Source organism: Streptomyces sp. NPDC047515 (genome assembly GCF_040643055.1).
In the GTDB taxonomy this organism is placed as follows: domain Bacteria; phylum Actinomycetota; class Actinomycetes; order Streptomycetales; family Streptomycetaceae; genus Streptomyces.
Window position 1 is genome coordinate 1 of sequence record NZ_JBEYTM010000014.1, and the last position, 165,154, is coordinate 165,154.

At 70.1% G+C, this 165,154-nt stretch carries 132 protein-coding genes, 5 tRNA genes and 4 pseudogenes; 48 read left to right on the forward strand and 93 right to left on the reverse strand.

Annotated features, from left to right (window positions below; translation table 11 throughout):
* Positions 1-208: 208 nt before the first annotated feature.
* Positions 209-1,684 carry a hypothetical protein gene (locus ABZ826_RS14430; RefSeq protein WP_361446972.1) on the reverse strand — a complete coding sequence of 492 codons (1,476 nt, stop codon included), beginning with the start codon at positions 1,682-1,684 and terminating at the stop codon, positions 209-211.
* 425 nt (positions 1,685-2,109) lie between these two features.
* On the opposite strand from ABZ826_RS14430, the gene ABZ826_RS14435 reads away from it, so the two are divergent.
* On the forward strand, positions 2,110-2,769 hold the full coding sequence (locus tag ABZ826_RS14435) for a bifunctional DNA primase/polymerase (RefSeq protein WP_361446974.1): 660 nt from the start codon (positions 2,110-2,112) through the stop codon (positions 2,767-2,769).
* Between the two features lie 154 nt (positions 2,770-2,923).
* Here the strand turns inward: ABZ826_RS14435 and ftsY are convergent, their stop codons facing one another.
* The gene (gene ftsY, locus ABZ826_RS14440) at positions 2,924-4,135 is read right to left on the reverse strand and encodes a signal recognition particle-docking protein FtsY (protein WP_361446976.1); all 1,212 of its coding nucleotides are present in this window, start codon (positions 4,133-4,135) and stop codon (positions 2,924-2,926) included.
* A gap of 277 nt (positions 4,136-4,412) precedes the next feature.
* On the opposite strand from ftsY, the gene ABZ826_RS14445 reads away from it, so the two are divergent.
* The 3 genes from ABZ826_RS14445 to ABZ826_RS14455 are packed head-to-tail and all read left to right on the forward strand — an operon-like array spanning position 4,413 to position 7,337.
* Positions 4,413-5,528: a tyrosine-type recombinase/integrase gene (locus ABZ826_RS14445; protein ID WP_361446978.1), complete on the forward strand. Its 1,116-nt coding sequence runs from the start codon at positions 4,413-4,415 to the stop codon at positions 5,526-5,528.
* On the forward strand, positions 5,525-5,860 hold the full coding sequence (locus tag ABZ826_RS14450; RefSeq protein WP_361446980.1) for a helix-turn-helix transcriptional regulator: 336 nt from the start codon (positions 5,525-5,527) through the stop codon (positions 5,858-5,860). The genes ABZ826_RS14445 and ABZ826_RS14450 overlap by 4 nt, the downstream gene beginning before the upstream one ends.
* A gap of 1 nt (position 5,861) precedes the next feature.
* Positions 5,862-7,337, forward strand: a complete 1,476-nt coding sequence (locus ABZ826_RS14455; protein WP_361446982.1) for a hypothetical protein — start codon at positions 5,862-5,864, stop codon at positions 7,335-7,337.
* Positions 7,338-7,459: 122 nt separating this feature from the next.
* Here ABZ826_RS14455 and ABZ826_RS14460 read toward each other — a convergent pair whose 3' ends face one another.
* Entirely contained in the window at positions 7,460-8,023 is a 564-nt protein-coding gene (locus tag ABZ826_RS14460) for a hypothetical protein (RefSeq protein WP_361446984.1), read from the reverse strand.
* 482 nt (positions 8,024-8,505) lie between these two features.
* Between ABZ826_RS14460 and ABZ826_RS14465 the strand changes: the two genes are divergently transcribed.
* The 5 genes from ABZ826_RS14465 to ABZ826_RS14485 all read left to right on the forward strand — a co-directional run bounded on the left by ABZ826_RS14465 (position 8,506) and on the right by ABZ826_RS14485 (position 16,342).
* Positions 8,506-10,929, forward strand: coding sequence for a Tn3 family transposase (locus ABZ826_RS14465; protein WP_361446986.1), 2,424 nt, complete (start codon positions 8,506-8,508; stop codon positions 10,927-10,929).
* Between the two features lie 188 nt (positions 10,930-11,117).
* Complete coding sequence (locus ABZ826_RS14470; RefSeq protein WP_361446988.1) at positions 11,118-12,524, forward strand: IS4 family transposase; 1,407 nt, start codon at positions 11,118-11,120, stop codon at positions 12,522-12,524.
* Positions 12,525-12,540: 16 nt separating this feature from the next.
* Positions 12,541-13,773, forward strand: a complete 1,233-nt coding sequence (locus ABZ826_RS14475) for a tyrosine-type recombinase/integrase (protein ID WP_361446990.1) — start codon at positions 12,541-12,543, stop codon at positions 13,771-13,773.
* A complete protein-coding gene (locus tag ABZ826_RS14480) occupies positions 13,770-15,914 on the forward strand; it encodes a tyrosine-type recombinase/integrase (RefSeq protein WP_361446992.1) in 2,145 nt (714 codons plus the stop codon). Before ABZ826_RS14475 ends, ABZ826_RS14480 begins: the two co-directional genes overlap by 4 nt.
* Before the next feature lie 5 nt (positions 15,915-15,919).
* On the forward strand, positions 15,920-16,342 hold the full coding sequence (locus ABZ826_RS14485) for a DUF6262 family protein (RefSeq protein WP_361447197.1): 423 nt from the start codon (positions 15,920-15,922) through the stop codon (positions 16,340-16,342).
* 11 nt (positions 16,343-16,353) lie between these two features.
* Here the strand turns inward: ABZ826_RS14485 and ABZ826_RS14490 are convergent, their stop codons facing one another.
* Positions 16,354-16,872 (reverse strand): DUF4303 domain-containing protein, encoded by a 519-nt coding sequence (locus ABZ826_RS14490; protein WP_361446994.1) that lies wholly within the window; start codon positions 16,870-16,872, stop codon positions 16,354-16,356.
* 75 nt (positions 16,873-16,947) lie between these two features.
* On the opposite strand from ABZ826_RS14490, the gene ABZ826_RS14495 reads away from it, so the two are divergent.
* The 4 genes and pseudogenes from ABZ826_RS14495 to ABZ826_RS14510 form a co-directional block, all read left to right on the forward strand.
* On the forward strand, positions 16,948-17,967 hold the full coding sequence (locus ABZ826_RS14495) for a Tn3 family transposase (protein WP_361446996.1): 1,020 nt from the start codon (positions 16,948-16,950) through the stop codon (positions 17,965-17,967).
* A 198-nt stretch (positions 17,968-18,165) separates the two neighbouring features.
* Entirely contained in the window at positions 18,166-19,554 is a 1,389-nt protein-coding gene (locus tag ABZ826_RS14500) for a CoA transferase (RefSeq protein ID WP_361446998.1), read from the forward strand.
* A gap of 294 nt (positions 19,555-19,848) precedes the next feature.
* A complete protein-coding gene (locus ABZ826_RS14505) occupies positions 19,849-20,718 on the forward strand; it encodes a recombinase family protein (protein WP_361447000.1) in 870 nt (289 codons plus the stop codon).
* Between the two features lie 351 nt (positions 20,719-21,069).
* Positions 21,070-21,171 (forward strand): annotated as a pseudogene (locus ABZ826_RS14510) (DUF1203 domain-containing protein); the annotation flags it as partial.
* Positions 21,172-21,257: 86 nt separating this feature from the next.
* Here ABZ826_RS14510 and ABZ826_RS14515 read toward each other — a convergent pair.
* The 4 genes from ABZ826_RS14515 to cseB all read right to left on the reverse strand — a co-directional run bounded on the left by ABZ826_RS14515 (position 21,258) and on the right by cseB (position 26,893).
* Positions 21,258-23,825, reverse strand: coding sequence for an FtsX-like permease family protein (locus ABZ826_RS14515; RefSeq protein WP_361447002.1), 2,568 nt, complete (start codon positions 23,823-23,825; stop codon positions 21,258-21,260).
* A 56-nt stretch (positions 23,826-23,881) separates the two neighbouring features.
* Positions 23,882-24,685: an ABC transporter ATP-binding protein gene (locus tag ABZ826_RS14520; protein ID WP_361447004.1), complete on the reverse strand. Its 804-nt coding sequence runs from the start codon at positions 24,683-24,685 to the stop codon at positions 23,882-23,884.
* A gap of 205 nt (positions 24,686-24,890) precedes the next feature.
* Entirely contained in the window at positions 24,891-26,147 is a 1,257-nt protein-coding gene (locus ABZ826_RS14525) for a HAMP domain-containing sensor histidine kinase (RefSeq protein ID WP_361447006.1), read from the reverse strand.
* On the reverse strand, positions 26,147-26,893 hold the full coding sequence (gene cseB, locus ABZ826_RS14530) for a two-component system response regulator CseB (RefSeq protein ID WP_361447008.1): 747 nt from the start codon (positions 26,891-26,893) through the stop codon (positions 26,147-26,149). Before cseB ends, ABZ826_RS14525 begins: the two co-directional genes overlap by 1 nt.
* A 653-nt stretch (positions 26,894-27,546) precedes the next feature.
* On the opposite strand from cseB, the pseudogene ABZ826_RS14535 reads away from it, so the two are divergent.
* Both ABZ826_RS14535 and ABZ826_RS14540 read left to right on the forward strand, forming a co-directional pair.
* Positions 27,547-28,585 (forward strand): annotated as a pseudogene (locus ABZ826_RS14535) (cytosine permease).
* A gap of 58 nt (positions 28,586-28,643) precedes the next feature.
* Positions 28,644-29,609 carry an LLM class flavin-dependent oxidoreductase gene (locus ABZ826_RS14540; RefSeq protein WP_361447010.1) on the forward strand — a complete coding sequence of 322 codons (966 nt, stop codon included), beginning with the start codon at positions 28,644-28,646 and terminating at the stop codon, positions 29,607-29,609.
* Positions 29,610-29,688: 79 nt separating this feature from the next.
* Here ABZ826_RS14540 and ABZ826_RS14545 read toward each other — a convergent pair whose 3' ends face one another.
* The 4 genes from ABZ826_RS14545 to ABZ826_RS14560 form a co-directional block, all read right to left on the reverse strand.
* Positions 29,689-31,107: a sugar porter family MFS transporter gene (locus tag ABZ826_RS14545; protein WP_361447012.1), complete on the reverse strand. Its 1,419-nt coding sequence runs from the start codon at positions 31,105-31,107 to the stop codon at positions 29,689-29,691.
* Between the two features lie 224 nt (positions 31,108-31,331).
* Entirely contained in the window at positions 31,332-35,192 is a 3,861-nt protein-coding gene (locus ABZ826_RS14550; RefSeq protein WP_361447014.1) for an AAA family ATPase, read from the reverse strand.
* Positions 35,193-35,530: 338 nt separating this feature from the next.
* Positions 35,531-35,743, reverse strand: coding sequence for a hypothetical protein (locus tag ABZ826_RS14555; protein WP_018551753.1), 213 nt, complete (start codon positions 35,741-35,743; stop codon positions 35,531-35,533).
* 438 nt (positions 35,744-36,181) lie between these two features.
* The gene (locus tag ABZ826_RS14560; RefSeq protein ID WP_361447017.1) at positions 36,182-36,463 is read right to left on the reverse strand and encodes an acylphosphatase; all 282 of its coding nucleotides are present in this window, start codon (positions 36,461-36,463) and stop codon (positions 36,182-36,184) included.
* A 146-nt stretch (positions 36,464-36,609) separates the two neighbouring features.
* On the opposite strand from ABZ826_RS14560, the gene ABZ826_RS14565 reads away from it, so the two are divergent.
* Positions 36,610-37,551, forward strand: coding sequence for a CAP domain-containing protein (locus tag ABZ826_RS14565; RefSeq protein WP_361447019.1), 942 nt, complete (start codon positions 36,610-36,612; stop codon positions 37,549-37,551).
* Positions 37,552-37,840: 289 nt separating this feature from the next.
* Positions 37,841-38,251, forward strand: coding sequence for a helix-turn-helix domain-containing protein (locus ABZ826_RS14570; protein ID WP_361447021.1), 411 nt, complete (start codon positions 37,841-37,843; stop codon positions 38,249-38,251).
* A gap of 54 nt (positions 38,252-38,305) precedes the next feature.
* On the opposite strand, the gene ABZ826_RS14575 is transcribed toward ABZ826_RS14570, so the two are convergent.
* The 11 genes from ABZ826_RS14575 to recG form a co-directional block, all read right to left on the reverse strand.
* Entirely contained in the window at positions 38,306-38,644 is a 339-nt protein-coding gene (locus tag ABZ826_RS14575; RefSeq protein ID WP_361447023.1) for a hypothetical protein, read from the reverse strand.
* Entirely contained in the window at positions 38,634-39,236 is a 603-nt protein-coding gene (locus ABZ826_RS14580; protein WP_361447025.1) for an RNA polymerase sigma factor, read from the reverse strand. The genes ABZ826_RS14575 and ABZ826_RS14580 overlap by 11 nt, the downstream gene beginning before the upstream one ends.
* A gap of 523 nt (positions 39,237-39,759) precedes the next feature.
* Positions 39,760-40,398, reverse strand: a complete 639-nt coding sequence (locus ABZ826_RS14585) for a LysE family translocator (RefSeq protein WP_361447027.1) — start codon at positions 40,396-40,398, stop codon at positions 39,760-39,762.
* Positions 40,399-40,552: 154 nt separating this feature from the next.
* Complete coding sequence (mutM, locus tag ABZ826_RS14590) at positions 40,553-41,413, reverse strand: bifunctional DNA-formamidopyrimidine glycosylase/DNA-(apurinic or apyrimidinic site) lyase (RefSeq protein WP_361447029.1); 861 nt, start codon at positions 41,411-41,413, stop codon at positions 40,553-40,555.
* A gap of 101 nt (positions 41,414-41,514) precedes the next feature.
* On the reverse strand, positions 41,515-42,339 hold the full coding sequence (rnc, locus tag ABZ826_RS14595) for a ribonuclease III (protein ID WP_361447031.1): 825 nt from the start codon (positions 42,337-42,339) through the stop codon (positions 41,515-41,517).
* 19 nt (positions 42,340-42,358) lie between these two features.
* Positions 42,359-42,532 carry a 50S ribosomal protein L32 gene (gene rpmF / locus ABZ826_RS14600; protein WP_003965982.1) on the reverse strand — a complete coding sequence of 58 codons (174 nt, stop codon included), beginning with the start codon at positions 42,530-42,532 and terminating at the stop codon, positions 42,359-42,361.
* Between the two features lie 2 nt (positions 42,533-42,534).
* Complete coding sequence (locus tag ABZ826_RS14605; protein WP_361447033.1) at positions 42,535-43,206, reverse strand: YceD family protein; 672 nt, start codon at positions 43,204-43,206, stop codon at positions 42,535-42,537.
* Positions 43,207-43,420: 214 nt separating this feature from the next.
* Positions 43,421-44,494, reverse strand: coding sequence for a cell division initiation protein (locus ABZ826_RS14610; protein WP_361447035.1), 1,074 nt, complete (start codon positions 44,492-44,494; stop codon positions 43,421-43,423).
* A 98-nt stretch (positions 44,495-44,592) separates the two neighbouring features.
* Positions 44,593-45,072 (reverse strand): pantetheine-phosphate adenylyltransferase, encoded by a 480-nt coding sequence (gene coaD / locus ABZ826_RS14615; protein ID WP_361447199.1) that lies wholly within the window; start codon positions 45,070-45,072, stop codon positions 44,593-44,595.
* A gap of 26 nt (positions 45,073-45,098) precedes the next feature.
* Positions 45,099-45,683, reverse strand: coding sequence for a 16S rRNA (guanine(966)-N(2))-methyltransferase RsmD (rsmD, locus tag ABZ826_RS14620; protein WP_361447037.1), 585 nt, complete (start codon positions 45,681-45,683; stop codon positions 45,099-45,101).
* Positions 45,684-45,798: 115 nt separating this feature from the next.
* On the reverse strand, positions 45,799-48,015 hold the full coding sequence (recG, locus tag ABZ826_RS14625) for an ATP-dependent DNA helicase RecG (RefSeq protein WP_361447039.1): 2,217 nt from the start codon (positions 48,013-48,015) through the stop codon (positions 45,799-45,801).
* A gap of 174 nt (positions 48,016-48,189) precedes the next feature.
* On the opposite strand from recG, the gene ABZ826_RS14630 reads away from it, so the two are divergent.
* Both ABZ826_RS14630 and ABZ826_RS14635 read left to right on the forward strand, forming a co-directional pair.
* Entirely contained in the window at positions 48,190-50,067 is a 1,878-nt protein-coding gene (locus ABZ826_RS14630) for an HSP90 family protein (RefSeq protein ID WP_361447041.1), read from the forward strand.
* Positions 50,064-53,047, forward strand: a pseudogene (locus tag ABZ826_RS14635) (tetratricopeptide repeat protein). The gene ABZ826_RS14630 and the pseudogene ABZ826_RS14635 overlap by 4 nt, the downstream one beginning before the upstream one ends.
* Positions 53,048-53,088: 41 nt before the next feature.
* On the opposite strand, the gene ABZ826_RS14640 reads toward ABZ826_RS14635, so the two are convergent.
* Positions 53,089-54,702: a DAK2 domain-containing protein gene (locus ABZ826_RS14640; protein WP_361447043.1), complete on the reverse strand. Its 1,614-nt coding sequence runs from the start codon at positions 54,700-54,702 to the stop codon at positions 53,089-53,091.
* A 259-nt stretch (positions 54,703-54,961) separates the two neighbouring features.
* Here ABZ826_RS14640 and rpmB point away from each other — a divergent pair, with 259 nt between their 5' ends.
* Positions 54,962-55,147: a 50S ribosomal protein L28 gene (gene rpmB / locus ABZ826_RS14645; RefSeq protein WP_030928661.1), complete on the forward strand. Its 186-nt coding sequence runs from the start codon at positions 54,962-54,964 to the stop codon at positions 55,145-55,147.
* A gap of 86 nt (positions 55,148-55,233) precedes the next feature.
* On the opposite strand, the gene thiD is transcribed toward rpmB, so the two are convergent.
* The gene (thiD, locus tag ABZ826_RS14650) at positions 55,234-56,040 is read right to left on the reverse strand and encodes a bifunctional hydroxymethylpyrimidine kinase/phosphomethylpyrimidine kinase (protein WP_361447045.1); all 807 of its coding nucleotides are present in this window, start codon (positions 56,038-56,040) and stop codon (positions 55,234-55,236) included.
* 10 nt (positions 56,041-56,050) lie between these two features.
* Complete coding sequence (locus ABZ826_RS14655; protein ID WP_093545137.1) at positions 56,051-57,022, reverse strand: thiamine-phosphate kinase; 972 nt, start codon at positions 57,020-57,022, stop codon at positions 56,051-56,053.
* 318 nt (positions 57,023-57,340) lie between these two features.
* Between ABZ826_RS14655 and ABZ826_RS14660 the strand changes: the two genes are divergently transcribed.
* Positions 57,341-57,574, forward strand: coding sequence for an Lrp/AsnC ligand binding domain-containing protein (locus tag ABZ826_RS14660; RefSeq protein WP_361447048.1), 234 nt, complete (start codon positions 57,341-57,343; stop codon positions 57,572-57,574).
* Between the two features lie 53 nt (positions 57,575-57,627).
* Entirely contained in the window at positions 57,628-58,083 is a 456-nt protein-coding gene (locus ABZ826_RS14665) for a DUF3515 domain-containing protein (protein WP_361447201.1), read from the forward strand.
* Positions 58,084-58,130: 47 nt separating this feature from the next.
* Here ABZ826_RS14665 and ABZ826_RS14670 read toward each other — a convergent pair whose 3' ends face one another.
* The 3 genes from ABZ826_RS14670 to ABZ826_RS14680 form a co-directional block, all read right to left on the reverse strand.
* On the reverse strand, positions 58,131-59,288 hold the full coding sequence (locus ABZ826_RS14670; RefSeq protein WP_361447050.1) for a D-alanine--D-alanine ligase family protein: 1,158 nt from the start codon (positions 59,286-59,288) through the stop codon (positions 58,131-58,133).
* Between the two features lie 104 nt (positions 59,289-59,392).
* Positions 59,393-60,403 (reverse strand): NAD(P)H-dependent glycerol-3-phosphate dehydrogenase, encoded by a 1,011-nt coding sequence (locus tag ABZ826_RS14675; RefSeq protein WP_361447052.1) that lies wholly within the window; start codon positions 60,401-60,403, stop codon positions 59,393-59,395.
* Positions 60,400-61,152, reverse strand: coding sequence for a lysophospholipid acyltransferase family protein (locus ABZ826_RS14680; protein ID WP_361447054.1), 753 nt, complete (start codon positions 61,150-61,152; stop codon positions 60,400-60,402). Before ABZ826_RS14680 ends, ABZ826_RS14675 begins: the two co-directional genes overlap by 4 nt.
* 155 nt (positions 61,153-61,307) lie before the next feature.
* Between ABZ826_RS14680 and cofC the strand changes: the two genes are divergently transcribed.
* Both cofC and ABZ826_RS14690 read left to right on the forward strand, forming a co-directional pair.
* Complete coding sequence (gene cofC / locus ABZ826_RS14685; protein WP_361447203.1) at positions 61,308-61,985, forward strand: 2-phospho-L-lactate guanylyltransferase; 678 nt, start codon at positions 61,308-61,310, stop codon at positions 61,983-61,985.
* Positions 61,986-61,995: 10 nt separating this feature from the next.
* On the forward strand, positions 61,996-62,199 hold the full coding sequence (locus ABZ826_RS14690) for a hypothetical protein (RefSeq protein ID WP_351074089.1): 204 nt from the start codon (positions 61,996-61,998) through the stop codon (positions 62,197-62,199).
* 95 nt (positions 62,200-62,294) lie between these two features.
* On the opposite strand, the gene ABZ826_RS14695 is transcribed toward ABZ826_RS14690, so the two are convergent.
* The 4 genes from ABZ826_RS14695 to leuC all read right to left on the reverse strand — a co-directional run bounded on the left by ABZ826_RS14695 (position 62,295) and on the right by leuC (position 65,444).
* On the reverse strand, positions 62,295-62,945 hold the full coding sequence (locus ABZ826_RS14695) for an HU family DNA-binding protein (protein WP_361447056.1): 651 nt from the start codon (positions 62,943-62,945) through the stop codon (positions 62,295-62,297).
* A 143-nt stretch (positions 62,946-63,088) separates the two neighbouring features.
* Positions 63,089-63,316, reverse strand: coding sequence for a hypothetical protein (locus ABZ826_RS14700; protein ID WP_072487271.1), 228 nt, complete (start codon positions 63,314-63,316; stop codon positions 63,089-63,091).
* A 104-nt stretch (positions 63,317-63,420) separates the two neighbouring features.
* The gene (leuD, locus tag ABZ826_RS14705) at positions 63,421-64,014 is read right to left on the reverse strand and encodes a 3-isopropylmalate dehydratase small subunit (protein ID WP_361447058.1); all 594 of its coding nucleotides are present in this window, start codon (positions 64,012-64,014) and stop codon (positions 63,421-63,423) included.
* A 5-nt stretch (positions 64,015-64,019) separates the two neighbouring features.
* Positions 64,020-65,444 carry a 3-isopropylmalate dehydratase large subunit gene (gene leuC, locus ABZ826_RS14710; protein WP_361447060.1) on the reverse strand — a complete coding sequence of 475 codons (1,425 nt, stop codon included), beginning with the start codon at positions 65,442-65,444 and terminating at the stop codon, positions 64,020-64,022.
* Positions 65,445-65,618: 174 nt separating this feature from the next.
* Here leuC and ndgR point away from each other — a divergent pair, with 174 nt between their 5' ends.
* Complete coding sequence (gene ndgR, locus ABZ826_RS14715; protein WP_014048551.1) at positions 65,619-66,335, forward strand: IclR family transcriptional regulator NdgR; 717 nt, start codon at positions 65,619-65,621, stop codon at positions 66,333-66,335.
* A 54-nt stretch (positions 66,336-66,389) separates the two neighbouring features.
* On the opposite strand, the gene ABZ826_RS14720 is transcribed toward ndgR, so the two are convergent.
* Positions 66,390-66,887, reverse strand: a complete 498-nt coding sequence (locus ABZ826_RS14720; protein ID WP_361447062.1) for a DUF4188 domain-containing protein — start codon at positions 66,885-66,887, stop codon at positions 66,390-66,392.
* Positions 66,888-66,977: 90 nt separating this feature from the next.
* Here ABZ826_RS14720 and ABZ826_RS14725 point away from each other — a divergent pair, with 90 nt between their 5' ends.
* On the forward strand, positions 66,978-67,619 hold the full coding sequence (locus tag ABZ826_RS14725) for a MerR family transcriptional regulator (RefSeq protein WP_361447064.1): 642 nt from the start codon (positions 66,978-66,980) through the stop codon (positions 67,617-67,619).
* Between the two features lie 59 nt (positions 67,620-67,678).
* Here the strand turns inward: ABZ826_RS14725 and ABZ826_RS14730 are convergent.
* The 11 genes from ABZ826_RS14730 to ABZ826_RS14780 all read right to left on the reverse strand — a co-directional run bounded on the left by ABZ826_RS14730 (position 67,679) and on the right by ABZ826_RS14780 (position 73,421).
* Positions 67,679-67,751, reverse strand: a tRNA-Glu gene (locus ABZ826_RS14730).
* Positions 67,752-67,775: 24 nt separating this feature from the next.
* Positions 67,776-67,847: transfer RNA gene (locus ABZ826_RS14735), tRNA-Gln, on the reverse strand.
* An 8-nt stretch (positions 67,848-67,855) separates the two neighbouring features.
* Positions 67,856-67,928: transfer RNA gene (locus tag ABZ826_RS14740), tRNA-Glu, on the reverse strand.
* A gap of 60 nt (positions 67,929-67,988) precedes the next feature.
* Positions 67,989-68,061, reverse strand: a tRNA-Glu gene (locus ABZ826_RS14745).
* 24 nt (positions 68,062-68,085) lie between these two features.
* Positions 68,086-68,157: transfer RNA gene (locus ABZ826_RS14750), tRNA-Gln, on the reverse strand.
* 148 nt (positions 68,158-68,305) lie between these two features.
* Positions 68,306-69,001 (reverse strand): HAD family hydrolase, encoded by a 696-nt coding sequence (locus ABZ826_RS14755; RefSeq protein ID WP_361447066.1) that lies wholly within the window; start codon positions 68,999-69,001, stop codon positions 68,306-68,308.
* Between the two features lie 54 nt (positions 69,002-69,055).
* Entirely contained in the window at positions 69,056-69,328 is a 273-nt protein-coding gene (locus ABZ826_RS14760) for a hypothetical protein (protein WP_361447068.1), read from the reverse strand.
* A 335-nt stretch (positions 69,329-69,663) separates the two neighbouring features.
* The gene (locus tag ABZ826_RS14765; RefSeq protein ID WP_361447070.1) at positions 69,664-70,209 is read right to left on the reverse strand and encodes a hypothetical protein; all 546 of its coding nucleotides are present in this window, start codon (positions 70,207-70,209) and stop codon (positions 69,664-69,666) included.
* A gap of 470 nt (positions 70,210-70,679) precedes the next feature.
* A complete protein-coding gene (gltX, locus tag ABZ826_RS14770; protein ID WP_361447072.1) occupies positions 70,680-72,155 on the reverse strand; it encodes a glutamate--tRNA ligase in 1,476 nt (491 codons plus the stop codon).
* Entirely contained in the window at positions 72,148-72,924 is a 777-nt protein-coding gene (locus ABZ826_RS14775; protein WP_361447074.1) for a fumarylacetoacetate hydrolase family protein, read from the reverse strand. The genes gltX and ABZ826_RS14775 overlap by 8 nt, the downstream gene beginning before the upstream one ends.
* A gap of 308 nt (positions 72,925-73,232) precedes the next feature.
* On the reverse strand, positions 73,233-73,421 hold the full coding sequence (locus ABZ826_RS14780) for a hypothetical protein (protein ID WP_361447076.1): 189 nt from the start codon (positions 73,419-73,421) through the stop codon (positions 73,233-73,235).
* Between the two features lie 581 nt (positions 73,422-74,002).
* Between ABZ826_RS14780 and ABZ826_RS14785 the strand changes: the two genes are divergently transcribed.
* From ABZ826_RS14785 to ABZ826_RS14820, 8 genes are all read left to right on the forward strand, one after another.
* On the forward strand, positions 74,003-77,758 hold the full coding sequence (locus ABZ826_RS14785; protein WP_361447078.1) for a nitrate- and nitrite sensing domain-containing protein: 3,756 nt from the start codon (positions 74,003-74,005) through the stop codon (positions 77,756-77,758).
* Complete coding sequence (locus tag ABZ826_RS14790; RefSeq protein ID WP_003966009.1) at positions 77,759-78,181, forward strand: roadblock/LC7 domain-containing protein; 423 nt, start codon at positions 77,759-77,761, stop codon at positions 78,179-78,181. It abuts the gene before it with no gap.
* 133 nt (positions 78,182-78,314) lie between these two features.
* The gene (locus tag ABZ826_RS14795) at positions 78,315-78,722 is read left to right on the forward strand and encodes a DUF742 domain-containing protein (RefSeq protein WP_361447080.1); all 408 of its coding nucleotides are present in this window, start codon (positions 78,315-78,317) and stop codon (positions 78,720-78,722) included.
* A complete protein-coding gene (locus ABZ826_RS14800) occupies positions 78,703-79,284 on the forward strand; it encodes an ATP/GTP-binding protein (protein WP_072487286.1) in 582 nt (193 codons plus the stop codon). The genes ABZ826_RS14795 and ABZ826_RS14800 overlap by 20 nt, the downstream gene beginning before the upstream one ends.
* A 347-nt stretch (positions 79,285-79,631) precedes the next feature.
* Positions 79,632-82,838 carry a nitrate- and nitrite sensing domain-containing protein gene (locus ABZ826_RS14805; RefSeq protein ID WP_361447082.1) on the forward strand — a complete coding sequence of 1,069 codons (3,207 nt, stop codon included), beginning with the start codon at positions 79,632-79,634 and terminating at the stop codon, positions 82,836-82,838.
* A 10-nt stretch (positions 82,839-82,848) separates the two neighbouring features.
* Positions 82,849-83,262: a roadblock/LC7 domain-containing protein gene (locus tag ABZ826_RS14810; RefSeq protein ID WP_361447084.1), complete on the forward strand. Its 414-nt coding sequence runs from the start codon at positions 82,849-82,851 to the stop codon at positions 83,260-83,262.
* Between the two features lie 89 nt (positions 83,263-83,351).
* Positions 83,352-83,969: a DUF742 domain-containing protein gene (locus ABZ826_RS14815; protein ID WP_361447086.1), complete on the forward strand. Its 618-nt coding sequence runs from the start codon at positions 83,352-83,354 to the stop codon at positions 83,967-83,969.
* Complete coding sequence (locus tag ABZ826_RS14820; protein WP_014048542.1) at positions 83,950-84,531, forward strand: ATP/GTP-binding protein; 582 nt, start codon at positions 83,950-83,952, stop codon at positions 84,529-84,531. Before ABZ826_RS14815 ends, ABZ826_RS14820 begins: the two co-directional genes overlap by 20 nt.
* Positions 84,532-84,699: 168 nt before the next feature.
* Here ABZ826_RS14820 and ABZ826_RS14825 read toward each other — a convergent pair whose 3' ends face one another.
* The 11 genes from ABZ826_RS14825 to ABZ826_RS14875 form a co-directional block, all read right to left on the reverse strand.
* Positions 84,700-84,903 carry an acyl-CoA carboxylase subunit epsilon gene (locus ABZ826_RS14825; protein ID WP_361447088.1) on the reverse strand — a complete coding sequence of 68 codons (204 nt, stop codon included), beginning with the start codon at positions 84,901-84,903 and terminating at the stop codon, positions 84,700-84,702.
* 66 nt (positions 84,904-84,969) lie between these two features.
* On the reverse strand, positions 84,970-86,553 hold the full coding sequence (locus tag ABZ826_RS14830) for an acyl-CoA carboxylase subunit beta (protein WP_361447090.1): 1,584 nt from the start codon (positions 86,551-86,553) through the stop codon (positions 84,970-84,972).
* A 153-nt stretch (positions 86,554-86,706) separates the two neighbouring features.
* Positions 86,707-87,939: a carbohydrate ABC transporter substrate-binding protein gene (locus ABZ826_RS14835; RefSeq protein WP_361447092.1), complete on the reverse strand. Its 1,233-nt coding sequence runs from the start codon at positions 87,937-87,939 to the stop codon at positions 86,707-86,709.
* Positions 87,936-89,030: a hypothetical protein gene (locus tag ABZ826_RS14840; RefSeq protein WP_361447094.1), complete on the reverse strand. Its 1,095-nt coding sequence runs from the start codon at positions 89,028-89,030 to the stop codon at positions 87,936-87,938. Before ABZ826_RS14840 ends, ABZ826_RS14835 begins: the two co-directional genes overlap by 4 nt.
* Positions 89,030-90,442: a hypothetical protein gene (locus ABZ826_RS14845; protein WP_361447096.1), complete on the reverse strand. Its 1,413-nt coding sequence runs from the start codon at positions 90,440-90,442 to the stop codon at positions 89,030-89,032. Before ABZ826_RS14845 ends, ABZ826_RS14840 begins: the two co-directional genes overlap by 1 nt.
* 36 nt (positions 90,443-90,478) lie before the next feature.
* Positions 90,479-92,758 carry a tetratricopeptide repeat protein gene (locus ABZ826_RS14850; protein WP_361447098.1) on the reverse strand — a complete coding sequence of 760 codons (2,280 nt, stop codon included), beginning with the start codon at positions 92,756-92,758 and terminating at the stop codon, positions 90,479-90,481.
* Positions 92,758-94,146, reverse strand: coding sequence for a serine protease (locus ABZ826_RS14855; RefSeq protein WP_361447100.1), 1,389 nt, complete (start codon positions 94,144-94,146; stop codon positions 92,758-92,760). The genes ABZ826_RS14850 and ABZ826_RS14855 overlap by 1 nt, the downstream gene beginning before the upstream one ends.
* A gap of 68 nt (positions 94,147-94,214) precedes the next feature.
* Positions 94,215-96,593: a polysaccharide lyase 8 family protein gene (locus ABZ826_RS14860; protein WP_361447102.1), complete on the reverse strand. Its 2,379-nt coding sequence runs from the start codon at positions 96,591-96,593 to the stop codon at positions 94,215-94,217.
* Between the two features lie 59 nt (positions 96,594-96,652).
* A complete protein-coding gene (locus tag ABZ826_RS14865) occupies positions 96,653-100,525 on the reverse strand; it encodes an endo-alpha-N-acetylgalactosaminidase family protein (protein ID WP_361447104.1) in 3,873 nt (1,290 codons plus the stop codon).
* Positions 100,526-100,896: 371 nt separating this feature from the next.
* Positions 100,897-102,435, reverse strand: a complete 1,539-nt coding sequence (locus ABZ826_RS14870) for an ABC transporter substrate-binding protein (protein WP_361447106.1) — start codon at positions 102,433-102,435, stop codon at positions 100,897-100,899.
* A 625-nt stretch (positions 102,436-103,060) separates the two neighbouring features.
* Positions 103,061-103,525, reverse strand: a complete 465-nt coding sequence (locus tag ABZ826_RS14875) for an ATP-binding protein (RefSeq protein ID WP_361447108.1) — start codon at positions 103,523-103,525, stop codon at positions 103,061-103,063.
* Between the two features lie 111 nt (positions 103,526-103,636).
* Between ABZ826_RS14875 and ABZ826_RS14880 the strand changes: the two genes are divergently transcribed.
* Positions 103,637-104,458 carry a helix-turn-helix transcriptional regulator gene (locus tag ABZ826_RS14880; protein WP_361447110.1) on the forward strand — a complete coding sequence of 274 codons (822 nt, stop codon included), beginning with the start codon at positions 103,637-103,639 and terminating at the stop codon, positions 104,456-104,458.
* Positions 104,455-104,658 (forward strand): DUF397 domain-containing protein, encoded by a 204-nt coding sequence (locus tag ABZ826_RS14885; protein WP_361447112.1) that lies wholly within the window; start codon positions 104,455-104,457, stop codon positions 104,656-104,658. Before ABZ826_RS14880 ends, ABZ826_RS14885 begins: the two co-directional genes overlap by 4 nt.
* A gap of 150 nt (positions 104,659-104,808) precedes the next feature.
* On the opposite strand, the gene ABZ826_RS14890 is transcribed toward ABZ826_RS14885, so the two are convergent.
* From ABZ826_RS14890 to ABZ826_RS14900, 3 genes and pseudogenes are all read right to left on the reverse strand, one after another.
* Positions 104,809-105,351: a carbonic anhydrase gene (locus ABZ826_RS14890; RefSeq protein ID WP_361447114.1), complete on the reverse strand. Its 543-nt coding sequence runs from the start codon at positions 105,349-105,351 to the stop codon at positions 104,809-104,811.
* 865 nt (positions 105,352-106,216) lie between these two features.
* Positions 106,217-106,651 (reverse strand): ankyrin repeat domain-containing protein, encoded by a 435-nt coding sequence (locus ABZ826_RS14895; RefSeq protein WP_361447116.1) that lies wholly within the window; start codon positions 106,649-106,651, stop codon positions 106,217-106,219.
* A gap of 39 nt (positions 106,652-106,690) precedes the next feature.
* A pseudogene (locus ABZ826_RS14900) lies at positions 106,691-106,840 on the reverse strand (IS5/IS1182 family transposase); the annotation flags it as partial.
* A gap of 86 nt (positions 106,841-106,926) precedes the next feature.
* Here ABZ826_RS14900 and ABZ826_RS14905 point away from each other — a divergent pair.
* Complete coding sequence (locus ABZ826_RS14905) at positions 106,927-107,622, forward strand: IS5 family transposase (RefSeq protein ID WP_361447205.1); 696 nt, start codon at positions 106,927-106,929, stop codon at positions 107,620-107,622.
* 49 nt (positions 107,623-107,671) lie between these two features.
* On the opposite strand, the gene ABZ826_RS14910 is transcribed toward ABZ826_RS14905, so the two are convergent.
* A complete protein-coding gene (locus tag ABZ826_RS14910) occupies positions 107,672-108,436 on the reverse strand; it encodes a GNAT family N-acetyltransferase (RefSeq protein ID WP_361447207.1) in 765 nt (254 codons plus the stop codon).
* Between the two features lie 175 nt (positions 108,437-108,611).
* Between ABZ826_RS14910 and ABZ826_RS14915 the strand changes: the two genes are divergently transcribed.
* Both ABZ826_RS14915 and ABZ826_RS14920 read left to right on the forward strand, forming a co-directional pair.
* Positions 108,612-109,013 (forward strand): hypothetical protein, encoded by a 402-nt coding sequence (locus ABZ826_RS14915; RefSeq protein ID WP_361447118.1) that lies wholly within the window; start codon positions 108,612-108,614, stop codon positions 109,011-109,013.
* Between the two features lie 339 nt (positions 109,014-109,352).
* Entirely contained in the window at positions 109,353-110,582 is a 1,230-nt protein-coding gene (locus ABZ826_RS14920) for a glycoside hydrolase family 64 protein (protein WP_361447120.1), read from the forward strand.
* Between the two features lie 394 nt (positions 110,583-110,976).
* On the opposite strand, the gene ABZ826_RS14925 is transcribed toward ABZ826_RS14920, so the two are convergent.
* The gene (locus tag ABZ826_RS14925; RefSeq protein ID WP_351080766.1) at positions 110,977-111,501 is read right to left on the reverse strand and encodes a hypothetical protein; all 525 of its coding nucleotides are present in this window, start codon (positions 111,499-111,501) and stop codon (positions 110,977-110,979) included.
* A 214-nt stretch (positions 111,502-111,715) separates the two neighbouring features.
* Here ABZ826_RS14925 and ABZ826_RS14930 point away from each other — a divergent pair, with 214 nt between their 5' ends.
* Positions 111,716-112,336, forward strand: coding sequence for a YceI family protein (locus tag ABZ826_RS14930; RefSeq protein ID WP_361447123.1), 621 nt, complete (start codon positions 111,716-111,718; stop codon positions 112,334-112,336).
* A 160-nt stretch (positions 112,337-112,496) separates the two neighbouring features.
* Here ABZ826_RS14930 and ABZ826_RS14935 read toward each other — a convergent pair whose 3' ends face one another.
* The 11 genes from ABZ826_RS14935 to ABZ826_RS14985 form a co-directional block, all read right to left on the reverse strand.
* On the reverse strand, positions 112,497-113,531 hold the full coding sequence (locus ABZ826_RS14935; protein WP_361447209.1) for an NAD(P)/FAD-dependent oxidoreductase: 1,035 nt from the start codon (positions 113,529-113,531) through the stop codon (positions 112,497-112,499).
* A gap of 226 nt (positions 113,532-113,757) precedes the next feature.
* Positions 113,758-114,108, reverse strand: coding sequence for a hypothetical protein (locus ABZ826_RS14940; RefSeq protein WP_361447211.1), 351 nt, complete (start codon positions 114,106-114,108; stop codon positions 113,758-113,760).
* Between the two features lie 177 nt (positions 114,109-114,285).
* Entirely contained in the window at positions 114,286-116,985 is a 2,700-nt protein-coding gene (locus ABZ826_RS14945) for a SpoIIE family protein phosphatase (RefSeq protein WP_361447125.1), read from the reverse strand.
* Between the two features lie 218 nt (positions 116,986-117,203).
* Entirely contained in the window at positions 117,204-118,580 is a 1,377-nt protein-coding gene (locus tag ABZ826_RS14950) for a hypothetical protein (RefSeq protein ID WP_361447127.1), read from the reverse strand.
* 167 nt (positions 118,581-118,747) lie between these two features.
* Positions 118,748-120,166 carry a GH1 family beta-glucosidase gene (locus tag ABZ826_RS14955; RefSeq protein WP_361447129.1) on the reverse strand — a complete coding sequence of 473 codons (1,419 nt, stop codon included), beginning with the start codon at positions 120,164-120,166 and terminating at the stop codon, positions 118,748-118,750.
* A gap of 27 nt (positions 120,167-120,193) precedes the next feature.
* Entirely contained in the window at positions 120,194-121,210 is a 1,017-nt protein-coding gene (locus ABZ826_RS14960; protein WP_361447132.1) for an ABC transporter ATP-binding protein, read from the reverse strand.
* The gene (locus ABZ826_RS14965) at positions 121,207-122,253 is read right to left on the reverse strand and encodes an ABC transporter permease (protein WP_361447134.1); all 1,047 of its coding nucleotides are present in this window, start codon (positions 122,251-122,253) and stop codon (positions 121,207-121,209) included. Before ABZ826_RS14965 ends, ABZ826_RS14960 begins: the two co-directional genes overlap by 4 nt.
* Before the next feature lie 3 nt (positions 122,254-122,256).
* Positions 122,257-123,237 carry an ABC transporter permease gene (locus ABZ826_RS14970; RefSeq protein WP_361447136.1) on the reverse strand — a complete coding sequence of 327 codons (981 nt, stop codon included), beginning with the start codon at positions 123,235-123,237 and terminating at the stop codon, positions 122,257-122,259.
* Positions 123,234-124,292, reverse strand: coding sequence for an ABC transporter ATP-binding protein (locus tag ABZ826_RS14975; RefSeq protein WP_361447138.1), 1,059 nt, complete (start codon positions 124,290-124,292; stop codon positions 123,234-123,236). Before ABZ826_RS14975 ends, ABZ826_RS14970 begins: the two co-directional genes overlap by 4 nt.
* 30 nt (positions 124,293-124,322) lie before the next feature.
* On the reverse strand, positions 124,323-125,996 hold the full coding sequence (locus ABZ826_RS14980; RefSeq protein ID WP_361447140.1) for an ABC transporter substrate-binding protein: 1,674 nt from the start codon (positions 125,994-125,996) through the stop codon (positions 124,323-124,325).
* A 256-nt stretch (positions 125,997-126,252) separates the two neighbouring features.
* The gene (locus tag ABZ826_RS14985; RefSeq protein ID WP_361447142.1) at positions 126,253-127,227 is read right to left on the reverse strand and encodes a LacI family DNA-binding transcriptional regulator; all 975 of its coding nucleotides are present in this window, start codon (positions 127,225-127,227) and stop codon (positions 126,253-126,255) included.
* 349 nt (positions 127,228-127,576) lie between these two features.
* On the opposite strand from ABZ826_RS14985, the gene ABZ826_RS14990 reads away from it, so the two are divergent.
* The gene (locus tag ABZ826_RS14990; RefSeq protein ID WP_361447144.1) at positions 127,577-127,954 is read left to right on the forward strand and encodes a hypothetical protein; all 378 of its coding nucleotides are present in this window, start codon (positions 127,577-127,579) and stop codon (positions 127,952-127,954) included.
* A gap of 133 nt (positions 127,955-128,087) precedes the next feature.
* On the opposite strand, the gene cimA is transcribed toward ABZ826_RS14990, so the two are convergent.
* The 8 genes from cimA to ABZ826_RS15030 all read right to left on the reverse strand — a co-directional run bounded on the left by cimA (position 128,088) and on the right by ABZ826_RS15030 (position 138,066).
* A complete protein-coding gene (gene cimA / locus ABZ826_RS14995) occupies positions 128,088-129,695 on the reverse strand; it encodes a citramalate synthase (RefSeq protein ID WP_361447146.1) in 1,608 nt (535 codons plus the stop codon).
* A gap of 277 nt (positions 129,696-129,972) precedes the next feature.
* On the reverse strand, positions 129,973-131,307 hold the full coding sequence (locus tag ABZ826_RS15000; RefSeq protein WP_361447148.1) for an MFS transporter: 1,335 nt from the start codon (positions 131,305-131,307) through the stop codon (positions 129,973-129,975).
* 81 nt (positions 131,308-131,388) lie between these two features.
* Positions 131,389-132,012 (reverse strand): TetR/AcrR family transcriptional regulator, encoded by a 624-nt coding sequence (locus ABZ826_RS15005; protein WP_361447150.1) that lies wholly within the window; start codon positions 132,010-132,012, stop codon positions 131,389-131,391.
* 3 nt (positions 132,013-132,015) lie between these two features.
* Positions 132,016-133,029 carry an agmatine deiminase family protein gene (locus tag ABZ826_RS15010; RefSeq protein WP_361447152.1) on the reverse strand — a complete coding sequence of 338 codons (1,014 nt, stop codon included), beginning with the start codon at positions 133,027-133,029 and terminating at the stop codon, positions 132,016-132,018.
* An 18-nt stretch (positions 133,030-133,047) separates the two neighbouring features.
* Entirely contained in the window at positions 133,048-134,736 is a 1,689-nt protein-coding gene (locus tag ABZ826_RS15015) for an urease subunit alpha (RefSeq protein ID WP_361447154.1), read from the reverse strand.
* Positions 134,733-135,413, reverse strand: coding sequence for an urease subunit gamma (ureA, locus tag ABZ826_RS15020; protein WP_361447156.1), 681 nt, complete (start codon positions 135,411-135,413; stop codon positions 134,733-134,735). Before ureA ends, ABZ826_RS15015 begins: the two co-directional genes overlap by 4 nt.
* 249 nt (positions 135,414-135,662) lie before the next feature.
* Entirely contained in the window at positions 135,663-136,751 is a 1,089-nt protein-coding gene (locus ABZ826_RS15025; RefSeq protein ID WP_361447158.1) for a branched-chain amino acid aminotransferase, read from the reverse strand.
* A gap of 238 nt (positions 136,752-136,989) precedes the next feature.
* Entirely contained in the window at positions 136,990-138,066 is a 1,077-nt protein-coding gene (locus ABZ826_RS15030; protein WP_361447160.1) for a 3-isopropylmalate dehydrogenase, read from the reverse strand.
* A 129-nt stretch (positions 138,067-138,195) separates the two neighbouring features.
* Here ABZ826_RS15030 and ABZ826_RS15035 point away from each other — a divergent pair, with 129 nt between their 5' ends.
* Positions 138,196-139,770 (forward strand): metallophosphoesterase family protein, encoded by a 1,575-nt coding sequence (locus ABZ826_RS15035; RefSeq protein ID WP_361447162.1) that lies wholly within the window; start codon positions 138,196-138,198, stop codon positions 139,768-139,770.
* Positions 139,771-139,947: 177 nt separating this feature from the next.
* Here ABZ826_RS15035 and ABZ826_RS15040 read toward each other — a convergent pair whose 3' ends face one another.
* Both ABZ826_RS15040 and ABZ826_RS15045 read right to left on the reverse strand, forming a co-directional pair.
* Positions 139,948-140,076 (reverse strand): hypothetical protein, encoded by a 129-nt coding sequence (locus ABZ826_RS15040; protein ID WP_361447164.1) that lies wholly within the window; start codon positions 140,074-140,076, stop codon positions 139,948-139,950.
* A 453-nt stretch (positions 140,077-140,529) separates the two neighbouring features.
* Complete coding sequence (locus ABZ826_RS15045; RefSeq protein WP_361447166.1) at positions 140,530-141,381, reverse strand: helix-turn-helix transcriptional regulator; 852 nt, start codon at positions 141,379-141,381, stop codon at positions 140,530-140,532.
* A gap of 140 nt (positions 141,382-141,521) precedes the next feature.
* On the opposite strand from ABZ826_RS15045, the gene ABZ826_RS15050 reads away from it, so the two are divergent.
* Positions 141,522-142,385, forward strand: a complete 864-nt coding sequence (locus ABZ826_RS15050; protein ID WP_361447168.1) for an NAD(P)-dependent oxidoreductase — start codon at positions 141,522-141,524, stop codon at positions 142,383-142,385.
* 308 nt (positions 142,386-142,693) lie between these two features.
* On the forward strand, positions 142,694-143,404 hold the full coding sequence (locus ABZ826_RS15055) for a nitroreductase family protein (RefSeq protein WP_361447170.1): 711 nt from the start codon (positions 142,694-142,696) through the stop codon (positions 143,402-143,404).
* A 114-nt stretch (positions 143,405-143,518) separates the two neighbouring features.
* Here the strand turns inward: ABZ826_RS15055 and pruA are convergent, their stop codons facing one another.
* Both pruA and ABZ826_RS15065 read right to left on the reverse strand, forming a co-directional pair.
* Entirely contained in the window at positions 143,519-145,150 is a 1,632-nt protein-coding gene (gene pruA / locus ABZ826_RS15060) for an L-glutamate gamma-semialdehyde dehydrogenase (protein WP_361447172.1), read from the reverse strand.
* 47 nt (positions 145,151-145,197) lie between these two features.
* Positions 145,198-146,163, reverse strand: coding sequence for a proline dehydrogenase family protein (locus ABZ826_RS15065; protein ID WP_361447174.1), 966 nt, complete (start codon positions 146,161-146,163; stop codon positions 145,198-145,200).
* Between the two features lie 179 nt (positions 146,164-146,342).
* Here ABZ826_RS15065 and ABZ826_RS15070 point away from each other — a divergent pair, with 179 nt between their 5' ends.
* Complete coding sequence (locus ABZ826_RS15070; protein ID WP_361447176.1) at positions 146,343-147,485, forward strand: helix-turn-helix domain-containing protein; 1,143 nt, start codon at positions 146,343-146,345, stop codon at positions 147,483-147,485.
* Between the two features lie 308 nt (positions 147,486-147,793).
* On the opposite strand, the gene ABZ826_RS15075 is transcribed toward ABZ826_RS15070, so the two are convergent.
* From ABZ826_RS15075 to ABZ826_RS15105, 7 genes are all read right to left on the reverse strand, one after another.
* Entirely contained in the window at positions 147,794-148,384 is a 591-nt protein-coding gene (locus ABZ826_RS15075; RefSeq protein WP_361447178.1) for a TetR/AcrR family transcriptional regulator, read from the reverse strand.
* Positions 148,385-148,461: 77 nt separating this feature from the next.
* The gene (serA, locus tag ABZ826_RS15080; protein WP_361447180.1) at positions 148,462-150,054 is read right to left on the reverse strand and encodes a phosphoglycerate dehydrogenase; all 1,593 of its coding nucleotides are present in this window, start codon (positions 150,052-150,054) and stop codon (positions 148,462-148,464) included.
* Between the two features lie 272 nt (positions 150,055-150,326).
* Positions 150,327-151,328, reverse strand: coding sequence for a ketol-acid reductoisomerase (gene ilvC, locus ABZ826_RS15085; protein ID WP_361447182.1), 1,002 nt, complete (start codon positions 151,326-151,328; stop codon positions 150,327-150,329).
* Between the two features lie 135 nt (positions 151,329-151,463).
* Positions 151,464-151,991, reverse strand: coding sequence for an acetolactate synthase small subunit (ilvN, locus tag ABZ826_RS15090; RefSeq protein ID WP_037690027.1), 528 nt, complete (start codon positions 151,989-151,991; stop codon positions 151,464-151,466).
* 22 nt (positions 151,992-152,013) lie between these two features.
* Complete coding sequence (locus ABZ826_RS15095; RefSeq protein ID WP_361447185.1) at positions 152,014-153,870, reverse strand: acetolactate synthase large subunit; 1,857 nt, start codon at positions 153,868-153,870, stop codon at positions 152,014-152,016.
* Between the two features lie 216 nt (positions 153,871-154,086).
* Positions 154,087-156,924, reverse strand: a complete 2,838-nt coding sequence (locus ABZ826_RS15100; RefSeq protein ID WP_361447187.1) for an EAL domain-containing protein — start codon at positions 156,922-156,924, stop codon at positions 154,087-154,089.
* Between the two features lie 419 nt (positions 156,925-157,343).
* A complete protein-coding gene (locus ABZ826_RS15105) occupies positions 157,344-158,294 on the reverse strand; it encodes a 2-hydroxyacid dehydrogenase (protein ID WP_361447189.1) in 951 nt (316 codons plus the stop codon).
* 274 nt (positions 158,295-158,568) lie between these two features.
* Here ABZ826_RS15105 and ABZ826_RS15110 point away from each other — a divergent pair, with 274 nt between their 5' ends.
* The 3 genes from ABZ826_RS15110 to ABZ826_RS15120 all read left to right on the forward strand — a co-directional run bounded on the left by ABZ826_RS15110 (position 158,569) and on the right by ABZ826_RS15120 (position 161,291).
* On the forward strand, positions 158,569-159,561 hold the full coding sequence (locus ABZ826_RS15110) for an aldo/keto reductase (protein ID WP_361447191.1): 993 nt from the start codon (positions 158,569-158,571) through the stop codon (positions 159,559-159,561).
* 196 nt (positions 159,562-159,757) lie between these two features.
* Positions 159,758-160,930, forward strand: coding sequence for a PQQ-dependent sugar dehydrogenase (locus tag ABZ826_RS15115; protein WP_361447193.1), 1,173 nt, complete (start codon positions 159,758-159,760; stop codon positions 160,928-160,930).
* Between the two features lie 31 nt (positions 160,931-160,961).
* Complete coding sequence (locus ABZ826_RS15120) at positions 160,962-161,291, forward strand: DUF6191 domain-containing protein (protein WP_361447213.1); 330 nt, start codon at positions 160,962-160,964, stop codon at positions 161,289-161,291.
* A gap of 148 nt (positions 161,292-161,439) precedes the next feature.
* Here the strand turns inward: ABZ826_RS15120 and ABZ826_RS15125 are convergent, their stop codons facing one another.
* Complete coding sequence (locus ABZ826_RS15125; RefSeq protein ID WP_361447215.1) at positions 161,440-164,598, reverse strand: AAA family ATPase; 3,159 nt, start codon at positions 164,596-164,598, stop codon at positions 161,440-161,442.
* A 70-nt stretch (positions 164,599-164,668) separates the two neighbouring features.
* Positions 164,669-164,854, reverse strand: a complete 186-nt coding sequence (locus ABZ826_RS15130; protein WP_361447195.1) for a hypothetical protein — start codon at positions 164,852-164,854, stop codon at positions 164,669-164,671.
* Positions 164,855-165,154 lie beyond the last annotated feature (300 nt).

Sequence of the window (165,154 nt, forward strand, 5' to 3'; positions counted from 1 at the left end):
GAGTCGGATGGGGCCTCCCCTGCTCGAACGCAGCTGAGAGCTTGGGGAAGGAGCGTCGGCGACTGACGACAACGCCGGAGGCGGAGGTCCCGGACGCCGCGACGCCGCTGACAATCGCGGGCGAGGTCGTTAAGGCCTTGGGGGAGTGCGTGCCAGGGCGTGGCCGCCCGATCAGAGGCCGCCCGATCAGAGGCCGCCCGACAGGCTCTCAGACCGCCTCGGCGGTCTCGGGCAGTTGCTCGGTGAGCAACTCGGTGAGCTGGGCGACATCGGGAATGTCCCCGAAGTCCCTCGCTGCGGTGTCGACCGTCTTGCGGAGCCGGGTGTTGACGCGCTCGGAGCGGATCCTCTTGGCCACGCGCAGGGCCTGCTCGGCCAGCAGCGTGGACTGCTCGGGCTCGCGCTTGAGGAGATGGACGGTGGCGAGGCCGATCAGGTTGAGTGCGTACGACCGCTGGTGCTCGTCGTCCTCGCCGAAGAGCTGGACGGCCTTGCGCATGCGGGATTCGGCGAGCGTGGCGTGGGTGGGGCTGCGGCCCGCGACATAGGCGAGGTCGCGGAACGAATGGGAGTTCTCGCCGTTGAGCTCGGCCTCGGAGAAGAAGCGGATCCAGTCGGGCTCGGGCTCGCCGTCGATACCGGCGTCGAGAAAGGTGTCCTCGGCCATCCGGACGGCCCGTTTGCATTTGCTGGGCTGGCCCATATTGGCGTACGCGCGGGCCTCCATCGCATACAGCATGGCCTGGGTACGCGCGGTGGCGCAGTCCCGGCTGCCGTACTGCGCCAGGTGGATCAGTTCGAGCGCGTCGTCGGGCCGACCGAGATGGATCATCTGGCGGCTCATGCTGGACAGAACATACGAACCGAGCGGTTTGTCGCCGGCCTCTTTCGAGGCGTGGAGCGCGAGAACGAAGTACTTCTGGGCGGTGGGCTGGAGGCCGACGTCGTAGCTCATCCAGCCGGCCAGCTCCGCCAGTTCGGCCGCGCAGCGGAAGAGCCGCTTGGCGGTGGCGGCCGGCTGCGGTTCCTGCAGCAGATCGGTGACCTCGTGGAGTTGCCCGACGACGGCCTTGCGGCGCAGTCCGCCGCCGCACTGCGCGTCCCACTGGCGGAACATCGCGGTGGTGGACTCCAGCAGGTCGAGCTCGGGCCCGGAGAGCCGGGAGGGGCGGCGGTCCGCGACGGACGGCTCCGGCTCCGCCGGACCGGAGGCGGCGACGGGCACCAGCCAGCGCTGCATGGGTTCGATGAGGGCCGGCCCCGCGGCCAGGGCGAGCGAGGAGCCGAGGAACCCGCGCCGGGCGAGCATCAGATCGCTGCGGGAGAACTCACTGAGCAGGGCGACGGTCTGCGGGCCCGCCCAGGGCAGGTCGACACCAGACACGGACGGTGACTGGTGCGCCGAGCGCAGTCCGAGGTCCTCGATGGCGACGACGGAGCCGAAGCGCTCCGAGAAGAGCTCCGAGAGGATGCGCGGGATCGGCTCACGCGGCTGCTCGCCATCGAGCCAGCGCCGCACTCGGGAGGTGTCGGTGCTGATGTGGTGGGCGCCCATCTGGCGCGCCCGGCGGTTCACCTGCCGCGCGAGCTCGCCCTTCGACCAGCCGCTGCGCACGAACCATGAGCCCAACTGCTCATTGGGGCGCTTACCGGCATTCGAATCGCCTGCGCCGCTGCCACTCACTGGAACGCCCCCATCCGGCCGAAATGCTGTCGCGCGAACCTTTTTCAGAATGCCCTGGCCCAATGCCGCCCATACGGAGGTCGCGTGCAATGGAACAGGAAATCGGGTTGCCTCCGGCATACCCGTGGGCGCACATACTTCCATGGTTCGTGTACCGACGGTAATCCTACGATCACCACCCCGGCGAGGACGACGACAGAAACGCCACCATTCGCCACCCCTTCGGATGAACGCCACCCCCGCCCGGCGCGATTCACTTGACACACGACGATCGTCAGTGGGTGCAGTGATGCGCCTCGGAGCGCGCGACCGGCGTCGCGCGCCCCCGAATGCGCCGGGCGCACCACGGATCGAGAGAGGCGCCGGAGCGTCACGGCTCGGCTCCGCGTCGTAACCACCGGCGAGTCGGACCCGTTGGAGGGGGTATGGGCTTCACGATCGGCGGCATCCGTGAGATGCGCACCGGCTCACGGCGCCGCGGCCGTGCGGCCGAGTGCACGGCATTGGCCGAGTACACAGGACTGTGGGGCTGGGCCGTCGTGCCGGGGACGCGGGCCGCCTCGGGCCGCTGCTCGTGCGGGGAGCCGACGTGCCCCTCCCCCGGCGCCCATCCACTGGACTTGGCACCCGAGGTCCCCGCGGGTGCGAAGCTCGACGCGGCGGCGAAGGCCTGGGCCCGGGTTCCGGGCGCCTCGATGCTGCTGCCGGTGGGCCGCACCTTCGACATCCTCGACGTCGCCGAAGCGGCCGGGCGCCGGGCCCTGGTCCGCATGGAGCGGATGGGACTGCCGCTCGGCCCGGTCGCGGTGACGCCGTCCGGACGGGCACGGTTCTTCGTGGCCCCGGGGGCCGCCGCCGAGCTCCCGCAACTGCTGTACCGGATGGGCTGGGACGACGCGGGGCTCGATCTGCGGGCGCTGGGGCCCGGCTGCCACATCACCGCCCCGCCGTCCGACGAGGGCGGCCTCGGCCCGGTCCGGTGGCTGCGCCCGCCGGTGCTGGACACGGCGGCCGCGCCGCCGCAGGCACGGCTGCTGCTGGGCACGCTGGCGTACAGCTGCCATCGCACACCCCTCTGCGGCTGAACCACCTCTTCCACGAAGGCGGCGGCTCGCCGCCGGCGTCAGCGCGCCACAGCCGCTCCCAGGAACAGCCGCTGCCGAAAGCAGTCGCTCCTGGGAACGGAAGAGCCCGGCCGCAGCTGCCTCATGTGGTCGGGCTCCTCGTGTGCGTGCGGCGTCAGTCCCCGATCAGGGCGTCCACGAACGCCCCGGGCTCGAACGGAGCCAGATCGTCCGGCCCCTCGCCGAGACCGACCAGCTTCACCGGTACACCCAGTTCGCGCTGGACGGCGACGACGATGCCGCCCTTGGCGGTGCCGTCCAGCTTGGTGAGCACGATGCCGGTGATGTCGACGACCTCGGCGAACACCCGGGCCTGCACGAGGCCGTTCTGCCCGGTCGTGGCGTCGAGGACGAGCAGGATCTCGTCCAGCGGCCCGTGCTTCTCGACGACCCGCTTGACCTTGCCGAGCTCGTCCATCAGCCCGGTCTTGGTGTGCAGCCGTCCGGCGGTGTCGATGAGGACGACATCCGCGCCCTCGGCGATGCCTTCCTTCACCGCGTCGAAGGCGATCGACGCGGGGTCGCCGCCCTCGGGACCGCGCACGGTGCGGGCACCGACGCGCTCGCCCCAGGTCTGCAGCTGGTCGGCGGCGGCGGCCCGGAAGGTGTCGGCGGCGCCGAGCACGACACTGCGACCGTCGGCGACGAGCACCCGGGCCAGCTTGCCGGTGGTGGTGGTCTTGCCGGTTCCGTTGACGCCGACGACCATCACGACGCCGGGGGTGTCGACACCGCTCTCCGTCTTGACCTCGCGGTCGAAGTCCGTGCCCAGCAGGGTGAGGAGCTCCTCGCGCAGCAACGTGCGCAGCCCTTCGGGCGTACGGGTGCCGAGGACACGGACGCGTTCACGGAGCCGCTCCACCAGTTCCTGGGTGGGCGCGACGCCCACGTCGGCGGTGAGGAGCGTGTCCTCGATCTCCTCCCAGGTCTCCTCGTCGAGGTTGTCGCGGGACAGGAGCGTGAGCAGTCCCTTGCCGAGGGAGTTCTGCGAGCGGGCGAGCCGGGCACGCAGCCGTACCAGTCGGCCGGCGGTGGGCTCGGGCACTTCGAGGGCGGGGGCGACGGGCGCCTCCGGCCCGACGGCCTCGGGGACCTCCTCGACGGGAGCCTCGGCCGACGGGGGGCCGACCTCCTCGATGGGGCGGCGCGGTTCCTCGCGCGGCGTTTCGGCCTCCTCGCCGACATGAGGTTCGGCGGGAGGAGTGATGGTCGGCGTGCTCGACGGTGCCGGGGGCAGCTGCTTCTTCTTGCGGCCGCTGACCACGAGCCCGCTGATCACGCCGACCGCGACCAGGGCGATGACTACAGCAAGGATGACGAATTCCATAACGCACCCAGTATCAGTCACGAAAGATGGGGAATCGCAGAAGGTGCGAACCCGTGACGGTGCGCGTACGCGCAATCACGGCCCACCGGAGTCCGTCCGGCAGAACACCTCTGAGCTGCGTGTCTGGTGCAGTCGAGAGCGTTTATACACGTCAGCACAGGGCTACAGCCGCCCCTTCGGTCTCCATCCACACAATGTGGTGACCGCGCGTGTCCTTGCCCTGACCAGCGTCGTTCGCAGAACATGCGAATTTTTCGCGATCTATGCGAGGCGGCCCGTGGTGCCCAATGACGGATCGGCTCACCTGTATCTGGCGGCAGGTGTGCCCCTGCTTCACCCGGAGGACCAGGTCTTCCAGGCGATGCTGGACGGCTGGCGCAACCAGCAGCTGGCCCGCAATCTCAGCTTCGGCACGGTCGAGCAACGAGAAGCGCTCATCCGGCGCTTCCGGGCCTTCACCGGCGCCGACCCGTGGCTGTGGACGGCTGCGCACGTGGACGAGTTCACCACCGAGGCGCGAGGAGTCCGGCGGAATAGCCGCTCGACGGTGCTCGGCTACCAGACCGGGATCAGGCTCTTCATGGGCTACCTCACCGATCCTGCCTACGGCTGGTCGACCGAGTGCGAGACACGGTTCGGCACCCATCCCGTGCAGATCTGCCATGAGTGGAACACTGCCCGACACACCCAGGAAGCCCAGGCAGGGCCCGGCAAGCGAGCCCTCACTCACAACGAACTGCAGGCGCTGTTCGACCACGCCGACGAGCGCGCCGTGGCCGCGCAGTCCTCCGGCCGCAAGGGGTGGCTCACCGCCTTCCGCGATGCAACCTTGCTGAAGGTCGCATACAGCTGGGGCCTGCGCCGCAACGAGGTCCGACGCCTCGAACTGTGCGATCTGGGCAGCAACCCCAAGGCACCGGAGTTCGGCAGCTACGGCATCGTCCACGTCCGCTTCGGGAAGGCCATGCGCGGTTCACCGCCCAAACGGCGGGCCGTGCTGACGGTCCCCTTGTTCGACTGGGCGACGGACGCCCTCGGGCAGTGGGTCGAGGAGGTCCGCCCGTTGCTCGCAGAGGCAGACTCCCCCGCGCTCTGGCCCTCGGAGCGAGGATCGCTCCTGTGTCTCTCCTCCGTGACGTCCCTGTTCACGCGCTGCCGGCACGAGCTGGGGCTAGCGGAAGGACTGGACTTCCACTCGCTGCGGAGGTCGTACGTTTCCCACCTCATCGAGGCCGGCTACGACTCTCTGTTCGTGCAGCAGCAGGTCGGCCACGAACATGCGTCGACCACCACGATCTACACGCACGTTTCCCCCGATTACCGGGCCCGCACCGTGCGGGCTGCCCTGGATCGCATCGGGCACCGAGTGAGTGTGGGGGAGGTCGCTCCATGAACCGTTCGGTGACGTACTCCTGGCGTTTGCGGGAGATCATGGCCGCACGCGGCCTCAACAACATCTCCGACTTGATTCCGCTTCTCAAGGATCGGAGCATCGACCTGTCAGCCTCACAGATCTACCGCTTGGTCGGCCAACGACCGGAACGCCTGTCACTGGCCTTGCTCGGCGCCCTCTGTGACGCGCTGGAGTGCAACGTCGAGGACCTGTGCCGATTCGAAGTACAGACCACGCAGCAGCCCCGTCGAGCGGCCTCCGGCGGGCCCACGGTCATCGACCTGAACAGCACCATCCGCCCGCGACGGGCACGAGTACGACGGACTGATTGAGATGCCCCGCTGCAAGAAGCCCTGCGCACGCTGCGGCGTCATCAACGGCCGCTACGGCGTCGCCAAATGGCCCGAGGGATTCGTCTGCGGCCGCTGCTACTACCGTGCCATGCAGTGCCGCGGCGCCTGCCCAGCCTGCGGCGTCGAACGACTCCTGCCCGGCCTCGACACAGACCGCGTCCCCATCTGCCGCGATTGCGCGGGCATCCCCCGTGACTTCCACTGCACACGCTGTGGAGAAGAAGCCGACCGCGGCCGTCGAGGCCCCTGCCACCGCTGCTGCCTCCAGGACGACCTGGCAACCCTTCTCGATGACGGCACAGGCCAGATCGCGCCGCCGCTGCGTCCACTCGTCGATGCCTTGGTCACCCAGGATCGACCGGTCAGCGCCCGGCTATGGACCCGATTCCCACACGTCAAGACGCTTTTGCGCGGACTCGCGGACGGCAGTCTGCCCCTCGACCACGAGACCTTTGACAACTTCACCCCACGGCAGGCCGCAGAGCACACACGCGAACTTCTCGTCACTACCGGGATCCTGGCAGAACGTAACCGGGCCGAGGTGGAATTTCTACGCTGGCTGGAGTGGAAGACGCCGCAAATCGCCAACCCCGAGGATCAGCAGCTAATTCACCGCTTCGCCACCTGGCACCATCTACGGCGGCTGCGTGAGCTCGACGCCCGCGGGGCTGTCGCACCGACGACCGTGGCCCGGGCCCGCGCCGACGTCCGCGCCGGAGCCGACTTCCTGGCCTGGCTGCGGGAGCGCGGCCGCACCCCTATGACCTGTGCACAAGGGCACGTGGACGAATGGCTCGCCACCGGCACAGGTACCCGCCGCAGCGCGGCAACCTTCGTGCACTGGGCCGTTCGCACCCGCGTCATGGCCCCGGTCGACTTCCCCTGGATCCGCTCGGCAAAGCTCGATTCCATCGGCCAGACCAAGCGACTGCACTTCCTCCGACGCATCGCCGAAGACAGCTCTATCCGTCTCGAAACCCGAGTACTCGGGCTACTCGTCCTTCTCTTCGCTCAGCCAGTGACACGGATCTCACGCATGAGCATCGACGACATCGAGATCACCGATGAGGAGGTCATCGTTCACCTCACCGGTGGGGAACCCGTCCCTGTTCCCCACCCCTTTGACCAGCTCTTTCGCGACTACCTGCCGCAACGGCGCCACACGACAACTGCCCGCAACAACCGCACCCGCTGGCTCTTCCCCGGTGCCGTGCCTGGGCAGCCAATGGCATCCGCGACGCTCCACAAAGGCCTATGGGACAGCGGCATCCCCATCCGTCGCGGGCGAAACTCTGCCCTGCGAGATCTCGTCATGGAGATGCCACCGGCACTGGTAGCCAAGGCCCTCGGCTACAGCCCCCTCGCCACCGAACTGCATGCCGCGCAAGCAGGACACCCCTGGGCGGGTTACTCGACCATCCGCCGCCACAGCGGCAAGCAACTCCACATCTTCTGAGCGCACTGGCCCACGGCGACCTTGGGCTGCCACCCTTCAGCCAGATCGCCGCTCGCACGGCTACTGGGCAAACCCTGATCCGGGTCGGCGGGAGGCTGGACGCATACGCCGACTCCTGGGGTTTAAGCGTGGTTGATCAAGTCACTCAGGTCCTCGTATGCATGCCTGAGCGCGGCGAGGAGTTCCGCGATCGGTTCGCGTTGGTGGTGCTGACTCTTGGGCGGCAAGTTGGGGTGCGGGTACCAGGACGGCAAGTCGCTTGTCATGGCGGCGTGCAAATTGTCTACCTTGCCTTGGAATCCACAGTATTCTTCGTACCGAATGATGGCCGCGTACTCGAACCCTTCCTCATTGAGGCGCCAGTTGAGCCGGGTCTTGTCGCTCCGGGTGTAGTCGTCGATCTTGGCGTAGATGGTCATGCGGATGTTTCCGAAGACGTCTTCGTAGTCGACGTAGGCGGAGTGGGCGGCACGGGCAGCAGTGACGACACCGTCAATGCCCGCGCGGTCCTTGTTGACTTCAGACTTGCGTTCTTCCTTGCTAGCCAAACTGAGCAGGTAGTTGATGCGTCGCCGGAACGCTACAAACGCAGAGTGTTCGGCGCCATACTGCCCGGCCAGGGCGGTTCCCTTGCGGGCTACACCACCGAGGGCTGTGTAGGCGATTTCTTCAATCGGATTACTCACGGTGCCCTCGTTTCGGGCCGGACCATCAGCTCTCCAGCTGGGCACTGGAGTCGGAACCGACAGGCTCGACGTACGGCACACACCGTACACAAATCACACCCATGTCGCTACTCTCCGTAACTTTCTGCCGCGTTCCTGCGAACTTCTGCCGTGAACCCATGAATCCCTGCCGTTGTCTCGGGTGTCGAGCGGGCGATAGGCATGTGAGGCATGTGCCCCTCAATGCTCTGTGCCTGACGGATATCTACGGGTTCTTCAGGCAAGTACGGCATCTTCGCGGCGTGGGAGCCTCCCCGACGCTGCTTGTCACCGTCGAGCCTGAACCGTTCCCGTCCGCAGGGCGTCCATAGGGGTGTGACCGAGATACGCGCCAAAGGGGCAACAGGATGATCTTGAAGCCCTGAGTGCCCGTCGCCCGTCACCCATTCGGCTCAGTGTCGTTGGTGGTGATGCTGAGCGTCGTCTAGGGCCTGGGGTGGGTTGTGACATCGATTGAACGGACCGCGTATCCGCGGTTCAAGCGGCTGATCACCGCGCATGAGCTGCATCTGTTCTTCTCCCCGAGTCGCGATGAGTTGGAGTGGGCGGCTGATGCCACGGACTGCGATGAGCATCTGCTGGCCCTGCTGCTGATGCTGAAGTCGTACCGGCGTATGGGGTGTTTCCCGGCGCTGGAGGACGTCCCGGAGATGGTGGTGGACTTCGTCCGGCGGGCGGTGGAGCTGCCGGAGGGCACGCTGCCGGCATACCGGGCGGAGAGGACGGCCAAGCATCACCGTGGTCTGGTCCGCAAGCAAGCCGGCGTGACGTACGACCAGGCCAAGGCCCGGGGGATCGTCGAGCAGTCGATCCGCAAGGAGGCCGCGGCGAAGAACCGCCCGGCGGATCTGATCAACATCGCGTTGGAGAAGGTGGTGGAGGCCGGGCTGGAGCTGCCGGGGTTCTCCACCTTCGACAAGATGGCCTCGAAGATCCGCACCGAGGTGAACGCCTCGATCCGCAAGGGCATCCACGACCGCATGAGCGCCGCTCAGCGGGCAGGGCTCATGCGATTGCTGGAGGAACGCGACAGCGGCGGAACGACGCTGTTCAACCGGCTGAAGAAGCCCGCCAAGGGCCCGACCTGGTCGCACTTCAAGAACCTGACCAAGCGTCTGGAATGGCTGGACGGTCTCGGCGACACCGATGTGTGGATGGACGGCGTCGCCGCCGGGAAGATCACCGACTTCGCCGGGGAAGCGGACGCGGCGGACGCCTCGGAGCTGAGGGACTTCGTCCCAGTCAAACGCATCGCGCTGATCGCGGCCTTGACTCACAAGGCGAGGATGCGGGTGCGGGACGACCTCGCGACGATGTTCTGCAAGCGCGTGGCGACGAAGATCAAGAAGGCCAAGGCGGAACTGGAGGAGATCCGGCTCGCCGAGCGGGAGATCGTCGAGGCCCTGATCGGGAACTACCGCACCGTGCTCAAGCACATCGACGAGGGTGGCCCGGCCCAGGAGGCGCTTACGCAGGCCGCGGCCATGACCGTCGAAACCCGCCAGGCCCTGGAGGGCCTGGACGAGGAGGCATCGGCGGACGAGGTCACGAAGCGACTGGAGGGCAAGGTCTCCCCGGCAGTGATCGCCCTGATCAAGGCACAGATGGTGCAGGCCGGAGGGTTCGGCGCGGTCACGCAGGCGGTGGAGGGTTTCGGCGGGTTCGCCAAGCAGTATGAGCAGATCGAGAAGGTCTCCGCCCACCACGGCAACTTCTGGGAAGTCCTGCTGTACGGGCAGATCGGCCGGGACCGGGCGGTCATGTTCGACCTAGCCGGCGCCGAGAACCTGAAGTTCACCGCGACCAGCGAGGACAGCCGGGTGCTGGACGCGCTGGCACACGCCCAGCGGCACCAGGCGGCCCGCGGCGAGTACATCACCGCCTTCAACGAGGAGGGCAAGGAGGTCGACATCTCCTTCGCAACCCAGAACTGGCGCAAGGCCGTGATCGACAAGACCCGGACCGGGCAGTTCGTGCGCAAGCAATTCGAGGCAATGGTCTTCACCGCGCTGGCGGAGGAGCTGCGTACCGGCGACGTCGCAGTGGTCGGCTCGGAGGAGTACGCCGACTGGTCCGAGCAGCTGCTGGACTGGGAGGTCGTCCAGGAGACGCTGGGGACCTACCTGGTGGAGGTGGGCCTCGCCGAGCCGGGCGAGAGCGCCGAATTCGACGCGAAGCTCTTCCGCCGACAGCTGGAGGACAAGCTGCGGAACACTGCCGCGGCGGCGGACGCCGGGTACCCGGAGAACGAGGGCCTGGTCATCGACCCGGAGACGGGCATCCCGTCGCTGAAGGCGTACCGGGCCGACGGTCAGCGGCCCTCGGCGAAGCGGCTGGAGCAGGAGATCAAGGCACGGATGCCGGAGCGGTCCCTGATGGGGATCGTGGCGAGGACCGCGTACTGGGTGGAGTGGTGGCGCCGCTTCGGGCCGCCGTCGGGCAACGAGCCCAAGCTCACTGACCCCTTGGGCCGCTACGTGATCGTCACGTTCGTCAAGGGCACCAACATGGGCCCGTACGAGGCTGCGCGGCACATCCCCGGCGTGAGCGGGCACGAGCTGTCGTACGTCGCCAACAAGCACTTCTCGATCGTGCTGCTGAACGAGGCGGTTGCCGACCTGGTCAACGCACACGCCCGCCTGGACATCTCGCAGGCGTGGGGTGACGGGACCGCGGTGGCGGCGGACGGCACCCACATGGACACCTATCTCGACAACCTGCTCTCCGAGACGAGCGTCCGGTACGGCAAGCCGGGTGGCATTGCCTACCACCACGTCTCGGATACCTACATCGCGCTGTTCACGCACTTCATCCCGTGTGGCGTGTGTTATCTGGGGCGGCCGGAGGCCGTCCGCTACGCAGCATGAGTGATCTTTAGGGCGTGTCTCGGCGCTCTCGCGGACGGGGTATCCGGGGTGCGTACGTTACGGGACGTGACGACAACACCGTTGCGTTTGGCCCTTGAGCTGTAAGTCAAGCCCTGCCGAGCAGTGCAACGGGACCGCCTGATAGATCAACGATCGGCGAAGAAAGTCGATCAAGGTCAGGGGTCCCGTTGCAGGAGAAGTCTGTCATCACGTCCACGATCGAGACTGCCGGGGGTGTGTTCGCGCCGGGTCATCTGGGGGAGTTGACCCAGATCGTGGACTTCGCGCTGGTGGACGCGGTGCTGGAGGAGACCAGGACCGTCGAGCGGCGCCTGCGGCTGCTGCCGTCGCGGGTGGTGGTGTACTTCGTGCTCGCTCTCGCGTTGTTCGAGCACTGCTCGTACCGCGTGGTGTGGTCCAAGCTGACCGCCGCCCTGACGCCGCTGGCCCTGGTGCGTCCTGCGGTCTCCTCGTTGACGCGGGCCAGACGCAGGGTGGGGTCCGCGCCTCTGCGGGTGCTGTTCGAGACGCTCGCCGGGCCCGTCGCCCGTCCCGGGCAGGCCGGGTCCTTCTACCGGGGCCTGCGCACGGTCGCGGTGGACGGGACCCTGCTGCACACCCCCGACGACGAGACCCTCACCTGGCGCTACCCCAAACGGGCCGGAGAGACCCTGGAGTTCGGCTATCCGCTGCTGCGCCTGCTGGTGCTGGTGGAGTGCGGCACCCGCGCGGTCATAGCCGCCGCCTTCGGGCCGGAGTCCGAGGGCGAACTCCCCTATGCCAGACGGCTTCTGCCCGCACTGGACACGACGATGCTCCTGCTGGCCGACGCGGCCTTCGACGGCAACGAGTTCCTTGACGCCGTCCACCGCAGCGGGGCACGGTTCCTGGTCCGCTCCGGAGCCCGCCGTGTCCCCACCCCGGCCGGGCACCTGGGCGACGGCTCCTACCTCGCCCGCATCGGCTACGGCGTCCTGCCCAAACTGCTGCCGGTACGCGTCATCGAGGCCACCCTCACCGTCACCCTGGCCGACGGCACCGTGCGCACCGAGCAGTGGCGGCTGATCACCAACCTGCTGGACCCCGTCCGCTACCCGGCGACCGAACTCGTCGATCTCTATCACCGCAGGTGGGAAGCAGAAACCGCCTACTTTTCGATCAAGGCGACCATGCTCGACGGCCGCGTCCTGCGCTCCCGCAGTATCGACGGCCTCGACCAAGAGGTCTACGCCCTGCTCACCGCCTACCAGGCCCTGACACGCGCCGGCAACGACGTTCTCACGGGCCACCCGGAGATCCCCCACCAGCGGATCAGCTTCACTGTCACTCTCACCGCTGCCGCCGATACCGTCACCGCCGCCCGCGGAATCTTCCCCGAGACAGTCGCCAGCCTGGTCGGCGCGATCGGCCGGGCCGCCCTGGACAACCTCCTACCCGCCCACCGCCGTCAACGCGTCAAGGCCCGCACCCGCAAGAACCCCACCAGCAAGTACGGACCCAACGCCGGACAGCACCCCCAGCAAGCCCAGAACTACACCGTCCGCACCGAGATCGGATTCTTCGAGCACGGCCTCAGCAGCCGCTCAAGGCGCTAACGCAACGGTGTTGGACGTGACGACCGTGAATGATCTCTCGGGGTTCCGTACGCAGCGCCTCACTCTCGATGGGGGCGAGCGGACGTGGACCGTGCTGGGCTGTGACCACCGGGTGGTGGGACCGGCGGAGGAGTATCTGGAGTACCTGCGGGTGCAGAAGGTCTCGCCGAACACGGTGAAGTCCTACGCCCGGGCCCTGGCATTGTGGTGGCAGTATCTGGACGCCTTCCGCCTGGTGTGGGACGCGGTGACGTTGGAGGACTTCGGTGCCTTCCTGACCTGGCTGCGGACCGGCGAGGGCCCCCAGGTCGCGGCATTGACGCCAGGGCAGCCCCGGTTCGGTGAGTCGACCGTCGCGGTGCGGCTGCGCGCGGTGCTGTCCTGCTACGAGTTCCACCGGCTCAACGGGATTGATGTCGGCGGGGACCTGCACCGCCTGGTGCACGGGGGCGGTGGCCGCTACAAGCCGATGCTGGAGCACATCGCGCGCCGTAAGGGTCGTCGTCAGACTGTTATCCGGGTACGTCAGCAGCGTCCCGCCGTGCCCCCGGTGCTGACGCCCCGACAGATCGACAGGGTCTGCGACGCGTGCGCGGTCTGGGATCCAGCGGCGGGTGAGTGGTGCGGTTCGGTGCGCGACCGCCTGCTGTGGGCGCTGCTGGCTGAGACTGGACTGCGGCTGGGTGAGGCCCTCGGGCTCCATCACCGTGACTGGCACACCGGCCGAGGCGATAGCCCGTTCATCGAGGTCGTCCCGAGGGAGCATCCGCACGGGCTGCGGGTGAAGGGCGGCGGCTACCGCAAGCTCTACGTCTCCGATGAGCTCGACCGGCTCTACGGCGAGTACCTGTGGCAGCTCTGCGATGCCGGGGCCGACCTGGCGGTCGCCGACCTCGACGGCTGGTACGTCTTCGTCAACCTCGCCCGCGAACCGCGGTTCGCCCCCTGGAAGCCGGACAGCGTCTACGACCTGGTCGACCGGCTCCGCCGCCAGCTGGCCGGGCAGGTCCCGGACGGCTGGACACCCCATTGGTTCCGGCACAGCCACGCCACAGCACTTCTGCTGTCCGGAGTGCCGATGCACGTGGTCAGCCGCCGGCTCGGCCACACCGACGTCCAGACCACGATGAACACCTATGCCCACGTCACCGACGACGCCGAGCTGCGGGCCGTGGCCGACTGGAAAGCACTGACCGCTGGGTGGCGAGCCGCCACCGAGGCGGCCGGCCTGATCGGAGCCTGCTCATGAGCGTCATCGCCACACTGGACAAGCTCAGCGAGCCGGTCGGCTTCCACCCGGAAACCCTGGATGTCCTGTGGTCGCAGATCCCGCCGGGTCTGCGAACGCTGACCTGGCACTCGCCGGACATCCCACCGGAGTTCGCAGGGGGCTTCACCCGCCCTGCAGGCCAAGATCTCAGCCGCCGGTTCAATCTGGACTTCGCTGTCCTTCCTCCCGTCATCGCGCGTGAACTGACCTGGTGTGCTTGGAAGTTCATGGACACCGGCGCCAAGGTGCAAGTGCCCACCTTCCAGACCCTGCTGCGGCGGCTGAACGAGGCGTTCGAGTCCATGGACGTGGTCCCGGTCTCGCTGCTGGAGCGCACACCGCAGTGGTGGTTCCATACCCTGGCCGTCACTCGGGCCCGGCGGACGGGTGAGCTTCCCGCGCTCACCACGCGCCGGGCGATGGAGCGCCTGCTGCGGAGCTGCTACCGGATGCTCTGGTGGGCGTGTGACGAGCGGCCCTGGTGGCAGCGCGAGACCTGGGGGCTGCGGCTCGACGCCCGCATCCCTCGACGTCCGCACGAACCACAGGGAGCAGGGCGTCTGCACTTCCATAGCCTGGAGCCGCTGTGGCTGCGGCACGGGTTGCAGTGGTACCTGAAGGTCCACCTGGAGACCAGCGAACTGACCTGGTCCACCGCTCGGGCCCGCCGGGGCGGTATCGGCATCTTCAGCGACTACTTGGCCCAGCGGCCCGTGCCCGGCCCTTGGCTGTGCGATGACGCCGCCGCGCTGAGGGCCTTCATGCTCGACTACCGCAGCTACCTGTGCGAACTGCCCTCCCGCGGTGGCCCGAACCGCGGCGAGCCGCTGTCGCAGTTGCGGATCACTGACCTGATCACCGATGTCGAGCAGTTCTACGTCTTCATGCACGACAACCGGGAGACGGCGACCCGCGCGCTCGACGAGCCCGGCTGGTTGCGTCTGGGTCCGCATCACACCGTGCTGTGGCGCCGCAGCGAGAAGAAGCGCCCCCGCGTCCGCCCCGACCTGCAGTACGTCATCGACGACGGTGCCTTCAGCCAGATCATGGCCAACATCCACCTGCTCGGATCCCCGGAGGATGAGAGCGGCCTCGGGGACCAGCAGGTCATGAACGTGCTGATGCTGCTGACCCGCACCGGACGACGGATCAGCGAACTCGTCATGCTCGACCGCGACCCGCTGCTGCCCCTGAACCGCCCTACCACGGCCCCGGACGACGAAGGCGCCTTCGTGGCCAAGCTCCGCTACCAGCAGACGAAAATCGACAAGGCTCCGGACACGATCCTGGTGGACTCCGAGATCGTCGCCATCATCACAGCCCAGCAGCAGTGGGTCGACGCGCACCGGGCTGACGACTGGATCCCTGGCACCCGGCCGAAGTACCTGTTCCTGGCGCGCAAGCTCAACCGCCGGGCCGACCGGCCGCTGACCGTGGAAGTCGTCCGCGAGAAGCTCAGCGAGTTCGCCGCCCGGCTCGACATCCGTGATGAGGCCGGGCGGCTGGTGGACTTCAACCGCACCCACCGTTTCCGGCACACCCGGGCCACCAGTCTGCTCAACGCCGGCGTCCCGATGCACGTCGTCCAGCGCTACTTCGGACACCTGTCTCCGACCATGCTGATGAATTACGCGCAGACCCTCGCCGAGACCCACGAGCGCGAGTTTCTGCGCTACCGGAAGATCACCGCTGACGCCCGCGAGCTGACCACCGACCCGCGCGACCTCTACGACATGCTGGAGCTGGACAAGCGCACTGATCGGATCCTGCCCAATGGACTGTGCCTGCTGCCGCCCCGTCAGGTCTGCGCGAAGGGCAACGCCTGCCTGACCTGCGACAAGTTCGCCACCGACGCCACCTACCTGCCCGAGCTCACATCCCAGCGGCACCGCACCGACCAGCTCATCGAGGAACGGCAGGGGGCCTTCACGGCCCGCACCGGCCAGCCGATGGGCGAGGACAACATCTGGCTCGCCGGACGCCGCCAGGAGCAGGACGCCCTCGGCCGCATCATCCTCAAGCTTGAAGCGACCCGGCTCGCCGACGAACCCCAAGCCGTCCGTGGGGCCGGCGTCGGAGCCCGCACCGACGCCATCGCCCGCAGCCAGGATCGGAGGTGACCAGCATGCGCGGCAACCCCGACAACCTCCGCCAGGCCGCCGCCCGCAAGAGCGCCGCCGCCCAGACCCGGGCCGAACAGGGTCTGCGCGAGATGATCCGCACCAGCCAGCCCATCACCTTCCGCGGCCTCGCACAGACCGCCAATGTCTCACTCGACTTCCTCTACCGGTGCACTGAGATCCGCCAGCGCGTCGAACAGCTCCGCGCCCAGCAGCAAAATCACCCACCGCGAGCGGCCGTGGACCCCCCCGACGACTCGCCCAGCAGCGTCGTCCGCACCCTCACCACCCAGCTCACCGAGCTCAAGCAGCGCCACCGCAACGAAGTCCGGGCACTCCGGCAAGCCCTGGAGACCGCCCAGAGCGAGAACCTCGAACTACGGCGACGCCTCGGTCCGCGGCAAGCTGCCCAGCCCGAGACTTCCTGACCTCGACCTCTTTATGTATGTGGCGACGCGGCATGGAGCCAGCGAGCGAACTGACCAGCCTGACCCGGCGGATTGAGGCGGCGGATCCATTCCGCTTCTCGGACCGGGTCTTCGAAGTCGGAGACGGCGAAGACGACAACGTGTTCTGTGCCTGTGCCGAAGACGCCGTCGTCGACGAGTGATTCCAGCGCCGTGACGCACGCCTCGTACACCGCTTCGCGACGCTGGACATACTCCTCGCCATCGGCGAACAGCCGTCGGCACAGGGCAGCGAAATGCTCGTGACCGATGCCCTCCAGCGCCCACTCGGCCGGGCTCCACAGGTAGTACTCAGAGTTATCAGGGTCTTCCGCCTGCGCTCGGGCGAGATGTGCCCGGGTGTTCACCGAGCAGCACACCGTCACCGCGTCGGCATCCGAATACAGGGCAAAACCGCAGTAGTCCTCCTCCGCCTGGGTACCGACAATGCTTTTGAAGGCCGCGCGCGCGGCACGAAGCACCTCTGCTCGCAACGAGCCCAACTCCAGCATCTCGCCCTCCTGCGGCCACAGTCCGGCCTCATCATGCGGCCACGACCTCGCCGTCGATGGCTGACCGCCCTCAGCATGCACCACGGAGCGAGAGCCCGTTCGCTGCCCCGCCATGACGGCAGACTGACGCTAACTCTCGATACCCAGAGCCGCAATGCCCCTGAGCAGGCGCTCACCAAGGCTCTTACGGACGCGACCGCAATTGTTCTACCTGCACAAACAGCACTCAGTCACCCGTTCGCCCCGGATACCGTGTGGGAGGCCGTCTACATCATCGAGGGCCTGCTGAAGAACACGTCCGAGGTGCAGCCGACCACGGTGCACGCCGATACCCAGGGCCAGAGCTTCCCTGTCTTTGCGCTCGCCCACCTCCTGGGCTTCGACCTGATGCCCAGGATCAGGAACTGGAAGGAACTGACCTTCTACCGGCCCTCCAAGCAGACGGAGTACGTGCACATCGACGCCCTGTTCGGCGAGCCGGGCAAGAACACAATCGACTTCGACCTGATCGAGTCCCAGTTCCGCCACCTGATGCGCGTGGCCGTCTCCGTACGCGAGGGCACCATCTCCTCCTCCACGCTCCTCAAGCGCCTGCGCTCCGGGTCGCGGAAGAACGCCACGTACGCCGCCTTCCGTGAGGTCGGCCGCGTGATCCGCACCGTCCAGCTCCTTCGGTATCTGTCGGATGCGCCGCTGCGCCGGCGGGTGACGGCGGCGACGAACAAGGTGGAGTCGTTCAACCGGTTCTCCCAGTGGATCGGGTTCGGCAACCGCGGCGTCATCGCCGACAACGACCCGGTCGAGCAGGAGAAGGCGATGAAGTTCAACGCCTTGCTCACGAACGCGGTGATCTTCCACAACGCCCTGGACATCGCGGAGATCGTGCGGCAGCTGTTGGACGAAGGGTGGGAGATCGACCCGGAGGACCTGGCCCACATCTCGCCGTACCTGACCGAGCACATCAACCGGTTCGGCGAGTACTCCACGCACGAGCTCGGCATCCAGCCCGACGCGTACGACCCGAAACTCGACGTCGACTTCACCCCGCTGCGCGAGCAGGACCTGACCGCCGCCGGCCTCGGCCAGGCCGCCTGACACAGGCCCGGCCGGTGACCTTCGTTCAGCCCGGGCGGGCGTGACGTACCTGCTCCTACGTCATCGCCGACGAGCGGCCGAGTCGGGCGCCGCGGGCGCGGGCGGCGTCTCTGGCCGAATCTCAGTAGTACGTCGGCAAGTGCCTGGGTCCATAACGCAACCCTTCCCATAAGTGGCACTCAGTGTCACAGTGTGGGCATGAATTCTCCAATTATCTCGGGGACCTCGCAGGCTTGGGCGGCACTGGGTGCCGATTCCTCGCTGCTCGACCGGGTGTCCTACGGCGGTCCGTCCGGAGGGCTGCCGGCGCGGCTGCCCGTCATGGAGCTGGCGCGGGCCACCGTCGCGGTGTGCTCGCTCGCGGCCGCCGAGCTCACTTCCGTACACACGGGGCGCCCCGTGCCCCGTGTGCGGGTCGATGACGAGGCAGTCGCGACGGCGTTCCTCAGTGACCGGTTGGTGCGGGCCGACGGGCGAGCGTGGTCGACCTTCTCGCCGCTGTCACGGTTCTGGCGGGCGACCGACGGATGGGTTCGTACGCACGCCAACTACCCGCACCACCGGGCCCGATTGCTCGCCGCTCTCGGGGTGCCGGGGAACGCCGACGAGCAGGCGGTGGACGCGGTGGCCCAGGCGATCGCGGGGCTTACTGCGCTAGAAGTGGAGGAGACCGTGTACGCGGCGGGCGGTTTGGCCATCGCGGCACGCGGCCCCGAGGACTGGGCCAAGAGCGAGCAGGGGGTCATGGTTGCGGGGCAGCCGCTGCTGACGACGGCGCGCATCGATGAGGCCCCGGATCGGATGCTCGGTGATGCCGCACTACCGTGCGCGGGGCTGCGCGTCCTGGATCTGACCCGAGTACTGGCCGGACCGGTCGCCACCCGAACGCTTGCGTTGCTCGGCGCTGACGTGCTGCGGATCGACGCCCCACAGCTGCCAGAAAGTCAGGAGGCCCACAACGACACAGGGATGGGGAAACGCTCAACCACCCTGGACCTGGGAGAGGCCACCGACCGTAGGATCTTCGAGGAACTGCTCGATGCGGCAGACGTGGTGGTCACCGGTTACCGGCCGGGCGCACTGGAACGGTTCGGACTGACGCCCGAGGCGCTCGCCGAGCGCCGACCGGGTCTCGTCATCGCCCAGCTCTCCGCGTGGGGCCGTTACGGACCGTGGCGCGAGCGGCGCGGCTTTGACAGCCTGGTCCAGGTGGCCACCGGCATCGCCGAGCTGGAGGGCTCGCCGGACTCGCCCGGTACTCTGCCCGCTCAGGCACTCGACCACGGCACCGGCTATCTGCTCGCGGCCGGTGTCCTGCGCGCGCTCACCGAGCAGCACCGCACGGGCGGCACACGGCTGGTCCGCCTGGCGCTGACGCAGACCGCGCACTGGCTGGTCCACGACCTGGCACCCGCTCCGGGCGAGGAAGAGGGCTTCGACGCCGAACACTGGCTGACCGAGACCGATAGCCCCATGGGCCGGCTGCGGCACGCGCTGCCGCCGGTGTCGTACGACGGGAGCCCGGTGAACTGGGCACGCCCGCCGGGTCTATGGGGAACGGATGCCCCGGTCTGGAGCGGCGCCTGACGAATACCTTCGGGGCGTGCGCCCATCACGCCGACGCAGTCGTGTCACGGCCGCCGGGAGTCGGACGGCCATGACACCGCATCGCCCCTCATGGCACTGCACGGAGGCGTGGCAGGAGTCGGCCAGCGGCATCGGCGTCACTCCTGGCTCCTGCCCCGGAGCGAACAAGCGCGCTTCATAGGTGGTCGCTCGTGAAACACTTGATCGTTCGGCGGTCCACCTGCGGCAATCATGTTTCATGAGTTGTTGCAAACGACTGGACTCCTGAAACACCCTCATGAAACGCTCCGGGGCGTGAGCGACGACTTCAAACGTGTTGAATCGCACGCCTGCCCGATGTCCGCCTGCGCCGCCCCCGCGGGCTCCCCGTGCCGGACCGGCAAGGGCAAGGTGGCCATCCAGTACCACACCGCCCGCTTCCGCCTCGTGCCCCAAATCGCCAAGGCGCTCAGCGTGCCGACCCCGGCCGTACGCAAGCCGGGGTCGATGTGGACCGAGCTGCCGCGGCCGGTGAGCGCCGGCACCGAACCCGTCGGGCACGTCCGCCTCGGCTACGCCCGCGCCTCGACCGCCCGGCAGTCCCTCGACGCACAGCTCGACTCCCTCGCCGAGGCCGGGGTCACCCGGGTCTTCTCGGAGAAGATCTCCACCCGCGCCACCCGGCGCCCCGAGCTGGAGGCCGCCGTGAAACTCGCCGGGGAGATCCGCTCCTCCGGCGTAGCCGTCACGCTCGTCGTCCACGAGCACAAGCGGCTCGGCCGTGGCATCGAACTCGCCATGCTCGCCGAGGAGCTGAAGGCGAGCGACGTCGGCCTGGAGTTCCTCACCGGAGAGCTGAAGGGCTCGCACGACCCGTCCGGCATCGTGTTCACCGTCCTCGCGGCCATGTCCGGGATGGAACGCGAGTACATCCGCGACCGCACCCTCGAAGGCCATGAGTCCGCCCGCAAGCGCGGCAAGACCATCGGCGGCGCCAGCGTCGCAGACGAATCCATGCTGTCCATGGCTCTCCACCTGCGGGAACAGGAGATGAGCCTGCGCGACATGGCCAAGCGGCTCGTCATCACCATCGGCAAGAAGAAGGGCCAGCATCCGTCACCGGCAACCGTGATGCGGATGCTGCGCGAGTACGACGAACAGGCTGCCGTGGTCTCGGCACCGTAGAAGACCCGTCAAGGCTTCAAGATCATCCCGTTGCCCCTTTAACGCGTATCTCGGTCACACCCCTACGCAGCCCACCGTGCGAAAGGCGCCCGACGACACCGACACGGTCACCGAGGAACTGGAGCCGGCCGCCACGGTGCCCGCGCCCACGGACGGCAGGGGACGGTGACGACGCTATGGCGGCAGGTCCTGGCCGCGCTCACCCCCGCTGCGTGCCAGCCATACCTCCGGTCTACGCCCATCGCCGCCGAGTGCCACCGGCCTCTTTCCCTCGCACGCCGCGTGACCTTGACGCCGGGGTGCGCTGCGCTATTCGTCACCCTGCCGATGCCGAAGGCCCCGGCGTCCGCCTTCGACGCCACTCTCGATGAGGCTTTCCGTTATTCCCGGGTGGCGCTTGTGCACGTGCGGGCGGTCGAGTACGGCTGCTTCCACTTCGAGGTGTGGCGGCCGCGACAGCGCCGCCGCCCCGCAAGGACGATCCTCCTGCGGGACGGCGGCACCTCACCGTCCGGCGGCGCACGTCCGGCGGCCGCACGTCACCCCTGGGCGACCGCCTCCAGCGGGCTCAGGGAGGCGGCCCGGCGGGCCGGGAGGGCGGCGGCGAAGACGCCGATCGTGAGGGAGACGGCGACCACCAGGAGCAGGGTGCCCCAGGGCAGGGAGGTGGTGTAGCCGGACATGGCGCCGCCGGCGAGGGGGCCGACCGCCCAGGCGCCGAAGACGCCGCCGGCCAGGCCGAGGAGGGTGCCGAAGGCGGCGACGGTCAGGGACTCCAGGCGGATCGTGGTGCGGACGGTGGCGCGGTCGGCGCCGATGGCGCGCAGGACACCGATCTCGCGGGTGCGTTCGGCGACCGACATGGCCAGGGTGTTGACGATGCCGAGCGCGGTGATGACGACGCCGAGGGCGAGGACCCCGTACATCAGGGTGAGCAGGCTGCTCATGGTGCCGGCGCCTTCGCGGACGAGGGCCGCGCGGTCCCGGACCTTGAGGAGCGGGTTGTCGCCCACCGCGCTGCGCAGTCGGCGTTCCAGGGCGGGCGAGGTGGCGCCGTCGTCGGTGCGGACGAGGAGGCGCTGGACGGAGCCGGGGTTCCAACTGTCCTGCTGCACCTCGCTGCGGGCGCCGAGGAGGTCTCCGGTGGTGGGGTTGTCCTGGTAGACGCCGGCGACGGTGAAGGTACGGGGTTCTTGGACGCGGCCGATGGTGGCCTCGATCGTGTCCCCGGTGGTTAGGTGCTGTTCGCGGGCGAGGGTGGCGGAGAGGGCGATGCGGCCGGGGCCGATGCCGGCGAGGGAGCCGCTGGTGAAGTCGAGCTTCATGGTGTCGCCGACGGTGGCGGGGTCGACGCCGGCGATGCCCTTGGCCGTGGCGCCGCCGAGGATGATGGTGGCGTCCGACACGGCCGTGGTGGTGCGTACCCCGGGGGTGTCGTCCACGCGGCGGGCGGCGGCCTGGTCGATGCCCTGCATGACGCTGGGGGTGCTGATGACGTAGTTGGCGCCGAGGCCGGCGGCGGTCCGGGCATCGATGGCCTGGGCGCTGGAGTTCCCGAGGACGGCGAGGCCGGCGACCATGGCGGTGCTGAGCATGAGTGTGGCGGCGGTGGCGGCGGTGCGGCGGGGGTCGCGCAGCGCGTTCTCCCGGGCGAGGCGGCCGGCGAGGCCGAAGCGCCCGAGAGGACGGCCGAGCAGACGGATGACGGGGCCGGCCAGGACCGGTGCGGCCAGGAGGAGGCCGACGACGAAGACCGCGCCGCCGAGCAGGGCGGTGTTCAAGTTGGCGTCGGAGGCGTCCTTCGCACCGCGCAGGGACAGCATCACCGCGCCCCCGGCGACGACGAGGGCGAGCCCCGCCAGGCCGCGCAGCCGGGACCGGGTCGCGGAGGGCTTCTGGTCGACGGCGCGCATGGCTTCGACGGGGGCGACCTTGGCGGCCCTGCGGGCGGGCAGCCAGGCGGCGAGGACGGTGACGCCGACGCCGACGGCGAGCGCGGCCAGGACCGGCAGCGGGCCGACGACGAGCGGCCCGGAGGGCAGCGGGTCTCCGGTGGCGGCCAGGATGCCGGGCAGGGCGGCGGCCACGCCGAGGCCGAGGACGAACCCGGCGGCGGAGGCGACCAGGCCGGTCAGGACGGCTTCGAGAAGGACGGAGCGGGCGACCTGGCGGCGGGAGGCGCCGATCGCGCGGAGCAGCGCGATCTCCCGGGTGCGCCGCGACACCAGCATGGTGAAGGTGTTGACGACGAGGAAGGAGCCGATGAACAGGGCGACGACGGCGAAGATCTTCGGCATCTTCTGGTGGCCGCGGGTCATCATGTCGATGCTCATGGCCTGCTGGGCGGCCTGGGCGGCGCCGGAGGAGGTCTCGGCGCGGTCGGCCGGGAGCAGGGCGGTGACGCGCTGGTCCAGGGCGGCCTGGTCGGTGCCGGGTTCGGCGTACAGGTCGATGGCGCTGTAGTGGCCCGGGGTGGCGAACAGGCGGAAGGCGGTGGCCTTGTCGAAGACGGCGAGGGTGCCGCCGGCCAAGACCCGGGGGTCTGTGGTGGAGACCAGGCCGACGAGTTTCTTGACCATGACCGGCCCGTCGGTGGCCAGGGTGATGCGGTCACCGACCGTGAAGTGGCCCGCGGCCGCGGTGCCGGTGTCGACGGCGACCTCGTCAGCGGTGCGCGGGCCGCGGCCCTCGACCACGGGGTAGCGGCGGTCCTTGCCGTCCTTGCCGGGGACGTAGGCGTCGGCCGGGTGGGCCCAGGCCGAGCCGGCCCGCAGCGGGGTGCCGTCCGAGCCGTTCATGACGGCCGAGCCGTCGGCGGTGGGGCGTGCGTCGGCGACGCCGGGGAGCGCCGCCAGCTTCGCGACCAGCGTGTCGTCCAGTACGCCGTCGTGCGCGGTGACGGCGGTCCCCGGAGGGGGGTCCTTGGGCTTCACGGTGAGCACGATGTCGGAGAAGTTGTGCGAGGCGGCGGCGCGGAAGGCGGCGGCGGAGGAGTCGGCGAAGACCAGGGTGCCGCTGACGAAGGCGACGCCCAGGCAGACCGCGAGGACGGTCATGGCCAGCCGGGCCTTGTGCGCGAGGGCGTTGCGCAGGGCGGTACGGAGCATGGGGAGAGACCCTGAGGTGAGCGGGGGCGGGCGGACCGGGGCGGGGTGAGCGCGGCTCAGCGGGTCCGGGCGTGGACGCCGGTCGCCTGCGTGTCGAGCGCCTTCATGCGGTCCATGACCCGCTGTGGGGTGGGCCCGGTCATCTCGTCGACCTGGCGGCCGTCGGCGAGGAAGACCACGCGGTCCGCGTAGCCGGCGGCGACCGGGTCGTGGGTGACCATGACGACGGTCTGCCCCAGCTCGCGCACCGAGTCGCGCAGGAAGCCCAGGACCTCGGCGCCGGCCCGGGAGTCGAGGTTGCCGGTGGGCTCGTCGCCGAAGACGATCGCGGGGCGGGAGGCCAGGGCGCGGGCGACGGCGACGCGCTGCTGCTGGCCGCCGGAGAGCTGGGCGGGACGGTGGTTCAGGCGGTCGGCGAGGCCGACCATGGCGACGACCCTCTCCAGCCAGCGGCGGTCGGGCTTGCGGCCCGCGATGTCCATGGGGAGGGTGATGTTCTCCAGCGCGGTCAGTGTCGGCAGCAGGTTGAACGCCTGGAAGATGAACCCGATGCGGTCGCGGCGGAGTTGGGTGAGCTGGCGGTCGGTGAGCTTGCCCAGCTCGGTGGTGCCGATTCGCACCGAGCCGGAGTCGAAGGTGTCGAGACCGGCGGCGCAGTGCATCAGCGTGGACTTGCCGCAGCCCGACGGGCCCATGATGGCGGTGAACTCGCCCTCCCGGAAGGCCATGGTCACACGGTCCAGGGCGAGGACTCGGGTGTCCCCGTCGCCGTACACCTTCGTCAGGTCGGTGACGGCGGCGGCGACACCGTTCGCCCGGGACGGTGCGGATGTGTCGTGGCCGTGGCGCACGGCGGTCATGGGGGACTCCTCTTCGGCTGCCGGAAGGTGCGTCTCGAAGAGTGCCGGGGGAACGTATCGGGGCCGGGGGCGGCGTGTATCGGTTGCTGCTCGGGTTGGTAGCGGTTCCGCGCGACCGCAGGCGCCGGTCGTCGTACCGGTACGGACGGCATCGTGCCGGAACGGACGGCGCCCTACCGGTACGGAGAGTCTCGCGTCGGCGCGCTCAGCCCGGCAGCAACAGGGTCGCCACCGCCCCGCCGTCCGGGGCGTTGTCCAGTTTCAGCTCGGCGCCCAGGAGCCGTGCCTGGCCCTGGACGATGGTCAGACCCAGGCCGTGGCCGGTGCCGCGCTCCTTGGCGCCGGTGTGGAAGCGGCGCGGGCCGTCGAGGAGCAGTTCCAGGGGGAAGCCGGATCCGTGGTCGCGGACGACGACGGTCCGGCCCTCGACGGTGACCCGGACCGGGGCGGCGCCGTGGCGGTGGGCGTTGACGACGAGGTTGCCCACGATGCGTTCCAGGCGACGCGGGTCGGTCTCCACGGTGTGGGTTCCCGGCCCGCCGACCACGTCGACCTCGGCGTCGACACCGGTCCGCGTCACCGCGTCGCGCACCACCGCGTCGAGCGGGACGCGGGCATGAACCGGTTCCTCGGCGCCGGCGTCGAGCCGGGAGATCTCCAGCAGGTCCTCGACCAGGCTGCGCAGGTCGCGGACGCGGGCCCGGACCTGGTCCTCGGTCTCGCCGGACGGCAACAGGTCGGCGGCGGCCAAGAGCCCGCCGACGGGGGTGCGCAGCTCATGGGCGACGTCGGCGGTGAAGCGGCGTTCGCTGCGCAACTGACGGCCGAGGGTGTCGGCCATACGGTCGACGGTGGCGGCGATCTCCGCGACCTCGTCGTCCCCCTTGACCGGCCCGGTCCGGGTGTCGAGGTCGCCGGCGGAGATCCGGCCCGCGGTCTCGGAGACCCGCTGGAGCCGCCGGCCGAGGAAGCCGGCGCCGTAGACCGCCAGCGGCAGGGCGACCGCCAGCGCGACCAGCGAGGCGACGGCCATGGACGCGTCGAGGCTGCGGACGTCGTGCAGGCGCGGGCTCATGTTGGCCCGGACGGCCATGATGCGGCTGTCCGGGCCGCCGACCCGCTGGGCGGCCCACATGCTCGGCCCCAGATTCCCGTCGATCCGCGGGTCGTAGGCCGTGTGGGGTGTGCCGTCGTCGAAGTGCCGGAGGGCGGCGGGCAGGTCCGGCGGGTCGAGTTCGGCGCCGTCCGGCAGGGCGCCGGTGCGATGGTAGACGTCCATGGCCGAGATGAGGCGGTTCCAGGCGTCGGCCCCGGCCTGGGACTGGACTCCGTCGGCGGTCCACACGTGCACCAGCACGCCCACGGCCACCGCCACCAGACAGGCCGTCGCCGACGCCAGCGCGGCGATCTTCCAGCGCAGCGAGGCGCGGCCCGGCCACAGCCGGCGCAACGGGCCCCTCATCACCGCTTCAACTTGTAGCCAAAGCCGCGGACCGTCTCGATCCTGTCCCGGCCCAGCTTGCCGCGCAGCCGCTGCACGCACAGGTCCACGACCCGGCTGTCGCCGTCCCAGCCGTAGTCCCAGACGTTGCGCAGCAGGGTGTGGCGCTCCAGCACGATGCCCGGGTGGGCGGCGAACTCCAGGAGCAGTTTCAGCTCGGTGGGCGTCAGCGCCACCGGCCGCCCGGCGAGGGTGACCTCCAGGCCGCCGGTGTCGACGGTCAGGTCCCCGAAGACGAGGACGTCCCTGCCGGGCTCCGGCGTCGCCGTCGCCAGCCCGTCCTCGGCCCCCGGCCCCGGTGCGGGGGTGGGCGCGTACGTGGCCCGGCGCAGCAGGGAGCGGATCCGCGCGACCAGGACGCCGGTGTCGACCGGCTTGACCACGTAGTCGTCGGCCCCGGCCTCCAGGCCGCCCACGATGTCGACGCCGTCGCCGCGGGCAGACATCATCAGAACCGGCACCAGGCTGGTTTCGCGGACCCGGCGACACAGGCCAATACCGTCCAGGCCGGGCAGCATGACGTCCAGGATCAGCAGATCGAAGCGGTCCGCGCGGAACGCCTCCAGGCCCGCCAGGCCGTCGGCCGCGGCCCGCACCTCGTACCCGTAGCGCTCCAGGGCGACGGTAAAGGACCGACGCATCAGGTCGTCGTCCTCGACCAGCAGCACACGGACGGGCGGCCCAGGGGCCGGAGCGGGCGAAGACACGGAATCACTCCTGTTTCCTGTGCGGATCACGGACGGCCGACCCGACCTCGGTTGCTCGGGAAGCAGCGAAGGACGCGGGCCGGGCGGTCCTGAAAGGAACGATAAGGGAGGGACCGGGCAGTACGACGCTGCGGCGTCAGACACGCAGCGAGCTCTTCCGTCACGAAACGCGCAGGTCAGCGCAGCACACGCCCTCTCCGAGCGACCTGCTCCGCTACCCTGCGAGCCGATGGATGACCGTTCGAGCGCTGCCCGACACCTGATCGATACACGATCCGCCCGGAGCGTTAGGGCGGAGTCGCGGCGGATCTCGTCGTAGGCCGGTTGTCAAGGCAGTCGCGAGGCTGGCTCACCAGATCAAGCAGCGGGGCCAGAACCGGCGGCCCTTTTCGCTCCCGCCTACATGCGGACGACGGGGATCTAGCGCCCCGCTTGGCCCCGCGCTGAGGACAGACGCATACCGAGAACCCCGAGCCCAAGGCCATGATCAATCTCAGCGCTACTTCCTGTACCGCAACTACTCAGACCCGAACTCGCGACGTCTCAATATCCGACGTCGTCAGTCACCGCCCGCACGGAACGCCCCGAAGGACCACTCCCGCATCCACTCCAACCGTTATGCACCTTTTGGCGGTAAAGGTACGATCCTGTCCGTGGAGACCCGGGGCCCGGAGCCCGTCCCCGACAGCGAGCGCACCGGCCGGGTCCGGACCCTCTTCCCCACCTGGGCCGGTGCGAATCCGACCGTGCTGCTGGGAGCAGCTTCCTGGTGTCGGGGCTGGGGATGCGGGCGGTGCGGGCCTGCTGCACCGGGTCGATGCACCTCTTCGCCTGCTTCAGCGTCCTCGTACTGATCCACCTGATCAGCAGGACCGACTGGCACGACGTCCTGGACAAGCCCGCCGGGCCGACGGCGAGGGTGATCACCGGGGTCGGCACCCTGGTGGGCGGCGGGATCAGCCGGGTTCCGGCGGGTCCCGACTTCGCCCGCTGTCTGCCGCGTACCGCGTCCGGCCCCGCCATGGTCGGGGCGACCGTGAGCGGCGCCGGGATCGTGTGCCTGCCGCTGGCACTGATGGGCGCCGTGATGGCGGTCGCCACGCCGGGGCCGGCCGTCACCCGGGACCCGGTGTCGTTCATCGGGGCCCAACTGCCGGGCAGGCTCGCGGTGCCGTATCTGCTGATGGCCGTCATCGGCATGGTGCTGATCAATGCGATGTCGCTGTATTCGGGCGGTTTTACCGCGCAGACGCTGAACGCAGGCATCAGTCTGTTCCTGGGCGCACTGCCGATGATGACGGCGGCGGGCTTCACGAATTCCTTCGTCTCCTTTCTGACGCTGCTCGCGGTGACGTTCTCGGCGTGGATCGGGGCCTTCGCCGTGGATCAACCGCGGGGCGCAGATACGATCCGGCGGCGCTCCTGGACACCACGCCGTCCGGCGCCTACCGGTACACGGGAGGCTTCGCCGCGGCGGCCGTGACCGCGCGGACCGCGGGCCTCATGGTGGGACTGCTCTTCACCGGCGTGCAGTGGTTCTCCGGCCCGTTCACCGACACCTGGATCGGGCGCCACGGACTGGGCTGGGCGGCCACGATCACCGTCTCCGCCGAGCTGTACGCGGTCCTGCCACGCCCCGCGGCGCGGAAGGGCGGGGGCGAGCCCGGTGGCGACGCGCCTCTACACTTCTGACACCCCGTCAGCTAGTCTCCCGGCTCGCCGAGTGCGCCCGACGAAGGGGACAAGCGTCATGGCCTTCACAGTGGTCCGGTTCAATCTCGTCGATCCCGACGCCACCCACGAGTCGCTCTCGGCCCGCTACCGCGCCGCGCTGGAGATGGCCGCGTACGCCGACGAGCACGGCGTCGACACGGTACAGACCGAGGAGCACCACGGCGTCGCCAACTCCTGGCTGCCCTCCCCCTTCGTCTTCGCCGGCTCGGTCTTCGGCGCCGCCCGCCGGATCGCGGTCACCGTCTCGGCGATCATCGGCCCGCTGCACGACCCGCTGCGGCTGGCCGAGGACATCGCGGTCCTGGACCTGCTGAGCGCGGGCCGGCTGGTCACCGTGGCGGGGATCGGCTACCGGCCGGAGGAGTACGAACAGGCGGGCGTCGAGTGGGGCCGGCGCGGCAGGCTCCAGGACGAGCTGCTGGAGACCCTGCTGCAGGCGTGGACCGGGGAGCCGTTCCCGTACCGGGGCCGTACGGTCCGGATCACTCCGCGCCCGTACACCCGGCCGCATCCGCTGCTGCTGGTGGGCGGCAGTTCGCGGGCGGCGGCGCGGCGGGCGGCCCGGTTCGGGCTGCCGTTCTTCCCGAGCGCGCATCTGCCGGAGTTGGAGGCGTACTACCACGAGCAGCGTGCGCGGTTCGGGACGGACGGCTTCTGCATGATGCCGTCCGCCCGGACACCGCTGCTGCATGTGTCCGAGGACCCGGACCGGACCTGGGCGGAGTACGGCGAGCACTTCCTCCACGAGGCGCGCACATACGCCTCCTGGCAGTCCAAGGACATCCGCTCGGCCGTGCGCTCGGCGGCGACGACGGTGACGGAGTTGCGGGACGAAGGGGTCTACCGGGTCGTCACACCGGCCGAGTGCGCCGCGGCGGCCGGGGAAGCGGAGAGCCTGGTGCTGCATCCGCTGTGCGGCGGGATGCCGGTCGAGGAGGGCTGGCGCAGCCTGCGCCTGTTCTGCGGCGCGGTCGCGCGTTGACCGCGGCGTACCCGGAACCGCCCCGGCTCCGCGGGTGCGGGCCGGGGCGCTCCGTGGACGAGGAGAGGGACAGCGGGGATCAGCCCATCTCCTCCAACGCCTTGCCCTTGGTCTCCTTCACGAACTTGAGCACGAAGGGGATCGAGAGCGTGGCGAAGCATGCGTAGATGATGTACGTGCCCGACAGGTTCCAGTCGGCCAGGCTCGGGAAGCTCGCGGTGATCGCCCAGTTGGCGATCCACTGCGCGGACGCGGCGACACCGAGCGCCGCGGCGCGGATCCTGTTCGGGAACATCTCGCCGAGGAAGACCCAGACGATGACGCCCCACGACAGGGCGAAGAAGAGCACGAACACATGGGCGGCGACGAGCGCCACAATGCCCTGGGTGTGGGGGAGTTTGCCGCCGACCAGGGGGGCGGAGAAGGCCCATGCCTCGAAGGCGAGGGCGATGGCCATACCGGTGGAGCCGGCCAGCGCGAGCGGCTTACGGCCCACCCGGTCCACCAGCACCATCGCGATGACGGTACCGATGATGTTGATGATCGACGTGGTGAACGAGTAGAGGAACGAGGCCGACGGGTCGATGCCGACGGACTGCCAGAGCGTCGCCGAGTAGTAGAACGCCACGTTGATGCCGACGAGTTGCTGGAAGACCGAGAGGCCGATGCCGACCCAGACGATCGGCAGGAAGCCGACGCGCCCGCCGAGCAGGTCCGCGAACTTGGACTTGTGCTCACGCCGCATGGCGGTCTCGATCTCGGCCACCCGGGCGTCGAGGTCGACGGACGTGCCCTCGACCTCCGCCAGGATCTGCCGGGCGCGGTCCTTCCTGCCGACCGAGATCAGAAACCGCGGCGACTCGGGGATCGCCAGCGACAGCAGCCCGTACAGGACTGCGGGGACGACCATCACGCCGAGCATCCACTGCCAGGCCTCGATGCCGCCGATCCTGCCGCGCTGATCGCCGTCGGCGAGCTGCAGGATGCCGAAGTTGACCAGTTGGGAGATGGCGATGCCGACGACGATCGCGGCCTGCTGGAAGGAGCCGAGCCGGCCGCGATAGGCGGGCGGCGAGACCTCGGCGATGTACGCCGGGCCGATCACCGAGGCCATGCCGATGGCGAAGCCGCCGATGATGCGCCACATCGCCAGGTCCCAGAGCGCGAACGGGAGCGCGGAGCCGACGGCGCTGATAGCGAAGAGCACGGAGGCGATCTGCATGCAACGGATGCGGCCGATACGGTCGGCGATGCGTCCCGCCGTGGCCGCGCCGATCGCACAGCCGATCAGGGCGATGGCGATGACCTGGGCGAGCGTTCCCGAACCGATCTCGTACCGGCCGCGGATGGCCTCGACGGCGCCGTTGATGACGGAGCTGTCATAGCCGAACAGGAAACCGCCCATCGCCGCGGCCGCCGTGATGAAGATTACATGGCCGAGGTGGTCCGGGTGGGCCGCTCGGGCTCCGGACGCCGGTCCCTGCGAGGTGCTGGTCACTTGAACTCCTGATGCCTGGCCGCGTCGTCAGGTGTGGGGGGACGAGCTCTTGTGGGGCGCGAGCTCTACCAAGTGGCGCATGACTTTCCGCCTGCCACCACTTGAAGATAAAGACGACGCTGCAGAGAATATTCGTTCAAGTTCCGAAGTCAATATTCGGCGGTCGCGTGATCGACCGAGAAGCAGCCTACAAGCACGTTGAAGCCTTGAAGGATGGCAGAGGCTCAGCGCAGCCGCTGGCTGATGACCTTGGAGACCCCGTCGCCCTGCATCGAGACGCCGTACAGTGCGTCGGCGACCTCCATCGTGCGCTTCTGGTGCGTGATCACGATCAGCTGCGAGCTCTCCTGGAGCTCCTCCATGATCCTGATCAGCCGCTGCAGATTGGTGTCGTCGAGCGCCGCCTCGACCTCGTCCATCACGTAGAACGGACTCGGGCGGGCCTTGAAGATCGAGACCAGCAACGCCACCGCCGTGAGCGAGCGTTCCCCGCCGGACAGCAGCGAGAGCCGCTTGACCTTCTTGCCGGGCGGCCGGGCCTCGACGTCCACTCCGGTCGCGAGCATGTTGTCCGGGTCGGTCAGAACGAGCCGCCCCTCGCCGCCCGGGAAGAGCCGCGAGAAGACACCCTCGAACTCACGGGCCGTGTCCCGGTACGCCTCGGTGAACACCTGCTCGACCCGCTCGTCGACCTCCTTGATGACCTGTATCAGATCGGCCCGGGTCTTCTTCAGGTCTTCGAGCTGCTCGGAGAGGAACTTGTGCCGCTCCTCCAGCGCCGAGAACTCCTCGAGCGCGAGCGGATTCACCTTTCCGAGTTGCTGGTACGCCCGTTCGGCCGCCTTCAGCCGCTTCTCCTGCTCGGACCTGGCGAAGGGCTTCGGCTGGTTGCGCGGATGTTCCGGGTCCTCCGGCAGTTCCTCGCCCTCCGCCGCCGGTGACGGCGGTACGAGCTGGTCGGGGCCGTACTCGGAGGCCAGCCCGGCCGGCTCGATGCCCAGCTCCTCCAGCGCCTTCGCCTCCAGTTGCTCTATGCGCAGCCGCTTCTCGGCGCCGAGCACCTCGCCGCGGTGGACGGAGTCGGTCAGCTTGTCCAGTTCGCTCTTGAGCTCGCGCCCTTGGTTGCGTTCGGCCGCGAGCTCCCGCTCCCGCTCCGCCTTCGCCGCCTCGGCCGCGCCCCGCTCCTGCTCGGCCCGTACGACGGACACCTCGACATGAGCGAGCAGCTGGCGGGCGGCGGACGCGACGGCCGCGGCCACCGCCGCCTCGTGCCGCAGCCGGACGCGGCGCCGCTCGGCGCGGGCGCGGGCCTCTCGTTCGGCTCGGGCGCCCCGGTCGAGGGCGTCCGCACGACCCGCGAGCCCCTTGACCCGCTCCTCGTGGGTACGTACCTGGAGGCGGGCCTCCATCTCGGTCTGACGGGCGTTGGCACCGTCGGCGGCGAGCCGGTCGCGCACGGAGGTGTCCGGCTCCTCCTCGACCGGCATCTCCTCGGCCACGAGCAGCCGTTCGGCCAGTTCCTCGGCCTCCTCCGTCGCCCGCTCCAGCGCCTCCTGGGCTCGGGCGGCGGACGCGGTCATCCGCTCGGCCTCGCCCGCGGCGCCTCGGGCCTGCCCGGCGAGCCGCCCGAGCTGCTGGGCCACCCCGGACTTCTCCCGCTCGGCGGCCCGGCGCCGCTCCCCCAGCTCCTCGACCAGTCCGGCACTCGCCCTGCGCCGCTCCGTGGCGAGGCGCTGGTCCTCGGTCAACTCCGCACACCGCACTGCCAGTTCCTCCAGCTGGAGGGCTGCTTCGTCGACCGAGGCCTGCACTTCGAGGAGGCTCGGCGCGCCGGCGGAACCGCCGTGGGCGAAGTGCGCCGAGAGGATGTCCCCCTCGGCGGTCACAGCCGTCAGTTCCGGGTGCGCGGCGACAAGGTCCTCGGCATCCTCCAAGGTGCCGACGACCACCATGTCCCGCACCAGCCTCCGTACGGCGTCCACCAGTTCGGCAGGCCCGCGGACGAGGTCGGCGACGATGGGCGGACCTCCGGCGATCGCTCCGGCCACGGCGATGTTCGAGGGGTACGCGGGTACGTGGAGCCCGTCCGCCCGGCCATGCGTCTGGCCGGGCAGGTGCACAGCAGGCGCATCAGCATCACTAGCATCGCCAGCCCCGCCAGCCCCGCCAGCCCCGCCAGCCCCGCCAGCAGCAGCGTCAGAGCCACCATCGGCACCACCAGCCTCAGCAGCACCGCCGGCACCACCAGCACCGCCAACACCAAAGGCGCCACGGAGACCGCCAGCACCACCAGCCTCAAAATCCCCATCACTGACACCGGCATCAGAGACCCCACCCTGATCCGGGACGCCGACGCGCACCACGCCCAGCAGCATCGCCGCCCGGCCCGCGTCCTGTTTGCGCAGCAGCCGGATCGCCTCCGCCGCCGTGGCCGGGTCCGTCACCGCGACCGCGTCAGCCGCCGCGCCCAGGGCCGCCGCCACCGCCACCTCGTGCCCCGGCGCCACCGTCAGGAGTTCGGCGGCCGGGCCGAGCAGGCCCGCCAGGCGGTCCTGCGCGCCGAGCAGCACGCCCGTGCCGTCCTTGCGGCGCAGGCCGAGGGCCAGAGCGTCGTGGCGGGCCGCGACCGCCGCCCGCTTCCGTTCGGCGGCGGTGGCGGACTCCCGGGCCGTGGAGAGCGCCGCCTCCGCCTCCGCGAGTTCCCGCTTGGCGGCCTCGTGCCGCTCGCCCAGCTCCGCGTCGTCCGCGTCCAGTCCCTCGACCTCGGCCTTGAGCTGTTCGTATTCCTCCTGCGCGGCGACCGCCCGCTCCTGCGCCTCGTCACGGGAAGCAGCCAGCCGATCGATCTCCGCCTGCGCCGAACCGGCCCGACTGCGGGCCGCGTTGACCTGCCCGTTCAGCCGGGCGAGTCCTTCACGACGGTCTGCGATGGCCCGCGCAGCGTCCTTGAGCCTGCGCTCCTCGGCCACCAACTCCCGTTCCAGGTCGGCACGGTGGGCGGCCGTGTCCTCCAGCGCGTGTTCCGCCGCTTCCAGCGTGGCCGCCAGCTCCGCCTCCTGCTCGCGGATGCGGGCCGCCTCCCGCTCCATGCTTTCAGGGTCCCTGAATCCCGTGCCGCGCCGTTCCTCCTCCGGCGCGGCTCCCGCGCTCTTGACCCGGGCGTCGGCCAGCGAGATCGTGCCGCGCACCCGCTCGGCCAGCTGCGACAGCTCGTACCAGGTCTGCTGGGCCCGCTGGAGCCGCGGCGCCAGCCGCCGTACCTCGTCCTCCAGCTCCGCCTCGCGCGTCAGGGCCGCCTTGAGCTCCGTCTCCGCGGCCTCCCTGCGCTGCTTTAGCGCCGCTTCGTCGGCGATCTCGCTGCGCAACGCGGTGTGCAGTCGCACCAGGTCGTCGGCGAGCAGTCGCAGCCTGGCATCGCGCAGATCGGCCTGGATGACTGCGGCCCGGCGCGCCACGGCCGCCTGTCGGCCCAGCGGTTTCAGCTGGCGTCGCAGCTCGTCGGTCAGGTCCTGGACGCGGGCCAGATTGGCTCCCATCGCGTCCAGTTTCCGCAGTGCCTTCTCCTTCCGCTTGCGGTGCTTGAGCACGCCCGCGGCTTCCTCGATGAATGCGCGCCGCCCCATCGGATCGGCGTGGAGTACGGAGTCCAGCTGCCCCTGCCCGACGATGACATGCATCTCCCGGCCGATACCGGAATCCGAGAGCAGTTCCTGGATGTCCAGGAGTCGGCAGGTGTCGCCATTGATCTGGTATTCGCTGCCGCCGTTGCGGAACATGATCCGAGTGATCGTCACTTCGGCGTACTCGATGGGCAGCGCGCCATCGGAATTGTCGATCGTCAGCGAAACTTCCGCCCGTCCGAGCGGCGGCCGCCCGGTGGTGCCGGCGAAGATCACGTCTTCCATCTTGCCGCCGCGCAGTGATTTGGCCCCTTGTTCCCCCATGACCCAGGAGAGCGCGTCCACCACATTGGACTTGCCGGACCCGTTGGGACCGACGACGCACGTGATACCGGGTTCGAACCGCAGCGTCGTGGCGGAGGCGAACGATTTGAAACCGCGCAGGGTCAGGGCCTTGAGGTGCACGCCGCCGGACTCTACCTTTCACTCTCGGTTTCACTGATGAAGGTGCAGGGCACATCAGACGGTAAGGGAAGGGGTCCGCGTCCGGGGCGGGACCGCACGGGTCGAAGCGGAAAGTCCGAGCGGAAAGTCCGAGCGGAAAGAAAGAAGGGACGCCGAAGCGCCCCTTTAAATCTTGCGGTGTTGCGTGTTCGGTGTACTGGTGCAGCGGCACATGACGGATCAAGGACATGTCACGAAAGTGACAGATCAAGAGCAGTGATCTTCAATGATCCGGCGACGATCCGGGATGATCTCGGACGGCTGACGCGGGAAGCCCGACCGGCCCTGTGGGCCATCGGTCAGGTCAGCGCCGGCTCCGCCTGAGGTACGTCGATGTCGATGCTGTCGAGCAGCGACTCTTGGTGCTGGGCGGCGGCATTGAGCGCGTCGTTCTCGTCCTGAATCCGTACGAGCTCGGATTCGAGATCCTGGACGCGCTGCTGGAGCCGTCGCATCTCGGCGAGGAGTCGCGGGTCGGAACCGCCGACGTAACCGAGAAGCGCCTTTGCCATGATGGATGGTCCTCCACACTGAGTGACCGACCGATGCGGTGTGGGTCGTGAGGGATTCGCACCCGCGGTGCTCGGCAGTGCTCTGTATTCACTGCTGTTCTGCTGCCAAACAGCTCTGCCGAACAGCTAAGGTGCGCGGGGATTTCAGCGTCTCACCAAAAAGTTTGACGGTCAACACGATCACACCCTGTAGAGACGGGCAGCCCTGGGGCGCGCGGCTTCACGATCATGCGGCGCGGCTCTCCTGCGGGGCCCTGGAGGGCGTGGAGATCATCCTTACTGCCGCAGCCTGGCACGCCAACCGAATCTTGGCAACCACCCGGTCATTTCGCAGGTCATTTCATGTGTACGCAGATGAGCGCCCCGCCCGTCACCGCGCGCCGCCCGTCGAACACCGTCCGAACACGGCGCTCGCGTCGGACCCGGCTCGGGCCCGGATCAGCGGATCGCGAAGCCCTCGTAACCGCCGCGCGGCATGTCCCAGATCTCAGTGACTCCGTCAACGCGCCCGGGTGTGTCGTCCGAGCGCAGCCACTCCAGCAGGCGGTGGCAATTCTCACGCCTGCCCTCGGCGACGATCTGCACCCTGCCGTCGTCGAGATTGAGGGCGAACCCGGTGAGACCACCGATCTCCAGGGCGTTTGCCCTGGTGAACCAGCGGAACCCGACCTGCTGCACGCGGCCGCGCACCCAGGCGGTGAGCCGTACGTCTTCGTTCATGCCCGAACGCTAACCGGCCGATTGCTCTCGGAGCACCTTGCGCCGATAGCCCATGGCGTACAGTCCCGTCGCAATAGGCCTCACCCGATCGGGTGAGGCGTGTTGACGCCGAGAGCGGCGTCCAGGCCGTCAGAAGGGCTCAGCAGATGGGACGTCATCGACGCTCCGCCGCAGCTCCTGCCGCTCAGGACCCCGCGCCGGGGGACACCGGCCGGCACCGGGGCGCGCGCCACGGGAAGCGGTCCGGAGCACCTGTTCGCACGGGACTGGTCGGCGTCTCCGCGGCCCTCGCCATGGGAGCCGTGGCGGTCGCCTCCGGTCTGGTGCCCGGCGGTGACACCTACTCGGTCGGTGGCTCGGCCGCCGACCGGGTGCGTACCGAGGGGGCTCCGGATCTGCTGGGCCAGGGTGGCTCGCCCACCGTGCCCGCCGACCGCTCCACCGCGTCGGCCGAGGCGGGCCCCGGTGGAGCGGGTACCGACGAGCCGACGGACGCGCGGTCCCGGGCGGGCTCGTCGTCCGGTTCCCCGTCGAAGACGTCCCAGCCGAAGGAACGGACGAACCCGTCCCCGTCGGCCTCGTCGCCGAAGGCCGACGCGGCGGAAGCCGGGAAGAGCACCGCTCCGGCCGCTTCCGAGGCGCCCTCGGCCGCTCCGGAGACCTCCACCTCCTCGGCTCCGGCCGCCCGCAGGTCCACGGCGTCGGCCACGGCCGACTCCTCCCAGGCCGCCGTGCTCGCCCTGGTCAACCAGGAGCGCGCGAAGGTCGGCTGCAGCCCGGTGACGGCCGGCTCCGCGCTGACCTCGCTCGCCCAGAACTTCAGCGACGACATGGCCGCCCGCGGCTTCTTCGACCACACCGACCCGGATGGCCGGACCCCCTGGGACCGCGCGTCGAAGGCCGGTGTGCAGGGACTCGGCGGTGAGAACATCGCGCGCGGCCAGGCCGACGCACAGGCCGTGATGGACTCCTGGATGAACAGCGACGGCCACCGGGCGAACATTCTCAACTGCGACTACAAGACGCTCGGCGTCGGCGTGCACTACGGCACGGGCGGCCCTTGGTGGACGCAGGACTTCGGTTTCTGAGATTTGTGCAGGTCAGCGACCTATGATCCCTCTTGGGCCGGCTCAGGGCCGTCATTTGCGGTCAAAGGCTCTCAGGGGCGAGCCAGTGAAGACCGTATGGCAGCCATGAACTTCTGACGGGCCTCCCGGAAGGCGCGCCGTACCTGTGCGCACTCAGGATCGTCCCGCAGATGTCCGGCGACCACCGCGTCCCGGTAGAGGAGCAGTTGGTATTCTGAGCCGCAGCACACACTCACCAGCAGAAAGCGCAGCCGGATAGCGAGCGCTGTGCGGGCGTAAGCTCGTGCGTATGGACGAGAACTCCCGTCTGGACGCGCTCGCCTTCGATGTGTTCTCCCGGCAGTGTCCCTCGCGCGGCACGCTGGAGCATGTCACCGGTCGCTGGGGCAGCCTGACGCTGGGAGCGCTGTACGAGGGCGGCTTCCGCTTCAACGAACTGCGCCGCCGGGTAGACGGGGTGAGCGAGAAGATGCTCTCGCAGACGCTCCACGCCCTGGAGCGGGACGGTCTGGTGCACCGCGAGGCCCAGCCGACCAATCCCCCGCGCGTCGACTACGAGCTGACGCCCCTGGGCCGGCAGGTCGCCGAGCGGCTGCTCGGGCTGATCCAACTCGTCGAGGGCCGGATGCCCGAGGTGCTGCGGGCCCGCGACCGCTACGACGAGGCCCACCCGGGCCCGGAGGGCCGGGGCCAGGGCTGAGGGCTGTCGTTCGGACCATGCCGGGCTCGTGCGTCCCGGTGCAAACGAAAGACCTCAGGGCCTGGCGCGGGTCAGTTCGCACCTCCCGTCCGCACAGGACCGACGCAGCCGCCCGGCCGAGACGGTCTCCACGAGGCCGATCACCCAGCACATCGGGCAGCCGCGCGGCGTGACCAGGCCGACCGGGGCGAGCAGCAGGCTCGCCGGGCCGACGACCGACAGCAGGGCCAGGGATCCGGCGAGCGCGCCGAACCCGACGGCTCCGCGGGCCAGATGGCGCGGGACGGTGTCGTCGGCGAAGCCGCCGCGCGCCGACGCGTCGGGTGCTCCGGCGGCGCCGGGTGTGGAACCGGGCATGGCGGTGCGTGTCGCCGTGGTCGGGTCAGATGTCATCGTCGGTTCCCCTCGTTCCGGGCGGTTCGTCGCGCAGCGCCTCTCGGGCCGCCGAACGGGCCCGGTGCAGGCGGGACTTCATCGCGGCGGTGCTCAGCCCGAGCCGGTCGGCGACGGTGCGGCCGGGCAGGCTTTGGATGTCCCGCATGACCAGCACCTGCCGCTGGTCGTCGGGCAGGGCGGCAACGGCGGCCGCGACACGTTCGGCTTCCAGGCGCAGCAGGACGTCCTCCTCGGCGGACCGCGCGGTGCCGCCGAACGCGTCGAACCGGCCGGCCGTGCCGAGCCGGCCGGGCTCGACGGCCGGTTCGTGGTGGAGCAGGGTGCGGGTACGGCGCAGGCACTCGTTGCGGACGATCCTGAACATCCACGACGCCAGCGCCCCGGAGGCGCGCAGCATGCCGATCTTGCGATAGAGGATGATCAGCGCTTCCTGGGCGGCGTCCTCGGCGTCCTGGGGTGTGGCGCACAACGTGCGCGCGAACCGGTGCACGTGCGGGTAGGAGCCGTACACCAGCGCGGTGAGCGCCTCGACGTCGCCGCGTTGCGCCGCGGCGACCAGGGTCGCGCCGGGCCAGGTGTGGTCAGCCACGCTGACGCCTCCGGCGGCGCAGCAGCGTGACGGTGCACGCGCACAGCAGCAGCGCGGCAGCCGCGGCGGCGATGACGACGGCGGTCATGGGGTCCTCCCGGTGGGGTGCGGGGCGGACGCGGTCGTCCGCACGCCTATGAGAGGCACGGCGGGCCCAGAAGGATTCACCCCTGTCCGCGGTCCGGTTTTTCGGGGCGCCTCGGCGCGTACGAGCCGCAGCCGCCGGGCCGGTCCGGCGGTGTGCCGCCAGGTGACAGTCCGGCCGAGGGGGCGGCGCGCCGACAACGGCTCGATCAACGCCCACTCGTCCGTCAGCCCGTAACGCCGGATCCCGAACCCCACGGTCGCGCGTCAGCGCTGTGAAAGACACGTCCGGATCCTTCGTTCGGATCCGGCAGAGCGCACACCTCGTGTCCCGGCGTCTCCCGGGCAAGTGCGACCAGCCCGTTCGGCACCGATCCGACGAGCCCGGACCGCGGTCATCCTCGCCCCCGTCCCGACCGTCTCGGCGGCCGGCAGAACCTCAGTCCTTGCGGCCGGTCACGGCGACAGTCACACCGAGACCGATCATCGTGAACCCACCGACCCCGCCGATCAGGGCGAGCCGCCGCGGTGAGCGGGCGAACCAGCTCCGTGTGGTGGCCGCGACCAATCCCCAGACGCTGTCGGAGGCCACCGCGATGACATTGAAGACCAGACCGAGCAGCAGCATTTGAACTGTGACGTGCCCCTGACCACGGTCGACGAACTGAGGCAGTACGGCGGCGAAGAACACGATGGTCTTGGGGTTGGCCACGCCGACCGCGAACCCCTCCCACAACGTGCGCAGACTGCTGTGCGCCGGGCTGTCACCGGTGAACGCGGCATGCAACGACCCGCGCTGCCGCACCGCCTTGACACCGAGATACACCAGGTACGCGGCGCCCAGGAGCTTCAGCGCCGTGAAGACGAGGACCGAGCGCTCGACCACGGCCCCGACCCCGAGCGCCACGGCAACGACGAGTACGTAGGCTCCGAGCGTGTTCCCCGCGACCGTGGTCAGCGCGGCCCGGCGTCCCTGCGCCAGTGCCCGCCCGATCACGAACAGCACGCTGGGGCCGGGTACCACGATCAGCAGGAACGACATGGCCGAGAAGGCCAGCAGTCGGTCGGTAGACACCATGGGACCCACCGGGGACCGCGCATGCCTGCAGCCTTTTTCCATGGATCGGCCCCACGCCGATCAGGGAGCACGCACCCGCGACGTGCGCCATCGGACACCGCGAGAGCTGTCCGGCGATGACTCGCGGACGGGGCCCTACGAAGCGGACGGGGCCCTACGAAGCCGTGCGCGGCGGACGCTGGCAGCGCGGGCAGAAGTAGCTGGAGCGGTTCATCCATGCCCGGCGTCGCATCGGCGTACCGCAGCGGTGGCAGGGCTCGCCCTCACGTCCGTACGCGTCGAGCGAGCGGTCGAAGTAACCCGACTCGCCGTTCACATTGACGTAGAGGCTGTCGAAGCTGGTGCCGCCCTGGTCGAGCGCCGCGCTCATCACGTCACGGACGTGCCCCAGCAGCTCGGCGGACCTGGGACAGGTGAGGGTAGCGGTCGGCCGGTCGTAGTGCAGCTTGCTGCGCCACAGCGCCTCGTCCGCGTAGATGTTGCCGACTCCGCTGATCAGCGACTGGTCGAGCAGAGCGCGTTTGATCGTCGTCCGGCGCAGCCGCAGGGCCGTCTGGAACGCCGCGTCGTCGAAGGCCGGGTCCAGGGGATCGCGGGCGATGTGCGCGATGGTGTCGGGCAGCCCGTCGGGAGTGTTCTCGTGGAGCGAGAGCCCGCCGAACGTCCGCTGGTCGACGAAGCGCAGCTCGGTGCCGAGGTCGTCGTCGAAGCGGATCCGGATGCGCAGGTGCTTCTCGTCGGGGGCGTCCTGCGGCTGCACGAGCAGTTGTCCGCTCATGCCGAGATGGCCGAGCAGCGAGCTGGACGCGTCGTTCAGCGGTACCCAGAGGTACTTGCCGCGGCGCATGGCCGCTCCGAAGCGGGCGCCGCCGAGCCGGGCCGCGAAGTCCACGCCGCCCGCCGGATGGCGGCGGACCGCACGCGGGTGCAGCACCTCGACCTCGCCGACCGTACGGCCGGTGACCCAGCGTGCGAGACCCCGTCGTACGACCTCGACCTCGGGCAGCTCGGGCACGGTGTCGCTCCTGGAGAAGTGCGAGAAGTGAACGGGGAGATGAAAAGCATATCCGGGCAGGAAAAACCCCTCGGTGCGCAAGGCACCGAGGGGTTCTCGGGTCAGGCCGGAGCGACGTCCGTGGACGGCGACGGGTCGGCAGGGGTGTCGGCGGCCCCTCCGCCGGCAGCGGCCTTGGCCACTGCCTCCCGCGCTTCCGCGGCGGCGCTGATCTCACGCCAGGCGGACTCCGCCGCCTGCTGCTCCGCTTCCTTCTTGCTACGGCCGGTGCCGGTGCCGTACGAGACACCACCGACGCGAGCAGCAGCAGTAAAGGTCTTCTCGTGGTCCGGGCCGGTCTCCGTGACGAGGTACTCGGGGACGCCGAGGCTCTCGCTCGCGGTGAGTTCCTGGAGGCTGGTCTTCCAGTCCAGGCCGGCGCCGAGGTTGGAGGACCTGTCGATCAGCGGGTCGAAGAGCCGGTGAACCAGCTCCGAGGCCGCGCTGAGGCCCTGGTCGAGATAGACCGCGCCGATCACCGCTTCGAGGGTGTCGGCGAGGATGGACGCCTTGTCCCTGCCGCCCGTGCCCTCTTCACCGCGGCCGAGCCGGATGAAGGAGCCGAGTTCGAGGCCGCGGCCCACTTCCGCCAGCGCACGCGAGTTGACCACCGCGGCCCGCAGTTTGGCCAGCTGGCCTTCGGGCAGGTCGGGGTGGGTGCGGTACAGCGTGTCCGTGACCACCAGGCCGAGCACCGAATCCCCGAGGAATTCGAGCCGCTCGTTGGTGGGCAGACCGCCGTTCTCGTACGCGTACGAGCGATGGGTCAGCGCACGCACCAGAAGGGCGGACTCGAGGTGATACCCGAGCCGCCCTTCCAGAAGCGTGTGGGACGAGGCTGTGTTGACGTTGTCTGCCTGCTTCTTGGCGTTGGACAACTCAGACATCGGGCCTCTCACCAGCCGCTCAGACCTCGAGGACCTGGCGCTTGTTGTACGTGCCGCAGCTGGGGCACGCGATGTGCTGCAGCTTCGGCTCCTGGCAACGCTCGCACGAAACCAGGGTGGGGACCGCAGCCTTCCACTGCGACCGGCGGTGGCGCGTGTTGCTGCGCGACATCTTCCGCTTCGGAACAGCCACGGCTACTTCTCCTGCTTCTCGTCGACGCCCGCTTCGGCGCCGCCCATGTTGTCCTTCTCGCCGTCCTGAACGGTGTCGGCGAGTCCTTGCAGTGCCGCCCAACGGATGTCGACGGCATCGTGGTGGTGACCGGGGTTCTCGTCCAGCCTGATTCCGCATTCGGAACACAGACCGGCACAGGACTCCCGGCACACCGGCTGCATCGGCAGTGCGAGCACCACCGCATCGCGCAGCACCGGTTCGAGGTCGAACAGGCCGTCCTCGATGAAGAGCCTGTCCTCGTCGTCCTCGGCGTCGTCGGCCGGTTCCGCCTTGCTGCTGCGGCCCCGGTCATCGGCGTCAGGGTACGAGAACATCTCCTGGAAGTCCGCCACGACCTCTTGGTGCAGCGGCTCCAGACACCTTACGCACTCCCCCTCGGCCGACGCACGGGCGGTGCCTGTGACGAGCACCCCTTCCATGACGGATTCGAGGCGGAGGTCCAGCTCCACGGGCGCACCTTCCGGCACACCGATGACCCCGTCGATACCGAGGGTTGGTGAACCGGGTGCGTCCACGGTGCGGGTCAGCCGCTGGAGGGCACCGGGACGCCGACCCAGCTCGTGCGTGTCGAACACGAGGGGGTTTCGGTGGTCGAGGTGGCCGTTCAGGGCTTTTCCTGCTTTCGAAATCATGTGCGTCACGCAACGTGGGGAAGGCTGACCGGATTCGCATTCGAATCGGGCAGCAGAGATCGCGGTCATACGCGCGACCGAAGAGCCAGGATACTGGACGCGCCGCTCAGCTCCCAATCCGGTCCGCCGGGCCCCGCACGGCCCGGACCGCCGTGGCCGCTGGACCCCCGTGGGGGCCGGACTTCCGTGAGGGCCGGACTTCCGTGGGGGCCGGTCAGCGCTCCTGTTCGTACCGGCGGAGCTGGTCCAGGTCGATCATGCTGGTGTCGAACAGGCTGGTCTCGTCGAGGGCGCCCTCACCCTGCGGCTGAAGGGTCTGCTGGGGGTGCATGGGCTGCTGCTGCCAGCCGTCGTAGCCCTGGGCCGGCGGCTGGGCCTGGCTCTGGTCGTAGCCCTGCTGCTGATAGGCGGCGTACGGATCCGGCTGCTGCTGGTATCCGTAGACGTCCTGCTGCGGCTGCTCCTGATACCCGTACGCCTCCGCGTAGCTCGGCTGGGCCTGGGCCGGGAAGTGCGGCTGGACCTGCTGGTGCGCGGGCTGCGGCTCCGGGGTGGCGAGCTCGGCGAGGCCGGCCCAGTGGTCCTCGTCGCTCATGTGCGCCTGGTTGCCCGCCGCGTCCTGGGCGGCCATGTGCGCGCCGAGTTCGTCGGTGGCCACCCGGCCGTGCAGCTTCTGCCGGCCGCGGCCGACCGCCTCCAGGGTCTTGGCGAGCACGGCCTCGAAGGCACCGAGCTTGGTGTCCACGTACTCGTCGGCACGGCGCTGGAGCGTGGCCGGGTCGGTGCTGCGCTCGGGGGCCTCGGCGAAGTCCGCGTCCTCGTACCCCTGCTCGTCGAAGGCCTGGCCGCGGCCGAGGAGCTTCTCGCGGCCCCGGTCGACGGAGCCGATGGTCTTGGTGAGGACGACCTCGAAGTTGGCGAGCTTGCTGTCGACGTACTCGTCGGCCTCGGCGCGGACCTCCCCGGCCTCCCGGCGGGCCTCTTCGAGAATCCGGTCGGCCTCGCTGCGGGACTGCATGGCGATCTCGGTCCCGGAGATCAGCGACGTCCGTTCGGCGTGTGCCGCCTCGATGATCCGTTCGGCCTCGCGACGGGCCTGTTCGGCCAGCTGCTCGCGCCCGCCGATGAGCTCCTGGGCATGGGCGAGCGAGCCGGGCAGGGCGTCGCGCACCTCTTCGAGCATCGCGAGCAGCTCTGCGCGGTTGACCACGCACGAAGCCGACATGGGCATGGACCGGGCGCTGCCGACCGTCTCGACGATCTCGTCGAGCTTCTTCTGCACGTCCACCGTGTGCTCGCCACTCTCTACAGCCGATTGGAGACGGACGGGACGACTGTACGGCCAGTCGGCGCCCGCCCGACACCTGGTGACGGGCAGTCAGTGATTCAGCGCTCGGCGAGACGCTCGGTGAGGGCCTGGTGGACCACGGGAGGAAGGAGGTGGGAGACGTCTCCGCCCCAGGTGGCAACCTCCTTGACCAGGGAGGACGACAGGAAGCTGTAGGTGGGATTGGTCGGCACGAAGAGCGTTTCGACGCCGGAGAGACCGTTGTTCATCTGGGCCATCTGCAGCTCGTAGTCGAAGTCGCTGACGGCCCGCAGTCCCTTCACGATCGCCGGGATGTCGCGCTGCTTGCAGAAGTCGACCAGGAGGCCGTGGAAGGACTCGACCTGGACGTTGCCGAAGTCCGCGGTCACCTGACGGATCAGGTCGATCCGCTCGTCGACCGTGAACAGACCCTTCTTGGACTGGTTGATCATCACCGCGACGTGTACGACGTCGTACAGCTTCGAGGCACGGCCAATGATGTCGAGGTGTCCATTGGTGATGGGGTCGAATGACCCCGGACAGACGGCGCGGCGCAACTTGGTTCCCTCGCTCTCCGGTCCGGTCATCGTGCGTCTTCGCACGTAGAGGCGGCGCGACCGTACCAAAGCGTTCCCTCGCCGTAGCGACGGGCCCGCAGTGGCTCGAATCCCTTGGGCCAGTTGAATTCTCCGCCCCTGGTGCTGCGTTCCACGGTGACGAGCGCGTCGGCCGTGAGCCACCCCTGAGCACGGAGTGTGAGCAGTATCTCCCCAAGATCGCCGTCGGTCACGGCGTACGGCGGGTCCAGGAACACCACGTCGTACGGCTCCGCGGGCGCCGGGCCGGTCACGATCTGTTCCGCCTTGCCGGTACGGACCTCGGCGCCGGGCAGGCCGAGCGTGCGGACGTTTTCCCGGACGGTGCGGACGGCCTTGGAGTCGGCCTCGACGAGCAGGGCGTGGACCGCGCCGCGGGAGAGCGCCTCCAGGCCGACGGCGCCGGAGCCCGCGTACAGATCCGCGACCCTGGTGCCGTGGAGGCTGCCCAGGAACGCCTCCCAGGTGGAGAAGAGTCCCTCGCGCGCACGGTCGGAGGTGGGGCGGGTGCCGGTGCCGGGCGGGACGGCCAGGCGGCGTCCGCCGGCCGAGCCGGCGATCACGCGGGTCATGGGTGTCTGGTCCTCGGTTCGTGGGTGGCCCACAGGGTGCTGCGGCGCCGTGCCACCCACGATATGGCGTCGCGGCGGATCGGGCCCGCGCACCCGTCGCCCCCTGCCGGACCCGTCAGCCCTTGTCGAGGTACTGCTCGCGCTCCTTGTCGAGCAGCGCGTCCAGCGCGATCCGCAGCTCAGGCAAACGCTCCAGCTCCGGGTCGGCCGCGACGATCGCCGCGGCCTCCTCCCGGGCGGCGGCGATGACCTCCTCGTCGTCGATGACGGTGAGCATCCGCAGCGAGGAGCGGACGCCGGACTGAGCCTGGCCCAGGACATCGCCCTCGCGCCGCTGTTCGAGGTCGATCCGGGACAGCTCGAAGCCGTCGAGCGTGGCGGCGACGGCGGAGAGCCGGGCACGGGCGGGACTGGCCTCATGGGCCTCGCTGACCAGCAGACAGAGCCCGGGGGCCGAGCCGCGGCCGACCCGGCCGCGCAGCTGGTGCAGCTGGGAGACCCCGAACCGGTCGGCGTCCATGATCACCATGGCGGTGGCATTGGGGACGTTGACCCCGACCTCGATGACGGTGGTGGCGACGAGGACGTCGACCTGGCCCGCGGCGAAGCGGCGCATCACCTCGTCCTTGTCGTCGGGATTCATCCTGCCGTGCAGCACCTCGATGCGCAGACCGGCCAGGGGGCCCTTGGCGAGCTGTTCGGCGATCTCCAGGACGGCGAGCGGCGGGCGCTTCTCGCCGTCGTCCTCGGGCACCTTCTTCTTCCCCTTGCCGCCGGCCGCCTCGTCCTCGGCGTCGTCGCCGATGCGGGGGCAGACCACATAGGCCTGGTGCCCGCTCTCCACCTCCTCTCGGACCCGTTCCCAGGCGCGGCTGAGGAAGTGCGGCTTGTCCTTGGCGGGGACGACATGGCTGGCGATCGGCGAGCGGCCGGCCGGGAGCTGGTCCAGTACGGACGTCTCCAGGTCGCCGAAGACGGTCATGGCGACCGTACGGGGAATGGGGGTGGCGGTCATGACGAGCAGGTGCGGCGGCTGCTTCCCCTTCGAGCGCAGCGCATCGCGCTGCTCCACACCGAAGCGGTGCTGTTCGTCGACGACGACCAGGCCCAGGTCGTGGAACTGCACCTTGTCCTCGATCAGCGCGTGTGTGCCGATCACGATCCCGGCCTCGCCGGTGACGAGGTCGAGCAGCGCCTGGCGGCGGGCCGCGACCCCCATGGAGCCGGTGAGCAGTACCACCTTCGTCCCCTGCTCGGAGCCGCCCAGCATCCCCCCCTCGGCCAGCTCGCCCATCATCTCGGTGATGGACCGGTGGTGCTGCTGGGCGAGCACCTCGGTGGGCGCGAGCATGGCGGCCTGTCCGCCCGCGTCGACGACGCCGAGCATGGCGCGCAGGGCGACCATCGTCTTCCCGGAACCGACCTCGCCCTGGAGGAGCCGGTGCATCGGGTGCTCGGTCGCCAGGTCGTCGAAGATCTCCCCGGAGACCTTCCGCTGTCCTTCGGTGAGGGTGAAGGGCAGCTTGGCGTCGAAGGCGTCGAGCAGTCCGCCGGGCCGCGGTCTGCGCGCCACCGCCGGGAGCTGGGTGTCCGCGTATCTGCGGCGGGCCAGCGCGACCTGGAGGACGAACGCCTCGTCCCACTTCAGCCGGTCCCTGGCCTGCGCGATGTCCGCCTTGGTCTGCGGACGGTGGACCTTCAGCAGCGCTTCCGGGAGCGAGGTGAATCCGCGGCCCTCGCGCAGACCCGGCGGCAGCGGGTCGACGGCCTCCGCGGCGCTGGGCAGCACGGTGTCGACGGCCTTGGCGATCCGCCACGAGTCCAGCTGTTTGCAGGCCGGGTAGATCGGCAGCAGCCGCCCGGCGAAGGCGTCCACCGCCTCCGTGGCCTCGGCCCCGTCGATGGACTCGACGTCGAGCAGCTGGTACGTGGGGTGGGCCAGCTGCATCTTCCGGTTGAAGACGGAGACCTTGCCCGCGAACATCGCACGCCGCCCCGGCAGCAGCTCCTTGTGCGGCTTGTGGACCCCGTGGCCGAAGAAGACCAGCTGAAGGCGGCCGTTGCCGTCGGTGAGGGTCACTTCGAGGCGCTTGCCGCGGCCGTTGTTGAACATCAGGATGCGGGCGTCGGCGACCTGGGCGACCACCGTCACGTGCTCGTCCAGCGGGAGGTCGGCCAGGGCGGTGAGCCGGCCGCGCTCCTCGTACCGCCGCGGGTAGTGGTGCAGCAGATCACCGACCGTGTGCAGGTCGAGATGTTCGGCCATCACCTTCGCGGTGGCTCCGCCGAGCAGCTTCTTGAGGGGTTCATCGAACGCAGACACGCCATCCATTGCACACCACACCACTGACAGATGTCCGGCGGGCACCGCCCGGAACACCGGAATCCGCTGGTCGGAATCGTCGCCGCACCCCTAGGATCGGCTCCCACGCTTCCGGCTCGCGATCACCGTTCACGGGATCGCCCGACCCGCGCTGTCGCAAGTCCCCCCACCGGCGCTGCGACGATGACATCTGAGACCTCAGCGAATTCCGCGTCCCCCGAACCTTCCGAGTCCTTCGCCGATCGGTCGCCGCACACCTTCCAGGTGGATCTGCGCGGACTGGTCGATCTCCTCTCCCACCATCTCTACTCCTCCCCTCGGGTCTACCTGCGTGAGCTGCTGCAGAACGCCGTGGACGCCATCACGGCCCGCCGCGCCGAGCAGCCGGACGCGCCGGCCCTGGTGCGGTTGTACGCGGACGGCGGGCGGCTGCGGGTCGAGGACAGCGGGATCGGTCTGACCGAGACCGATGTGCACAGCCTGCTCGCGACGATCGGCCGCAGTTCCAAACGCGACGGGGCCGAGGGTCTGGCGTCGGCGCGTGCCGAGTTCCTCGGCCAGTTCGGCATCGGGCTGCTGGCCTGCTTCGTCGTGGCGGCGGAGATCCGGGTGATCAGCCGGTCGGCGCGGACACCCGGCTCGCCGCCCGTGGAGTGGTGCGCCCGCGACGACGGTTCGTACACCGTGCGTACCCTGCCGGACTGCGCCCGTCCGGAGCCCGGCACCACCGTGCATCTGACCGCCCGCCCCGGCAGCGCGGACTGGCTCTCCGAGGAGCGGGTCCTCTCCCTCGCCCGTGACTTCGGCTCGCTCCTGCCCTACGACGTACGGGTCGGCGAGGCGGCCGTCACCGATCTTCCGGCGGCGTGGGACCGGCCGTACCCGACCCCGGCGGCGCGCCGGGTGGCACTCGCGCGCCACTGCCACGAGCAGTTCGGATTCTCGCCGCTCGACGCGATCGACCTGGATCTGCCGCTCGCCGGGATCCGCGGTGTCGCCTACGTCCTGCCGTCCGCCGTCAGCCCGGCGCAGCGCGCGGGCCACCGTGTGCATCTGAAGGGGATGCTGCTGACGGACCGGGCCGACGAACTGCTGCCCGACTGGGCGTTCTTCGTGCGCTGCGTCATCGACACCGACAGCCTGCGGCCCACCGCCTCGCGCGAGGCGCTGTACGCGGACGAGACCCTGGCCGCCGTGCGGGACGCGCTCGGCGAGCGGATCAGGGACTGGCTCACCGGGCTCGCCGCGGGTGATCCGGAGCGGCTCGCGGAGTTCCTCTCCGTGCACCACCTCGGGGTGAAGTCGCTCGCCCGGCACGACGGCGCGATGCTGCCCTGGCTGCCGTTCGAGACGACGGACGGGCGGCTGTCGCTGGAGGAGTTCGCCCGGCGCCATCCGGTGGTGCACTTCACGCGGACCGTGGAGGAGTACCAGCAGGTCGCGCCGATCGCCTCGGCACAGGGCATCGGGGTGGTCAACGGCGGCTACACGTACGACACGGAGCTGGTCGAACGGCTGCCTTCGGTCCGGCCCGGGACCACGGTCGCGGAGCTGGACGCCGATACCGTCACCGCTCATCTGGACTCCGTCGATCCGGCGCAGGAGCTGGCGCTCGGCGGCTTCCTGGCCGCGGCCCGCGCCAGACTGGACCCGCTGGACTGCGACGTGGCGCTGCGCGCCTTCCATCCGCTGACCGTGCCCGCGCTGCACCTCGACGACCGGGCGGCCCGCCACGAGCAGGCCCGTGCCGAGGCGGAGGGGCAGGCGGACGGCCTGTGGGCGGGCATTCTCGGCTCGCTGCGCGGCAGTGCGCCGCGCGCCCGGCTCGTACTGAACCACCTCAATCCACTGATCCGGCGGATCGGATCGCTGGACAGTCCGGAGCCGGCCGCGACCGCGACGGAAGCGTTGTACGGGCAGGCGCTGCTGATGGCGCACCGCCCGCTGCGGCCCGCCGATTCGGCGCTGCTGAACCGGACGTTCGCCGGCCTGCTGGAGTGGGCCACCCATCCCGCGGCACCGGGACACTCCCCCTCGGACCCCCAGGAGGACGGCCGATGAGCCTCGACAGCACCACGATCCGCCAGGCCCTGCGGGAGAACGACGCGGAGCCGGAGGGCCTCGCGCGCAACGCCCGCGCGGAACGGCTGCTCGCCGAGGCCGAGCAGACCGGGGACGCCGCCCTCCTCGTCGAGGCGCTCACCCATCAGCTGCAGGTCTACAACTACAGCTCCGAGAAGGACAAGATGTTCGTGCCCTTCGCGCGGCTGCTGCGCATGTGGGACGAACAGCCGGGAGTCTTCAGCGAGTTCATGACCCACCAGCTGTTCTGGATGTTCAAGTGGGTCCCAGCTCCATGGTCGACCAGCCGCACATCCCGCTCGCCGCCATCGAGAAGTGGCAGGGCGAGATGGAGCACCGCTACCGGCTGGCCGGTCACTCCGAGCGTGCCGTGCGCCAGGGTGAGCTGGAGATCGCCCGGCACCTGGGCGATCTGGCGCGGGCCGAGCGGGCCTTTACCGCCTGGCAGGCCGCCGACCGGGACCGCATGGCCAACTGCCATGCCTGTGAGCTGCACGAACAGGGTGGCTGGCAAGTGCAGCGGGGCCTGGACGCCGAGGCCCTGGAGACCTGGGCGCCGGTGCTGGGCGGTGAGCACACCTGCGCCCATGAGCCGCACGCGGTGCTGGCGGCCTCGCTGCTCCCGCTGCTGCGGACGGGGCGCGCGGAGCAGGCGCGCGCCCACCATCTGCGGGGGTACCGGATGGTCCGGCCGATGGAGAGCATGCGGGACTCCGCGGCCCTGCACATCGAGTTCTGCGCCCTGACCGGCAACGAGGCCCGCGCCCTTGAGATCATCGCCGAACGGCCCGCGTACTTCACCGACAGCGGGAACCCCGGCAGCCTGATGGACTTCCTGGCCGTCACCGCCCTGCTGATGGACCGGCTGACCGCCCTCGGCCACGGGGAGCAGGCCGTACCGGGGCCCGCGGGGACCGACTGGACGGCGCGCTCGCTGGCCGCGCACGCCCGGGAGCGGGCGCTCGCGCTGGCCGCCCGTTTCGACGAGCGCAACGGCAACGCGTACATCAGTGGTCTGGTGCGGGAGCGTCTTGACCGGCAGCCACTGCTGGACCGGCTGCCGCTCGGCGTACGGGCCGCACGCCTCAGCTCCGCGGCCGAGAAACCGGAGGCGGCCCCGGGCACGGTCACGGCCCCGGGCACGGCGGTGGCCCCCGGCACGGCGGCGGATGCACCGCTCGACCTGGCGGGTCTGCTCGCCGAGGCGCATCGCCTCTCGGACGCCCAGCACCCGGACGCGGAATCCGCCTGGGGAGCCGTCGCCCGCCGTGCCGCCGAGTCGGAGGAGGCGGCGACCGGGCTGTCGGACCACGACCGCGCGTGCGTCGAGGACCACCGGGCGATGGACGGCTCCCTGCGGCCCGCCGAGGCGGTGGTGGCCTTCCGGACCGCCGCGGGACTGTACGAGGCCGCGGGCGACCCGGGCGAGGCCACGGCCGCGGCGGCCAGGGCCGCGTACGCCCGCTCGCTGGAGCCCGGGGGCGCGCAGGAGGCGCTGGCCGAGCTCGCGCCGCTGCTGGAACGGGCCCTCGCGCTGCACTCCGGGGGCGAGGCCACCGCCCGGCAGACGAGCGCCGTGCTGATGTGCCGGGCCCATGTTCTCGGCCGGCTGGTGCGGGAGGCTCCGGACGAGGAGTCCGCCGAGGCGGCCGTCGCCGGTCTGGAACAGGGCGCGCGGGAACTGCTCGCGTTCACCGAACCGCTGCGCGCGGAGGGTTCGGTCGTCACCCGGTTCACGCAGGCACTGGATCTCCTCGGCGATGTCGCGAGGTACCGGGGCGATCCGCGGGGCGCCCTGGAGCTGTACGAGCGGGCCGCCGCCGAGACCCATGACGCCGGGCTGCCGTGGCACGCGGTCGAGTACGAGGCCAAGACGGCCGCGCTCGCCGCCCGGCTCGACGAATACGGGCGGGCCGAACGGGCCGCACGCGCCGCGCTGGAGCACGGAGCGCCGTTCGTCCCGGCTCCGGGACGGGCCCAGCTGCACCTCGGGCTCGCCGAAGTCCTCGGCGCCGCCGGGCAGTTCGAGGAGGCGACCGAACACGCGCTGGACGCCGCGCACTGGGCGGACGAGGCGGGCGAGAGCGCGACGCTCGGGGTCCATGCCCGCCATCGGCTCGGCGGCTGGCTGCTGCGGCTGGGCCGGGCGGCGGAGGCGGCCGCGGTGCTGGAGGCCGTGCTTGCGGACATCACGGTCGAGGAGCACGGGGACGGCATGGTGGTGCAGACGCTGTGGTGGCTCGGTGACTCCCTCACCGAACTGCGCGAGCCGCGGGAGGCGGCCGGGCACTGGCTGAAGGCGGCCGACATCGCCCGCCACTGGCCCGGGCAGCACGACCACGCGATGCTCGCCGGTCTCGCCGCGCAGGCGCTCTACCAGGCCGATCTCGACTCCCAGGCGGAGCGGGCCTACGCGCGGGCCGGGGAGCTGTGGCGCGAGCTGGGTGACGTCCCCGCGCTGGTGCGGACGTTGCGGGTGCGGTCCTGGATCGCGATCCGGGAGGGGCAGTCGGGCCCGGACGCGGCACGGGAGTTCATGGCGGCGGCCCAGCGGGAGTGCGAGGCGGCCCTGGCCTCCGGACCGGTCCAGGAGGCGCCTCGGCTGCTGGCGGAGCTCGCAAAGACCCACAGCCAGACCGGTGAGCTGATCGCGCACCTCTGCCAGGGCGAACCGGGCGAGGCACCGGAGTTCGAGGAGGCTCTCGGCCATGTGCGCCGGGCGGTCGACCGCTTCACGGAGGCCGGCCCCGAGTTCCTCGGACTGCGCACCGCCACCGAGCTGACGGCCGCCTGGCTGGAGGCCGACCTGGGCCACCCGGACACCGCGCGGACCCGGGCCCGAAGGGTCCTTGAGATCTACGGGACCGGGGAGCCGGACGAGACAGGCCGGGAGCGTCGCGCGGAGGCCGAGGCGCTGCTGGAGTACGTGGACAGGAGGTCGGGCCCGTCCGGCGGCTGAGAGCCTGTCGGGCGGCCTCTGAGGACGTCCCCGCCCCGGCCCTACTCCACGCCGATCAGCAAGGGAGCGCACTGGTGGCCGCCCCGGTACACCACCGTGTCGACCGCCAGATAGCCCTCGCGCACGTGTTCCTCCAGCGCGTCGGCCAGGCTGTCGGGGACGTCCTCGCCCAGGACCAGGGTGACCAGTTCGCCGCCCGCCGCCAGCATGCGGTCCAGCACGGTGCGGGCCGTTTCCGGCACGTCCTCGCCGATGACCGCGACATCGCCGTCGATCAGGCCCAGGACGTCGCCGGCCTGGCAGATGCCCGCCATGGTCCAGGACTGCCGCTCGGCGACGGCCAGTTCGGCGTAGCGGGTGGCGCCGGCCGCGGCGGTCATCGCCACCACGTCCTCGTCGAAGCTGCGGTCGGGTTCGTGGACGGCGAGGGCGGCGATGCCCTGGACGGCGGCCCGGGTCGGGATCAGGGCGACCCTGACCCCCTCCGCGCGGGCCTGTTCGGCGGCGACGGCCGCGGTGTGGCGCAACTCGGCGTCGTTGGGCAGCAGTACCACCTCGCGGGCGTGCGCCCGGCGGATCGCGTCGACCAGCTCGCCGCTGGCGGGCGGCTCGCCGGGGCGCGCCAGGACCGTCGTCGCCCCGGCCTCCTTGCACAGCCCGCGCAGGCCGTCGCCGGGGACCACCACGACGACCGCCCGCTGCACGGGTTCGGCCTGGGCGTGCACCCGGTCCGCGCCGAAGTGGGTGATCCGGATCCGGTACGGCCGCCCCGCCTCGACGCCGGCCTCCACCGCCGCACCCGCGTCGTCGACATGTACATGGACGTTCCACAGCCCGTCGCCGCCCACCACCACGAGCGAGTCGCCGAGCCGGTCGAGCCGGTTCCGCAGCCGGTCCACCGCGTCGTCCGCGGCCTCCAGCAGGTAGATGACCTCGAAGGCCGGTCCGCCCTCCGCGCAGCTCTCCACCACCGCGACCTGGGGCGCGGGCGCGGCCGTGTACATGTGCTCGGGCGCCCTCCCGGAGACCGCTTCGACGAGCGCCCCGAGCACCGTCACCAGGCCCCGGCCCCCGGCGTCCACGACGCCCGCGCGCCCGAGGACCGCGAGCTGCCCGGGAGTCTCTTCCAGGGCGGCCCGCGCCCCCTCGTACGCCGCCCGCGCGACCTCCGCGGTTCCGGCGTCGTCCGCCGTGCGCCCGGCGGCGGCCGCGGCCGCGGAGGCCACGGTCAGCACGGTGCCCTCGACGGGGTGGGCGACGGCCTGCCGGGCGGCGGCAGCGGCGGCCGGGAGCGCCCGGCGCAGATGGTCCGCGTCGTGCCCGTCCCCCAGCACCCCCGCCATCCCGCGCAGCAGCTGGGCCAGGATCGTGCCGGAGTTCCCGCGGGCGCCGATCAGCGCCCCGTGTGCCATGGCCCGTACCGCGTCCGCGGCGACGGGGGCCGTCGTACCGGTCTCGTGTGCGGCGAAGACCGCTTCGACGGCCTGGGTCGCGGACTCCACGGTCAGATAGAGGTTCGTGCCGGTGTCCCCGTCCGCGACCGGGTAGACATTGATCGCGTCGATCGCAGCGCGCTCCCGGCCCAGCGCCTCCAGGGCCAGTGAGCACCAGGTACGCACCGCGACGGCGTCCATGTCGTCGGCGGTCTGCGGCACCTGTCGGTCCTCCTCGGAATCGGCCGTACGTGGCCGGCTGCACCGCAGAGTAGTCCCCGTGCGCCGGGTCCGGCGGGGACAGGGGCGGGCGGGGGGGCGGCGGAACCCATGGTAGTTTCGTTCTACCGACGCGGCCGTTGTATGCTGCTTCGGTTGCCCGACGAGAGTCGGGCCATTCCTCCGGTACCGCCACTTCAGTCAAATGAATCCGGCGCGCCGGAATTCACTGTAAGTGCACCTGAAGTCTTTGGAGTGACCCGTGGCTGCCAACTGCGACGTCTGCGGCAAGGGGCCGGGCTTCGGCAACAACATTTCGCACTCGCACCGCCGTACGTCCCGTCGCTGGAATCCCAACATCCAGCGCGTGCGTGCCGTGGTCGGTCGGACGCCGAAGCGGCTCAACGTCTGCACCTCGTGCATCAAGGCCGGCAAGGTCGCGCGCTGACGTTCCCGTCGTAGCGCAGCCTTCCGGTTGCCCAAAAAGCCGGTCCGCCTCGGTGGACCGGCTTTTTGCTGTGCTCCGGGGTGTGCTCACACGGTGCGCGTCCGCCAGGCGTGGTCGACGGGGCCGATCCCGGCGCCCAGCGGGAAGCCTGCCGCGATCGCCCCGGTGACGTAGGCCTTCGCGCCCCGCACGGCTGCCGGTACGTCCTGCCCCAGGGCCAGTCCACAGGCGATGGCGGAGGCGAGGGTGCAGCCGGTGCCGTGGGTGTGCCGGTTGTCGTGCCTCGGCGCGCGCAGCCAGTGCTCCTGCGCGCCGTCCGTCAGCAGATCCACGGGTTCGCCGGACAGGTGCCCGCCCTTGATGACGACCCAGCGCGGCCCGAACCCGAGCACCTCGGTGGCGGCCTGTCGCATTCCGGTCTCGTCCGTGACGTGCACGCCGGTGAGCTGCGCCACTTCGTCCAGGTTCGGGGTGGCGACCGTGGCGACCGGCAGGAGTTTCGTCCGGACGGAATCGAGCGCCTCCGCGGCCAGCAGCGGGTCCCCGTGCTTGGAGACCCCGACCGGGTCCACGACGACCGGGGCGTCGGTGTCCGCGAGGAGTTCGGCCACGGTCTCCACCAGCGCGGCCGACGACAGCATGCCGGTCTTCACCGCCCGCACACCGATGTCGTCCACCACACTGCGGTACTGGGCGCGCACGGCCTCGACGGGCAACTCCCAGGCGCCCTGCACCCCCAGCGAGTTCTGGGCCGTGACGGCGGTCAGCACGCTCATGCCGTGCACACCGAGCGCCAGCATCGTCTTCAGATCGGCCTGAATGCCCGCACCGCCGCCGGAGTCGGATCCGGCGACGGTGAGCACTCGGGCGGGTACGGCAGCGGTCAGGGGCATGTGCCGCAATCTACTGGGCGTCCTCGATGTCCCCGAAATGGTCCCAGCCGCTCTTGCTGGTCCAGGGCGCTCCGTCGACCGTCACCTGGGGCAGCGCCGAGGGGTTGAGGACTTCGCCGATCACCTTCCAGCGGGCGGGCAGCTTCACGTCCGGCGGGAAGGTGGCGACGATCGCGTGGTCCTCTCCCCCGGTCAGCACCCACTGCAGCGGATCCACGCCCACGGCCTGTCCGATGTCGGACATCTGCGAGGGGATGTCGATCAGTCCGGAGCGCAGATCGATCCGGACCTTGCTGGCCTCGGCGATGTGCCCGAGGTCGGCGACGAGCCCGTCGCTCACGTCCGTCATCGCGGTGGCGCCGAGCCCGGCGGCCGCGGGGCCCGCGTGGTACGGCGGTTCGGGGCGGCGGTGGGCCTCGACGAAGGCGCGGGGCGAGCGGAAACCGCGGGAGAGCACGGCGTACCCGGCGGCGGACCAGCCGAGCCAGCCGGTGACGGCGACGACGTCGCCGGGCTGGGCGCCGGATCTGGTGACCGGTTCGTGGTTGCGCAGATCGCCGAGCGCGGTGATCGAGACGGTGATCGTCTCGCCCCGCACCACGTCTCCGCCGACCACGGCCGCGCCGGCGACCTGGCACTCGTCACGGATGCCGTCCATCAGCTCGCCGGCCCAGGTGACCGGGAGTTCGGCGGGGACGACCAGGCCGAGCAGCAGCGCGGTCGGCACGGCCCCCATGGCGGCGATGTCGGCGAGATTCTGGGCGGCGGCCTTGCGGCCGACGTCGTACGCGGTCGACCAGTCGCGGCGGAAGTGCCGTCCCTCCAACAGGATGTCCGTACTGGCCACGACCCTGCGGTCGGGAGCTGACACGACCGCGGCGTCGTCGCCGGGACCGAGCCGTACCGCCGGAGTGGTGGTGAGCCGGGAAGTCAGCTCCCTGATGAGCCCGAACTCCCCCAACTCGCCCACGGTTCCCTTCACCGAGTCTCACCTCTCATCTATCGCGCCGGACGATCGTCCGGGCTGCTTCAGCGGCCGGGGGTCGGGATCGTGGACCGGCCGCCGCCGCAGGGAGCAGTCTGCACCGGTTCTCATCGCCCGTCCCCCGTTCGCACCGCTGCGCTCGCGGTCGCGGGCCGTCACTGCTGTCGGTACTGTCAAGAGATACGTCAACCTGTGTCTTGCGTACGCCACGCTGTGGATGTCAACCGGCCCGTAGGTCTCCCCGCGGCCCGCGGCAACGCGATACCGTGGCGTCCCTTTCCCCCACATGATCCTCGTGGTCGCCCTGGAGGTTCCGTGGTACAGGCGTACATCCTTATTCAGACCGAGGTGGGCAAGGCGTCGACCGTCGCCGAGACCATCGCTAAAGTTGCGGGAGTGATCCAGGCAGAGGACGTCACCGGCCCCTACGACGTGATCGTGCGCGCCCAGGCCGACACGGTCGATGAACTCGGCCGCATGGTGGTCGCCAAGGTCCAGCAGGTGGAAGGCATCACCCGAACCCTGACCTGCCCGGTCGTTCATCTGTAGTCCCCGTCTACGCTGGGCCGGTGACATCACTGCGCCGCCGGTTCGGCCACCCACTGTTTCTCGGTCCGTCCGCTGCCGCGCTGCTGCTGGCCGCGGCGGGCTGCTCCTCGACGGACACCGCGGCGTCGATCACGGTTCCCACTCCGTCTCCGGAGGCCGCAGCCTACTGTCGTGCGCTGCACAAGGAACTGCCGAGGACCGTTGCCGGTCTCGACCGCGGTGACACCGGGACGAAGTCCGAACTGACCGCCGAGTGGGGGGACGGAGCGATCGTACTGCGCTGCGGCGTCCCCCGGCCCGCGAAGATGGACGACCCGATGGCGAAGGGGACCGAGGCGGACGGCGTCAACTGGCTGCTGGAGCAGCCGGAGGACGCCGGCCCGCGCTTCACGACGACCTACCGCAAGGCGTACGTCGAGGTGAGCCTTTCGACGGCGTACGCCCATGACGCGAGCCCGTTGGCCGCGTTCGCGTCGGCCGTCAAGAAGACGGTCCCCAGCAGCCCGTAGGGCGTGCACCCGCGTCGCGCGTGCACGCCCCACGGTGCGAAGCCGTCTCAGCGCAGGCCGGTCGACCGGTTCAAGGCGGCCTGGATGAGCCGGTCCACCAGCTCCTGGTAGCTCACGCCGCTCTCCTGCCACATCCGCGGATACATGGAGATCGGGGTGAAGCCCGGCAGCGTGTTGATCTCGTTGATCACGAAGCCGCCGTCCTCGGTGAGGAAGAAGTCGGCGCGCACCAGGCCCTCGCAGGACGCGGCCTCGAATGCCTCGACCGCGAGGCGCTGGACCTCCGCCGTCTGCACCTCGGTGAGCGGGGCGGGCAGGATCCCGGCGGCCGAGTCGATGTACTTGGCCTCGAAGTCGTAGAAGTCGTGCGAGGTGACCGGCGGGATCTCGGCGGGCACGCTGGCGCGCGGGCCGTCCTCGAACTCCAGCACCCCGCACTCGATCTCGCGGCCCCGCAGCAGCGACTCGACCAGGAACTTGGGGTCGTGGCGGCGGGCTTCCTCGATCGCCTCGTCGAGACCGGACAGGTCGTCGACCTTGGTGATGCCGAAGGACGAACCGGCCCGAGCGGGCTTGACGAAGAGCGGCCAGCCGTGGTCACCGGCGAAGTCCACGATGCGCTTGCGGGCACCGGAGGGGTCCGTGTCCCATTCGCGGGGTCGTACCACGAGGTACGGGCCGACCGGCAGCCCGAACGAGGTGAAGACCCGCTTCATGTACTCCTTGTCCTGGCCGACCGCCGAGGCGAGCACCCCGGCGCCGACGTAGGGCACACCGGAGAGCTCCAGAAGTCCCTGAAGGGTGCCGTCCTCGCCGTAGGGGCCGTGCAGCACGGGGAAGACGACGTCGACCTCGCCCAGCGCCTTGGGGACCGAGCCGGGCTCGCTGTACACCACTTCGCGGCTGCCGGGGTCGGCCGAGAGCACCACACTGCCCTCGGTGGACTCGGCCAGCTGGGCCACGTCAGGCATCTGCCGGTCCTTGATGGCCATGCGTTCGGGTTCGTCGGCGGTGAGCGCCCAGCGGCCGTCCGCCGTGATGCCGATCGGCAGGACGTCGTACTTGGTCCGGTCGATGGCGTTCAGGACGGCGCCGGCCGTGACGACCGAGATGCCGTGTTCGGAGCTGCGGCCGCCGAACACTACGGCTACGCGCGGCTTGCGGAGCTGCTGCTCCGGGCTCTGGGGGAGGTTCTCGCTGCTCATATCGCGTTGAGCGTACCTGCTGGTACCCCTCGCGTCAGCGTGGCCGGGGCCGCTGGAGCGGTGTCCGCGAACGTACACCGCCCCGCGCACCCCCGTGCCTGTCGTCAGCGGCGCTCGGGCTTCGCGCTGCGCGACATCAGCTCGCTCAGCGCGACCACCGGCGGCTTGCCCTCGTGGACGATGCCGACGACCGTCTCGGTGATGGGCATGTCGACGCCGTGCCTGCGGGCCAGATCGAGCACCGATTCACAGGACTTGACGCCCTCCGCGGTCTGCTTGGTGACCGCGATGGTCTCCTGGAGCGTCATTCCGCGGCCGAGGTTGGTGCCGAAGGTGTGGTTGCGCGAGAGCGGCGAGGAGCAGGTGGCCACCAGGTCGCCGAGGCCCGCGAGTCCGGAGAAGGTCAGCGGGTCGGCGCCCATGGCGAGGCCGAGCCGGGTGGTCTCGGCGAGGCCCCGGGTGATGAGCGAGCCCTTTGCGTTGTCGCCGAGGCCCATGCCGTCGGCGATGCCCACGGCGAGACCGATGACGTTCTTGACCGCGCCGCCGAGTTCGCAGCCGACCACATCGGTGTTGGTGTACGGGCGGAAGTACGAGGTGTGGCAGGCGGTCTGCAGGCGCTGGGCCACGGACTCGTCCTGGCAGGCGACAACGGCCGCGGCGGGGCGGCGTTCGGCGATCTCCTTGGCCAGGTTGGGGCCGGTGATGACGGCGATGCGGTCCGCGGAGACCTTGGTGACGTCCTCGATGACCTCGCTCATCCGCTTCGCGGTGCCGAGTTCGACGCCCTTCATCATCGAGACGAGGACGGTCTCGGAGCCGATGTGCGGGGCCCAGTCGGCGAGGTTGGCACGCAGCGTCTGCGAGGGCACCACGAGCACGGCGAAGTCGGCGCCGCGCAGCGCCTCGGCGGCGTCGGTGGTGGCCCGGATCGACGCGGGGAGTTCGATGCCCGGCAGATAGTCCGGGTTGGTACGGGTCGTGTTGACGGCCTCGACGACCTCGGCGCGGCGGCCCCAGAGGGTGACCTCGCAGCCGGCGTCGGCGAGAACCACGCCGAAGGCCGTACCCCATGAGCCGGTTCCGAAGACGGCCGCCTTTGCGGGGTGCGTCACTTGGGTCCCTTTCCTTCGGCCTTGCGCCGCTGTTCTGCACGGGCCTTGCGGTGGTCGTACGGCTCCGTGGGGGCCGGCTCCCCCCGTACGATCTCCAGCTGCGCGGTCACCGCGGCCATGATGACCTCGGTCGCCTCACGCAGGATGTCGGGCGTCGGTTCCTTGTCGTAGAACCGGGAGAGGTCGACGGGCGGTCCGGCCTGCACCTGGAGGGTCTTGCGGGGGAGGAGCCGGAGCTTGTTCTCCTTGGCGTACGGCGGCATCGCCAGGTTGGCGCCCCACTGGGCGACCGGGATGACCGGGGCCTTCGTCATCAACGCGACGCGGGCGGCGCCGGTCTTGCCGGCCATCGGCCACATGTCGGGGTCGCGGGTGAGAGTGCCCTCGGGGTAGAAGGCGACGCACTCGCCGCGCCCGATGGCGTCCACGGCGGCCCGGAAGGCGTCCAGCGCATTGGTCGTCTCGCGGTACACGGGGATCTGTCCGGTGCCGCGCAGCATCATTCCGACAAAGGGGGTCTTGAAGAGGCCCGCCTTGGCGAGAAGCCGGGGCACCCGTCCGGTGTTGTACTGGAAGTGACCGTAGGAGAGCGGGTCCAGATACGAGTTGTGATTGACCGCAGTAATGAATCCGCCGTCGGCCGGAATGTGTTCCATTCCCCGCCAGTCACGCTTGAACAGAACCACCAACGGCGGTTTTGCGATGACCGCCGCCAGGCGGTACCAGAAGCCGATTCTGCGGCGGGACACTCGGACACCTTCCTCTAAGGACCTGAACTCTGCCTGGCTACCGACGGTCAAGTCTCGCCCCAGGCCCCTGCTCTGTCGAGAACACCGTACGCCCCGCTTTCGGGACCGACCCTCCGGGTTCTCGCACCGGCAGGCGAGAATAGGCGGCGAAGCGCATCGAGGGGGAGATCGCCACGAACACCGACCCGGCCGGTCCCTGGACCCTGGTCGTCCCGCTGAAGCCCTTGGCGCGGGCCAAGAGCAGGCTCGCGCCCGCGGCGGGCGCCGTGCTGCGCCCGCGTCTCGCCCTCGCGTTCGCCCGGGACACCGTGACCGCCGCCCTGTCCTGCCGGGCGGTACGGGATGTGGTGGTCGTCACGGCCGACACGGAGGCGGGGGCGGCTCTCGCGGCCCTCGGGGCGCGCGTCGTGCCCGACGAACCGGACAGCGGCCTCAACGCCGCCCTGGCACACGGTGAGCGGACCGTACGGGCCGAGCGGCCCGGAGCCGCCCTCGCCGCCCTCAACGCGGATCTGCCCGCGCTGCGCCCCGCGGAATTGGCACGGGTACTCGACTATTCCGCCGCATTTCCCCGTGCATTTGTCACCGATGCGGCAGGAATCGGAACGACATTTCTGTCGGCTGCGCCGGGCGTGGAATTGCGCCCGGCTTTCGGTGGTTCCTCCCGGGCCCGGCATCTGGACTCCGGCGCGGTGGAAATCGTCCTGACCGGAATCGATTCCGTCCGCCAGGACGTGGACACCGGCGACGACCTGCGGGCGGCGCTGACCCTCGGCGTGGGCCCGCACACGGCCGGACGCTGGGCCGCGGGGGTCTCCTCGCCGGACCGATAGGCTGCCGTTCATGCAGGCGACCTCGTACACGTACGACCCCGAGACCCGCACCGGCAGTGTGTTGCTCGACGACGGCACCCCGGTGGAATTCGACGCCCGCGCCTTCGACGCCGGCGGCCTGCGGCTGCTGCGGCCGGGGCAGCGGGTGCGAATCGAGGGCGTCGGCGAGGGTGCGGACCTGCGGATCACCCTGGTGACCCTGCAGACATTCTGAACGGCGCCGCGCGCCCTGCCCGGAACAGCCCGCGGGCCGGGCTCCCCGAGGGGAGCCCGGCCCGGCGCGTGTGAGCGGCCCTGCGCTGCTCGGCCTCACTTCTTCCGTGCAGTGGCCTTCTTCGCCGTGGTCTTGCGCGCCGTGGTCTTCTTCGCGGGCGCCTTCTTCGCCGTGGCCTTCTTGGCGGGCGCGGTCTTGCTGGCGACGGCCTTCTTCGCGGCCGCCGTCTTCTTCGCCGCCGTGGTCTTCTTCGCCGCCGCCGTGGTCTTCTTGGCCGCCGCGGTGGCCTTCTTCGCCGCCGCCGTGGTCTTCTTGGCGGCAGTGGTCTTCGCCGCGGTCACGGCCTTCTTGGCGGTGGCCTTCTTCGCCACGGCCTTCTTGGCCGCGGCCTTGGTCGTCGTACGGGCAACACCGCCCGTGAGGCTGCCCTTGGGCGCCTTCTTCACGGCCACATCGTGCTTGGGGAGCTTCTTGGAGCCGCTCACCAGATCCTTGAAGCCCTGTCCCGCACGGAAACGGGGCACCGAGGTCTTCTTGACCCGCACCCGCTCGCCCGTCTGCGGGTTGCGGGCGTAACGGGCGGGGCGGTCGACCTTCTCGAACGAGCCGAAGCCGGTGACCGAGACACGGTCCCCCGCGACAACCGCACGGACGATCGCGTCGAGCACCGCGTCGACGGCGTCCGCGGCCTGCTGACGGCCCCCAACCTTGTCGGCAATCGCTTCTACGAGCTGCGCCTTGTTCACGTCTTCCCCTTCGGAGACATTGCCAGAACGAAAGTGTTCAAGCGTTTTCGCACGTTAGGCAGATATATACCGCAAATCAAACACGAAACGGGCTAATCACCCTAGTGCCGCAACGAAGTCGACCGCTGCGCAGTTCCGCAGAGTCAGTCACCTTCGGGGAATCGGCCCTCATCGAGGTCCTTCATCAACCGGTCCAGACGCCTTGCCGCATCCGGGAGATCGTGCTTAGCCGCGGCCGTGATGACCAACAGCTTCCGGGACAGCGCCATCCTTACGCCCTCCGGGACTTGCAGTGCACGCACTCTTGTGTGCGCTTCCTTCAATCGGTCGGCGACTTGGCCGTAAAGCTTGAGTTGGCTGTCGCGTTCCATGCACCGATTGTGCCATCTGGGGCGAGTTGTCGCCCGACGGGGTCTCAACAAGCGACTGCGCCCCCTACCAGAAGGCAGGGGGCGCAGTCCTGGAAACGCGCTGCTCAGGCGTTAATTGTACGCGGCTTGAAGGTCGGCCTTGCCACCTCATAAGTCGCAATGTCCGCTTCGTTCTGAAGGGTGAGGCTGATGTCGTCCAGCCCGTTCAGCAGTCGCCAGCGGGCGTTCTCGTCGAGCTCGAAGTCGGCGGTGATGCCTTCGGCGCGGACCTGGCGGGCCTCCAGGTCGACGGTGATCTCGGCCGTCGGGTCGGCCTCGGTCACCTCCCAGAGCGCGTCGACCACCTTCTGGCCGAGCACGACGGTCAACAGCCCGTTCTTCAGCGAGTTGCCGCGGAAGATGTCGGCGAACCGGGAGGAGATGACGGCCTTGAAACCGTAGTTCTGCAGCGCCCACACGGCGTGTTCGCGGGACGACCCGGTGCCGAAGTCGGGGCCGGCCACCAGCACCGTGGCGCCGCTGCGCTCGGGACGGTTGAGGACGAAGTCGCCGTCCTTGCGCCAGGCCTCGAAGAGTCCGTCCTCGAAGCCGTCGCGGGTGACCTTCTTCAGCCAGTGGGCGGGGATGATCTGGTCGGTGTCGACGTTGCTGCGGCGCAGCGGGACGGCCCGGCCGGTGTGCGTGGTGAAAGCTTCCATGATTCTCAGACTCCGGCGGGCGTACGGACGTCGGACAGGTCGGCCGGCGAGGCCAGGTGGCCCAGCACGGCGGTGGCGGCGGCAACCTGCGGGGAGACCAGGTGCGTACGACCGCCCTTGCCCTGCCGGCCCTCGAAGTTGCGGTTCGAGGTGGAGGCGGAGCGCTCGCCGGGGGCCAGCTGGTCGGGGTTCATGCCGAGACACATCGAGCAGCCCGCGTGCCGCCATTCGGCGCCCGCGGCGGTGAAGACCTTGTCCAGGCCCTCCTCGACGGCCTGCAGAGCGACGCGGACGGAGCCCGGGACGACCAGCATCCGTACGCCGTCGGCGACTTTGCGGCCGTCCAGGATCGCGGCCGCGTTACGCAGGTCCTCGATCCGGCCGTTGGTGCAGGAGCCTACGAAGACGGTGTCCACGTTGATCTCGCGCAGCGGCTGCCCGGCAGTCAACCCCATGTACTCCAGGGCCTTTTCAGCGGCGTTGCGCTCCGAGGCGTCCTCGTACGAAGCCGGGTCGGGGACGTTCGCCGACAGGGGCGCGCCCTGGCCGGGGTTGGTGCCCCAGGTGACGAACGGCGCCAGTTCGGCGGCGTCGATGACGACCTCGGCGTCGAAGACCGCGTCGTCGTCGGTGCGCAGCGTCTTCCAGTACGCGACGGCCGCGTCCCAGTCCTCGCCCTGCGGGGCGTGGTCGCGGCCCTTGAGGTAGTCGAAGGTGGTCTCGTCCGGGGCGATCATGCCCGCTCGGGCGCCGGCCTCGATCGACATGTTGCAGATGGTCATCCGGGCTTCCATCGAGAGCTTCTCGATGGCCGAGCCGCGGTATTCGAGGATGTAACCCTGGCCGCCGCCGGTACCGATGCGGGCGATGATCGCCAGGATCAGGTCCTTGGCCGTGACACCGTCGGGCAGTTCGCCGTCGATGGTGATCGCCATGGTCTTCGGGCGGGCCATCGGCAGGGTCTGGGTGGCCAGGACGTGCTCGACCTGGCTGGTGCCGATGCCGAACGCCAGCGCGCCGAAGGCACCGTGCGTGGACGTGTGCGAGTCGCCGCAGACCACCGTGGTGCCGGGCTGGGTCAGACCCAGCTGCGGGCCGACCACGTGCACGACGCCCTGCTCGACGTCGCCCAGCGGGTGCAGCCGTACACCGAACTCCGCGCAGTTCTTGCGCAGGGTCTCCAACTGGGCGCGGGAGACCGGGTCGGCGATCGGCTTGTCGATGTCGAGGGTCGGGGTGTTGTGATCCTCGGTGGCGATGGTGAGGTCGAGGCGCCGGACCCGGCGTCCGGCCTGCCGGAGGCCGTCGAAGGCCTGGGGGCTGGTCACCTCGTGCAGCAGGTGCAGATCGATGAAGAGGAGGTCGGGCTCACCTTCGGCGCGCCGGACGACATGGTCGTCCCAGACCTTCTCCGCGAGTGTCCTACCCATCGCTTTCCCTCCGGCCGGCGTCTGCGCCGGCCCAACTAGAGATTCGGTGCGCCGCCGTCCGGACCCCCGTGCGGGGCGGTGGCTACGGGCCGTTGTGTGGCCGCCTCTACAGGTTCGCAACTTCCGCCGAAAATTGAACTTGCGTTTCACAGAGTGAGACGGGAGTATCGTCGTATGGACAACTCTAGCGGCGTCGGCGTTCTCGACAAGGCAGCTCTGGTATTGAGCGCCCTGGAGTCCGGTCCGGCCACCCTCGCCGGGCTGGTCGCGGCGACCGGGCTCGCACGACCCACGGCCCATCGACTGGCCGTGGCACTGGAACACCACCGCATGGTGGCGAGGGACATGCAGGGCCGTTTCATTCTCGGCCCCCGACTGGCGGAACTCGCGGCAGCGGCGGGCGAGGACCGCCTGCTGGCCACGGCGGGACCGGTGCTCACCCACCTGCGCGACATCACGGGCGAGAGCGCGCAGCTCTACCGGCGCCAGGGCGACATGCGGATCTGCGTGGCGGCGGCGGAGCGGCTGTCCGGCCTGCGGGACACCGTGCCGGTCGGCTCCACGCTCACGATGAAGGCCGGCTCCTCGGCCCAGATCCTGATGGCCTGGGAGGAGCCGGAGCGGCTGCACCGCGGCCTCCAGGGCGCCCGCTTCACGGCGACGGCACTCTCGGGCGTACGGCGCCGGGGCTGGGCCCAGTCGATCGGCGAGCGCGAGCCGGGTGTGGCCTCGGTCTCGGCGCCGGTGCGCGGCCCCTCGAACCGGGTGGTCGCCGCAGTCTCGGTCTCCGGACCGATCGAGCGGCTGACCCGGCACCCGGGCCGGATGCACGCCCAGGCGGTCATCGACTCGGCCGCCAGGCTCAGCGAGGCCCTGCGCCGCACCGGCTGACGTCCCCGTACACCTCCTGGCCGCCCCAGCGTCGTGGCGGCCCCTGCCAGAACCTCACTTCGCGGACGAACGGTGTGCGAACCGGCCCGCCGCCCGTCGACCGCGCCCCTCGATCGGCAGTACGCCGGTGGCCGCGGCCAGCCCGTACGCCGGCATGTCGGCGTAGATCGATTCGTAACCGCCCTCGGGCACCACGTACGTCTCGTGCCACAGCCCCACATGCTGCCGGGACTTCTTCTCCTTACGGTTGATCATCGCCCACGCCTTGCGGTGGAACATGTCGGGAGCGCTCGCGTACGCGTACAGCTTCTCCTTCGACTCCCAGTACTGGACGACGTAGTACGTCCTGGGCGAGCCGGACAGCAGCGTGCAGCCGAGCAGCCCGCGACTCCTGTCCCGGCTCAACTCCCGCAGCATGCGTGGCATTGCCGCGAGGACGGGCAGCCAGTGGTGCACTCCCCAGAAGTGGTTGATGCGCATCCCGATGAGCAGGACGACCACCTCACCCTCGGCCGCCGCTGTCGTCCGCCCCGGAATCGGCTTCGCGAACATGGCCGCACCCCTTCCTCCGTTGGAGAGTGTCACTATCCAATGGTTGGATAGTGACACTGCCCAAGAGGTGGCGCAAGGGAAGGCACGGCAATGCGGCTCTCGGAACTGAGCGAGAAGAGCGGCGTCAAGACCGCGACGATCAAGTACTACCTGCGCGAGGGGCTGCTGCGACCCGGTCTCCGGGTCAGCGCGACGCAGGCCGAGTACGACGAGAGCCATCTGCGCCGGCTGCGCCTGGTGCGGGCCCTGCTCCAGGTGGGCCGCCTGCCCGTGGCCACGGCCCGCGAGGTCCTCTCCCATGTCGACGACGAGTCCCTGGGCCGGACGATCCGCCTGGGCGCCGCGCTGTGGTCCCTCCCTCACGGCCCGGACCCGGACGAGGAGGCACCGGAGACGGCGGCGGCCCGCGAGGAGGTCGAACGGCTCCTGGACCGGCTCGGCTGGGCGACCTCCCAGGAGCTGGGCTCCCTGTCCCCCGCTCATCGCGCACTCGTGTCGTCGGTGGCCACCCTCATCCGCCTCGGCTACCCCTGCGATGTCGAGTACTTGACCGAGCAGGCGCGGCTCATGCACCAAGTCGCCGTCCAGGACCTGGACATGATGGAGACACACCCCACGGAGGCGGAGCAGGTGGAGACGGCGGTCGCGTCGGCCGTGCTCTACGAGCCGTTGCTGATGTCGCTGCGCAGGATGGCCCAGGAGGAGGAGTCGGCCCGGCGGTACGGGATCTGAGGGAGCAACAGAGAAGGGCCCCTCACCGGAGTGAAGGGCCCTTATCTGTCGATCTGTTGTACCCCCGACCGGATTCGAACCGGCGCTACTGCCGTGAGAGGGCAGCGTGCTAGGCCGCTACACAACGGGGGCTTGTACTGCTGTTGCATTTCTGCGCTGGGCTACCAGGACTCGAACCTAGAATGACGGTACCAGAAACCGTAGTGTTGCCAATTACACCATAGCCCATGGTGAAGTACCCCCGACCGGATTCGAACCGGCGCTACTGCCGTGAGAGGGCAGCGTGCTAGGCCGCTACACAACGGGGGCCCTAGCGATCCTGCATCGAGATCGTGGGTGCGACCCAGATGATCTCGCGGGAAGGATCTGTACCCCCGACCGGATTCGAACCGGCGCTACTGCCGTGAGAGGGCAGCGTGCTAGGCCGCTACACAACGGGGGCGTGTTTTACAGATGAAGCTCTGCGCTGGGCTACCAGGACTCGAACCTAGAATGACGGTACCAGAAACCGTAGTGTTGCCAATTACACCATAGCCCACTGAAACGCAACCCCTGGAAGGGGCTTCATTTCTGTCTGCGCTTCCCGGCCGGATCTTTCGGCCCGCTCGGGCGGCGCAGGAAGAACATTACCCGAAGGTGTCCGGCGCTCCAAAACGGGTATTGCCCGCCAGGGTCCACGCCTCGGATCAGAGTCGGTCCGGGACCAGCAGGCCGGGCAGCTGATCGAGCCCGCTGATGCGGACGAGCTCGGGCCGCCCTCCGCGTCCGCCCCGGTCCAGCCAGATCCCCATCAGCCCCGCGGCGACCGCGCCGGCGGCGTCGATGTCCGGCTCGTCCCCCACGTACGCGACCTCCCCCGGTTCCAGCGCCAACGCCTCGCAGGCCGCGTGGAAGGCGCCGGCGTCGGGCTTGGAGACGCCCAGCTCCACGGCGCACACCACGGCCTCGAACCGGTCCCGTACACCGAGCGTGCGCAGCTTCCGGTCCTGGTTGTGGATGCTGGAGTTCGACAGCACGCCGTGCCGGAATCCGTTCGCCAGAACGTCCAGAGCGGGCAGCGCATCGGGAAAGAGCGACCAGGCGGCCTCGTAGTGGGCCGCGTGCCGGGTAAACCAAACGTCGGCCTCCTCGTCCGCCAGCGCCCGCGAGAGGAACTCCCGCACACGGTCCCGGCGCTGCCCCTGGAAGTCCGTCTCCCCCGCGGCGAACCGTGCCCAGTGCACATCGGTGATCGTCCGCCACGCGAACAGGGCCTGCTCGACGGAGCCGTATCCATCGGGCAGGCCCTCCTGTTCGAGATGCTTGCTCATGCCGACGCGGTCGGCACCCGTGTAGTCGAAGATCGTGTCATCGATGTCCCAGAGCACGGCTCGGATCGGCATACGGCCACGCTACCGCTCGCGCGGCGGGCGTCGCGGCTCCTCGGGAGACAGGGCTCAGAACTGCTGCTGGTCGACTCCCGGCGGCAGGAGGCAGGGGGTGCTGACGATGAAGACCAGAAGGTCCTTGCCCACGGACCCGACGGAGACGAACTGCTGGTCCGCCGACGTCCGTGTCAGATCGCATACCGCGCCGCGACTGAATCCCGCCTCCTGGCCCGGACGCCCGGCGAAGGGGCCGCAAGTGTTGCGGTTGGCGCGCTCAAGCTTGAAGTAGGCGGTCCCGATGGCGCCCCCGCATTCGATGGTGCGGGTGTACGCACCCTTCACCGTTCTTGGTGCTCGTCTCGGCCGTGACGAGCAGGCCGGCGCCCGCCATCGTTCTGCAGTCGACCAGGACAGCGGCTCCCGTTGATCGGTGGCGTGTTGTGCAAGGGCGACTCCGCCTCGGACGGCCTCTCCTGGATCCGTCGTCCCTGTCCACAGCCTACGAGTCCGAACGTTCAGCGCCACCAGGGCCTGGGATGTACATGTCGCCCACGTCAGCCGACTGAAAGAGCGTTCTGCTCCGGGGGTGTGGGGTTCGGGATTCAGGTGTCGCGTCGCGGTCGGGGGACTGGCGGGAGCTTGTCCGTCGTCGGTCCGGTGGCGCGCTGCCATCGATCTCACCCCGGCGTCTTGATCAACACAGAGTTCGATATGACGGGAGGTGGCGACGGCAACAGCACATAGCCCGTTTCGGGGTCTCTCGTCTCCAACGCCGATCGGTACGCATCGCTGTTCATCAGCAGCACGGAAACAGTGCGCTCGGACCCTGGCGCCGTCGTGTCGAGAATGGCGTCGTAGATGTAATCACGTGGTCCCTGACTCAGGTCGCCTCGAAGTGTGTAGTGCACGTGCGGGTCGGCGGCCGTGCCGGTGACCTTTCGCACCACCCAGGCAAGGTGATCACCGGGTGCGAGGACACAGGACACCGTGGCGATCACGTGCGCCGCCGAACGATTTGGCCTCCCCTCCAATTCGAGCACGACGTCTTTGCTCGACCTGCCGCAGACGGACCAGGAACCAGCCGACGGGCCCGGTACATCGGGCGAAGAGGCGGATGCACTCGGTCGCGACGGCTCCGAGTCGCCGAACTGTTCCAGGAGATCTTTCCAGATCCCCAGGAACTGCCCCGCCACGCCGGCGGCGAGCGCCAGGAAGGTGAGCACAGCGGTGGCCCTCCTGCCCCAGCGGCCGGCCGGCCCGTCGGCGTCTGCGGCCGGCGTTCGGCGTCGACGGAGGTGGGCGCGGTTTCCGCGTAAGGCTGGGTTCCTCCGTCGCCTCGCCATGCTGTTGGCTTCCCTTCCCAGGCGTGAGTTCGACGAGCATGGTGAAGTCGAGTACGACGGCCTCGACTTCACCTGCGATCATCCCGGCCCGGCGGGGAACCGGCAACGATTTGCCACGCACCCTTCGCGAGAACGACGCGAGAACGCCGAGGGGTCCAGCAGGCTGCGGAGCAGTGTGCCCATGTACCGGCTCCGTGCCTGCTCGCGGCGAGCCTGGAACTGTCCGGCGCTGCCTCGCAGGCGGGATCGTTGCCGGGGCTGGGTGTCAGCCGTGCGGCAAGAGTGCACCCGCATGCCGATGGGGTGGCTGCTCCGGCCGAGCAACCACCCCATCATGTGACCGGAAACCGCTACGCAGCTGCCAGCTTCGCCAGTGCCGCGTCGATGCGGGCGATCGTCTTCTCGCGGCCCAGGATCTCCAGGGACTCGAAGAGCGGCAGGCCGATCGTGCGGCCGGTGACCGCGACGCGGACCGGGGCCTGGGCCTTGCCGAGCTTCAGGCCGTGCTCCTCGCCGGCGGTGAGGATGGCCTCCTTCAGGGCGTCCGCGTTCCACTCGGCGGCGGCCAGCTTGGCGCGGGCCGTGATGAGCAGGGCGTCGGAGCCCTCCTTCATCGCCTTGGCCCAGGACGCCTCGTCCGTGGCCGGCTCGTCGAGGAAGAGGAAGTCGACGTTGGCGGTGATGTCCGAGAGGACCGTGACGCGCGTCTGGGCGTACGGCGCGATCGCCGCGAACTGGTCCGCGTCGAAGGACTCCGGGGCCCAGGGTGCGAACGGGGCCCTCAGCCAGGGGCCGCACGCCTCGGTGAACGTCTTCACATCCAGCTTGCGGATGTGCTCGGCGTTGACGTGCTCGCACTTCTTCAGGTCGAAGCGCGCCGGGTTGGCGTTGACGTCCTTGATGTCGAACGCGGCCACCATCTCCTCGACGGAGAAGATGTCGCGGTCCTCGGCGATGGACCAGCCCAGCAGGGAGAGGTAGTTGAGCAGCCCCTCGGGCAGGAAGCCGCGCTCGCGGTAGAGGTTGAGCGAGGCCTGCGGGTCACGCTTGGAGAGCTTCTTGTTGCCCTCGCCCATGACGTACGGCAGGTGCCCGAAGGCGGGGGTGCCCTTGGCGATGCCCAGCTCGATGAGCGCCTTGTAGAGGGCGAGCTGGCGCGGGGTGGAGGAGAGCAGATCCTCGCCGCGCAGGACGTGGGTGATCTCCATCAGCGCGTCGTCGACCGGGTTGACCAGCGTGTAGAGCGGGGCGCCGTTGGCGCGGACGATGCCGTAGTCCGGCACGTTCTCCGGCTGGAAGGTCAGCTCGCCGCGGACCAGGTCGGTGAAGGTGAGCGCCTCGTCGGGCATCCGGAAGCGGACGATGGAGGTGCGGCCCTCGGCCTCGTACGCGGCGATCCGCTCGGCGCTCAGCTCGCGGCAGTGGCCGTCGTAGCCGGACGGCTTGCCTGCGGCGCGGGCGGCGTCGCGGCGGGTGTCGAGCTCCTCGGTGGTGCAGTAGCAGTGGTAGGCGTACCCGCCCGCGAGGAGCTTCTCGGCGACGTCCTTGTAGATGCCCATGCGCTGCGACTGGCGGTACGGGGCGTGCGGGCCGCCGACCTCGGGGCCCTCGTCCCAGTCGAAGCCGAGCCAGCGCATCGACTCCAGGAGCTGGTTGTAGGAGTCCTCGGAGTCGCGGGCCGCGTCGGTGTCCTCGATGCGGAAGACCAGGGTGCCGCCGTGGTGCCGGGCGAAGGCCCAGTTGAAGAGGGCGGTGCGGACCAGGCCCACATGGGGGTTACCGGTCGGGGAGGGACAGAAACGTACGCGGACAGGAGTGTTAACCACGCTTGATCACCTTGTTGGTGAGAGTGCCGATGCCTTCGATGGTGACGGCGACCTCGTCGCCGACATGGAGGGGTCCGACCCCTGCGGGAGTGCCGGTGAGGATCACATCGCCCGGGAGCAGCGTCATGGCTTCCGTGATGTGGACGACCAGATCCTCGATCGAGCGGATCATGTCGCTCGTACGGCCCAGTTGGCGTTGCTCGCCGTTGACCGTGGCCTGAATGGTCAGGTCGCCGGGGTCGAGGTCGGTCTCCACCCAGGGGCCGAGCGGGCAGGACGTGTCGAAGCCCTTGGCCCTGGCCCACTGCTTCTCGCGCTTCTGGGCGTCGCGGGCGGTGACGTCATTGGCACAGGTGTAGCCGAAGATGACGTCCTTCACGCGCTCACGCGGCACTTCACGGCACATCCGGCCGATGACCACGGCCAGTTCGGCCTCGTAGTGGAGCTCGTTGGAGAAGGAGGGGTACTCGATGGCGTCGCCGGAGCCGATCACCGAGGTGGTGGGCTTGAAGAAGGCGACGGGGACGTCCGGTACCTCGTTGCCGAGTTCCGCGGCGTGCTCCGCGTAGTTGCGGCCGATGGCCACCACCTTGTTGGGAAGCACGGGCGGCAGGAGGCGGACCTTGTTCAGCGGGACCTTGGTGCCCGAGAGCTCGAACTCGGCGTACGGAATGCCCTTGATGATGTCGAGGACGAGACCATCGGGCCCCTCGCCCTCGACGGCGCCGAAGGCGACATTGCCGTCGATGGAGAACCTGGCGATGCGCACGGGTGCTGTCGCCCCTCACTTGCTGGCTGGCTGAAGACTGACGCTCCAGGCTAACGCCTCGCTCTGTGGGATTTGCCCGAAAGGAACGCCGCCCGGCGCGTGCGCCCGGCGGCACCTCACGGGTGCGCGCATGGTGCCCGCAAGCCTTCGAAGACGAGGTCCGCCCTGCCCGGACAGAGCTCGGAGCGCCGGGAAGGAGCCGCCGGGGCTCCGAGGGCGGCGTGGCGGGGACGCGGAGCGGGCGGCGCGACAGGGCAAGCCCCCGGAGCCGGGCGTCGAACGCGGGCGAGGGACGCCGCCCGCACGCGTCACTCCGCGGCTGCGGCGGGGACCGGGGCTTCCATGAGGACGGTGCGGCGGGGGTTGGCCGTCTGGGTGGGCAGGTCGACCGCGTGCTCCGGAGTGTCCGGCGTCCGCAGCTCGTCGGCGTCCTTGAGGTGCGCCAGCGTGGTGCGCCGGGGGTTGGCAATGTTGCGGAACATCATCGTCGTCTTCATCTGCCGTTCGGACCCTGTCGGTTACGGGCGCCGCCCGGAGGGGCGCCGGTTGTCGGATTTGCCATCCCTGTAAAGCGCCAGGCTAAACATCCGATTCCCTTCGGAAGCCCGGATGAGACGGCGATCATCATGTGAGTTTGCTCACGAACGCATCGACAATTACCTCATTCCGGGCGCCCGATCACCTCGGATGAAACGGACATTGCGTCACCGAATCAGCCATTCCGCTCCTGATCATGTCGACTGGGACACCCTTCGCCCTTCGCCGATTGCCCCCGAATGATGCACTTTGCCCGTGAACACGTTCCACGGCTTGTTACTCAGCCATCACAACGCGTCACCCAGGTCACAGCCCGGCACGGGGCCCTTGTTGGAGATCCGGCACTGTGCTGGAATTCCACGCACCGCCGCGGGTTTCAGGCCGGCGCGCAGAGGGCGCAACGCAGCGCCGAGTGACGGCGGGAAGGGGAAGAGCGCCGGTCACTCACGACCACCATGGGGCGGATACGACGCCCCACGACGCCGACACCGTCCCACCCGTCTCGCGCGGAGGGACGCCTGGTCCAGAGGTTGCGACGCTAGTGCAGGGACGTTTCAAGAGGGATGGCAGCGCTGCGGCGGAGCAGGAGCCGCACGGCGGAACCGACCGCGGTTCCTCGGCCCCGCACGCCCAGAACCCCGGTCCGGCCGCGGCCGGTGACAGCGGCGAGCGCGACCGGCGCCCCGGTGCCACGGCGAGCAGCGGCACCGATCCGGTCTCGTCGCTCAAGCCCCGGGGCACCGCCAGCACGGGCTCGCGCGTGGCTCTTCGCAACTGGCGCATCAGCACGCGCCTGGTCTCCCTGCTCGCCCTTCCCGTGGTCGCCGCGACCACGCTGGGCGGCCTGCGGATCAACGACTCGATGAACGACATGCAGCAGCTGGATCACATGCAGCTGCTGACCAAGATGACCAAGCAGGCGACGACGCTCGCCCAGGCGCTCCAGGAGGAGCGCGACCGTTCGGCCGGTCCGCTGTCCAATGGCGTGAAGGCCGACGACTTCAAGGTCACCGAGCCCCGCAAGAAGACCGACCGGGCGAAGACGGCCTTCCTTGAGGCGACGAACTCGATCGGCGACCCCTCCGGCGACGAGGCCCTTGAGGGCATCTATTCGAGCGTCCAGCAGATCGCCAGCCAGCTGACCGGGATCCGCGAGATCCGCAAGACGGCGTACGCACACGGCGCCCCGAGCCTCCAGACCGTCGACCAGTACAGCCAGCTGATCACCTCGCTGCTGAGCCTCTCCCAGGACATGGCGCAGGCGACCAGCAACTCGGAGATGATCAAGCGGACCCGGGCGTTGGCGGCCTTCTCCTCCGCCAAGGAGTACGCCTCGGTCCAGCGGGCGATCATCGCCGCGGCGCTGCCCGGAGGCAACGACAAGCAGCCGCACCTCAGCGACAACGACCAGCAGTTCGGCCGCGCCGCGCTGCGCAAGGAAAACACGGCTCGCCGCTCCTTCGCCGCGGTCTACGCCGCCACCGGCAACAACGCCGAAGAGCTGACCGCCACGCTGGACGACGGCAACCCGGAGATCAAGGCCGCCAACACCTACGCGAAGAAGGTGCTGGACAGCCCCTCGGGCATGACGGGCACGGCGCGGCGCTCGTACATGGACTGGTACGACCAGAGCTCCACCAAGATCCAGGCGATGAAGACCATCGAGGAGACCCTCCTCAGCGACATGGAGGGCAAGGCCCGCGAGCTCCGCGACGAGTCGAAGCGCGAAGCGATCATCAGCGGTGCGCTCATCCTGCTGGTGCTGGGCGTCTCGCTGGTCGGTGCCTTCGTCGTCGCCAGGTCGATGATCCGCTCGCTGCGGCGGCTGCAGGACACGGCTACGCGCGTCGCCCAGGACCGGCTGCCGGAGCTCGTCAAGCAGCTCTCCGAGGCCGACCCGCAGGACGTCGACACCTCGGTCGAGTCCGTCGGTGTGCACTCCCGGGACGAGATCGGCCAGGTGGCCGCGGCCTTCGACGACGTGCACCGCGAGGCCGTCCGTCTCGCCGCCGAGCAGGCCCTCCTGCGGGGCAACGTCAACGCGATGTTCACCAACCTCTCGCGCCGCAGCCAGGGCCTCATCCAGCGTCAGCTCTCGCTCATCTCCGAACTGGAGTCGCGCGAGGCCGATCCGGACCAGCTGTCCTCGCTCTTCAAGCTCGACCACCTCGCGACCCGTATGCGCCGTAACGGCGAGAACCTCCTCGTCCTCGCGGGCGAGGAGCCGGGCCGCCGGTGGACCCGCCCCGTGCCGCTGGTCGACGTGCTCCGTGCCGCCGCCTCCGAGGTGGAGCAGTACGAGCGCATCGAGCTGGCCGCGGTGCCCGCCACCGAGGTCGCCGGCCGTGTCGTCAACGACCTCGTGCACCTGCTCGCCGAGCTGCTGGAGAACGCCACGTCGTTCTCCTCGCCCCAGACGAAGGTCCGGGTCACCGGTCACGCCCTGCCCGACGGGCGGGTGCTCGTCGAGATCCACGACACCGGCATCGGCCTCTCCCCCGAGGACCTCGCGGCGATCAACGAGCGGCTCGCCTCGCCGCCCACCGTGGACGTCTCGGTCTCCCGCCGCATGGGTCTGTTCGTGGTCGGCCGGCTGTCCCTGCGTCACGGCATCCGGATCCAGCTGCGGCCCTCCGACTCCGGCGGTACGACCGCGTTGGTCATGCTGCCGGTCGACGTCGCGCACGGCGGCAAGCAGCCGGCCGCCAAGCAGGCACCGGGTCAGCAGTCCACCGCCCCCGGTGGTCTGCTCGGCGGTGGCAGCGGTACGGCCCCGGGCAACGGCGCCCGTCCGGGCCTGGGCGGCGCTCCGTCGGCCCCGGCCGGCCGGCTCGCCGCAGGGCCGGGCCCCGCGCGTGGTCAGGTCGGTACGGGATCGGGTCCGCGCGCCGCGCTGCCCTCGCGTGACGGCGGCCCCCGCCAGCCGCAGAACCAGCCGGGACAGCCCGGACAGCCCGGTCAGCAGAACCCCGGCTTCCCGCCTTCCGGGCCGGCCGGTACCGGTCCGCAGGACTTCCCGCGTCAGGAACCGCAGCGTCAGGGCGGCGGCCTCGCCGGCGCGTTCGGCAACGGTGCCAGGCTCGGTGCCCGCGGCCAGGGCGACGGAACGGGACGTACGGACTCCGGTCAGCCGGACCTGTTCAGCCAGGGACGCAACCGCCAGGACCGCAACGACCAGCAGGGCCGGTCCAACGGCCCCGCTCCGTGGCAGCCGCAGCAGGCCCGGCAGAACCCGCCCGGTCAGGGCGGCTTCCCGCAGTCCGGTGGCCCGGTCGAGCCCGGCCGTCAGCTGCCCCCGGCCGGTGGTCCGCGCGCGGAGCTGCCCGGCGGCAACCCCGTGCCGCAGCGCCCGCAGACCACCAGTTGGGGCGCCGAGGACCCGTCCGCGCCACGGCGTGCTCCGCTGGACGCCCCGCGCGGTCACGAGGAGCCCGAGACCACCGGTCAGTTCCAGCGGCCGATGAGCCCGCCGCTCACTCCGCGGCCGTCCGTGGACGACCGACAGGGACCCGGCTCCACCGCCGAGTTCGCCCGTCCCGACTTCTCGGCTCCGGCCCCGCAGGCTCAGTTCCCGCAGCCTCAGTTCCCGCAGGACGGAGCGGCGCAGGACCCGGCGAGCACCGCGCAGTTCGCCCGCCCCGACTTCGGACAGCCGCAGCCCGCCCAGGGGCGGGACCAGGGACTGCCCGCTCCGCGACAGCGCGGCCGGGACAACGGGGACTTCGATGCCCCGCGTCCGCCCGCCGGTGACGCGCAGTACCGTCCGGTTCTGCCGCCGCAGCCGCAGCCCGAGGCGCTGCCGCCCGCGGCCGGCCCCGGGGACGGTCGTACGCCGCTGTACGACACCCTGGAGACGAACTGGTTCCACGGCCCGCAACAGGGTGGCCAGCAGCCGCCCGCGGCCGAGCCGCAGTCGCCCGCCTTCCCCCAGCAGCCGGCCCAGGAGCGTCCCGCTCCCGACGGGCCGCGCCGCGGCGGAGGCGAGTCGGACGGCACCACAAGCACCTGGCGTCCGTCGCCGAACGACGAACTCGTACGGCAGGCGGAGCGGGTCAAGAAGCCCGCGGCAGGCGGAGTCACCACTTCCGGACTGCCTCGCCGGGTACCGCGCGCCAATCTGGTGCCGGGCACCGCGCAGCAGCAGAACCACCAGTCAGGTCCTCAGGTGTCGCGTGCGCCCGACGATGTGCGCGGGCGGTTGACCAATCTCCGCCGGGGCATCCAGCAGGGGCGGCAGGCCAACGGCCAGTCGACCGGCAGTTTTCCACTCGGCCCCACTCACCAGCAGGAGCGTTAGTTGAGCCCGATGAGTCAGGCCGCGCAGAATCTGAACTGGTTGATCACCAACTTCGTGGACAACACCCCCGGGGTGTCGCACACGGTGGTGGTCTCCGCCGACGGACTCCTGCTGGCCATGTCCGAAGGATTTCCGCGCGACCGCGCCGACCAGCTGGCCGCCGTCGCCTCCGGCCTCACCTCACTGACCGCGGGCGCCTCGCGGATCTTCGAGGGCGGCGCCGTCAGCCAGACCGTGGTGGAGATGGAGCGCGGGTTCCTCTTCCTGATGTCCATCTCCGACGGATCCTCGCTGGCCGTACTCGCCCACCCGGACGCCGACATCGGTCTGGTCGGGTACGAAATGGCCCTCCTGGTCGACCGCGCGGGCACCGTCCTCACCCCGGACCTCCGCGCCGAGCTCCAAGGCAGCCTGCTCCATTAGGCGGCCGTGGAGCGATGACAGACTCGATTGACCCAGGCAACGCCCTCATCCCTCGCCCGACAGGCCGCTCAGAGCCCCCACCGGCCCCATCCGACGGCAAGCAGACAACCTGCCGTCACGCCCGGAGGATCCAATGACCCCGCCACCCGCCTCACCCGATCCGTACGGCGCACTGCACCACGCGTCGTACGACGGTGAAGGCGACCAGCCGCTGGTCCGCCCGTATGCCATGACCGGCGGCCGGACCCGGCCCCGCTACCAGCTCGCCATTGAGGCGTTGGTCAGTACCACGGCCGACCCCGCGCATCTGGCGACGCTGCTCCCCGAGCACCAGCGGATCTGCCACCTCTGCCGTGAGGTCAAGTCAGTGGCCGAGGTCTCGGCGCTGCTGTCGATGCCGCTCGGTGTGGCCCGGATTCTTGTCGCGGACCTGGCGGAAGCCGGCATGGTGGCCATTCACCAGCCGGGCAATGGAGAGGCCGGCGGCACGCCGGATGTGACACTGCTCGAAAGGGTGCTCAGTGGACTTCGCAAGCTCTAGCGGCGGTGCGGCCCGAGCCACCACCTCGGCGAAGATCGTGGTGGCAGGGGGCTTCGGCGTAGGTAAGACCACGTTCGTCGGTGCCGTTTCGGAGATCAATCCGTTGCGTACGGAAGCCGTGATGACGTCCGCGTCCGCGGGCATCGACGATCTGACGCACACCGGCGGCAAGACCACCACGACGGTGGCGATGGACTTCGGCCGCATCACCCTGGACCAGGACCTGATCCTGTACCTCTTCGGTACGCCCGGACAGGACCGCTTCTGGTTCATGTGGGACGACCTGGTCCGCGGCGCCATCGGCGCCGTCGTCCTCGTCGACACCCGCCGCCTCGCCGACTGCTTCCCCGCCGTCGACTACTTCGAGAACAGCGGACTCCCCTTCGTCATCGCCCTCAACGGCTTCGACGGACACCAGCCCTACACCCCCGACGAAGTCCGCGAAGCCCTCCAGATCGGACCCGACACCCCGATCATCACGACGGACGCGCGACACCGCGCAGATGCCAAGAGCGGCCTCATCACGCTCGTGGAGCATGCGCTGATGGCGCGGCTGAAGTAGCCACAAGTCGGTATTCACATACGGCAGTTACCGTAGTCAAACGGGGGTGGACTGTGTCCTTTGACACGATCCGCCCCCGTGTTCATAACGTTTCGACAGAGAATTGTCCCGCGTTCAACACCCGATGCGTTCGATCGGTGCCACTGCGCTCACATGAGCCCCGCCTTTTGACGGGGCTCGTTCTTTATGCCCGTTTTATCTGAGGCTTGGACCACTCGGAATGGCTGGTTCCGACTGTTTGGAACGCGGCCGGTCCCCGTGCTGGAATTCGACGAACTCCCGAGTAGTACGGCCCTGAACGAAACACGGCACAACGTAGGTGCCGACGCCGAGAGGTTGTTGGTCGAGTGAGGCGAAACAACGAGGGCTCCGCGGCGCAGCTGGAGCGGGGCAACTTCACCCCGCCGCCGCGCGCCGCGGGGTCGCCTGCCGATGTGTCCGACAAGGTGGCGTCCGGCGGCAGCGTCAGCCGGCTGGCGCCGCGCAACTGGCGCGTGCCCACTCGGCTGAACGCGATCCTCCTGATCCCCGTACTGGTCGGCCTGGTCATGGGCGGCTTCCAGGTGAAGGGGTCGATCGACACCTGGGGAGAGGCGCAGGACGCCGAGAAGACCGCGCTGATCGTGCGCGCGGCCTCCGAGTACGGACAGGCCCTCCTCGACGAGCGCGACCTCACCGCTCAGCCCCTCCTCTCGAACAAGCGCGACGCCGCCGTCATCGACCGGATCCGGGCCACCACCGACGCCGCCGCGGCCACGTTCGACACGGCCGTGCGGGACATGCCCAAGAAACAGGGTCTGGAGCGGCGGCTCCGGCTGTTCCGGCTGGAGGAGCCCAAACTCCCGGAGCTGCGCAAGGCCGCCTTCGCCGAGGCCATGGACCCGGTGAAGACGGAAGAGGGCTACGTCCAGGTGCAGCACTCCCTGATGGAGTTCTGCAACGAACTCGGTCTGGGCACCGGCAACATCACCAGCTACGGCCGTACGGTCTACGCGATCGAGCTCGCCAAGGCTGCAGAATCGCTTCAGCGCTCCATCGGCATGCATCTGCTGGTGCGTCCGAGCCGGCAGAGCGCCAAGTTCGACGCCCAGGTCAAGGCCTTCGGCTCGTACAACTACCTGGAGCAGATCGCGCTCGGCGAGTTCATCTCCGGTGGCACGGACGCCGACGCCGCCCGGCTGAAAGAGGTCCTGGCCGCCAAGGCGGCCGAGGGGTCGAAGAAGCTGAAGAAAGCCAAGGAGCAGGCCGACGCGGCGGGTGTCCCGTTCGTCGAGCCGCCCAGTGTCGACGGCTCGGTCTTCGACGGCATGGCCCAGCAGATCGGGCAGGGCCAGTCCCCCGAGAAGCTGGCCGCGAAAGGCATCACCCCCGAGACCTGGATGGCGGCCGCCACCGCCAAGTTCGACGGGTACACCACGGTCGAGAACGAGCTGGTCGACAAGGCGGTGACCGACGCCGCGGACATCTCGTCCGGCGCCAGGAACGACGCCGTCGTCAACGCCGCCGTCGTGATCGTCGCCCTGCTGGCCGCCTTCGTCCTGGCCTGGCTGATGGCCCGGCAGATGAGCCGCTCGATGCGCCGGCTGCGCACCGCCGCCTTCCAGATAGCCGAGCAGCGCCTGCCGATGCTGGTCGACCAGCTGTCCCGGACCGACCCGGGACGGGTCGACACCCGTGTCCAGCCGATCCCGATCAACAGCCGGGACGAGATCGGCGAGGTCGCCCGCGCCTTCGACCAGGTGCACCGCGAGGCGGTCCGGCTGGCGGCCGAGCAGGCGATGCTGCGGGGCAACGTCAACGCGATCTTCACCAACCTCTCGCGCCGCAACCAGTCGCTGATCGAGGGCCAGCTGACCCTCATCACCGACCTGGAGAACAACGAGGCCGACCCGGACCAGCTGGACAGCCTCTTCAAGCTCGACCACCTGGCCACCCGGATGCGCCGCAACGGCGAGAACCTCCTCGTCCTCGCGGGCGAGGAGCCGGGCCGTCGCTGGAACCAGCCGGTCCCGCTGGTCGACGTGCTCCGTGCCGCCGCCTCCGAGGTGGAGTCGTACGAGCGCATCGAGCTTTCCGGGGTGCCGGAGACCGAGATCCACGGCCAGTCCGTCACCGACCTCGTGCATCTGCTGGCCGAGCTGCTGGAGAACGCCACCACGTTCTCCTCGCCGCAGACCAAGGTGCGGGTCACGGCGACCCGGCTGCCCGACAGCCGCGTGATGATCGAGATCCACGACAAGGGCATCGGTCTCACCCCGGAGGACTTCGCCGACATCAACCACAAGCTGGCCAACCCGCCGACCGTGGACGCCGCGGTCTCGCAGCGGATGGGTCTGTTCGTGGTCGGCCGTCTCTCGGACCGGCACGGCATCAGGGTCCAGCTGCGGCCCTCGGGCGAGCAGGCCGGGACCACCTCGCTGGTCATGCTGCCGGACGCCATCACCCACGGTGGCGGTGGCGAACCGGCCTCCGTGCAGGACGACTTCGCCGTCTCCTCGATCATTCCGCAGCAGCAGACCTTCGAACAGCCGGCGCCCCAGCCCCGGATGCGCACGGCGGCGGAGCTGGGCTTCGACGACTCGCGCTACGACCAGCGGTCGGGGGACCCCGCACAGCTGGACCCGGTGGGCCGCTCGCTGGTCCGTGAGGAGCGCCGGGCGGCACTGGAGGCCCAGACGGCCGGCGAGCGCCCGCAGTTCCCGCAGGAGCCGTACGCCGGGAACCAGGCCGCCGACGGCGCGTACGCCGGGGCCGGGTACGCCCAGGAACCGGGGCAGGGCCCGGGGCAGGAGCCGTACGAGCAGGAGCCGTACGAGCAGGTGCCGTACGGGGGCGGCTACGACCCCTACCGCGGTGCCGAGGGCTTCGCCGAGCCGGCCGACCATGCCCCGCAGGCCGGCTATGCGGAGGCGGCATATGGGGCCGACGAGACCGCGCAGCCGTTGTACCAGGAGCAGCTCGCTGCCCAGCCCCACCAGGACGAGTGGCCGAATCAGGGCACCTATCAGGGTGTGTACGAGCCGTCGGCACAGGTCGAAGCGGAATCTGCCCCGAGCGCCCCCGTCGAGCCGCAGGAGCGCGTAGGCTTCGACCGTCCGGGACCCACCCCGAACTCCGGCCACGAGCTGACCGAAGCCGGTCTGCCGCGCCGGGGCGGTCAGCAGCACTGGCAGCCCACCGGCCGCGGCAACAACCGGCCCGTCGCCGCGCAGCAGCCACAGCCGCAGCAGGAGGAACTGCCGCAGCAGCAGTCGCCCGCGCAGCAGGACGGTCACGGCTCCGACGACTGGCGCTCGACGAACGACGAGCGCTGGGAGCGGGCCGAGCAGCTCCGGGAGCCGAAGGCGGGCGGGATCACCCCGTCCGGACTTCCCCGGCGGGTGCCCAAGGCCAATCTGGTCGAGGGTACGGCGGAGCAGACCCTGCAGGACGGCCCTCAGGTCTCCCGCGCCCCCGAGGACGTCCGCGGCAGGTTGAGCAACCTGCGGCGGGGCGTGCTGCGGGGACGTAACGCGGGTACGGACGCAAGTAATACCTACAACCAGGAGCGTTAGTGTGAGCCCGATGAGCCAGGCGGCGCAGAATCTCAACTGGTTGATCACCAACTTCGTGGACAACACCCCCGGGGTGTCGCACACGGTGGTGGTCTCCGCCGACGGACTCCTGCTGGCCATGTCCGAAGGATTTCCGCGCGACCGCGCCGACCAGCTGGCCGCCGTCGCCTCCGGCCTCACCTCACTGACCGCGGGCGCCTCGCGGATCTTCGAGGGCGGCGCCGTCAATCAGACGGTTGTGGAGATGGAGCGCGGATTCCTCTTCCTGATGTCCATCTCCGACGGATCCTCGCTGGCCGTACTTGCCCACCCGGACGCCGACATCGGTCTGGTCGGGTACGAAATGGCCCTTCTCGTCGACCGCGCGGGCACCGTCCTCACCCCGGACCTCCGCGCCGAACTTCAGGGAAGTCTTCTTAACTAATAGACAGACAGTGCGTTTCGCGCCACCGCACCATAAAGTGCGGTGGCGCGGACCCACTGGAATCGGGACCGGCAGGAGGAGGAGGAATCGTGACAACACCCCCAGGCGGACACCGGTACGACGGTGGCCGGAACGTACCGGGTGAGCACGGGGACAACCGTTTCAACTTCCCCTCAGCACCCAGCGGACAGGGCGCCCAGCAGCCGTACCAGCCCTATCACCAGCCGCCGCAGCAGCAGCAGCCGGGCTCCCCCCAGGGTCCCGGGTGGCCTCCGCAGCGGCCGCACCGCTACCACTCGCCTCCGTCGCCCCGCATTCAGCCCGTGCAGCCGCGGCAGGCCCCCGAGCCAGCCGCCCCGGCCGCGCACAATCCGCTGGTCCGTCCGTACGCCATGACCGGCGGCCGGACCCGACCGCGCTACCAACTCGCCATTGAGGCGTTGGTCAGTACCACGGCCGATCCATCCCGGCTGCAAGGGCAGTTGCCCGAGCACCAGCGGATCTGCCGGCTGTGCTTCGAGATCAAGTCGGTCGCCGAGATTTCGGCACTGCTCTCGATCCCGCTCGGCGTTGCCCGAATCCTCGTAGCCGACCTGGCAGAGGCCGGACTCGTCGCTATCCATCAGCCCGGCGGCGACGAGTCCGCCGGCGGCCAGCCAGATGTGACACTGCTCGAAAGGGTGCTCAGTGGACTTCGCAAGCTCTAGCGGCGGAGCAGCCCGCTCCACTACCTCCGCGAAGATCGTGGTGGCAGGGGGCTTCGGCGTGGGTAAGACCACGTTCGTCGGTGCCGTTTCGGAGATCAATCCGCTGCGCACCGAAGCCGTGATGACGTCCGCGTCCGCGGGCATCGACGACCTGACGCACACCGGGGACAAGACCACCACGACGGTGGCGATGGACTTCGGCCGCATCACCCTGGACCAGGACCTGATCCTGTACCTCTTCGGTACGCCCGGACAGGACCGCTTCTGGTTCATGTGGGACGACCTGGTCCGCGGCGCCATCGGCGCCGTCGTCCTCGTCGACACCCGCCGCCTCGCCGACTGCTTCCCCGCCGTCGACTACTTCGAGAACAGCGGACTCCCCTTCGTCATCGCCCTCAACGGCTTCGACGGACACCAGCCCTACACCCCCGACGAAGTCCGCGAAGCCCTCCAGATCGGACCCGACACCCCGATTCTGACCACGGACGCGCGGCACCGGGCGGACGCCAAGAGCGCGCTGATCACGCTCGTGGAGCACGCGCTGATGGCGCGGCTCCGCTAGGGTCTTTCGTTCGGATCGTGCCGGATCGGCGAGCCCGGCGACCGGGACACGCGAGCCCGGCACGATCCGAACGAGAGGCCCTGGGGCCCGGCGAACATGCGGAAGGCCCCGCACTCCTTCGGGAGTGCGGGGCCTTCCGGTTGCGCAGCGGCCGGGGCCGAAGAGGACTCAGCCCTGCCAGGAGTGCGGGGCGCGGAAGCCCGGGGTGCGCTCCAGGCGGCGCCATCCGGCGGTGCTACGACCGCGGTGGGCGGGGGTGGCGGCAGGCTTGGCGGCGGCGCGGGCGAGCAGGACCGCGGTTATCGCGGCCAGCTCCTCGGGGTCGGCAAGACCCTTCTCGACGCGCAGCACGGACTCGCTGGCAGTGCTCATGGGTGGTTTCTCCGTCTTCTCGGCAGGTCTTCGCGGGCTCGGCAGGGTCGCTGCGAGGGCGGCGGACTACTGCGGGGGGTTGCCGTGCTTGCGGGACGGCAGGTCGGCGTGCTTGGAGCGGAGCATGGCCAGCGAGGCGATCAGCACCTCGCGCGTCTCGGCGGGGTCAATGACGTCGTCGACCAGGCCACGCTCGGCGGCGTAGTACGGATGCATCAGTTCGGCCTTGTACTCCTTGACCATGCGGGTCCGCATGGCTTCCGGGTCCTCGGCGTCGGCGATCTGCCGACGGAAGATGACGTTGGCGGCGCCTTCGGCGCCCATCACCGCGATCTCGTTGGTCGGCCAGGCGTACGTCAGATCCGCACCGATGGACTGGCTGTCCATCACGATGTAGGCACCGCCGTAAGCCTTGCGCAGGATCAGCGAGATCCTGGGCACGGTGGCGTTGCAGTAGGCGTAGAGCAGCTTCGCACCGTGCCTGATGATTCCACCGTGCTCCTGATCGACCCCGGGCAGAAAGCCGGGTACGTCCAAAAGGGTGATGATCGGAATGTTGAATGCATCGCACATCTGGACGAACCGGGCCGCCTTCTCCGACGCCTCGATGTCCAGGACGCCGGCGAGGGTCTGCGGCTGGTTGGCGACGATGCCGACGACCTGGCCGTCCAGACGGGCCAGGGCACAGACGATGTTGCGCGCCCAGCGCTCGTGGATCTCCAGGTAGTCGCCGTCGTCGACGAGCTCCTCGATGACCTTGTGCATGTCGTACGGGCGGTTGCCGTCGGCCGGCACCAGGTCCAGCAGGACGTCGCCGCGGCGGTCGGCCGGGTCGTCGCTCGCCACGGTGGGCGGGTTCTCGCGGTTGTTGGAGGGCAGCATCCCGATGAGGTAGCGGACCTCGGCGATGCAGGTCTCCTCGTCGTCGTACGCGAAGTGCGCGACGCCCGAGGTCTCGGCGTGCACATCGGCGCCGCCGAGGCCGTTCTGGGTGATCTCCTCGCCGGTGACCGCCTTCACGACATCCGGTCCGGTGATGAACATCTGGGAGGTCTCGCGGACCATGAACACGAAGTCGGTGAGCGCCGGGGAGTAGGCCGCGCCGCCCGCGCACGGGCCGAGCATCACGCTGATCTGCGGGATGACACCGGAGGCCCGGGTGTTGCGCTGGAAGATCCCGCCGTATCCGGCGAGCGCGGAGACACCCTCCTGGATACGGGCGCCCGCGCCGTCGTTCAGCGAGACCAGCGGGGCACCGGCCGAGATGGCCATGTCCATGATCTTGTGGATCTTGGTGGCGTGGGCCTCGCCCAGGGCGCCGCCGAAGATCCGGAAATCGTGCGCGTAGACGAAGACCGTACGGCCGTCGACCGTGCCCCAGCCGGTGATGACACCATCGGTGTACGGCTTCTTCGCCTCCAGGCCGAAGCCGGTCGCCCGGTGCCGGCGCAGCTGCTCGACCTCCTTGAACGAACCCGGGTCGACCAGCAGCTCGATGCGCTCACGCGCCGTCAGCTTGCCCTTGGCGTGCTGCGCCTCGGTCGCGCGGTCACTCGGTCCGCGGCGGGCCTGCTCGCGCAGTGACAGCAGCTCGGCCACACGGCCACGGGTGTCAGTCGGCTCGCCCGGGGTTTCGTCCACAACGGTCATGTACCGACCCTACGAAGCCCGGCAAGCAAATCCTGCCGTCGACTCCGTACAGTCTCCTGACCCGTTTCCTGGTGGAGCCGGACAGAATCATGGCGGCATGTACGCGAAGTACCAGCCCTCACGGGTCCGTCTTTGTGCGGGTCCGACAAAGGCTCACTGTGGTCTGCTGCACACTCCTGTCAGCCTCCGGGTGTGCTCCGGTTGGGCGTCCTGGACCTTCTGGACGTCTGCGAGCCGGGCCCGCACCGGGTCGCCGGGGTGAGCGATGGTCAGCAGCACCGCCTCGTAGAAGGCGTCCCGCACCGCTGCCGGCATGACGTCGGAGGCATCCAGGCAGCGCGGCACCCGCTGGTCGGTGAGCCGGCTGCTGATCTGCTTCTCGACCTCTCCGTCCTTGGCGTGCACGGCGGAGTTCGGCGAGAATACCCCGGCCTTGTGGCCCCATTCCTCCTGGACCTTCCGGGAGGCGAGCCGCTTGAGCAGATCGCGGGCCTGCGTGGACTCTCCGAAGAGGGCGGCGAAGTCGGCGGACACCTCACGGCCCCTCATCGACGGGCCGCCGGGCAGCAGTCGCGCGGAGTCCGTGAAGGCGGCCCGTTCCTTCCGATCCTTGTAGAAGGACCGGGCGAAGGAGCCCTGGTGCTCCAGGTCACAGCCGTTGTCGAAGAGCAGCCCGTGCCCGCCGGGTCCGCCCCGGTGGTCGAGGAGCAGGGCCCGGTGGCCGGCCGCCGGATCCTGGGCCAGCAGTCCGGCCCACCGGGTCCAGGCGTCGATCACCGGATCGTCCGTCCATTCCATGTCCCCGGTCGCCCACTTCTCGTAGTCGTCCGGCCCCGCGCTCTGCAGGATCAGGTCCTCGATCCAGTCGCTGCCGGGCCAGCCGGAGGCCCCGTCGTCGCCCATGCCGATGCACCAGGAGGCCAGCGGCGCGGGGCCGGAGGGCGGGATGCGGCCCTTGGGGTACCAGACAATGCTTTTGAGGTCGGTCTTGAGCGGCACCCACAGATCGTGGGCGATGTCCTTCGCCCTGGGCTGCCACGGCGGGCCGTACTCCTTGGGCTCGTACAGGCCCTTCAGGGAGCGCAGCCTGCCCTCGGCGGCGTACTCGACGAGGTCGCCGAGGCCCGGCAGGATCGCGATGTCGGGCGGATTGCCCGCCTGCACCTCGGCGAGCAGGACTTCCCGGGTGGCGGCGGTGCCCTGGTAGGTGTACGGAATGCCCAACCCGTCCAGGACGTCCCTGAACTGCTTCTCCTGGTCGTCGGTCCAGGAGCCGAGGATCGTCACCCTCGGCTCCTCGTCGCCGCCCGGGGCCGCGAGTCCGCAGCCCGACGCGGTCAGGACCAGGGCCAGCACGAGCAGTACGGCTCTGACGCGCGGAATCATCCGGCCCTCCAGTAGTCGGCGTTGAGACGTCTGCCGATGCCGACGGCGGGCAGGAGGACGATCAGCGCACTGCCGCTCAGAGCCCCGTAGTAGGTCAGGCTCTGCCAGCCCTGGGCGGCCAGATCGGTGCGCAGGTTCGTCGACGTCTCGGTGATGTCCCGCTGGGACTCGGCCAGTCTTTTGAGTTCGCCGGCCTGTTGTGCGTGCGTCGGCTTCGCGGTGGCGCGCTGCTGGGACTCGGCCAGGTCACTGTGTTCGCGGGCCGTTCGTTCGATCTCGACGAGCCCGCCGCGCGCGGTGTCCAGCCGGTGCTGGGTGATCGTGGTCGCCCACAGCGGGAACACCGCGAGCGCGACGGCGGCCACCAGTGAGACCAGCAGGCACGGGTCGAAGCTGCGACCGCAGCGGCTGCGCAGCAGCCAGAGCGCGGACGAAATGGCCAGGACGGTGATCAGCAGGCCGAGTTCGGCGATCGCCCAACCGGTCCGCCGGAGGGTGCCCATCGAGCTGACCGCTTCGATCCGGTTCATCTGGTGCTGCTGAAGGACGCCGAGGCGCGGCACCACTCCGGTGCCCCGGCGGCTGAGGATCGTCTCGGCCTCCTTGAACTTCTCCTGCTGCATCAGCTCGTCCTCGTCCGACACGTACTTCACCGCACCGGGGGTGATGGAACTGCTGTACGAGGTCAGCAGGCCGTTGACGGTTTCGAGTACCCCGCGGCCGCGGTCCCCGTCGATCTGTACGTCGGAGAGCCGGGAGAGGCCCTGGCCGGCGGCGGAGAGCTGGTTCTCGTACCGCGCGCCGGTGCCGACCACGCCGTCGATGCCCTCGTCGACGGAGTACTGGGCCTCCTGGTGGGCGCGCAGCAGGGCGAGTTGGGTGGCGGCCACTCCCTGCACGGCGGGTGCGCCATGGTTGCGCATCTCGCCTGCCGAGATCTGCACCCCGCGGTACGAGATCAGCAGCGCGCTCAGCGAGACCACCGACGCCACCGGAATCGCGATCAGATGCCATGCGAGCAGTCGCCTGGTTCTGGAACCGCCCGGCCGGCGGGTCCGGGAGGCGCGCATCCCTCGGATCGGCCAGGGCATCACAGTTCCCTCCCGCACTTGATGCAGAACCGGGCGTGCGAACCGGCGGGGTACCGGCAGTCGGGGTCCGGGCAGTGGACCGGTCGACCGGCCGGGCCTTCGGGCAGCTCGACCATGTGGCCGGAGGCGATGTGCAGCTGTCCCTGACGGACGCTCGCCGGGTCGACGGTCGGCCCGACCCTGACCCGGCCCTGCCGGGCGTCGACGATCTCGACGACCTCGCGGATGCCCTCCAGGACCCACTGCACACCCATCTCGTCGGCCAGCCGGACGGCGAGGCCGAGTTGCTGCTCGGCCTCGCCGCGGTTCAGCGGGTCGAGTGCGGCGTAGCCGCGTTTGAGTGCGGTCCGCATCCGGGTGGTGTCGTTCACCGCCTGAACGGTGCCGCCCCCGCCGCCGGGCGGCCCGGCGGCGGCGCCCGGCGGCAGCCAGCGCACCACGACCGGGGAAGTGGCGCCGCCGACGGAGACGGTGGCGAGCTGAAGCGGTACGCCCAGAGGATCGGTGCTCGCGTCGACGCGCAGGGCGAGGAGGTAGTCGCGGACGCCCGGCTCCCACTGGTGGGTGAGGAAATCGACCCGGTCCGGCCGGTACACCGCGTCGAGTGGCTGCTGGCGGGGCGCGGTCTCGGTGAGTTCCGCCGCGAGCACGGCCGGGCGCAGGGTCACCTCGACGGGCAGTTCGGGGCTGCGGACCCGGCGCAGCCGGCGGAGCGCACCGCTGACGACGGGGCCGAAGCGGTCGGGTACGGACTCGGCGGCGCCGTGCAGCCGTTCGGCGACGGCGAGCAGTGCTCCCGGATCCCAGTCGCTGCCCACCGCGAGCACATCGGCGGTGAACGCACCTTCGCACGCGGCGAGTTCGGCGAGGAGACCGCTGTTCTCGCGGAACGCGTCGTCCTCGTCGTCCCGGCTGCTCCCGTCAGTGATCAGCAGCAGATGTCGTACGGGCAGGACGCGCTCGGCGAACAGCTCGCGGGCCGTCGCCAGCCACGTCGCGTACCCGATGGGCGGGTTCCCGCCGGCGGCAGGGGCGATCCGGCCGGCGCTGAACGCGGCCCGGCGTCTCTCCGCGCCGTCGGCCAGCGCCCAGCGGCCCCTCAGCGGATAACACCGGGAGGGTCCGGGCCCGTCGGCCGGTGCGCCGCCCAGGACGGTGAAGGAGATCCCGTCGGGCAGGGCCCGCAGGGCGGCGGCCAGGGCTGACTCGGTCGCGTCCCGGCGCACTTCGGTGGCGTCCACCGCGATGATTACGGCGATTTCGACCGCGGGCGTCTCGTCCCGCGGCCCGACGCCGACCGCCTCGACTCTCACATGGGCGTCGATGCGCGCTTCGTGGTGCGGCTGCTGGTCGCGCAGGACATCGACGGACAGCTTCATGTCGAGGCCGGGCAACGGGACGGTACGGCCCATGGGATTGCCTCCAGCGGATACGGCACCGGGTCGGGATCAGAATCGGGTTTGCGGGCGGACCGCGTGGGACAGGTCGATCAGCCGCTCGTACTCGTCGGGCTTCTGCCGTTGCCGGGCCAGCCAGCGGTAGCAGTCCTCCAGTTGTTCGCGGACCGCGCGTTCGCCGGGCACGGGAAGCGGTGGCAGTCCGTGCCGCAGCCACCCGGTGCGCCGGGGCGGACCACCGCCCGCCCGGACGGTGTCGAGCTTCCACTCGTACAGCTCGGTGCGCAGCAGCCAGGCCGCTTCGTCACCCGCCACGATCGGCCCCGGGACGACCGCGGCAAGGCTCGCGTCGATCTGCGCACGCTCCGGCAGCGGCCGCTCCCCCGTCGCGAGCCTGGCCGCCCGGATGCGCAGGGCGGCGATGCGTGCGACGGCGTGGTCCCGGGACTCGTCGGGCACCAGGTCCAGGACGCCGGCCGCCGCATCCCGGTCGCCGCGTGCCAGGGCCAGCCTGGCCAGCCCCAGCGCGGCGCCGACATGCGAGGGGTTGCGGGCGTGCACGGCCCGGAAGAGTTCGTACGCCGAAGGGGTGGCGCCGGCCGGGTGGTCAGGGCCGAGCTGTTCCGCGACGTACGCGAGCGCCAGCTTCGCCGCGTACTCGCCGGGCAGCGCCCGGTGGACGGCCTCGAAGTGCCCCAGCGCCTCCTGCAGCAGTCGCTGCCGGTCGTCCAGCACGTCGGCGCCGCGCAGCGCGACGAGCCCCCGGTGCCAGCTGAGCCGCCACTGCCGTACCGGCCCAGGCCCCGGAATGGCGTCCGCCGCCCGCACCTGCTCGCGGGCCCGGTCCAGTGCGTCGGGGCCCTCCTGACCGAGCAGCAGCCGAACGTTGTGCAGGCAGATCTCCACCGACCGCTCCCCCTCGGCGGGCTGGGTCAGCGGCTGGCCGGGGTCGTAACTGCTCACCAGGAACCGGGCGGACTCCGGGTCTCCCCGATATGGCACCGGCACGGGCAGCCGACGGGCGATCTCGGTGGGGGTGGGGAGCCCGGAGTCCAGGACGGGGGCGTCGGGCGTCTCGTGGCGGCGGTGGAGGGGGCGACGCAGCCAGTGCGCGTAGTCGGGTACGGAGCCCAGCCGGGCACCGAGCAGCTCGGTGGACGGGGTGAAGTACTTGGACGGTTCGGGCTGGTCCCGTTTGCCGCGCAGCGCCCGGATCTCGCGCAGCACCCCGCGGAGCTGGCCCGCCATCTCCTCGGCCGTCTCGAACCGGCGTTCCGGGTCGAAGGCCGTGGCCCGTTCAACCACCAGCCGGAAAGAGCTGGTGCCGAGACCGGGTACGTCGTCACCGACCGCCCAGCCGGCCAGTTCGGCCAGTGTCATCCCGACCGTGTGGATGTCGTGGGCGGCGGTCAGCGGCTTGCCGCCGTCGGTCTCGGGCGCCGCATATCTGGGGGTGATCACCGGCGGCGGCTCGGTGGACCCGCGCTTGCGCACCCCGCCGAGGTCGATGACCTTGATGCCGTCGTGCCGGTGGACGACGTTGGACGGCTTCATGTCCCCGTAGAGGAATCCCATGCCGTGCAGATGGGTGAGGGCTTCCAGGATCTGGCAGCCGTAGGTGATGACATGCTCGATGTCGAGGACGAAGATGCCCTGCCGGGTCGATTCGATGATCGCGGAGAGCGTGCGGTCGCCGACGTCCTCCATCACGATGTAGCCGCCGGACACCGTGCCGTCCGCTCTGCGGGTACTGACGAAGTCCCGGATCTGGACGATGCGTTCGTGCCGGATGGCGACGAGGCTGCGGCGCTCCTCGTCGGCCTGGGCGGCGCCCCGTTCCGCGTACCGGTTGAGGAGCCCCTTCACGGCGACGGGCTCCTCCAGATGGGTGTCCTCGGCGAGATAGACCCACCCCTGACCGCCGTGGGCGATGGGCCCTCGGATCCGGTACTGGTCCTGGAGCAGCGGCCCGCCCTCGGTGAGTTCGGGGCGGTAGGAGTACGGGGCGCCGCACTTGGGGCAGTGGCCCTCGTCCGGCGGCGGGGCGGCGGTGTACGGCGCGACGAAGTCGGTGGAGCAGGACTTGGCGGAGCAGCTCATCAGGATGCGGGCCTGCGCCTTGGCGGCCTCCAGCCGCCGGTCGGGGGGACTCGGTTCGAGCGGGGGGAGTTCGAGCAGTCCACCCGGCCCGTACTTCTCCGGGGCGCTGGGCAGTGGTCGGAGCCCGGGGCCGTTCTCGGAGCGGCCGCACGTGTCGCAGTAGCCGGTGGACTGCACCGCACCGCCGCAGGGGGCTCCGGTGAACCGGCGGTGCGGGCAGGGAATCCTCATCAGCGCTCCGCCCGGCCCCGGTCCGTGCACTGCCCCGGAACGTCCGCCCCGCCGGCGCCGTCGTGACGGTCCAGGTCCGCGCCCAGTTCGCGCAACAGGGCGCGCAGGGATCTGAGTTGTTCATGGGTGTCGGTGAGGGCGCGCGCCCGTGCCAGCTGTCGGCGGCGGCCCGCGGAGTCCCCCGGGGGCGGCGGGCCCAGCGAGGCCGATTCCACCATGCCGTTCAGCCCGGCCCAATTCCGTTCACTGTCCTCGACGCGGCGGATCAGCAGGGTGGCCCGTTCGTCGAGGGCGGGGAGGAGCAGGTGCCGCGCCGCCTCGGTCACGCCTTCACCGCCGCCGTCCCTGGCGATGATCAGCAGCCGGAAGCCGAGCGCCCGCACCCGCGCGAGTAACGGCACCAGCCGGCGCGGCTGCCGGTCCTCGTCGAGGCCGATCACGGCGAGCGTGGGCCCGGAGGGGCCGGGCCGCAGGTCCTGCGGCTCCTCCGGCTGCGTGCCGCCCGCCAGCAGCCAGTCGCGGTACGTCCGGAGCCGGTGCTGCGGCAGGCGAAGCCGTATCACCAGCTCGTCGACGAACTCCTCGGGCGTGGTGCGGCCACCCCGGTAGACGAGATGGGCGCGGTGCAGCTGATGCCGCAGGGTGCGGTCGCGGCCGCCGCCGCGCGGTACGACGCTGAAACGCACCGCGGGCTGCTCTCCGCCTGCGAACCAGTTCCGCAGACGCCGCGCGAGCCCCTGATCCCAGCCGTCGGGACCGCTCAACTTGGCCACCAATGGCACGAGTTCGGCGATGCGGTCGATCGGGACCATGTAGGAGAACGCCAGTGCGTTCTCGGTGGCCGGTGTCAGATCGAGGTCACCGCGCCAGGCGACCACGATCCCGACCACCTGCTCGGGCGCCCCGTCCCCCTCGCCGCGCACCTGCACGGCGGCGCCGCTGAACCCCGGCCGCACCACCTCTTCGTTGCGCTCGGCGCCGAGCTGGATCCACGCACCGTGCGCCCCCTCGATCTCCCCGGTCAGCCACATGCCGTCGGCGAAGTTCCACGAGTATCCGCCGATCCACACCTGACGGCCCCGCTCCAGACTGCGTCGGAGCGAGGCCGGGGTGGCCTGCGGACGCGGGCTGTCCAGGGCCAGTACGGCGATGTCCTCGCGGGTCGCGCCGAGACCGGGCAGCCAGCCGCCCTCGGCGACCCGCGCCCCGACCGGGGCGATGCCGGGGTTCTCGGCGAACTCCACCCACATCCGGGCGTCCGGGTCCCTCACGACATGGGCGCACGTCAGCGCCCGGTCCTGGGTGAGCAGCACGCCGGCCCCGCGCACCTCACCGTGCGGGTCGTCACGCCGCAGCCGCAGCCGCCAGTCCGCCCTCAACTCCCCCATAGCGCAAGAGAGTACGCGCGTAGCGGGCACCGCTCCCAGCCCTCGGACGCACTCCGGTCACCCGGTGTCTACCGGACGTCACACCGCAGGGTGCCTCCCTCGGTCCCCGGGCGGACCCTCAGCACCAGCCGCCGGCCGGTGGCGCGCACCTCGATGCCGGGGTCCGCCGTGACGACCTCGCGCACCGGCCGCTCCCAGACCACGTCCACCGGCGCACCGGTCCGGTCCGGCCCGCTGACGCACACCGTGGTGGTGTGTCGCCCTTCTCGCACGAGCACGCTCGCCGCGGCCGTGGCGGAGAGCGGACCGGCCGCGCCCGGCTGCCAGAAGTTGGCGGCGGTCAGCCCCAGCGAGCGGACGGCGACCGCCTGCGCGGCGGCGGTGTTGGCGTGCACCGTCAGCCACTTCCGGTCGGCCGCACGGGCGGTGACGGCACGCCGGGCGGCGCCGGGCATCAGCAGGTAGACGTAGTCGGCGTCGACGGGGTCGGTGCCGTGGTCGAGCCAGAGCGTCTGATAGCGGCGGGTGCGGCGCTCGGTGGAGCTGGTGGTGTTGATGTCGGACCAGGCGCCGGTGCGGTCCTCGCGCAGCGTGCGCAGGTCCGCGCCGCCGGGGAGGACCCAGCCGCCGTGGCCCTCCAGGTGGGCCCAGCGGGGGCGGGCGGAGGGGTCGACGGTGAGCGGTTGCGTACCGCCCTCGCCGATCAGGCGGTTGTCGACGATCGTCTCGACCGGGACCTGGTCGGTGGCGGTGATTCCCGCGCCGAGGCAGATGACCGTGTCGGCGGCGCAGAACCACGACTTGCGGGCTTCCAGGGTCGAGCCGAGGCCCTTGAGGTGCTGGCCCACCGCCCCGAACTCGCCGTCCGTGGCACCGCCGACCCAGGTCACCGCGGGCTTGGGCGCACCCCATTCGCCACCCGCCCCGTCGGCGAGCCGCTTGGTGGACGCGGTCGTTCCGGGCAGCCGGTAGAAGTCGACGGTCGGCCAGAACCAGTCGGTGTACTGGTCGTTCTCGTTCTCGCCCGGCCACCAGTAGAGCATTCCGGCGCCGGTGTGCCAACCGCGCGGATTCTCGCCGTTGCCGCACTCGTAGTGCGAGATCCGGTCCGAGGCCATGGAGATGCCCGCGGCCCAGTGCGGGCGCCGGTGCACGGCGCGGGCCATGCCGGCGAAGAGGTGGTGGCCCACCCGTTCGGGCGCGGCCGGTACGGCGGCGGCCTGGACGGCGTGCAGCCGGGCCAGGTCCGCGATGCCGAACTGGCGGGCGGTGAGGACCGGGCTGGTCCGGTCGCGGGCGATCCAGCCCTTGATCAGCCCGTGCCACCGGTCGCGCTCGGCCGCCGAGGCGCCCGTGGCGAGGAGCGCGATCCCGGCGATGATCCCCTGCCCGTGGAAGTGGTCGCCACGCATCACCCGGAGCTCGTCGTTCTTCAAAAGTCCACGGCTGATGGCACGCCCGTTGACGCTGTCCATGACCAGGCCGTTGTAGATCAGCGGTGCGTACGCCCGCTCGACGCTGTCGAGGATGACCTGCCGGGCCGGGTCGGTGACCGCCCAGCTCGATCCGGCGAGCAGCGCGAAGAGGCGGCCGAGGCCGTCGAGCATGACCTGGCCGTAGGTGCCCGAGTAGGCGATGGTGGTGTGCTGGATGAACGATCCGTCCGCGTACAGGCCGTCTCCCCCGGTGACGTACGGGAAGACGGGTGACAGCGCGTCCCGGGCCAGCGCGACCTTGGCGGGGGCCCGGCCGAGGACGCCGCGCAGGGCGACGGAGCGGCACAGGTCGACGCGGTTGGCGCCGGTGGAGGTGCCGCTGTAGTCGTGGAGCACGGAGTCCGGGATGAAGTGGTCGACGGCGGCGCAGGCGGCCTCGACGCGGGCCGTGCCGAGCTGCTCGTACAGGACGGACGTGATGTCCATGAGGATGCGCGGGCTGCCGATCTGCCACTCCCACCAGTTGCCGTACGGCGTGACGGAGGCGTGGTAGGCGGTCTGCGCCAGGTGGTCGTAGCCGCGGACGATGTCGGCGAGGAGGGCGGCGTCGCCGGTGGATCCGGTGCCCGGCTGGGCGTACGCCTGGGTCATCGTCCACAGGCGGCCGTAGCTCTGGGTGATGCCGGACGGCGGGTCGTACGGGATGCCGGGCCACAGCGAGCCGGTGGCCGGGCTCATCGTCGTGCGAAATCCCCGGGCGAGCGTGCCGGTCTCGGTGAGGCGGGAGGCGAAGGGTTCGGCGGCCGCGTCGTAGCCCGAGCCGAGCGCGATGTCGGCCCAGCGTCGGCGCAGGACGTCGAACTCGTCGGCCTCGGCAGCGGTGGCGGCCGTCCCGGAACCGGGGAGGGAGAGCGCCAGGGCGGTGGCGGCCGAGAGGGTCAGCAGGGTGCGGCGCGGCCATACGGGCGGGTTCGGCATGTGCGGCTCCAGGTCGTCGGGGGGGTACGCCATTCGCACGCGGGATGCGGGGTGGGTGGGCACGGTGCGCACCCACCCCGCATCCTGCGATCTCAACTACCGCAATGGAAGCGGGCGTCACCCCAGTCCGCGTGGTCGTTGCCGTTGCCGTCCCCGCCGTCGCCGACGACGAGCTCGACGTACTTGGCACCGGTGACGTCCGCCGTGAGCGGCCAGGCGTTGTCGGCCGCCTTCAGCACCGGCGACTTCACCTTCTCGGTGCCGTCGGCCGTGACACTGAACTGCACGCTGCCGCGTGAGGTCTGTACGTCGTCCACGCCCACCTCGGCGGTGAAGCTGGTGCACCGGCCGCCCAGGTAGTAGCGGATCCTCGCCGGGGCGTGGCTGCCGAGGCCCTTGGCGTAGACGGTGCCGCCGATGGTCAGCGGGGTGCCGTCGCCGCTGCCCTGCTCACCGTTGGAGAGATCCCGCTCGACGGGGCCCCAGCCGTTCTCGGCGAGCGTCCAGTCGAGGTCGCTGGCCCAGCTGTCGGTGGTGGGCGGCGGCGGCAGGGTCCGTACGGAGGTCTGCGCGCCGAGCGTGCGGCGAGCGCCGCCGACCGTGTACGACGCCTCGGAACCCAGGCTGTAGGGCTGGTACTTGGCGTCCACCGGCGGAGTGACCCGCCAGCTGCCGGTGACCTGGGCGCCCGCCGCGACCGAGTCGAAGGCGACGGCGCCCGTGGGCTCCGCCTTCCAGCCCTCGGGGACGGTCAGGCTCAGCGTGACACCGGTCGCCGCGGTGGCCTCGTAGTTGGTGAAGCTCGCCTTGACGGTGTTGGCCGCGCCCGGCTCCAGGGTCTCGGCGCCCGCGTCGACGGCGAGCGTGCCGCAGGCGGCGATGTCACCGGCGGGGGCCGGGCCGAGGTCGGTCACGGTGAACGCGTCGAGGACGAAGTCGGCGCCGTCGGGCGCGTCGTCGCGCTTGCGCAGCCCGGTCCAGGTGTCGCCGCAGCCGGCGGTGACGGTCTCGGAGAAGTGACCGGTGGTGCGCTGCTGTCCGATGGGGGTGGCGCGGGTCTCGACCGAGCTCGGCTTGCCTTCCGCGGTGATCCGGTCGTAGCCGTCGACCCACTCATAGGCCCCGGCGTGGCTGGACTGGTAGTCGTACTCCACCTTGTACCGGTGGCCATCGGTCATCGGCACCGTCCAGGGCGCGGTGCGGTAGACGAGTCCGCCGTTCTCCTCGTGGGCCTTGAGGGACTCCTTGCCGCCGATCACGTCGTCGACGAGCTTCCCGTTCCAGCCGGCCTGGGTGTACGGGGCGTGGAGCTGCGAGATGACCGTGCGGGGGTCGGTGGAGCCGCCGGCGTCGCCCTTGAGGAAGGGCCCCCAGCCCTGGTCGACGTCCTCGAAGTCCTCGTACACGACGGTGTTCTTCCTGGTCGCCGGGGCATTGGCGACGATCCGTACGTCATCGCCCCGGACACTCGCCGTGCTGCCCTCGGCCGCTTCGATACGGAGGGTGGCGCGGCCGTTCGCCGGGGCGGTGAAGTTGACCTTGGCGCGCTGGAAGTACGTGCCGTGCCAGTCGGACGCGGCGACGTAGTCCTTCGCCGTGGAGCGGTCCACCGCGACGGACTGCCCGCCGATCGAGAGCGTCGTGTGCCGGGTCTTCCCGGGCTGGACCTCGATCAGCGCGGACGCGGTGTAGCGCTTGCCGGGCTTGAGGCCGTCGACGCGCTGCGAGAGCGCCGCGGTGGAACCGCCGGAGAGCTCGGCGCTGTTGCGGCCCTTGTCGTCGGTGTCGCGGGCCACGGTTCCGGTCTTCGACCAGGCCTTGAGCCCGTTGTCGTTGAAGCCGGGGTCGTCGACCGGGGTGCCCTGGCCCCACTGGACGTCGGCGGCCTTCGGCGCCTGGTCCGGATAGAGGACGTACGGCTGTCCCGCCTCGGCGGTCAGCGTGATCTTCCCGCCGACGGGCTTGACCGTGCCGGTCTTGACGCGCCCGTTGTCGGTGAGCTCGTAGACGGTGTACGTGCCCGTGGACGGCACGGCCCACGTGCTGGTGCCGCCGGACTTGCTGTAGTGGTAGAGCTTCTTGCCGCCGTCCCACGGCAGCAGGTAGTCGGTGCCGCTGAGGACCTTGCGGCCATGGTCGTAGAAGGTGCGCTTGCCGTCCTCGACCGTGCCCCGGACGTCTCCGGTGAAGGTGATGTCATTGCCGTCCCAGCGGACGATCTTCTGCTGCTGGGCGTACTTGGCGGGCAGGTCGCGCTGCCAGATGTTGTCGTAGAAGGCGTTCCAGTCGGTCTCGCCGGTCCAGCCCTCGAACTCGTCGATGGCGCTCTGGCCGAGGACCGGGTCGTTGTTCCAGGTGTCCCGCTCGCCGTTGCGGATGAAGCGGATGATCTTCGAGTTGAGGCCCTTGTTGGTGGCCCCGCCGTAGTCGAGGTCGTTGGCCCAGTGCGACCACAGGGTGCCGCGCTCGAACTTGTCGGACCACTCGCTGCCGACGTTCCAGCCCTGCTTCTGCACGGCCTGGAGGGTCTTGTCGGCGATCCAGCCGTGCGTGTAGTAGACGTCGATGTAGAGGAAGCTCAGGTTGCGGTCGGTCTCGTCGCGCAGCTGCTGGAAGCGCTTGGCCAGGTCGCCGCTGTTGATGTCGCGGCGCTGGTCGATGTAGTAGCTCTGGCCCAGCCAGTTCCAGCCCGGCCTGGTCTTGTCGACGAGCTGCTCGTCGAACGCCTTGGCCTCCGGGTACGCCTCGGTGGCGTTGACGTGGACGCCGAAGGTGGCGCCCCACTTCTTGCCGTCCTTGAGGAGCTCGTTGAGGTCCTTCAGCCCGCCGGCGCGCTTGTTGTAGTCGCCGCCGTAGTCGGGGTGGGCGGAGTCGTGCCCCTCGGAGGCGTACCCCTTGAGGAGGGCCAGCTGCCCGAGGCCGTCCGTGGACAGCGAAATCCGCTTGACGTCGTCCAGGGTGCGCAGGAAGGGGTGGGTGGCCTGGCTGGCGAAGTTGAACGGGATGTGGGTGATGACCCGGTCCGGGGTGTCCTCGCTGCCGGGCGCCTTGATGCCGATGGTGCGGAACGCGACGGCGCCGTCCTGCCAGTCGACCTTCTTGTCGCCGTTGGCGTCGGGGGTGACGACGACCTTCGCCCAGGGAAGGGCGTCCCCGCTCTCCGGCTTGGCCGCTCCCTCACCCCGGTAGGTCCACTGCCCGGACCACACGCCGACCCGGACACTGCCGTCGTCGGCCTTGCGTGCCTGGTGCCAGAACCGGGCCTTGTCGCCGCCGCTGGCACCGGAGGGCTTGTCGTACGAGGAGTTGGACTCGACGGCCGCGGCGAGGGAGCCGGTGTTGAGCAACGCGTACGTGGCACCGACCGGGTCCTTGTCGGCGGCGGTGTCGGTGGTGACCGGGGCGAAGACGTCGGCGGTCCTCGTGGAGTCGTTGTCCAGCCGGGTGAAGGCGGTGGCGGCGCCGTTGTCCGCGGAGCCGACGGAGACCAGGTCGTGGCCGGGTATGTCGATGGTGCCGACGCGGAACGCCTCGGTGTCGCGGACGGCCGTCACCTTGAAGGTGGTGGCGCGTCCGGCGACGGAGAGCGAGGCGTCGATCTCGACGCCGGGCAGGTCGGTGAAGGTCAGTGTGTACCGCGCGGTCGAGCCGGTGACCGCGGGCGAGCCCTTGAGCTTCACGGGGTGCGCGGTGCCGTTGAGGGTGACGGCGGTGACCGGCCGGGTGCTGCCGAGCAGCCGGCTGCCGCTGGCCTTGTCGGTGTACGCCAGGACGCGCGGGAAGTCGTCGGCGACGGCGACCGAGAGCTGCGTGGACTGGAGGACGGTGGCGTCCGCGGCCACGGCCGACTCGACCGCGGCGGGTGACGGGGCGGCGGCGTCGGCGGGGAGCGCGGTCCCCACCAGCGCCAGGACGGCGGCTGAGGCGGCGGCGACAGCGCCCGCCGAAGTGAATCTTGGTGACATGTGCTCTGAGTAGTGCCCGTGGCCGGACACCGTCAACGACGTACGGCGACTCGGGGCGCTCCAGTCCAACAACCGCCGTGCGTAAGTCCAAGTGGACGGTACGTGTCCGCCGGGCGGCGCCGCGATGGCGGGTCGTTCCCGGTCGGACCGGGTCGTTCCCGGCCGGAACGGGCCGGACGGGCCGGGCCGGGCCGGGCCGGGCCTGCCGTGCGGGTACGCGGTGCCGGTGTCCGGTGCGGCGGTGTGCGGCAGGGCCGCCGTCGGCGCGGTCCGGCCCACACCCGAGGACGCTCGGCCAAAGACGTTCCGGTCGCGGGAACCGAGCGCGCCGGACCGTCCTCCGGTCTCCGCCACGGATCACGGGACAGCCGTCACGGCGCGGTGCCGAGCTCCCAGAACCGGAAGACGGTCGACGTGTCCAGGCAGTTCTGCAGGCCCCGGACATTCTCGTGGGCGACCGCGTACTGCTTTCCCTGCCAGAGCGGCAGGAGCGGCAGTTGCTGCGCCACGATGTCCTGCAGCTTGCCGAAATCCTCCCGGGTGTTCGAGCGGTCGGTCACGGACGAAGTCTGCGGGATGATCCGCTTGGTTATCTCGCTGTTCTCATAGTTGTTCGACAGGACATTGCCCTTGCCGAAGAACGGCTGAGTGAAATTGTCGGGGTCGGGATAGTCCGGCACCCACCCCTTGACGTAGATCCCGTACTTACCGTCGGCGATGTCCTTCTCGTACTGGTCGAACGGGACGGACTTCATCTTCGCCTCGAAGAGGCCGCTCTTGTTGAGCTGGTCGGCGATGGTCTGCAACTCGTCGTCGGTGGCGGGCCCGTAACGGCTCGGGGTGGACCAGAGGGTGAGTTTCACCTTGTCGGTGATACCGGAGGCCTGCAGGGCATCCTTCGCGCGTTGAGGCTGCGCGCTGTCGCCGTAGGTGTCGAAGAAGGAGGTGCCGTGGCCGGTGATGCCGGCCGGGATGATCGAGTAGAGCGGCGCCGCCGTGGACTCGTAGACCTTGCTGACCAGGGAGTTGCGGTCGACGAGATAGGCGATGGCCTTGCGCACACCGAGCTTGCCGACCACCGGGTCGGCCATGTTGAAGACCATGTGCTGGACCTCGGCGCTGTCGCCCTGGACCACCTCGATGCCGTTCTTCTCCGCGGTGGGCGAGGTGTCCAGGGCGGCTATCGCCTTGGCGGTGAGGCCACGGTAGGCGATGTCGACATCGCCCTTCTCCAGGGACGTCTTGAGTGCCTGCTGGTCTCCGCGGAAGAGCTTCAGCGTCACGCCGCCGTTCTTCACCTCGGCCGTTCCGTGGTAGCCGGAATAGACCGAGAATTCGGCCTTCGACTTGTCGATCGAATCCAGCATGTAGGGGCCGGAACCAACCGCCTTGCCGCCCTGGAGCAGCCTGTCTTTGGGATAGACCCTGTGGTCCACGATGGAGCCGGCACCCGATGCGATCTTGCTGGGAAAGATGGCGTCCGGCACCTTGAGACGGAACACGACCGTCTTGTCGTCCGGCGCACTGATCGCCGAGATGGTGGAGAGCAAGGGCGCCGGGCCCGCCGGGTCGTTGATTTCGATGGCCCGGTCGAAGGAGTATTTGACGTCTTCCGAGGTGAGGCTGTGGCCGTTGCTGAACTTCAACCCGTCACGCAAAGTGCAGGTGTAGGTCCGGCTGCCGTCCGAGAAACCGCAGTTCTTGGCGGCCTCCGGCACGGGTATGGAAGCCCCGGGCGGGAAGCTCAACAAGGACTGGAAGACATTGTTGAACAGCAGCCAGGACCCGGGGTCGTACCCCGCGGCCGGATCTGTCGCAAGGATGCCGTCGGACATCCCGACGACCATCTTCTCCTTGCTGTCGAATGCAAAGATCTGGTCGTCGGAGCCGCAGCCTGTCAGCAGGGCCATTGCTAATCCACTGGCGATGAGGATGCTCGACCGCCTCGTACGAACCTTCACAGAACGTGCCTCATACTCTCGGCCGGCCGTACGGGTGCCCCCTGACAACCGGAACAGGTCAGGAACTACTGCAAACACCACGACCGTCCAGCACAAACGGCAGTCCGGGCGCGGAGGTGTGGAACGACTACCTGTCAGGACTCGGTGTCCATCGGGAATTCTACGCGCGGTGACTGGCAGGAACATTACAAGAAATGAACGGCGGTGGACAGGTCGTGGTCGATCTGGCGGCGCGTCGAACAACCCAGTAGTACACCGCGCGACCCGACGGCAAACCGCGCGACAAGGAAATCTTCCGACCTCCGGCACCGTCGGCCCGGGATGCCCGATATCGGTACGCGACAAGGAAGACAAGCCGGGCCGAGAGAGACAGTGAGGTATTCATTGTGCGACGACAGCCACTTCGGCCACTTCGACCCGGTCGGTATTAATCCCCTATTGCAGCAACTGTCGGCCGAACAGGTGGGGTGGCAAGAATCCTCCACCTGCGGCGAAAACCGACCGGCCGCCGGACATGTCGGCGGCGACCGCGTCGACCCGTCCGGTCATCCGAGGGACGCGTCAACCCGTCCAGTCATCCGGGGAGCGCCTCGGCAGAGCCACACGGCTCGGCGCACGGGGCGGGCCCACGTACCGCGAACTCGCACCACACCACCTTGCCGGGATTCCGCTCCCCCACCCCCCACTTGTCGGCGAGCGCCGCCACCAGCAGCAGCCCGCGCCCGCCCTCCGCGTCGGAAGCCGGGTCCGCAACGACGGGGCGCACCTCCCCGTCGCCACTGTCGTGGACCTCGACGCGCAAGACATCGTCGGCCGGCTTCAGGTAGAGGTGGACACGGAAACCACGACCGGGCGGGACGCCGTGCAGCAGGGCGTTGGTGACGAGTTCGCTCACGCAGAGCAATACGTCGTCGGCGCGGGACTCGCACGCCCAGTCGACGAGCGCCTCGCGCACGAACTGCCGTACGAGTGGCACGGCGCGGCGTTCCCTGCGATGGAACACCTCGCGGAAGCAGGGGAGTTGAGTTGGTTCGTTCACACAGCCAACGTCACACAAAGTCACTAGCGTTGATCAGTGCGTCGGGTCGTACAACGCGCTTGTACGGGTTCTGACGGGTCATCCGGGTTTCGTGACGGGGAGAGGCAGTCCATGCACTCGGCGAAGAAGAACAAGCGGATCACGTCCTGGCACTTGATCGGCGCCCAGCTGGCGACGTTCCGAAAGGCGGCCCGGATGACACAGGCGGCTCTGGCCGATCGGTGCTGCGTGGGCGAGGACACGATCGCGTCGATCGAACAGGGACGCAGGGCACTGCAGGTGGACTTCGCGGCACAACTGGACGAACTCCTCGACACGAGGGGGGTGTTGCAGGTCGCGGTGTCGAAGGTGCCGACGAAGGAGCGGTTCCCGGCGTTCGTGCAGGACTTCGTGGAGTACGAGCAGGAGGCGGTGACGCTGCTGTCGTACCAGAGCCAGGTGGTACCTGGGCTGCTCCAGACAAAGGAGTACATCCGGTTCGTCTTCTCCTGCCTCTATCCGCCTCTCGAAGAGGACGAGCAGGAGGAGTGGGTGGCAGGCCGACTCGACCGGCAGAAGCTCCTCGATCGCAAGCCCCGCCCGATGCTGCATTTCGTGCTGGAGGAGAGCATTCTCCGCAGCGAGATCGGGGACCCCGTCATGCTGCGGGAACAGATCCGGCATCTGCGTCAATGCATGGAACTCCCGTTCCTGGGGCTTCAGATCATGCCAATGAAACTCCCGAAGCACGCGGGACTGGCGGGTCCGATGGTGCTGCTGGAGACACCTGATCACGACCACCTTGTCTACGTGGAGGGGCAGCTGACCAGCTACCTGCACGAAGATCCAGATGACGTCAGCGTGCTCCAACAGATGTATGGGATGCTGCGTTCGCAGGCGCTTTCTGTCGAGAAGAGCGCGCGCCTACTGGACGAACTGCTTGGAGAGTCATGACCCGCGCAGCACACCCGGACCCTCGCTCCGCCACCCTCGTCTGGTTCAAGTCCAGCTACAGCAGCAGCCAGGGCGGCGACTGCGTCGAGGTGGCCGCCCACCCCGCCGCCGTCCACATCCGCGACTCCAAGGTCACCGACGGCCCCGTCCTCACCGTTCCCCCTGCCGCCTGGGCCGCCTTCCTCAGCGCCACGGCCTGAGGCGGACACCCGCCCCACCTGTCAGCGGTTCCGGCTCGCGACGCGAGCGCTTCATCGGAGACCAGTTCGCCCGCGGCCGGCCGAGGTGGGGACGTTCCTGGAGAGCGAAGATCACCGAGGTCACGTTCACCAGCCCGGACCGGGTCCCGCTCAGCCGGGCTGCACGACGGTGGTGATCTTCCCGGTCCCGAGGTCGTAGGCGTAGCCGCCGATCTTGATGTTGCCGATGCCCGGCGCGAGCTCGGGTGCCGCGCGCAGCTTGGCGATATCCTTCCGGACCGTCTTGGACGGCTCCAGGACGGCCATCTCCAAGGAGGTCTGTTCGTCCCAGCCGCCGCGGGCGGCGTAGCCGGCGCGCAGATCATCGTCGGCGAGCAGTCCCGAGCCGCAGTCGGTGTGGTGGATGACGGCGATCTCGAACCAATCCGCGTCAGGAGTCCTGTTCTCGTGCAGGTGCACGATCCAGGCGAGGTCCTTGATGACCGCCGGCGTCACTCGGCCGCCGACGTTACGTGCGACGATCGCTTCTCCGAGCCTGGCGCCCAGCACAGCCGCGGGCTCCACGCGCGAATCGATGCAGGTGATCAGGTACAGCTGCTTGAAGGGGATGAACGGAATCCGGGGGACGTCAGCCTGGGCACCGGAGGCCGCGAAAGCCTGATTGCGCTCCAGGTACGGGGTGAAGTTCGACATGGCTGATTCCTTCAGGAGGCGGTGGCAGCCTGGGGCTGTGAGACCGGCACCCCATGCGTGGCGTCGATCTCCGCGATGCGCGAGCCGGTCCGTTCGGCCGTGAACCGCAGGCGGGCGGCGGCAAGCCGCCCTAAGGGCTGTCCCGTAATCCCTGGTGGATCAGCGTGCGGCGTCGGATGCGGCGCATCACAAGGCGAACGGACGCCCGAATACTGGATGTATTCGGGCGTTCCGACAACGCGGCGAGGTGCCGTAGCTGTCGTCGCACGCCCGCCAGCGATGTCGCACGCCCGCCAGGGATTACGGGACAGCCCTTAGGCACCACCCTCGCCCACGAGGCGATCACGCGCCAGGCGGGCTCGCCCGGCAAGGGAGAGCCGAGCGTCGTGCGCCGGCGGACTTGCCAGCAGTGACCGGGTCCCTGGCAGCCCTTGTCCGCGATGTCTTCCGGATCTCGTCGCAGAGCTGATCACTCTCCTGGAGAACGAAGGAGAGCGCGAGCCGGCCATCTGTGCGTGGGATCTTCGTCTGGTCGACGAGTGCCGCTGCGGCGATGACTTTTGCCAGAGCTTCCAGACCGCAGCTCATCAGCAAGGGCAGCCATATGGCGCCGGCCATCGGTGCGTGCCGCTCCTGCCCTCGCGAGGCATGCTGTGCCTGGACGTCGTGGATGGCCAAATCATCTATGTCGAAGTACTTGATCGGCCACCCATGCACCACCGGAGTGATTAGAGCCTGTCGGGCGGCCTCTGATCGGGTGCGGCCACGCCCTGGCACGCACGCTTCCCGCGTTGCCGAAATGCCCTGGGCGGGTGTATCGGAAGTCGATCTTGAGATCCATGCAACGTGATGGCGAACGCTGCTGCTATGTCGTTCGCCCGCTGGTGGTGGCGCCCGCCGTGGTGAGGAGAGCGACAGTTGCGAGGTGGGGGCCATTGTTCGCCCAGTCCAAGGGGGACCAGCCTGTGCCGTGATCTTCCTGCACATTCGGATCGGCACCGTGCGCCAACAGCGCGCGCGCTGTCTCGGTGTGCCCCCAGCATGCGGCTGCGCACAGCGGCGTGCCCTCTGCGCCGATTCCGCTGCTCTCGGTGTCAGGGGAGGCGCCGGCCGCCAGAAGCAGGCGGGCGATCTCGGCTTCTCCGTTCACGGATGCGGCGTACAGAGGGGTGGTGCCTTCGCTGTCGGCTTGCTCCGGGTCTGCCCCAGCCCGCAGTACCGCCTTCACGGCAGCGGTGTCACCCACCGGAATCGCGTTGAAGAGGCGCCGGGAGAGCTTCTTTCGCTGCCGCTGGTTCATGAGGGCCGAGGTTAGCGACTGGGCGCGTGGTGGGGCCAGTCATATCCATTCGTTGATGGCCGCGACCAGCACTGTTGCTTCATAGCGGACCGCGAGTTTGTCGTATCTCGTGGCGACGGCTCGGTTCCTCTTGAGGCGGTTGATGCCGCATTCGACCGCGTGGCGCTCGCGATAATCGATCTTGTCGAACTTGTCGAACTTCGGCGGGCGACCGCCGGCTATTGCCGCAGGGTGCCAAGGCGGGGCGGCCACCCATCTGACCTCGGCGGCGGCTGATCGACGGCATACGGTTCCGGGTCCGCACGGGTGTTCCGTGGCGGGACGTCCCCGTCGAGTACGGACCGTGGGGCCGGATCTACGATCTGTTCCGCCGATGGCAGCGGAACGGCACCTGGCACCAGGTCCTCACCCGGCTTCAGTCCCTGGCTGATGCGAAGGGCGCGATCACGTGGGACCTGAACGTCGACTCCACAGTGTGCCGCGCCCACCAGCATGCGGCCGGAGCTCGTCGGCAGGGTGAACTACAGAAAGAACCGCCGGGCGGCGTGTTCGCCGAGCCTGGTGATCACGGGCTGGGACGCTCGCGGGGCGGGTTCACCACCAAGCTGCACCTGGCCGTCGAGCAGGGCCAAAAGCCCATGTCGATCGTGGTGACGGCAGGGCAGCGTGGCGACTCGCCGGAGTTCGAAACGGTGCTGAAGAAGGTCCGCGTGCCCCGCCTCGGGCCGGGCCGGCCGCGCGTCCGCCCCGATCGCGTGCGCGCTGACAAGGCGTACGCCTCCCGCAAGAACCGCGGCTCCCGCGGTGGCCGGCCGCCCAAGTTCAACGCCGAGGACTACAAGGCTCGGCATGCCGTCGAGTGCGGCATTAACCGCCTCAAAAGGAACCGAGTTGTGGCCACGAGATACGACAAGCTCGCGGGCCACTACGAGGCCACTGTCCTCGTAGCGGCCATCAATGAGTGGCTGTGACCAGCCCAGTCAGGGATGGCGGACGGACAGCCCGTGGAGTCTTGGTGGTTCAGGGGTTGATGGCATGTTCGGTGAACTGGCCGCAGGAGCGGAAGCCCAGGCGGCGGTAGACGGGCTCGCCGTCGGTCGACGCCTGCAGGACCGCGATGCGGTGGTCTCGGTCGCGGGCCGTGCGGAGGGCCGCGAGCGTGATGGCGCCGCCGTAGCCGCGCCGACGGTGGGCGGCCAGGGTGGAGATGTTGTAGATGCCGGCGACTCCCGCGTGGTGGAACACTTCGGCGGAGCAGACCGGACGGTTCTCCACGTAGCCGACGAGGTACCGGGCCGGGCAGGTCGCGGCCAGTGCCTGCGGGGCGGCCCGGGCGAAGAAGCTGCGGACGGTTTCGGCGGGCGGGTTCCAGTTCGCGGCGAGGACCGTGGCGTAGTCGGCGAGCTGCTCGGGCGTGGTCACCCTCCGGATGTCCAGTTCTCGGACCGCGGGAGGCGGCAGGGTGTCGTCCAGCTCGGCCCACATCGCCGTCTCGCGTTCGGACGCCGGCAGACCGGCCGCCGCCAAGCGGGCGGTGAGGTCCAGCGGTGTCGAGGCAGGACCCACCCACCAGGAGAAACGGCGGCCGGTGCCGGCCAGCGTCCCGGCGGTCTCGGTGATACGTGCGGTAGCGTCGGCGGCGGTGAAGCGGGCCGCGGCAACGATGTTGAAAGTGTCGTCGTCCAGGCCGCTGTCCGCGACCAGGAGGTCACCAGCCTCTGTGACGGTCGCACCAAACATACTCCGGTGCAGATGACAGGCGTGTTCCGCCAGGTTCCGTTCCATCCTGTCCGTCAAGTCTGCTTCGTCAAAGAAATGACCATTCATAGCGATTGATCCCAGCACGACCGGGCGAAGATCGCATGCCATTTTAGGCAGTGTCGCGCCGGCGACCAGCACTTTCGATACACGCCCTAGTCTTCTGAGTCAGGAATTCTGTTCAGATGTATAGGCTTGGTCTGTGGCGCGTTTGATCCTGTCGGATGAGGAACGGGCTGCGCTGGAGGGGTGGGTGCGGCGCCGTTCCACGCCGCAGGCGTGGGCTTTGCGTTGCCGCATCATCCTGGCGTGCGCGGAGGGGATTTCGAACAAGGATGTGGCAGTTCGGCTTGGTTCGACTGCGCATGCGTACGTCGTGCACTACACGATCAGGAACGGCGGGAGCGGAGCCGCGAATTACTACGCGCGGTTCGAGTTCCTGGACAAGGACGGGGATGTCCTCGGGAAGACCGGGGTGACGGCCGACAAACTGGGCCCGGGGAAGACGAAGACGGGGGAATCGGCACCGCTGGACTCGGAGATCGAGCACGGCACCGTCAAAGACATCGCGTCCGTGCGCGTCGCGCACGTCGAGCGCACGTGACCCGTACCGGACCGGGCGTCCGGAGGTAGCGCCATCCTGGATGCCGGCGCGGCCCGGCCGGCTTCCTCGAACCCGAGCGGCCGGCCGGGTGCACGCGGCGGATCACCGCGTCCGTGTCCCGCCGGCCCGCGCGGGCGGCCATGGCACCGCGCCGGTTCTGCAGCAGCCGCCCCTTCAAAGCGTCGAGTTGTGAAGACTTCCCATTTTTGAGAGCGCTCTCAGCCACAAGTCTTGACGCCCACCCCGGCCATCACGAGAGTGGTGCGCACCGCGGACGCCCCGCCCCGTTCCCGCAAGACCGCCCGTCCGTGGCCCCCCACACACCTCGGGAGTCCTCTCGTGATTTCACGCAGACTGTTCCTGACGGGTGGCGCCGCCGCCTCGGCGACCGCTCTCACCTACCCCCTCTGGGGAAGCGCCCTGAGCCCACACGCTTCCGCCGCCCCCGCGACCTGCGAACTCGCCCTGGAGAACCGCTCGTTGCCGGGCAGGGTCAACGCCTACGTCACCGGCCACGAGCAGGGAACCGACCGCTGGGTACTGCTGCGGGCCGACGGCGGGGTCTACCGTCCCGACTCCCCGGCCGCGCCGCAGACACCGCTGCCGGTCGACTGCGCGATCCCGTTGAACGCGGCGGGCGCCGCGCCGGTGGTACTGACGCTTCCTCAGATGTACGGGGCCCGCGTCTACTTCGTGCGCGACGACACCCTCACCTTCTACCTCAACCCCGGCCCCGCCCTCGTCGAGCCCGCGTTCGCCACGTCCACGGACGCCAACTACGGGCGGACCTGGTCGTTCTGCGAGTTCACCTTCAATCCTCAGCAGTTGTACGCGAACATCAGTTACGTCGACCTGGTCACCGCGCTGCCGATCGGCCTGGCCCTGGAGGGCGACGGCACGCACACCGTGGCCCCGCTCCCGGACGGCGCCGTGCAGCGGATCGCCGACGGGCTCACCGCCCAGGCCGCCGCCGACGGGCAGCCGTGGGACAAGCTGGTGATCCGCGGTTCGGACGGCGGTGTGCTGCGGGTGATCTCGCCGCAGAACCTGATGGCGCCGTTCTTCGACCGGCCGGACGAGATGCCGTTCCGCGACGTGTTCACGGCCTACGTCGACCAGGTCTGGGAGAAGTACCGCTCCACCGATCTGCGGATCGATCTGCAGGGTGGTCGCGGTGTCCGCACCGGCCGGGTCGACGGCGACCTCCTGACCTTCGACGGCGGGCACTCCTTCACCAAGCCGGCCTCCAAGGACGTCTTCACCTGCAACCACGGCCCGTTCGCCAACAACCCGGGCGACCCCGACGACAAGAAGGCGCTGCTGGCCCGGCTCGCGGCCGGCTTCAACCGCTCCCTGATGCTCACCCACCCCGACCAGCCGAACGGCACCTCGGCCTCCGACTACTACCAGGGCGTGGCGACCAACCACTGGTCGCGCGTCGTCCACTCCCACACCCCGATCGGCTATGCCTTCCCGTACGACGACGTACGCCCCGACGGGCAGCCGGACGTCTCGGGCGCCGCGAACGACGGCAACCCGCGGCGGTTCACGGTGAGCGTGGGGGCCTGAGCCTCCGGCGGCGGGGACGGGCCGGTCGTCGCGGCTGCACGACGGCCGGATCGGTCCAGGGCGCGGCGAACGGGCCGTACCGCTCCGGACGGAGCACGGCAACGGCACCGGCCTCGGGCCGGCCCGGCCCGTTCGCCGTGGCCAGCCCGTTCGCCGTGGCCAGCCCGTTCGCCGTGGCCAGCCCGTTCGCCGTGGCCAGCCCGTTCGCCGTGGCCAGCCCGTTCGCCGTGGCCGGCCACGATGAACGCGCCCGCGCCCCCACCGAGTTGTCCTTGTGTCCGTGCCGTCCCGCACAACGTGCTCGGCCTCCACGACCGCGAACAGGTCATGGAGGCCGAGGTCACGCGAACCCCGTGGCGGAACGAGGCACCCCGTGCGAGCGGGTACGGCGCGGTCAGCAGCCGCCGCAGTTGTAGTACGTCACGTCCCAGTGGTTGCCCTCGTCCGCGTAGATGTTGCCGGAACCGGCCTTGTACTGGGGTGCGCCGTCGCCGCGCAGCCCTATGTAGGTGAAGACGCCGTGGACGTAGTTCGTGAGGCAGGTGGATTTGCCGAAGTCGAGCTTGTAGCCGTTCCAGTGCGAGTACGTGCCACTGGCGTGCCCGGTCTCGGTGCCGCCGGTGATGTTCAGCGCGCAGCCCGTGGCGCTCTTGAGGGTCTGGGCGCCCTGTGCGGTGGCCAGGTTGAGCTGGTCGAACGAGGTGCAGGTGGACACGTTGCGGTTGGAGCAGTTGCCGGAGGACGACCAGGTGATCCCGGAGGAGCTGAACCGGGCGGTGGCCTGGGCGTGGGTGAGCTTCGTGTCGGCATGGGCCTGGGTGGCACCGCCGCCGAGGACGCCGACGCCGGGGGCGAAGAGGACGCCGAGGACGAGGGCGAGGGCGGTCAGGACGGGGCGCAGTGTCATACGGGACACCATGGGGGGATCCTCCTGCTCATGACAAGTTAGGGGCAGGAAGATACTGCCCGAGTTCTACGCGCGTCGCCAGAGGGCGGCGACACCGGAGACCTCTTCCGCGGCAATCCACTCGGCCTGATGTTGAACTTTGAACTAGATGGCGCTACAGTCAGTCTCGTTGAAGGTTAAACAATCACTTCGACCACCGCTCGATCACGTCCCCCGAGGAGGAGCCATGGCTCTGTTCAACCGCAAGAACAACAACGCCCCGTCCGCCACCGTCGCCACCGCCGTGGACCCGGCTCTTGCCGCCCTCAGCGGTGACTACACGATCGACCCGGCGCACAGCAGCATCGGCTTCACCGTGCGCCACGCCATGGTCACCAATGTCCGCGGCTCCTTCGGCGAGCACGAGGGCAGCCTGAACCTCGACGGTCACAACCCCGCCAACTCCACCGCGTCGATCGATGTCAAGATCGCCAGCGTCGACACCGGAATCGCCGACCGCGACGGCCACCTGGTCAGCGGCGACTTCTTCGACGCCGAGAAGTTCCCCCTCATGTCGTTCCGCTCCACGCAGGCCGAGCAGCTGGGCGGCGACGCGTACCGCATCACCGGCGACCTCACGATCAAGGACGTCACGCGCCCCCTCTCCATCGACCTGGAGTTCAACGGCTCGGCCACCGACGTCTACGGCAACGAGCGCGTCGGCTTCGAGGGCAGCGCCGACATCCTGCGCTCCGAGTGGGGCCTGACCTGGAACGCGGCGCTGGAGACCGGCGGCGTGATGGTCAGCGACAAGGTCAAGCTCAACTTCGACATCTCCGCGATCAAGGCCGCGGCACAGCAGGCCTGACGCCTCCCGCCGCCTCACACCCGAACCCGAGCGCGCCCGCCTTCCCCCTCCCCCGCCAGGGACGGAAGGCGGGCGCTCGGCGTCGCCGGGGGCGGGCCGTGGGGTGACCGATTCCGGCCGGGCCGGGTCGCTCGACGTACGGACCCCGCCGACCGGCCGGTCACAGACCGTGTCGCCGCTCCCCGAGCACCCGCTCGCAGACTTCGCGCTCCGTCGCCGCCGAGAAGGCCGTGCGGCGACGGACGGCGACCGCCCTGCGGGTCTCGTCGGCGATCAGGTCCGCATTGATCGCCGCTGCGGCCCGCATCCCCGCGTTGGCCGCAGCGATGACCTGTCCCTTCGGGTCGGCGACATTGCCGGCCACCCAGATGCCGGGGACCTCCGTCGCTCCGGTCGGATCGGCGGCGATGTACGTACCGATCACCTGACCACCCATCTCCTGCTCGGCCGCCGTCAGACCCAGGCCCGTGAGGGCGCCCGCACGGGCGGTGAAGCGGGGCTGGACCACGACGGCCTCGCACGCGATCACCCGGCCGCCCGCCAGCCGCACCCCGGTGAGCCGGTCGTCCGCCACCTCAAGACCGGCGACCTCTCCGTCGACCACGGCGATGCCACGCGCGGCCAGCTGCTCGTACTCCTCCTCGGCGGGCTCGGGCCCGGTGTGGACGAAGAAGGTGATGTCCGCGCTCCACTGGCGCCACAGCAGGGCCTGGTGCACGGCCAGGGGGCCGGTGGCGAGAATGCCGATCGGGCGGGTTCTGACCTCCCAGCCGTGGCAGTACGGGCAGTGCAGGACCTCACGCCCCCACCGCTCGGCCACGCCCGGCACCGGGGGCAGTTCGTCGACGAGGCCGGTGGCCACCAGGAGCCGGCGCGCCATCACGTCGGCCCCGTCCTCCCGTACGACACGGAACCCCTCGCCGCCGGGCAGCCGCTCGGCGGCCACCACCGTGCCCTCGACGACCTCGCCCCCGTAACCGGTCACCTCGTCACCGCCCGCGGCCACCAGCTCCGACGGTGGTGTGCCCTCGCGTCCCAGATAGCTGTGCACGTGCGACGCGGGGGCGTTGCGCGGCCGGCCCGCGTCGATCACCAGCACCGATCGCCGCGCCCTGGCCAGTGACACGGCTCCGCTCAGCCCGGCGGCTCCACCGCCGATCACCACCACGTCGTACCGCTGATCCGCCTCGTCCATGCCGTCCGTGTCGTTCGTCTCGCCCATGTCGTTCATGAGAAGCACCTCCGTTCACCGGAGAGCGTCCGCGCTGGGCGCGACAACGGCAAGCTTCGTTGCCGAAGCGGCAAAACCTTGACCTTCCTGACGGCACCTGTCCTGACGGTACGGCGAACTCGGACATCGACAGGACGGAGCGGTTCACGCGGTCGGACGGACTGCTCGACAGGGTCCGGAACCCGCCGGGTCAGACGGTCAGGCCCGCGTCCGCCTCTCGGTGCATGCCCATGCACAGCGCCCAGACGACGATGATGTTGACGACGATCAACACCAGGGCCCACAAGGGGTAGTACGGCAGCCACAGGAAGTTGGCGATCGCGCCCAGGCTGGCGACGGCGACACCGAAGAAGCGCGCCCACAGGGCTCCGCTGAACACGGCACAGCCGGCGAGGACGAGAAGGATGCCCAGAATGAGGTGGACCCAGCCCCAGCCCATCAGGCTGAACTCGAACACGTAGTGGCGCGTGACGACGAACAGATGGTCCTTCGAAAGGGCCGCGATCCCCTCGAAGACCGCCATCACTCCACCGGTGATCATCAGGACCGCTGCCAGCACGGTGGTGCCGGACGTGGGCGCATGCGTGGGGCTCGGGTTCGTGCGGCTCGCTGAGGCCCCGGTGGTGTCACTGGCCATGTCGATCTCCTCGGGTGACGAAATGGTCGGTCCGGCGGTCATGCCGGGACCGGCGCGATCCCCGTCCCCCTTTTCAGCGTGTCACGACGGCTCTCCGTCGGCACTCCGGGCCTCCTGCTCCTCTTCTTCCTTCTCTCCCCCGTCCTCTTTTTCCTCTTCTTCCTCCTCCGGTTCGCCGACCGTCTGCTCGGACCAGATCACCTTGCCCGTCTCCGTGTAACGGGTGCCCCAGCGTTCGGCGATCTGGGCGACGAGGAACAGGCCCCGGCCACCCTCGTCCGTCGTCGTCGCGTAGCGCAGGTGCGGTGAGGTGTTGCTGGTGTCGGACACCTCGCAGATCAGGTTGCGGTCGTACAGGAGGCGGACTTCGATCGGCCCGCTCCCGTAGCGCACCGCGTTGGTGACCAGTTCGCTCAGGATCAGCTCGGTGGTGAACGCCTCCTCGTCCAGGCCCCGGTCGGCGAGCCACTCGGCGACGTTCTTGCGGACTCCGGCCACGGCCGCCGGGTCGGTGGCGACGTCCCACTGCGCGACCTGGTCGGGATCGAGCACATGGGTACGGGCCACGAGGAGCACGACGTCGTCGGACGGCTGGTCGGACAGCATCGCGTCGAGCAGGTCGTCACAGGTCTCCTCCGGTGTCCGGTCGCGACCGGCCAGGGTGGTGCGCAGCAGCTCCAGGCCCGCGTCGATGTCGCGGTCACGGAGTTCGATGAGACCGTCCGTGTACAGGACCAGTCGGCTCCCTTCGGGAACGTGGAACTCGGCCGCCTCGAAAGGCATGCCGCCGATGCCGAGGGGCAGACCGGCCGGGACCTCGGGAAACTCGACGGTGCCGTCGGGGAGCACGAGCGCGGGGCTGGGATGGCCGGCGCGGGCCACCGAGCAGTTGCCGGAGACCGCGTCGTAGATCGCGTACAGACAGGTGGCACCGGTGATCTCGGCACTGCCGCCGTTGGTGGTTTCGCCCTGGTCGATCCGGCTGACCGCTTCGTCCAGGTGCCCGAGAAGTTCGTCGGGCGCGAAGTCCAGCGCGGAGAAATTGTGGATGCTGGTGCGCAGCCGTCCCATGGTGGCCGCCGCGTGCAGCCCGTGCCCGACCACGTCGCCGACGACCAGGGCGACCCGGGCGCCGGACAGCGGGATCACGTCGAACCAGTCGCCGCCCACCTCGGCCCGCGCCGGCAGGTAGCGGTGGGCGACATCGAGGGCGTTCTGCTCCGGCAGGTCGCTGGGCAGCAGGCTGCGCTGCAGTGTCACGGCCATCTCGTGTTCGCGTGTGTACCTGCGGGCGTTGTCCACGCTGACGGCCGCCCGCGCCACCAGTTCCTCGGCGAAGGACTGATCGTCGTCGTCGAACGGTTCGGAGTCGCCCGCGCGCCAGAAGTTGGCCAGGCCCAGGATGACACCACGCGCGTGCAGCGGTACGGACAGCACCGAGTGGAAGCCGTAGTCGAGGATGCCGGCGGCCCGCTCGGGATCCCAGTAGCGCCAGCCGAGCTGGGCGATCACCTCGGGACCCAGCCCGGTCGACGCGCTGTGCACCCGCATGGCGTGGATCCTGGAGGGAACGAATCCGACCAGTCGGCCGACCGGGTACAGGGGCTGGTCCGGGTCAGTGGTGGCGACGGCGGTACGGCGCATGTCCAGCGGGGTGTCGGACTGGGCGATCGGTTCCTCCCCGGGCATCGCGGGATCGGCGAGGTCGACGGTGGTCACGTCGGCGAATCCGGGCGTCGCCACCTCCGCCAGCTCCTGGGCCGTCCGGGTCACATCGAGGGTGGTTCCGATGCGGTTACCGGCCTCGTAGAGCAGCAGCAGGCGTTCGTGGACGAGTTCCGCCCTGCCCGTGATCTTGCGGAGCTCGGTGGTGTCCCGCAGGGTCGCCACGGTGCCCGGCGGCCCGCCGCGCGCGTCCGTCGGTCTGAGGTTGACGGCCAGCAGGCGGTTGCCGCTGCGCAGTACCTCGTCCGTGACGACCCCGTCGGAGGTGAGCAGCAGTTCGGCGGCGGCTGGGTCCAGTCCGAGGTCCGTCACCGCCCGGCCCTCGGCGTCGGGGGGCAGGCCGAGCAGCCTGCGGGCCTCGTCGTTGGCGAGCGTCAGCCGCTGGCCGGGCCCGATGATGAGGACGCCCTCGCGGACCGCGTGCAGCACCGCGTCGTGGTGCTCGTACATGCGGGTCATCTCCGCTGGTCCGAGCCCACGGGTCTGACGCCGCAACCGTCTGCTCACGAGCGCCGCGCCGGCCGCGGTCGCCGCCAGGGCCGCCGCCCCGGCACCGATGCTGAACGGGATGGACCGGTCGGCCACGCTGTTCACCGACCGGTCGGTGATGCCCACCGACACCAGTCCGGCCACCGATCCGCCGGGCCTCGGCACGGGCACCACGGAGTTGACCGAGGGCCCCCGGGCGCCTTTGAACGTCCGGGTGAAGCCGGGGCCGGTCAACGCTTCCTTCCAGGGGCCGACGAGGTGTTTCCCGATCAGCGCGGGGTCCGGATGGGTGTAGCGGATGCCCTGGGTGCTGGCCACTACGACGTTTTCCACATGGGCGTCCTTGCGGATCTGCTCCGCGCGCGGCTGCAGAATCGCAGTGGGGTCCTTGCTGTCCAGCGCCGCCACGATGCCCGGCGAGTGCGCGAAGGTCTGGGCCACGCTCAGTGTGCGCATCCGGGCCTCCTGCAGGCTGTCGCGACGGCCCTGCAGCACCAGCGCGACCGCGAAACCGGTGATGAGCAGCACGACGAGCCCCAGCACGAAGCAGAAGACCTGGCCCGCCACGGTGCGCACGCTGAACAGCGAGAGCAGATCGCGGCCCGGGGAGCGGTGCGTCGTCTCCTGGCGCGACGGCGCGGGGGTGGCTCGGCCCGAGCTCCCCCCATCGTGCCGATGCGAACTCCGGACGGAGCGTCGCAGCCTCGCCCGGAATCGGCCGATACCAGACATAACTTCAGGTCTAGCATGGATCGCCCCTGCCCGAGAGTTCGCCGATCAGCGGCTCAGAACCCGCCGCCGTCGAAGCCGCCGCCCCCTCCGAGGTCGCCGCCGTCCCCGAAACCTCCGCCGTCGAAGCCCGACGGGTCGAAGTCGGCGCCGGAGACGTCACCGCCGCTCCAGTCACCGCCGGAACCGAAGTCGCCGCCGCCGTACTCCCCCGCGTACGCGGGGGACGACAGCATCGAGCCGAGCAGCGTGCCGGCCAGCAGCCCGGGGAGCAGGCCCCCGCCGAAGTAGCCGCCCGCCCAGGGGCCGTACGCCGGGCCCGCCTCCCAGTACGGGCCGCGGCGGCCGTCGCCCGTGTCGACGGTGCGGCTCAACGGCTCCTCGCCCTCGCGCAGCCGGATCTCGTCGGCCGCGCAGACCGGGACCTCGCGGCCCGTACCGCCGGACGGGGACCACCGGACGTCGGCGACGGAGGGCCCGTGGCGCGGGTCGAAGAAGCACGGCGGGCGGCGGGCGGGCAGCTCACCGCCCGTGCGGCGGGCCTCCAGGACGGCGAGGGAGTAGCGGCCCTCCTCCAGGGCCTGGGTGACCCCGCGCACGTCGGACGGGCGCCGGGCCCGGTCCATACGGGATTTCGCGGTCTCGTAGGAGTCGAGCGCCCGCTCGTAGTCGGCGCGCATGGCGTCGTCGGCGCCTGCCTCGGCGGGATGGAAGTCGAGACGGTCCAGGGTTTCGCCGTACGCGGTGATGTCCTCGTCCACAACGACCCGGAGCTTGGCGAGCGCGGCCTGTTCGTCCTCCTCCTTGCGCCTGCGATTGCGCCGGACGAGCGCGTAGGCCGTGCCGCCGCCGAGCACCAGGACGGCGCCGACCGTGATCAGTCCGGCGGTGGACGACGATCCCCGGCCCGCGGCCGATCCGCCCCAGGAGGCGGGGGCGCTGCCCCGGGCCTGTTCGACGGCGCGGTCGACGAAGGCGTTGAGCTGGGTCGCGGCGTCGGTGTCCGTGCCGGGTGTCTTCACGGCGGCGGTGAGGTTGTGGACCGCTCGGGTGGTCATGACCCGGGGATCGGCGCCCGCGTTGAAGCCGTTGCCGAGACGGACCGCGTAGACACCGGTGATGCCGGTGTCGGTGCGCAGGGTCGGCAGCACGGTCTGCTCGGGGAACGCGGGCGTCCGCGGCAGTACCGCGACGAACACGGGCTTGTCGGCGTCCTTGATCTTCTTCGTCAGGGCGGCGGCCTGGCCCGGGGAGAGCTGGTCGGCGGCGGCCGGGTCGACGTAGACCGGGCTCCTGCGCAGCGCCTGCGCGACGTCGTTGACGGTCGACGCCCGGACTGCCGCGGGCGCGACGCCCGGTGCCATGGCGAGCACGGCCACCGAGAGGATCAGCAGCAGACCGGCCAGCAGCGTCGGAATCAGCCTGTTCCGCATGGTTCGAAGCTAACCCAGGTGGGTGACGGCTGCGCGGTCACTCGCCTGGGCCGGCCCCCCGTGCGCCGGGCCGGACGCCGATCCGGCCCAGGGCCTTTCGTTCGGTCGGGCCGGATCAGCGAGCGGGGCCGGGGCACGCGAGCCCGGCCCGATCCGGACGAGAGGCCCTATGCGTCGCGGGTGAGACGGATCGTGTCCCGGTACCACTTGGCGCTGTCCTTGAGCGTCCGCTCCTGTGTGGCGTAGTCGACGCGGACGATGCCGAACCGCTTGTCGTAGCCGTAGGACCACTCGAAGTTGTCCATCAGCGACCAGGCGAAGTAGCCCCGGACATCCGCTCCCGCGGCGTGGGCCGCGGCCACGGCGGCGATGTGGTCGGCGAGATAGGTGGTGCGGTCCGCGTCGTGGACCCGTCCGTCCTCGGCGACGGTGTCGTCGAACGCGGCACCGTTCTCGGTGATGACCGTCGGGACCCCGTAGTCCTTCTCCAGGCGCACCAGCAGGTCGGTGAGGGCGGTGGGGGTGATCTCCCAGTCCATCGCGGTACGCGGCAGGTCGCGCTCCACACCGCGGGTGACCGGCAGGCCGTCGGCGTCGACCGGGGAGCCGTCCTCCGTGACGCCGGAGAAGAGGGTGCCCCGGTAGAAGTTGACACCGAGGATGTCGATCGGGGTGGAGATGATCTCCAGGTCTCCCTCCTGGACCGGGAGCTCGGCGTTCCGCAGGGCGAGGTCGGCGACGACGTCCTCGGGGTAGGCGCCCTTGACGAGCGGGTCCAGGTAGAGGCGCCGGCCCATGCCGTCGGCGCGGCGGCAGGCCTCGGCGTCCTCGTGGCTGTCGGTCTCGGGGGTGGCAGTGCCGAGGTTGAGCGTGATGCCCAGTTCCAGGTCGTTGCCGCGGGCGGCGGCCGTCTCACGGAGGTGCCGCGTGGCGAGGCCGTGGCCGAGGAGCAGATGGTGGACGGCGTGGATCGCGTCGCCGAAGTTCTTCCGGCCCGGGGCCTGGTTGCCGTAGGCGTAACCGAGCATGGCCGAGCACCAGGGCTCGTTCAGCGTCGTCCAGTGCGTGACCCGGTCACCGAGCGCGTCGTAGGCGAGCACGGCGTACTCGGCGAACCGGTGGGCGGTGTCACGGGCGGGCCAGCCGCCCGCGTCCTCCAGTTCCTGCGGGAGGTCCCAGTGGTAGAGGGTGATCCACGGCGTGATGTCCCTGGACCGCAGCTCGTCGACGAGACGCTTGTAGAAGTCCAGACCCTTCGCGTTCGCCGGGCCGCGACCGCCCGGCTGGATGCGCGGCCAGGCGAGCGAGAAGCGGTACGTGTCGACGCCCAGGTCCGCGATCAGCCGCACGTCCTCGGGCATCCGGTGGTAATGGTCGCAGGCCACATCGCCGTTCTCGCCGCGGACGACCATGCCCGGCACCCTGCAGTACGTGTCCCAGATGGACGGGGTCCGGCCGTCCTCGGCCGCGGCCCCCTCGATCTGGTAAGCGGCGGTGGCGACGCCCCAGCGGAAGTCGGCGGGCAGGCCGGGGACGGCCTCGGCGGCGATCTCGCGCGCGTATCCCTGGGGGGTGACGATGTTCATGGGTCTCCTGTGGTGTGCGTGGGGTCGCTACGAGCGGGGTGCCGCGGTGGCGGGGACCGGCCGGTGGAGCCAGCAGGCCACCGTGCGCGCATCGTCCCCGTCGGGTGCGGCGAGAACCGGGACGTGGGTGGTGCAGGCGTCGAGCGCCTGCCCGCAGCGGGGGTGGAAGGCGCAGCCGGCGGGCATCGCGGTGAGGTGCGGCGGCGAGCCGGGGATGCCGGTGAGTTCACGGCGGGGGCCGTGCAGTGCCGGGAAGGAGTGCAGCAGGCCGTCGCTGTAGGGGTGGCGGGGGTCCTGGTAGATCGCGGAGGCGCCGGCCTCCTCGACGATCCGGCCGCCGTACATGATCGCGATCCGGTCGGAGAACTCGATCAGCAGCGAGATGTCATGGGTGATGAAGACGACCGAGAAGCCCAGCTCCTCGCGGAGCCTGACCAGTTGGCGCAGGATCTCGCGCTGCATGACGACGTCCAGGGCCGTCGTCGGCTCGTCCATGATGACGATCTCGGGCTCCAGTGCCAGCGCCATCGCGATCATCACGCGCTGGCGCATCCCGCCGGAGAGCTGGTGCGGGTAGGCGGCGAGCCGGTCGGCGGAGATGCCGACCAGGGCGAGCAACTCCCGTGCCCGGGCGGTCCGTTCGGTCCGTTTCAGCTCCGGGCGGTGTGCCTGGAGGACGTCGGTGAGCTGGCTGTGGACCGTGTGCACCGGGTTGAGCGAGTTCATCGCGCCCTGGAAGACGATCGACAGCTCCTGCCAGCGGAAGGCCCTCAGCTCCGGGGCCGTGAGGGTCAGCAGGTCGAGCGCCTCGCCGCCCCGCCGGTGGTAGTGGACCTCGCCGCCGGTGATCACCCCGGGTGGGGAGAGCAGCCGGGTGACGGCGTACGCGAGCGTCGACTTGCCGGACCCGGACTCGCCCGCCAGGCCGAGGACCTCGCCCCGGTGCAGGGTGAGGTCGATGTCGCGCAGCGCGTGCACGGCGTCGTCCCCGATTCCGTAGTCCACGTTCAGACCGCGAACGGTGAGGACGGGCTCGCCACTCATGAGCGGGTCTCCTTCTCGTGCGTGCCGCGCGCCGCGGCGTCGTGCGTACCGCGTGCCGCGGCGTCGTGCGTACCGCGTGCCGCGGCGTCGTGCGTGCCGCGTGCCACGGGGGTGAAGCCGACCTTCATCCGGATCTTCCGGGAGGCTCCGGTCTCCGTACGCAGCCGAGGGTTGACGAACTCGTCGATGCCGAAATTGATCAGGCCGAGCGACATGCCGAGCAGGGCGATGCAGAGTCCGGCCGGGACGAACCACCACCACGCGCCCTGGGCCAGTGCCTGGTTGGACTGCGCCCAGAACAGGACGGTCCCCCAGTTCCAGCGCGAGATGTCGGCGACGCCGATGAAGGCGAGGGTGATCTCGGAGAGGATCGCGAAGATGACCGTGCCGACGAAGCCGGAGGCGATGACGGCGGTGAGGTTCGGCAGGACCTCGAAGAAGATGATCCGCCAGGTGGACTCACCGGTGGCGCGGGCCGCTTCGACGTAGTCCCGGCGGCGCAGCGACAACGTCTGGGCGCGCAGGACGCGCGCGCCCCAGGCCCACGAGGTGAGGGCGATGACGGTGGCGATCAGGAGGTCACCGGCGTCGGACACGAGACTGGCGATGATGATGATCAGCGGCAGTCCCGGGATGACCAGGAAGACGTTGGAGAGCACCGAGAGCAGCTCGTCGGCCGTGCCGCCGAGGAAGCCGGCGCTGACGCCGATCAGTACGGACAGGATCGTCGCGAGGATACCGGCGACGAAGCCGACGAGCAGGACGCCGCGGGTGCCGACGAGGATCTGCGAGAGCACGTCCTGTCCGGTGTGTGTGGTACCGAACCAGTGGGCTCCGGAAGGCGGTTGAAGCAGTGCGTCGCTCATGGCGTCCGGGTCGTACGGGGCGATCCACGGTCCGATGACGGCGATCACGACGAAGAAGGACAGGATGGCGAGTCCGACGACGGTCTTGCGGCCGCGCAGGAAACGGAGCCTGCGCCTGCGGGGCGCCGAGGTCCCGGTCGCGTCCGGTACGGCGCCCCCGGCAGCGGTGACGGCCATGTCCTAGGCCTCCCTTCGGGTACGGGGGTCGAGGGCCATGTACAGCACGTCGGCGAGGAGGTTCGCCGCGAGGACGGAGAGCGTGATGATCAGGAAGACTCCCTGCATCAGGGGGTAGTCCTTGGCGCCGACGCCCTGGAAGAGCTGGTAGCCGATGCCCGGGTAGGAGAAGACCATCTCGACCAGCAGGGTGCCGCCGACTATGAAGCCGATCGAGAGGGCGAAGCCGGAGATGTTGGGCAGGATCGCGTTGCGTGCGGCGTATCCGAACATCACCCGGCGCTCGGAGAGCCCCTTGGCCTGGGCGACCATGACGTAGTCCTCGGAGGACACCGTCACCATCATGTTCCGCATGCCGAGGATCCAGCCGGCCATGGCGCTGAGCACGATGGTGAGACCGGGCAGCACCGCGTGGTAGAGCGCGCTGGAGAGGAACGGCCAGTCGAAGGCCGGGACGAGCGAGTTGTCATAGCCGCCCGATTCGGGGAAGAGCGACCACTTGTTGGCGAACAGTGCGATGACGATGAGCCCCAGCCAGAAGTACGGGATGGCCGAGATGAAGGTGGTGACGGGCAGCAGGCTGTCCATCCAGGAGCCGCGCCGCCAGCCGGTGAAGACCCCGATTCCGGTGCCGAGCACGAAGCTGATGAGGGTGGTGACGCCCACGAGGGCGAGCGTCCAGGGCAGCGACTGGGCGATCACCTCACTGACGGGTGTCGGGAAGAAGGTGAAGGAGAGTCCGAGGTCGCCGTCGAGCAGATGCGCCCAGTAGTCGGTGTACTGCTGCCAGAGCGACTGGTGCTTGTCGAGGCCGAAGAGCGCCTTGAGCGAATTGATGGCGCTGGTGTCGAGCTGGCCCTGGAAGCGGGAGATGAGCGACTGGACGGGGTCGCCCGGCATCATGCGCGGGATCAGGAAGTTGATGGTGATCGCGGCCCACGCGGTGACCAGGTAGAAGGCGAGGCGTTTCAGCAGGTATGTCACTTCGCGGTCTCCTTCCGGCGGTCGCCGACGCCACCGGCCCCGTCCGCGTACAGCCAGCAGGCCGCCCACTGGCCGCCTTCGAGGTCGAAGCGCGGCGGCAGTTCGGTGCGGCAGCGCTCCATGGCCCTGGGGCAACGGGGATGGAAGCGGCAGCCGGCGGGCGGGTCGATGAGCGACGGGGGCTCACCGCTGCCCGTCTCCTCCTGCTCCGCCTCGGCGACCACCCGGTCCGGGTCGGGCGCCGAGGCGATGAGGAGCTGGGTGTAGGGGTGCGCGGGGCGCTGGCTGACGGTCTCGCTGTCACCGCCCTCGACGATCCGGCCCGCGTACATGACCAGCGTGGTGTCCGCGAAGTAGCGGGCCGAGGCGATGTCGTGGGTGATGTAGAGGATCGCGAGGTGCAGCCGGTCCTTGAGGTCCTTGAGCAGATTGAGCACCCCGAGCCGGATCGAGACGTCCAGCATCGAGACGGGCTCGTCGGCGAGCAGGACCTGGGGATCGGCGCCGAGCGCGCGGGCGATGGCCACGCGCTGGCGCTGTCCCCCCGACAGCTCGTGCGGGAACTTGTCCAGGTACTGGTGCGCAGGGGTCAGCTGGACACGGTTCAGCAGGGCGGTCAGATGCTGTTCCAGCTCCTCCTCGCCGCTGCCCGCCCGGCCGTGGATCCGCAGCGCGCGGGTGAGGTGGTAGCGCACCGTGTGCACCGGGTTCAGCGAGGCGAACGGATCCTGGAAGATGAGCTGGACCCGGCGTACGTACGCGCGGAAGGACCGGCCGCGTCCGGCCTTCACCGCCGTGCCGTCCAGTCGGATCTCGCCCCCGGTGAGCGGATACAGCTGGGCGAGCAGCCTGGCGACGGTGGACTTCCCGGAGCCCGACTCCCCCACCAGCGCCGTGACGGTGCCGCGCCGCAGTCGCAGCCAGACGTCGTCGACGGCGTGGACGGTGCGGCGCCTGCCCGTGACGAGATCGCGTCCGGTGCGCCGTACGGGGAAGTGTTTGGTGACTCCGCGTGCTTCGAGCACGACGTGGTTCTTCGTGGGCTGTTCTGACATGGCCGGTCCCTGTGTCCCGTATCCCTGGCTCTACTTGGCGGGCTTGAGCTTCAGCACGATCTGCAGCGCGGACGGCTGGGTGTGCTGCGGCGGGGCGTACGGGTCGGCCTCGGTGGGCCAGCCCACCCAGTTCTTCGTGGAGTACTCGGCTCCGATGGGGGCGGCGGCCGTCGGGATCAGCGGTGCCTGCTCGACCATGATCTTCTGCAGGGTGTTCATGGCCGTGGTACGGGCGGAGTCCTCGGTAGCGTTGGCGAAGTCCTTGAGCGCCTTGGTGGCCTCGTCGTTCTTGAAACGGCCGAAGTTGCCGAGCTGGGACGCCTTGCCGACGGGCTGGAGCAGCGCGCCGTCCATGATGTTCTGGTACATGTCGTACGGCGTGGCACCGCTGTTGGTCCAGTGCAGGGTGGCGTCGAAGTTGCCGTTGGCCACGTCCGCGCCCCAGGCGTCCGCGGTCTGTGTCTTGACCTTGGCCTCGATGCCGAGCTGCTTGATGTTGTCCTTGATGATCGCGAGCCCGGTGATGTAGTCGTTCCAGCCGGCCGGGTCGGTGAAGGTGAGCTTCACCGGCTTGCCGTCCGGGTCCTTCAGCACCCCGCCGCCGAGGGTGAACCCGGCGTCGGTGAGGATCTTCTTGGCCCCGGCCACGTCCGGTGCGGTGGTGGCGCTCTTGTACTCGGGCGCGAGGAAGGACTCACCGGCGGGCAGCGGGATGCCGGTCGGGTTGGTGATCTCCGGGTAGAGCGTCGCCTCGGCCTGGGTGTAGATCGCCTTGCGGTCGACGACCATGGCCATGGCCTTGCGCAGCGCCGGGTTGTCGAACGGCTTGCGGGCGGTGTTGAACCACAGTCCGTGGATGCCGAGCCCGGACGGGAACCACAGCTTGTGGTTCTTGGGGTCCTTGTTGATGAACAGCTGCTTGTAGTTCGGCATGAAGACGAACGACCACTCGACCTTGCCGCTCGCCAGCGCCGTGGTCGCCGCGCTGTTGTCGTTGTACGCGGTGTAGCGCAGCTCCTTGACCTTGGTCGCGCCCTTCCAGTACGTGGGCGTGGCGGTCAGCGTGGTGGTCTGCGGGGTGAAGGTCTTGAGCTTGTACGGCCCCGACCCGACGGGCGTGCGGTTGGGCCAGGTCTCCGGGTTCTTGACGCCTTCCCAGATGTGCTTGGGCACGATGAACTGCTGAATGATCTTGTTCTGGTTGACGTACTGGGAGTCCCTGAACGTCAGGACGACCGCCTTGCCCTGCACTGCGACCCCGTCGAACGGGATGCCGTTGCCGTTGAGCGCCGGGTGCTTCTTCAGGAGGTCGAAGGTGTACGCGACGTCGTCTGCGGTCAGCGGCTTGCCGTCGGCCCACTTGGCCTTGGGGTCGAGGGAGAAGGTGACCTTGGTGAAGTTGGACTCCCACTTCCAGTCGGTCGCCAGCCACGGGGCGGCCTTGTCCGCGGGCCGGATCTGGTTCGTCATCGCCAGCGGCTCGTAGATCATGAAGCGGTAGCCGAGCGTCGCGCCCGCCGAGGTGCTCAGGAACGGGTTGCTGTTGTTGGTCTGCGGCCCGTCCGGCTTGCCCAGGGTCAGCGCGCCGGAGGCACCGCCCCCTTTGTTGGCACCGGAGTTGGCGGACGAGCAACCGGCGGCGAGCGCGACCACGGTGGTAGCGAGCGAGAGCGCTCTCAGCGTGGCATGACGTCGTGCGGACATGGCGACTCCATGAGGGACTGCGGGTCTGGGAGATCCGGGTGATGGGCAGCGCTCGGCGCGCCGGGTACAGGCGGTACGGGGCGGTGCGGGTCGTGCCGGTGATACAGACGGAGCAGATGGTGCAGCAGTGCCGGTGATATGGGCGATGCAGGCGTTGCGGACAGCGCCGGTGACGCCGGTGGTGCAGGTGGCGACGGGCGACGCACGGGGGCGGTTGTGGAGGGGCGGAGCAGGCGGCCGTGGTTCCGGCCGGCCGCTACGGCGCCGAGCGGCGCACGACCAGTTCGGTGGGCAGCACGACCGGTGCGTCGGGCGCGCTCGTGCCGCCGAGGTGGGAGAGCAGCATCCGCGCCGCCGTCTCACCCATCTGCCGGGTGGGCTGGCGCACGGTGGTCAGCGGGGGTTCGGTGTGCTCGGCCATCGGAATGTCGTCGAAGCCGACCACGGCGATGTCGTCCGGCACTGACCGCCCGGCCGCGCGCAACGCCCGCAGCACGCCGGCCGCACTGATGTCGTTGTGGGCGAAGACCGAGTCGAACTCGACGCCGCAGGACAGGAGTTGCTCCACGGCCAGTCGGCCGCAGCGTTCGGTGAAGTCCCCGTGGACGACGAGCTCGGTGGGCAGGACCGCCCGGAATCCGTCCAGCCGATCGCGTACGCAGCCGAAGTTCTGGGGCCCGGTGACGACCAGGGGTCTGGTGCGTCCGGCGGCCAGCAGATGACGGGCCGCACAAGCGCCTCCTTCGCGGTTGGTGGTCACGACGGAGGGGAATTCGGGGTGGTGGCCGCGGTCGTCGATCAGCACGATCGGCAGACCGCCCCGGTGCAGCGCGGTGAGGTGGTCGAGGGTGTTCTCGGGTTCGACGACGAGGAGTCCGTCGAAGGCGCGCGCCGACACCTGGCTGGTGAAGCGCTCCACGGACTCGGCACCGCGGTTGCAGGTGAAGAGCAGCAGCCCGTAGTCGGCGGCCTCGACGGTGTCGACGACGCCCTGGAGCACCTCACCCATCCACGGCCAGGTGAGCGAGGGCACCAGCATGCCGACCGTACGGCTGCTGCCACGGGCCAGTCCGACGGCACCCGAGCTGGGCACATAGCCGAGCTGTTCGATCACTTCCCGAACGCGGGCGGCCGTGGAACCGTCCACTTCGCCCTTGGTGTTGATGACCCTGGACACGGTCGTCTTGCTGACGCCGGCCTCACGGGCGACATCGGCGATGGTGACACGCATCGGGGGCCTCCGGGACAAGGCATGGCGGGGCAGGGGCAGGGGCAGGGGCAGGGGCAGGGGCAGGGGCAGGGGCAGGGGCAGGAGAGCTGGAACCGGTACCGCAACCGGTTCCGGAACCGGTACCGGCGTTGCGGCGTGAGTTAACCCCGCTGGAACAGTGCCGTCAATACTTCACGCCGACATTGGTCCGTACCGATCCCGCACCTCATCTCCCTTGCGGACAGAGCGTGTTGCGCGTTCACCTTCTGAACGCGCACCCTCTTGACCGGCCATTCAGGAGCAATTCGCCCTCTGCTCGATCGTCGGCTGCTCCCCCACAGCAACCTGGCTGCGTCAGTCTGGATCGCCCATGTCACTCCGCGCTGGTAAGCGCGCCGCCGCCCTCACCGGGGCCGCCGCGGTCCTCGTCGTTCTGTGTGCGGCTGCCGTCTGGTGGTTCAACCGCACCGACGACACCCCGTACGCACTCGCCGCCGAGCCGAAAGCGGCGACGACCCGGGAGCCCTCGGACTTCCTGCGTCCGCTCGCCACGGCGGCAGCAGGCGGCCCGGTCACGGCCCGTGCTGAACCAGTGCGCGACAACCGGTCGTTCCTCCACCGTCTCAAGGCCCCTCAGGGCGGTACGTCCGAGGCCGAACTCACCCTGTCGGACGGCAAGCAGGTACGCGTCCAACTGGCCAGGGAACACGGCGTGTGGTGGGGCTACGCCCTCGCCTCGGCCGACTGATCCCAGGTCTCGACCGGCACCGCGCCCCGCACCCGGCAGCTGCCGGGTGCGGGGCGCGGTGTGCGTGGCCCTGTCGGTCGCCCGCCGGAACTGCGGTGCGGCCTGTCCCTCCGCCTCCCCACGGCTTGAAGGGCTACTCCGTCGGCTCGATCCCGGCCCGCCGCAGCCCGTACGTGTAGGCGTCCTCCAGCGCCTGCCAGGACGCCGCGATGACGTTCTCCGCGACGCCGACCGTCGCCCAGTCGCCGTTGCCGTCGCCCGTGGTGATGAGGACTCGGGTGGTGGACTCGGTGCCGGTGCGGCCTTCGAGGATGCGGACCTTGTAGTCGACCAGCTCCAGCTTGGCGAGCTGCGGGTAGATCCGCTCCAGGGCGACGCGCAGCGCCCGGTCGAGCGCGTTGACCGGGCCGTTGCCCTCGGCGGTGGCGACGATGCGCTCGCCCTTGGCCCAGAGCTTCACGGTCGCCTCGTTGGCGTGCGTGCCGTCGGGCCGGTCCTCGACGATGGCGCGCCAGGACTCGGTGCGGAAGTAGCGGCGTACCCGGCCCTCGGCCTCGGCGCGCAGCAGCAGCTCGAAGGAGGCGTCGGCGGCCTCGTACGTGTAGCCCTTGAGCTCGCGTTCCTTGACCCGCTCGACGACCCGGCCGACGAGTTCGCGGTCGCCGCCGAGGTCGATGCCGAGCTCCTTGCCCTTGAGCTCGATCGAGGCACGGCCGGCCATGTCGGAGACCAGCATCCGCATGGTGTTGCCGACCAGCGCGGGGTCGATGTGCTGGTAGAGGTCGGGGTCGACCTTGATCGCGGAGGCGTGCAGTCCGGCCTTGTGGGCGAAGGCGGAAACACCCACATAGGGCTGGTGCGTGGAGGGCGTCAGGTTGACGACCTCGGCGATCGCGTGCGAGACGCGGGTCATGTCGGCGAGCGCGCCCTCGGGCAGGACGCTCTTGCCGTACTTGAGTTCCAGGGCGGCGACGACGGGGAAGAGGTTGGCGTTGCCGACCCGTTCGCCGTAGCCGTTGGCGGTGCACTGGACGTGGGTGGCGCCCGCGTCGACGGCGGCGAGAGTGTTGGCGACGGCGCAGCCGGTGTCGTCCTGGGCGTGGATGCCGAGCCGGGCGCCGGTGTCGGCGAGCACGGTGGAGACGACGGCCTGGACCTGGGCGGGGAGCATCCCGCCGTTGGTGTCGCAGAGGATCACGACATCGGCGCCGGCCTCGGAGGCGACGCGGACGACGGACTTGGCGTACTCGGGATTGGCGCGGTAGCCGTCGAAGAAGTGCTCGCAGTCCACGAAGACCCGGCGGCCCTGCTCGCGAAGGAAGGAGACGGTGTCGCGGACCATCTCCAGGTTCTCTTCGAGGGTGGTGCGCAGCGCGAGCTCCACATGGCGGTCGTGGGACTTCGCGACCAGCGTGATCACGGGGGCGCCCGACGCCAGCAGGGCCTTGACCTGCGGGTCCTCGGAGGCCTTGCCACCGGCCCTGCGGGTCGCACCGAAGGCGACCAGCTCGGCGTTCTCGAACTCGATCTCCCGCTGGGCACGGGCGAAGAACTCGGTGTCGCGGGGGTTGGCGCCGGGCCAGCCGCCCTCGATGAAGCCCACGCCGAAGTTGTCCAGGTGCCGGGCGATGGTCAGCTTGTCCGCGACCGTCAGGTTGATGCCTTCACGCTGGGCGCCGTCGCGCAGTGTGGTGTCGAAGACATGAAAACTGTCGTCGGTGGCCTTGGCCTTGGTGGTCATGCTGGTCTGACTCCTGTCGGATGAGTGGATCCGGACGTTCAGGCTCCACTTGCCCCCATCATCCCGCGCGCCTCGCCCCGGCCGAGGTGAGGGCCGGAAAACGAAAAAACCCCTCGCGGGTGCGAGAGGTCTGCGCGCGGGTCTGGGGCACGGTGGCCGTGCCGTACATGGTGGTACGGACGATCACTGCGGACCGGCGCGCCTGTTGCCAATAATCATGACGAACGAGGGCACGGAGGCAGTCTCGCACAGGGCCGCCTCCGTGCTGTGCCCCGTCTCAGGATGCGGGCGTGACGCTCGTCGCGCCGGACGGCTCCGACCGCCCCCGCGCGGACTCATCGGCGCCGACCCGGCCCAGGTCGATGTCGCGGGTCTCGCGCATGGTCAGGTAGACGACCAGGGAGACCGCGGCGCAGCCCGCCACGTACCAGTAGAAGCCGGACTCGACGCCCGCCTTCTTGAACCAGAGCGCCACGTATTCGGCGGTGCCGCCGAAGAGCGCGTTGGCGATGGCGTACGGGAGGGCGACGCCCAGGGCCCGGACGCCGGTCGGGAAGAGCTCGGCCTTCACACAGGCGTTGATCGAGGTGTACCCGGTGACGACGACCAGGGCGAGCAGCGCCAGGCCGAAGGCGGGCCAGAAGGTGCCGGCGTGCTTGAGCATCGTCATGATCGGCACGGTCAGGAAGGTGGAGCCGAGGGCGAAGGTGATCAGCAGCGGGCGGCGGCCGATCCGGTCGGAGAGCAGACCGGCCAGGGGCTGGACACACATGAAGACGAACAGGGCGCAGAAGCTGACGAGCGAGGCGGTGGACTTCTCCATGCCCGCGCTCCTGGAGAGGAACTTGGTGAGGTACGTCGTGTACGTGTAGTACGCCACGGTCCCGCCCATGGTCAGCGCCATCACCAGGAACGCCTCGCGCTTGTGCTGCCACAGCGCCTTCAGCGTGCCGCGGTCCGCCTGCTCGGCGGCACCGGACTCCGCGTACACCTCGGTCTCCAGCATGGAGCGGCGCAGATAGAAGACGACCGCGGCGCCGAGCGCGCCGACGATGAACGGGATGCGCCAGCCCCAGCTGTGCAGGGCCGCGTCCGACATGTTGCGCTGCAGGACGATCTGGAGGCCGAGGCCGATGAGCTGGCCGGCCGTCATGGACACGTACTGGAAGCTGGAGGCGAAGCCGCGCCGGTGGGGTGCGGACGCCTCGGTCAGATAGGTGGCGCTGGCGGCGTACTCGCCCCCGACGGAGAGGCCCTGGAGCAGCCGGGCCACCAGCAGGACGGCGACCCCGCCGTATCCCGCGACGTCGTACGTCGGCGCGACGGCGATGAGGATCGCGGACGCCGACATGAGGGTGACGGTGAGGGTGAGCGCCGCCTTGCGGCCCCTGCGGTCACCGATGCGGCCGAGCATCCAGCCGCCGACCGGCCGCATGAAGAAGCCGACGGCGAAGATGCCCATGGTGTTCATGAGGTTGGCGGTCTCATTGCCTTCGGGGAAGAACGAATCCGCGAAGTAGACCGCGAAGGTCGCGTACACGAACCAGTCGAACCACTCGACCATGTTGCCCGCCGAGCCGACCCAGATCTTCTTCCACTGCTCTCGTCCCATGGTCCGTCACCGTGCCCGAACAGCCGGGAGCACAACAAGGGCGCAACAGGCAACGATCACGCGTACTTACGTGCGTTTCGTTCACCGCGGCGGACGCGGCTGCGCGACGGTGAGCGAATCGTCGATGAACTCCCTGACCTGTTCGAGGACTTGAGGGCGTCCGGTGCCGGGGATTCCGACGGCGACATGGACGCTGAACCCGTCCAGCAGGGCCCGCAGCCGGGTCGCGAACCGCTCGGCGTCCACGGCCCGGAACTCCCCGCGCGATACGCCCTCCGCCAGCAGCGCCACCAGGTCACGGTGCCAGGCGCCCTCGATCGCGGCCTGCCGGGCACGTGCGTCGTCGTCCGCGCTCCGCGAACGGTTCCAGACCTCCAGCCAGAGCGTCCAGTGCGGATCGCGATGCCCGTCGGGCAGGTACAGATCGATGTACGCCTCCAGCCGTTCGCGGACCGTCACCCGCCCCGACAGCAGGGTGCGTCGCTGTGCGCCGAGCCGTCCCTCGCTCCACTCCAGGGCCTGGAGCAGCAGTTCGTCCTTGGTGCGGAAGTAGTAGAGAAGATGTCCGCTGCTCATGCCGACCTCACGGCCGAGGCCGGCCATCGTGAGACCGTCCAGGCCCCGTTCGGCGATGGTGGCCATGGCGGCGGCCAGCACTTCCTCGCGGGGCGGGGCGGTGTTGCGACGGCGTGGAGCGGGGGGCACGGTTCAGACCTTCGGCTGCTGCTGGGTGATGCAGTGGATGCCTCCACCGCCGGCAAAGATCGTACGGGCGTCGACGAGGGTCACCGTACGGTCGGGGAACAGTTCCCCGAAGACGGCCGCCGCTTCCTTGTCGCGCGGGTCGTCGAAGGCGCAGAGGATCACGCCGTCGTTGCAGAGGTAGTGGTTGATGTAGGAGTAGTCGACCCACTCGCCGTCGGCCTCCAGCACGGTGGGTGCCAGGACCTCCACGACCTCCAGGGAGCGGCCCCTGGCGTCGGTCGCGGCGCGCAGGATGCGGACGGTCTCCCGGGTGATCTCGTGGTCGGGGTGGGCCGGGTCCGGCTGGACATGGGCGACGACCGTGCCGGGTCGGACGAAGGCGGCGACGATGTCGACATGGCCGAGGGTGCCGTACATCCCGTAGTCACCGGCCAGCCCGCGGGGCAGCCAGATGGCCTTCTCGGTGCCGAGCCGGGCGTGGATCTCGGCCTCGACCTGCGCGCGGGTCCACTCGGGGTTGCGTTCCTTGCCGAGCTGGACGGTCTCGGTGAGCAGGACCGTGCCCTCGCCGTCGACGTGGACGGCACCGCCCTCGTTGACGAGCGTGGAGCCGTGCACGGGGACGTCGGCGAGCTCGGCGACGGAACGGGCGATGTGCCGGTCGTGCTCCCAGCGGGCCCAGTCCTGGGCGCCCCAGCCGTTGAACGTCCAGTCGACCGCGGCCAGTTGACGCCCGTCGGTGACGAAGGTGGGGCCGATGTCCCGCATCCAGGCGTCGTCGAGCGGGCGGACGGCCAGCTCGATGTCCGGGCCGAGGAGGGCGCGGGCGCTGTCCCCCTGGCCGGGTCCGACGACCATCGTGACGGGTTCGAAGCGGCGGACCGCGCGGGCGACGGTGGCCCAGGCGCCACGGGCCTCGTCCAGCTCGGCGTCGGTGTCGAAGGTGGGGTTGGGGCCCGGCCAGGCCATCCAGGTGCGTTCGTGCGGGGCCCACTCGGGCGGCATGCGGAAGGTCATGAAGTGTCCTAGGGGGCGTCAGAGGAAGTAGAGGCGGTTGAGGGAGACGGAGTCGACGGGCTCGGAGCGCAACGGGTCGCCGTCCAGGGTGACCAGACCGCTGTGGGCGTCCACGGCGACCTCTCCGGTACGGGAGTTGTGGACGAGGTCGCCGGGGCCGATGCCCCGGGTGCCGCGCACCCCGACGCGGCGCCGGCGCGTGGGCATCAGGTCGGCGCCGAGCTGGGTCGCGGCCTGCGAGACGAAGGCCACCGAGAGATCGGCCGCGGTGGCTCCGTACGCGCCGAACTGCGGCCCGAGGATCAGGGGTTCGCAGGTGTCGGTGGCGGCGTTCGGGTCGCCCGTGACTCCGTACGCCGGGAAGCCGGACTTCAGCACGAGCTGTGGTTTCGCACCGAAGAACTCCGGCCGCCACAGCACGATGTCGGCGAGCTTCCCGGTCTCGATGGAGCCGATCTCGTGCGAGAGGCCGTGGGCGATGGCGGGGTTGATGGTGAGCTTCGCGATGTAGCGCAGCACCCTGGCGTTGTCGTCCGCGGGGCCGTCGCCGTCCATAGGGCCGAGCTCGGCCTTCATCTTCCCGGCCATCGCGAAGGTGCGGCGCACCGTCTCGCCGGCCCGTCCCATGCCCTGCGCGTCGGAGGAGGTGATGCCGATGGCACCCAGGTCGTGCAGGACGTCCTCGGCACCCATCGTCCCGGCGCGGATGCGGTCGCGGGCCATGGCCGCGTCGCCCGGCAGGTCCGTCTTGAGGTCGTGTACGGAGACGATCATCCCGTAGTGCTCGGCAACGGCGTCCCGGCCGAAGGGCAGTGTCGGATTGGTGGACGAGCCGATGACGTTCTCGACGCCCGCCATCTTCAGGACATTGGGGACGTGACCGCCGCCGCAGCCCTCGATGTGGAAGGCATGGATGGTGCGGCCCTCCAGGACCCGCAGGGTGTCCTCGACCGACAGGCACTCGTTCAGCCCGTCGCTGTGCAGGGCGACCTGGACGTCGTGCTCCTCGGCGACCCGCAGCGCGGTGTCCAGGGCGCGGGTGTGGGCGCCCATGTCCTCGTGGACCTTGAAGCCGCAGGCCCCGCCCTCCGCGAGCGCCTCGACCAATGGGGCCTGGTGGGAGGACGAACCGCGGCCCAGGAAGCCGATGTTGACCGGCCAGGCGTCGAAGGCGTTGAAGGCGTGGCGCAGGGCCCACGGCGAGTTGACGCCGACACCCCAGACCGGGCCGAACTCCTGGCCGATGATCGTGGTGACGCCGGAGGCGAGCGAGGCCTCCATGATCCGTGGCGAGAGCAGATGGACGTGGGTGTCGACGGCGCCCGCCGTCGCGATCATTCCCTCACCGGAGACGATGGTCGTCCCCGTGCCGACGACGACGTCGACACCGTCCAGCGTGTCGGGATTGCCGGCCCGTCCGATCGCCGCGATCCGGCCCTCGCGGATACCGATCGACACCTTGCGGATGCCCTGCACGGCGTCGATGACCAGCACATTGCTGATGACCACATCGCAGGTGTCCCGGACGGCCGCGGCCTTGAGGTGCAGCCCGTCGCGGGCGGTCTTGCCGAACCCGGCGAGGAACTCCTCGCCGTACCGCTGCGCGTCCGACTCGACGCGGACGGTCAGCCCGGAGTCACCGAGCCTGACCCGGTCCCCGGCGCGCGGGCCGTGCACGGAGGCGTATTCGTGACGATCGATGCTCATCGCTCGGCTCCCAGATATCCACAGGCCGCGGCGCGCCGCAGGGCCTCTTCGCGTGCTCCGGGCGCGTCGAGCGGCCCATCCACCAGACCGGCGAACCCGATGGCGATCCGGTCACCGCCGATGGGCACGAGACCGACCTCGACCGACTCCCCCGGCCCGAAGCGGACGGAGGACCCGGCAGGGACGTGGAGCCGCATCCCGTAGGCGGCGGACCGGTCGAAGTCGAGCCGCGGGTTGGCCTCGAAGAAGTGGAAGTGCGACGTGACGGAAACCGGCACGGTCGCCGTGTTGCGGACGGTCAGCCGCGCCGCGGGCTCCGGCTCGGGCGTGGCGGGGCCGGGGACGACGGCGCCGGGCGCGTCGTCGCCGAGCCCGTCGCCCAGGGGCCGGGAGACCACGGCGAGCCGCGAGCCGTCGTCGAAGACGGCCTCCACATGGACCTCGGTGACGACATCCGCCACCCCGGGCAGCACATCGTCGGGCCCGAGCACGGACCGCGCGGCCTCGATGGCCTCGGCGAGCCTGCGCCCGTCGCGGGCGGCCTCGCAGACCGTGTCCGCGATCAGCGCGGTCGCCTCGGGGACATTCAGCCTCAGCCCCCGCGCGCGGCGGGCCCGAGCCAGTTCGGCGGCGCCGAAGAGCAGCAGCCGGTCACGTTCCGTCGGGGTCAGCCGCACGCCCGAACACCTCCTGTTTAGAGCAGCACTCTAACTGCGGCGCAGGGGTGGACGAAAGCTCGACTGCATCACTTTTGAGTAGCGCTCCAACGATGCGTCCGCTCCGGGCACACGACGAAGGCCGCGCCCGGCAGGAAACCGGGCGCGGCCTTCGCGCGGACGACGGACGGGGTCGGCTGCCCGCCAGGGATGTGGAGGAGCTCACACCATGGGAGCCCGGCTCGGCCCTAGAGCCTGTCGTGCGGCCTCCTAGCCGAGCGGGTGCATCCAGCCGTGGGTGTCCTCGGCGATGCCGCGCTGGATGTCGAGCAGGCGCTCGCGCAGCTTCAGCGTGACCTCGCCGGGCGCGCCGTCGCTCTGGGCCCACTCGCCGCCCGCGGACTTGACGATGCCGACGGGCGTGATGACGGCGGCGGTGCCGCAGGCGAAGACCTCGGTGAGGGTGCCGTGCTCGGTGTCGGCCCGCCACTGGTCGATCGAGACCCGGCCCTCCTCGGACTCGTAGCCGAGGTCGCGGGCGACCTTGAGCAGCGAGTCACGGGTGACACCGGCGAGCAGCGAGCCGGTCAGGGCCGGGGTGATGATCTTGTTCCCGTACACGAAGTACAGGTTCATCCCGCCGAGCTCCTCGACCCACTTGTGCTCGACCGCGTCGAGGTACGCGACCTGGTCACAGCCCTTCGCGGTGGCCTCGGCCTGGGCGAGCAGGGACGCGGCGTAGTTGCCGCCGGTCTTGGCGTCGCCCATGCCGCCGGGGACGGCCCGCACCCGGTCCTCCGAGAGCCAGATCGAGACCGGCTTGACGCCACCGGGGAAGTACGCGCCCGCGGGCGAGGCGATCACCAGGAACAGGTACTCGTTGGCGGGCTTCACGCCGAGACCGACCTCGGTCGCGATCATGAACGGGCGCAGGTAGAGCGACTCCTCGCCGCCGTGCGCCGGAACCCATGCCTTGTCCTGCTGGACGAGCGCGTCACAGGCCGCGATGAACGTCTCGGCAGGCAGTTCCGGCATGGCGAGCCGGTGCGCGGACGCCTGGAAGCGCTTGGCGTTGGCCTCAGGGCGGAACGTGGCGACCGAGCCGTCGGGCTGGCGGTAGGCCTTCAGGCCCTCGAAGATCTCCTGCGCGTAGTGCAGGGTCATGTTGGCGGGGTCGATCGACAGCGGTGCGTACGGGACGAGCTGGGCGTCGTGCCAGCCGCGGCCTTCGGTCCACTTGATCGTCACCATGTGATCGGTGAAGTAGCGGCCGAATCCGGGCTTGACCAAAATCGCCTCGCGCTCCGCGTCGGACAGCGGATTCGAGGAGGGCTTGAGCTCGATCGTGGGCGTCGTCATGAGTGCGTGTCCTTCACCGGTTGTGTGTGTTGGACCGCGCTCGCGCCGCTCCTGCCGGGCAGGTGCTAGGACGTCCGAGCTTCAGTGCGAGCCACGGCCCCGTTCGATTATCGCTCCGGGGTGGCTGTGCACGAAATGACGCGAATGCGGTCCGTGGTCGATGGTTGCACCCGGGGCCGCACAGGAGAAGCCGCCGGGTGCGGTTGCGACCCGGCGGCTTCGAAACGGAGTCGTCGGGTCAGCTCGCTACGCGTACCGCGAGCGCGTCGCCGATCTGATCGGTCGTACGGGTCGTCGCCCCTCCCCCAGAGCCTGAAGGGCCTGGGAGGTGCCCCCCTCGCCCCGCGAGGTCGGCGGAGACGGCGTCCTCGATGCGCACGGCCTCGGCCTCGTAGCCGAGGTGACGCAGCAGGAGGGCGACGGAGAGAACCGTGGCGGTCGGGTCGGCCTTGCCCTGGCCCGCGATGTCGGGGGCAGAGCCGTGGACCGGCTCGAACATCGACGGGAAGGTGCCCGTCGGGTTGATGTTGCCGGACGCGGCCAGGCCGATGCCACCGGTCACGGCAGCGGCGAGGTCGGTGAGGATGTCACCGAAGAGGTTGTCGGTGACGATGACGTCGAAGCGCTCCGGCTGGGTGACGAAGAAGATCGTCGCGGCGTCGACGTGCAGATAGTCGGTGGTGACCTCGGGGTACTCGGTCGCGACCCGGTCGAAGATGTTCTTCCACATGTGGCCCGCGTACACCAGGACGTTGTTCTTGTGAACCAGCGTCAACTTCTTGCGCGGGCGGGAGTTCGCCCGCTCGAAGGCGTCACGGACGACGCGCTCGACACCGTACGCGGTGTTCACGCTGACCTCGGTGGCGACCTCGGCCGGCGTACCGGTGCGCAGCGAACCGCCGTTGCCGGTGTACGGGCCCTCGGTGCCCTCGCGGACGACGACGAAGTCGATGTCCGGACGGCCGGCCAGCGGGGTCGCGGTGTTCGGGAACAGCTTCGACGGCCGCAGGTTGATGAAGTGGTCGAAGGCGAACCGCAGCTTCAGCAGGAGCCCGCGCTCCAGGACACCGGACGGCACGGAGGGGTCACCGATCGCGCCGAGCAGGATGGCGTCGTGGCCCTTCAGGGCTGCCAGCTCCGCGTCCGGAAGGGTTTCGCCGGTACGGTGCCAGCGCTGGGCGCCGAGGTCGTACTCCTTGGTCTCCAGCTTCACATCCTGCGGGAGAACAGCGTTGAGGACCTTGAGGCCCTGGGCCACGACCTCCTGGCCGATACCGTCACCGGGGATCACTGCGAGATTGATGCTGCGAGACATGTCCGCACCTTACTGCGCGTCCCACCCCATGACACGTCATGTCCACCATACGGACACGCGGGGAGCTGTACGTGTACCGTTCATCCACTCGACGGGACGGCGTCAGGCGGCGGGTGGATGTTCGGCTCCATGGACATCCCCCGTTTCGGAATTCCCGAGAAGCTCACCGACCGTATGAGCATGGCCGAGCAGCACGAATATCTGCGCACCCGGCTGACCCGGCGTGGCGCGCTCCGCACGGGCGTGGCGACCGCGGCCGTCGCCGGTGCCGGTCTCGGCACCTCTTTCGCCGCCTCGCCCGCCTACGCCGCTCCGACCGTCCTCACCTCGCGTCACACCTCCACCCAGGTGGACGGTTCGCTGGTGGCGCCGTTCGGCCGGCACCTGGCGTACGGGGCCGACCCGAAGACGCAGATGGCGGTCTCCTGGCAGGTCCCGTTCGCCGTGCAGCGGCCGTACATCCGCATCGGCCTCAAGCCGTGGGCGCTGAGCCGCCGGATCGACGCGGAAGTGCGCCACCTCACCACGCCCGAGCTGAACGGGGGGAAGATCGCGGCGGCCGAGCAGTTCTACCTGCACGCGAGCCTGCAGCGGCTGCAGCCCGGCACGACGTACTACTACGGCGTCGGCCACGACGGATTCGACCCCGCCGACACCCGCAATCTGGGCACGCTCGGCACCTTCACCACCGCGCCCTCGCGCGCCGAGGCCTTCACCTTCACCGCCTTCGGCGACCAAGGCGTCAGCTACCACGCGCTGGGCAACGACCAGTTGATCCTGGGCCAGAACCCGGCGTTCCACCTGCACGCGGGGGACATCTGCTACGCCGACCCGTCCGGCTCCGGGCAGAGCACCGACACCTACGACGCCCGCACCTGGGACCAGTTCCTGGCGCAGACGGAGACCGTGTCGAAGACCGTGCCGTGGATGGTGACCACCGGCAACCACGACATGGAGGCGTGGTACTCGCCGGACGGCTACGGCGGCCAGAACGCCCGCTGGACGCTGCCCGACAACGGCCCGGACCCGGTGAACCAGCCCGGTGCGTACTCGTTCGTGCACGGCAACGTGGGAGTCGTCGCCCTCGACGCCAACGACGTCTCGTACGAGATCCCGGCCAACTTCGGCATCAGCGACGGCCGGCAGACGCGCTGGCTGGACCGGCGCCTCGGTGAGCTGCGGGCCCGTCACGACATCGACTTCGTCGTGGTCTTCTTCCACCACTGCGCCTTCTCGACGACCAACGCGCACGCCTCGGACGGCGGGGTGCGCGACGCCTGGGTGCCGCTCTTCGAGAAGCACCAGGTGGACCTGGTCGTCAACGGCCACAACCACGTCTACGAGCGCACGGACGCGATCCTGAAGAACGCGGTGCAGCGCAAGGTGCCCATCGGCGAGCGCACCGACCCGACGCGGGACGGCATCGTGTACGTCACGGCGGGCGGCGCGGGCAAGGCACTGTACAACTTCCCGGCGCCGGACAGCTACGAGGGGCACGTGAAGGACCAGGACAGCGTGGCCACGTACCACGTGGTCAAGGGCGGCGGGAAGGCGACCGAGACCGTGGAGTGGTCGCGGGTGCGCTACACCGGCTTCTCGTTCCTGGCGGTGGAGGTGGAGCCCGGTCGGCACGCCCGGATGAAGGTCACCGCGCTCGCCGAGTCGGGCGAACGGGTCGACCACTTCGAGATCAGCCGCGGCTGAGCGCCCCCGGATGTCCGGGGAGGCTTGTTCCCCGGGCCGGTCCCGCCGACCTGCTCGGCGGCCGATCCGGGCGAGCCGCCGGTCTCTCGGCGACTCGTACCGGCGGCTCGTACCGGCGGCCCGTACCGGCGGCTCGTACGGACGGCTCCTACGGACGGCTCGTACCGGCGGCCCGTCTCAGTGGCCCGTGGAGCCGCCGTTGTCCCGGCGGTCGAGGGCGCGCTGCAGGGCGGCGGCGGCGTTCTGGCGCTCCGACTGGGTCGGGCGGTGGGTGTGACGGACGCGGCGGACAGTCGTTTCGGCCATGATGGATCGACTCCTTGAGATCGCGAGGATTTCGAGATCGAAAAACCGTGAACGTGATTTCGAGATCGGGATTTCGAGGCGCCGGAAGGGGCGGGAAGCGGGCGCCGCAGGGGTTGCCTGCACGGGGCGCGCGCTCACGACCGCCAGTCGCTGGATCTAGCGAGACGTTCGGCTCCTACAAAGCTAAGGCAGCTCGGCCGGTCTGTCTCCACAATTACTCGGACTTCCTACTATCTGAGACGGGGGTTTACGGCCGTCCGCCCGCAGATCCTGGATCAGGACCCGGACGACGAGCGATCGTGCCTGCTCAGAGGTGGTGACATGGCCGATCGAGCGCGTCGGACGCCCCGGCCCGGGAGCGGTGGTCCCGACCGGGTCCGGCGCTCCTTCGAGTGATGGCTCCGGCAGGATCGCACGCCGATCCGGCCTGACCCGGACGAAGGACCCCAGCACTCATTTCACGCGCTGTCCGAACTCCTGCACCCCCACCACGCGCAGCAGTTTCAGCCCCTCGTGGGCCTCGCTGCCCGGCCGCGCCGTATGGATGACCAGGCTCTGCCCGCAGGCCGCGCTGAGCAGTACCTCACACTCCAGGTCCAGGAGCCCGACGACCGGATGCAGGAACCGCTTGCGCTCCGCGCGCCGCAGCGCCACCCGATGCTCCGTCCACAGCGCCTCGAACTCCACGCTCCCCTCGCGCAGTTCCCTGACCAGGGCGCCCAGCTGGGCGTCGTCGGGGCGGGCCGCGGACACCGCGCGGAGCTGGGCCACATGGATGCGGGAGTGCGTCTCGTGGTCCTCGGGCGGGAAGAGCGTCCGCGTGGACGGGTCGGTGAACCAGGACCGGACGACGTTGTGCCCCGGCCGTGTCTCACCGACCAGCGCGACGGCCATGGCGTTCTGCGCCAGCACCTCGCCCCGGTCGCTGAAGATCTGGGCGGGCGCGTCATGCAGCCGGTCGAGGACCATCAGCAGACCGGGCCGCACATGCTGCGTGGGGCCGAGCCGGTCGCGCGGCGGTTCCTCCCCCGCCAGATGGAAGAGATGGTCGCGCTCGTCCTCGCCCAGCCGCAGCGCCCGCGCCAGCGCGGACAGCATCTGACGCGAGGGGCGCGAACCGCGGCTCTGCTCCAGGCGCGTGTAGTGGTCCACGGACGCGCCGGTGAGCTGGGCGACCTCTTCCCGCCGCAACCCCGGCGTACGCCTCCGGGAGCCTGCGGTCAGACCGACGTCGGCCGGTTCGAGGCGGGCGCGGCAGCGGCGCAGGAAGTCGGCGAGTTCGGTTCTGTCGAGGTCCGCGCGCACATCATCGTCGAGGGCCCGATCCGTATCCAGGGAGAGCCGGTCCCTGGATCACCGCGTCTCTCCCGCCGCTTCCCGGCCCGTCGCAGAGTGACCACGACAGGCCGCCGGCACACGGCGGTGACGGACGGAAGGAACCGATGATGCTGACTCTGGTGACGGGCGTGACGGGCGAGGTCGGACGGCGCTTCGCCCCCCGGCTGCTGAAGCGGACCGCGCCCGGCGACACGGTCCGGGTGATCGTGCGGGACGCGAAGCGGGGTGAGCGGTACGCGGCGCTGGGGGCGGAGGTCGTCGTGGGCGATCTGCGGGACCCCAAGGACGTGGCGAAGGCGGTGGCCGGGACGGACGCGGTGGCGAACATCGCGGCGGCGTTCCGCGAGGTGCCGGACGACGAGATGTGGGCGGTCAACCGTGACGCGGCCCTGCTGCTCGCACGGGCGGCGGTGGAGGCGGGCACGGGCCGGTTCGTCCAGGTCAGCACCAACCTCGCGTACGGGACGGGACGCAGCAGGCCGCTCACGGAGGACGACGCGACGGTGCCCGGCGGCCCCATGTGGGGTGCGTACGCGCAGTCCAAGGCGGCCGCCGAGGAGGGCCTTCTCGCCCTGCACCGCGAGCACGGGCTCGATGTCCGGATCGCCGTCCTGCCCTTCGTGTACGGGGAGGGCGACCCGCACCTCGCGCAGTCGATGCAGTGGGTGGGCGGCTGGGCCGCGACACAGCGTCTGGCGATGGTGCATCACGCGGACATCGCACAGGCCCTGTTGCGACTGCTGTTCGCTCCCGGCCTGGCGGGCCGGCGCTACAACATCTCGGACGACGCCCCGGTCACGGCGGTGGATCTGCACCAGCTCGACGGGGCGCCGGTGCCGGCCGAACTGGCGGACCGGGTCGACCCCGACCCCTGGTACGGACTGATGTCGACCGGCCGGGCCCGCGACGAGCTGGGCTACCGGCCGCTGTACCCGTCGGTGTGGACGGCCCGGGACGCGGGCGCGCTGTAGAGGGCCGTTCGTCGAGAGAGGCCGGAGGCAGCCGGCAGGTGTGCGTGGTGCGCAGGTTCGGGTCGGTCGGCTCGCTCATGCGCTCCGGTCGCTCCCGGACACCGCGGCCGCCGGGGCCGGCCCGCGTCACCGTCACGCGCCGAGGAGTCGTGCGCCGCACGGGAGCCGGTCCCGGGAACGGCCTCCGTGCACCGGGTCCAGGTACGGGCCCAGGATCTGCCCGCTCTCCGGACACCGACCGGCCGGCCGCGCCGTTTCTGTCCGACGACCCCCTGGTCCGGACCTGCCGTCGCCGCCACACTGCCGACATGTCTGACACCACAGCCCTGTCCCCGCGGTGGACTCCCACCCATGGAGAGCCGTACCGGCCGGTCCCCTACCGTCCCGAGCGGGCCCCGGCCGACGAGTCCCTGTCCCGTTCCGCCGAGTTGCGACGGCGGATGGACGAGCGCAGAACCGTACGCCGGTTCTCCGCGGATCCCGTGCCGGAGCAGGTGGTGAAGGACGCGATCGCCTGCGCCGCGACCGCCCCGTCCGGCGCCCATCAGCAGCCGTGGACGTTCGTCCTGGTCAAGGATCCGGAGGTACGGCGGCGCATCCGGGAGGCGGCCGAGCACGAGGAGCGGATCAGTTACGACGGCAGGCTCGGCGAGGAGTGGCTGGCGGCGCTGCGCCCGCTGGGCACGGATTCCGTCAAGGCCCATATGACGGATGCCCCGGCCCTCGTCGTGGTGTTCCAGCAGCGGTACTGGATGGGCGAGGACGGCACCCGGCGCAAGCACTACTACGTCGACGAGTCCGTCGGGATCGCGGTCGGGATGCTGCTCTCGGCCCTGCACCTGTCGGGCATGGCCGCGCTGATCCATACGCCGAGCCCGATGCGGTTCCTGCGCGAGGTGCTGAACCGCCCGGAGAACGAGAAGGCGTTCGCGGTGATCCCGGTCGGGTATCCGGCCGACGACTGCGAGGTGCCGGGCCTGGTGCGCAAGTCCCTGGACCAGGTGCTCGTGGAGATCTGAACCCGCCGGTCCGCAGCGCGGGTCCCTATGGAAACCGCCTCCCGACCGGCAGGGGAACCGGGCGGGAGGCGGGACTCGTGGCGGGGCGCCGGGGGCGCGGCGCCCCGGAGGGGGTCAGCCCTGGTGGGGGTAGGTGTAGTCGGTCGGCGGAACCAGCGTCTCCTTGATGGCCCGGGTCAGGGTCCAGCGCTGCAGGTTCTGCGGGGCACCGGCCTTGTCGTTGGTCCCCGAGGCACGGCCGCCGCCGAAGGGCTGCTGGCCGACGACGGCGCCGGTCGACTTGTCGTTGATGTAGAAGTTGCCCGCGGCGTACCGCAGCTTCTCCATGGTGTGCGCGGCCGCGGCGCGGTCGTTCGCGATCACGGAACCGGTCAGCGCGTAGTCGGAGACCGACTCCATCTGCTCCAGCATCTCGTCGTACTTGTCGTCCTCGTAGACGTGCACGGCGAGGATCGGGCCGAAGTACTCCGTCGTGAAGACCTCGTTCGAAGCGTCGGTGCACTCGATGACGGTCGGACGGACGAAGTAGCCCACCGAGTCGTCGTACGTGCCGCCCGCGATGATCGTGCAGGACGGGTCCGACTTGGCGCGGTCGATCGCGGCCTTGTTCTTGGCGAACGAGCGCTCGTCGATGACGGCGCCGATGAAGTTCGACAGGTCGGTGACGTCACCCATGGTGATGGAGTCGACCTCGGCGGCGAACTTCTCCTTGAAACCGGAGTTCCAGATGGAGGCCGGGACGTACGCACGGGACGAAGCCGAGCACTTCTGGCCCTGGAACTCGAAGGAGCCACGGGTCAGCGCGGTCTTCAGGACGGCGTGGTCGGCCGACGGGTGGGCGACGACGAAGTCCTTGCCGCCGGTCTCGCCGACGAGCCGCGGGTAGGTGCGGTAGTTGGCGATGTTGTTGCCGACCGTCTTCCACAGGTGCTGGAAGGTGGGGGTCGAGCCGGTGAAGTGGATACCGGCCAGGTCGCGGTGGTTCAGGGCCACCTCGGAGACGGCGATGCCGTCGCCCGTCACCAGGTTGATGACGCCCTTGGGCAGGCCAGCCTCTTCCAGGAGCTGCATCAGCAGCACGGCGGCGTGGGTCTGCGTCGGGGACGGCTTCCACACCACGACGTTGCCCATGAGGGCGGGGGCGGTGGGCAGGTTGCCCGCGATGGCCGTGAAGTTGAACGGCGTGATCGCGTAGACGAAGCCCTCCAGCGGGCGGTGGTCCATGCGGTTCCACACGCCCGGCGAGTTGGCCGGGGGCTGCTCGGCGAGGATCTGGCGCGCGTAGTGCACATTGAAACGCCAGAAGTCGACGAGCTCGCAGGGGGTGTCGATCTCGGCCTGCTGGGCGGTCTTCGACTGGCCGAGCATCGTGGACGCGGCCAGCGTCTCGCGCCAGGGGCCGGACAGCAGCTCGGCGGCGCGCAGGATGATCGCGGCGCGGTCGTCGAAGGACATCGCGCGCCAGGCCGGGGCGGCGGCCAGCGCGGCGTCGATCGCGTCCTGGGCGTCCTGCTGCGTGGCGCCGGCGAACGTACCGATGACGGCCTTGTGGTTGTGCGGCTGTACGACGTCGAAGCGCTCGCCGCCGCCCATCCTCTTCTCGCCGCCGATGGTCATCGGAAGGTCGATCGGGTTCTGGCTGAGCTCCTTGAGCTTCGCCTCCAGGCGGGCGCGCTCCGGGGAGCCCGGGGCGTAGGAGTGGACCGGCTCGTTGACCGGCGCGGGGACCTGGGTCACAGCGTCCATGAGTGCCTTGTCTCCTTGTGTCAGGGGGTGGGGGTCAGCCGGGCAGGTCAGCCCTTGGTGAGGATGGAGCGGCCGAAGAACAGCAGGTTCGCCGGCTTCTCCGCGAGTCGGCGCATGAAGTAGCCGTACCAGTCGGTGCCGTACGCCGTGTAGACGCGCATCCGGTGGCCCTCGGCCGCGAGCCGGACGTGCTCGTCGCTGCGGATGCCGTAGAGCATCTGGAACTCGTACTCGTCCAGCTTGCGCCCCGCCTTGCGGGCCAGCTCCTGGGTGATGGCGATCAGACGCGGGTCGTGCGACCCGATCATCGGGTAGCCCTCGCCCTCCATCAGGGTCTTCAGGATGCGGACGTACGCCTTGTCGATCTCGGCCTTGTCCTGGTACGCGACGGAGGCGGGCTCCTTGTAGGCGCCCTTCACGATGCGGACGCGGCTGCCGGCGTCGGCCAGGCGGCGGGCGTCCGCCTCGGTGCGGAACAGGTAGGCCTGGATCACGCAGCCGGTCTGCGGGAAGTCCTTCCGCAGCTCCTCGTGGATGGCGAACATCGAGTCGAGGGTGGTGTGGTCCTCGGCGTCCAGCGTGACCGTGGTGCCGATCGCGGCGGCGGCCTCGACGACCGGGCGGACGTTGGCGAGCGCCAGCTCGTGTCCCGCCCGCCACCCGCCACCGCCCTTGGCCGAGAGCCCTTCGATGTCCAGCGACTGGCCGAACATCGAGAGCTTGACGGACATCTCGGCCCTGGTGCCCAGGCCCAGGTCCTTGAGGCGGTCGACCAGTTCGAGGTAGGCGTCGCGGGCGGCGGCGGCCTGCTCGGGGGTGGTGATGTCCTCGCCGACCACGTCGAGGGTGACTTCGAGACCCTTGTCGGCGGCGTCCTCGATGACCCGGACGACCTGGTCGACGGTCTCACCGGCGATGAACCGGTCGACGACCTGCTTGGTGCCAGGTGCGGCCGAGATGAAACGACGCATCTTGTCGCTGCGGGACGCGGCGAGAATCACGGGACCCAGCACGGGGCACCTCCACGGAAAGGACGAACGAAGGCCGTACCGGCAGAGGGGGAACAAAGCGGTACAGCACGGAGAACCACCGTGAAATCTAAGGATCCCTCCGATCGTGTGCCATCGACAGCTGTCACGCATCCGTTCCCGGGTTCTCAGACATATGTCTGAAGGGGTGCGAGAATGATCGGGTGAAGGGCGATTACCAGGAGCTGGTCGACGAGATCTCCGCGCTGCTCGGCGCCCCCGCGACGCTGGAGAACCGGGATTTCGGCCTGGTCGCCTTCGGCGCGCACGACAGCGACGACGACACGGCGATGGACCCGGTCCGCACCCGCTCGATCCTGACCCGGCGCTCCACGCCCGCGGTCCGCGCCTGGTTCGAGGGCTTCGGCATCGCCCGCGCCACCGGTCCGGTCCGCATTCCGGCCGCACCGGAGGCCGGGGTGTTCCGGAACCGGATCTGTCTGCCGGTGCGCCATCGAGGTGTCGTGCTCGGTTACGTATGGCTGCTCGACGCCGACCCCGGACCGACCGACGAGCAGCTGACGGCGGCGATGGAGGTGGCGGCCCGGATCGGGGGGCTGCTCTCCGACGAGGCGCGGGCGGGCACGGATCTGTCCCGGGAGTTCGGTGCGGTCCTCACCACCGGGCGGGGCTGGCAGCACGACATGGCGGTGGCCGCGCTGCAGGAGGCGCTGGGCCGGGACGCGGAGGGGCTGCACACGGTGGTGTGCGTGACCCCGTGGCCGGACGAACCGCCGTCGGTCCGAACGGTGTCGGCGGCGTCCGCCCTGTCCTCGGTCCCCGTCCCGGGGGCGGCCGGGGCCCCCTCGCTGGCCGCGCTGATCCGACTGCGCTCCACCGATGTCCTCGACCCGGCGCTCAGCGCCGCGGACCGGCTGCGGGCCGGCGCGGGCCGGGGCGCCACGGCCGGAGTGGCGGTGCCCCGGCGCGGGCTGGCGGACCTGGCCGGGGCCTGGCACGAGGCGTCGGCCGCGGCCCGCGCGGCGGCGGCCGAGGCCCGCTTCGGCCCGGTCGCCGAGTGGTCGGCGATCGGCCCGTACCGGCTGCTGACCGCCCTGCCCGCGCAGGCGCACGCCGACCCCGCGGTCCGCGCCCTGCTCACCCCGTCGCACAGGGATCTGGCCCGCACCGCCGAGGTGTTCCTCGACTGTGCGGGCCAGGCGTCCCGGACGGCCGCCGCGCTCGGCATCCACCGCCAGACGCTCTACTACCGCCTGTCCCGGGTCCAGCAGCTCACCGGCCTCGATCTGAACGACGGCGAGGACCGGCTGCTGCTGCACATGACGCTCAAGGGCGCGCGGCTCTGACCCGGCGCGCCTCCCCCGAAGCCGCGTACACACTCTGGGCGCGTCGACGCGCACGGTCCAGCGCGGGATCAAGCGGCTGATGGTACGGGCGGGGGCCGCGACCCACTTTCAACTGGGCTGGTACGCGCGGGACATGGGCTGGACCACCGCACCGGACCGCGTGCGCCGACCCGGTGCCCGCGCATCCCCGTGCCCGCCCGGCGTGGAACGCAGCCGGGCCGCCGCCGACCCGGCACCGGTGCCTCCGCGCCCCGCCCGGCACCCGACGACGAAGCCGATGTCCGTGTACGCCCCCGCTGGTCACAGCACTACTGGCGCACCCGTCCCTCAAGTACGGCCTTCAGCCCGTCCGTCAGGTCCTGGGCGGAAGGCGCCGAATCACTGTCCATCAGCCACTGCACCATCACCCCCGCGAGCAGCGCCTGGCAGAACAGCCCGGCCACCCGCGCCTTCTCCGGGTCCGTCTCGGGGTCGATGCCCAGCATGTTCTCGGCGAGCCCTTCACGGCCCTCGCGCTGCGGGCCCACCAGGGCCTTCTTCAGCTCGGGGTCCTGGTCGAGCCGGGAGACGACCTCCATCTGGAGCTGCCAGACGGAACGGGTCTGCTCATAGCTCTCGATCACCCGCTCCCAGGTGTCGCGGAACTGGTCCAGCGGCGACCGGGGCCCGCCGTCGGCTTCCGCGGCCTCGTCCGGCTGCTCGGTGAGCACATCGCCCCACTCCTCCGTCACCTTGAGGAAGGCGAGATTGAGCAGGGCCTCCTTGGAGCCGTAGTGGTAGCCGATGGAGGCGAGGTTCGTACCGGAGGCGGCCACGATGTCACGGGCGGTCGTCCGGGCGTACCCCTTGTCCAGCAGGCAGCGCTTGGCGCCTTCGAGCAGATCCTCACGGTGTCCCATGGAAAGCAGCGTACCCGGCATGCAGACGTTTGTGTAAAACGCACGTCTAGATGCCGGGTACGCGAGGCCAGGGGCCGTCAGTCGGTCAGGTTCACCGTGCGGGCCGACGCGGCACCGATCTCCGTGGCGATCTCGGCCAGCACCGACGACGGGACGTCGTCGTCGACGGTGAGCACGACCAGCGCCTCGCCGCCCGCGCCCGTCCGCGAGACCTGCATGCCCGCGATGTTCAGACCGGCCTCGCCGAGAATCCGGCCGACCGTGCCGACGACACCGGGGCGGTCCTCGTAACGCAGCACCACCATGTGGTCGGCCAGCGCCAGGTCCACGTCGTACTCGCCGACGGCGACGATCTTCTGGAGGTGCTTGGGTCCGGCCAGCGTGCCGGAGACCGAGATCTCCTCGCCGCCCGAGAGCGTGCCGCGAACGGTGACCACATTGCGGTGGTCCGGCGACTCGGAGCTGGTCGTGAGGCGGACCTCGACACCTCGCTCCTGCGCGAAGAGCGGCGCGTTGACGTAGGACACGGTCTCGTCGACGACGTCCTCGAAGACGCCCTTGAGCGCGGAGAGTTCGAGCACCTTGACGTCGTGCTGGGTGATCTCGCCGTACACCTCGACGTCGAGGCGGACCGCTACCTCGCCCGCGAGCGCGGTGAAGATCCGGCCGAGCTTCTCGGCGAGCGGCAGGCCCGGACGTACGTCCTCGGCGATCACGCCGCCCTGGACGTTGACCGCGTCCGGCACGAGCTCACCGGCGAGGGCCAGCCGAACGGACTTGGCGACCGCGATGCCGGCCTTCTCCTGGGCCTCGTCGGTGGAGGCGCCGAGGTGCGGGGTGCAGACCACCTGGTCGAACTCGAACAGCGGGGAGTCCGTGCAGGGCTCCTTCGCGTACACGTCGAGACCGGCGCCGGCGACCCGGCCCTCCTTGAGGGCGGAGGCGAGCGCCTTCTCGTCGACGATGCCACCGCGCGCGGCGTTGACGATACGTACCGAGGGCTTCACCTTGTGCAGCGCCTCGTGGCCGATCAGGCCGAGCGTCTCGGGGGTCTTGGGCAGGTGCACGGTGATGAAGTCGGCGACCTCCAGCAGCTCGTCCAGCGCGAGCAGCTTGACGCCCATCTGGGCGGCACGCGCGGGTTGCACATAGGGGTCGTACGCGACGATCTTCATACCGAAGGCCGACATGCGCTGCGCGACCAGGACACCGATGCGGCCGAGGCCGACGACGCCGAGGGTCTTCTCGCTCAGCTCGACGCCGGTGTACTTGGAGCGCTTCCACTCGCCGTTCTTGAGGGCGGTGTTGGCCTGCGGGATGTTGCGCGCGGTGGCGACCAGCAGACCGCAGGCCAGCTCGGCGGCGGTGACGATGTTGGAGGTCGGCGCGTTGACGACCATCACGCCGGCCTTGGTGGCGGCGGAGACGTCGACGTTGTCCAGACCGACGCCCGCGCGGGCGACGACCTTGAGCTTCTTCGCGGCGGCGATGGCCTCGGCGTCGACCTTGGTGGCGGAGCGCACCAGGATGGCGTCGACGTCGGCGATCGCGGGGAGGAGTTCGGCGCGGTCCGCGCCGTTGCAGTGCCGGATTTCGAAATCCGGACCCAGGGCGTCAACCGTGGCAGGCGACAGCTCTTCAGCGATGAGTACGACAGGTTTCGAGCTCACGTGAGTCCTCACAGGTCCAGTGCGGACGGCCGTCCCGACGGCCGCAGGCGGTGGAGGGGCTTGCCGCGTGGAAGACGCACGACACTGTGGGCCTGACGCGTGTATGTGTGGAGAAGTGTAGTCATGCGCCAGGGCGCAAACTGCGCCCCGATGGAAGGATCACCCACACGGGGGTGGACGACTTGTACACACGTACGACGCCGCCTCTTCCAGCGGTGAAGGAAAACGCCCCCGGGGGCGGGTCCGCAGACCCGCCCCCGGGCGCGTCGGTGTTACGCGTCCTCGTCGTTGACCCAGCTCATGAGCTTGCGCAGCTCGCGGCCGGTGGTCTCCAGGAGGTGGTCGCTGTCCGCCTTCTTGTACTCGTTGTACTTGGGCAGACCGTTGTGGTACTCGGCCATCCAGTTCTTGGCGAAGGTGCCGTCCTGGATCTCCGCGAGGACCTTCTTCATCTCGGCCTTGGTGGCGTCCGTGATGATCCGCGGGCCGGTGACGTAGTCGCCCCACTCGGCGGTCTCCGAGATGGACCAGCGCATCTTCTCCAGGCCGCCCTCGTACATGAGGTCCACGATGAGCTTCAGCTCGTGCAGGCACTCGAAGTACGCGATCTCCGGCTGGTAGCCGGCCTCGGTCAGGGTCTCGAAACCGGCCTTGACCAGAGCGGCGGTACCACCGCAGAGCACGGCCTGCTCACCGAACAGGTCGGTCTCGGTCTCCTCGGTGAAGGTCGTCTTGATGACGCCGGCGCGGGTGCCGCCGATGCCCTTCGCGTACGACAGGGCGAGCGCCAGGCCGTTGCCCGAGGCGTCCTGCTCGACGGCCACGATGCAGGGAACGCCGCGGCCCTCCTCGTACTGACGGCGGACCAGGTGGCCCGGACCCTTCGGGGCGACCATGCAGACGTCGACGCCCGCCGGCGGCTTGATGAAGTCGAAGCGGATGTTCAGGCCGTGGCCGAAGAACAGCGCGTCGCCGTCCTTGAGGTTGTCCTTGATGGACTCCTCGTAGACCTGGGCCTGGATCGGGTCCGGGACGAGGATCATGATGACGTCGGCCTCGGCGGCGGCCTCGGACGGGGTCACCACCCGCAGGCCCTGCTCCTCGGCCTTGGCCTTCGACTTGGAGCCCTCGTGCAGACCGACACGGACGTCGACACCCGAGTCACGCAGCGACAGCGCGTGGGCGTGGCCCTGGCTGCCGTAGCCGATGACCGCGACCTTGCGGCCCTGGATGATGGACAGGTCGGCATCGTCGTCGTAGAACAGCTCGGCCACTGGGTCTCTCCTTGGTGTGCAGGTGTTGCGTCCCACCGTACGGCGGGGTGCTTGAGATGCGTTTTCGGGTCTCGCCATACGAGCGGCGAGGGGGGGGCGGCGCCCCGGCGTCGCGACAGCGTGCCAGGTGCGGTGCTAGGCCGTGCGGTCGAGGGCGCGCAGCGAGCGGTCGGTGATCGAGCGCGCGCCGCGCCCTATGGCGATCGTGCCGGACTGGACCAGCTCCTTGATGCCGTACTGCTCCAGCATCTTGAGCATGGCCTCCAGCTTGTCGGCGCCGCCGGTCGCCTCGATCGTGACGGCCTCCGGGGAGACGTCCACGGTCTTGGCGCGGAACAGCTGGACGATCTCGACGATCTGGGAGCGGGTCTCGTTGTCGGCGCGCACCTTCACCAGGACGAGCTCACGCTGGATCGCAGCGCTCGGCTCCAGTTCGACGATCTTGAGGACGTTCACCAGCTTGTTGAGCTGCTTGGTCACCTGCTCAAGAGGCAGGTCCTCGACACTGACGACGATGGTGATGCGCGAGATGTCGGGGTGTTCGGTGGTACCGACCGCGAGCGAGTCGATATTGAAGCCGCGGCGGGAGAACAGCGCGGTGATCCGGGCGAGGACACCGGGCTTGTTCTCGACCAGGACGGAGAGCGTGTGCTTGCTGGACATGAAGTCGGTCTCTCTCTGTCTCTCAGTCGTCTTCGTTGTCGCCGAAGTCGGGGCGGACCCCGCGGGCGGCCATGACCTCGTCGTTGGAGGTGCCGGCGGCGACCATCGGCCACACCATGGCGTCCTCGTGGACGATGAAGTCGATCACGACGGGGCGGTCGTTGACGGAGTTGGCCTCTTCGATGACCTTGTCCAGCTCGGCCGGGTCCTCGCAGCGGATCGCGTAGCAGCCCATGGCCTCGGACAGCTTGACGAAGTCGGGGACGCGGGTGCCCTTCGCCGGGACGCCCTCGGTGTCGGCACCGGAGTGCAGCACGGTGTTGGAGTACCGCTGGTTGTAGAACAGAGTCTGCCACTGGCGGACCATCCCGAGCGCGCCGTTGTTGATGATGGCGACCTTGATCGGGATGTTGTTGAGCGCGCAGGTGGTGAGTTCCTGGTTGGTCATCTGGAAGCAGCCGTCGCCGTCGATCGCCCAGACCGTGCGCTCCGGCATGCCGGCCTTGGCGCCCATCGCGGCCGGGACCGCGTAGCCCATCGTTCCGGCACCGCCGGAGTTCAGCCAGGTGGCGGGCTGCTCGTACTGGATGAAGTGCGAGGCCCACATCTGGTGCTGGCCGACGCCCGCCGCGAAGATCGTGCCCTCGGGGGCGAGCTGTCCGATCCGCTGGATGACCTGCTGCGGCGAGAGGCTGCCGTCCTCGGGCAGGTCGTAGCCGAGCGGGTAGGTGTCGCGCCAGCGGTTGAGGTCCTTCCACCAGGCGTCGTAGTCACCGACGTGACCGTCGTTGTGCTCGGCCTGGACGGCCTGGACCAGATCGGCCAGGACCTCGCGCGCGTCGCCCACGATCGGGACGTCGGCGGCGCGGTTCTTGCCGATCTCGGCCGGGTCGATGTCGGCGTGGACGATCTTGGCGTACGGGGCGAAGCTGTCCAGCTTGCCGGTGACGCGGTCGTCGAAGCGGGCTCCGAGGGCGACGATCAGGTCGGCCTTCTGCAGCGCGGTGACGGCGGTGACCGCACCGTGCATGCCCGGCATTCCGACGTGCAGCGGGTGGCTGTCGGGGAATGCGCCGAGCGCCATCAGCGTGGTGGTGACAGGCGCTCCGGTGAGCTCGGCGAGGACCTTCAGTTCGGCGGTGGCCCCCGCCTTGATGACGCCGCCGCCGACGTAGAGCACCGGGCGCTTGGCCTGGGTGATCAGCTTGGCGGCCTCACGGATCTGCTTGGCGTGCGGCTTGGTGACCGGGCGGTAGCCGGGCAGGTCCTGGGTGGGCGGCCAGCTGAACGTGGTCTGCGCCTGGAGTGCGTCCTTGGCGATGTCGACGAGGACGGGGCCCGGACGGCCGGTGGAGGCGATGTGGAAGGCCTCGGCGATGGTGTGCGGGATGTCCTCGGCCTTGGTGACCAGGAAGTTGTGTTTGGTGACCGGCATGGTGATGCCGCAGATGTCGGCTTCCTGGAAGGCGTCCGTGCCGATGGCCTTGGAGGCGACCTGGCCGGTGATCGCGACCAGCGGGACGGAGTCCATGTGGGCGTCGGCGATCGGTGTGACCAGGTTGGTGGCGCCGGGGCCCGAGGTAGCCATGCAGACGCCCACCTTGCCGGTGGCCTGCGCGTAGCCGGTGGCGGCGTGTCCCGCGCCCTGCTCGTGACGGACCAGCACATGACGGACCCGGGTGGAGTCCATCATCGGGTCGTACGCCGGAAGGATGGCGCCGCCGGGAATGCCGAATACCGTGTCGGCACCCACTTCCTCAAGAGACCGGATGAGGGACTGCGCACCCGTGACGTGCTCAACGGTGGCGGCGGACGATCCGCCGTTACGGGCCCGCGGCTGGGGATGGTGGGCCCCGGTGGCCTGCTCGGTCATCGGCATTCTCTTCTCGAAGCTGAGGGTTCTTGCGGGTGTTTTGCGACGTTTTGCGCGGTTCCAGTGCAACAAAAAACCCCTCGTGCCTGAGGCAAGCGAGGGGAGCGCGTCGGAGTGGTCTGCAGAGTGTCTACGAGGGACTCAGCTTCAGCCGACGCGCTTTCCAAGTACGAGAATTCGGGTGCGCATGGCAATGACCCTCTCTCCGACGCACGCGGCGTGTCAAGTGGGTGGGATGGGCGTCTCAGAATGTGAGCCGCTGAGCAGGGGGATCGAGCCACCGGCCAGCACCGGCCGGGCGGTGGCGCTGCCGGGCACCGGGAACTCTCCCCGGGCCAGGGCGCGGCGCAGCCGGTACTCGTCGAGCGGCCCGGAGAACGCCATTCCCTGGCCGTGCGTACAGCCCATGGCGCGCAGCGCGAGGACCTGCTCCGGCAGGTCGACCCCATCGGCCACGGACTGCATGCCGAGGTCGCAGGCGATGCGCAGGAGGCCGCTGGTGATCTTGTGCAGCCGGGCGGATTCCACGACTCCCTCGACGAGACCGCGGTCCAGCTTCAGTACGTCGATGGGGAGCCGGCGCAGGGCGTTGATCGCCGCATAACCGCTGCCGAAGCCGTCGAGCGCGATGCGGACGCCGAGTCGACGCAGCGCGACGAGACGCTGTTCGAGTTCGTCGAAGGAGATCCGGGGGTCGCTGTCGGACACCTCGATCATCAGGGCGCCGGAGGGCAGGCTGTGCCGGGTGAGCAGCGCCTCGATGGAGCCGAACGGCATCCCCTTGTCGAGGAGCCTGCGGGCGGAGAGCCGCACGGCGACGGAGACCGGGTGCCCGGCCCTGGCCCGGTCGGCGGCCTGCTCGACGGCCTCTTCGAGGAGCCAGCGGCCGAGCTCGGCGGTGCGGTCGCCGTCCTCGGCGACGCGGAGGAATTCGCCCGGGGTGAACAGGATGCCCTGGGCCGAACGCCAGCGGGCCTGCGCGGCGACGGCGACGACGGTGCCGCTGGCGAGATGCACCACGGGCTGGTGGAGCAGGGCGAACTCGCCGTCGCGCAGCGCGGTGCGCAGCCGGGCCGCCAGCTCGGAGCGGCGGACGACTTCGGCCTGCATCTGCGGGGCGTACAGCTCGACGCGGTCCTTGCCGCCCGCCTTGGCGCGGTACATGGCGAGGTCGGCGTTGCGCATGAGGTCGCTGGGGGTGATGCCGGGCTCGGCGAAGGCGACCCCGATGGACGCGGCGACCCGGACCTCACCGGCGCCGATGCGGTACGGCTGGGAGAGGGTGAGGCGCAGCCGGTCGGCGATCTCGTGGACCTGGCATTCCCGGGCGGACTGGTCACGGGTGCCGTCGCCGAGGATGATGGCCGCGAATTCGTCCCCGCCGAGGCGGGCCGCGGTGTCGCCGGCCCGCACGGACTCCTGGAGGCGGCGGGCGGCCTGGATGAGGAGTTCGTCGCCCGCCTGGTGGCCGAGGCGGTCGTTGACCGCCTTGAAGCCGTCGAGGTCGATGAAGAGCACGGCGGTGCCGGGGTCGCCGGAGCGGCGGCCGCCGAGAGCCTGACGGACCCGCTGGGTGAACAGGGCGCGGTTGGGCAGGTCGGTGAGCGGGTCGTGCTCGGCGTTGTGCTGCAGCTGGGCCTGCAGCCGCACCCGTTCGGTCACATCACGGCTGTTGAGGATCAGCCCGCCCTGGTGGCGGTTGACCGTGGATTCGACGTTGAGCCAGTCCCCCGTACCGGATCTGAAGCGGCACTCGATCCGGGTGGTGGGTTCCTCGCCCGGCGGGGCGGCGAGGAACCGGCGCACCTCGTGGACCACTTGCCCCAGGTCCTCGGGGTGGATGATCGAGGCGAGTTCGGCGCCGACCAGGTCTTCGGCGTCACGCCCGTACACCCCGGCGGCGGCGGGGCTCACGTACCGCAGGACGCCGGTCGGTGCGGCGATCATGATGACGTCGCTGGACCCCTGCACCAGGGAGCGGAAGTGGTTCTCCTTCTGCGCCAGTTCCTGGGTGAGCGCGATGTTGTCGACGAGCATGATGCCCTGCCGCACGACCAGGGCGAGCACCACCGTGCAGCCCGTGAAGACCACGACGCGATCCACCCGGCGGCCCTCGATGACGTTGTAGAGAATGCCGAGGGTGCAGACGGCGGCGGCGAGATACGGCGTCAGCGCCGCCAGCGATCCAGCGATGGGGCGGCTGGTCGGGCGGGGCGCGCCCCGCGGCGGGAGAGCGTCGCCCGTCGCGCTGTGGGCGCCCCAGGGGGCGTACGCGAGGAGCAGGGAACCGCCGAACCAGCCGGCGTCCAGCAGCTGGCCGGAGTGGTAGCTCTGGCGCAGCAGCGGGGAGGTGAACAGGGCGTCGCACAGGACCGTCAGGGCGAGGGCGACGATGGCGGTGTTCACCGCGGAGCGGTTGGCGTTGGACCGCCGGAAGTGCAGGGCCAGCACCATGGAGACCAGCACGATGTCGAGCAGCGGATAGGTCAGCGAGAGCGCCGCGCGGGCCACGCTCGCCCCCTCGGCGTCCACAAGATGGGCGGTGTGGGCGAGGGCGAGGCTCCAGGAGAGCGTGAGCAGCGAGCCGCCGATCAGCCAGGAATCCAGGGCGAGACAGACCCAGCCGGCCCGGGTGACGGGGCGTTTGGCGAGGACGAGCAGCCCGACGATGGCGGGCGGGGCGAAGCAGAGGAAGAAGACATCGGCGAGGGAGGGGCTGGGCACCGAGCGCCCGAGCACCACCTCGTACCAGCCCCAGACCGCGTTGCCCCCGGCGGCCATGAGCGAGGAGATCGAGAACAGCAGCCAGGCGGGTCGGCACCGGTCGCCGGCGGACCGCGCGTAGAGAAAGCAGGAGACGGCCGCGACCAGCGCGGCGGCGCTGAGGCCGAAGTCCCCCATGAAGAGTGCCAGTTCCGAGGATCCCCAGCCGAGGGCGGCCCCCGCCGCGTACCCCCCGCAGACGAGACCGAGCAGGACCTGCGGAACCAGTGCGGACGCGCCGCCGACGGTCGACCGCCGGGAGAAGAACGCCCCGAGCGCTCCGGCCGGCGCGCTCACCGGGGCGCACCCCACGCCGGGGCCCGTTCCGGATCTCCCGTCCGCGCCATGGCACCTGTCGCCCACGCCCGCCGCGTCACCGGTCCCGGCCGGTCGCCTGCACGCGGACGGCCCGCCGCCCCGCGGGCGCGCCCGGGGGACGCCGCGACACCCACCGGGCGGGCGGACGACGAGAGAGCCGGAGCAGACCCCGGTCGCCATCGACCACTCCGCGGTAGCGGATCGTTCGCCCATCGGCCGTACATCGCCCGTCGCCCCCTCGCGTGTTGCGTCCTCCCCGGCGCCATCCCTTCCTCGGCGCAGCGCCCCTTTCGGGACGATACACCAGACCAGTCACACAGGGACATAGCTCATCTACGCTCCGTGACGACAGGGGGTGTTGCCGGAACAGTGCGCAACGGTGCGGACTCACAGCGTGGTCATTCCGTGGTACGTACGACGTTCCGCATCGGCTCCCCCGAGGCGAAACGGTTCAGCTGCCCGGCCATCAGACGCTTGGCGCGCGGCAGGAACGCCGAGGTGCTGCCGCCCACGTGCGGAGTGAGCAGGACGTTCGGAGCATGCCAGAGGGGGTGGCCGGCGGGCAGGGGTTCCGGGTCGGTGACGTCGAGGGCGGCCCGCAGCCGCCCGGATTCGAGTTCGCGGAGCAGCGACTCGGTGTCGACGACGCCGCCCCGCGCGACGTTCACGAGCAGCGCCCCGTCCGGCATCGCGGCGAGGAACTCCGCGCCCACCAGCCCTTGTGTGGACGGGTTCAGAGGGGTGGACAGCACGACGACATCGGCCTCGGGCAGGAGTGCGGGCAGGTCGTCGAGTGCGTGTACGGGGCCGCGTGCTGTTGCCCGTGCCGAGCGCGCGACGCGCGCCACCCGCGCGCACTCGAAGGGCGCGAGCCTGTCCTCGATGGCGGCGCCGATCGATCCGTACCCCACGATCAGTACGGACTTGTCGGCGAGTGCGGGGTAGAAGCCGGCCCGCCACTCCTCCTTGTCCTGGCCGTGGACGAACCCGGGGAAGCCGCGCAGGGAGGCGAGGATCAGGGCGAGCGCGAGTTCCGCGGTCGACGCCTCGTGAACCCCCTTGGCATTGCACAGCCGCACCCCGGCCGACAGCAGGCCGAGGCCCGGCTCGACATGGTCGATGCCCGCGGTGAGCGTCTGCACGACCTGGATCCGCGCCATGTCTGCGAGCGGACGGACCGCGATCTCGGAACCCTTCATGTACGGCACCACATAGAACACGCAGTCGGCCGGGTCGGCGGGGTAGTCCCGCCCGCCGTCCCAGAATCGGTAGTGGAAACCGTCGGGAAGTCCTTCGATCTCGTCGGCGGGAACAGGCAGCCATACGTCGGGAGTCTTCGTCGAAGTCATGGTCAGGAGGCTAACGGCCTCCCCCACGACAGGGAGCGGATCGGCGAGCGGCGTCATGCGGCTTCGATGGCAAGGCGGAGGAAGGAATCGACGCGGAGCGTCGTTGACCGACGACAACGACGCAAGCGGAGCCGCAGGGCGTCGGAAGCCCGCTCCCTGTCGTGGGGGAGGCCGTAATCGCCGGGAGGCTGCGCGCGGGGTCGCCGTCGGCAGAGGCTACGTTGGGGGTGCGTTGTGGTCCCGCGACGGCGGGACCTAGGAAAGGTTCGGGGAGTTGGAGCGCAGGAGTCTCGGGGCGGCGGCGCTCGCCGTGGGTGCGGTCGGTCTTGGCTGTATGCCGATGAGCTGGGCGTACAGCGCCTCGCAGCAGCGCGGTGACCGTGCGTTGCGAGCGGTGCACGCTGCGCTCGACGCGGGGGTGCAACTGCTCGACACGGCCGACATCTACGGCCCCTTCACCAATGAACTGCTGGTGGGCCGGGCGCTGAAGGGCCGCAGGTCCCAGGCCTTCGTCTCCACCAAGTGCGGGCTGCTGGTGGGCGATCAGCACATCGTCGCCAACGGCCGCCCCGGCTATGTGCGGCGGGCCTGTGACGCCTCGTTGCGACGGCTCCAGACCGATGTGATCGATCTCTATCAGCTGCACCGGGCCGATCCCGAGGTGCCGGTGGAGGAGACCTGGGGCGCGATGGCGGAACTGGTGACCGTCGGCAAGGTGCGGGCGCTCGGGCTCTGTGCGGTCGGGGCGCGGGCCTCACGTCGGCCGGGTGCCCGTATGTATGACGAGACGATCCGTCAGCTGGAGCGGGTGCAGCAGGTCTTCCCGGTGAGCGCGGTGCAGGCCGAGCTCTCGGTCTGGTCCCCGGAGGCACTGGAGTCGCTGCTTCCGTGGTGCTCGGCGCGGGGTGTGGGGCTGCTGGCGGCGATGCCGCTGGGGAACGGCTATCTGACGGGGACACTCACCCCGGGGCAGGGCTTCGAGCCGGAGGACCTGCGGGCCAGGCATCCGCGGTTCACGGCCGAGATGATGGCGGCGAACCAGCCGGTGGTGCTCGGCCTGCGGCGGATCGCCGAGCGGCACGGGGCGACTGCCGCGCAGGTGGCACTGGCCTGGGTGCTGCGACAGGGGTCGCATGTGGTGCCGGTGCCCGGGACCAAGCGGGAGCGGTGGGCGGTGGAGAACGCGGGGGCGGCCGGGCTGACGCTGACCGCGCAGGATCTGGTGGAGATCGCCCGGCTGCCCGCGGCGCGGGGGTCGTGGTACTGATCAGCGGACCGTCTTCGTGATCAGCGATGGAGAAATCCGGCGCGCGTGGGAACCCGGAGCGGGGCCGCGGTGTAAGAACAGTAGTCGGCTGGCCGTCGAAGGGATCGATGCTGTGCGCGCTGTTCTGTTCGGATCTGCTGTTCTGTTCGGATCTGTACGAGGCCCGGTGGGGCGTCGGGGGCGTCGCCGGGGGACGGTGGCCGCGTTGGCCGCGAGCACGCTGGTGCTGGCCGCGGGGTGCTCCCCGGGCAACGGCGCGGGGGGCCCGGCGGGCGGCGGAGACATGCCTTCGGCGTCCGGCCCCTCCCCGGCCGCCTCGGGCCCGTCGGCCGCCCCGTCCCCGTCGGCCGACCTGCCGCCCGCGAGGGGCTCGGTGAAGGTGGTCTCCACGCTCACCGAGGGGCTCGACTCGCCGTGGGGGCTGGCGGAGCTGCCCGGCGGCGATCTGCTGGTCTCCTCGCGCGACGAGGGCACGATCACCCGGATCGACGCGAAGAACGGGAAGAAGACCCTGCTGGGCGCCGTGCCCGGGGTTTCGCCCGGCGGCGAGGGCGGGCTGCTGGGCATCGCGGTCTCCCCCACGTACGGTGCGGACCATCTGGTGTACGCGTACTTCACGACCGCGTCCGACAACCGCATCGCGCGCATGCAGTACGACGAGAAGGGCACCACGCCGGGCCGGCTGCTGGACGCCCCGGACACGATCCTCCGGGGCATCCCGAAGGGCTCGATCCACAACGGCGGGCGGATCGCCTTCGGCCCGGATCACATGCTGTACGCGGGCACCGGGGAGACGGGTGACCGCGAGCTCGCGCAGGACAAGAAGTCACTGGCCGGCAAGATCCTGCGGATGACCCCCGACGGTCTGCCGCTGCACGGCAACCCGGAGGCCGACTCCGTGGTGTATTCGTACGGACACCGCAATGTGGAGGGGCTGGCCTGGGACGGGCACAAGCAGTTGTGGGCGTCCGAATTCGGGCAGGACACCTGGGACGAGCTGAACCGGATCGTGCCGGGCGGGAACTACGGCTGGCCGGAGGTCGAGGGCAAGGCGGGGAAGAAGGGTTTCATCGATCCCGTGGCACAGTGGAAGCCGTCCGAGGCATCTCCGAGCGGGATCGCGTTCGCCGAGGGTTCGATCTGGATGGCGGGCCTGCGCGGTGAACGGCTCTGGCGGATTCCGTTGTCCGGCACGGCGTACGGGGAACCCCTGGCGCCCCCGCAAGCGTTCCTCAAGGGGAAGTACGGCCGTCTGCGCACCGTGCTCGCCGCGGGCGGCGGCAGGCTCTGGCTCGTCACAAGCAATACGGACACCCGTGGCACCCCGAAGCCGGGAGACGACAGGATCCTGGTGCTGCGGGTGCGGTAGCGGCTACAGCAGGCGAAAGGGCGTGCAACCGGTGTTCAACTTCTTCGAGGAACTCTTCGCGCCGGGCCGCAAGCATGCCGCCGAGGAGCAGAAGCGCCTGGAGCTGACCCGGGTGGACCTCGGCATCGGCGACCCGGGGCGCGGGCCGATAGACCTGGCCTCCGGAAAGGTGATCGTCAGGACCTCCGGTACCGACAGGGGCTCCGGCGGCGGCGGGACCGATGCGGACGGTGCTCCGGGCAAGGACGAGCGCTCCGGCGCCGAGGGTTCGGTTACCGGCGGGAGCGGGGCCGGGACGGACGGGGCGTCCGGGCCGGATGTCTCGGCCGCTCCGGGGGCCGTGTCGGACGCGCGGTCGTAAAGGACCGTTCCGGGCGCGCTGTCGTAGAGGGCCGGTCCGCGCGCATCGCTGCAAGAGGCCGATCCGGGCGGCCGGGGCGCGGCTCCCGGACCGGGGAATCGGTCCGGGCAGCCCGGGGCCGTTCCGGGGCCGGGAGGCGCTCCCGGGGTCAGGAGGCGCTCCCCGTCGGGTACAGACGCAGCCGGTGGGCCAGCGCTGCCGCCTCGCCCCGGCTGGCGACGCCGAGCTTGGCGAGGATGTTCGAGACATGCACGCTCGCGGTCTTGGGCGATATGTAGAGCTCCTCGGCGATCCTGCGGTTCGTGTGACCGGCGGCGACCAGACGATGTACGTCCTGTTCGCGTCGCGTCAGCCCGAAGGACTCCACCGCCGCCGCGGCCGCCTCGCGCAGGTGGTCCTCGGTCTGCTCTCGGTCCGCCGCCTTGTCGGTGGTGCTGTCCTGGGCAGGGACGGTGACGGCGAGCGGTATCTCTTGGGCGGCGCCATTGGCCGGGGACCGGTCGTAGGTGGTGAGGGTGATGCGGGCGCGGCCGGCCAGCAGCTCGATGGTCTCGGCCAACGGGCGTGCGCCGAGTCGCCCGGCGGTGCGGTGGGCGTCGCGCAGCAGGGTGGTGGCCGCGGACCGGTCGCCGGACGCGATGAGCAGGGCCTCGGCCCAGCGGTGGTGGATCTGGGCCAGCTCGTACGGGCGTTGCAGAGGGGCGAAGGCGGTAGCGGCCCGGGACCAGTGGTCGGGGGTGTCGACGCCCTCGGCCCTGGCCAGTTCGGCGTCGACCAGGAGACCGTAGGCGGCCCAGACGGGGATGAGCATCGGCAGCCGCTTCAGGTGGGTCCGGATGCCCGCGAGGATCGCGGGACGGCCGGGTTCGGCGGCGGGCAGACCTCGGGCGTCGGCCTCGGCGGCGGCGGCGACATGGAGCAGCGGCAGCGCGTACCGCTGGGTGCCGGGCGGGAAGCCCTCCTTCGCCTGGGCCTCGAACGCGGCCCGTGCCTCGGGAAGCCTGCCCTGCTGCACGGCGAGGGCCATGGCATGGCGCACGGGGGAGATGAGGTGCTGGGGCTGCGGGTCACGTGATCCGAAATGGCGTCGGGTCAGGGCGAGTTGGATCTCGGCCTCGGCCAGGTCACCCCGGGCGAGGGCCAGTTCGGTACGGCGCGCGGCGACGAGCCCCTGCGCCTTGCTGGACTGGGCGGCGCGGGCCGCCGCGTCGGTGGTCGCACAGCTCTCGTCCCAGTGTCCGAGGGAGAAGAGCGAGGTCGCCTGGTTGCAGCGGACCCATGCCTCCATGTCGACGATGCCGTGGCTGCGGCTGATCTCGATGCCGTGGTCGGCGGCCGCCACGGCTTCCAGCGAGCGCCCCATGGCTTCGAGTGTGGAGGGGAGGTTGATGCCGGCCCGGCTCATGATGCCGACCAGGTGCAGTTCGTCGGCGCGGTCGCGGACGGCGTACATCTCGGCGATGCCCTCGTCGACACCACCCGCGTCGGCGGTGAGCCAGCCACGGGTCAGCCTGGCGTGCAGTTCGATGTACTCGTCGCCGACGAGCCGGGCGTACTCCACGGCACGGTCGACGGCGCGCAGCGTCTCGGCGCCCGGCCGGTGCAGGGCACCCCAGCCCGCCACGCTCATCAGGACGTCGGCGTGCACGATGGACGGGGGCAGGCCCCGGACCAGCTCCTGGGCGTTGGCCAGCTCCTGCCATCCGTCGCCACGGGTGAGGTCCTGCATCAGCCGGGAGCGCTGGACCCAGAACCAGGCCGCGCGCAGGGGGTCGTCCTCGCCGTCGAGAACGCGCATGGCTTTCTTGGCGATGGCCAGGGCGCGTTCGCGTTCGCCGCCGAACCGGGCGGCGACGGTGGCCTCGGCCATCAGGTCGAGATAGCGCAGCGGGGTGACCTCGGGGTCGCAGCCGCAGGCCGGGTAGCTCTCGGCGTAGTCGATGGGGCGCAGGGTGCGGCGCACGCCGTCGGGGGCGTCGTCCCACAGCTCCATCGCCCGTTCCAGCAGACGGAGTTGCTCGGAGAACGCGTAGCGGCGGCGGGCCTCGACCGAGGCCTTCAGCACGGCGGGCAGGGCCTTGGCGGCGTCGTGTGCGCCGTACCAGTAGCTGGCGAGCCGGGTGGCGCGTTCACCGGCGCGGACGAGGGTGGGGTCGATCTCCAGGGCTTCCGCATAGCGCCTGTTGAGGCGGGAGCGCTCGCCCGGCAGCAGATCGTCGCTGACCGCCTCGCGGACCAGGGAGTGCCGGAAGCGGTAGCCGTTGCCCTCCGGGGTGGTGAGCAGCAGGTTGGCTCCGACGGCCGCCCGCAGCGCCTCGATGAGCTCGTCCTCGGCGAGCCCGGCGACCGCGGCCAGCAGTCCGTACTCGACGGTGGAACCGCCCTCGGCCACGATCCGGGCGATCTTCTGCGCGTCCTCGGGAAGCGCTTCGACGCGGACGAGCAGGAGATCGCGCAGTGAGTCCGAGAGCCGGGAGCGGTCGCCGCTCTCCAGACTGCAGGCGAGTTCCTCGACGAAGAAGGCATTGCCGTCGGAGCGTTCGAAGATCTCGTCCACGAGGGCGGCCTCGGGAGTGGCGGCGAGGATGCCGGTGAGCTGACGGCGGACCTCGGCGCGGTTGAAACGGGCGAGTTCGATCCGGCGGACGGTACGGAGCCGGTCCAGTTCGGCGATGAGGGGACGCAAGGGGTGGCGGCGGTGGATGTCGTCGGAGCGGTAGGTGCCGATCACGACGAGGCGCCCGCTGCGCACGGTGCGGAAGAGGTAGGCCAGGAGATGCCGGGTGGAGGCGTCGGCCCAGTGCAGGTCCTCCAGGACGAGGACGACGGCGCGCTGCGCGGAGATGCGCTCCAGGAGTCTGGCGGTGAGCTCGAAGAGCCGGGCGGTGCTGTGCTCGTCGGTCGCGTCCCGGTCGGCCTCGCCGAGTTCGGGGAGCAGCCGGGCGAGTTCGCCCTCCTGCCCGGCGCAGGCCGCGGCCATCTCGTCGGGCAGGGTACGGCGCAGGGCGCGCAGGGCCGTGGAGAACGGGGCATAGGGCAGGCCGTCGGCACCGATCTCGACACAGCCGCCGACGGCGACGACGGCCTCGCGGCGCACCGCCGCCGCGAGGAACTCCTCGACCAGCCGGGTCTTTCCGACCCCCGCCTCGCCCCCGATGAGCAGCGCCTGCGGCTCGCCGCCGGGACGGTCGGTCCGGTCGGCGTCCTCGGCACCGGCGCGGGTGAGCGCGTCGACGAGCGAGGCGAATTCACCTGCGCGGCCAACGAACACGGGACTGACGGACCTGGTCTCCACGTCGCCGAGCATCGCACACGGGTCCGACAGCCCGAGCCCCGGAATCGGTTCGTCCGACATGACCACGGTCGCCACCCGGCCGCTACGCGGCGTGGACGAACCCGTCCCTGTCCGTACTCACCGGCCCCTCCGCCTCCTTGCGTACGGCATGACGGGCGGCCCGGCGAGCGGCCCGGCGAACGCGGCGGGCCTCCCCGACGAGCCGCTCCCGCTCGGCCCGGCGCAGCAGTTCGGCTTCTCTCACCTGGTGCAGTTGGAGCGCGTACATGTTCTTCTCCCTGAGGACGACGGCCCGTTCGGGCCTGGGGACGGCAGTGCCTCTGCCGTGCTCCCACTGTCGTCTCCCAGGGGGTGTCGCCACATCGGGCGAGTTCCGCATCTTCTCGGGCCGGGGGTCCTTAGAGCCTGTCGGGTGGCTGATCATGCGTGATGCGTGACGGTCGTGATCTGCCCTCCGGGCATGGAGACGGCCCCGGAATGATCACGTGGTGTGTGCCAGTGCGACAACTCCGAGGCCGTCAGCGGCCCATGCTATCCGTCCAGCCTGACCGATGAGATGTGGGAGATC

Excerpts from the sequence above, each read along its gene's own strand:
- ABZ826_RS14540 (WP_361447010.1), top strand. The coding sequence starts at position 28,644 with ATGGCCTTCACAGTGGTCCGGTTCAATCTCGTCGATCCCGACGCCACC.
- ABZ826_RS14975 (WP_361447138.1), bottom strand. The coding sequence starts at position 124,292 with ATGTCAGAACAGCCCACGAAGAACCACGTCGTGCTCGAAGCACGCGGA.
- ABZ826_RS15015 (WP_361447154.1), bottom strand. The coding sequence starts at position 134,736 with ATGAGCATCGATCGTCACGAATACGCCTCCGTGCACGGCCCGCGCGCC.
- ABZ826_RS15130 (WP_361447195.1), bottom strand. The coding sequence starts at position 164,854 with ATGTACGCGCTCCAACTGCACCAGGTGAGAGAAGCCGAACTGCTGCGC.
- leuC (WP_361447060.1), bottom strand. The coding sequence starts at position 65,444 with ATGGGTAGGACACTCGCGGAGAAGGTCTGGGACGACCATGTCGTCCGG.
- ABZ826_RS14495 (WP_361446996.1), top strand. The coding sequence starts at position 16,948 with ATGCACCACGGAGCGAGAGCCCGTTCGCTGCCCCGCCATGACGGCAGA.
- ABZ826_RS14630 (WP_361447041.1), top strand. The coding sequence starts at position 48,190 with ATGACATCTGAGACCTCAGCGAATTCCGCGTCCCCCGAACCTTCCGAG.
- ABZ826_RS14720 (WP_361447062.1), bottom strand. The coding sequence starts at position 66,887 with ATGTTCGCGAAGCCGATTCCGGGGCGGACGACAGCGGCGGCCGAGGGT.
- ABZ826_RS14960 (WP_361447132.1), bottom strand. The coding sequence starts at position 121,210 with ATGAGTGGCGAGCCCGTCCTCACCGTTCGCGGTCTGAACGTGGACTAC.
- ABZ826_RS14860 (WP_361447102.1), bottom strand. The coding sequence starts at position 96,593 with ATGGCGTACCCCCCCGACGACCTGGAGCCGCACATGCCGAACCCGCCC.
- ABZ826_RS14910 (WP_361447207.1), bottom strand. The coding sequence starts at position 108,436 with ATGGAACGGAACCTGGCGGAACACGCCTGTCATCTGCACCGGAGTATG.
- ABZ826_RS14885 (WP_361447112.1), top strand. The coding sequence starts at position 104,455 with ATGACCCGCGCAGCACACCCGGACCCTCGCTCCGCCACCCTCGTCTGG.
- ABZ826_RS14880 (WP_361447110.1), top strand. The coding sequence starts at position 103,637 with ATGCACTCGGCGAAGAAGAACAAGCGGATCACGTCCTGGCACTTGATC.
- ABZ826_RS14965 (WP_361447134.1), bottom strand. The coding sequence starts at position 122,253 with ATGGCCGTCACCGCTGCCGGGGGCGCCGTACCGGACGCGACCGGGACC.
- ABZ826_RS14940 (WP_361447211.1), bottom strand. The coding sequence starts at position 114,108 with ATGATCACCGGTGGAGTGATGGCGGTCTTCGAGGGGATCGCGGCCCTT.
- ABZ826_RS14990 (WP_361447144.1), top strand. The coding sequence starts at position 127,577 with ATGTCACTCCGCGCTGGTAAGCGCGCCGCCGCCCTCACCGGGGCCGCC.
- ABZ826_RS14850 (WP_361447098.1), bottom strand. The coding sequence starts at position 92,758 with ATGAGGATTCCCTGCCCGCACCGCCGGTTCACCGGAGCCCCCTGCGGC.
- ABZ826_RS15105 (WP_361447189.1), bottom strand. The coding sequence starts at position 158,294 with ATGACTTCGACGAAGACTCCCGACGTATGGCTGCCTGTTCCCGCCGAC.
- ABZ826_RS14780 (WP_361447076.1), bottom strand. The coding sequence starts at position 73,421 with ATGAAGACGACGATGATGTTCCGCAACATTGCCAACCCCCGGCGCACC.
- thiD (WP_361447045.1), bottom strand. The coding sequence starts at position 56,040 with ATGCCCCTGACCGCTGCCGTACCCGCCCGAGTGCTCACCGTCGCCGGA.
- ABZ826_RS15075 (WP_361447178.1), bottom strand. The coding sequence starts at position 148,384 with ATGGGACACCGTGAGGATCTGCTCGAAGGCGCCAAGCGCTGCCTGCTG.
- ABZ826_RS14825 (WP_361447088.1), bottom strand. The coding sequence starts at position 84,903 with ATGAGCACTGCCAGCGAGTCCGTGCTGCGCGTCGAGAAGGGTCTTGCC.
- ABZ826_RS14935 (WP_361447209.1), bottom strand. The coding sequence starts at position 113,531 with ATGGACGAGGCGGATCAGCGGTACGACGTGGTGGTGATCGGCGGTGGA.
- ABZ826_RS14890 (WP_361447114.1), bottom strand. The coding sequence starts at position 105,351 with ATGTCGAACTTCACCCCGTACCTGGAGCGCAATCAGGCTTTCGCGGCC.
- ABZ826_RS14980 (WP_361447140.1), bottom strand. The coding sequence starts at position 125,996 with ATGTCCGCACGACGTCATGCCACGCTGAGAGCGCTCTCGCTCGCTACC.
- ABZ826_RS14490 (WP_361446994.1), bottom strand. The coding sequence starts at position 16,872 with ATGCTGGAGTTGGGCTCGTTGCGAGCAGAGGTGCTTCGTGCCGCGCGC.
- ABZ826_RS14670 (WP_361447050.1), bottom strand. The coding sequence starts at position 59,288 with ATGAGCAGCGAGAACCTCCCCCAGAGCCCGGAGCAGCAGCTCCGCAAG.
- ndgR (WP_014048551.1), top strand. The coding sequence starts at position 65,619 with ATGGACAACTCTAGCGGCGTCGGCGTTCTCGACAAGGCAGCTCTGGTA.
- ABZ826_RS14845 (WP_361447096.1), bottom strand. The coding sequence starts at position 90,442 with ATGGGCCGTACCGTCCCGTTGCCCGGCCTCGACATGAAGCTGTCCGTC.
- ftsY (WP_361446976.1), bottom strand. The coding sequence starts at position 4,135 with ATGGAATTCGTCATCCTTGCTGTAGTCATCGCCCTGGTCGCGGTCGGC.
- ABZ826_RS14930 (WP_361447123.1), top strand. The coding sequence starts at position 111,716 with ATGGCTCTGTTCAACCGCAAGAACAACAACGCCCCGTCCGCCACCGTC.
- ABZ826_RS14840 (WP_361447094.1), bottom strand. The coding sequence starts at position 89,030 with ATGCCCTGGCCGATCCGAGGGATGCGCGCCTCCCGGACCCGCCGGCCG.
- ABZ826_RS14985 (WP_361447142.1), bottom strand. The coding sequence starts at position 127,227 with ATGCGTGTCACCATCGCCGATGTCGCCCGTGAGGCCGGCGTCAGCAAG.
- ABZ826_RS14485 (WP_361447197.1), top strand. The coding sequence starts at position 15,920 with ATGCGCGGCAACCCCGACAACCTCCGCCAGGCCGCCGCCCGCAAGAGC.
- ABZ826_RS14560 (WP_361447017.1), bottom strand. The coding sequence starts at position 36,463 with ATGAACGAAGACGTACGGCTCACCGCCTGGGTGCGCGGCCGCGTGCAG.
- ABZ826_RS14835 (WP_361447092.1), bottom strand. The coding sequence starts at position 87,939 with ATGATTCCGCGCGTCAGAGCCGTACTGCTCGTGCTGGCCCTGGTCCTG.
- ABZ826_RS14955 (WP_361447129.1), bottom strand. The coding sequence starts at position 120,166 with ATGAACATCGTCACCCCCCAGGGATACGCGCGCGAGATCGCCGCCGAG.
- ABZ826_RS15035 (WP_361447162.1), top strand. The coding sequence starts at position 138,196 with ATGGACATCCCCCGTTTCGGAATTCCCGAGAAGCTCACCGACCGTATG.
- leuD (WP_361447058.1), bottom strand. The coding sequence starts at position 64,014 with ATGGAAGCTTTCACCACGCACACCGGCCGGGCCGTCCCGCTGCGCCGC.
- ABZ826_RS14700 (WP_072487271.1), bottom strand. The coding sequence starts at position 63,316 with ATGGAACGCGACAGCCAACTCAAGCTTTACGGCCAAGTCGCCGACCGA.
- ABZ826_RS14725 (WP_361447064.1), top strand. The coding sequence starts at position 66,978 with ATGCGGCTCTCGGAACTGAGCGAGAAGAGCGGCGTCAAGACCGCGACG.
- ABZ826_RS15025 (WP_361447158.1), bottom strand. The coding sequence starts at position 136,751 with ATGACGACGCCCACGATCGAGCTCAAGCCCTCCTCGAATCCGCTGTCC.
- ABZ826_RS15050 (WP_361447168.1), top strand. The coding sequence starts at position 141,522 with ATGCTGACTCTGGTGACGGGCGTGACGGGCGAGGTCGGACGGCGCTTC.
- ABZ826_RS14830 (WP_361447090.1), bottom strand. The coding sequence starts at position 86,553 with ATGACCGTTGTGGACGAAACCCCGGGCGAGCCGACTGACACCCGTGGC.
- ABZ826_RS14605 (WP_361447033.1), bottom strand. The coding sequence starts at position 43,206 with ATGATTTCGAAAGCAGGAAAAGCCCTGAACGGCCACCTCGACCACCGA.
- ABZ826_RS15055 (WP_361447170.1), top strand. The coding sequence starts at position 142,694 with ATGTCTGACACCACAGCCCTGTCCCCGCGGTGGACTCCCACCCATGGA.
- ABZ826_RS14515 (WP_361447002.1), bottom strand. The coding sequence starts at position 23,825 with ATGCTCCGTACCGCCCTGCGCAACGCCCTCGCGCACAAGGCCCGGCTG.
- ABZ826_RS14925 (WP_351080766.1), bottom strand. The coding sequence starts at position 111,501 with ATGGTGTCCCGTATGACACTGCGCCCCGTCCTGACCGCCCTCGCCCTC.
- ABZ826_RS14895 (WP_361447116.1), bottom strand. The coding sequence starts at position 106,651 with ATGAACCAGCGGCAGCGAAAGAAGCTCTCCCGGCGCCTCTTCAACGCG.
- ABZ826_RS14435 (WP_361446974.1), top strand. The coding sequence starts at position 2,110 with ATGGGCTTCACGATCGGCGGCATCCGTGAGATGCGCACCGGCTCACGG.
- pruA (WP_361447172.1), bottom strand. The coding sequence starts at position 145,150 with ATGGACGCTGTGACCCAGGTCCCCGCGCCGGTCAACGAGCCGGTCCAC.
- ABZ826_RS15095 (WP_361447185.1), bottom strand. The coding sequence starts at position 153,870 with ATGCCGATGACCGAGCAGGCCACCGGGGCCCACCATCCCCAGCCGCGG.
- ABZ826_RS14585 (WP_361447027.1), bottom strand. The coding sequence starts at position 40,398 with ATGGTGTCTACCGACCGACTGCTGGCCTTCTCGGCCATGTCGTTCCTG.
- ABZ826_RS14480 (WP_361446992.1), top strand. The coding sequence starts at position 13,770 with ATGAGCGTCATCGCCACACTGGACAAGCTCAGCGAGCCGGTCGGCTTC.
- ABZ826_RS14455 (WP_361446982.1), top strand. The coding sequence starts at position 5,862 with ATGCCCCGCTGCAAGAAGCCCTGCGCACGCTGCGGCGTCATCAACGGC.
- rnc (WP_361447031.1), bottom strand. The coding sequence starts at position 42,339 with ATGTCTGAGTTGTCCAACGCCAAGAAGCAGGCAGACAACGTCAACACA.
- ABZ826_RS14570 (WP_361447021.1), top strand. The coding sequence starts at position 37,841 with ATGGACGAGAACTCCCGTCTGGACGCGCTCGCCTTCGATGTGTTCTCC.
- rsmD (WP_361447037.1), bottom strand. The coding sequence starts at position 45,683 with ATGACCCGCGTGATCGCCGGCTCGGCCGGCGGACGCCGCCTGGCCGTC.
- recG (WP_361447039.1), bottom strand. The coding sequence starts at position 48,015 with ATGGATGGCGTGTCTGCGTTCGATGAACCCCTCAAGAAGCTGCTCGGC.
- ABZ826_RS15030 (WP_361447160.1), bottom strand. The coding sequence starts at position 138,066 with ATGTCTCGCAGCATCAATCTCGCAGTGATCCCCGGTGACGGTATCGGC.
- ilvN (WP_037690027.1), bottom strand. The coding sequence starts at position 151,991 with ATGTCCAGCAAGCACACGCTCTCCGTCCTGGTCGAGAACAAGCCCGGT.
- ABZ826_RS14555 (WP_018551753.1), bottom strand. The coding sequence starts at position 35,743 with ATGGCAAAGGCGCTTCTCGGTTACGTCGGCGGTTCCGACCCGCGACTC.
- ABZ826_RS14950 (WP_361447127.1), bottom strand. The coding sequence starts at position 118,580 with ATGCGGAACAGGCTGATTCCGACGCTGCTGGCCGGTCTGCTGCTGATC.
- ABZ826_RS14565 (WP_361447019.1), top strand. The coding sequence starts at position 36,610 with ATGGGACGTCATCGACGCTCCGCCGCAGCTCCTGCCGCTCAGGACCCC.
- ABZ826_RS14520 (WP_361447004.1), bottom strand. The coding sequence starts at position 24,685 with ATGACCGCCGTGCGCCACGGCCACGACACATCCGCACCGTCCCGGGCG.
- ABZ826_RS14795 (WP_361447080.1), top strand. The coding sequence starts at position 78,315 with ATGACCCCGCCACCCGCCTCACCCGATCCGTACGGCGCACTGCACCAC.
- ABZ826_RS14525 (WP_361447006.1), bottom strand. The coding sequence starts at position 26,147 with ATGAGGGGCCCGTTGCGCCGGCTGTGGCCGGGCCGCGCCTCGCTGCGC.
- ABZ826_RS14690 (WP_351074089.1), top strand. The coding sequence starts at position 61,996 with ATGCAGGCGACCTCGTACACGTACGACCCCGAGACCCGCACCGGCAGT.
- ABZ826_RS14865 (WP_361447104.1), bottom strand. The coding sequence starts at position 100,525 with ATGTCACCAAGATTCACTTCGGCGGGCGCTGTCGCCGCCGCCTCAGCC.
- ABZ826_RS14810 (WP_361447084.1), top strand. The coding sequence starts at position 82,849 with ATGAGCCAGGCGGCGCAGAATCTCAACTGGTTGATCACCAACTTCGTG.
- ABZ826_RS14855 (WP_361447100.1), bottom strand. The coding sequence starts at position 94,146 with ATGGGGGAGTTGAGGGCGGACTGGCGGCTGCGGCTGCGGCGTGACGAC.
- ABZ826_RS15000 (WP_361447148.1), bottom strand. The coding sequence starts at position 131,307 with ATGGGACGAGAGCAGTGGAAGAAGATCTGGGTCGGCTCGGCGGGCAAC.
- ABZ826_RS14500 (WP_361446998.1), top strand. The coding sequence starts at position 18,166 with ATGAATTCTCCAATTATCTCGGGGACCTCGCAGGCTTGGGCGGCACTG.
- cimA (WP_361447146.1), bottom strand. The coding sequence starts at position 129,695 with ATGACCACCAAGGCCAAGGCCACCGACGACAGTTTTCATGTCTTCGAC.
- ABZ826_RS15040 (WP_361447164.1), bottom strand. The coding sequence starts at position 140,076 with ATGGCCGAAACGACTGTCCGCCGCGTCCGTCACACCCACCGCCCGACC.
- ABZ826_RS14450 (WP_361446980.1), top strand. The coding sequence starts at position 5,525 with ATGAACCGTTCGGTGACGTACTCCTGGCGTTTGCGGGAGATCATGGCC.
- ABZ826_RS15125 (WP_361447215.1), bottom strand. The coding sequence starts at position 164,598 with ATGCTCGGCGACGTGGAGACCAGGTCCGTCAGTCCCGTGTTCGTTGGC.
- ABZ826_RS15010 (WP_361447152.1), bottom strand. The coding sequence starts at position 133,029 with ATGACCTTCCGCATGCCGCCCGAGTGGGCCCCGCACGAACGCACCTGG.
- ABZ826_RS14575 (WP_361447023.1), bottom strand. The coding sequence starts at position 38,644 with ATGACATCTGACCCGACCACGGCGACACGCACCGCCATGCCCGGTTCC.
- ABZ826_RS14755 (WP_361447066.1), bottom strand. The coding sequence starts at position 69,001 with ATGCCGATCCGAGCCGTGCTCTGGGACATCGATGACACGATCTTCGAC.
- ABZ826_RS14870 (WP_361447106.1), bottom strand. The coding sequence starts at position 102,435 with ATGGCCCTGCTGACAGGCTGCGGCTCCGACGACCAGATCTTTGCATTC.